276 protein-coding genes, 2 tRNA genes and 13 pseudogenes (2 of these 291 only partly in view) are annotated in these 219,616 nt (G+C 49.7%); 97 read left to right on the forward strand and 194 right to left on the reverse strand.

The genetic code is table 11. The features are described from left to right. Positions 1 to 241, forward strand: the 3' portion of a protein-coding gene (locus tag ACQ86N_RS21755; protein WP_431216941.1) for a hypothetical protein. 431 nt of this gene lie to the left of the window's left edge; 241 of the gene's 672 nt are visible here — the last part of the coding sequence; its start codon lies beyond the left edge, outside the window; the stop codon is at positions 239 to 241. A 78-nt stretch (positions 242 to 319) separates the two neighbouring features. On the opposite strand, the gene ACQ86N_RS21760 is transcribed toward ACQ86N_RS21755, so the two are convergent. Then, a complete protein-coding gene (locus ACQ86N_RS21760; protein WP_431216942.1) occupies positions 320 to 565 on the reverse strand; it encodes a hypothetical protein in 246 nt (81 codons plus the stop codon). A gap of 90 nt (positions 566 to 655) precedes the next feature. Here ACQ86N_RS21760 and ACQ86N_RS21765 point away from each other — a divergent pair, with 90 nt between their 5' ends. Further along, positions 656 to 3,730 (forward strand): beta-L-arabinofuranosidase domain-containing protein, encoded by a 3,075-nt coding sequence (locus ACQ86N_RS21765; protein ID WP_431216943.1) that lies wholly within the window; start codon positions 656 to 658, stop codon positions 3,728 to 3,730. Positions 3,731 to 3,738: 8 nt separating this feature from the next. Here the strand turns inward: ACQ86N_RS21765 and ACQ86N_RS21770 are convergent, their stop codons facing one another. The 7 genes from ACQ86N_RS21770 to ACQ86N_RS21800 form a co-directional block, all read right to left on the reverse strand. Then, the gene (locus ACQ86N_RS21770) at positions 3,739 to 4,257 is read right to left on the reverse strand and encodes a TlpA family protein disulfide reductase (protein ID WP_431216944.1); all 519 of its coding nucleotides are present in this window, start codon (positions 4,255 to 4,257) and stop codon (positions 3,739 to 3,741) included. Between the two features lie 39 nt (positions 4,258 to 4,296). Then, entirely contained in the window at positions 4,297 to 4,707 is a 411-nt protein-coding gene (locus ACQ86N_RS21775) for a hypothetical protein (RefSeq protein ID WP_431216945.1), read from the reverse strand. After that, positions 4,701 to 5,288, reverse strand: a complete 588-nt coding sequence (locus ACQ86N_RS21780; RefSeq protein ID WP_431216946.1) for a hypothetical protein — start codon at positions 5,286 to 5,288, stop codon at positions 4,701 to 4,703. Before ACQ86N_RS21780 ends, ACQ86N_RS21775 begins: the two co-directional genes overlap by 7 nt. 278 nt (positions 5,289 to 5,566) lie before the next feature. Then, positions 5,567 to 5,833: a response regulator transcription factor gene (locus tag ACQ86N_RS21785; RefSeq protein ID WP_431216947.1), complete on the reverse strand. Its 267-nt coding sequence runs from the start codon at positions 5,831 to 5,833 to the stop codon at positions 5,567 to 5,569. Between the two features lie 78 nt (positions 5,834 to 5,911). Continuing rightward, complete coding sequence (locus tag ACQ86N_RS21790; RefSeq protein WP_431216948.1) at positions 5,912 to 6,190, reverse strand: response regulator transcription factor; 279 nt, start codon at positions 6,188 to 6,190, stop codon at positions 5,912 to 5,914. A gap of 3 nt (positions 6,191 to 6,193) precedes the next feature. After that, on the reverse strand, positions 6,194 to 6,502 hold the full coding sequence (locus tag ACQ86N_RS21795) for a sensor histidine kinase (RefSeq protein WP_431216949.1): 309 nt from the start codon (positions 6,500 to 6,502) through the stop codon (positions 6,194 to 6,196). After that, on the reverse strand, positions 6,432 to 8,198 hold the full coding sequence (locus ACQ86N_RS21800) for a tetratricopeptide repeat-containing sensor histidine kinase (protein WP_431216950.1): 1,767 nt from the start codon (positions 8,196 to 8,198) through the stop codon (positions 6,432 to 6,434). The genes ACQ86N_RS21795 and ACQ86N_RS21800 overlap by 71 nt, the downstream gene beginning before the upstream one ends. 575 nt (positions 8,199 to 8,773) lie before the next feature. On the opposite strand from ACQ86N_RS21800, the gene ACQ86N_RS21805 reads away from it, so the two are divergent. From ACQ86N_RS21805 to ACQ86N_RS21820, 4 genes are read left to right on the forward strand one after another with little or no spacing between them, the layout of a single operon-like run. Further along, positions 8,774 to 9,442 carry a hypothetical protein gene (locus ACQ86N_RS21805; RefSeq protein WP_431216951.1) on the forward strand — a complete coding sequence of 223 codons (669 nt, stop codon included), beginning with the start codon at positions 8,774 to 8,776 and terminating at the stop codon, positions 9,440 to 9,442. Next, the gene (locus tag ACQ86N_RS21810; protein WP_431216952.1) at positions 9,439 to 9,738 is read left to right on the forward strand and encodes a hypothetical protein; all 300 of its coding nucleotides are present in this window, start codon (positions 9,439 to 9,441) and stop codon (positions 9,736 to 9,738) included. The genes ACQ86N_RS21805 and ACQ86N_RS21810 overlap by 4 nt, the downstream gene beginning before the upstream one ends. A 39-nt stretch (positions 9,739 to 9,777) precedes the next feature. Then, positions 9,778 to 10,392 carry an outer membrane beta-barrel protein gene (locus tag ACQ86N_RS21815; protein ID WP_431216953.1) on the forward strand — a complete coding sequence of 205 codons (615 nt, stop codon included), beginning with the start codon at positions 9,778 to 9,780 and terminating at the stop codon, positions 10,390 to 10,392. A gap of 4 nt (positions 10,393 to 10,396) precedes the next feature. After that, positions 10,397 to 11,038, forward strand: a complete 642-nt coding sequence (locus ACQ86N_RS21820; protein ID WP_431216954.1) for a hypothetical protein — start codon at positions 10,397 to 10,399, stop codon at positions 11,036 to 11,038. A 232-nt stretch (positions 11,039 to 11,270) separates the two neighbouring features. On the opposite strand, the gene ACQ86N_RS21825 is transcribed toward ACQ86N_RS21820, so the two are convergent. The 5 genes from ACQ86N_RS21825 to ACQ86N_RS21845 all read right to left on the reverse strand — a co-directional run bounded on the left by ACQ86N_RS21825 (position 11,271) and on the right by ACQ86N_RS21845 (position 18,183). Continuing rightward, positions 11,271 to 11,648 (reverse strand): hypothetical protein, encoded by a 378-nt coding sequence (locus ACQ86N_RS21825; RefSeq protein WP_431216955.1) that lies wholly within the window; start codon positions 11,646 to 11,648, stop codon positions 11,271 to 11,273. A 327-nt stretch (positions 11,649 to 11,975) separates the two neighbouring features. Next, positions 11,976 to 14,291, reverse strand: coding sequence for an FG-GAP-like repeat-containing protein (locus ACQ86N_RS21830; protein ID WP_431216956.1), 2,316 nt, complete (start codon positions 14,289 to 14,291; stop codon positions 11,976 to 11,978). Next, the gene (locus tag ACQ86N_RS21835) at positions 14,288 to 16,078 is read right to left on the reverse strand and encodes an IPT/TIG domain-containing protein (protein ID WP_431216957.1); all 1,791 of its coding nucleotides are present in this window, start codon (positions 16,076 to 16,078) and stop codon (positions 14,288 to 14,290) included. The genes ACQ86N_RS21830 and ACQ86N_RS21835 overlap by 4 nt, the downstream gene beginning before the upstream one ends. A gap of 208 nt (positions 16,079 to 16,286) precedes the next feature. Continuing rightward, on the reverse strand, positions 16,287 to 16,955 hold the full coding sequence (locus tag ACQ86N_RS21840; RefSeq protein WP_431216958.1) for an ion channel: 669 nt from the start codon (positions 16,953 to 16,955) through the stop codon (positions 16,287 to 16,289). A 655-nt stretch (positions 16,956 to 17,610) separates the two neighbouring features. Next, entirely contained in the window at positions 17,611 to 18,183 is a 573-nt protein-coding gene (locus ACQ86N_RS21845) for a hypothetical protein (RefSeq protein ID WP_431216959.1), read from the reverse strand. Between the two features lie 1,052 nt (positions 18,184 to 19,235). Here ACQ86N_RS21845 and ACQ86N_RS21850 point away from each other — a divergent pair. Continuing rightward, entirely contained in the window at positions 19,236 to 19,484 is a 249-nt protein-coding gene (locus ACQ86N_RS21850; RefSeq protein WP_431216960.1) for a hypothetical protein, read from the forward strand. 769 nt (positions 19,485 to 20,253) lie between these two features. Here ACQ86N_RS21850 and ACQ86N_RS21855 read toward each other — a convergent pair. Both ACQ86N_RS21855 and ACQ86N_RS21860 read right to left on the reverse strand, forming a co-directional pair. Beyond that, on the reverse strand, positions 20,254 to 20,523 hold the full coding sequence (locus tag ACQ86N_RS21855; RefSeq protein ID WP_431216961.1) for a hypothetical protein: 270 nt from the start codon (positions 20,521 to 20,523) through the stop codon (positions 20,254 to 20,256). Between the two features lie 38 nt (positions 20,524 to 20,561). Then, complete coding sequence (locus ACQ86N_RS21860; protein ID WP_431216962.1) at positions 20,562 to 20,960, reverse strand: RHS repeat-associated core domain-containing protein; 399 nt, start codon at positions 20,958 to 20,960, stop codon at positions 20,562 to 20,564. Between the two features lie 428 nt (positions 20,961 to 21,388). On the opposite strand from ACQ86N_RS21860, the gene ACQ86N_RS21865 reads away from it, so the two are divergent. The 9 genes from ACQ86N_RS21865 (at position 21,389) to ACQ86N_RS21905 (ending at position 26,780) form a co-directional block, all read left to right on the forward strand. Then, positions 21,389 to 21,592, forward strand: coding sequence for a hypothetical protein (locus tag ACQ86N_RS21865; protein ID WP_431216963.1), 204 nt, complete (start codon positions 21,389 to 21,391; stop codon positions 21,590 to 21,592). Then, positions 21,576 to 22,475 carry an IS110 family transposase gene (locus ACQ86N_RS21870; RefSeq protein WP_431216964.1) on the forward strand — a complete coding sequence of 300 codons (900 nt, stop codon included), beginning with the start codon at positions 21,576 to 21,578 and terminating at the stop codon, positions 22,473 to 22,475. Before ACQ86N_RS21865 ends, ACQ86N_RS21870 begins: the two co-directional genes overlap by 17 nt. Then, a complete protein-coding gene (gene tnpA / locus ACQ86N_RS21875; protein ID WP_431216965.1) occupies positions 22,430 to 22,696 on the forward strand; it encodes an IS66 family insertion sequence element accessory protein TnpA in 267 nt (88 codons plus the stop codon). The genes ACQ86N_RS21870 and tnpA overlap by 46 nt, the downstream gene beginning before the upstream one ends. A gap of 2 nt (positions 22,697 to 22,698) precedes the next feature. After that, the gene (gene tnpB, locus ACQ86N_RS21880; RefSeq protein WP_431216966.1) at positions 22,699 to 23,076 is read left to right on the forward strand and encodes an IS66 family insertion sequence element accessory protein TnpB; all 378 of its coding nucleotides are present in this window, start codon (positions 22,699 to 22,701) and stop codon (positions 23,074 to 23,076) included. Continuing rightward, complete coding sequence (locus ACQ86N_RS21885; RefSeq protein WP_431216967.1) at positions 23,054 to 23,326, forward strand: hypothetical protein; 273 nt, start codon at positions 23,054 to 23,056, stop codon at positions 23,324 to 23,326. Before tnpB ends, ACQ86N_RS21885 begins: the two co-directional genes overlap by 23 nt. Before the next feature lie 34 nt (positions 23,327 to 23,360). Beyond that, a complete protein-coding gene (tnpC, locus tag ACQ86N_RS21890) occupies positions 23,361 to 24,596 on the forward strand; it encodes an IS66 family transposase (RefSeq protein WP_431217538.1) in 1,236 nt (411 codons plus the stop codon). 26 nt (positions 24,597 to 24,622) lie between these two features. Beyond that, a complete protein-coding gene (locus ACQ86N_RS21895) occupies positions 24,623 to 25,132 on the forward strand; it encodes a hypothetical protein (protein WP_431216968.1) in 510 nt (169 codons plus the stop codon). 56 nt (positions 25,133 to 25,188) lie between these two features. Continuing rightward, complete coding sequence (locus tag ACQ86N_RS21900; RefSeq protein ID WP_431216969.1) at positions 25,189 to 25,647, forward strand: transposase; 459 nt, start codon at positions 25,189 to 25,191, stop codon at positions 25,645 to 25,647. Positions 25,648 to 25,730: 83 nt separating this feature from the next. Next, positions 25,731 to 26,780 (forward strand): IS481 family transposase, encoded by a 1,050-nt coding sequence (locus ACQ86N_RS21905; protein WP_431216970.1) that lies wholly within the window; start codon positions 25,731 to 25,733, stop codon positions 26,778 to 26,780. A gap of 500 nt (positions 26,781 to 27,280) precedes the next feature. On the opposite strand, the gene ACQ86N_RS21910 is transcribed toward ACQ86N_RS21905, so the two are convergent. The 6 genes from ACQ86N_RS21910 to ACQ86N_RS21935 form a co-directional block, all read right to left on the reverse strand. Continuing rightward, a complete protein-coding gene (locus tag ACQ86N_RS21910; protein ID WP_431216971.1) occupies positions 27,281 to 27,667 on the reverse strand; it encodes a type II toxin-antitoxin system VapC family toxin in 387 nt (128 codons plus the stop codon). Beyond that, positions 27,649 to 27,900 carry a hypothetical protein gene (locus ACQ86N_RS21915; RefSeq protein ID WP_431216972.1) on the reverse strand — a complete coding sequence of 84 codons (252 nt, stop codon included), beginning with the start codon at positions 27,898 to 27,900 and terminating at the stop codon, positions 27,649 to 27,651. Before ACQ86N_RS21915 ends, ACQ86N_RS21910 begins: the two co-directional genes overlap by 19 nt. Positions 27,901 to 28,521: 621 nt before the next feature. Then, positions 28,522 to 29,103: a hypothetical protein gene (locus tag ACQ86N_RS21920; protein ID WP_431216973.1), complete on the reverse strand. Its 582-nt coding sequence runs from the start codon at positions 29,101 to 29,103 to the stop codon at positions 28,522 to 28,524. A gap of 367 nt (positions 29,104 to 29,470) precedes the next feature. Continuing rightward, positions 29,471 to 29,995: a hypothetical protein gene (locus tag ACQ86N_RS21925; RefSeq protein WP_431216974.1), complete on the reverse strand. Its 525-nt coding sequence runs from the start codon at positions 29,993 to 29,995 to the stop codon at positions 29,471 to 29,473. Positions 29,996 to 30,141: 146 nt separating this feature from the next. Beyond that, positions 30,142 to 30,399, reverse strand: coding sequence for an Arm DNA-binding domain-containing protein (locus tag ACQ86N_RS21930; RefSeq protein ID WP_431216975.1), 258 nt, complete (start codon positions 30,397 to 30,399; stop codon positions 30,142 to 30,144). 210 nt (positions 30,400 to 30,609) lie between these two features. Beyond that, positions 30,610 to 30,683 (reverse strand) — tRNA-Lys (locus ACQ86N_RS21935). A 179-nt stretch (positions 30,684 to 30,862) separates the two neighbouring features. On the opposite strand from ACQ86N_RS21935, the gene ACQ86N_RS21940 reads away from it, so the two are divergent. The 7 genes from ACQ86N_RS21940 to ACQ86N_RS21970 all read left to right on the forward strand — a co-directional run bounded on the left by ACQ86N_RS21940 (position 30,863) and on the right by ACQ86N_RS21970 (position 35,485). Continuing rightward, a complete protein-coding gene (locus ACQ86N_RS21940; RefSeq protein WP_431216976.1) occupies positions 30,863 to 31,264 on the forward strand; it encodes a DUF4259 domain-containing protein in 402 nt (133 codons plus the stop codon). A 144-nt stretch (positions 31,265 to 31,408) separates the two neighbouring features. Further along, the gene (locus ACQ86N_RS21945; protein WP_431216977.1) at positions 31,409 to 31,789 is read left to right on the forward strand and encodes an iron chaperone; all 381 of its coding nucleotides are present in this window, start codon (positions 31,409 to 31,411) and stop codon (positions 31,787 to 31,789) included. Between the two features lie 89 nt (positions 31,790 to 31,878). Then, on the forward strand, positions 31,879 to 32,202 hold the full coding sequence (locus tag ACQ86N_RS21950) for a hypothetical protein (protein WP_431216978.1): 324 nt from the start codon (positions 31,879 to 31,881) through the stop codon (positions 32,200 to 32,202). 85 nt (positions 32,203 to 32,287) lie between these two features. Further along, positions 32,288 to 32,509 carry a hypothetical protein gene (locus tag ACQ86N_RS21955; protein WP_431217539.1) on the forward strand — a complete coding sequence of 74 codons (222 nt, stop codon included), beginning with the start codon at positions 32,288 to 32,290 and terminating at the stop codon, positions 32,507 to 32,509. 12 nt (positions 32,510 to 32,521) lie between these two features. Beyond that, complete coding sequence (locus tag ACQ86N_RS21960; protein ID WP_431216979.1) at positions 32,522 to 32,716, forward strand: hypothetical protein; 195 nt, start codon at positions 32,522 to 32,524, stop codon at positions 32,714 to 32,716. Further along, the gene (locus ACQ86N_RS21965; RefSeq protein ID WP_431216980.1) at positions 32,716 to 34,104 is read left to right on the forward strand and encodes a hypothetical protein; all 1,389 of its coding nucleotides are present in this window, start codon (positions 32,716 to 32,718) and stop codon (positions 34,102 to 34,104) included. The genes ACQ86N_RS21960 and ACQ86N_RS21965 overlap by 1 nt, the downstream gene beginning before the upstream one ends. 4 nt (positions 34,105 to 34,108) lie before the next feature. Beyond that, the gene (locus tag ACQ86N_RS21970) at positions 34,109 to 35,485 is read left to right on the forward strand and encodes a hypothetical protein (protein WP_431216981.1); all 1,377 of its coding nucleotides are present in this window, start codon (positions 34,109 to 34,111) and stop codon (positions 35,483 to 35,485) included. 88 nt (positions 35,486 to 35,573) lie between these two features. On the opposite strand, the gene ACQ86N_RS21975 is transcribed toward ACQ86N_RS21970, so the two are convergent. The 20 genes and pseudogenes from ACQ86N_RS21975 to ACQ86N_RS22070 form a co-directional block, all read right to left on the reverse strand. Then, complete coding sequence (locus ACQ86N_RS21975; RefSeq protein ID WP_431216982.1) at positions 35,574 to 36,824, reverse strand: glycoside hydrolase family 71/99-like protein; 1,251 nt, start codon at positions 36,822 to 36,824, stop codon at positions 35,574 to 35,576. Further along, positions 36,821 to 37,543, reverse strand: coding sequence for a family 43 glycosylhydrolase (locus ACQ86N_RS21980; protein ID WP_431216983.1), 723 nt, complete (start codon positions 37,541 to 37,543; stop codon positions 36,821 to 36,823). The genes ACQ86N_RS21975 and ACQ86N_RS21980 overlap by 4 nt, the downstream gene beginning before the upstream one ends. Before the next feature lie 362 nt (positions 37,544 to 37,905). After that, positions 37,906 to 38,607 carry a DUF3823 domain-containing protein gene (locus ACQ86N_RS21985; RefSeq protein WP_431216984.1) on the reverse strand — a complete coding sequence of 234 codons (702 nt, stop codon included), beginning with the start codon at positions 38,605 to 38,607 and terminating at the stop codon, positions 37,906 to 37,908. A gap of 43 nt (positions 38,608 to 38,650) precedes the next feature. Beyond that, positions 38,651 to 39,736, reverse strand: a complete 1,086-nt coding sequence (locus tag ACQ86N_RS21990) for a RagB/SusD family nutrient uptake outer membrane protein (protein ID WP_431217540.1) — start codon at positions 39,734 to 39,736, stop codon at positions 38,651 to 38,653. Beyond that, positions 39,664 to 40,536: a RagB/SusD family nutrient uptake outer membrane protein gene (locus tag ACQ86N_RS21995; RefSeq protein ID WP_431216985.1), complete on the reverse strand. Its 873-nt coding sequence runs from the start codon at positions 40,534 to 40,536 to the stop codon at positions 39,664 to 39,666. The genes ACQ86N_RS21990 and ACQ86N_RS21995 overlap by 73 nt, the downstream gene beginning before the upstream one ends. A 132-nt stretch (positions 40,537 to 40,668) precedes the next feature. Next, a complete protein-coding gene (locus ACQ86N_RS22000) occupies positions 40,669 to 41,793 on the reverse strand; it encodes a hypothetical protein (protein ID WP_431216986.1) in 1,125 nt (374 codons plus the stop codon). Beyond that, positions 41,763 to 43,811 carry a SusC/RagA family TonB-linked outer membrane protein gene (locus ACQ86N_RS22005; protein ID WP_431216987.1) on the reverse strand — a complete coding sequence of 683 codons (2,049 nt, stop codon included), beginning with the start codon at positions 43,809 to 43,811 and terminating at the stop codon, positions 41,763 to 41,765. Before ACQ86N_RS22005 ends, ACQ86N_RS22000 begins: the two co-directional genes overlap by 31 nt. A 114-nt stretch (positions 43,812 to 43,925) precedes the next feature. Continuing rightward, a complete protein-coding gene (locus ACQ86N_RS22010) occupies positions 43,926 to 44,192 on the reverse strand; it encodes a hypothetical protein (protein ID WP_431216988.1) in 267 nt (88 codons plus the stop codon). Next, entirely contained in the window at positions 44,173 to 44,673 is a 501-nt protein-coding gene (locus tag ACQ86N_RS22015; protein ID WP_431216989.1) for a glycoside hydrolase family 16 protein, read from the reverse strand. Before ACQ86N_RS22015 ends, ACQ86N_RS22010 begins: the two co-directional genes overlap by 20 nt. Before the next feature lie 78 nt (positions 44,674 to 44,751). Further along, the gene (locus tag ACQ86N_RS22020; protein WP_431217541.1) at positions 44,752 to 44,964 is read right to left on the reverse strand and encodes a hypothetical protein; all 213 of its coding nucleotides are present in this window, start codon (positions 44,962 to 44,964) and stop codon (positions 44,752 to 44,754) included. After that, positions 44,900 to 45,412 carry a glycoside hydrolase family 16 protein gene (locus ACQ86N_RS22025; RefSeq protein ID WP_431218094.1) on the reverse strand — a complete coding sequence of 171 codons (513 nt, stop codon included), beginning with the start codon at positions 45,410 to 45,412 and terminating at the stop codon, positions 44,900 to 44,902. Before ACQ86N_RS22025 ends, ACQ86N_RS22020 begins: the two co-directional genes overlap by 65 nt. After that, positions 45,390 to 45,794: a PKD domain-containing protein gene (locus tag ACQ86N_RS22030; RefSeq protein ID WP_431216990.1), complete on the reverse strand. Its 405-nt coding sequence runs from the start codon at positions 45,792 to 45,794 to the stop codon at positions 45,390 to 45,392. Before ACQ86N_RS22030 ends, ACQ86N_RS22025 begins: the two co-directional genes overlap by 23 nt. A gap of 12 nt (positions 45,795 to 45,806) precedes the next feature. Further along, the gene (locus ACQ86N_RS22035; protein WP_431216991.1) at positions 45,807 to 46,703 is read right to left on the reverse strand and encodes a hypothetical protein; all 897 of its coding nucleotides are present in this window, start codon (positions 46,701 to 46,703) and stop codon (positions 45,807 to 45,809) included. Between the two features lie 143 nt (positions 46,704 to 46,846). Continuing rightward, on the reverse strand, positions 46,847 to 47,275 hold the full coding sequence (locus tag ACQ86N_RS22040; protein ID WP_431216992.1) for a hypothetical protein: 429 nt from the start codon (positions 47,273 to 47,275) through the stop codon (positions 46,847 to 46,849). A 64-nt stretch (positions 47,276 to 47,339) separates the two neighbouring features. After that, positions 47,340 to 48,140, reverse strand: a complete 801-nt coding sequence (locus tag ACQ86N_RS22045) for a hypothetical protein (RefSeq protein ID WP_431216993.1) — start codon at positions 48,138 to 48,140, stop codon at positions 47,340 to 47,342. 186 nt (positions 48,141 to 48,326) lie between these two features. Further along, complete coding sequence (locus ACQ86N_RS22050; RefSeq protein ID WP_431217542.1) at positions 48,327 to 48,824, reverse strand: RagB/SusD family nutrient uptake outer membrane protein; 498 nt, start codon at positions 48,822 to 48,824, stop codon at positions 48,327 to 48,329. Beyond that, positions 48,760 to 49,071 carry a hypothetical protein gene (locus ACQ86N_RS22055; protein WP_431216994.1) on the reverse strand — a complete coding sequence of 104 codons (312 nt, stop codon included), beginning with the start codon at positions 49,069 to 49,071 and terminating at the stop codon, positions 48,760 to 48,762. The genes ACQ86N_RS22050 and ACQ86N_RS22055 overlap by 65 nt, the downstream gene beginning before the upstream one ends. Beyond that, positions 49,001 to 49,834 carry a RagB/SusD family nutrient uptake outer membrane protein gene (locus tag ACQ86N_RS22060; protein WP_431216995.1) on the reverse strand — a complete coding sequence of 278 codons (834 nt, stop codon included), beginning with the start codon at positions 49,832 to 49,834 and terminating at the stop codon, positions 49,001 to 49,003. Before ACQ86N_RS22060 ends, ACQ86N_RS22055 begins: the two co-directional genes overlap by 71 nt. A 20-nt stretch (positions 49,835 to 49,854) precedes the next feature. After that, complete coding sequence (locus ACQ86N_RS22065; protein ID WP_431217543.1) at positions 49,855 to 51,462, reverse strand: SusC/RagA family TonB-linked outer membrane protein; 1,608 nt, start codon at positions 51,460 to 51,462, stop codon at positions 49,855 to 49,857. Positions 51,463 to 52,298: 836 nt separating this feature from the next. Then, positions 52,299 to 52,988 (reverse strand): annotated as a pseudogene (locus ACQ86N_RS22070) (TonB-dependent receptor plug domain-containing protein); the annotation flags it as partial. A 171-nt stretch (positions 52,989 to 53,159) separates the two neighbouring features. Between ACQ86N_RS22070 and ACQ86N_RS22075 the strand changes: the two are divergent. Both ACQ86N_RS22075 and ACQ86N_RS22080 read left to right on the forward strand, forming a co-directional pair. Continuing rightward, positions 53,160 to 55,781, forward strand: a complete 2,622-nt coding sequence (locus ACQ86N_RS22075) for a ligand-binding sensor domain-containing protein (protein ID WP_431216996.1) — start codon at positions 53,160 to 53,162, stop codon at positions 55,779 to 55,781. Between the two features lie 52 nt (positions 55,782 to 55,833). After that, complete coding sequence (locus ACQ86N_RS22080) at positions 55,834 to 56,043, forward strand: helix-turn-helix transcriptional regulator (protein ID WP_431217544.1); 210 nt, start codon at positions 55,834 to 55,836, stop codon at positions 56,041 to 56,043. A 34-nt stretch (positions 56,044 to 56,077) separates the two neighbouring features. Here the strand turns inward: ACQ86N_RS22080 and ACQ86N_RS22085 are convergent, their stop codons facing one another. The 3 genes and pseudogenes from ACQ86N_RS22085 to ACQ86N_RS22095 all read right to left on the reverse strand — a co-directional run bounded on the left by ACQ86N_RS22085 (position 56,078) and on the right by ACQ86N_RS22095 (position 60,449). After that, complete coding sequence (locus ACQ86N_RS22085) at positions 56,078 to 56,689, reverse strand: ABC transporter permease (RefSeq protein ID WP_431216997.1); 612 nt, start codon at positions 56,687 to 56,689, stop codon at positions 56,078 to 56,080. A 14-nt stretch (positions 56,690 to 56,703) separates the two neighbouring features. After that, on the reverse strand, positions 56,704 to 58,512 hold the full coding sequence (locus ACQ86N_RS22090; RefSeq protein WP_431216998.1) for an ABC transporter permease: 1,809 nt from the start codon (positions 58,510 to 58,512) through the stop codon (positions 56,704 to 56,706). 126 nt (positions 58,513 to 58,638) lie between these two features. Further along, a pseudogene (locus ACQ86N_RS22095) lies at positions 58,639 to 60,449 on the reverse strand (alpha-amylase family glycosyl hydrolase). 42 nt (positions 60,450 to 60,491) lie between these two features. Here ACQ86N_RS22095 and ACQ86N_RS22100 point away from each other — a divergent pair. Together ACQ86N_RS22100 and ACQ86N_RS22105 are read left to right on the forward strand one after the other, a co-directional pair. After that, positions 60,492 to 61,424 carry a hypothetical protein gene (locus ACQ86N_RS22100; protein WP_431216999.1) on the forward strand — a complete coding sequence of 311 codons (933 nt, stop codon included), beginning with the start codon at positions 60,492 to 60,494 and terminating at the stop codon, positions 61,422 to 61,424. Then, positions 61,411 to 62,670: an amidase gene (locus tag ACQ86N_RS22105; RefSeq protein WP_431217000.1), complete on the forward strand. Its 1,260-nt coding sequence runs from the start codon at positions 61,411 to 61,413 to the stop codon at positions 62,668 to 62,670. Before ACQ86N_RS22100 ends, ACQ86N_RS22105 begins: the two co-directional genes overlap by 14 nt. 5 nt (positions 62,671 to 62,675) lie before the next feature. On the opposite strand, the gene ACQ86N_RS22110 is transcribed toward ACQ86N_RS22105, so the two are convergent. From ACQ86N_RS22110 to ACQ86N_RS22130, 5 genes are all read right to left on the reverse strand, one after another. Further along, positions 62,676 to 62,840: a hypothetical protein gene (locus ACQ86N_RS22110; RefSeq protein WP_431217001.1), complete on the reverse strand. Its 165-nt coding sequence runs from the start codon at positions 62,838 to 62,840 to the stop codon at positions 62,676 to 62,678. A gap of 138 nt (positions 62,841 to 62,978) precedes the next feature. Continuing rightward, a complete protein-coding gene (locus ACQ86N_RS22115) occupies positions 62,979 to 63,686 on the reverse strand; it encodes a LytR/AlgR family response regulator transcription factor (protein ID WP_431217002.1) in 708 nt (235 codons plus the stop codon). Further along, positions 63,683 to 63,946 carry a hypothetical protein gene (locus ACQ86N_RS22120; RefSeq protein ID WP_431217003.1) on the reverse strand — a complete coding sequence of 88 codons (264 nt, stop codon included), beginning with the start codon at positions 63,944 to 63,946 and terminating at the stop codon, positions 63,683 to 63,685. The genes ACQ86N_RS22115 and ACQ86N_RS22120 overlap by 4 nt, the downstream gene beginning before the upstream one ends. Beyond that, positions 63,919 to 64,323 carry a sensor histidine kinase gene (locus ACQ86N_RS22125; RefSeq protein ID WP_431217545.1) on the reverse strand — a complete coding sequence of 135 codons (405 nt, stop codon included), beginning with the start codon at positions 64,321 to 64,323 and terminating at the stop codon, positions 63,919 to 63,921. Before ACQ86N_RS22125 ends, ACQ86N_RS22120 begins: the two co-directional genes overlap by 28 nt. 356 nt (positions 64,324 to 64,679) lie before the next feature. Further along, positions 64,680 to 65,333 carry a DUF2306 domain-containing protein gene (locus ACQ86N_RS22130; protein WP_431217004.1) on the reverse strand — a complete coding sequence of 218 codons (654 nt, stop codon included), beginning with the start codon at positions 65,331 to 65,333 and terminating at the stop codon, positions 64,680 to 64,682. A 162-nt stretch (positions 65,334 to 65,495) separates the two neighbouring features. Between ACQ86N_RS22130 and ACQ86N_RS22135 the strand changes: the two genes are divergently transcribed. Next, positions 65,496 to 65,834: a VOC family protein gene (locus tag ACQ86N_RS22135; RefSeq protein WP_431217005.1), complete on the forward strand. Its 339-nt coding sequence runs from the start codon at positions 65,496 to 65,498 to the stop codon at positions 65,832 to 65,834. Between the two features lie 78 nt (positions 65,835 to 65,912). On the opposite strand, the gene ACQ86N_RS22140 is transcribed toward ACQ86N_RS22135, so the two are convergent. From ACQ86N_RS22140 to ACQ86N_RS22150, 3 genes are read right to left on the reverse strand one after another with little or no spacing between them, the layout of a single operon-like run. Next, complete coding sequence (locus tag ACQ86N_RS22140) at positions 65,913 to 66,503, reverse strand: TetR/AcrR family transcriptional regulator (protein ID WP_431217006.1); 591 nt, start codon at positions 66,501 to 66,503, stop codon at positions 65,913 to 65,915. A gap of 60 nt (positions 66,504 to 66,563) precedes the next feature. Continuing rightward, on the reverse strand, positions 66,564 to 67,133 hold the full coding sequence (locus tag ACQ86N_RS22145; protein WP_431217546.1) for an SDR family oxidoreductase: 570 nt from the start codon (positions 67,131 to 67,133) through the stop codon (positions 66,564 to 66,566). Next, on the reverse strand, positions 67,042 to 67,317 hold the full coding sequence (locus tag ACQ86N_RS22150; protein ID WP_431217007.1) for an SDR family NAD(P)-dependent oxidoreductase: 276 nt from the start codon (positions 67,315 to 67,317) through the stop codon (positions 67,042 to 67,044). Before ACQ86N_RS22150 ends, ACQ86N_RS22145 begins: the two co-directional genes overlap by 92 nt. Positions 67,318 to 67,468: 151 nt before the next feature. Here ACQ86N_RS22150 and ACQ86N_RS22155 point away from each other — a divergent pair, with 151 nt between their 5' ends. Next, positions 67,469 to 68,050, forward strand: a complete 582-nt coding sequence (locus tag ACQ86N_RS22155; protein WP_431217008.1) for a DJ-1/PfpI family protein — start codon at positions 67,469 to 67,471, stop codon at positions 68,048 to 68,050. A 34-nt stretch (positions 68,051 to 68,084) separates the two neighbouring features. Here ACQ86N_RS22155 and ACQ86N_RS22160 read toward each other — a convergent pair whose 3' ends face one another. From ACQ86N_RS22160 to ACQ86N_RS22185, 6 genes are all read right to left on the reverse strand, one after another. Beyond that, positions 68,085 to 68,960, reverse strand: a complete 876-nt coding sequence (locus ACQ86N_RS22160) for a hypothetical protein (protein ID WP_431217009.1) — start codon at positions 68,958 to 68,960, stop codon at positions 68,085 to 68,087. Then, complete coding sequence (locus ACQ86N_RS22165) at positions 68,960 to 69,196, reverse strand: hypothetical protein (RefSeq protein WP_431217010.1); 237 nt, start codon at positions 69,194 to 69,196, stop codon at positions 68,960 to 68,962. The genes ACQ86N_RS22160 and ACQ86N_RS22165 overlap by 1 nt, the downstream gene beginning before the upstream one ends. Next, positions 69,156 to 69,440 carry a hypothetical protein gene (locus ACQ86N_RS22170; protein WP_431217011.1) on the reverse strand — a complete coding sequence of 95 codons (285 nt, stop codon included), beginning with the start codon at positions 69,438 to 69,440 and terminating at the stop codon, positions 69,156 to 69,158. The genes ACQ86N_RS22165 and ACQ86N_RS22170 overlap by 41 nt, the downstream gene beginning before the upstream one ends. Positions 69,441 to 69,514: 74 nt before the next feature. Then, complete coding sequence (locus ACQ86N_RS22175; protein WP_431217012.1) at positions 69,515 to 69,973, reverse strand: hypothetical protein; 459 nt, start codon at positions 69,971 to 69,973, stop codon at positions 69,515 to 69,517. Next, positions 69,912 to 70,253 carry a hypothetical protein gene (locus tag ACQ86N_RS22180; RefSeq protein ID WP_431217013.1) on the reverse strand — a complete coding sequence of 114 codons (342 nt, stop codon included), beginning with the start codon at positions 70,251 to 70,253 and terminating at the stop codon, positions 69,912 to 69,914. The genes ACQ86N_RS22175 and ACQ86N_RS22180 overlap by 62 nt, the downstream gene beginning before the upstream one ends. Continuing rightward, the gene (locus ACQ86N_RS22185; protein ID WP_431217014.1) at positions 70,211 to 71,458 is read right to left on the reverse strand and encodes a polysaccharide lyase family protein; all 1,248 of its coding nucleotides are present in this window, start codon (positions 71,456 to 71,458) and stop codon (positions 70,211 to 70,213) included. The genes ACQ86N_RS22180 and ACQ86N_RS22185 overlap by 43 nt, the downstream gene beginning before the upstream one ends. 171 nt (positions 71,459 to 71,629) lie before the next feature. Between ACQ86N_RS22185 and ACQ86N_RS22190 the strand changes: the two genes are divergently transcribed. The 6 genes from ACQ86N_RS22190 to ACQ86N_RS22215 all read left to right on the forward strand — a co-directional run bounded on the left by ACQ86N_RS22190 (position 71,630) and on the right by ACQ86N_RS22215 (position 77,126). After that, positions 71,630 to 72,283, forward strand: coding sequence for a peptidylprolyl isomerase (locus ACQ86N_RS22190; RefSeq protein ID WP_431217015.1), 654 nt, complete (start codon positions 71,630 to 71,632; stop codon positions 72,281 to 72,283). A 119-nt stretch (positions 72,284 to 72,402) separates the two neighbouring features. Continuing rightward, positions 72,403 to 72,726 (forward strand): carboxypeptidase-like regulatory domain-containing protein, encoded by a 324-nt coding sequence (locus ACQ86N_RS22195; RefSeq protein WP_431217016.1) that lies wholly within the window; start codon positions 72,403 to 72,405, stop codon positions 72,724 to 72,726. 34 nt (positions 72,727 to 72,760) lie between these two features. Next, the gene (locus ACQ86N_RS22200; RefSeq protein ID WP_431217017.1) at positions 72,761 to 73,171 is read left to right on the forward strand and encodes a TonB-dependent receptor plug domain-containing protein; all 411 of its coding nucleotides are present in this window, start codon (positions 72,761 to 72,763) and stop codon (positions 73,169 to 73,171) included. A 20-nt stretch (positions 73,172 to 73,191) separates the two neighbouring features. Further along, positions 73,192 to 74,514, forward strand: coding sequence for a hypothetical protein (locus tag ACQ86N_RS22205; RefSeq protein WP_431217018.1), 1,323 nt, complete (start codon positions 73,192 to 73,194; stop codon positions 74,512 to 74,514). Further along, the gene (locus tag ACQ86N_RS22210) at positions 74,397 to 75,617 is read left to right on the forward strand and encodes a TonB-dependent receptor domain-containing protein (protein ID WP_431217019.1); all 1,221 of its coding nucleotides are present in this window, start codon (positions 74,397 to 74,399) and stop codon (positions 75,615 to 75,617) included. The genes ACQ86N_RS22205 and ACQ86N_RS22210 overlap by 118 nt, the downstream gene beginning before the upstream one ends. A 108-nt stretch (positions 75,618 to 75,725) precedes the next feature. Next, the gene (locus tag ACQ86N_RS22215; RefSeq protein ID WP_431217020.1) at positions 75,726 to 77,126 is read left to right on the forward strand and encodes a RagB/SusD family nutrient uptake outer membrane protein; all 1,401 of its coding nucleotides are present in this window, start codon (positions 75,726 to 75,728) and stop codon (positions 77,124 to 77,126) included. A gap of 42 nt (positions 77,127 to 77,168) precedes the next feature. Here ACQ86N_RS22215 and ACQ86N_RS22220 read toward each other — a convergent pair whose 3' ends face one another. The 9 genes from ACQ86N_RS22220 to ACQ86N_RS22260 form a co-directional block, all read right to left on the reverse strand. Next, entirely contained in the window at positions 77,169 to 77,444 is a 276-nt protein-coding gene (locus ACQ86N_RS22220; protein ID WP_431217021.1) for a hypothetical protein, read from the reverse strand. Positions 77,445 to 77,447: 3 nt separating this feature from the next. Next, positions 77,448 to 77,801: a hypothetical protein gene (locus tag ACQ86N_RS22225; protein ID WP_431217022.1), complete on the reverse strand. Its 354-nt coding sequence runs from the start codon at positions 77,799 to 77,801 to the stop codon at positions 77,448 to 77,450. Between the two features lie 62 nt (positions 77,802 to 77,863). Further along, a complete protein-coding gene (locus tag ACQ86N_RS22230) occupies positions 77,864 to 78,049 on the reverse strand; it encodes an RNA polymerase sigma factor (RefSeq protein ID WP_431217023.1) in 186 nt (61 codons plus the stop codon). 5 nt (positions 78,050 to 78,054) lie between these two features. Beyond that, positions 78,055 to 78,714: a molybdopterin-dependent oxidoreductase gene (locus ACQ86N_RS22235; RefSeq protein WP_431217024.1), complete on the reverse strand. Its 660-nt coding sequence runs from the start codon at positions 78,712 to 78,714 to the stop codon at positions 78,055 to 78,057. Beyond that, positions 78,708 to 78,836: a hypothetical protein gene (locus tag ACQ86N_RS22240; protein WP_431217025.1), complete on the reverse strand. Its 129-nt coding sequence runs from the start codon at positions 78,834 to 78,836 to the stop codon at positions 78,708 to 78,710. Before ACQ86N_RS22240 ends, ACQ86N_RS22235 begins: the two co-directional genes overlap by 7 nt. Continuing rightward, on the reverse strand, positions 78,833 to 79,507 hold the full coding sequence (locus ACQ86N_RS22245) for a cytochrome b/b6 domain-containing protein (protein WP_431217026.1): 675 nt from the start codon (positions 79,505 to 79,507) through the stop codon (positions 78,833 to 78,835). Before ACQ86N_RS22245 ends, ACQ86N_RS22240 begins: the two co-directional genes overlap by 4 nt. A 39-nt stretch (positions 79,508 to 79,546) precedes the next feature. Continuing rightward, positions 79,547 to 80,263, reverse strand: a complete 717-nt coding sequence (locus ACQ86N_RS22250; protein ID WP_431217027.1) for a DUF1223 domain-containing protein — start codon at positions 80,261 to 80,263, stop codon at positions 79,547 to 79,549. Between the two features lie 4 nt (positions 80,264 to 80,267). Then, a complete protein-coding gene (locus ACQ86N_RS22255) occupies positions 80,268 to 81,125 on the reverse strand; it encodes a helix-turn-helix domain-containing protein (protein ID WP_431217028.1) in 858 nt (285 codons plus the stop codon). A gap of 37 nt (positions 81,126 to 81,162) precedes the next feature. Then, a complete protein-coding gene (locus tag ACQ86N_RS22260) occupies positions 81,163 to 82,362 on the reverse strand; it encodes a spondin domain-containing protein (protein WP_431217029.1) in 1,200 nt (399 codons plus the stop codon). Positions 82,363 to 82,584: 222 nt separating this feature from the next. Between ACQ86N_RS22260 and ACQ86N_RS22265 the strand changes: the two genes are divergently transcribed. After that, complete coding sequence (locus ACQ86N_RS22265) at positions 82,585 to 82,965, forward strand: VOC family protein (protein ID WP_431217030.1); 381 nt, start codon at positions 82,585 to 82,587, stop codon at positions 82,963 to 82,965. On the opposite strand, the gene ACQ86N_RS22270 is transcribed toward ACQ86N_RS22265, so the two are convergent. The 3 genes from ACQ86N_RS22270 to pnuC are packed head-to-tail and all read right to left on the reverse strand — an operon-like array spanning position 82,962 to position 84,597. Next, on the reverse strand, positions 82,962 to 83,627 hold the full coding sequence (locus ACQ86N_RS22270; RefSeq protein ID WP_431217031.1) for a hypothetical protein: 666 nt from the start codon (positions 83,625 to 83,627) through the stop codon (positions 82,962 to 82,964). The genes ACQ86N_RS22265 and ACQ86N_RS22270 overlap by 4 nt on opposite strands. A 29-nt stretch (positions 83,628 to 83,656) precedes the next feature. Continuing rightward, positions 83,657 to 83,971, reverse strand: coding sequence for a hypothetical protein (locus ACQ86N_RS22275; RefSeq protein ID WP_431217032.1), 315 nt, complete (start codon positions 83,969 to 83,971; stop codon positions 83,657 to 83,659). Further along, positions 83,968 to 84,597 carry a nicotinamide riboside transporter PnuC gene (pnuC, locus tag ACQ86N_RS22280; protein ID WP_431217033.1) on the reverse strand — a complete coding sequence of 210 codons (630 nt, stop codon included), beginning with the start codon at positions 84,595 to 84,597 and terminating at the stop codon, positions 83,968 to 83,970. Before pnuC ends, ACQ86N_RS22275 begins: the two co-directional genes overlap by 4 nt. An 89-nt stretch (positions 84,598 to 84,686) precedes the next feature. Between pnuC and ACQ86N_RS22285 the strand changes: the two genes are divergently transcribed. From ACQ86N_RS22285 to ACQ86N_RS22295, 3 genes are all read left to right on the forward strand, one after another. Further along, a complete protein-coding gene (locus ACQ86N_RS22285) occupies positions 84,687 to 85,211 on the forward strand; it encodes an SRPBCC family protein (protein WP_431217034.1) in 525 nt (174 codons plus the stop codon). Positions 85,212 to 85,379: 168 nt separating this feature from the next. Beyond that, complete coding sequence (locus ACQ86N_RS22290; protein WP_431217035.1) at positions 85,380 to 85,610, forward strand: hypothetical protein; 231 nt, start codon at positions 85,380 to 85,382, stop codon at positions 85,608 to 85,610. Beyond that, positions 85,607 to 86,068 (forward strand): hypothetical protein, encoded by a 462-nt coding sequence (locus ACQ86N_RS22295; protein ID WP_431217036.1) that lies wholly within the window; start codon positions 85,607 to 85,609, stop codon positions 86,066 to 86,068. The genes ACQ86N_RS22290 and ACQ86N_RS22295 overlap by 4 nt, the downstream gene beginning before the upstream one ends. A gap of 54 nt (positions 86,069 to 86,122) precedes the next feature. Here ACQ86N_RS22295 and ACQ86N_RS22300 read toward each other — a convergent pair whose 3' ends face one another. Both ACQ86N_RS22300 and ACQ86N_RS22305 read right to left on the reverse strand, forming a co-directional pair. Continuing rightward, the gene (locus ACQ86N_RS22300; protein WP_431217037.1) at positions 86,123 to 87,628 is read right to left on the reverse strand and encodes a hypothetical protein; all 1,506 of its coding nucleotides are present in this window, start codon (positions 87,626 to 87,628) and stop codon (positions 86,123 to 86,125) included. 108 nt (positions 87,629 to 87,736) lie between these two features. After that, a complete protein-coding gene (locus tag ACQ86N_RS22305) occupies positions 87,737 to 88,687 on the reverse strand; it encodes a winged helix DNA-binding domain-containing protein (RefSeq protein ID WP_431217038.1) in 951 nt (316 codons plus the stop codon). A gap of 70 nt (positions 88,688 to 88,757) precedes the next feature. Between ACQ86N_RS22305 and ACQ86N_RS22310 the strand changes: the two genes are divergently transcribed. The 4 genes from ACQ86N_RS22310 (at position 88,758) to ACQ86N_RS22325 (ending at position 93,262) form a co-directional block, all read left to right on the forward strand. Further along, positions 88,758 to 89,345, forward strand: a complete 588-nt coding sequence (locus ACQ86N_RS22310; protein ID WP_431217039.1) for a glycosyl hydrolase 2 galactose-binding domain-containing protein — start codon at positions 88,758 to 88,760, stop codon at positions 89,343 to 89,345. Positions 89,346 to 89,401: 56 nt separating this feature from the next. Then, positions 89,402 to 91,354, forward strand: a complete 1,953-nt coding sequence (locus tag ACQ86N_RS22315) for a glycoside hydrolase family 2 TIM barrel-domain containing protein (RefSeq protein WP_431217040.1) — start codon at positions 89,402 to 89,404, stop codon at positions 91,352 to 91,354. Positions 91,355 to 91,415: 61 nt separating this feature from the next. After that, positions 91,416 to 92,396 carry a hypothetical protein gene (locus ACQ86N_RS22320; RefSeq protein ID WP_431217041.1) on the forward strand — a complete coding sequence of 327 codons (981 nt, stop codon included), beginning with the start codon at positions 91,416 to 91,418 and terminating at the stop codon, positions 92,394 to 92,396. Continuing rightward, positions 92,393 to 93,262 (forward strand): OmpA family protein, encoded by an 870-nt coding sequence (locus tag ACQ86N_RS22325; protein ID WP_431217042.1) that lies wholly within the window; start codon positions 92,393 to 92,395, stop codon positions 93,260 to 93,262. The genes ACQ86N_RS22320 and ACQ86N_RS22325 overlap by 4 nt, the downstream gene beginning before the upstream one ends. A gap of 31 nt (positions 93,263 to 93,293) precedes the next feature. Here the strand turns inward: ACQ86N_RS22325 and ACQ86N_RS22330 are convergent, their stop codons facing one another. Next, entirely contained in the window at positions 93,294 to 93,758 is a 465-nt protein-coding gene (locus ACQ86N_RS22330; protein ID WP_431217043.1) for a PsbP-related protein, read from the reverse strand. 97 nt (positions 93,759 to 93,855) lie between these two features. Here ACQ86N_RS22330 and ACQ86N_RS22335 point away from each other — a divergent pair, with 97 nt between their 5' ends. The 10 genes from ACQ86N_RS22335 (at position 93,856) to ACQ86N_RS22380 (ending at position 102,214) form a co-directional block, all read left to right on the forward strand. Then, complete coding sequence (locus tag ACQ86N_RS22335) at positions 93,856 to 94,182, forward strand: DinB family protein (RefSeq protein ID WP_431217044.1); 327 nt, start codon at positions 93,856 to 93,858, stop codon at positions 94,180 to 94,182. A gap of 253 nt (positions 94,183 to 94,435) precedes the next feature. After that, positions 94,436 to 95,245: an SDR family oxidoreductase gene (locus ACQ86N_RS22340; RefSeq protein WP_431217045.1), complete on the forward strand. Its 810-nt coding sequence runs from the start codon at positions 94,436 to 94,438 to the stop codon at positions 95,243 to 95,245. Between the two features lie 6 nt (positions 95,246 to 95,251). Beyond that, positions 95,252 to 95,869 (forward strand): SAM hydrolase/SAM-dependent halogenase family protein, encoded by a 618-nt coding sequence (locus tag ACQ86N_RS22345; protein ID WP_431217046.1) that lies wholly within the window; start codon positions 95,252 to 95,254, stop codon positions 95,867 to 95,869. Beyond that, positions 95,866 to 96,072, forward strand: coding sequence for an SAM hydroxide adenosyltransferase (locus ACQ86N_RS22350; RefSeq protein WP_431217047.1), 207 nt, complete (start codon positions 95,866 to 95,868; stop codon positions 96,070 to 96,072). Before ACQ86N_RS22345 ends, ACQ86N_RS22350 begins: the two co-directional genes overlap by 4 nt. Positions 96,073 to 96,179: 107 nt before the next feature. Further along, entirely contained in the window at positions 96,180 to 97,136 is a 957-nt protein-coding gene (locus ACQ86N_RS22355) for a glycosyltransferase family 117 protein (RefSeq protein WP_431217048.1), read from the forward strand. Next, positions 97,100 to 99,070, forward strand: coding sequence for a hypothetical protein (locus ACQ86N_RS22360; RefSeq protein ID WP_431217049.1), 1,971 nt, complete (start codon positions 97,100 to 97,102; stop codon positions 99,068 to 99,070). The genes ACQ86N_RS22355 and ACQ86N_RS22360 overlap by 37 nt, the downstream gene beginning before the upstream one ends. Beyond that, positions 99,055 to 99,345, forward strand: a complete 291-nt coding sequence (locus tag ACQ86N_RS22365) for a hypothetical protein (protein WP_431217050.1) — start codon at positions 99,055 to 99,057, stop codon at positions 99,343 to 99,345. Before ACQ86N_RS22360 ends, ACQ86N_RS22365 begins: the two co-directional genes overlap by 16 nt. A gap of 131 nt (positions 99,346 to 99,476) precedes the next feature. Continuing rightward, entirely contained in the window at positions 99,477 to 100,574 is a 1,098-nt protein-coding gene (locus tag ACQ86N_RS22370) for a vWA domain-containing protein (RefSeq protein ID WP_431217051.1), read from the forward strand. A 45-nt stretch (positions 100,575 to 100,619) separates the two neighbouring features. Then, complete coding sequence (locus ACQ86N_RS22375; protein ID WP_431217052.1) at positions 100,620 to 101,261, forward strand: hypothetical protein; 642 nt, start codon at positions 100,620 to 100,622, stop codon at positions 101,259 to 101,261. Positions 101,262 to 101,263: 2 nt separating this feature from the next. Beyond that, positions 101,264 to 102,214 carry a hypothetical protein gene (locus tag ACQ86N_RS22380; RefSeq protein ID WP_431217053.1) on the forward strand — a complete coding sequence of 317 codons (951 nt, stop codon included), beginning with the start codon at positions 101,264 to 101,266 and terminating at the stop codon, positions 102,212 to 102,214. A 6-nt stretch (positions 102,215 to 102,220) separates the two neighbouring features. Here ACQ86N_RS22380 and murB read toward each other — a convergent pair whose 3' ends face one another. The 6 genes and pseudogenes from murB to ACQ86N_RS22410 all read right to left on the reverse strand — a co-directional run bounded on the left by murB (position 102,221) and on the right by ACQ86N_RS22410 (position 106,867). Continuing rightward, positions 102,221 to 103,063 (reverse strand): UDP-N-acetylmuramate dehydrogenase, encoded by an 843-nt coding sequence (gene murB, locus ACQ86N_RS22385; RefSeq protein ID WP_431217054.1) that lies wholly within the window; start codon positions 103,061 to 103,063, stop codon positions 102,221 to 102,223. 178 nt (positions 103,064 to 103,241) lie between these two features. Then, on the reverse strand, positions 103,242 to 103,814 hold the full coding sequence (locus tag ACQ86N_RS22390) for a hypothetical protein (RefSeq protein ID WP_431217055.1): 573 nt from the start codon (positions 103,812 to 103,814) through the stop codon (positions 103,242 to 103,244). A gap of 247 nt (positions 103,815 to 104,061) precedes the next feature. Next, positions 104,062 to 104,283 (reverse strand): annotated as a pseudogene (locus ACQ86N_RS22395) (hypothetical protein); the annotation flags it as partial. Between the two features lie 14 nt (positions 104,284 to 104,297). Further along, positions 104,298 to 105,779, reverse strand: coding sequence for a DEAD/DEAH box helicase (locus tag ACQ86N_RS22400; RefSeq protein WP_431217056.1), 1,482 nt, complete (start codon positions 105,777 to 105,779; stop codon positions 104,298 to 104,300). A gap of 77 nt (positions 105,780 to 105,856) precedes the next feature. Continuing rightward, positions 105,857 to 106,621 (reverse strand): lysophospholipid acyltransferase family protein, encoded by a 765-nt coding sequence (locus tag ACQ86N_RS22405; protein WP_431217057.1) that lies wholly within the window; start codon positions 106,619 to 106,621, stop codon positions 105,857 to 105,859. Positions 106,622 to 106,639: 18 nt separating this feature from the next. Further along, entirely contained in the window at positions 106,640 to 106,867 is a 228-nt protein-coding gene (locus ACQ86N_RS22410) for a DUF4258 domain-containing protein (RefSeq protein ID WP_431217058.1), read from the reverse strand. Between ACQ86N_RS22410 and ACQ86N_RS22415 the strand changes: the two genes are divergently transcribed. From ACQ86N_RS22415 to ACQ86N_RS22430, 4 genes are all read left to right on the forward strand, one after another. Then, positions 106,853 to 107,329, forward strand: a complete 477-nt coding sequence (locus ACQ86N_RS22415) for a hypothetical protein (protein ID WP_431218095.1) — start codon at positions 106,853 to 106,855, stop codon at positions 107,327 to 107,329. The genes ACQ86N_RS22410 and ACQ86N_RS22415 overlap by 15 nt on opposite strands. Next, positions 107,218 to 107,544: a hypothetical protein gene (locus tag ACQ86N_RS22420; RefSeq protein WP_431217059.1), complete on the forward strand. Its 327-nt coding sequence runs from the start codon at positions 107,218 to 107,220 to the stop codon at positions 107,542 to 107,544. Before ACQ86N_RS22415 ends, ACQ86N_RS22420 begins: the two co-directional genes overlap by 112 nt. Further along, a complete protein-coding gene (locus ACQ86N_RS22425) occupies positions 107,442 to 108,275 on the forward strand; it encodes a MiaB/RimO family radical SAM methylthiotransferase (RefSeq protein ID WP_431217547.1) in 834 nt (277 codons plus the stop codon). Before ACQ86N_RS22420 ends, ACQ86N_RS22425 begins: the two co-directional genes overlap by 103 nt. 234 nt (positions 108,276 to 108,509) lie before the next feature. Then, on the forward strand, positions 108,510 to 108,785 hold the full coding sequence (locus ACQ86N_RS22430) for a hypothetical protein (RefSeq protein WP_431217060.1): 276 nt from the start codon (positions 108,510 to 108,512) through the stop codon (positions 108,783 to 108,785). A gap of 31 nt (positions 108,786 to 108,816) precedes the next feature. On the opposite strand, the gene ACQ86N_RS22435 is transcribed toward ACQ86N_RS22430, so the two are convergent. Continuing rightward, the gene (locus ACQ86N_RS22435; protein WP_431217061.1) at positions 108,817 to 109,392 is read right to left on the reverse strand and encodes a DNA-3-methyladenine glycosylase I; all 576 of its coding nucleotides are present in this window, start codon (positions 109,390 to 109,392) and stop codon (positions 108,817 to 108,819) included. Positions 109,393 to 109,427: 35 nt separating this feature from the next. Between ACQ86N_RS22435 and ACQ86N_RS22440 the strand changes: the two genes are divergently transcribed. The 4 genes from ACQ86N_RS22440 to ACQ86N_RS22455 all read left to right on the forward strand — a co-directional run bounded on the left by ACQ86N_RS22440 (position 109,428) and on the right by ACQ86N_RS22455 (position 111,400). Continuing rightward, a complete protein-coding gene (locus ACQ86N_RS22440) occupies positions 109,428 to 109,943 on the forward strand; it encodes a hypothetical protein (RefSeq protein ID WP_431217062.1) in 516 nt (171 codons plus the stop codon). A 125-nt stretch (positions 109,944 to 110,068) separates the two neighbouring features. Then, the gene (locus tag ACQ86N_RS22445) at positions 110,069 to 110,200 is read left to right on the forward strand and encodes a hypothetical protein (RefSeq protein ID WP_431217063.1); all 132 of its coding nucleotides are present in this window, start codon (positions 110,069 to 110,071) and stop codon (positions 110,198 to 110,200) included. After that, positions 110,172 to 110,465 carry a hypothetical protein gene (locus ACQ86N_RS22450; RefSeq protein WP_431217064.1) on the forward strand — a complete coding sequence of 98 codons (294 nt, stop codon included), beginning with the start codon at positions 110,172 to 110,174 and terminating at the stop codon, positions 110,463 to 110,465. Before ACQ86N_RS22445 ends, ACQ86N_RS22450 begins: the two co-directional genes overlap by 29 nt. Next, entirely contained in the window at positions 110,447 to 111,400 is a 954-nt protein-coding gene (locus tag ACQ86N_RS22455; RefSeq protein ID WP_431217065.1) for a M1 family aminopeptidase, read from the forward strand. Before ACQ86N_RS22450 ends, ACQ86N_RS22455 begins: the two co-directional genes overlap by 19 nt. Positions 111,401 to 111,422: 22 nt before the next feature. Here the strand turns inward: ACQ86N_RS22455 and ACQ86N_RS22460 are convergent, their stop codons facing one another. Continuing rightward, complete coding sequence (locus ACQ86N_RS22460) at positions 111,423 to 111,776, reverse strand: hypothetical protein (protein ID WP_431217066.1); 354 nt, start codon at positions 111,774 to 111,776, stop codon at positions 111,423 to 111,425. A 250-nt stretch (positions 111,777 to 112,026) separates the two neighbouring features. On the opposite strand from ACQ86N_RS22460, the pseudogene ACQ86N_RS22465 reads away from it, so the two are divergent. The 3 genes and pseudogenes from ACQ86N_RS22465 to ACQ86N_RS22475 form a co-directional block, all read left to right on the forward strand. Next, positions 112,027 to 112,091: pseudogene (locus ACQ86N_RS22465) on the forward strand (hypothetical protein); the annotation flags it as partial. 78 nt (positions 112,092 to 112,169) lie between these two features. Continuing rightward, on the forward strand, positions 112,170 to 112,376 hold the full coding sequence (locus ACQ86N_RS22470) for a hypothetical protein (RefSeq protein WP_431217548.1): 207 nt from the start codon (positions 112,170 to 112,172) through the stop codon (positions 112,374 to 112,376). 333 nt (positions 112,377 to 112,709) lie between these two features. Next, positions 112,710 to 112,784 (forward strand) — tRNA-Val (locus ACQ86N_RS22475). A 484-nt stretch (positions 112,785 to 113,268) separates the two neighbouring features. On the opposite strand, the gene ACQ86N_RS22480 is transcribed toward ACQ86N_RS22475, so the two are convergent. Beyond that, on the reverse strand, positions 113,269 to 114,303 hold the full coding sequence (locus ACQ86N_RS22480; RefSeq protein ID WP_431217067.1) for an HNH endonuclease: 1,035 nt from the start codon (positions 114,301 to 114,303) through the stop codon (positions 113,269 to 113,271). Positions 114,304 to 114,431: 128 nt separating this feature from the next. Beyond that, positions 114,432 to 115,226, reverse strand: a complete 795-nt coding sequence (locus tag ACQ86N_RS22485; protein ID WP_431217068.1) for a DUF2971 domain-containing protein — start codon at positions 115,224 to 115,226, stop codon at positions 114,432 to 114,434. Between the two features lie 126 nt (positions 115,227 to 115,352). Here ACQ86N_RS22485 and ACQ86N_RS22490 point away from each other — a divergent pair, with 126 nt between their 5' ends. Together ACQ86N_RS22490 and ACQ86N_RS22495 are read left to right on the forward strand one after the other, a co-directional pair. Next, entirely contained in the window at positions 115,353 to 116,021 is a 669-nt protein-coding gene (locus ACQ86N_RS22490) for a hypothetical protein (protein WP_431217069.1), read from the forward strand. A 34-nt stretch (positions 116,022 to 116,055) separates the two neighbouring features. Beyond that, a complete protein-coding gene (locus ACQ86N_RS22495) occupies positions 116,056 to 117,351 on the forward strand; it encodes a phospholipase D-like domain-containing protein (RefSeq protein WP_431217070.1) in 1,296 nt (431 codons plus the stop codon). Positions 117,352 to 118,267: 916 nt separating this feature from the next. Here ACQ86N_RS22495 and ACQ86N_RS22500 read toward each other — a convergent pair. The 39 genes and pseudogenes from ACQ86N_RS22500 to ACQ86N_RS22690 all read right to left on the reverse strand — a co-directional run bounded on the left by ACQ86N_RS22500 (position 118,268) and on the right by ACQ86N_RS22690 (position 142,606). Next, positions 118,268 to 118,720 (reverse strand): phosphoadenosine phosphosulfate reductase family protein, encoded by a 453-nt coding sequence (locus ACQ86N_RS22500; RefSeq protein WP_431217071.1) that lies wholly within the window; start codon positions 118,718 to 118,720, stop codon positions 118,268 to 118,270. A gap of 8 nt (positions 118,721 to 118,728) precedes the next feature. Continuing rightward, a complete protein-coding gene (locus tag ACQ86N_RS22505; protein WP_431217072.1) occupies positions 118,729 to 119,112 on the reverse strand; it encodes a hypothetical protein in 384 nt (127 codons plus the stop codon). Between the two features lie 44 nt (positions 119,113 to 119,156). Then, positions 119,157 to 119,471 carry a hypothetical protein gene (locus ACQ86N_RS22510; protein WP_431217073.1) on the reverse strand — a complete coding sequence of 105 codons (315 nt, stop codon included), beginning with the start codon at positions 119,469 to 119,471 and terminating at the stop codon, positions 119,157 to 119,159. Positions 119,472 to 119,513: 42 nt separating this feature from the next. Continuing rightward, positions 119,514 to 120,413 carry a hypothetical protein gene (locus ACQ86N_RS22515; protein WP_431217074.1) on the reverse strand — a complete coding sequence of 300 codons (900 nt, stop codon included), beginning with the start codon at positions 120,411 to 120,413 and terminating at the stop codon, positions 119,514 to 119,516. Positions 120,414 to 120,424: 11 nt separating this feature from the next. After that, on the reverse strand, positions 120,425 to 121,615 hold the full coding sequence (locus tag ACQ86N_RS22520; RefSeq protein ID WP_431217075.1) for a hypothetical protein: 1,191 nt from the start codon (positions 121,613 to 121,615) through the stop codon (positions 120,425 to 120,427). Between the two features lie 623 nt (positions 121,616 to 122,238). Further along, positions 122,239 to 122,697 (reverse strand): hypothetical protein, encoded by a 459-nt coding sequence (locus tag ACQ86N_RS22525; RefSeq protein ID WP_431217076.1) that lies wholly within the window; start codon positions 122,695 to 122,697, stop codon positions 122,239 to 122,241. Positions 122,698 to 122,805: 108 nt separating this feature from the next. Beyond that, a complete protein-coding gene (locus tag ACQ86N_RS22530) occupies positions 122,806 to 123,225 on the reverse strand; it encodes a hypothetical protein (RefSeq protein ID WP_431217077.1) in 420 nt (139 codons plus the stop codon). Between the two features lie 42 nt (positions 123,226 to 123,267). Continuing rightward, positions 123,268 to 123,579: a J domain-containing protein gene (locus tag ACQ86N_RS22535; protein ID WP_431217078.1), complete on the reverse strand. Its 312-nt coding sequence runs from the start codon at positions 123,577 to 123,579 to the stop codon at positions 123,268 to 123,270. 2 nt (positions 123,580 to 123,581) lie between these two features. Then, positions 123,582 to 123,770: an SWIM zinc finger family protein gene (locus ACQ86N_RS22540; protein WP_431217079.1), complete on the reverse strand. Its 189-nt coding sequence runs from the start codon at positions 123,768 to 123,770 to the stop codon at positions 123,582 to 123,584. A gap of 210 nt (positions 123,771 to 123,980) precedes the next feature. After that, complete coding sequence (locus ACQ86N_RS22545) at positions 123,981 to 124,478, reverse strand: hypothetical protein (protein WP_431217080.1); 498 nt, start codon at positions 124,476 to 124,478, stop codon at positions 123,981 to 123,983. A gap of 14 nt (positions 124,479 to 124,492) precedes the next feature. Then, positions 124,493 to 125,635: a ParB/RepB/Spo0J family partition protein gene (locus ACQ86N_RS22550; protein ID WP_431217549.1), complete on the reverse strand. Its 1,143-nt coding sequence runs from the start codon at positions 125,633 to 125,635 to the stop codon at positions 124,493 to 124,495. A gap of 17 nt (positions 125,636 to 125,652) precedes the next feature. After that, entirely contained in the window at positions 125,653 to 125,838 is a 186-nt protein-coding gene (locus ACQ86N_RS22555; RefSeq protein ID WP_431217081.1) for a hypothetical protein, read from the reverse strand. A gap of 52 nt (positions 125,839 to 125,890) precedes the next feature. Beyond that, entirely contained in the window at positions 125,891 to 126,781 is an 891-nt protein-coding gene (locus ACQ86N_RS22560) for a hypothetical protein (protein WP_431217082.1), read from the reverse strand. Between the two features lie 97 nt (positions 126,782 to 126,878). Further along, positions 126,879 to 127,328 (reverse strand): hypothetical protein, encoded by a 450-nt coding sequence (locus ACQ86N_RS22565; RefSeq protein ID WP_431217083.1) that lies wholly within the window; start codon positions 127,326 to 127,328, stop codon positions 126,879 to 126,881. A 191-nt stretch (positions 127,329 to 127,519) separates the two neighbouring features. Continuing rightward, entirely contained in the window at positions 127,520 to 127,936 is a 417-nt protein-coding gene (locus tag ACQ86N_RS22570; RefSeq protein ID WP_431217084.1) for a hypothetical protein, read from the reverse strand. A 755-nt stretch (positions 127,937 to 128,691) separates the two neighbouring features. Then, a complete protein-coding gene (locus ACQ86N_RS22575) occupies positions 128,692 to 129,105 on the reverse strand; it encodes a bleomycin resistance protein (protein ID WP_431217085.1) in 414 nt (137 codons plus the stop codon). Continuing rightward, complete coding sequence (locus tag ACQ86N_RS22580; protein ID WP_431217550.1) at positions 129,102 to 129,317, reverse strand: GDCCVxC domain-containing (seleno)protein; 216 nt, start codon at positions 129,315 to 129,317, stop codon at positions 129,102 to 129,104. The genes ACQ86N_RS22575 and ACQ86N_RS22580 overlap by 4 nt, the downstream gene beginning before the upstream one ends. A 174-nt stretch (positions 129,318 to 129,491) precedes the next feature. Continuing rightward, a complete protein-coding gene (locus ACQ86N_RS22585; protein ID WP_431217086.1) occupies positions 129,492 to 129,794 on the reverse strand; it encodes a hypothetical protein in 303 nt (100 codons plus the stop codon). Further along, on the reverse strand, positions 129,775 to 130,461 hold the full coding sequence (gene merTP / locus ACQ86N_RS22590; protein ID WP_431217551.1) for a mercuric transport protein MerTP: 687 nt from the start codon (positions 130,459 to 130,461) through the stop codon (positions 129,775 to 129,777). Before merTP ends, ACQ86N_RS22585 begins: the two co-directional genes overlap by 20 nt. A gap of 132 nt (positions 130,462 to 130,593) precedes the next feature. Further along, positions 130,594 to 130,971, reverse strand: a complete 378-nt coding sequence (locus tag ACQ86N_RS22595) for an ArsR/SmtB family transcription factor (protein ID WP_431217087.1) — start codon at positions 130,969 to 130,971, stop codon at positions 130,594 to 130,596. A gap of 101 nt (positions 130,972 to 131,072) precedes the next feature. Beyond that, a complete protein-coding gene (locus ACQ86N_RS22600) occupies positions 131,073 to 132,644 on the reverse strand; it encodes a heavy metal translocating P-type ATPase (protein ID WP_431217552.1) in 1,572 nt (523 codons plus the stop codon). Then, positions 132,610 to 133,095: a hypothetical protein gene (locus ACQ86N_RS22605; RefSeq protein ID WP_431217088.1), complete on the reverse strand. Its 486-nt coding sequence runs from the start codon at positions 133,093 to 133,095 to the stop codon at positions 132,610 to 132,612. Before ACQ86N_RS22605 ends, ACQ86N_RS22600 begins: the two co-directional genes overlap by 35 nt. Before the next feature lie 215 nt (positions 133,096 to 133,310). After that, the gene (locus ACQ86N_RS22610; protein ID WP_431217089.1) at positions 133,311 to 133,724 is read right to left on the reverse strand and encodes a hypothetical protein; all 414 of its coding nucleotides are present in this window, start codon (positions 133,722 to 133,724) and stop codon (positions 133,311 to 133,313) included. A gap of 301 nt (positions 133,725 to 134,025) precedes the next feature. Continuing rightward, on the reverse strand, positions 134,026 to 134,271 hold the full coding sequence (locus tag ACQ86N_RS22615) for a hypothetical protein (protein ID WP_431217090.1): 246 nt from the start codon (positions 134,269 to 134,271) through the stop codon (positions 134,026 to 134,028). A 58-nt stretch (positions 134,272 to 134,329) separates the two neighbouring features. Next, positions 134,330 to 134,569: a hypothetical protein gene (locus ACQ86N_RS22620; RefSeq protein WP_431217091.1), complete on the reverse strand. Its 240-nt coding sequence runs from the start codon at positions 134,567 to 134,569 to the stop codon at positions 134,330 to 134,332. 10 nt (positions 134,570 to 134,579) lie between these two features. After that, the gene (locus ACQ86N_RS22625; RefSeq protein WP_431217092.1) at positions 134,580 to 135,272 is read right to left on the reverse strand and encodes a ZIP family metal transporter; all 693 of its coding nucleotides are present in this window, start codon (positions 135,270 to 135,272) and stop codon (positions 134,580 to 134,582) included. 68 nt (positions 135,273 to 135,340) lie between these two features. Further along, positions 135,341 to 136,528, reverse strand: coding sequence for an efflux RND transporter periplasmic adaptor subunit (locus tag ACQ86N_RS22630; protein ID WP_431217093.1), 1,188 nt, complete (start codon positions 136,526 to 136,528; stop codon positions 135,341 to 135,343). 13 nt (positions 136,529 to 136,541) lie between these two features. Further along, positions 136,542 to 137,105, reverse strand: a complete 564-nt coding sequence (locus tag ACQ86N_RS22635; RefSeq protein WP_431217094.1) for a TolC family protein — start codon at positions 137,103 to 137,105, stop codon at positions 136,542 to 136,544. Positions 137,106 to 137,148: 43 nt separating this feature from the next. Next, positions 137,149 to 137,811, reverse strand: a complete 663-nt coding sequence (locus ACQ86N_RS22640) for a TolC family protein (protein ID WP_431217553.1) — start codon at positions 137,809 to 137,811, stop codon at positions 137,149 to 137,151. Between the two features lie 36 nt (positions 137,812 to 137,847). Then, positions 137,848 to 138,356 (reverse strand): annotated as a pseudogene (locus ACQ86N_RS22645) (efflux RND transporter permease subunit); the annotation flags it as partial. Further along, a complete protein-coding gene (locus tag ACQ86N_RS22650; protein WP_431217095.1) occupies positions 138,334 to 139,041 on the reverse strand; it encodes an efflux RND transporter permease subunit in 708 nt (235 codons plus the stop codon). The pseudogene ACQ86N_RS22645 and the gene ACQ86N_RS22650, both read right to left, overlap by 23 nt. Next, positions 139,001 to 139,579, reverse strand: a complete 579-nt coding sequence (locus ACQ86N_RS22655; protein WP_431217096.1) for an efflux RND transporter permease subunit — start codon at positions 139,577 to 139,579, stop codon at positions 139,001 to 139,003. Before ACQ86N_RS22655 ends, ACQ86N_RS22650 begins: the two co-directional genes overlap by 41 nt. Beyond that, positions 139,572 to 140,150, reverse strand: coding sequence for an efflux RND transporter permease subunit (locus ACQ86N_RS22660; protein WP_431217097.1), 579 nt, complete (start codon positions 140,148 to 140,150; stop codon positions 139,572 to 139,574). Before ACQ86N_RS22660 ends, ACQ86N_RS22655 begins: the two co-directional genes overlap by 8 nt. Further along, positions 140,143 to 140,880 (reverse strand): annotated as a pseudogene (locus ACQ86N_RS22665) (efflux RND transporter permease subunit). Before ACQ86N_RS22665 ends, ACQ86N_RS22660 begins: the two are co-directional and overlap by 8 nt. Before the next feature lie 8 nt (positions 140,881 to 140,888). After that, entirely contained in the window at positions 140,889 to 141,065 is a 177-nt protein-coding gene (locus ACQ86N_RS22670) for a hypothetical protein (RefSeq protein ID WP_431217098.1), read from the reverse strand. Between the two features lie 71 nt (positions 141,066 to 141,136). Then, positions 141,137 to 141,457 carry a DUF6660 family protein gene (locus ACQ86N_RS22675; RefSeq protein WP_431217099.1) on the reverse strand — a complete coding sequence of 107 codons (321 nt, stop codon included), beginning with the start codon at positions 141,455 to 141,457 and terminating at the stop codon, positions 141,137 to 141,139. 326 nt (positions 141,458 to 141,783) lie between these two features. Then, entirely contained in the window at positions 141,784 to 141,960 is a 177-nt protein-coding gene (locus ACQ86N_RS22680) for a cation transporter (protein WP_431217100.1), read from the reverse strand. 126 nt (positions 141,961 to 142,086) lie between these two features. Further along, positions 142,087 to 142,299 carry a hypothetical protein gene (locus ACQ86N_RS22685; RefSeq protein ID WP_431217101.1) on the reverse strand — a complete coding sequence of 71 codons (213 nt, stop codon included), beginning with the start codon at positions 142,297 to 142,299 and terminating at the stop codon, positions 142,087 to 142,089. A gap of 73 nt (positions 142,300 to 142,372) precedes the next feature. After that, a complete protein-coding gene (locus ACQ86N_RS22690; RefSeq protein WP_431217102.1) occupies positions 142,373 to 142,606 on the reverse strand; it encodes an ArsR family transcriptional regulator in 234 nt (77 codons plus the stop codon). 125 nt (positions 142,607 to 142,731) lie between these two features. Here ACQ86N_RS22690 and ACQ86N_RS22695 point away from each other — a divergent pair, with 125 nt between their 5' ends. The 4 genes from ACQ86N_RS22695 to ACQ86N_RS22710 all read left to right on the forward strand — a co-directional run bounded on the left by ACQ86N_RS22695 (position 142,732) and on the right by ACQ86N_RS22710 (position 146,088). After that, a complete protein-coding gene (locus ACQ86N_RS22695; protein WP_431217103.1) occupies positions 142,732 to 143,343 on the forward strand; it encodes a class I SAM-dependent methyltransferase in 612 nt (203 codons plus the stop codon). Between the two features lie 36 nt (positions 143,344 to 143,379). Continuing rightward, positions 143,380 to 144,423, forward strand: coding sequence for a hypothetical protein (locus ACQ86N_RS22700; protein WP_431217104.1), 1,044 nt, complete (start codon positions 143,380 to 143,382; stop codon positions 144,421 to 144,423). Positions 144,424 to 144,510: 87 nt separating this feature from the next. After that, a complete protein-coding gene (locus ACQ86N_RS22705; RefSeq protein WP_431217105.1) occupies positions 144,511 to 145,341 on the forward strand; it encodes an AraC family transcriptional regulator in 831 nt (276 codons plus the stop codon). Between the two features lie 225 nt (positions 145,342 to 145,566). Further along, positions 145,567 to 146,088, forward strand: a complete 522-nt coding sequence (locus ACQ86N_RS22710) for a hypothetical protein (protein WP_431217106.1) — start codon at positions 145,567 to 145,569, stop codon at positions 146,086 to 146,088. 18 nt (positions 146,089 to 146,106) lie between these two features. Here ACQ86N_RS22710 and ACQ86N_RS22715 read toward each other — a convergent pair whose 3' ends face one another. From ACQ86N_RS22715 to traM, 44 genes and pseudogenes are all read right to left on the reverse strand, one after another. Then, a complete protein-coding gene (locus ACQ86N_RS22715) occupies positions 146,107 to 146,538 on the reverse strand; it encodes a hypothetical protein (protein WP_431217107.1) in 432 nt (143 codons plus the stop codon). An 11-nt stretch (positions 146,539 to 146,549) separates the two neighbouring features. Beyond that, positions 146,550 to 147,251 (reverse strand): HAD-IC family P-type ATPase, encoded by a 702-nt coding sequence (locus tag ACQ86N_RS22720; RefSeq protein ID WP_431217108.1) that lies wholly within the window; start codon positions 147,249 to 147,251, stop codon positions 146,550 to 146,552. Then, positions 147,140 to 148,153 (reverse strand): HAD-IC family P-type ATPase, encoded by a 1,014-nt coding sequence (locus ACQ86N_RS22725; RefSeq protein WP_431217109.1) that lies wholly within the window; start codon positions 148,151 to 148,153, stop codon positions 147,140 to 147,142. The genes ACQ86N_RS22720 and ACQ86N_RS22725 overlap by 112 nt, the downstream gene beginning before the upstream one ends. After that, positions 148,050 to 148,541 carry a hypothetical protein gene (locus ACQ86N_RS22730; protein ID WP_431217110.1) on the reverse strand — a complete coding sequence of 164 codons (492 nt, stop codon included), beginning with the start codon at positions 148,539 to 148,541 and terminating at the stop codon, positions 148,050 to 148,052. Before ACQ86N_RS22730 ends, ACQ86N_RS22725 begins: the two co-directional genes overlap by 104 nt. Before the next feature lie 78 nt (positions 148,542 to 148,619). Continuing rightward, positions 148,620 to 149,273 carry a hypothetical protein gene (locus tag ACQ86N_RS22735; RefSeq protein ID WP_431217111.1) on the reverse strand — a complete coding sequence of 218 codons (654 nt, stop codon included), beginning with the start codon at positions 149,271 to 149,273 and terminating at the stop codon, positions 148,620 to 148,622. Then, positions 149,245 to 149,733 carry a multicopper oxidase domain-containing protein gene (locus ACQ86N_RS22740; RefSeq protein ID WP_431217112.1) on the reverse strand — a complete coding sequence of 163 codons (489 nt, stop codon included), beginning with the start codon at positions 149,731 to 149,733 and terminating at the stop codon, positions 149,245 to 149,247. Before ACQ86N_RS22740 ends, ACQ86N_RS22735 begins: the two co-directional genes overlap by 29 nt. 2 nt (positions 149,734 to 149,735) lie before the next feature. Next, the gene (locus ACQ86N_RS22745; protein ID WP_431217113.1) at positions 149,736 to 149,867 is read right to left on the reverse strand and encodes a hypothetical protein; all 132 of its coding nucleotides are present in this window, start codon (positions 149,865 to 149,867) and stop codon (positions 149,736 to 149,738) included. 163 nt (positions 149,868 to 150,030) lie between these two features. Further along, on the reverse strand, positions 150,031 to 150,624 hold the full coding sequence (locus ACQ86N_RS22750; RefSeq protein ID WP_431217114.1) for a multicopper oxidase domain-containing protein: 594 nt from the start codon (positions 150,622 to 150,624) through the stop codon (positions 150,031 to 150,033). A gap of 483 nt (positions 150,625 to 151,107) precedes the next feature. After that, positions 151,108 to 151,269 (reverse strand): annotated as a pseudogene (locus ACQ86N_RS22755) (hypothetical protein); the annotation flags it as partial. A gap of 106 nt (positions 151,270 to 151,375) precedes the next feature. Continuing rightward, positions 151,376 to 152,317, reverse strand: a complete 942-nt coding sequence (locus ACQ86N_RS22760; RefSeq protein WP_431217115.1) for a heme-binding domain-containing protein — start codon at positions 152,315 to 152,317, stop codon at positions 151,376 to 151,378. Positions 152,318 to 152,356: 39 nt separating this feature from the next. Next, positions 152,357 to 152,935: a DUF3347 domain-containing protein gene (locus ACQ86N_RS22765; RefSeq protein ID WP_431217116.1), complete on the reverse strand. Its 579-nt coding sequence runs from the start codon at positions 152,933 to 152,935 to the stop codon at positions 152,357 to 152,359. A gap of 33 nt (positions 152,936 to 152,968) precedes the next feature. After that, positions 152,969 to 153,496: a DUF3347 domain-containing protein gene (locus tag ACQ86N_RS22770; RefSeq protein WP_431217117.1), complete on the reverse strand. Its 528-nt coding sequence runs from the start codon at positions 153,494 to 153,496 to the stop codon at positions 152,969 to 152,971. Positions 153,497 to 154,484: 988 nt separating this feature from the next. Continuing rightward, entirely contained in the window at positions 154,485 to 155,630 is a 1,146-nt protein-coding gene (locus tag ACQ86N_RS22775) for a hypothetical protein (RefSeq protein WP_431217118.1), read from the reverse strand. Positions 155,631 to 155,842: 212 nt separating this feature from the next. Then, positions 155,843 to 156,367 carry a hypothetical protein gene (locus ACQ86N_RS22780; RefSeq protein WP_431217119.1) on the reverse strand — a complete coding sequence of 175 codons (525 nt, stop codon included), beginning with the start codon at positions 156,365 to 156,367 and terminating at the stop codon, positions 155,843 to 155,845. A gap of 20 nt (positions 156,368 to 156,387) precedes the next feature. After that, positions 156,388 to 157,089, reverse strand: coding sequence for a hypothetical protein (locus ACQ86N_RS22785; protein ID WP_431217120.1), 702 nt, complete (start codon positions 157,087 to 157,089; stop codon positions 156,388 to 156,390). A gap of 238 nt (positions 157,090 to 157,327) precedes the next feature. Further along, the gene (locus tag ACQ86N_RS22790) at positions 157,328 to 158,236 is read right to left on the reverse strand and encodes a hypothetical protein (RefSeq protein ID WP_431217121.1); all 909 of its coding nucleotides are present in this window, start codon (positions 158,234 to 158,236) and stop codon (positions 157,328 to 157,330) included. Between the two features lie 484 nt (positions 158,237 to 158,720). After that, a complete protein-coding gene (locus ACQ86N_RS22795) occupies positions 158,721 to 159,293 on the reverse strand; it encodes a DUF305 domain-containing protein (RefSeq protein ID WP_431217122.1) in 573 nt (190 codons plus the stop codon). Between the two features lie 368 nt (positions 159,294 to 159,661). Continuing rightward, positions 159,662 to 159,883 (reverse strand): HYC_CC_PP family protein, encoded by a 222-nt coding sequence (locus tag ACQ86N_RS22800; RefSeq protein ID WP_431217123.1) that lies wholly within the window; start codon positions 159,881 to 159,883, stop codon positions 159,662 to 159,664. 138 nt (positions 159,884 to 160,021) lie between these two features. Continuing rightward, entirely contained in the window at positions 160,022 to 160,234 is a 213-nt protein-coding gene (locus ACQ86N_RS22805; protein WP_431217124.1) for a heavy-metal-associated domain-containing protein, read from the reverse strand. Between the two features lie 284 nt (positions 160,235 to 160,518). Next, positions 160,519 to 161,301: an HAD-IC family P-type ATPase gene (locus ACQ86N_RS22810; RefSeq protein WP_431217125.1), complete on the reverse strand. Its 783-nt coding sequence runs from the start codon at positions 161,299 to 161,301 to the stop codon at positions 160,519 to 160,521. 3 nt (positions 161,302 to 161,304) lie between these two features. After that, positions 161,305 to 161,490 (reverse strand): hypothetical protein, encoded by a 186-nt coding sequence (locus ACQ86N_RS22815; protein ID WP_431217126.1) that lies wholly within the window; start codon positions 161,488 to 161,490, stop codon positions 161,305 to 161,307. Next, positions 161,483 to 162,043, reverse strand: coding sequence for an HAD-IC family P-type ATPase (locus ACQ86N_RS22820; RefSeq protein ID WP_431217127.1), 561 nt, complete (start codon positions 162,041 to 162,043; stop codon positions 161,483 to 161,485). Before ACQ86N_RS22820 ends, ACQ86N_RS22815 begins: the two co-directional genes overlap by 8 nt. A gap of 35 nt (positions 162,044 to 162,078) precedes the next feature. Next, a complete protein-coding gene (locus tag ACQ86N_RS22825; RefSeq protein WP_431217128.1) occupies positions 162,079 to 162,549 on the reverse strand; it encodes a cation transporter in 471 nt (156 codons plus the stop codon). Between the two features lie 51 nt (positions 162,550 to 162,600). Next, positions 162,601 to 163,029, reverse strand: a complete 429-nt coding sequence (locus ACQ86N_RS22830; RefSeq protein WP_431217129.1) for a helix-turn-helix domain-containing protein — start codon at positions 163,027 to 163,029, stop codon at positions 162,601 to 162,603. 139 nt (positions 163,030 to 163,168) lie between these two features. Continuing rightward, complete coding sequence (locus ACQ86N_RS22835; protein ID WP_431217130.1) at positions 163,169 to 163,450, reverse strand: helix-turn-helix domain-containing protein; 282 nt, start codon at positions 163,448 to 163,450, stop codon at positions 163,169 to 163,171. Positions 163,451 to 163,464: 14 nt separating this feature from the next. Then, the gene (locus ACQ86N_RS22840) at positions 163,465 to 163,731 is read right to left on the reverse strand and encodes a hypothetical protein (RefSeq protein ID WP_431217131.1); all 267 of its coding nucleotides are present in this window, start codon (positions 163,729 to 163,731) and stop codon (positions 163,465 to 163,467) included. 11 nt (positions 163,732 to 163,742) lie between these two features. Beyond that, positions 163,743 to 164,968: pseudogene (locus tag ACQ86N_RS22845) on the reverse strand (efflux RND transporter periplasmic adaptor subunit). Further along, positions 164,965 to 165,240 carry a hypothetical protein gene (locus tag ACQ86N_RS22850; protein WP_431217132.1) on the reverse strand — a complete coding sequence of 92 codons (276 nt, stop codon included), beginning with the start codon at positions 165,238 to 165,240 and terminating at the stop codon, positions 164,965 to 164,967. Before ACQ86N_RS22850 ends, ACQ86N_RS22845 begins: the two are co-directional and overlap by 4 nt. Before the next feature lie 94 nt (positions 165,241 to 165,334). Beyond that, complete coding sequence (locus ACQ86N_RS22855; RefSeq protein ID WP_431217133.1) at positions 165,335 to 165,652, reverse strand: hypothetical protein; 318 nt, start codon at positions 165,650 to 165,652, stop codon at positions 165,335 to 165,337. A 2-nt stretch (positions 165,653 to 165,654) separates the two neighbouring features. Next, positions 165,655 to 166,059, reverse strand: a complete 405-nt coding sequence (locus ACQ86N_RS22860) for an efflux RND transporter periplasmic adaptor subunit (RefSeq protein WP_431217134.1) — start codon at positions 166,057 to 166,059, stop codon at positions 165,655 to 165,657. Beyond that, entirely contained in the window at positions 165,990 to 166,256 is a 267-nt protein-coding gene (locus ACQ86N_RS22865) for a heavy metal-binding domain-containing protein (RefSeq protein ID WP_431217135.1), read from the reverse strand. Before ACQ86N_RS22865 ends, ACQ86N_RS22860 begins: the two co-directional genes overlap by 70 nt. A gap of 263 nt (positions 166,257 to 166,519) precedes the next feature. Continuing rightward, a complete protein-coding gene (locus tag ACQ86N_RS22870; RefSeq protein ID WP_431217136.1) occupies positions 166,520 to 167,506 on the reverse strand; it encodes a TolC family protein in 987 nt (328 codons plus the stop codon). A gap of 4 nt (positions 167,507 to 167,510) precedes the next feature. After that, positions 167,511 to 168,972, reverse strand: a pseudogene (locus ACQ86N_RS22875) (efflux RND transporter permease subunit). Between the two features lie 180 nt (positions 168,973 to 169,152). Then, positions 169,153 to 170,742 (reverse strand): annotated as a pseudogene (locus ACQ86N_RS22880) (efflux RND transporter permease subunit). 2 nt (positions 170,743 to 170,744) lie between these two features. Continuing rightward, positions 170,745 to 170,870, reverse strand: coding sequence for a hypothetical protein (locus ACQ86N_RS22885; RefSeq protein ID WP_431218096.1), 126 nt, complete (start codon positions 170,868 to 170,870; stop codon positions 170,745 to 170,747). Positions 170,871 to 170,943: 73 nt separating this feature from the next. Then, positions 170,944 to 171,368: pseudogene (locus tag ACQ86N_RS22890) on the reverse strand (DUF3347 domain-containing protein); the annotation flags it as partial. 20 nt (positions 171,369 to 171,388) lie between these two features. Continuing rightward, positions 171,389 to 171,742, reverse strand: coding sequence for a heavy metal-binding domain-containing protein (locus tag ACQ86N_RS22895; RefSeq protein ID WP_431217137.1), 354 nt, complete (start codon positions 171,740 to 171,742; stop codon positions 171,389 to 171,391). A 29-nt stretch (positions 171,743 to 171,771) separates the two neighbouring features. Next, a complete protein-coding gene (locus ACQ86N_RS22900; RefSeq protein ID WP_431217138.1) occupies positions 171,772 to 172,140 on the reverse strand; it encodes a heavy-metal-associated domain-containing protein in 369 nt (122 codons plus the stop codon). 97 nt (positions 172,141 to 172,237) lie between these two features. Beyond that, complete coding sequence (locus ACQ86N_RS22905; protein ID WP_431217139.1) at positions 172,238 to 172,657, reverse strand: HYC_CC_PP family protein; 420 nt, start codon at positions 172,655 to 172,657, stop codon at positions 172,238 to 172,240. A 250-nt stretch (positions 172,658 to 172,907) separates the two neighbouring features. After that, positions 172,908 to 173,948: a PDDEXK nuclease domain-containing protein gene (locus ACQ86N_RS22910; RefSeq protein ID WP_431217140.1), complete on the reverse strand. Its 1,041-nt coding sequence runs from the start codon at positions 173,946 to 173,948 to the stop codon at positions 172,908 to 172,910. A 52-nt stretch (positions 173,949 to 174,000) separates the two neighbouring features. Then, positions 174,001 to 174,579, reverse strand: a complete 579-nt coding sequence (locus tag ACQ86N_RS22915; RefSeq protein ID WP_431217141.1) for a hypothetical protein — start codon at positions 174,577 to 174,579, stop codon at positions 174,001 to 174,003. A 12-nt stretch (positions 174,580 to 174,591) separates the two neighbouring features. Then, positions 174,592 to 175,677 carry a hypothetical protein gene (locus ACQ86N_RS22920; RefSeq protein ID WP_431217142.1) on the reverse strand — a complete coding sequence of 362 codons (1,086 nt, stop codon included), beginning with the start codon at positions 175,675 to 175,677 and terminating at the stop codon, positions 174,592 to 174,594. Continuing rightward, a complete protein-coding gene (gene traN, locus ACQ86N_RS22925) occupies positions 175,629 to 176,417 on the reverse strand; it encodes a conjugative transposon protein TraN (RefSeq protein WP_431217554.1) in 789 nt (262 codons plus the stop codon). Before traN ends, ACQ86N_RS22920 begins: the two co-directional genes overlap by 49 nt. A 162-nt stretch (positions 176,418 to 176,579) precedes the next feature. Then, complete coding sequence (traM, locus tag ACQ86N_RS22930; RefSeq protein ID WP_431217143.1) at positions 176,580 to 177,884, reverse strand: conjugative transposon protein TraM; 1,305 nt, start codon at positions 177,882 to 177,884, stop codon at positions 176,580 to 176,582. 151 nt (positions 177,885 to 178,035) lie between these two features. On the opposite strand from traM, the gene ACQ86N_RS22935 reads away from it, so the two are divergent. Beyond that, positions 178,036 to 178,257, forward strand: coding sequence for a hypothetical protein (locus ACQ86N_RS22935; protein WP_431217144.1), 222 nt, complete (start codon positions 178,036 to 178,038; stop codon positions 178,255 to 178,257). Between the two features lie 15 nt (positions 178,258 to 178,272). On the opposite strand, the gene traK is transcribed toward ACQ86N_RS22935, so the two are convergent. The 16 genes and pseudogenes from traK to ACQ86N_RS23015 form a co-directional block, all read right to left on the reverse strand. Further along, complete coding sequence (gene traK, locus ACQ86N_RS22940; RefSeq protein WP_431217145.1) at positions 178,273 to 178,905, reverse strand: conjugative transposon protein TraK; 633 nt, start codon at positions 178,903 to 178,905, stop codon at positions 178,273 to 178,275. A gap of 27 nt (positions 178,906 to 178,932) precedes the next feature. Next, entirely contained in the window at positions 178,933 to 179,949 is a 1,017-nt protein-coding gene (locus ACQ86N_RS22945; protein WP_431217555.1) for a conjugative transposon protein TraJ, read from the reverse strand. A 176-nt stretch (positions 179,950 to 180,125) separates the two neighbouring features. After that, positions 180,126 to 180,767: a TerB family tellurite resistance protein gene (locus tag ACQ86N_RS22950; protein ID WP_431217146.1), complete on the reverse strand. Its 642-nt coding sequence runs from the start codon at positions 180,765 to 180,767 to the stop codon at positions 180,126 to 180,128. Beyond that, positions 180,764 to 181,405: a hypothetical protein gene (locus ACQ86N_RS22955; protein ID WP_431217147.1), complete on the reverse strand. Its 642-nt coding sequence runs from the start codon at positions 181,403 to 181,405 to the stop codon at positions 180,764 to 180,766. The genes ACQ86N_RS22950 and ACQ86N_RS22955 overlap by 4 nt, the downstream gene beginning before the upstream one ends. A 47-nt stretch (positions 181,406 to 181,452) precedes the next feature. Then, positions 181,453 to 181,917: a hypothetical protein gene (locus ACQ86N_RS22960; protein ID WP_431217148.1), complete on the reverse strand. Its 465-nt coding sequence runs from the start codon at positions 181,915 to 181,917 to the stop codon at positions 181,453 to 181,455. Positions 181,918 to 181,929: 12 nt separating this feature from the next. After that, positions 181,930 to 182,592, reverse strand: coding sequence for a conjugal transfer protein TraI (locus tag ACQ86N_RS22965; RefSeq protein ID WP_431217149.1), 663 nt, complete (start codon positions 182,590 to 182,592; stop codon positions 181,930 to 181,932). A 15-nt stretch (positions 182,593 to 182,607) separates the two neighbouring features. Continuing rightward, positions 182,608 to 183,012 carry a hypothetical protein gene (locus tag ACQ86N_RS22970; protein WP_431217150.1) on the reverse strand — a complete coding sequence of 135 codons (405 nt, stop codon included), beginning with the start codon at positions 183,010 to 183,012 and terminating at the stop codon, positions 182,608 to 182,610. Positions 183,013 to 183,169: 157 nt separating this feature from the next. Continuing rightward, positions 183,170 to 184,357: a TraG family conjugative transposon ATPase gene (locus tag ACQ86N_RS22975; protein WP_431217151.1), complete on the reverse strand. Its 1,188-nt coding sequence runs from the start codon at positions 184,355 to 184,357 to the stop codon at positions 183,170 to 183,172. A 1,187-nt stretch (positions 184,358 to 185,544) separates the two neighbouring features. Next, positions 185,545 to 185,637, reverse strand: a pseudogene (locus ACQ86N_RS22980) (DUF3875 domain-containing protein); the annotation flags it as partial. After that, on the reverse strand, positions 185,624 to 185,959 hold the full coding sequence (locus ACQ86N_RS22985; protein WP_431217152.1) for a DUF4133 domain-containing protein: 336 nt from the start codon (positions 185,957 to 185,959) through the stop codon (positions 185,624 to 185,626). The pseudogene ACQ86N_RS22980 and the gene ACQ86N_RS22985, both read right to left, overlap by 14 nt. Position 185,960: 1 nt before the next feature. After that, complete coding sequence (locus tag ACQ86N_RS22990) at positions 185,961 to 186,329, reverse strand: hypothetical protein (RefSeq protein WP_431217153.1); 369 nt, start codon at positions 186,327 to 186,329, stop codon at positions 185,961 to 185,963. Between the two features lie 5 nt (positions 186,330 to 186,334). Then, positions 186,335 to 186,688, reverse strand: a complete 354-nt coding sequence (locus ACQ86N_RS22995) for a DUF4134 domain-containing protein (RefSeq protein ID WP_431217154.1) — start codon at positions 186,686 to 186,688, stop codon at positions 186,335 to 186,337. Between the two features lie 122 nt (positions 186,689 to 186,810). Beyond that, positions 186,811 to 187,518 carry a hypothetical protein gene (locus ACQ86N_RS23000; protein WP_431217155.1) on the reverse strand — a complete coding sequence of 236 codons (708 nt, stop codon included), beginning with the start codon at positions 187,516 to 187,518 and terminating at the stop codon, positions 186,811 to 186,813. Further along, positions 187,505 to 187,906: an RteC domain-containing protein gene (locus tag ACQ86N_RS23005; protein ID WP_431217556.1), complete on the reverse strand. Its 402-nt coding sequence runs from the start codon at positions 187,904 to 187,906 to the stop codon at positions 187,505 to 187,507. The genes ACQ86N_RS23000 and ACQ86N_RS23005 overlap by 14 nt, the downstream gene beginning before the upstream one ends. A 35-nt stretch (positions 187,907 to 187,941) precedes the next feature. Then, positions 187,942 to 188,364: pseudogene (locus ACQ86N_RS23010) on the reverse strand (RteC domain-containing protein); the annotation flags it as partial. Positions 188,365 to 188,528: 164 nt separating this feature from the next. Further along, entirely contained in the window at positions 188,529 to 189,368 is an 840-nt protein-coding gene (locus ACQ86N_RS23015; RefSeq protein WP_431217156.1) for an RteC domain-containing protein, read from the reverse strand. A gap of 894 nt (positions 189,369 to 190,262) precedes the next feature. On the opposite strand from ACQ86N_RS23015, the gene ACQ86N_RS23020 reads away from it, so the two are divergent. Continuing rightward, on the forward strand, positions 190,263 to 190,532 hold the full coding sequence (locus tag ACQ86N_RS23020) for a GNAT family N-acetyltransferase (protein ID WP_431217557.1): 270 nt from the start codon (positions 190,263 to 190,265) through the stop codon (positions 190,530 to 190,532). Between the two features lie 61 nt (positions 190,533 to 190,593). Next, positions 190,594 to 192,747, forward strand: coding sequence for an ATP-binding protein (locus tag ACQ86N_RS23025; protein WP_431217157.1), 2,154 nt, complete (start codon positions 190,594 to 190,596; stop codon positions 192,745 to 192,747). A gap of 14 nt (positions 192,748 to 192,761) precedes the next feature. Here the strand turns inward: ACQ86N_RS23025 and ACQ86N_RS23030 are convergent, their stop codons facing one another. Continuing rightward, positions 192,762 to 193,058, reverse strand: a complete 297-nt coding sequence (locus ACQ86N_RS23030; RefSeq protein ID WP_431217158.1) for a helix-turn-helix domain-containing protein — start codon at positions 193,056 to 193,058, stop codon at positions 192,762 to 192,764. 393 nt (positions 193,059 to 193,451) lie between these two features. Between ACQ86N_RS23030 and ACQ86N_RS23035 the strand changes: the two genes are divergently transcribed. The 12 genes from ACQ86N_RS23035 to ACQ86N_RS23090 all read left to right on the forward strand — a co-directional run bounded on the left by ACQ86N_RS23035 (position 193,452) and on the right by ACQ86N_RS23090 (position 203,227). Then, entirely contained in the window at positions 193,452 to 193,874 is a 423-nt protein-coding gene (locus ACQ86N_RS23035) for a hypothetical protein (protein ID WP_431217159.1), read from the forward strand. 32 nt (positions 193,875 to 193,906) lie between these two features. Beyond that, positions 193,907 to 194,221 (forward strand): hypothetical protein, encoded by a 315-nt coding sequence (locus tag ACQ86N_RS23040; protein ID WP_431217160.1) that lies wholly within the window; start codon positions 193,907 to 193,909, stop codon positions 194,219 to 194,221. Positions 194,222 to 194,353: 132 nt separating this feature from the next. Beyond that, entirely contained in the window at positions 194,354 to 195,232 is an 879-nt protein-coding gene (locus tag ACQ86N_RS23045; protein ID WP_431217161.1) for a HEPN domain-containing protein, read from the forward strand. 705 nt (positions 195,233 to 195,937) lie between these two features. Beyond that, positions 195,938 to 196,582: a hypothetical protein gene (locus tag ACQ86N_RS23050; protein WP_431217162.1), complete on the forward strand. Its 645-nt coding sequence runs from the start codon at positions 195,938 to 195,940 to the stop codon at positions 196,580 to 196,582. A gap of 143 nt (positions 196,583 to 196,725) precedes the next feature. After that, positions 196,726 to 198,747 (forward strand): Helicase associated domain protein, encoded by a 2,022-nt coding sequence (locus ACQ86N_RS23055; RefSeq protein WP_431217163.1) that lies wholly within the window; start codon positions 196,726 to 196,728, stop codon positions 198,745 to 198,747. Positions 198,748 to 198,764: 17 nt separating this feature from the next. Then, positions 198,765 to 199,019, forward strand: a complete 255-nt coding sequence (locus tag ACQ86N_RS23060) for a hypothetical protein (RefSeq protein ID WP_431217164.1) — start codon at positions 198,765 to 198,767, stop codon at positions 199,017 to 199,019. 146 nt (positions 199,020 to 199,165) lie between these two features. After that, positions 199,166 to 199,777 (forward strand): Crp/Fnr family transcriptional regulator, encoded by a 612-nt coding sequence (locus ACQ86N_RS23065; protein ID WP_431217165.1) that lies wholly within the window; start codon positions 199,166 to 199,168, stop codon positions 199,775 to 199,777. 117 nt (positions 199,778 to 199,894) lie between these two features. Then, positions 199,895 to 200,395 carry an acyl-CoA thioesterase gene (locus tag ACQ86N_RS23070; protein WP_431217166.1) on the forward strand — a complete coding sequence of 167 codons (501 nt, stop codon included), beginning with the start codon at positions 199,895 to 199,897 and terminating at the stop codon, positions 200,393 to 200,395. Positions 200,396 to 200,551: 156 nt separating this feature from the next. Then, positions 200,552 to 201,121, forward strand: a complete 570-nt coding sequence (locus tag ACQ86N_RS23075; protein ID WP_431217167.1) for a Crp/Fnr family transcriptional regulator — start codon at positions 200,552 to 200,554, stop codon at positions 201,119 to 201,121. An 82-nt stretch (positions 201,122 to 201,203) separates the two neighbouring features. After that, positions 201,204 to 201,992: a DnaJ C-terminal domain-containing protein gene (locus tag ACQ86N_RS23080; RefSeq protein WP_431217168.1), complete on the forward strand. Its 789-nt coding sequence runs from the start codon at positions 201,204 to 201,206 to the stop codon at positions 201,990 to 201,992. Between the two features lie 41 nt (positions 201,993 to 202,033). Beyond that, positions 202,034 to 202,657, forward strand: coding sequence for a hypothetical protein (locus ACQ86N_RS23085; protein ID WP_431217169.1), 624 nt, complete (start codon positions 202,034 to 202,036; stop codon positions 202,655 to 202,657). A gap of 48 nt (positions 202,658 to 202,705) precedes the next feature. Further along, the gene (locus ACQ86N_RS23090) at positions 202,706 to 203,227 is read left to right on the forward strand and encodes a hypothetical protein (RefSeq protein ID WP_431217170.1); all 522 of its coding nucleotides are present in this window, start codon (positions 202,706 to 202,708) and stop codon (positions 203,225 to 203,227) included. Between the two features lie 26 nt (positions 203,228 to 203,253). On the opposite strand, the gene ACQ86N_RS23095 is transcribed toward ACQ86N_RS23090, so the two are convergent. Then, entirely contained in the window at positions 203,254 to 203,415 is a 162-nt protein-coding gene (locus ACQ86N_RS23095) for a helix-turn-helix domain-containing protein (RefSeq protein WP_431217558.1), read from the reverse strand. A gap of 189 nt (positions 203,416 to 203,604) precedes the next feature. On the opposite strand from ACQ86N_RS23095, the gene ACQ86N_RS23100 reads away from it, so the two are divergent. The 4 genes from ACQ86N_RS23100 to ACQ86N_RS23115 all read left to right on the forward strand — a co-directional run bounded on the left by ACQ86N_RS23100 (position 203,605) and on the right by ACQ86N_RS23115 (position 206,106). Next, positions 203,605 to 204,192: a hypothetical protein gene (locus ACQ86N_RS23100; protein ID WP_431217171.1), complete on the forward strand. Its 588-nt coding sequence runs from the start codon at positions 203,605 to 203,607 to the stop codon at positions 204,190 to 204,192. A gap of 88 nt (positions 204,193 to 204,280) precedes the next feature. Then, the gene (locus tag ACQ86N_RS23105) at positions 204,281 to 204,850 is read left to right on the forward strand and encodes a Crp/Fnr family transcriptional regulator (protein ID WP_431217172.1); all 570 of its coding nucleotides are present in this window, start codon (positions 204,281 to 204,283) and stop codon (positions 204,848 to 204,850) included. 141 nt (positions 204,851 to 204,991) lie between these two features. Then, positions 204,992 to 205,579, forward strand: coding sequence for a Crp/Fnr family transcriptional regulator (locus tag ACQ86N_RS23110; RefSeq protein ID WP_431217559.1), 588 nt, complete (start codon positions 204,992 to 204,994; stop codon positions 205,577 to 205,579). A gap of 101 nt (positions 205,580 to 205,680) precedes the next feature. Further along, positions 205,681 to 206,106, forward strand: coding sequence for a DUF4265 domain-containing protein (locus ACQ86N_RS23115; protein ID WP_431217173.1), 426 nt, complete (start codon positions 205,681 to 205,683; stop codon positions 206,104 to 206,106). Positions 206,107 to 206,310: 204 nt separating this feature from the next. Here ACQ86N_RS23115 and ACQ86N_RS23120 read toward each other — a convergent pair whose 3' ends face one another. The 9 genes from ACQ86N_RS23120 to ACQ86N_RS23160 form a co-directional block, all read right to left on the reverse strand. Then, positions 206,311 to 207,255, reverse strand: a complete 945-nt coding sequence (locus ACQ86N_RS23120; RefSeq protein ID WP_431217174.1) for a hypothetical protein — start codon at positions 207,253 to 207,255, stop codon at positions 206,311 to 206,313. Between the two features lie 30 nt (positions 207,256 to 207,285). Beyond that, on the reverse strand, positions 207,286 to 208,506 hold the full coding sequence (locus tag ACQ86N_RS23125; RefSeq protein ID WP_431217560.1) for a TraM recognition domain-containing protein: 1,221 nt from the start codon (positions 208,504 to 208,506) through the stop codon (positions 207,286 to 207,288). Then, positions 208,490 to 209,323, reverse strand: coding sequence for a YWFCY domain-containing protein (locus tag ACQ86N_RS23130; protein ID WP_431217175.1), 834 nt, complete (start codon positions 209,321 to 209,323; stop codon positions 208,490 to 208,492). The genes ACQ86N_RS23125 and ACQ86N_RS23130 overlap by 17 nt, the downstream gene beginning before the upstream one ends. A gap of 38 nt (positions 209,324 to 209,361) precedes the next feature. Further along, positions 209,362 to 210,594 carry a relaxase/mobilization nuclease domain-containing protein gene (locus ACQ86N_RS23135; RefSeq protein ID WP_431217176.1) on the reverse strand — a complete coding sequence of 411 codons (1,233 nt, stop codon included), beginning with the start codon at positions 210,592 to 210,594 and terminating at the stop codon, positions 209,362 to 209,364. Between the two features lie 36 nt (positions 210,595 to 210,630). Then, entirely contained in the window at positions 210,631 to 210,984 is a 354-nt protein-coding gene (mobC, locus tag ACQ86N_RS23140; RefSeq protein ID WP_431217177.1) for a plasmid mobilization relaxosome protein MobC, read from the reverse strand. A 714-nt stretch (positions 210,985 to 211,698) separates the two neighbouring features. Further along, on the reverse strand, positions 211,699 to 212,136 hold the full coding sequence (locus tag ACQ86N_RS23145) for a hypothetical protein (RefSeq protein ID WP_431217178.1): 438 nt from the start codon (positions 212,134 to 212,136) through the stop codon (positions 211,699 to 211,701). A gap of 25 nt (positions 212,137 to 212,161) precedes the next feature. Further along, on the reverse strand, positions 212,162 to 212,710 hold the full coding sequence (locus ACQ86N_RS23150) for a hypothetical protein (RefSeq protein ID WP_431217179.1): 549 nt from the start codon (positions 212,708 to 212,710) through the stop codon (positions 212,162 to 212,164). A 39-nt stretch (positions 212,711 to 212,749) separates the two neighbouring features. Then, complete coding sequence (locus tag ACQ86N_RS23155; RefSeq protein ID WP_431217180.1) at positions 212,750 to 212,977, reverse strand: hypothetical protein; 228 nt, start codon at positions 212,975 to 212,977, stop codon at positions 212,750 to 212,752. A gap of 32 nt (positions 212,978 to 213,009) precedes the next feature. Then, positions 213,010 to 213,447, reverse strand: coding sequence for a hypothetical protein (locus tag ACQ86N_RS23160; RefSeq protein WP_431217181.1), 438 nt, complete (start codon positions 213,445 to 213,447; stop codon positions 213,010 to 213,012). A 659-nt stretch (positions 213,448 to 214,106) separates the two neighbouring features. Here ACQ86N_RS23160 and ACQ86N_RS23165 point away from each other — a divergent pair. The 8 genes from ACQ86N_RS23165 (at position 214,107) to ACQ86N_RS23200 (ending at position 218,582) form a co-directional block, all read left to right on the forward strand. Further along, complete coding sequence (locus ACQ86N_RS23165; protein ID WP_431217182.1) at positions 214,107 to 214,403, forward strand: hypothetical protein; 297 nt, start codon at positions 214,107 to 214,109, stop codon at positions 214,401 to 214,403. Next, positions 214,393 to 214,743, forward strand: a complete 351-nt coding sequence (locus tag ACQ86N_RS23170; RefSeq protein WP_431217183.1) for a J domain-containing protein — start codon at positions 214,393 to 214,395, stop codon at positions 214,741 to 214,743. The genes ACQ86N_RS23165 and ACQ86N_RS23170 overlap by 11 nt, the downstream gene beginning before the upstream one ends. A gap of 219 nt (positions 214,744 to 214,962) precedes the next feature. Then, complete coding sequence (locus tag ACQ86N_RS23175; RefSeq protein WP_431217184.1) at positions 214,963 to 216,135, forward strand: AlbA family DNA-binding domain-containing protein; 1,173 nt, start codon at positions 214,963 to 214,965, stop codon at positions 216,133 to 216,135. After that, the gene (locus ACQ86N_RS23180; protein ID WP_431217185.1) at positions 216,117 to 217,112 is read left to right on the forward strand and encodes a pentapeptide repeat-containing protein; all 996 of its coding nucleotides are present in this window, start codon (positions 216,117 to 216,119) and stop codon (positions 217,110 to 217,112) included. The genes ACQ86N_RS23175 and ACQ86N_RS23180 overlap by 19 nt, the downstream gene beginning before the upstream one ends. Beyond that, positions 217,093 to 217,437, forward strand: a complete 345-nt coding sequence (locus ACQ86N_RS23185) for a hypothetical protein (RefSeq protein WP_431217186.1) — start codon at positions 217,093 to 217,095, stop codon at positions 217,435 to 217,437. The genes ACQ86N_RS23180 and ACQ86N_RS23185 overlap by 20 nt, the downstream gene beginning before the upstream one ends. Positions 217,438 to 217,486: 49 nt before the next feature. Continuing rightward, positions 217,487 to 217,831: an AbiV family abortive infection protein gene (locus tag ACQ86N_RS23190; RefSeq protein WP_431217561.1), complete on the forward strand. Its 345-nt coding sequence runs from the start codon at positions 217,487 to 217,489 to the stop codon at positions 217,829 to 217,831. Continuing rightward, entirely contained in the window at positions 217,791 to 218,111 is a 321-nt protein-coding gene (locus ACQ86N_RS23195) for a hypothetical protein (protein ID WP_431217187.1), read from the forward strand. The genes ACQ86N_RS23190 and ACQ86N_RS23195 overlap by 41 nt, the downstream gene beginning before the upstream one ends. A 6-nt stretch (positions 218,112 to 218,117) precedes the next feature. Then, positions 218,118 to 218,582: a hypothetical protein gene (locus tag ACQ86N_RS23200; RefSeq protein WP_431217188.1), complete on the forward strand. Its 465-nt coding sequence runs from the start codon at positions 218,118 to 218,120 to the stop codon at positions 218,580 to 218,582. 756 nt (positions 218,583 to 219,338) lie between these two features. On the opposite strand, the gene ACQ86N_RS23205 is transcribed toward ACQ86N_RS23200, so the two are convergent. Further along, positions 219,339 to 219,616, reverse strand: partial view of a helix-turn-helix domain-containing protein gene (locus ACQ86N_RS23205; protein ID WP_431217189.1) — the 3' portion only. The gene runs 28 nt beyond the window's last position; the window shows 278 of its 306 coding nt (coding positions 29-306); the start codon falls outside the window, past its right edge; it ends in the stop codon at positions 219,339 to 219,341.

The following is a 219,616-nucleotide window of genomic DNA, read 5'->3' on the forward strand; positions in this document are numbered from 1 at the left end:
TAAGTATACCATGCAAACCGACAACGGCGACCAGGCCTTCATCCAGATCAGGGCGACCGACAAAGGAGTCATTCTCAGACAGGGATGGGATAATCAGGAGGTTCCGTTCATAGCGACATCCGACGTGGACTTTTATTGCAAGGAAAGGTCGTTCCCGTTGAAGTTCACAAAAGACAAGGAAGGGAACGCGACGCAAGTGCTGGCATTCAAGCGCGATCTTTGGAAAAAAGCGAAGGAGTAAACGCTAGTTTTGAAGTCCCGCTTCACCGGTCGCAACATCGATCGTGTCGGACAATTGTAGCACGTTGCCCATAAACGTTCAGTTCATGAGGTCCTTACTTCTATAGCCGCTGACATATTTGTAGTTGGTATCGAGATTGGTTCCCCGCTGTTCGCCATACCAGTAATAGACGCCGTCGATCCTGATGATGCCCCCGCCGTGCGCCTGGATATGCTGTCCTGCGGAATCGGGCCAAACAGCCCCGGGGTCGATAAATACACGCTGGGCGAAGACGCCCGTCCCCATGAGAAACAAAATAGGCAGAAGACCCAACTTTCTCATCATACCTGTTAATATCAGTTGATTATTCGCTAAAATAGACATATAATCGCAAACCGCTTCCCCCTATTTTTATGTGTCATTTAAACTATTAAAATGCACAAATTATTCATTCGGGTCATTCTTTTCGCCGCTGTTTTGACGCAGGTTGCGGGCGCCGCTCAGGCACAGAACGGAGACCAGATCCTGGACGGCATCGGTGAAACGGGTATGGTCGCCCGCTACACATTTGACGGCGACCTTAAAGACTGGTCCCGGAATAATTTGCACGCAAAAACCCAAAGCGAACCCCACAGTTTCGTCAATGACAAGCGGTTTGGAAAGGTGTTGTCTCTCCCAGGCGACAACAATTCGTTTATCACTATCCCGGCCGAGGCGTTAAATGACCTGGAATCGCTCAGCATCTCGGCATGGGTCCTCCTTCGTTCGAACCAGCACGGCCAGCGGATCTTCGATTTCGGCAAAGACGCCAGGAGCCATTTTTTCGCAGCCCCGGTCGGGACATCCACTCAGGATGGCTTCCAGGCCCTGATCACCGAAGGAAAGGCCAATGAAAAAGGAGCCGTTTCTCCGGCGATAGAACTGAACAAATGGGTCCATCTGGTCATCGTAATAGATATTCCCTCAAAATCGATGACGACCTACGCTGACAGCAGGCAGGTAGGCGAGTCAAAGGATATACCAAAGGAATTGACGACTGTGTTCGGTCCGCAGCAAGGGGAAAAATTGCTTTATATCGGAAAATCACTGCTGCCTGGAGACCCCGGTCTCAATGCCCTGATACACGATTTTCGTATCTACCGGATTCCCCTGACCGGAAGCCAGGTCGCCGGCATCTACAACAACGCCCTGAAAGGCAGAGGCCTGAATGAAGGCGTGGTGAATACCACGGGTCGCCGGGCAGAGGAGCCTCTTCCCAAATTCCCGCCAACCGAAGCCGAGCTTTATAATGCTTATCTTGTTCAGGTATCCGACGTACAGGTTGAAACAGAGGTTGGAAATTTGCCCCGCCTGCCCAGTTATGTACCCGGAACATATAAGGATGAGATGAAAGGCAAAGGCCCCAAAGTACGGGTGCTTTGGCCCGCTGATACCGACAATACCGCCGTACTACACCCCGGACGCTATACCGTCGTAGGCCGCGTCGCAGGAACCAGTTTTCAGCCAAAAGCAGTCGTCAAAGTAACGGCGTCAAAGAGATCAGCTACGCCGGTATTACAACTGGCAGCATTTGATTTGGACAAGGTCTTTTTAAAACCCAATGCCCTGGGCCACGAAACCCAGTTCATCAAAAATCGCGATAAATTCATAAAGACACTGGCAACAACCGATCCCAACTCCTTTCTTTATATGTTTCGGCATGCCTTCGGCCAAAAACAACCTGAAGGCGCCAAGCCACTCGGAGTCTGGGATAGCCGCGACACCAAATTAAGGGGACACGCCACGGGTCACTATCTTTCGGCGATTGCCCAGGCCTATGCGAGCACGGGATACGACAAGGCACTCCAGGCGAATTTCGCCGGAAAAATGGAGGCAATGGTCAATACCCTCTATGAATTATCTCAGTTATCCGGAAAACCGAAAGAAGCGGGCGGCCCCTACGTGTCCGATCCGGCCGCGGTGCCATATGGCCCCGGAAAATCAGCCTACAGCTCAGACCTCAGCGATACCGGCATCCGGAACGACTATAACAACTGGGGAAAAGGCTTCATCAGCGCTTATCCGCCGGATCAGTTCATCATGCTGGAGAAAGGAGCGAAATACGGCGGGCAGAAGACCCAGATCTGGGCGCCCTACTATACGCTGCACAAAATTCTGGCCGGTTTGTTGGACGTATACGAGGTTAGCGGGAATAAGAAAGCACTTGACATAGCTATGGGCATGGGTGACTGGGTGTATGCCCGCCTGAGCAAAGTGCCGACCGATACGCTTATCAAAATGTGGAATACCTACATCGCCGGTGAGTATGGAGGCATGAACGAGGTGATGGCCCGCCTGTACCGGTTGACCGGCAAACAGGACTACCTGAAGACAGCGCGCCTTTTTGACAATATTCGGGTGTTCTTTGGCGATACCGCCCATTCCAATGGTCTGGCCAAAAATGTGGACATTTTCCGCGGCCTGCACGCCAATCAGCACATACCACAGATCATAGGAAGTATGGAAGAGTACCGGGACTCCCACGACCCGGAATACTATAAAATAGCCGATAACTTTTGGTACAAGGTCGTCAATAATTATATGTACAGCATTGGAGGGGTTGCCGGCGCAAGCAATCCCAACAACGCGGAATGCTTTATCAGTCAGCCGGGAACACTGTATGAGAACGGCTTTGCCGCCGGAGGCCAGAACGAGACCTGCGCCACCTACAATATGCTCAAACTGACCAGCGACCTGTTCCTTTATGATCCGCGGGGAGAGTTGATGGACTACTACGAGCGTGCACTATACAACGATATCCTGGCATCCGTAGCCGAAAACACACCGGCCAATACCTATCATATTCCGCTGCGGCCCGGGTCGATCAAACAGTTTGGAAATCCGAATATGACAGGCTTTACCTGTTGCAACGGCACGGCGCTGGAGAGCAATACCAAGCTGCAAAATTCGATTTATTTTAAGAGCAGGGACGACCAGGCGCTCTATGTCAATCTGTACATACCCTCTACGCTGGATTGGACCGAACGGCACATAACGGTAGACCAGACGACCAACTATCCAAATGAAGACAATACCCATCTTACCATCAAAGGCAGTGGAAAATTCGACATCAACGTGCGTGTACCGGGCTGGGCCACCAAAGGGTTTTTTGTTAAGATCAACGGCAAACAGCAGAACCTTCCCGCCAAACCCGGCTCCTATCTAAAGATCAGCCGCACCTGGAAAGACGGCGACACCATCGAATTGAAAATGCCCTTCCAGTTTCACCTCGATCCGGTGATGGACCAGCAGAATATAGCCAGCCTGTTCTATGGCCCCATCCTGCTGGCAGCCCAGGAGCCCGAAGCCAGAAAAGACTGGAGGAAGATAACCCTCGATGCTGAAGATGTCAGCAGATCGATCAAAGGCGACCCTCAGCAGCTGGAATTCACGGTCGACGACGTGGTCTTCAAACCGTTTTATAAGACATACGGACGTCACTCCGTTTACCTGGACGTCAAATTGAAATAGGTCCGCGGTCAAATCCCCTTCAGCGACCGAAGGTATCCCGCCATTTCCGGATCTGACGGTCTTGTCAGATCAGGGTCGATAACTCTCCCTTCTTTATCCAGTAGTACAAACCTCGGGACCCTGGCAACCTTCAGTGCCCGCAGGACGGCCAGATCGGAAACATGCCACTGCAGCCTTCCGTCCATATGGTGTCGTACTATCGCGTTCTTCCAGTTGGGAATTTGCTCGTCACAGGAGATACTGACAAACTCGATATTCTTTCCTTTAAAAACAGTCTCCAGCTTTTCTATATAAGGCGCCTCATACATACACTGTCCGCACCAACTCGCCCAAAAATCCAGCACCACATATTTCCCCTTCAAACACCCGAGGCTTACCGGCGACAAAGCCGTATCGACCATTCCAAAATCCGGCACTTCGTTTATATCTGGATCGCCGCTCAAATAGGCCCTGACGGCCTGGTCGTTCGTCCCGGTGCCCTGCGCCCGGCCAGCCAGAGGCCCCGATAGCCAAATCAGAACGAACATCGACACCAACCCCAGTTTATTCATGTTATTTTCTTTAAGTTAGTGCTCCGACTGTCCGGGTATCTCAGGTACACCCGGGTCATCCAGGATCTGAACTGCAGTACCATCCCCAACCTTTTGCCAATCATGTAATACCCAAACCACCTTTTTGTCCCTTGTAACTTCAATAAGCTGCGGGCCCGTACCCTTTTTACCGCGCGACGCAAAAATTGTATTTCCATTATCCAGCCTCGTACAGGTTTGAGGTGCCGAAGTAAATTGGTATTCGGACGGCAAGTCGGTTTTGCAATCGAACTGCCATATAGTTTCGCCTCTTGCGTTGACTTCGACCGTCCGATCGTCCGCTTCATCGGTTATCAGGGTGTTGCCGTTCTTCAGGCGCAGCGCAGCCCGAGGGTCGCCTGCTTTTGTAACTCCATATTTCTTTGAAGTTGCGATTGTATTCAACAACACGTCCCATATTTAAAAACGAAACAAGATACGTCCCCTGAGCAGTAAAACGGGCCCGTCTGAACTGCGGATGAATATCTCCGAGGATCAGCCGGTTGTTTATAAGGAAGTTCATGTTCAACTTCAACTTTTCCCGTTTTAATGTTGACAATAAATAGTTTGGGGGGGAGGCCATTTACTACAAACATAACTTTGTCAGATCCGATTGGCTGACAAGTATGAACTTCGGTATGTTCAGGGCCTTTGGAATTATTACATTCATATCGCCAGAGTATTTTCTTATCGGGCGTCATTAATGCAACGTATTGCATCCGGCTGAATAAGATATTACCGTTTGAAAGCATCCATACATCGTCATATTCCGGCCCCCTGCCGGTATTGTAGGTCCAGATTACTTTCCCATCCTTCACCAGTGACATCCTGTTGCAGTTCTCACCTATATACAACATCGGGTGCTGGGCCAGGCCATTTCCCGGAAGACTAGCAGGCGACACCTCTGCTGAAGGGATAAGAGGCGCCAATTCTTCTTCGGGCGCCATGGCCGGTACGCCGGCCTCCGTGAAGAGATGGAGTACATCCATACAGGGAGTTGGCATGTCCCCCTTCTGACCGTAACTAAAGGCAGATAGGATGCCGAATGTCGCCGCCAATGTCAAAATCCCCCATACGGCGGCGTTAGTTTTTTCATGTGCAATGTTTAATATTTTCCATTGTCATTCCTGCTATCTATCCACAATTTATGTGTAATCCCGCTGGGAACAAAATCCATATGCGCGCTGGGCCTGGCAAATTCCGCATATTGTATCTTCAAAAACTCAGCACCATCGGTGCCGGCATCATGCTCCCGGCGGAACCCCTCTCACACCAACTTATGCTCGACCGCAAACCGGATCAGCATCGCCGTATTTTTCACGTTGAGTTTCGCGATAAGGTTCTTCCGGTGTGAATCGACCGTAAAAGGACTAACGAACAATTTCTCTGCAATTTCGGGATTCGTAAACCCTTCCGCGATCAGCGAAAGGACCTCCCGCTCCCGACGGCTGATGACGGGCAGCGCCACGAGGAGCGGATCTTTGGTATTGTTGCAGCGCTTCCGCCACCTCGCCGCTGAAATAGATGCAGCCATCGGCCACGGCATGAATAGCTTTCAGCAGGTCTTCCTTCGGGGAGTTCTTCAGGATATAACCCGACGCGCCGTTCTCCATCATCTTTTTGATGTAAAGTCCCTGATTGGACGTGCTGAGTCCCAGTACGAAGATCCCTGGATATTTTCCTTGACAACGGCGCAAAGATCGACGCCGTTCATATCCGGGAGATTGATGTCCATCAGAATGATATTGGCGGTGTTGTGCACAAAATAGCCGAGGCAGGACTGCGCATTCATGGCATGCCCCGCCCACTCGATATCCTTTTCATGCTGCAGCAGCGAATGGATTCCCTCGATAACAACAGGATGATCGTCGACTATAAATACACGGATCATAAACTATATAGTGAATTCTATGGTGACGGAAGTCCCTTTGCCGGCTTCCGAATGCACATCGATCTTGCCTTTCAGGTATTCTACCCTCGACCGGATATTCGTCCAGCCCGCGCCTTTGTTTCCGGCCAGAATGCCCGTATCGAAACCCCGGCCATTATCCTCTACCAGCACGTTCAGCCGGGTATCCTCGCGCACCAGTTGCACAAGCACCTCTGTGGCAGCGGCGTGCTGAGGATATTGTTCAGCAAGCTTCCTGCACGATCCGGTAGACGATGATCTCCGGCTGGCTGTCCAACCGGCTCCCGAACCCAAAGGATTGATATCTAACGGTCAACTGCCGGGTGTTACTCACCGACTGACAATACTCCCGCAGGGCCTCGTCGAGGCCGAACTTCATCAGCATCTCGGGCATCATATTGTGCGCGACCCGCCGTAACTCGCGGATGGAGGAGTCGATCATATCCAGCGATCGCTCATACACGGCGATATTGTCGGGAGTGACGATGAGATTCTCGCGAATATTGCTCAACGAATACTTCACCCCAGAGAGCATGCCGCCGAGTCCATCGTGAAGGTCCTTCGCGAGACGACTCCGCTCTTCCTCCTGCCCCCGCAGCATGGCATTCACCGCCATCAGCTGCTTATCCTTTTCCAGCTGGCCGATGGTTTGCTGCTGCAGCTGTTGCTTCTGCCTGTAGTTGCGATAAATCAGGAATCCGAGCAGCAGGAGAAATCCGATGGACCCAAAAAGAACATAGTTGAGGGTAGACTGGTGCTTTATCGACAGCGTCTGCAATTGCTTCTCCCCCTGTAGTCGATCGATCTCCTTCTCCCGCTCCGCAGCCTGGTATTTTGCCTCGATACCGGCAATGGCGGTCTTCGATTCGATGCTCTTCAGGCTATCGCCGATGGTGTCGGCCTGCTTTAAATACAAATAGGCCTGCGCCTCGTGATGGGTGTTTTCCTCGACATTCATGAGATCGCGAAGGATAAGTTGTTTTTCTTTCAGGATCCCATTTTCGTTCGAAATGGCTAGTGCCTCCGACAATTCCTTTCGGGCGGCATCGTATTCTTTCATCTCCAGATGGCATTCCGCCAATGCCCGGGTTTGGGAGCAAAGCTTGAAGGGACTGCCCAGTGTCCGGGACGCCGTCAGTGCCTTACCATAATCTTCTACCGCCGCCGGGTACCGGTGGAGCTTTCGATTTAGATAGCCCTGCTTGGAATAGTAATTACTATTCAGCCCCGGCTTATCCAGCTTTTCGACGATCGGCGCGGCCTTATCCAGATAGACCTGGGCCGGGTCGACGCGGCCCAGACTGACAAGATCATCCGCCACATAGATATAGGCCATGGCAAGCAACTCCTCGTTGCCATCCGCCAGTCGGTAAGGGATCCCGGCCTCATCATATTCAAGCGCCTTGTCTATTTGTTTGAGATCGTAGTAGACAGTAGAAATATTGGCATAGTAGGTAGCGATCGCCTCGTTCTTTTTCGGATCGTCAGATTCCTTCCAGGCCTTCATCGCTTCAAGATAGGCGGCGATGGCTTCCCTGAACTGCCCGTTTGCCGCCAGGACATTTCCTTTCTGTCCCTGACAAGTAGCGATGGACAACAAAGTCTGCGCAAGGTCCAGCCCGGTCGGCTTCTGCGAGAGATGTTTCCCAAACCAGAAGATCGCACTGTCCTCAAGTGAAACGACACCGGCCGACCGGAGGCTTTGCACCATCTTGGCCTTTTCTGCATAGTAGTCGCCGATGTAGTACAGGTAATGCATTTTTTCCGCCAGGATCCGCTCGGCATCGAGATACCGCCAACCCTTTACCGTATCGTAACCGAAATATTCGACGGCAAGATTCCCGAGCAGCGCCAACCGGAACGTGTCGTCCTTTGGATGCCTGAGATCATTTTCCATACTGTCGATCCTCCTGTTTTGAGCGAACACGGGTTGCGCAACCAACAGCAGCAGACAAAGCAGTATCCTGATATGGACCGGAGGTTGAAGCATGGGGAATCGCAGCCCGGTGGCCGCTTACTAAAATTAGTCAATCCCTTTGCAGCTTTCTAATAATCCCGCAAAAATCACTGTTTCGGGGGAATTCCGGCGACGCCGGCCGCATTCCCCGTTTCGGGTGATGGCAATGGCCTTTTCGGGAATCTATCTTTAACCCGACTTTGAAATAAATGGACGGATATGAAAAATATATGGCTGATCCACCTTCTTCTTCTTAGTCTGGCGAGCCGCGGACAAACAACTCCCGCCAATGTCGACAGCTCGGCAATCGGTAAACCCATTGGCGATATCGTCACAAAAACCATCGGCCCCGACGGCGGGACGATCGGTTCGGCGGACGGTTTGATGGAATTAAATTTTCCCCCGGGTGCCCTGGCGGCCTCAACCACCATCGGCATACAACCCATCGGGAATACATCGATCATGAACGTCGGGAAGACCTATGCCTGCACACCGGACGGCATCCACTTTCAAAAGCCCGTACAATTGATCATCCACTATGCCGATAGCATGGCGAAGGGCATCGCTGCCTCTATTCCTACTATTCGCTGGCAGGACAACAGCGGACGATGGAGTATCGTGGAAAAGATACGTCCCGATTCCGTCGCGCACACCCTCACCGGGGGATCGAACATTTTTCCAACTACAGCGCTGGCACCAGTTTCCGGATCTTTCCGGCGACCGCCAGAATAAAGACCGGAAAACAGCAGCTCTTCCGCCTGGTGATCAGCGGCGTCTATCCTGATGGCAAAAAATATAATGGACGTGATAAGGACAGAGATTATTGGAAAAACCATACTGTCCAATGGTCGGTCAACAGGGTTGTGGGAGGAGACAGTAAGATCGGGTACATCACACCTGGCGCGCCGCCTGATGGGAATAGTGCACTCTATTTTGCCCCCGCCGTGCTGCCGCCGGCACCCGTGGACATCATAGCAAAATACATAGGGTACGTTCCCTTGGCGGATGGATCATTTGCGGAGAACGTCGTTGTGGTAGCAACCGTCGATATCTATGATGAATTTCATTACACGTTCACCGGTCGCAACAGGCTGGGCCATTTGCTAATGATCGATTCTTCGGCTTGCGATATCCAGGTCGCCAGTTCTGGCGCCGTCGGCCCGGCCAATATCCATAACTATCCCCCTGGAGCGACTGGCCGGCGACGATCGGTAAGTGCAGCTATGACTATCCGGACAAGAACGGATGGAAAGGCATGGTGGAAATCGAAGGAATGAGCAGCGCTGACATCCGGAAGCCCAACGACGATCTTTCCAGCACTTCGGTCGGAACTAAGATCCGAATCAACCTAAAACCTGCACTCGGCAGCTCGCCGCCATATACCATTCATTGTAAAGGTTCCAGCACAAAAGTTCCCCTTTGTCCCGTGCCGGCCAGCCCATCGAATATTCAGCTCGAAATACAGGCCGACTGGAACATTTGGGTCGGGTATGGTCCGGTTGGCGGAGTGAATGTTTATGAAGACAACCGCGGCGATATGGCGTTTAGGCTCAGCGTGTCGCGGCTGCCCTGAACCATCCCAAAGCTATTTCTCAACCTTAAAGACAGTCATATGCGAAAACTCCTGTTTTTCCTCACCTTCGTTCCAATCCTGGCACAAGCCCAGATCGGCATCAAGGCCGGAGCGAATTTCTCCAATGTCACCAGCGCCGCACAGATCAGTCCGGGAAACCGGGCGGGTTTTGTGGCCGGAATCTTTCTCGCCCCGAATACCAAAGGAATTATCGGCTCGCGGACGGAATTGCTGTTCTCGCGGCAAGGGTACAATTATGCGACGGGTACCAGCAGCGGGAATGTCAATCTCAGCTACCTGGTGATCCCGCAATACATGACGATCAATATCACCCGGTTCGTGCAGATCCAGGTGGGCGGCCAGATGGCCTTTTTGCTGAATGCAAAAGGTGACAGCAGCACAGCCTCCGGAAACAAGGTGCCCTATGGAAACGTCATGAGTTACTATAACAAATTCGACTACGGCTTTGGCGGAGGGATAGAACTGCATCCCGTTGCGGGATGGATCATCGGGGCCCGCGTCAGCATCGGGCTGGCCAAACTCTACAGTTCGCTGCAGATGGGTCAAATGCCGGCCTTCTCCGCTTCCGATGCGAAGAACAATGTCGTCCAGGTCTTTACCGGCTGGAAATTCGGTGGTAACAGCAAAAAATAATGATATGAAAAAGGCAGCACTCGCATTCATCGGCGTCCTTGGCTTCGGCCTGGCCACCGTCGGGCAAGATTACCCGAACCCGGAATTCAATAACGAAGTATATGCTTTCCAAAAAGACAGTAGCAAGCTGTTCCGCCTGGAAAAACAAACCGCGACCGTCGAGAACAAGACCTCCATCGTCAGCGGCTCGAGGGTGGAATACAATATCGATGCGGTAAAGGCCACCGTCCGGCTTGGGAATATCGATCGGCTCAGTTTTGTCTTCTGGACGGGCGCCGCTGCCAGCGGCATTGCGCCTGGTGTCGCACCCGGCAGCCGCGGCGACAGCATGATCCGTGCCAGCGGCGTCGACCCCTCCCTGCTGAACGTGGGCGGGGCCAACTCACCCGACAATTTATCTCTCTACCGGATGGATGCCGCGAAAGGCAGGCGGACAATCCTGCTCGTGAAGGCCGGCGGCTACTTCAGTAAGAAAGGTGGCGAAAGCGAAAAATACAGCCTCAGTACAAAGCGTATCAGGGAAGGGTATTTCGAGATGTTCGTGGATAAGAAGCTGCCTCCCGGCGAATATGCCTTCGTGATCAGGTCTCAGGGAATGGATATGATGCGGGGCGGCGTAACCCTTTTTTGCTTTGGAGTCGACTAGGACCTTAATACCTGACTGTCGAACCGCTACCTGCGAAAAAGACCACTATTGCCAAAACCATGGCGCAAAGCCCGATAATGATACAAATGCCAAGTATCTTAAAATAGGTGCGCAGACTGCTGAAACCCCTATTGGTACTGACACTGTCCATGGCGTCTATTCCCTTGATCGGGGTTACCGCAAAATTGAAAAAAGGAAATATCTGCGGATCTGCCCTGCGGCAACCTTTATGCTAGATCGAAAAAGAATAAATTCCTGAATCCGACGTATTTCCCGCTCTATCGGTAGTTATCACCCTCCAATAATAAGTCTTGAACGGAAGCAGGGTGAATGTCATCGTACTTTCGGGAAGGGTCTTCACCTTCGTAGTCGCGTTCTTATCATCCAGACAGATCGTGTAGAACGCGATGTCATCGTCGACATCCGTCGCGGTCCACTGAAACGAAACGCTCACGGAGTCCATGCCGGATGACGGGACGACGGCGTTGGATGCGGGTGCGATGATGGTCGCGGGGAAAGGTGCATAGCTGGAGCTTGCATTGCCTGCTACATAGAACTTCCAAACGGCACTCGGGGAAGTGGCGGATGTCCTGCCCGACTTCGACACCACATACCAGGGAATAGGGCTGGGCCTTGCTTAGCACTAGGTCCTTTGATACACCGGATACGGAATAGATATTCTGCTCGGCGTTGTTGAGATTTTTCACCACGAGATCATACATATCCGCATTTGCCGCAGATTGCCATGAAAAGGAAACCGACGACTTGCCACTTGTCGATAGAGGTACCGGCCAGACAGGTAGTATTGTTTGTCGGGGAGACGAGGATGGCCCCGGCCGGCAGAGGTATATCTGACGAGCCATTTCCACCACCACCTTTGCTACAGGCAGCAAACGAAATGGAACAGACAAAAGCGGTATAAAAAAAGCGTTTCACTCTAGAATATTTTTATAAGTTTAATGGATGCATTCAATTTGACTCCCCTGACATGTACCAGATAAGTTCCCCTTGCGTAGCCGCTCAGGTCCAGCGCCACAGTCCGGTCAAAGCCAACCGCGTAGGTCCGACTCGCACCGATCGCCCTTCCATCCGCGCCCAGGACCTCTATTACAACCCGGTTATCCGTCCCCGGCAAATATAGAGTTGCGGTCGAGACTACCGGGTTCGGGACCAATCGGATACCTCCTGTTCCAGGGCCGCCGGCAAAATTCCAGGCAATGACGCCCTGACAGGACAGGGGCGTTTGTACAGTGAGACTATTGGTACCCGGTTGTAAGGGGAGAACGACCGTGCTGTCACTGGTCTGAAATCTATAGCCATTGAGATCGACGATATAGACCTCACTTCCGCCAAGCAAAAGGTTCAGCGAGTTGCCGTTTGGAGCGACAGTCGCCAGCACCGCCAGATCCTTCGGTTGGGTTAGGTTCGCTGTGAAACATCGACTATACCCAGGAAGACTGTCGATGGTAATGCATATTTGATAGACGCCGGCAGCCAGGTTATTCCGTTCGAGATTGGTGCCGGAGAAATGGGCGCTGTCGACAAATCCGTCCGCCGAAATTTTCACGCTGTATGTCAGCGGAAGGCTAAGGTCGATGATGATCTTTCCGTCGTTCTTTCCACGGCAGGTATTGTTCACCACTCGTATCCGGTAGTTCGTGTCCGCGATCGCTGTCGTCGCAGCGACCTCCGATCTGTTCCGAAATACCGAGACCACCTGGGAAAAATAGGTACTGGTCGCAACAATGTCTGCCTTACCATCCCCATCCAGGTCTCCGGTGCTTACGGGTCCCATCCGGTCGCCGAGGTCATATTGCAGTTGTCTGCTGAAGCCGATATTACCCACGGTGCTGATGTTTTTATATACCCTTACATGATCGCGCTCATTATCGTCGATCGTCACATCAGGCTTCCCGTCCCCATCCATGTCATTGAGGGAAATGCTCTGGGTAAAATTAGTGACCGCTGTGAATTGAAGCTCTTTGTCGAATAAGATCGTACCGTTTGTACTCATATTCCGCATGACGCTGAAGGCTGCATTGGCGCCAAGGGCAATTGCAAGGTCAGGTTTCCCGTCTCCATCAAGATCGCCGATCGACACAGCGCCCGGCGACGCCCCACTGCTGAAGTAGCTTTTTATGGGAAAGGGCGCTGTTTGAGTAAAGGAGAACTTGCCGTTACCACCGGTATTGTGGAATATCACCACACCCGAAACCGCATACGTTACCACTATTTCTGGTTTGCCGTCGGCATCCAGATCGCCGACCGCCAGGGAAGCGGTAATCCCCTCGGGCCCAAGGGGAAGACTTATTGGTGAGGCAAACGCGATCGAGTCGGGGGTGCTCACGTTTCCATAAACCAGCACCGAATTAGTACCCGGGTTTGTAATAACTATATCCGGTTTTCCGTCACCATTCAGATCGCTGATCGCAAGCGTGCCGAAAACATGTGAGGTCACAACAGGTACCGGCCTAAAAGAAATACTCCCCGTTCCTCCGGATGTATTCTTGAAAACAAAGATATCCTGACCACTTGTCACGAGATCGAGTTTGCCGTCGCCATCGATATCGCTGGCAGCCATCTGATTTGGGAAATACCCCACGCCAAAGCTGATCTCCGGGTCGAACGAAAGGCTACCGGGCGAACTGGTATTTCGTTTTACCCCGATATAACCGCCGCTGCCTGTGCTGGCCGCCAAATCCGGTTTTCCATCTGCGTCCAGATCGGCAATTTCTATCCTCGACGAGATATATTGACCCGGATCGAAATCCTTTCTGGGAGTGAAACTGCTGTCAGTAAGCGTTCGGATCAAATCCGGCGAGCTGACAGTAAACGGCTGTTGAGAGTATGCGGTGAGATTTCGGGCGGTCACCGAAATAGGTTGATATCCGGCGCCCAGGGGCACTTTTACAACAAGCTGTGTGGCCGTCGCCGACGTTACGATCGCGCGGACTGGGCCAAGGTAAACCGTGTTTTCCGCCGCGATTGGACTAAAGCCATTGCCGGTGATGGTCACCAGCGTTCCGATAGGTCCGCTGTCCGGCGAAAAGGATCGGATTACCGGTGGCAAAAGGATCGTAAATCCTGGAATGGTGGCGCTGCCAAAAAGCGTGGTGACCGTAAGCGAGCCAGACTGACTAAAGCCTGCGGTCGCATCAATCTGTGTGTCGGAGACAACGGTAAAAGAATTGACGTCTACACCGGCGATCTTCACTGAAACAGTGCCGTAGAAGTGAGTTCCGGTGATTCTCACAGGCGTACCGGGCGTTCCTGCAGAAGGCGCGAGCGTAGCGATGGTTGGGGCAGGCGGTGAAATAAAAACAAATCCGTTGCCTGCCCCATGCCCGAGGGGCTTATCACTTTTACCATCCCGGAGGCACCGAGCCAGACAGTAGCCCGGATGACGCTGTCCGAAATTACCATAAAGGAGGTAACAGTCGTGTCTCCAAAGCTCACCCTTGTAGCTCCGGTGAAATGCTTACCATAGATGGTCACGGTATCGCCAAGCGTAGCTGCTGCCGGGGTGATCGAGTCGACCAGCGGATGGGGTATATAGGTAAACGGCCCGATCGTAGCGCTACCTCCCCACGTGGTCACGACGATGTTGCCGGAAGCGCCCTCACCGACTACGACGCCGAGGTTTCCGGTTGAATACACATTTACTGCAGCAGCAGGTACCCCGCCAATGGTAACGATGGGCGGTATTCCGTTTGGATAGAAATTAGTTCCGTAGACAGCGATAGTGGACCCTGTGATGCCTGAAAACGGGGAAAATGAGCTGATGGTGGGCGCAGGCAACGGAGGATTGAAATACTGATAGGTCGTCGCCGTATCACTTTTCGTTCCATTGGTCACAATCAGCGTGACCGTATCCTTTAGCCTGGCGGGATCGTGGACATAGGAGTCATTGTAAGTGGTGCCCTTCTGTGCGCCATTCAGCAGCCATCGGTAGCTATAGCCTGCGGCGGAATAGTTGTAGAGATGCACGTTGCCTGTAGTTCCCAGTCCGGTAGTGTCGATAGCAAAATACGCCTTTGGAAGCGGTGTCCCACCCCCATTGGTGCTCAACTCCAGCATACTTAGTCCGGCCCAGCCTGCCCATAGCTGGTTGGCGCCCATCAGCTGGAGGTCATTAGTGGAAAGAAAGGAATAAGTGACGTTGTTGTCCCGTGTCAGGGGTTCCCATACAGCGCCCCCATTTGTTGTCTTATATACAGTGTTCTGGCCATCTACTGCATAGCCCGTTGTATTATCGACGAATTTCATCTTCACCGCAGGGAATGGATTGGCATGCACATTGTTGAGCAGCATCCAGCTACTGCCCCCATCGGTCGTCCGATAGACATAACCGCCATCATTATCCGAAAGCACGATCCAGCCGGTAGTCGCATTATTGAACCAGGCCTGGATGAGCCTGGCGGTGCTGCTGGGAGCCGGGAGGGTCAGGTTTTGCCAGCTGACTCCGCCATTGGTCGTTTTCTGGAGGATGCCTGGCGCGTCATAATAGGTACAACCCGCGAATACGGTATTTGCATCGGGAGCCTGAACATAATTGTAGTAGGATTTTAAATGCGTATAGTTAACGCTCCAGGTCAAACCATTGTCAGTAGTGGTTAGTATACGGTCCTCGTCGACTGCAAATCCGGTATGGCTTCCTGGGACAAAATCCATCGCGGCAACACCGTTTGACAGGGATATCTGCTGTGGATCGATCTGCGAATGAAATATGACCTTGAACGTATTGCCCCCATCCCCGGAATAAAGGATGGCGGGTATGGCGCCGTAATCGCCATAAACGATAAGGTTATTCGCATCGAATGCCTTGATTCCCATAATGTCAAATCCGAAAGTAAGATTGACCGAATAACCGTTGTAATTAACATTACTGAGCGTAATGGCCTTGTGGATAAAGGTTCGCCCGCTATCGGTCGTGAACCCGATCCAGCCCGGAAAGGCGACAAAACCCTGGGAAGGGGAATAAAAGCCTAGTTTACAGAGCTGATAAGATCTTGCATCCGTATTCTGAAAGATGTTTCGCATCTGGGCCTGCGAACCCGTCACCCAAAAAAGGCGGCGACGGCTAATGACAAAAGATGTTTCACGGTCAGGGGCTTAGGTTTGGCGGTCATGGCAAAATCATCCGTTGGAGATCGTCCGAGAAGATACGGCTTTTTCAATTATCCTTATCCGTACGATCCAAAATAATGGTCCTCATTTATGATGTTTGGAGTCGACCCTGGTAAAAAGTTCAGGAACAGGACGATGAAGAACAGGAATATGACCGAATGAAGGATGACCACGCATTTCCCCCGCTGGTCGCCGGATAGATGTCCCCGAAACCGATGGTGGAGGATGTCATAAAGCTGAAATAGACAAAATCAAGCCGGGAATGAGCCTTTCCCTGCAACAGGTTAAGCCCTCCGTAAATGACGGCAAAATCAAAAGTAATCTCGATGTAATTGAGGAATAGCAGCAGGATCGATCGCTTGGACGACCGGGGCTCGTCAAAGATCTCAGAGGCAAAGAAAAGAGTCGCGATATAAAAGATCGTTTCCAGCAGCAAATAGCCGGTTATTGCCTGGATGATGCTATTCGAATACCATCCCGTAAACAGGGAAAACAGCGGAAAGGCGAGTTTTAGTAGCACATAGAACTCGATCGCCAGCTTTTTATACGTCGAACCCTGCCTGCCAAAGCTATTACGTATATAAATGCCGGGGTAAAGAAACTGTTGCACGATCAGAAAGAGCCGTACCATCTTCTCCAGCCCTATGTCATTGTGCGTTTCATTGTTCCAGACCTTGTACAGATTTAGTCGCTGCCGCCTGATGACCGAATACCCGGACTGGATATTGTCCTCCGGCCGCCCAAAAAGCAGCTTGCGGAAAAAAGATGTTTTGGTGTTGGGGTGCCTCATCGGAACTTAACTAACCGCAATATCCTCAGAAAATCCCAGAAAATAAAAAGCCTTCAAATCCACTGACTTGGGGGCTTCGCCCTTGTTTGTGATCCCGCTGGGACTCGAACTACGTTAAACAAGTTGTTTTCAATCAATCGACTACGTATAAAAATAATCCCTTAATACATGAATAAGTACACGAATAACTTATAGCCATTTGAATAAAGGTTTGCAAAGAACTTCTTTGCAAAAATAAGTAATGCAGTATAATTGGGAACAAAATGAATCGCGGGGAGTTGCTATTTTTTTTGAGAGCCAATGACGTAAATGCTTCTTTGCACCTTTAAAGCGGTACCCTTACGTTTGGTGGCAGTTTGAAATTAAACATACAAAAGGATCGCTTGGTAGCCAAATTTCATGACGCTCATCCGACTGGATCCAATCTCTATAGTTAATTAACCATTTTCCAAATAACCAGACTGAAGGGGAGAGTCTTCTATTAATGTCTTCAGTTCGCCGAGTTCCACAATAGCAAATATGGCGGGAAAGGTTGACGACGGAAGAACGTTGATGCTGAGCTTTCTTTTGGCTATTCCCTGTTCAAATTCTTTTACTATTGTCTATCAGGGATTATTTCTTCTTTCAAGCCGCGTTGTATCGATAGCTCCATTTTTTAGCAGACTATCCATGTCGTTCGCGCCGGGTCCGGATTGGCCGGGTACGACAAACGACAAATATCTAAAGCTATAACTATTTGACAAGGCATTGAGCGCTTTTCCTTCCGGTACTCGTTTATCTGCCCGGTTATGTCACGATCACCCTTTACAACCCTGGGATAAAAGCCCTTTTCGAACTCGCTCCTGCTAATGTATCCCACTCCAGATTGATTAACTATAATACTCCGATTATCAGCTTCCCGGCTCGAAACGTATAATTTGACGGTCCCGGCATAGTCAATTGGAACTATAATCCGTGATGCAGGCTTAAAGTCAATCACTGAATATACCCCAACAACAATTATAATTATGATTGCTGCAAAACTCATCTGATGCCAGGGTGAGCCGAGCATATTTTTTACCATCAAGCCCAGACCTGCGCTGGTTAAACACACGATTGATGTTATAAAAACCACGACCATCCAAACAGGCAATATCATAGTGGTTGTTTCCCGCGCCACCTTCAAAATTCCATAGATCAGGGCAATAAGCGCCAACAATATTAAAACTGGCTGTATAGCGTTCTTCATTTAGTTTCTTTTGTACAGTTTAGACAGATAATAAGAGAAGTCCTTAATTGGTTGTGATCCGGAGCTCGGGCTACTAAATCCGATGATTGGTGCAGTGTGCGTTTTTCAAAAAAGACGGTTGATCATATTGCATAATGGCACTTCCGTTAGCGTATAAGGTAGCGGACGGGTACATATCGGTATATGCCGATACGGACAGGCTCCCACCTTTTCCTGTCATAGTTTATACCTAATTTTTGTGCCACATCGACGATTTTAAAACCAATTGAGTTCAATGACAGCTCCTCGGATTTGGAAACGCTTCGGTGCTCGACTTACCCCCAATACCTATTTACTAATTTCTCCTACGGGCTTTCGCCGAGAAACAGCATCTTAGCTATTCCTGCCTCACGTTAAAGGAATAACTTCCAATGCCTCCGGACCTGCCATAAGTCCATGCTGTCATTGACGACAGCGAGGTATCTTCCGTCCGGTCATCTGTAAATCTAACGACAATTAAATCGTATCCTTCATTGACTTCAAATTCGATTCCTGCCGGATCCGTCAACTTATCTATAGTTCCATTTTTGTGCAAATTACTGCGCTCCTATTCTGATATCGCTACCCTTGTCCAGCCCTTCACGGATGCGCTGATTTATAATGTCATGGACCAGCCCAAAGGCCAGCTCGATAGGCTCGTATCTCCCTATTTTCTCTGGTATCGCCTAAACTCTATTATCTGCTTTCAGCCAGCGATTTCAGCCTCGCTATAAACGATCCCACTGCACCAAAGATCGTAGTTCTCGGTTCCGATCCGCGAAAACAGCATATTTACGGTGCCGCCATTAGCCCTTTTGTTCCTCGTAGATCGGCCAGGGCACGGGTGACGCCGCGCGGTTCACGAGGTGAGTTGATCGGCAAGATCCTCGAGGAACGGTCCACCATCAGCACCAACACCCACAGTACCTCCAATAGCCAAAACGTGCATTTGGACCCCACGCGCCGGCCAGCAAGATTGCCATGCTCTCCTCCGACTAGTTTGACGGCATCACCACCACAGTCCCGACCAGCCAATGCATCTCAAAGCCTTTCTCTGCCAAGTCCAACTCAGCCCTGAAACAATTGTCAAAGATCAAGCACTGCCTTCGAAGAAGATATCAAAAGACGTCATCAACCAGACATTCCGCGAAATTCAGGAAGAAACCAAACATATGGTGGAAAACGGGATACAGCATATGCGGGACACCACGTACCTTGCAAAGCTGATCATCAACCCCAAAGTAGGCATGTATATTTTTTTGCCGCCTACCTCATTTTCGTAGTATTAAAAATCGCAAGATCTTGCCGATGCTCTGCAATATCCAAATGCATTAAAATGTGTGCTACGATAATCTCTGCGATTTCAACTGCGCTATTGTGACGTATAAATTTGATATGACAGTTTGTGGACATATTTATCTATTACGACATGATAAATGACCAGCGTAAAACTTTTATACCTATACATTGGATACATCACAAACATTATTGGGTATTCCGTCTCTTCCTTTCGAAGAACATGTGAATACTTACGATCTCGCATCTGCTTGTCTAAAGAAGTTGTCATTTCTCCTTTACTCAATAACGAGTCAGCTCTTCTCAATATGGACTTATACTCATCGAGCAGTCGCCGCTCTTCTCTTGTCATTATACTCGTATCTTTCGGCAGATTGTTAAACTCTTCTTGTTTTATTCTTTTTTATACTGTACCCCTTTCGCCTAAAAAAACCGACGTAATCCTCATCAATCGTCCCTCTTTCAAAAATAGTATGTACAAGCACACTATCTTCAGGACGCACGTCAGCAAACAATTCCGATTCATCAGTCTTTAACGTGCTATCGAGCAAGTAAATAGCCCTGTCCTCCCTGCCAATTGACTTCTTAATATAATCAACTTGCTGCGAAAACGCGAAAAGTGGCGATACGCAAATAAAACAAATTACCAATCTCTTTTTGATAACCATCTTAAATAACCCTTTGAATACTTAATAATATCAATCATTGCATCCGACATTTGGCCATTGCCTCGTGTAGAAATCGGCGACCGGTTGTCTAAATGTCCATAAAGCACAGCATTGTCAATATCTGTTCCCCTATGCAGCGCAGGGAAGTCCGCAACTGAATTGGAACCTTTCTATCCGTACTTTCCGCCAGTTCGTCTTTACCAGTTCCTCCTTCGCCGGAGCTTTTCCCATTGTTCGTTACATGGTCTCCATAATGACCATATTCATGCATGACATACATCATAAGAGAAAAGAAATACACATCACCATCTTTTGTGTCTTTCTGTTTGTAGCCGTATATAAAGTCTGCAATATTCAAAGTCATCGTCTTAGCTACAATATCCGACTTTTCAGCAATTAAATGCGTCTTTTTTCCAACTTTACGGTCGGGCCTTCACCTGACTTAAAGTCGGCGAAGATTTCATCCTGAGTTAGGCCTGTTGTTGCTTCCATTAATGCCTTGACATCCTGATTATCCTTATTCCTAATAAACTTATCTACTGCATTGGCGATACCTAGCACATACCGACCAAATTCTGCCATGTTGGTAATACCCGCATTCACTAAGTCGTCGCCGCTGAATGTTATCGAGAACATTCCACTTAGATTGACATTCAAAACGGGATTATTTGCAACATAATCATAAGGGGATTCATTTATATATTTTTCGGCCATTGGATCTTGCGTCATCCATCTTCCGATCCGGGGATCATACATCCTCGCTCCGTAGTCGTATTTTTCCAAACCACTTGCCATCCGCAAACTCCTGATTCTGCAGTTCCTTTCCGTTGTAGAGATATTTATTCCTTGCGTAGTTTGATTTCAGTGCCCGGTCACACAGCCCGGCCATTTGCAATCCGAACGGGTAATAGTGCGACTCTTCCAACATCGGCCCTGAATAGTGGTTTACACTTAGGTTATCAAAGAACCTAACAATGGGCGGCAGCCCCATTGATTTGGGCTGACAACCGGCATCCTTTTCCTTCGGGGTCCTTCAGAAGAAACCTTGATGTGAATGGCACTTACGAAGTCCTTCAAAGAACCCGGTTGGAATGTATTATACCATCTTGAAGGGTATTTGTTGATTTCAATGGTGACCCCGATACTATACGGAGGTCCCGAACAGAAAAGTCTTACACAAATATACATTCCCTAAAGTCCTTTTCACTAACTAAACTTAAGAAATGAAAGAAAAAGAGATCCCCATGCAAATCGTGCATCCGAATGCCGCCGGCATTGACATTGGTTCGAAAACCCATTGGGTGGCGGTGGATCAAAATCTTGGAAACGTAAGAGAATTCGGAGTCTACACCAGGGGATCACCAGCGCCTGATCGACTATTTAAAATCCCACCAGATCACTTCGGTTGCGATGGAAAGCACTGGTAGCTATTGGCAGACCCTTTTTCATGCGCTTCAAAAGGCAGGATTTGAAGTAATTCTCGTTCAGGGAAATCAAACCAAAAATGCTCAGGGGAAGAAGACAGACATTCTTGATTGTATGTGGATTCAGAAACTGCATTCCCTCGGATTATTGAGTTCAAGTTTTTTACTTAGCGACTATCTCCAAACGCTTCGAACCCACTATAGTCATAGGGAACATCTGGTCGAGCAAACAGCAATGTACATTAATAAGATGCAGAAGGCGTTAAGATTGATGAATATTCGCCTTGACGTCGCCATCAGGGATCTTACCGGAAAATCCGGTCGGGCGATCCTGGACGCTATCCTTGCCGGCTACCGCGATCCGGTTTATCTGGCTTCGTTAGCACATTTCCGGGTCAAAAAAAACAAGGAAGAAATCGCTGCTGCCTTGCATGGGAACTGGCGCGAAGATTTGCTATTCGAGTTACGGTCTTGTCTGACTTTTTATGACGCCTACAAAAAGGAAATTTTGGTATGCGATCAGAAGATCGAATCTATAATGACGGCCTACATTCCCGAAACTGACGTTTTGACTTTAGCAAATAAAGCACCCGAAAAGCCAGTTCGCAAACAGGTGAACAGAAATTCACCTTCCTTTAATGTCAGGCAGCTCGCCTTTTCGCATCTGAAAACCGATTTATTTCAAATCCCAAGCGTCAGTCACTCAGTTGTACTCTGTTTGCTCTGCAATATGGGAACTGACAGTAAGCCGCCGCTAAACCCCTATTGTTCTGTATTGGCGGCATCGATAATTTTGCAGAAAAAGAAAGCATGGCCAAAGATGAATCGGTCCGGGAACAGATGTTTGCCAGTATTGCCTCCTGGCAGGCCAGCGATCGTTCCCTAAAGCAATGGTGCCAGGATCAGGGAATAACTTATCATGTTTTTCATTATTGGTACCGGAAGTACCGGGATGAGCATCCGGAATCAACTGGCGATGATTCTTTTGTTCAGTTGAGTGTTAAACCGGAAGTCAGTGCCAGTTGTGAAGTAATCTTTACGGACGGGACAAAGATCATGTTTCGGGAGGCAGTATCCGCTCAGTACCTTAAAAGCCTGTTGTTTTAACCGTGTTACATCTATCCTCTTCTTGCAAGTATTACCTGTATCGAAGGCCGGTCAACATGCGCAAGAGCTTTGATGGCCTTACGGGTATTGTACGGAATGAACTAAGAGCCGATCCGTTGTGTGCCATCATTTTCATTTTCCTAAACCGTCGCCGCAACCAAGTGAAGCTCCTACTATGGGAGGGAGATGGATTTTCTTTATACCATAAGCGGTTGGAGAAAGGCAGCTATGAACTTCCCGCCGGCAGTGACCGGCAACTCGCCGTTACTATAGAAGCCGATCAGTTATTACTGCTACTCAAAGGAATATCGCTTCGCCATATTCGCAGACGAAAAAGATACCAACACGGGGTGGAAAATGTGGATAATCAGACCTGGTGAAGCCTTGTTGTTGCTGCATTTTACTACATTTGCCCTGCCTATGCAGGAGGTAGCCACACATATTGATTACAAAGCCCTTTACGATGAATCCCAACTCGTTATTACGCGGTTGCGCCATGAACTCGATCAGCTAAAAAAAATGATTTTTGGCTCTCGCCAGGAGCGATTTATTCCCGGACAATCGACGGATCCCACCCAATTAACAATGGGCCTTCCTGCAGAACAGGTAGCAGCCAGCTTCACTCCTTAAGGCGAAAAAGATTGAATATACCCGTGTCGAGTCTATTCCAGCCAACCCCGTCGCCACACACCCCGGTCGTATGAAATTGCCGGATCACCTGGAGCGGAAAGTGATCCTGGTGGATGTGGTCGGGAAAGAAGGTTGCCGGGAGATCGGTCGTGACATCACCGAAGAGCTGGAATATGAGCCGGGCAGGCTCTATGTTAATCGCTATATCAGGCCTAAATATGCCAGTGCAGATAATCAGACCATCCTGGTGGCGCCACTCCCTGAACGACCTTTACCAAAGGCCATCGCCGGCCCGGGATTGCTGGCGCAGATCATCATCGACAAGTATGTAGATCATTTACCGCTTCATCGGCAGCAGCAGCGCTTTAGCCGGGAGAAGATCAATATCCCTTATAGCACACTTACCGACTGGGTAAGCAATACCTGCGGGCTGATCACGCCCTTGTATGAGGGTTTAAAAAAGGAAGTGCTGGCTAGTGATTACCTGCATGTCGACGAGACCCCTATCAAGGTGCTAGATAAAGACAAGAAAGGGGAAACCCACCGGGGTTACTTCTGGGTGTACCACAACAGCCTGCAGGACATGGTCTTCTTTGACTACCAGCCCAGCAGAAGCCGAGAAGGCCCTTCCGAATTGCTGAAAGACTTCCGGGGTCACCTGCAAACCGACGGATATGCCGCTTACAATATCTTCGACACGCAAAAAGACATAACCTTATTGCATTGCATGGCCCATGCCCGAAGAAAGTTTGTTGAAGCCCGGTCAAATGATCAGGCTCGGACAGATTATGTGCTGGACCAAATTCAGCAACTGTACGCCATCGAAAGAAAGGCGGCTGATGAACAGTTGTCGGAGGCGGACATTTTACAGCTGCGTCAGCAAAAGGCTATACCTATTCTGGAAGCACTCGGCAAGTGGATGCAGCAGGCATACACGGAAGTACTGCCCAAAAGCGCCATCGGCATGGCTTTGGCTTATAGTATCCAAAGATGGACGCGATTAATGATCTATGCCACGGATGGAAAGTTGAACATCGATAACAACCCGGTAGAAAACTGCATCCGACCGGTCGCTGTTGGTCGAAAGAACTATCTATTTGCCGGAAGCCATGAAGCCGCTCAACGCAGCGCCATGCTATATTCTCTTATGGGAACTTTTAAGCTGCATGATATCCATCCTTTTGATTGGCTAAAGAACGTATTAGAAGAACTACCGGCGCATCCCATTAATAGAATTCACCAACTCCTTCCATTTAACTTCAAGAAATAAGTAACGGTAATTAAAAATGTCTAGTTATGTACGGCATCAAAATATTGACTTTATTTTTCTGTTTAGCTTTGGCCAGATCCATTAATAGGCCGCTTTGCAATTGCGAAGGTGAACTCGGCACTTCAGATGCGGTCAAGTACGCAGATTGTGTGTTTAAAGGAACCGTAATATCTAAAAGTGCAATCTCAAATCCAATCGGTTACGGAATTAAAATTTTGGGTGATACCTTATCTCATTTTTATCGCTTTACAAAAGCGCCAATAGCCGTGTATCAAATAAAAGTAGAAAAGCTATTTAAAGGCAAATCATCTTCCGATACATTAACAATTATGACGCCAGTGAATGGCGCTGCATGCGGATTTATATTTGATTCCGGCGAAAGATATATAGTATACGCTACAAAAGAGGACGAGACTATCCCAGGAGATAAAATCAAGAGAATTTCTACCAGTGATAAAATTTATTGGACAAATATGTGTACCAGAACAGCACAGTGGTCCCAAACTGAAGAAAACGAGATTTTAAAAATCAAATAGCAGTTCAGTCTAAAATGTATTAGGAACTCTCCTCCTGCCTAATTCTTCTCGGATCAATGGTAGTTTACCGGTCCCATACAAATGACATTAAAAGATTTGCCTCCGCCAAACGATTTGCCAGTTGGCTCCGCCTGGTTCCCAATAATAAACAGAGTGGCGGGCGGATAATCAGCAGCAAAACGCCAAAAGGCAAAAATGCCATAGCCCTTTCCCTTCGTCAGGCGGCAAATAGTATTGGGAATCAAAAGGAGCATCCGCTTACTCCATTCTTTAAACGTATCGCCTACCGGAAAGGGCGCAATGCAGCAATTACTGCTACTGCAAGAAGACTAGCGCTAATTCTCTGGAATATGATAACGAAGAGTCAAGACTACCTGCAACCGAATTCGCAACTGCTCTATGACAGACGAAAACTTGCTCAGGTCAATAACATTAAATCTCGATTATTCAGGCTAAATCTATCCGAGGATGAAATGATGGAAATCTTTCAAAAGACTTCGTTTCCATCAACTTAGATGTAGAAGTTAAGATTTGATCTGACAATAGGGGTTAACTTTAAGTTACCACACTATCAGTCAACCCCCAAAAATGTCAGATCATGAATCAAGAATCTAAGTTAATCAAATCCAAGTTAGGACTGCTCAATTTGGCAGAGCATTTAGGCAATGTCTCCCAGGCATGCAGAGTGATCGGCTACAGCCGAGATAGCTTTTACAGGATCAAAGAATTGTACGAAACGGGTGGAGAGGCTGCTCTCCAGGAAGTCAGCAGGAGAAAGCCATTGCTGAAGAATAGAGTCGAACCGACAGTCGAAGAGGCTGTTGTGAAAATGGCTCTTGACTATCCCGCCTACGGCCAATCCCGGGCCTGCAACGAGCTCCGTAAGCAGGGAATCTTTATCTCCGCTGGCGGTGTCCGCAGCGTTTGGCAGCGGCACGACCTGGAGATCTTCGACAAGCGGCTAAAGCGTTTAGAGGCTCGCGTAGCGGAGGAAGGGCTTATCCTCACCGAAGCCCAGATGATGGCCCTGGAGCGGAAAAAGGAGCGCCGGGAATCGTTTGGCGAGATAGAGACAGAACATCCCGGATATCTCGCTTCCCAGGATACCTACTATGTCGGCAATATCAAGGGCGTCGGCCGTATTTACCAGCAGACCTTTATCGACACTTACAGCCGGGTGGCCTTCGCCAAGCTCTATGAGACCAAGCATGCCATTACTTCGGCAGATATTCTGAATGACCGGGTCCTGCCGTTCTTTGAGGAGCATCAAATACCCTTGCTCCGGATCCTGACCGATCGGGGTACCGAGTACAAGGGTAAGCCTGAGCATCACGAATACGAGCTGTATCTGGCGATTGAAGGGATTGAGCATAGCAAAACCCAGGTCCGCCATCCACAAACCAACGGTATTTGTGAGCGACTGCACCGGACCATGCAGGAAGAGTTTTATGCAATAGCTTTCCGAAAGAAGTTATACAACAGCCTGGCGACCTTGCAAGACGATCTTGACCAATGGATGGATTTCTACAACAATCAGCGCCCGCACAGCGGAAAGTATTGTTTCGGCAAAACGCCCATGGAAACTTTTGACGAATCTGTTACCTTAGCGAGACAGAAGATGCTGGATCATCTCCCCCCAGCAGCTTAAATATATCCTGACCCTATAAAACTAAAAATCCCTCGTTGTCAGATCAAATAGTGACTATTACAACTTAGATTTTGGTTGTACAGAAAAACCCTTGTAAACCTTGTGCTTGTGGGCGGTGAGGTTTTCTGCTAACCTCAATGCTAACCTGAAATGAGTTCGCTCTTATGAGTAAGAACTGATGAGGCAAAATTAGGTAATTTTTTGTCTTTTACTGTTTAGGAGCAAAATTGGTTGCGTCTCAGTTTGAATTTGTTATTTTCCTGAACTTCCCTTGGTCTTTTCCTTTAACCTTCCGATTATTATTCTCAGCGAATATTTGTCTTTCAAAAGCCTACCATTATGATTTCCACCATTATTGTAACGACTTGCCCCCTCATCCATTTTAGGTTAACTAGGATGGACCCGCCTTTAATAACTACCTCAATGCTTTCTATTTTGATATTTAATGAGCACATAATTAATGCTGGACCGAATCTGAAACAGTGGCATTTTACGGCGTTTTACCCTTGCAACTCAAAAGGGTTGACTACCTGAAGCTGCGATATCTGCTTAAAATCGGATACATTTCTGGAGACCAATGTAAGTCCATGAATCAAGGCGGTAGCGGCAATAATTGCATCCGGAGTTTTAATTTTGTGGTATTGCCGGAGTATTATAGTTTGTTGGACGATCGGCGGTTCTAAGCCAAAAATCGTGGCTTTATTCACAAAATCGGTTAATGGGATCAGGTCTGCAGCAGAAACCCCGTGCCACCCTAAAAGTTCAATTTGCGTGATAACGGAAATACTCGGAGGAATTGTTTTGATAAAAGCTGAGCCATCCGGCGGCAGTTTGTTCCCTAAAGTAGCGATGACAATATTGGTATCAATCAGAAATCCCTGTCCCATTCGCTTCGGCTTTGTTCAACGTGTTTTAGTAACGCATCCGCTCTTTCTGGGGCAAGGATACCTGCAAAATCGCCCATCGTATATTGACCGGATACCGCCTTCTCGTTAGATGATTCCTGCTCTAACAGCTTGAGATCAGCATATTTACGGACAATATTCTCCCATTCCGAGATGGGAATTACCACCGCTGTATGCTTTCCGGTGTAGTCTGATATATATTGCAATGGCTGCATATAACCTTGGTTTGATCTATGTAAAAATACAAAAATATTGGGGATTTCCTCAAAGCAGTAGAGTAGGGGCTGCTACCATTCTTTAGCCATACATTCTACTTCCTCATGGGTGTAAAACTCCCCTGCCTCGACCCTCGCGATAGCCTCGTCGATTTCTCTGGTATATTGCTCCGCGATAATAGGAATCGGTTCTTCCTTTTCCTCGGTTACCCGGCAGTGTAATTTGAAGTGGCTCCAATGCCGTACTCATTGATCGTTTTAACAAATGTACTTTTTCCCAAGCGCATTATAAAGCGGAAAATTGCCGTGTTCTCCGCGGCTTCGGTTTGGAGGTAGCCAGCTATGTTTTGGTATAACCGAAACGCTGGCCCTTCACGCTCCGCATTCAAGGAACTCATGCCAACGCATTGTTGAAGGATTTTGATGACGCGGCAAGCTTTTTCTCACCCGCCTACTTTTCCTCATAGCGACCAACGAGAGCTAAAACAAGCGTGGTTGGCGGATTTTTGCCCGACAACAACACCGCTTGTCCTAAAAGTCGACTATCAGACCCAAGGGCGATAGAATTGCGGGTGAAAAGAAAAATATTTAGGCCATCTCTCGCGCTCGTCTACTATTCCCTCAGGGGTTCGTCACCTGGGCGATTTTTTCAGGTAACAGCCTCTTTACGAATTCGACCGCGTCTCGAAGCGAACTTGTTCTTATGTTATTTTTATTAATTGAATTACTCCGATCACATCCGACCTCGATGATGTCTTTGTCGCAATAGATAAATGGAGATTTGAAGGTTCCGATTGAATAAAATACATCACTAAAGGTTAGATGATCATGACTAAAGGTCGGGAAAAGTGAAGAGAAATTGTCTTTGCACGCTTCGAATACGTCAACGCGAAAACAATAAGAGCCCTTTTTAATTCCAGCCAATAACTTTTCCGATCTAAGACTCAAGATTTCTGCGTTGGAAAGGGTTTTCAAATTTCTATATTGGTCTGCTATTTTAAGATTTGCAAGTTCATTTGCTAATTCGAAAATCTCAACACCTGCATCGAGCCATTGGTATGTTATCCGAGCCATTTCTGAAAGATCAAAGACTGGTAAGTTCCCGGCTATTATTCCCCTTTCTTCCAATTGAAGTAGTTTTTCGTCCTGTCCACATAGGAGGAAACTTGAATGCTTCTGGAGTTCAATTCTCCCCATGCCCACCCCTTAAAATTCCATTTTGCAAATCCGGCGTTATGGTTCTCAGATTCGAGTGTGACCGCGGAACCAATTTGCTTCAGCTCTGCTTGCAAATCATTTGTCAAATGTATGGTTGCTTTCATGACCAGGATTTGGATTTAGATAAAGCCTAAGAAAATATTAAAATGACATCAAGAAACTATCGGGATGCTTTATTCCAAAAGCTCAACGTTAAAAGCCGCATCGGGCTCGTGTTGTTTGCTATCCAAAATGGCATCGTGCGCATCGACTACTGATTGATTGTCAGCCTACACTTGTTCTATTTGCTGTTCCTGTCCAAAATAGCAATTGCTATCCTTTGCGGTTGTCGATTTGAAAAAGCCCAAAAAAATCAACTGCCTTTTCTGGGTAAAGCTAATGAGTCGTTTTTGGGGATATGAGGAATTGTTCTGACTGGACTTTGGATATCATTCGAGGTTGATTTTGGATTTTGTCCTTTTGGGTCAGATTTTATCGGACTTGATTGAGTACGTTCCGTATTAGTTGATTTGCCGTGGTCTTTAAATACGGTATACACAAATGAGCATATCGCAAGAAGTATCCCCACAAGTCCCACTCGCCAATTTAACCATTTGCTGATCTTGTCATCCCTATAGTTTCGGATATCATCATGGTAAACTCCTTCCCTTAAAGCACGGGCGCCCTCATCGGTGCATTTTATCTGAATGTCAAATCTGTCTAATTGATTATCTAGCATATCAATATGCTTATTCTTTAGCAGCAAATCGACGGCCTCACGCAAAATTTCTTTCGAAAATCTTCTGGTGGTCAGACTACTTAATTTAATCCAAGGATATGCTTGAAGGTTAACATCTTTACCGAGAATTTTTTTATTACAACTTTCGGTTGAACACATACCTGTTTAAGTAGCCAGATGGCGGCTCTTCTCAATTTATTACGATAGCTCATATACAAATTTAGCAATATTTGAGTGACTACTGTTTTCCTTTGAAACTGATGTATCAACTAGCAACTGCGCGGTGATCACATCATATTCGAGTGTTAAAAAAAGTAGTGTTTTTCAAGTTTCGCCCGGATTTGCGTTAGGCGGTTGTTGATCGCCAAAAGGTCTGGGGTCTTTCCGCGCACCCACCAGGACGATTCATCCCATAATTCAGGAATAACCTTTATTCCGGTAGAAAATTCTTTTGCCTTCGAACCGGTAACGGTCACTTTTACATAAATAGGAGCTTTGCCGTCGGAATAAACCTCTTTCAATTCGGGACACATGCGGAGCGAAAAGTTTTCTGCAATCTTCATACAATCATTTTTTGAGTTTTTTGATTGCTCCCCGGCGATCGCTGAAAGGGCGTGGGGGGGATAAATTTACGATTTAGCATCCCCCCAAATCCCCCTCGAACAGGATGGATGAGGATGATCGTAAATGATACAGAAAGTGACGAAAAAGCGGTTGATAAGCGTTATATAAACAAAAAAGCGTCTCGAAAGACGCTTTTGAAACTGAACCAGTGATCCCGCTGGGACTCGAACCCAGGACCCATACATTAAAAAGTGTATTGCTCTACCAACTGAGCTACGGAATCATTCCCATTCCAAAGGGTGTCTTTGTTTTTGGGAGTGCAAAAATACGGTAAAAACAATTGACGACAAATTTTTCGGCTAATATTTTTCAACGGGAAAAACATGGTTATCAACATTTTCCCCCTGAATGCCGGCATCCGGAAAATTTGATATCTTCCCACCACCAAAAACCACAAATTTTATGGGTGCATGGGAAATTACCAACTTCGGCAATGATACCGCAATGGACTGGATGTTCGACTTCGAAAAAGACCCCACCATCACCCTCCTCGAAGAAACCATCGACAGCGTCTTCGAAGACGAGTTCCTCGACTCTGATATAGCCAGTGAAGCGCTCGCCGCCCTGGAGATCGTCGCCGCAGCCCGAGGACGCCGCTCCACCGACTTCCCGGAAGACGTAACCGCCGACCGCCTCGCCGCCATCGCCGCCCGCATCACCCCGACATTCATCGACGACTGCAGAAAAGCCCTCGAAAGGATCACCGATCCCGAAGACAACGAACTCTACGAACTCTGGGAAGAAGCCGGACATGCCGAAGACTGGCTGAATATCGAAAAGGACCTGACGACCCGGTTGGGGTAAACCGCCGCCAACCCAATCCGTGCAGCGGGGCCATGGCATCACCCGCGGTCCCGCGCCCTGACGCAAAAAGCCACCCCTTTTGTCGTTTTCCCGTATCCTCCCTCCCACCCGGTCGGCGTAAGTTTATATTCAAATTCCAGACATATGCCAACCAAATTCCAGACCGTCGACGAATACATCTCTACCTTCCCGCCAGCAACTAAAAAAGCCCTCACCGAGATCCGGTCGCTGATCCAAAAAGCCGCTCCAACCGCGGAAGAAACCATCAGCTACAATATCCCCGCCTTCAAACTCGACGGCATGCTGGTCTGGTACGCCGGCTACAAGGAACATATCGGCCTCTACCCCAAGCCCGACGTCATCCAGATCTTCAAAAAGGAACTCACGAACTACAAGCTATCCAAAGGCACCATCCAGTTCCCCCTCGACCAACCCCTGCCCGTCAGCCTAATAACCAAAATCGTAAAATACCGGATAGCGGAGAACAAGGCAGCCGCTAAAACAAAAAAATCCAAAATAAAATAGAGGATTAAGAGATTATTAAGAACCCCGTTAACCCTTTCGGCGCAAGTTTGCAATGGCTAATCGCTAAAAATTGTTTGCCACCTTCGCCCATGCTCAACATTGCAAAACGATCGCTGGTCCTCTTTTTCTCGGCCCCCTGGCCCTCCACGCCCAGTCCGGCTTTATTTCCGTCAACTCTTCTGCCAACGCCACCCGCAGCGGCGCTGGCAGCCGACGGGGAAATTAAGGTGGGCTATTCCAAAACCGCTGCCAACCAACCGGCGCTAGCCGCCAAACCCTGGCTCAACACCTCCCTATCCGTCGACCAGCGCGTTGACCTGCTCCTGGCAGCCATGACCCCTGCTCAAAAATGGAACTACTCCGCGAAGCCCGGGGTATCCCCGGCATTCCGGCACTCGGCATACCCGCCATGAACAAGGTCGAGGCCGTCCACGGCTTTTCCTACGGCAGCGGCGCTACCGCGGCGCCTGGATCAAAGGCTACCAGTCGAAAGGACTCATCGTCACCCCTAAACATTTTGCGGTACACGGCGCCGTCATGGGCGGACGAGACTCCCACGACATGGGGCTCTCCGAACGCCAGATCCGCGAGATACACCTCGTCCCCTTCCGCCACGCCATCGGGCGGCTTTATCGTCAGCGACTGCGACGCACTCTTCCCCGTCAGTCAACAAGGCACGATCAACGCCTTCTTCGCCACCAAAAACAGGATCGCAACTAAACAATATACGCTATGAGATTGCTGCTATTCATCCTCCCGCTAATTACCGCCATCACAACCGTCGGCCAGCAACCCGTCCCCCCGGCCTCCCGCCAACAGCCGGCAACCATGGCCAACAACCACGAGCCGGCGCCCAACACCCAGCAACCCGCCTTCCCCGGCGAAAAAACCACCGGCACGAAGGCTTCGACCGCTATGACTACCTGATGGACGAGCTGACCCTCGAAGTCACTCCCTACAAACGCCCCGAAGACGAAAAATTCGGCGCAAAACCCGCCGAACGCGGCAGGCTGCGCTGCGTCGTCGTCGCTCCCAAACACGCGGCACGCGGCAATCCCTGGAGCTGGCGCGGCTATTACTGGGACCACGAGCCCCAAACAGAGATCGAACTCCTCAAACGCGGCTTCCATATCGCCTGGATCATGGACGATGCCGACCGGCACTGGGACGCCTGGTATGCCTGGCTCATCAACCGCGGCCTCAATTCCAAACCAGCCTTTATCGGCATGAGCCGCGGCGGCATCAACGAATTCGTCTGGGGGACCATGCACCCTGACAGGGTCGCCTGTATGTACGCCGACAACCCGGCCCTGCGGCCCGAAGGCTTTGCCGGTCTCACGGCCCTGGCACGGCACGACGTTCCGCTGCTGCACGTAGTTGGCAGCTATGATTTTCTGTTACAAAAATATACCCTGCCCGTTGAAGATATCTATCACCGCCTCGGCGGAAGGATCTCCCTGATGATAAAAGAAGGGCCGCCCCATCACCCGCACAGCCTGCGCGACCCGAGGCTGATAGCCGGCTGGATGGAAGCCAACTACAACAGCGGCGTCGACCTCGACGACAGCCTCTACGCAAAATTCCCCCTCCTGCCGGCGACGAAATTCATCAAATCCTATTACTACAACTACGCGAATAAGTACATAGCCATTATGCCGGAAAGCACATACGCGACCTGCCGCGGACCGCTGTTCACGGACTGCTATACCCGCTATGACAGCTATAGCCCCAACTGGCTCGGACTCACTGGCATGACCATCCTCGTCCCCAAACAACCCGCGCCCGGTAATCCATGGGTCTTCAAAGCGGACCGCATCGGTTCCGGGACGGAGCCCGTAGACCTGGCACTGCTGGCGAAAGGTTATTATATCGTCGCAACACCCGTCACCGAACAACCGGGACCGATAGCAAAACAATGGGATGATATCTACCTCCTGCTCACCAGCCACGGCTTCTCGAGGAAACCTGTGATGGAAGGGCGAGGCGCCGGCGGAGGAGAAGCCTACTTCTGGGCCATCAACAATCCCGAAAAAGTATCGGCCATTTATGCGGAGAACCCCGTGCTAAAGAGTGTCCAGACCAGGACCTCACTGGCCGATACACTGAGCCCATTGGCGAATGCGCATATTCCCATACTCCATCTCTGCGGATCCGAAGACCCCTGGTTTCCGGCCAGTACGGATCAGGCGCAAAAGAAATACAAAAAACTCGGCGGCAACATGAGCGTGATCCTCAAAAAAGGAGCCGGTCATTTTGACGTCGCCGACGACCCCACCCCTATCGTAACATTCATTCTAAACAACAGTCAACACTAATTCCATGAAAAAAATACTCATCTTCCTTCTCTCTGTCTCCGCGCTAAACACCCATGGCCAAAACCCGTCAGCCGGCAGCATCCGACAAACCCAACTCATGGCCGGTACGGCCAAAATAAACATCACACCCCCAACCAAAGAACCCATCCACGATTCGGTCTACGCCCGCGCCCTGGTGCTGCAATCCGGCGACCTGAAGCTAGCCCTCGTCGCCGTGGACCTCGCTGTCTTTACCAGCGAACGCATCGAAAAACTCTGCAAAGAAAAATATGGCATCAGCCAGGTCCTGCTCTGCTCTTCTCATAACCATTCGGAACCCCAGCCCGACGGTAAACGATCCCTCCAGCAGGGCAATCCCTTCGCCACGTTCTATGAAGACCAGATCATAAAAGCTGTAGGCGAATCCCAGACCCACCTCTTCCCGGCGCATATCGCCGCGGGCCGCAAAACCTTTCCCCAGCTGGGTTTTAACAGGCTTATCATCCGGGAAGACGGCCATTCCCGGGAATCCTGGTTCAGCGACGACAAGTATACTTCCGAGAATCCCGAACGCATCCCCTTCGGCCCCGTCGACCCGGAAGTAGGCGTGATCCGCATCGACAATGAAAAGGGTCAGCCCAAAGTTATCCTGATGAACTACGCCTGCCATGCGGATATTGTTTGTTTCAACTACGCCGTCAGCGCCGACTATCCCGGCGTCGCCAGCCGCAAGGTCGAAGAAGCCTTTGACAATCAGGTCAATTGTCTTTTCATACAGGGAGCCGGCGGAAACATCGAGTCGCTCCAGATCAGCTCCCGCCGCAAAGGACCAGATGACCCATTCCAGACCGACTATGCCCCGATGGAACGCACCGGCGAGCTGCTGGCCTTCCAGACCGTCAAACTCGCCAAAACCCTTTCACCGGCAACCGCATCCACGACCCCGGTGACCGGTGCGACAACAAATACCCCACTCCAGCTGCTCGAAGACTCCGTCCACTTCACCGGCCGGTTCAACAAAAAACTCGACTATAACGTCCATCTTTCAACGATATTGATCAATAATAATATCGCCATCGCCGCCTGCCCGGGCGAACTGTTCGTGCAGTTGGGACTTGAATGGAAAAAGAAAATGGAGCTGGCAGAAGTAACGCCGCTCCTCTTTGGATATACCTGGTCCAGCGGTAACTGGCCGGGCTATGTTGCCGATGTCCGTTCGGCCGCACTCGGCGGCTACGGAGCCGATCAGGGGGGTAATTTGATAGAAGTGGGAGCCGGCGAAGCGATCATCACCCGCCAGCTCTCCAATTTTTATCGTCTCAACGGTCTCCTTCGGGATAAACCCGGACCCGTCGGTTTCAAAGGCGGCGCCCAGTGGATCATCAAACCATTCAAACCCTAAAACGTGAACCGCGCCGACACCAACCTCGTGAACCATCGCCACACTCCCGCGTGAACCATCGCTACACCACTACGTGAACCGCAGCCCCCTATCTCTTCGGCACCTCCTCCCCGTATCCCCCCTTCCCATGCCACCACGCCGCGGCCTGCCCCGCCAACCACAAATAATAATCGCTACCCAGGTCCGTATCGATCCCCACAAACCCACCACTCCCATTCACCGGAACCCGGTCAACAGTATTACACTTGAATATCGCCGTCCCCTCATTCACCTCGTCGAACATCGCGATATATAACATCGACGCACCAGCCGCGCGTGCACCGGCCACCTGCTGCCAAAAGAACCGTCCCCGATCGCGCGCTATCGCCCGCGAAGACGGACCATTCATATTCTTCCACGAAAATCCAGGGAAAGCCAGCGGCACATAATCCACCCCCGCCGCCGCACACCACGCAATATCCGAAGAAATCAATCCCTTGAATGCCGGATAGCCGGCAGCGTCATAACGCCCTACCATCCACGGCGCCACGATATCACTCTTCCGGATCAGCCTGTGCAGCGTCGTATCGGGCAAAGCATCACGCCCCAACTCCCGCCAGTACGTCGGCACCCCCACCATCACACTAAATCCCCGCGCATGCACGCCGTCGATGATCTTCTCCGCTTCACCAAAACCATAGCGACGACGGTCGTTGAAACCAATACCCCATACCACCACCAGCGGCCTGCCCCGGTGATGCAGATAGGTCGGGCTCTTCGATCCTCCCAATAGATCATACTGCAAAGAAAGCTCGTCCAGGTCGCTTAGCAACAACTGCTCCTCCCCGGGCTGCATGCCGCTGAGGTCGTACATGATACAAATAGCCCGGTCGTACCGCCGCGCCGCCGCCATCGCGCTCCCAAGCACGGTATTGAAATGCCGCTTCCCGCTGGGATTGCGGATCTCCGCCACGAACCGCTGCATGAATACCCCGTCGATACCATAGTCCTTCATCCATTTGAAATGCAGGTCCACCGTCGACTCGTCATAAGGGCTAACGACCGATGCAACCGAACCATCCTCGTAAGAAAAAGGCGTAGCATAGGTCTTCTTATACTCCCGGACATCCGGCCACAGATCGATCTCACACGAACCCGGTGCAAATACACCCCGCCGCTCGTAGTGATGCCAGCCCCGGCCCGCACTGTCACCAGGCGTATTGAACCAGCCCTGGTAACCCGCCATCACCAATCCGGTATAGCTGGAATAACGAACCTTTGGCGCACGGGGCGCCAAAGGCTGAGCGCCCACCTCTATCAACCAGAGGCAGGCCATGCCCAATATTATTTGCTTCATCATTTCGCTCCCCCCACCGGACCCGGTCCGGTCTTTGTTGGAATTACTTTTTTGATCGTCCCATCACTATTATAGAACAGCTTATCCACGCAGATCGACCGCAGCCAGTCAAAATGCGAGACCGAGCTGTTATGATAAAACGCATACCACTGCCCTTTATATTCCACGATCGACCCGTGATTGGTATAGCTGTCCGTCGGATCCATATAGATGCCCTGGTACTTCCAGGGTCCCAGCGGGCTGCTGCTGGTCGCATACCGCATCCGGTTGTGCTGCCCCGCGGAGTCATGGTTATCGGAATAGGAAAGATAGTAGACCCCGTTACGCTTGTGTACCCAGCTCGCTTCGTGGAAATCCTGAAGCCCGACCATCGGTTGCATAGCCCCGTCGACCTCCATCATATTGTCTTTTAGTTTTCCGCCTTCGCATTTCCCACCCCCTCCATAATACAGATAGGCCTGCCCGTCGTCGTCGACAAACACGCAGGGATCGATCATGGATTTCAGCCCCCCGATAAAACCCTGCACCTTAAAACCGGAGGCCGGCTCCTTACTGGTCGCCACGCCAATCTTCCAGGTGCTGTTCCACTCTTTCCCGCTGCCCGTAGGATGCGGAAAATAAAAATAATAAGTGCCGTTCCTGTACGCGCAGTCCGGAGCCCACATAAATCCACCCTCCGGCCGGCCCCAGCCGACCTCGGCTAGCCTCCAGAACCTGGCCATGATCCTTCCAGTGTACCATATCGTCCGTAGAGTAGACATGATACTTGTCCATCAGGTCACACCCCCGCGGCGGCGCGACGTCGTGCGACGGATAAACATAAAGACGGCCGTCAGCCCAAACATGGGCCGACGGATCCGCGGTATAGATATCGGTAACAAAGGGATTCTGCGCGTCACTCCACAAAGGAACGGACAGGAACAACGCCGCAACAACGAAAACAGATCGTATACGCATCATAATAATTATTTACAAATTCAAAATCCACCCCGGCGAAAAACAGCGGAACCCGGACCCCAGCGGAGCCTGGACCCCAGCGGAACCCGGGCACCAGCGGCGGTCGCACCCCCGCGGGGCGCGACCCCTATTTCCCCGGGGGCATCACCACCTGTACCGCCTCGGATAAATTATACTTCTTATAACTATCATTCACCCTCACCCCAACCCTCGCATAATACGTCCATCCGGCCTGCAGATTATGCACAACCATCCGGTAGGTAGTCGCGGCAATCGTAGCATTCCAGTCGCTGTTGATCGCCACCGAAGCGGCGCTCTGATTATAGAAGGACTGGATATTGGCGCCGCTGCCCACATAGGGCGTGTTGTTCACAAATAGTCTGGCATCGGACAGCTGCGGCAGTCCAACGGTGCGGGGCGCCTGCAACTGAAAGGTCATCACCAGAGAGTCCGCGGACTGGACATGCGTGGTGTTGACGATCTCGAGATAGGGCATGACCTTGAAATCATGCGTCGTATTCCCTTTGATGTCCATGATCGTGCTGTCCGCCAGCGGCCAGAAAGGTCCCTTCGTAGGAATAATGTTATAGTGCCCGCTGAAGATCCTCGTATCCTCGAAAGTTCCGTCAGGCTTGGAAGGGATATCATAAGGAGACGGATTCGCCGTCCAGCTGATCTGTCGCAGCTCTATCTGGAGGCCGCCCGTTTCCGTCAGCATGTTCTTTCCCGTGACGCTGTCGATGATATTCCCCTGGAATGCCGCATCGGGTCCGGGATAGTTATCGGTCTTGGTGCAGCCAAAAGCGCCGCCGCCGTCAAACAGAACCACCCAACGAATATTTGCTTGATCATAAAGATTTTCATTTTAAAGTTTAGTAACCCGGATTATTCGGAAACAAATTGGGATTCTTCGACAACTCCCCGCCCGGCAGCGGCTCATAATACCACAGCTTCTGGAAAGTATAGGTCCGCTTGAAAGTCTCCAGCTGCTTCAAAAAGATATACTTGCTCTCCGACGCCACATAATAAGGCAGCAGCCCATAACAGTTACGCTGGTTCAGCACCTGGTCGGCCGTCCTCCACCGGCGGATATCCCACCAGTACTGGTGTTCGAAGGCCAGCTCCTTGCAGCGTTCGTTGCGTACCGTATCGATGGTCAGCGAAGCCGTAGCCGGGGCAGCCCCCGCCCGGTCGCGGAGCAAATTGACGTCGGCAAGCGCATCCGCCTGCATATCGGCCGTGCCCAGCTCCATCGCCGCCTCCGCTCTGTTCAGCAGCACCTCCGCATACCGCATGTCGATATAGCTCTGTCCGCTCTGATAGAGACCGCAGGCGGACGCCGCCTTGCCATAGTCCACATATTTGCGGACATAAAAACCCGTCCTCGTCAGGTCATCGCCCGAGGTGCTGACCCCCGCCCGACCGATCACGTTCCTGCCGGTGACAACGGCATTGATATCCCCAAGCCACAAATTGGTGCCTGGTCCATTTTGTACGTCATTGGGCGAGGTCAGATCGTTGGCTTTCTCCTGCGCGGCCCCTCCCGAAAAAGTATTATAGATCCCCCGCTGCACGTCGAAGCTTACACCCCGCAGCGTCGCACCCGGAAAATAGACCGTCGCCAGCAACCGCGGCTCCAGCCCCTGCATCAGGTCCGCGCGACTGGTAAACCGCACCGGGGCGCCGGAACCATCCACGATCCGCGAATCCAGCGAACCGAACCGCTCTACGAAGTCCAGCGTCGGATAGGCCCGGGACAGACCGTCCGCCGTCATGATCCGGCAGGTCATCGTCGCGTCCCAGCTATGCGGACCCGCATTGTCGTTATTCCGGTTGGGATCGGAAAGACTGTACTGACGCAGAAAAATGCTCTCGTTATTCGGCTTCAGGAATACATCCACATAGTTCTGCACCTTGTCGGGATAGCCGCCCGTATAGAGACTGAAATGCCCTTCCACCAGCCTGGCGGCATCATAGGCTGCCTGGAAGAATTTAGCGGCATCTCCGGCAGGTATACCCGCAAACCCCTGCTGCCTGGCAGGACCGTCGACAAAGTTCGTAGCACCATATTTGGCGATGGTACCCGCATATAGCATGGCGCGGGACTTATAGGCAGCAGCTGCATATTTATTGGCAATCCCGGGGTCGCGCTTGAACCCGGATCCTTCATCAGCGCAAACGCACTGTCAAAATCCGAAGCGATAAAATTGTACACGTCCTCTTCCTTATTCCTGGGCACCTGCAACGAAGCAATTGGCGTGGCAGGATCGACCACCGTCCTCACGATCGGAACCCCGCCGTAACGCTTGGCCAGCGCGAAATAGGTATAAGCACGGCAGAAATAGGCCTCACCCAGCCACTGATTCACCTGGTCCTGCGTGAAGTTCTTCGCATACAAAGGCAGGGTGCTGATGAACACATTGATGATCCGGATCTTGTCATAAGGCCAGTAACCAAATCCCTGTGCTGCATCGCCCGTTCCCCCAAATGGGCCCACCATCTCGCCGTCGATGGCGTCGGTATGATAAAAACACTGCCAGCGTCCACCGTCGCCCGTCATAAATCCGTGGTTCGGTTCATAGATAAAATCCTCGATCGGAAGCATGGTATAAACATTCGCCATATAGGCCTGTACGGCATTGGCATTGGTGAAGACGTCGGTCTCCGCGATGACACCCAGTGGAGGCGTGTCCAGCTTGTGGCAGGACGCAGAGACAGCGATCACCAGTATAACAAACAGATATTTTACTTTGTCCATGATTTTCATTTTTAGAAACTAACAGATGCACCTGCGCTGAAAGTTCTGTTCAGCGGATACAAATAGCCGGCCTGTGAAATATTAAAGTCCTGAGTGCTTCCTACCGCTCCGGGGTGCTCGGGGTCGGAATACTTAACCCCTGTAAGCGTCGCGAGATTGTAGCTGTTGACATAGACCCGCAAACTCTGGATGCCCAGCTTTGTTCAGCAGTTTGCGCGGCAAAGAATACCCGACCTCGAGGGTCTTCACACGCAAATAAGTGGCGTTTTGCACGGCCTTCGAACCATCGGCGGGCGGCGAGGAAGAAGTAGGATAATTGCCCGCGGTCCACGTCGTGTTGGGGTTGAACATATTGGCATTCGGGTCGGCAGTATGCCAGCGGTCCATGAACTCCACCAGCGCACTCCGGTTGTACATCAGCGGCTGGGCCAGTTGCTCGGCCAACTGTATATGATAGTCCGTCGCGCCCTGCAGCAGCACCGAAATATCGAAATTGTTCCAGCTCGCACTGACGGTTGCGCCGAAGTTCACAATAGGAATATCCCTCGTAGCCAGAGGCACCTGGTCCTTTGCGTCGATAACGCCATCATGGTTGATGTCCTGATAATAATAGTCCCCGGGCACGACAGACTGGTTGCCGCCCCCCGTATTTACGCTGGAATTATATATCTGGTTGTAGCTGCTATACTGCCCGCCATACAAATAACCCCACCAGATATTCGCATAACGCCCGCCGATGGCATTTTTATACTGGTCATACTGGCTGCTGGCTCGGGTTTGTTCGAAGTAAATATTCCTGACCCGGCTGATGCCGATATTACCGCTGATATTGTAGGCAACCTTCCGGTAGACATTGTGGTGCGTCAGCACGACTTCTACGCCGCTCGTCCGGTCGCTGTTGAGGTTCGCCTGGTTGATCGAAAAACCTGCCGTGCCGGGCACCTGCGCGCTCGGTATATAGGGTATGCCCGTGCGGTTACGGACAAAATAGTCAAAACTGCCGCCGATCAGCCCATTGAACATATCGAAGTCTGTGCCGATATTCAGCGTCTTCGACTGCATCCAGGTCAGCTGTAGATTGGGTATGCCCTGCGGGGCGATACCTCCCACATAGCTGCCGTTGATCACAGCGCCCGGACCAGGATAGTTGTAGCCCGCGATCCACTGGTAGTTGTTTGCCCGGTCATCCCCCAAAACGCCATAGCTGGCGCGAATCTTCAGGTTGGTCAGAATGCCGGGAGATACGACCGAAGCCATGAAAGGCTCGTTGCTGATCCGCCAGCCGACCATCCCCGCAGGAAAAAACCCCAGCGCCGGATCGGGCTGAATTTGCTGGAAGCGTCCTCCCGGAAGGAAAACTCTGCCAGGTACCGTCCCTTATAGTCATAGTCGAACCGGCCAACCCAGCTCTTGGTCACGGGATTGATCAGGTTGCCCTTGTCCTGCCCGGCGCTCAGATAGTTGACGTCTCCGGCATTGCCCGCAAACAAATAAGGGATGCCAAGGGAAAAGCTCCGCTGTGCACTGAAATTATCCGTGGTGGTGTAGGACTCCTCGTACAGGGCCAGACCCGTTACATTGTGGACGCCCCCAAGCTGTCGCTTATAGTTCAGAGACAGCTGCATCAGCGTACCGGTATTGGTATAATACTGCCGCTGTATCGTCGACGGGGAATGGGCCAGCGTTGGGTTGTAGGTCTGCGCTCCCCTGTCGTAGGTATACAGCGTATAGGCCTTCTGCGAAACCGTATTGTCGGTGACATTATAACCGAGATTGTACATGGCCTTAGCCGTCAGCCCATCGATACCGGGAACATCGTATTCGAGGTTCATCTGCCCCTGGAAATTGGTATTCTTGAACGTACTCTGCCCGATCAGGTCGGAGTTCGTCATAACTACCGGATTATCATTGTCCGGCTCGAGGCTCGGATATTTCGGATTGTTGTTGGCATAGGGCTGATCCGTCGGCACAAGGTTCTCCGCATATTTGAAGATCACCCATACCGACTGGCTCGGAGCGTTCTTGAGATCCTTGTAGCCGGAGACCAGCGCGGCTCCCCGCAGCCGTTTGGTAAAATTGATATTCACATTGCTGCGGAAATTCCACCGGTTGTAGTTGATGCTGTTGGTCTTGAAAAGACTCCCCTGCGTCAGATATCCAAGATCGAAGAAATAGTTGATCTTGTCGTTGCCTCCGGACATATTCAGATTGTGCTGTGTTTCCGGCGCCAGCGGCTGAGTGATCGCCTTCATCCAGTTGGTGGACGGCAGCTTCCCGCTGGTATAGAGCGCAATCGTACTGTCCGAATAGGTCTGGGGAGCGGTACCGACCACATTATTGTTGAAATTGCGCCTCGCCGCCTCATTCCATAGCTGCATATACTGAACGGCATTCACCGGGTTCGGAACGTCAAGGAATTGCTGCCAGCTCTGGTTGACCGAATAGGTGATGCTGAATTTACCACCCGATCTGCCCCCGCGCTTTGTCGTCACCAGAATGACGCCGTTGGCGGCTTTTACACCATAGATGGCGGCAGAAGCGTCCTTCAGCACGGACACGTTGTCGATCTCCGTAGGGTCCATACGAGCCAGATCACCTGCGCCTCGCGGCACCCCGTCGATAATGATCAGCGGTGGAGTCGGATTGCCGGTCGTTGCGCCCGGAGTCGTCTGGATAGGTATACCAAAACCGCGGATATCGAACTGCGTATTGAACGAGCCGGGCTCGGCGCTCATCTGCTGTATCCGGAGCCCAGGGACCTTGCCCGTCAGCATGTTGACGACATTCTCATTCTTGGTCACGACCAGCTCAGGCGCCTTTACCACCGAAACGGCGCCAAGGACATTCGCTTTTTTCTGCGTACCATAACCAACCACGATGACGTCGTTCAGACTACCGGCGCCGGGTATGGCCTTCAGCGATACACTGATCTCCCTCGCCTGATCACCGATCTTATACTGGAACTCCGCATAACCGATATAGGAGATGACCAGTTCCTCCCCAACCCGTCCCTTTACAGAAAAATGACCCGAGGAGTCAGTAGAGGTGCCCCCTCCCCTTTTTACCTTGACGCTCGCTCCCCCCAGGGGCTCGCCTTTTTCGTTCAGGACCCTCCCGGTCATGGTCACCGTCGAACGCGGCCCCGTCTGCTGCGCCAGTGCGGGAAACTGAAGGGCTAACAATAATAACAGGAGTAGAATAAACAAGCCAGCAGGTGGCTTTAGAGCAGGGGCATAGCAGTAACAGCCCTGTTCGGGAAGTAATTTTCTCTTCATACGGAAGCCGTTTAATTTTGTAACGGCAACCTACTCAGACAGGCCTAATAGCGGGATTAATTATTCGCTAACAAAGCGAATAATTAAACTTTTTCAGTTAAGGTTCTGTTAGGGCTAGTCCTGGGTGACCTTCACCCAGTCGACCCACATCCTGGCTTCGCGCTTCCTGATCTGCTCCAGCGTAGAAGCAGACAGCCCATAATAGGGCTCTTTGATGCCATTCACTTTTGCCGGGTATACACCACCGACAGCAAAATTCAGGATCAGGTATTTATTATTGTCGAAAGCCCATTTCCCTTTCGGAGAGATAAAAGCCCTGGAGATCCCGAATACCCGGCGGCCATCATATTTAAAGGTCAGACTATCCGGAGTCCAGTCCACCGCATAGATATGCCCACTGGGTCACGCCGTTCCCTTTGTCAAAATAAGCCCTGGCCACCGGCCCTTTGTCACCGCTGTACCCCGGGCCGTGTACCGCAGCGCTCGCCCAGTCCTTTTCTCCAACATACTCCATAATGTCTACCTCCCCCGTCGCCGGCCAGGCGCCGTTGCCCAGCATCCACCAGGCAGGCCAGAGTCCCTGTCCGTCCGAAAGCCTGATCCGCGCCTCGGCGGTGCCGTATTTAAAATCGAATTTCCCCTTCGTATTGATCCGCCCCGACACAAAATCGAAATGCTGCCCATCCTTGCTCACATACCCGGGAGCATACAGCGGTCGCAGTACAAGCGCATTGTTTTCCAGATAAATAGTCGCGCTGCTGTCGACATAACCCTGCAGCTCATTATTGACATGCATTCCGGAAACCTCGACATTCCATTTGCCGCGGTCGAGCGATTTCCCTGAAAAGTCGTCAAAAAACACCAGCTTCTTCCTGGCAGGTGGCGCAGCTCGCCATACAGACTAGCAATAGCACGGCTAATCCCGTTGTCTTCGTGTGTATCATATGCATAAAATTACTGGTAAACCCTTACATAATCTATTTCCAGCTGGTCGAGTGCTGAAGGCCGTGTCCACCGCTCCCCCAAAATTCCCTCCCATTGCCAGGTTCAAAATAATAAAAAAGTTCTGATTGAAAGGAAAGGCGCTGCTATTGGGCAGCGTATAATAGACAACATCGTCTACCAGCAGCTGGATGCTGGCCGCAGACCAGATGGCGGCATAACGATGAAAATCCGTACCGGCCGTCGCAACCGTCGTAGTCCCCCGTCCCCATTGGCATTCTTCTGCTGCGGATAGTGCATGGTCCCATAAATGGTATTCTTCTGGCTGCCGTTCTGCTCCATAATATCGATCTCCCCGCAGGCCGGCCAACCAGCCGTGACGAAATTATTGCCCAACATCCAGATCCCGGGCGAGTCCCTTTTCCCACCGGCAGCTTCGCCCGGACCTCTATCTTCCCGTACTGCCAGGAGAAAAGCCCCTTCGTCAGCAGCCGGGCCGAGGTGTATGCGCTTCCGTTGTAGGATTCCTTTTTGGCTATGATCTTCAGCGTTCCGTTCGAGACGATTGCATTGTCCGTCCGCGAAGTGTAGTACTCCAGCTCGTTGTTACCCCAGCCGCCCGACCCCGTACCGATATCATAGCCCCAGCTTCGATGCATCGGGAGAACCGGGTACGTCAAACTCGTCGGCCCAGACCACAGAGGATTTCACGATGACGGTCACCTGCACCGACTGGGAAGCCGTTAGACCCGCCGCGCTTTTGGCGATCACATTGACGGAATAATTGCCGGAAGCGGGATATTTATAGGTGACGACCCCACCAGGCACCGTCTGGAAGACCCCATTTCCGAAATCGAAGTCATAGCTGACGGCATTTGTCGCCGCCGCCGTAAAAATAACATTGCCGCTGCTATCGGCATTGACTTTAGTTTGAACGGTCAACCCGGAAGGCGCCGTATCGGAAGGCCCCTCCGCACTTTTTTTACCACAGGCAGCAGAAATTAGCAACACCGACAGCAGGGCAAATGTCACGATTTTCATATGTAAGAATTATTATTTGGTTTTCAGTATTTGGTACCACGCATTCCCGTCAGCGCCGATATTCCGCAGGGTCATCACTCCACCCGACAGGGAAAGTATCTCATAGGTATTCGCCCCCGTACCGAAATCGACGATTCCATTACCCGGCACGGTGAACTGGATCCCGGTAGAGTTCGATGAATTAGAACCGGTGCTGGCCCCCGCAAAACCCAGATTCTTCGTTCCTCCGGTCGCGATCGCATAACAGTTGTCCGGACCGCCGACGCCATAAGCAGCCGTAGCCGCCGAGATCAGAAATGATTCCCCCTTATTGTCTACGGTCATGGAAATGCTGTTGGCCCCCGTTTTGGTGAATGTGATCTCGTCGTCATAGGCACACGAAGGCTTCTCGTTCGGCTGTGCCTTATACCAGTCCGCCGAAAAAGTGGTGTTTGGCCCCACACCAAAGTGCCCCGCCATCCCGCTCGCACAAACCCAGGTCTGCGAAGATCCGTTGGTGAGCGCCGCCATGACATCGGCAGGTATCTGAAACGTATAGAGCACCCTCACCTGCTTCGTCGCCGTCGTAATTGCACCACCGGTGCCGATCGCGTTGACGGAGATAGTATAGGTATTGGTGTCCAGCGTGGTATACTTGTAGCTGGCAGCTCCACTGCTGGTCACGACCGAGTCTCCCGTCCCGAACAGTATCTTATAGGTCAGCGCGTCCGAAGCTGTCACACTGATCGTGACATTCCCCGACCCGTCTCCGGCCGGATGAGTGGCGTCCACACCCTGAACGACAGCCGTAATAGTCAGATTGGTCGGTGTTTTGATCTTGCCAAAGCCATAGTCCGTCTTCTGACAGGCGACGATACCGGCCCCGGCCAAAAACAAAAGAACCGCCAAATATTTCAAATTCCTTTTCATAATAATCATTTTATAAAAGTGTTACGTCATCAAAATAGAAGACCTTTCCGGAACCACCGGCTCCAAAATCAAAGAAGATTGAGCATTTATCATATTTATAGGCGGCATTCCAGGCCGGCGTACCCGAAGCATTCGAACTGAAATCAAACGTCAGCGTCTCCCACTTGCCCGGCCTTCGTCGTCATCACATCCGTCTCCACGGAATGGGTACCATCTCCATGCTCTTCCAGCTTCAGTTTGATATCCAGACCAGCTGCAGGGGAATAGACCCTGATCGTCATCTTAGGCGCCCCGGTCTGCGGGAGGACAGTCGCAAACCCATTCGCGCCTCCGATCGTCGTTCCGGCCCAGGTCTGCGCGCCATTGGTCTTCACAGTCTTCATCACGTGATTGGTGGCATCCACCGGGTCCGCCGAATAGCTGGACGCATCCCCGCCAAAATCGGAAACCGAATAGTCCACCGTTGCACTCTCGAAGCTAACGGGCAGGTCTATCTGGGACAAGGTGAACACGGAGAGGTTGTCGAAATAAAAGACCTTCCCCGAACCCGCTACCCCAAAATCGAAGAACACCGATACTTTGTCATAACTATAGCCGCTGTTGAAGGCGGGCGTCCCCGGCGAGGTCTGGGTCAGGTCAAAAACAAGCGTCTCCCACTTGTCCCGCCTTAGAGGTCTGCACGTCGGTCTCCACAGAATGTGTGCCGTCGTTGTGATCCTCCACCTTCAGCTTGATATCCAGGCCCGCGGACGGCGAATAGACCATCAGACTCATCCTCGCGGCATTCGCCTTCAGCGGCACCGGCGTCGGGAAACCCGAAGCACCGCCAATAGTCGTTCCCGCCCAGACCTCGGCGCCAGCGGGCTTGATTGTCCTGATCACGTGATTACCGCCACCCACAGGGTCCGTAGTCAGCACGGAAATATTCCCGCCAAAATCCGACATCGTATAGTCGGTATTCGGATCTTCAAAGTTCACCGGCAGACTGATCGGTGTCGAGACATGAATGGTATCCTTCCAGGTCGCCGTCTCCGCCCCGCCGCTCAGAGCCACCACTCTTATCACAAAGGTTCCCGCGCTTGCATACGTATGCGACACCGCAGCCCCGGCAAGTGTCTGTACAAACGGCTCCGGCGAAAAACCCGTCGAATCCCCGAAATATATTTTATAGAACGTCGCGTACTGTGCGGTCGCAGACACACTCACGCTCAGGTTCGTAATACTCACCTTTCCCACCAGATGCTGCGGCGTGATATACGAGACCGTCAGCGGCTGGGTAGACGTCGACACCCCGCCCTTCAGGTCATGGCCGGTGATCTTCACCTGATAGGTCCCTTCCGCATAGACATGCCGCACCGTCTTCCCCGCCGCCAGCGTGGCCGCCTCCTTGGTCGTGTCGCCGAAAACCACCTCATACGAAACTATCCCTTCCCCCACTGGGAGCGATAGTGACCAGCCCCGTATTGTCCTGAGTGATGGTGAACATAGCGCCGGCCTTCGACCCCGAAGCACCCGTCGCAACAAAGGAGACGTCTTTATACTCTTTTCTTACAACCGCCGGTCAGTCCAGCCAGCAAAACAACCGAATAGATATGTTTATAGCGCATGATTGTCGTTTTAAGATTAATACCCCGGATTTTGCGTTAGCCCCGACACCTTGATCTCCTGGTCGGGTATCGGGAACAGCTCGTTCTTGCCCGCTTTGAAACTTGCTCCAAGCACCGAGGCAGCCTGACCCGTCCTTACGAGATCGAAGAACCGCTCGCCTTCCATCGCCAGCTCCAGCCTCCGCTCGTTCAGGATCGCCGTGTACAGAGAAGAACCCGTCGACCCGATATCGTGCAGCTGATCGCCGAATGCGCGGCGCCGCACCTGATTCAGATAGCCCTGAGCCGTAACATCATCGGGATTGGCCTTCTTATTCAACGCCTCGGCAGCCATCAGCAGGACGTCCGAATACCGGATGATCCGCTGATTGTTCAGATAGTTCAGCTCCGGCTGCCCCGAGGTCTGTCCTTTACGGGGCAGATACTTTTGATTGTATAAGCCCGTATTTTTATACGGCGCTACCTGATAGAGCGATATTATACGAAGGATTGGCCGCCTTATAGGCCTCGATATCCAGCACGGTTACGGCCTTGCGCTGGTCGCCCGCAGAATAGGCCGCCGCCAGATTCTGCGTCGGCAGGTTGGTGCTCCACCCCGGCGCATAGGGCATATCGGCACTGCCGCTGAGCCCGCGGATCCCGCACTGCTGCACGGCATAGTTGCCCTGGCCCTGCAGTACGTTCGACCACTCATAATAAGGGGAAGCATTGGAATACTGTATCTCGAAGACCGACTCCGGACCATTCTCGCCGCCCGACAAAAAGATCGATGAGAAATCGCTCACCAGCGAATAAGCACCGGAGTTGACAACGCTCTGCAACACCGTCGCCGCAGAATCGTATTTGTTCTGATACAAAAATACCTTCCCAAGCCAGCGCCTGCGCGGCATATTTTGTGATCCTCCCTTTCTGCACCTGCACCGCCGGCAGCACGGCTATTGCACTGTTCAGGTCGGCCTCCGCCTGCAGATAGACCGCTGACCTCGCCACCCGCTTCAGCGTGCCCGAGTTCGAGATATCCAGCCGCTTGTCCACAAACAACGGTACGTCGCCGAACATTTTTGCCAGCGTGAAATAATAATAGGCGCGAAGAAAATAGACCTCCCCATACATCGCGTCCTTACCGGCAAAGCTCACCTGCTGACCCGCGGGATTCTTGTCCCTGTACTGAAACAGATAGTTGGCGCGATTGACGCCCTCATAGGCATACTGCCAGATCTGCGTCAGGGTCCCGTTGACCGGCGTCAGCGTAAAATCGTCTATCTGCTGCAGATCGAGCACGTCCGAGGCGCTCTCTCCACCCGATACGGCATTATCGGACGCGATATCACCGATCGGCACTACCTGGTCCAGCCACTGCAGCGGCGTATAAACGCTGACTTCCATGGTGCGGTAGTCGCTTTCTGTCTTTAGATAGTCCAGCGCGGTCACCTTATAGGTGTCGTGCGGGTCGTAGGATATATATTTCTTACAGGAGGCAAGCAGCGCCATACCCGCAACCGCCGTTAGTATATACTTATGCATAAAGCAATTCATTTTTTTGATTAGAATTTTACGTCGATGCCCGCCGAATAGATCCTCGACTGCGGATAGGCAGCAAGATCGACGCCGGAGCCCAGAATGCCGCCGGAGATCTCGGGATCGAAACCCTGGTACTTCGTCAGCGTATAGGCATTCTTGACCTGCAGGTACAGCCTTATCCGCTGGATAGCACCGTGCGTGACCGCCGCCGGCAGCGTATACCCCAGCTGCACGTTCTTTATCTTCAGATAAGAACCGTCTTCCACATACCTGTCCGAGACCCTCGCATTGTTATTGGCGTCGGTAAAAGAGTAACGGGGATTCTTCGCATCATTCGTCGACCCGGCGCCCGTCCATCGCGCGAGTATATTCCTGAATTTATTGGTATAGTTGGCATTCCGCTCGTAGGCCCGATAGATATCATTGCCCGCAGAAGCATAGAGGAAGGTTGAAAGGTCAAATCCCTTCCATTCCAGATTCAGGGTCCACCCCATCGTAAACTTCGGAAAAGGATTGCCGATCTTCGTCTCGTCCTTGCTGTCGATGACGCCGTCCTTATTCACGTCCGCATAACGGATATCCCCCGGCTGAGCGTTGGCCTGCGTAGCCGACTTGGTCACGTCGCCCTGCGTCTGGAATAACCCGTCTGTCTTATAGCCATAGAAATATCCCGGCGCCTGACCCGCTTCAAAGACGGTCACCGTCTGCGATTGCCCGTTGAAGTAAGATCCACCGACGATACGGGCCGTATTCCCCTGGTTCGTCGACTTCACAAGATTGGTTGCCTTCGTAAAGGTCAGCGAAGTACTGATGCCAAAATCTTTGCCGATATGGTCGCTATAGCTAAGCGTCGCGTCAAAACCCTTGCTCGTAATGGTCCCGACATTCGCCGGCGGCGGCGGGATCGTCCCCAGATAGAGCGACTGCGTCGGGGTAAACAGCAGATTGGCTACGTCCTTCTTAAAATAGTCCCCCGAAAGACTCAGCTTGCCCCGCAGGATAGAAAGGTCAAACCCCGCATTCAGCTGCTTTTGCGTCTCCCAGCCCAGATTCGGGTTTAGCTGCGAACTCAGCGTCGAACCGGGATAGAATACCCCGTTGAAATTATACCCATTGCTGTTGCCGATCGTACTGTAGGGACCGCCCGTGCTGATGCCGGGGCTCAGCGGCTGCGTATTGTTGTCATTCCCCGTAGTACCATAACTGCCCCTGATCTTTAACAGGTCGACAATATCGCTATGGAAAAAATCTTCTTTCGAAACGACCCAGCCCGCCGACACGGAATAGAACCAGCCCCACTGTTTGTCAGCGCCGAACGAATAGGACCCATCCCTCCTGCCGCTGCCCGACAAAAGATATTTGTCCCTGTAGTCATAGTTCAGCCGGCCAAAAAAGGAAACGTTCTTGCCACCGATGTACTCATAATAATAACCCGAGTTGGCGCTGGTATTGTCCGCGGTATTCACCCCCGTCGCCGCCGAAACGTCCGCAAAGGTCCAGGAATTGAACGGCACGTCCTGCTTGCTCGCACCGATCTGGTTACCCGAGGTCTTGGCAACGGACATACCTCCGACCAGGTCGAAATGGTGGTCCTGCGCGATCGAATGACTATAGTTGGCAAAACTCTCCAGGTGTAGTTGAAATTACTGTTCCGCGTGGAAGACACGCTGTTGTGCTTGCCGGTCACGGTGCTGCCGTCCCCATTCATCGAGTTGTCGACGTTGTTGATACCGTAAAAGATCAGCGGCGTAAAACCCTTCCCATTGTCGTCGTATTTCGTATAGCCAAACCGGCTGGTGAGCTTCAGCCCCTTCACAACGTCATACTGAAACTCGAATTTTCCATACAACTTGTTCCCTGTGTTCTTATTATAGGTATTCTGCAGCTCGGTCAGCGGATTGTGCACTTCCGCGAGCAAAAGATTGCTGAACCCGTATTTCCCTACAGCTCCGGGGACAGTGTTCAGTACCGGCACGGTCGGATCGTAATTCAGCGCCTCCCCGAGGATACTGTTGAACGCATTCTCCTTCACCCCCTTCGAACTCAGCACCACGCCCGTGGCATTGACGATGAATTTCAGTTTTGGCGCCAGCTGAAAATCCAGGTTGGCGGTGAAATTGCCGCGGCGGAAATCGGACTTGTCCATCCCCCCTACGATACCCGCCTGGTCGCTGTAGCCCGCCGAAAGAAAATACGCCATCTTATCGCTGCCACCCGCGGCCGTCACCGAATGCGACATGATCGGCGCTCTTCTGAATATCTGGTCCTGCCAGTTGGTCCCGACGCCCAGCTTGCTCAGGTCGGAAAAAATAACCCCTCCACCGGATACCGTACTGCCCTCATTGACGATCGCCCCGTACTCCGTGGCATTCAACACCCCGATCTCCCTCGCCGCCTCCTGCCAGCCGTAGTTGCTGGCCAGGCTGATCTGGACCTTTTGATTCCTCCGCCCCGACTTTGTGGTGACCACGATGACGCCATTTCCACCCTTTACCCCATAAATAGCCGTAGTCGCCGCATCTTTCAGAACGGTGATGCTCTCGACGTCGGCCGGGTTGATGGAATTGAAATCATTCAGGCTCTGGACTACGCCATCCACGATGATCAGCGGATCGGTACCGCCATAAGAGGCAATACCCCGGACCAGCACTGTCGGCTTGGCGCCAGGAGAGCCACTCTGGATAACGGTCACACCCGAAGCCCTGCCCTGGATAGCGTCTTCTACCCGGATGGCGTTCACCTTCTGGATCTCGGCACTTCGGATAACGCCGATAGCCCCCGAGACCTTGGTGATCTTCTGCGTACCGTAGCCTACAACGACGACGTCGCTCAGGTTCGCCGCCTCGGCCGTCAGCACGACCCGGATCGGCCCATCCCCGGCAGTGACGTCTTTGGGAACATAATTAAGATAGGAAATGACGAGGGTCTGACCACTGACCGTCGCCGGCAGGGAAAGCCTGAATTCCCCTTTTTCGTTCGTTGTGACACCCCGGCTGCTGCCCTTCAAAAGTACCGAAGCGCCGGAAAGGGGATCCCCCTTTTCATTGATGACTACACCGGAAAGGACCCGGTTCTGCGCCAGTGATATTAGCGGTAGCAATAATATCAGGGCGGATGCAATCATCCAATTGACAATTTTTTTCATATGCGCAAGCATTTAGTTTTAGTAAAGGACTCCTGAAAGCCCGGGCATAAAACTATAGCTGCACGCATCCAATTCCAACAAAACCGCTACTACGCGAATACCACACAAAACCTTAAACAGCTGATAATCAACAACACTCAACTACTACAAGAATACTTCATCCGGAAGTACTATCTTTCTAATATGAAACCCCTTGCCATTTGGACGCTGATCTTTGCGGTCTGCAGTAGTGCTGCAGGGCAAAATACCATCGGTCTTCCCCTCATTATCAACTACGGTAAGAACGATTTTCACGGCGGCTCCCAGACATGGGATATCAAACAGGACCACAAAGGGTTGATGTATTTCGCCAACAACGAAGGACTCATTTGCTACGACGGCACCTGGTGGAAGAACTACCCACTCCCCAATGCCACCATCCTCCGTTCGATTGCCATCGACAGGAACGACCGTATCTATGCGGGCGGACAGGGAGAGCTCGGCTATTTCCAGGCCGACACCAAAGGATATCTCCAATACGTCTCTCTCACCGGTCTCCTGCCCCGCGGCAACAAGAGTTTCGCCGACATCTGGCATATCGAGATCTTCAACGGATCGGTCTTCTTCCAGGCAACCGACCGCATTTTCGAACTGAAGAACAATATTATCCGCGTCTTCCTTCCCCAGTCCCAGTGGCAATTTCTCGTTCAGGCGGACAATGTCCTGCTCGCCCAGGACCGTGACAACGGCCTGCTGACCTACCGGAACAACGAATGGGTGCCGATGAAGAACTGCCTGGCACTCCGGAACGAGCTGATCTCCGGCGTTTCCGCCATGGGGAAGGACAGCCTCCTGGTCTCCACGATCAGCAAGAAATTCTACTGGATAAAAGAGGACTCGATCTCGGCCCCTATCCCTCACCCGGAGATAGAACCGGTCAATACCGACGTCTACAAATCCGCCCGCCTCAATAAGAACGAATTTGTCGCCGGTACCACTTCGGAAGGCTGTCTGATCATGGATGCCAGAGGCCGGATCATCCAGCGCATATCCCGCACCGAAGGGCTGCAGAACAACAGCGTTCTTTGTCTTTTTCTGGACCGCGACGGCAACCTCTGGGCCGGACTCAACAACGGCATCAGTTTCATCGCCTACAATTCCGCCATTAAATATATCCAGCCGGGCATCACCGACGACCTTTCGGGTTTTTCTTCCCGGATCTTCGACCGGCGTCTCTATATCGGCACTTCCGACGGCGCCTACGTCACTCCGCTCGCAACGGACAACAACGACCTCAGCTTCTCCAAAGGACAGTTCCGCCTTATCGGCAACAGCAAAGGCCAGGTCTGGCGCATCGACGAGGTCAACCAGCAACTCCTCATGGGCCACAACGGCGGCACTTTCTCCATCACCGGCAACCAGGCAACCTCCCTGGCGCCGGAAGCTTCCCGGCTCTTCGTCCCGACCAGCGAAGTCATCCCCTCCCACTATGTCATTACCGGTACCTATACCGGGCTCAAACTGCTGGACTTCCAAAAGGACCATTTCGTCAACGCCGGCAATCTGAAAGGGCTCTACGAATCCTTCCGATACCTGGCCATCGACAACAACAATACCCTCTGGGCATCCCACCCCTACCGCGGGATCTACCGCCTGGACGTCGCCTCCGACCAAAACAGCTATAGCGCCAGGCTCTATACCGACAAGGACGGACTACCCTCCTCCCTGAACAACCAGGTCTTCCGGATAAAGAACAGGGTCGTCTTCGCGACGGAAAAAGGAGCCTACGAATTCGACTATGCCTCCAACAGATTTATCCGGTCAGCCTTCCTCGAACCCGTCTTCGGCGCCATGGAACTGAGATACCTCAACGAAGACCTGGCCGGGAACATCTGGTTCTGCAGCGGCAAATCCCTGGGCGTGGTACACTATACCGACCACCCCGACGACCGGCATTTTACGACCACCTGGTTCCCCGAACTGAAAGGACAGATCCTCTCGGGCTTCGAGAATATCTATCCCTACAACGACGAGAATATCTTTATCGCCAGCGAAAAAGGCCTGATCCACCTCAACTACAAAAAATATATCAGCACCTCGCGGACGCTGACGGTGCGCATCGGCGGCGTAAAACTCAACTCCGACAGCAGCATCTTCGGCGGTTATGCGGCAGCACAAAGCTCAGCGGCCGCCGGGCCGCCGACTTTCGCCAACCGCGACAACGGCTTCCACTTCGAGTACAGCTCGCCGGCCTACAGCCTGCAGAGCAATATCGAATACAGCTACAAACTCGAAGGATACGATAAGTCCCGGAGCTCCTGGTCCACCCATACGGAAAAAGACTACACCAATCTCCCCGAAGGCCGGTACAGCTTCCTCGTAAAAGCACACGACAATCTGGCCACAGAATCCATCCCCGCCGTCTGGTCCTTTGTCATCAACCCGCCCTTCTACAAGACGGTATGGGCCTATATGGCCTATGGCCTGCTCTTCCTGCTGATCCTCTACGCCATCAGCCGCTGGCAGCGGCGAAGTCTCGACCTCCAGCGAATTAAATACGAAGAGAGACAGCAGCAGATCATTGCCCTGCACAACCTCGAGATCGAAAAAAATGAAAAGGAGATCATCAAGCTGCAAAATGAAAAGCTGGAGGCCGACGTAGCCCTCAAGCGACAAGAACTGGCCAATGCCAGCATGCACCTGGTGGAAAGAGAGGACGCGCTGGCAAGAGTAAAGGAAGAACTGCAGTCCCTGTACAAAAAGACAGGGCATAACCACGACGTCAAAAGCGCCCTGCATCTGGTCAGCGAAGCTGGAGAAAAGTAAGTCCAACTGGGACCAGTTCGCCTCCCATTTCAACGAGATCAACAATGATTTCCTGAAAAAGCTAAAGGCCAGGTTCCCCAACCTCACCAATTCTGACCTCAAGGTCTGCGCATACCTGCAACTAAACCTCTCGACTAAGGAGATAGCCCAGCTGATGAATATATCGGTTCGCGGCGTAGACATCAGCCGCTACCGCCTGCGGAAGAAATTCCAGCTGAGCCGCCAGCAGTCCCTCAACGATTTCCTGAATACGATCACCTGATCTACTCCCGACCTCAGACTCTTCACCGGACTGGTCAAAGCGGCCCTGATCGCCTGCCAAGCTGATCGTGATCAGCGCTATCAGCGTGGCCATCACGCCCGCCGCCGCAAAGATCCACGGGCTTAACGGTATCCTGTACGCGAAATCCTGCAGCCACAGGTGCATGATCCACCAGAGCCACGGGCGCGGCGATCAAAAACGCAAACCCGATGAGTATGACAAAATCCTTCGACAGCAGCAGGACGATATTGGTCACCGAAGCCCCCAGCACCTTGCGCACCCCAATCTCCCTGATCCGCTGCGACGTCCCGAACAAGGCCAGCCCCAGCAGCCCCAGACAGGCGATCAGGATGGCAAAGCCCGCGAACAGCGCAAAGGCCTTGCCGAACAGCTGGTCGTTCTTGTATTGACGGTTATAACTTTCGTCCAAAAAGAAATAGTCGAACGGATTGCCGGGGAAGAAAGCCTCGTATTTCCGCTTCACGGCCTCCATCGTCGCCCGCACATTGCCCGTATTCAGCTTGACCGAGATCCAGTTGCCGGGAGAGAAGAATGGCTGAAGGACCGTAGGCTCCATGGCATAACGCAGCGACTTTTGATGAAAATCGTTGACAACACCGACCACATCCCATTTCTTGTCATACATCACGATCTGCCTGCCTATGGCGTCCTGGCATTGGCGTAACCCAGCATTTTCGTGGCGCTTGCCGTAAGGACGACACTGTGCAGGTTCTCATATCTGGGATCATAGTCCGACTGCCTGAACTTCCGCCCCGCAATTACCCTCAGTCCGTACAGATCGATAAAATCATAGTCAACGCCCATATTTCGGAGGGTATAATGATCCCCGCTGTTGTCTTCGGCGCGGTGGATATTGAAAGTCCTGGACATCTCTCTTCCCGCCAGCCGGTTCGCCGTTGCGGCCCCGGCCACACCGGTCAGCTGCTTGATCTCATTCTTGAAACTTTCCTCCCGCTGTATAAAACTGGAATCGAAATCCGTCATCCTCGGCGGCTTTACAGCCACAATATGATCGATATTGATCCCCAGCTCCTGACCGCTCATATACCGGATTTGACGGTATACCACCACCGACCCGATGATCAGCAGGATGGTGACCGCAAACTGTCCGATGACAAGCCCCTTGCGCAGCACCACTCCTTTTTTCGAAGCGCGGAACTTCCCCTTCAGCACCATGATCGGCCGGAAAGACGACAATACAAATGCCGGATAGAAGGCGGAGACGAATATACCCGCCAGCAGCAGCCCCCCCAGACCTATCGCTAAAGCATACCCGCCCGAGCTCCTCGTAAAAAGATTCGCCATCGACAGCTTCGTCTGGATCAGCTGGTTAAACGCCTGTTGGGTCAGCAGTACAAGGCATATCGCAATGACGAAGGCCAGCAGGTTGACGATCAGCGACTCTACCAGGAATTGCCGGATCAGCTCGCCCCGCGTCGCCCCCGTGACCTTTCTCACCCCTACTTCCTTTGCCCGCTCCACCGACCGCGCCGTGGACAGATTGATATAGTTGACCCACGCGATCGCGATCACAAAAACGGCAATGATGAACAGTCCCCAGACCACCGTCGCGCTCCCCGTCATGCCGATCTCGTACTCGTAGTCGGAATAAAGATGCGCCCTCGCCAGCGGCTGCAGATGAAACTTCTCTACGCTGCCGGATACCTTATTCCCCTGGAAATGCCGCTGACTGAACGCATCAAATTTCGCCTCCAGCGCCCTGTAGTCCGTCCCGTGCTTCAGCCGGATATAGTGCCAGAAGTCCGAGTCAGTCCACTCATAGTCCGCCTGCCGGTAGGGAAACCTGCCGGAATACAGCGTGACATACGACACCAGCATATCGAACTGCAGGTGCGAATTTTCCGGAAAGTTTGCCATAACTCCCGTCACCTTATAGGGCATACTATCCTTGTTGAAAACGAACTGCTGACCCACCAGTCCCGAATAGTCCCCCTTCTGATCGCCAAAGATCTTGTCCGCAGTCGCCGCCGTCAGCACCGTGGAATAGGGCTCCTTCAACGCCGACTGCACGTCCCCGGCAAGAAATGGATAGGTGAACATAGAGAGGAAGCTGTTGTCGACAGCAACCGCGTACAGATCACCGACCTTCTTGTCCCCATAGCCCGCAACGACGTTCCCAGTCCCATATGGCATCACCCGCGCGTGATCGGCTACCTCCGGGAAATCGTCCTGCATCGCCTTGCCGATCGCGGAATAGGTGATCGTACCGTGCTGCACCAGCTTGCCGTTCTGATACCGGTCGTTTGCAACCCTGTATATATCGGCGATATTTTTATTGAACTGGTCGAAGGAGAGCTCGAAATTGACATACTGCAGGATCAGCAGACAGACAGCCATACCGATCGCCAGACCGAAGATATTGATGAAGGAAAAAACTTTATTCTTCCTTAAGTTACGCCAGGCAGTGACAAGGTAATTCTTAAACATGGGAGTCGTTTAGAATTATGGAACAAGGCCTATGCCACTAGCTAACCAACTAACCCACAATTAACTACACCCGATGAAAGAACACAACTGTCCGATTTCGGACAGACGCTGAACGCCCCCGTAACACTACCCCTGCCTCCTGTAGGCCACAAACCCCGCCGGAGGTACCCGGATCAGCATGGCCTTTCCATTCCTCCCCTCGACAATAGCCTCCGGCACTAAAGGCGCGGAAGGATAGATACAGGCAAAGACATCCCCGACCCGACTGAGGCCATTGTCGATCGTCACCCAGGCGCTCAGCTCGCGGGTAACGTCGGTATTGATCGCCAGCACGATCTCCTCCTCGTCCAGGATCCTCGACCACGCGATTACCGACAGCAACCGGTTGGAACCACCCATATAGGACGGCGGGCCAAAACTTACACCGTCTCCCGAGATCTCGCGCAGATATTGCCTTCCCCGGCGGAGCGTCACATATTTCCGGCGGACTGCCGCGATAGCCGCCACGGCACCGTACACCTCACCCGCCACGTCGAAGAAATGAACGCCCCTGCTGCGAAATGCGCCGAATGCTCCACCAAACATATCTTCCCGGATGTATTCATCGCTGCCGTCTCCCCCGCCGCTGCCGTCGAACCGCTGCTCGCTGCCATAGTAGATACAGGGTATACCGAGCGTCATCAGATTGACAGCCAGCGCGGCGACGATCAGCCTGTCGCCCTGGTCGAAAGCGCAAAAACGACTCTTGTTACTCCCCTGAATGATCTTGTCGTGGTCGTCGAGCATGACCACCACCTTATTTCGCAGCCATGTATGCGTCCCCTTCCCGATCAGGATGGAATTGCGGAACAGCGAAAAATAGGTCTCCGGCGCCGCCTTACCCTTAACCATGTCCGAAAGCGCTTCCTGCACGTCCGCGATGCCCAGCGCCGAATCGAGACCGGTGACCTGCAGCTTACGCATCGCGTCGTCGCGTGAACCTGTGATCTCTCCGATCAGCAGGAACCGGTCCTTGCCTATCAGTTGCGCAAACTCATGCATCGCCGAAGCAAACAGCCGCACAGCGCCATCTTCCATATGCTTGACCGTATCGATACGGTAGCCGTCGATGTCGAGCACCGCCATCCAGTATTTGTAGACTTCTATCAGATTCGACAGACCAGCCGAAGCAACCCAGCCGTCGACCGGACCCTCACCCAGATGTATATCCTTCAGACTAAAGAAATCCCCGTCCAGAAACTCCGGACTGGCGTCCCAGTTGACGATCTCCCCTTCCTGCGTAAAAACTGCCGGATCCCGAAACTCAACCGGCCAGACCGCGTCATCAGGTCCCGACGCAACCCCGGCCTCAAAAGCAATATCAGGCTGCCCGCGGAGATCGTTAAAACCTTTCACCGGATAGCGCTGCCCGGTCCACACCGGATCTTCGGCCACATAGCTGAACACATCCCCGCTGTGGTTGACCACGATGTCGAGGATCACCGAAATGCCAAGCGCGTGCGCCTTGTCCACCAGCTCCCGCAGGTCGGCCAGCGAACCAAAATGGCTGTCCACTTCCAAAAATCCTGTATCCCATAACCATGATAGGTAGGCTGAAAAGCGACCTGCTTGAAAACCGGACTTATCCATAGCGCGGTGACCCCCATATCGGCCAGATAGGGCAGCTTGGAGACCACACCTCTCAGATTGCCGCCCGTCCACGCCTGTCCCGCGGAACGCCAGGCCAGCGCATCAGCCGGCGTTTGGATGGCATTCCCGTTGTCGGAAGAAGTATACAATGGAACGGTGCCGGCCGGATCGAAACCCGCCTCGTTGTTGTCCGAGAAACGGTCGAGCAAAAGAAAATAAAGAATTTGGTCCTCCCACGCGGAAGGGGAAGGCGTATAGCTTCGCTGCGTTAGCTGCGTGAAATTGATAGCATCGAGACTCTGGCTCATGGGTTAAGGTTCAAATGAATTTACAAAAAAACCGTCAGATAATTGTATTTTTCAGGGACAAAGTCCTCATATGAGATCAACCGCTTTCTTTCTTTTTTTCTTTTGTTCTCCGTACCGCCACTCTTCGCCCAGCGCGTCGTCGACGTCAGCTATACCACAGACCAGCAGGGCAACTACCATTTCACCTGCAACAACAAGGCTTTTTGCACATACGTGCTCCGGGTCGAACTCCCGACAATGAAGAATCTGAAGTCCGACCATCCCGTGCCCTTCGAAGCCGAGGTCAAACCCGGGTTCAACCAACTCTTCACCCTGTCACCCATCAGCAGGACCGACGACACACAGGTCGGCTTCAAGGCCAGCAACCGCAAAGGCTGCATGCAGCCCGTGGTCAACCCCGATTTTGTCTATCTCCTGCCCATCGGACCCGGGATCCAGTCCCAGGCGTTCCGCATCAACGCGGTCCACACGACCGGTCAGGACAGCGTCTACACCGTCAGACTAAAGATGAATATCGACGATACGATCTTTTCAGCCCGCCGCGGCATCGTCACCGCCGTTGACGTCAGTAATACCGAGAACGACGCAGGAGCCACCACCACCGGCAGCTGGAACTACGTCGAGATCGTCCATGCAGACTGCAGCTTTGGACAGTACGGCGTCTTCAAAAAAGATGGCGCCTTCGTCAGGCCGGGTCAGGCGGTAGAAGCAGGCACGCCGCTGGGACTCGTGGGCGGAGACAGATACGGCCGCGGCTCCGACGTCCGCTTCACCGTAGTCTACCCCGGACAAACGGGCAATACACAGATAGCCCCGGTCTTCTGGACAAAGGGCAACGGAAAAGGCCAGCTGAGACAGGGCGCCACCTATACCAGTGAGTTCCCGAAGACCATCCTCACCCAGGAATCCGCCAAAAAACCGGCTGCATTCTCCAAAAACCAACCGCCAAAAAGAAAGCATAATGGACAGACGTAAATTTTTAAAGAACGGCTCGCTGGCAGGCCTGGGCGTCGCCACACTGAATCTCGCCTCCACCGATACCCCAGGAGCCGGCGACTTCGAACTCAACGAAATAACTATCGACCAGCTCCAGGAAAAGATGAGGAGCGGACAGTTGTCGTCCAAATCCCTGACCAAACTATACCTCAAACGCATCGCGGACATCGACAAAAAAGGCCCCGAACTCAACGCCGTCATCGAACTCAACCCCGACGCCCTGTCCATTGCCGAAGGCCTCGACGCCGAAAGAAAGGCCGGCAAAGTTCGCGGCCCGATGCACGGCATACCCGTACTGGTCAAAGACAATATCAATACCGGCGACAAAATGATGACAACGGCCGGCTCGCTGGCGCTCGACGGCCACCACGCGGCACAGGACGCATTTATCGTTGCACAGCTCCGAAAGGCCGGCGCCGTCATCCTGGGCAAGACCAACCTCAGCGAATGGGCCAATTTCCGCAGCACCCGCTCGACCAGCGGATGGAGCAGCCGCGGCGGCCAGACCAAGAATCCCTACCGCCTCGACCGCAATCCCAGCGGTTCCAGCGCGGGCTCGGGCTCCGCGGTAGCCGCCAACCTCTGCGCCGTTGCCGTGGGCACCGAGACCAACGGCTCGGTGGTTTCCCCCTCTTCGATCAACGGCATCGTCGGTATCAAACCCACCGTAGGCCTGCTCAGCAGGAGCGGCATCATCCCCATATCCGCTACCCAGGACACCGCCGGACCGATGGCGCGCACCGTGAAGGACGCGGCGATCCTGCTCGGCGCCATGACCGGCGTCGACCCGACCGACCCGGTTACACTGGAAAGTAAAGAGAAAGCAAAAACCGACTATACCGCCTGGCTCGACGCGGATGGCCTGAAAGGCAAACGCATCGGGATCGAAAAATCCTTCCTGACGGGCGGCCACGAAGGCGTCCTGGCCCTCTTCCAGGAAGCGATAAATACACTGAAGGCCAAAGGCGCTACCATCGTGGAGGTCGACCTGTTCAAGCTGCTCGCCGACCCCAACTCCGTGGAAGGCGTCATCCTGCAGTACGAATTCAAGGACGGGCTCAACAAATACCTGGCGACTGCTAACGCAGGCGTACACACACTCGCTGACGTCATCGCCTTCAATTCCGCCAACGAAAAAAAGGCTATGCCCTATTTCAAACAGGAGACGCTCGAAAAAGCCAGACCCGCGGCGCCCTCGACAGCGCCGAATACCAGGACGCCCTGAAAAAACTACTCACCACCCGTACCATCATCGACGACTTGATGACGCAGAACCAGCTGGACGCACTCTCCGCCTGCACCACCAGCGTCGCCTGCTGCATCGACCTCATCAGCGGCGACTACCGCACGGGATCCGGCTTCTCGGGCCCCGCCGCCATGGCCGGCTACCCGCATATCACGGTGCCGATGGGTATGGTCATGGGCCTGCCCGTTGGCTTCTCCTTTGTCGGCGGCGCGTACAAAGAGCCCGAGCTTCTGCGGATGGCCTATGCCTTCGAGCAAGCCTCGAAGAAAAGAACCGCCCCGCCTTCCTCACCGGCTCGATCCCGGGTTGACGATCTGGTCGATATTACGCTTGTAGGCCTCCCCTATCGGGATCTCCACCGGTCCCAGACACACAAAATCCCGCTTGATCGCGGTGATCCTCCGGGTGGCGACAAGATAGGATTTATGCGTGCGTATGAACGCCGCCGCCGGCAGCTTTTCCTCGATGGATTTCATGCTCATCCTCGTGAGCACCGGCCTGGGCGCAGACGCCAGATGGATCCTGATATAGTCCTTTAAGCCTTCGACATAGTCGATATCGGCGACGACGACCTTTACCAGCGTATACTCGACGTGGACAAAGAATTCCTCCACTCCACCGGCCACACCCCTTCCTCGCAATTTCAACAGGTCATGCGCCCTGTTGCAGGCCTTCAAAAATCTGTCAAAAGCAAAGGGCTTCAGCAAATAGTCGACAACATTCAGATTGAACCCCTCCAGCGCATATTGCTCATAAGCAGTAACAAGGATCACCAGCGGCGGGGTCTGAAGGGACTGCAGCAACTGCAGGCCCGATATGCGAGGCATCCGTATATCGAGAAATAACAGATCCACCTGGTCCCGCTGCAGGAACTCCGCCGCCTCCAGCGCGTTCTTACAACTGCCGGCAAGGCGCAAATAGGGTATCTGTCGGATATTGTCTTCCAGCAGCTCGCGCACCAGGCGCTCGTCGTCGATAACCAGACAGGACATCATAACAGTTGTAAAGTTAAGACGATGTGGAATACGCCGTTCGCGTCATTGATTGACAGCGTGTATTTATTGCGGTAGAGCAGATTCAGCCGCGACATGACATTCCCCAGGCCAATACCGGACGACTCGTCCTTGGCCTCCGCCGGTTCGGGCTCGTACTTATTCCGCACCTCGAAGCGCAGAGTCTTATAGGCGACCGACAGCCGCAGCACGATCCCCGGACGGCCGCTATACCCTACCCCGTGCTTGAAGGCATTCTCCACAAGGGGATCAGCAACATCGGCTCGATGGTATACGCCATCGCCTCGTCATCTGCCTCTATCCGGCTGTCGATATCCACGTCATTGCCAAAACGCAGCCGCTGCAGGTCGAGATAGTTGTTGAGGTATTCGACCTCCGTCTGCAGTGGCACTTTTTTCCCCTGCGTGTCGTACAGCATATACCGCAGCAGCTCGGACAGCTTGATCAGCGCAGGCTCCAGACTGTCCGACTTTTTCCTCGCCAGCGAAACCAGATTGGTCAGGACATTGAAAAGAAAATGCGGACTTATCTGCGACCGCAGAAACTTCAGCTCGGTCAGCAGCTCGGTAGCTTGCCGCTCTTTCTGTTCCCTCTCCGCCCGAAAACGGTCGACAAGCAGACGGTAAAAAACTCATGATAAAAAAGGCCACGGACGAAGGGAAGATGAACCGGTAGGTGGACACTCTTCTTGCCACCTCCGGATATCCCACCGAAAGAATATACCATTTCAGCTGAAACGACCCGACGATCAGAAATATCGTCGTCAAAATATAGATCCACCAGCTGCGCCGGTTGAAAAAAGCCGGGAAGATCCAGTAGGCATGAAGATAAAAGATCGCGATATTGATCATCGTCACATAGGTCAGAAAAAGGGCCGGAATACCTTCGATCCCGTTGCCTTTCTCCATAGTAACCACAAACGGCAACGACAGGATCACCGCCCAGATCACCACCTGCAATGCTATAAACCAGTATTTAATTGCCAACTTCATGGAGTGTAAATTTACTATAACCTATATACCATTCGGCCAGTACGAGGTGAAGAGAAAAGCCCAGCCAGAATGCTGTCCCGAAGAACATCTGCGGCGGCAGCCCCGAAAATACGAAGAACAACACCACGATCGGCCGGATTGTCCCGACGGCCACACCGATGCTAAACATCCGGATCATCCACTGCCGGTGACGGACGATATCCCTCCGCCGGATCGCGCGCCAGGCCATACTCAGCGCAATCAGAAAATAGACGGCAAAGAAGCTGGTGGCCACCGACTCGTTCAGTCCGCCGATCGGATGCAGGAAAAAAGGCATAAACAGCGCGGATATACCGATGATATACCCGCATACGATCACCACCAGTCCGCTGCTCCGGTGCCACCGCGGATAACCGTTACGTATCCGTGGAAGGAACTGCAGGGGAGCGAGTAGCATAAATAGAGCGCCGGGAAGAATATGCAGGAAGGTGATAAAGGGGTGCCGGGAAAAATCGGCGTCAAACCCTGCCGCGCCGGGAAATGGCGGCGATCCGGTGGCAATACCCCCGATCGCAAGGCTCCTCCTCACTACCATCGCCACGCCAATGGCAGCCGGGAAAAACATGACCACGTGCAGCAAGCTGGAAATTCTTTTCATGCCATAAAGCTAGCACGAACCTGCTGCGCCGGAAGCCGTCCGGCGACGTCTCCGCCAATTGTCGCGATCAACCCTACATAATGTCGCTTTTGCACCATCTCCGGGCAAATTTTATCCGCTAGGTTTGTGGGGTCAAACTCATCAATTCAAAAACGATATTTTATGCAAAAGATCCATCCCTTTCTGTGGTTTGATAACCAGGCCGAGGAAGCCGCCAATTATTATGTCTCCATCTTCAGGAACTCAAAGATCACCGAGACGATGCGCAGCAACGGATCGGTACTGACCGTCGCCTTCACCCTCGACGGAACCAGCTTCACCGCACTCAACGGCGGACCCATGTTCAAATTTACCGAAGCCGTTTCCTTTGTGGTCGATTGCAAGGATCAGGAAGAGGTAGACTACTACTGGGACAAACTATTGGCCGGCGGAACGCCAAGCCAGTGCGGATGGCTGAAGGACAATACGGACTGTCCCGGCAGGTCGTTCCCAAAAGACTGATCGAACTGCTCCAGGACAAAGACAAGGCAAGGGCCGCACGCGTCATGCAGGCCATGATGAAAATGGTAAAAATAGACGTTAAGACCCTTGAAGAAGCGTAGAGAGTACGACATCCGCGATGTCGTTCAGCACCCGCCGGTCGGCCCCCGACCGGGCAGCTACACGCAAGCCCGAAATGCTGCTGAACAAATACCGCGCAAAGGCCCGCGCCGTCTTCTTCGTGGAGAATTGCCCGTCGGCCTGCCCCTTCTTCACCAGCCGGGTCAGCGCGTCCTCGACTCCTTTATTGTTCTGACTGACCAGTTCGCCGATCTCTTTATCCTGACCGGAAAGTTCGACGGCCGTGTTAACCATGAAACACCCCCTATTGAACTCGTCCTCCGTACTCTCCTTGATGATGTTCTGGAATATCTGCTGGACGGTCTGCCTGGCATCGGCTGACTCGTCAGCCATCCGGACGACGACGCTGGTATTGCACAGCTGGTACTGCCTCAGCGATTCCTTGAAGAGGTTGCGCTTGTCGGTATAGGTATCATACAGACTGCTCCGGCTGATACCCAGCTCATCCACCAGATCCTGCGCGGACGTCGCATTATAGCCCTTCCGCCAGAAAAGCCCGACCGCTTTGTCCAGCAGGGTCTTTTCGTCAAATTCCTTTTTCCTTGCCATAATACCACGAAGATACAAAAATGCCGGAAATGGAACGATCGTTCCATTTCCGGACAAAAACTATACTACCGCATTGACCGTAAGTCCGCCGTCGACGGTCACTTCCGTCCCCGTGACATAGCTGGCTTCATCCGATGCCAGGAACCTGACGACATGCGCCACTTCTTCGACATTGCCGAAACGGCTAAGTAATACCTTGGAACCCAGAAGCTTCCCGAATCCTTCCAGTTCTTCCTGCTTCATCCCCAGCTTGTCATACAAAGGAGTAGTAACAGGTCCTGGAGAGACGGCATTGACCCTGATCTTCCGCGGAGCCAGCTCTTTAGCCAGTACTTTATTGATCGCCAGCAGCGCCGCCTTACTCGCAGCATATACACTGCTCCCCGGCACGCCCAGCACCGCATTCACCGATGTATTGAAAATGATCGACGCCCCGTCGTTCAGCAGCGGCAGGAATTTCTGAACGGTAAAATAGACGCCTTTGACATTGAGGTCCATGATCTCGTCATAGTGGGCTTCGGAAGCCGTCTCTACCGGACTAAAACTTGCCACGCCCGCATTCAGAAAAAGAATATCGATCTTGCCCGCCCCGGCCCTGACTTCTTCCGCAAGCCGGCTGATATCCCCCAGCCTGCCCTGATCGGCGACAAGCCCCGTCGCCCCTAGCTGCTCCGGCAGCCTTCTCTACAGCCGTCCTGTTGCGGCCCGTGATAATAACTTTCGCGCCAAGACCGATCAGTTCTTTGGCCGTCGCATAACCTATGCCGCTGTTACCACCGGTAACCACGGCTACTTTGTTCGAAAGATTGCTCATACTGTATCATTTAATGTTTGAACATTGTTTTACCGTACAAAGATACGTATTCCGGAACGATCGTTCCAAATTTATTTTACAATATCTTCAAATTGCCCTGAGCGGCCCGTTGGATTCCTTCCTAACTTTAGAGTCATAAAATCATCTAGCTATGGCGCAAAAGAAGATCCTGTTCCTCACCGGCGACTACGCCGAGGACTACGAGACAATGGTTCCCTTTCAGATGCTGTTAATGGTAGGACACGAAGTGCACGCCGTCTGCCCGGGTAAGAAAAAAGGCGAAAAAGTACAGACAGCGATCCACGATTTTGACGGGGCCCAGACCTATAGCGAAAAACCCGGCCACCTCTTCGAACTCAATTTTACCTTTGACGATGTAGACCCCGGCGCCTATGACGCCCTCTGCATCGCGGGCGGACGCGCGCCGGAATACCTGCGCCTCGACCGGAAGATCATCGATCTCGTTCACCATTTCAATCACTTCTCCAAACCCATCGCCGCCGTCTGCCACGGCATCCAGATCCTCACCGCAGCCAACGTCGTAGCGGGTCGGCGCCTCACCGCCTACCCCGCCGTTGGACCGGAAGTCACCATCGCCGGCGGTGAATACGTCAGCGTACCGGTGACAGAGGCCGTTGTCGACGGCAACCTCGTTACCTCACCGGCATGGCCCGGCCACCCCCGGTGGATCGCCGCCTTCCTCGAAGTACTCGGGACAAAGATCGAGCTGTAGTCTATCGTTCCCGACGGCCCGGGACGGGCCGTCCTTATCGTTCAATCCGAAGCGTGACTACGTCCTGCGCGGCCAGAGTAATATCACCCGACACCGGCGCCCCCGGCTCCTCGCTGGTATTGCTGAAGCTCATCCCCTTCACAGGCGCCGCCCACTGGAGGCTTACCGACTGTGCCGAAGGACTCGTATTGAACAGACTCACGATCCACGCCTTTCCATCGTCGCTGGGCTTCAGCGCCTGGACGAGCACGTCTTTATTGCTTAGCTGCAGTAAAGACTGGCCGGCCGCACCTCCCCCTGACGCAACGACCAGCGGCTGGGCCAGCCCCGTCCCAAACTGCGCGGCCACGGCCGGGTCAAACGCCCCATGCGGCCGCAGCGCATACCGGAACGTGATGATCCCGTCCTGATAGGCGCGGTAGTTGGTCTCCCAGTGATTGTTGATCGCCCAGGAATATAATTTCTGCGTCGGCTCGATAGTCTTTCTCCATACCGCAGGATTCGTCTGCCCGCCCAGCAGCGTCGCCGTAATGCCCCCACTTCTACCAGCGGTGCATCCAGGCTCGCCCGAGGTGATCCCCAGATCCTTGTTGGACACGTCGGCCCATGATCCCACCTCCAGCCAGTTCTTACACGCACTCGCTATCTGGTCCGCCTCCGGACGCATGATGGCCATCGGGATATCGATCTTCATCTCCCCTCCCGCCACATGAAAAGGAAATCCAAAATTCACGCTCTCCTTCCCTCCTACATTCGCCCAGGCATAGTCGCCGTCCACAGGATCCAGTTCGGCCGGTTTCTTGTCCAAAATATTTTTGACCTCCACATAGTCCAGACCCCTGACAACACACAGCTCCCGGACCAGACTGTTACAACCCGGAGCTTCACTGCGGATCGAGAGTACCGCCATTAGCGGCCCCTTTCCTTTACGCTGATCGTCACCGGCCCGTTGCGCTGCAGATCGGCCAGCTTGTTCCCGTGCAGAAAAAGATAGTCGTTGAGATTCTCCCCCGAAGCCGAGTCGGAGAAATTATTGTCGATCGAGTGATTGCGCAGACTCTTGATCGCGCCGGTCGTTTCGTCAACCACCACCTTCACCACCCCATTATCGAGGCTGTTCGCCGTAACAGCGACCCCGACGCCCACCGCGGCTTTCCCCTTGCTGATCGTATACCTTCTGGCGGAGAGAAGGCTTCACGTCCAAAGCCACAAAAGCCAGCTCACCAGTGGACAATCGCTGCGAGACAACCACTGCGCCCCTGTCGTCCTTCACCAGATCACCGGCAGCCGACTGCTGCGGCGTCAGCAGGATCAGCCCGCCACGCGCCCACGAATTCGTATTGTACACGTCGATCGAAGAACCCGCGGTCCCGGGCAGCGCCGCGCTCATCAGTCTTTCAGAGAACAGATGCGCGCTGTCCGCATAGGACTTCTTGATCGCCCACTGCTCCTTCGTCTTCTGACTCAGCGGCCGCGTGATACTGCAGTCCGCCCCCAGGTATGCTCCGAATAAAGGATCACCTGCTGCCAGGCCTTCCGGAAACTGTCTACCGGGAATCGCGCGGGGTGCAGCATCGAATACAAAGCCTCCGCCTGGCTCAGCCGCGACGAGCTGTTCCTGTTCATCCCCGTTTGCAGCGCCGAAGAAGCGGCCCCGTCCTCCCAGTACCCCGTCCAGTCCCCCTTGACCTCCGGCAGCCTGTCGCCATATCGCTTTTCAAAACTGCTGAACGCCCGGCTGGTCGAAGAAATAATAAACTTCGGCCATGTATATTTGGTATTGAAATCCTTAACAAAATCACTGATCGAGATCTCCGGCTCCGCATTGTCCCCGTGACCGCTCCACCGCACATAGGTGATATCATAGGGATAGTTGACCCTCGTCAACTGGTCCATATAGTCCGCCGCAAAGCTCTCGGACAACCCCTGGCAGCCCGTGAGACAACGCATACCCCCTCCACGGTATCCACACCAGCAGCTTCTCCTTCCCCGAAGGAGAGACCCAATAAAATGGCTTGTCCTCCCACTGCACCAGTATATTTCCGATGCGGTCAAAATAGTTGGGTGCAGCCGAGAAATACTTGATACCCGCCTGCGACATCGCCGCGATCGTTCCCCAGGTATAGCCCGGCACGTCGCTGATCATCGCCGCGTCGACCTTCACATTGCATTCCTTCCCCAGCTGCGTCGCACGCGCGAACAACCGCAGCAAGCTTCCTCCGGCCGGCACAGACCGGTAAGCGTGTTCAGATACATCCCGTTCAACGCCACACCCCCGTCTTTTACCGCGGCGTAGAAATCCTTCTTCTGCTCCGCGCTCATCCGCTGCAGGAACAGATCGGCCGCATAGACTCCTTCCAGGTTCCAGACAAAACGGGCGCCTTCCGGATAGTCCTTCGTCCTCCTGGCAAAATCGATCCCTTTCAGCAGGTTGTTGATCTGCTTGTTCTCCACCGCGGATTGTATCTCCGTGTATCCAATATCGTTATGTGAATGGGGAAGCACATAGACGGTGATCCTCCGCACCGGCCGCAGACCGATATCCCGCTTCGCCACCAGCCTTTTCCCCTGCTTCACCGACAGCGCAACGGTCGAGTCCGCCTTCACCGCCGGTGTCATTACCTCCACAGACTGGATCCCGGAGCCCACTTCGAACGACCGGGCATCCATCCCGCCAACTTCCACGCTCACCGATACCGGCGCCCCCGTGTTCATGAACGACAGTTCGGCCGGCTGGTACTCACGGCCATTTTTCTCGGCGATAAAAGGCCTCGCCGTATAACTCAGCAGATCCACACCCGCCTCGACGCCTTTCAACTTGTTGCCGGCGCCCGCGTCCATCCCGATCCAGTCATAGACGATCCAGCTGCCGTGCGCATTCGTGATCGTAATATCATTATTCCCTTTCCTCAGCAGACTGGCCGGGAATCGGATATCGAAATCCTGCTTCCTGCCCTTCGACGGATCCCCGTATATGCCCTCACCGGCTCCCTGCGGAAGACTATGGGCAAACTCCTGCCCATTGACCCCGATATCCAGCTTCACCGACGAAGGCCCCACGTCCACCAGACGGAAATGCAGCGTACAACTGTCACCCACACCCGCATTCTCCAACCCGAATACTATGGTATAGGTATGCGGCTTCGCCCCCGCCCACGCATCCCTCGGACCGGGATGCGAAAAAGGCCAGTCCTTCTTTGCATCCGATTTTCCAACGAGAAAGAGTCCGTCTTTGACAAATTGAGACTCGGAACCCGCACCCGGCGAAGGCGCAAGAGCGAACTCCGAAATACCGTTGTCCGGCTTCCCGATCTGCCACAACAGCTGCTGCGCACTGACACGGGCAGAAAGACCAACAACACAGGAGAAAAGCAAAACAAGGCGAATAGAGGGGGCGCTGTTATTCATGCGGCAATTTTTTTGAGGGCCTCCCAGGACCCGTTGGTTTTTATATGTCTGAACATATGAACAATCAAATGTAGGGAAAATTTTATCTTCCGCTGTGCATTTTTTAACCAGTTTTAAAGAAACCCCCTCCAAACCCATCGTCAACCCATCTAATGCCGTAATTTTTCTCCCATGAAACAGAGCATCACAAACAAATACTATTCACTCTTTTTTCTTCTCCCCTTACTCTTCTCCTGCACAGCGCACCGCCGGCTCCTCCACCCCGAAGACCCCGTCTTCAGCACCCCGGCACCTGCCGAATTCCGCGTACAGCTCCAGACGACAAAAGGCAATATCCTTCTCGAAGTAAAAAGAGAATGGTCCCCGCGTGGCGTCGACCGCTTTTACAACCTGGTCCGGTATGGCTACTATAACAACGCCGCCGTCTTCCGCATCCGCAAAGAGACCTGGGCCCAGTTCGGCGTAGCCGCGGATGGAAAGATCGCCAGCGCATGGCGTCACCAGACCTTACCCGACGATCCAAGAGTCCTCTCCAACACCCGCGGCACCATCGCCTATGCCTTCAAAGACCCCAACGGCCGCACCACCCAGATGTTCATCAACCTGCGCGACAACAGCACCACCCACGACAAAGAACCCTTTGTCCCTTTCGCCCGGATCATCGCAGGCATGGACGTCGCCGACTCGCTATACAGCGGGTATGGCGAACACTCCGGCGGAGGCATCCGCGGCGGCAAACAGGACTCTCTCTTCGCCGAAGGCAACGCATGGCTCAAATCCCGCTTCCCCAAACTCGACTATATCAAACACGCCCGCATAATATAGCAATTAATTCTATATAAATAATATTTAGCAAAATCCACCGCATAATGGGCACAGTGAGTAAATAAAAACACATTTTACTCGCTTTTTTTATTTATATTCACTAAAACTAACTACGTCACATGAGAAAACTTCTAGCCTCTGTGCTAGGCGTATGCCTGGCATTGTGTCAATTGCGTGCACAAAACCGATCCATCTCCGGCACCGTCACCGACGAAAAAGGCAATCCCCTGGCAGCCGTCACCATCACCGCCCTGACCAGTGACCGGAAAGTTACCTCCACCACCGTTACCGATATCAGCGGTGTCTTCCGACTCAACGTCTCCGAAAAACCCGGCTCCTCCAGTTCACCTATATCGGACTGGAAGAACAACTCATCCCACTCGGCGCAAGATCCACCTTCGGCATCACCCTCAAATCCTCCGGCAGGAACCTGTCCGAAGTAGTCGTTGTTGGCTATGGCAGCCAAAAAAATCAGAGGTGACCGGAAGCCTCTCCTCGGTAAAAGGAGCAGCCCTCGCCGAAACACCGATACAGAGCTTTGACGAAGGCCTCGCCGGCCGCAGTTCGGGTGTCCAGATCACCGTTCCCAGCGGCGTCGTCAACGAGCCTCCCGTATTCCGTATCCGGGGCACCAACTCCATCTCCCTGAGCTCCTATCCCCTGATCGTCGTCGACGGCGTACCCTCCTTCACCGGCGACTACAGTACCAATCCCATCACCGGCTCTTCCGCATCAAATGCATCGATCAATCCCCTCGCCAGCATCAACCCGAACGATATCGAAAGCATCGATATCGCCAAGGACGCCGCCGCCACCGCCATCTATGGTAGCCGCGCCGCCAATGGCGTAGTCTTCATCACGACAAAAAAGGCAAGGCAGGCCGCGTAAAAGTCAGCTATGACGGATGGGTGGGATGGAACAAAGCCTATGGCCTCCCGAAAATGATGAACGCCGCCCAGTACCTCCAGGAAAAGACCATGGCTGTCGCCAACAATCCCAGCCTCACCGGCGCGAACGCCGTCAGCTTCAAATACGCGAAAAATGCCGACAGCACCAACGTCGACACCCGCTGGACCGACTATGTCTATCGCACCGGCCTCTCGCACAGCCACGCCATCAACATCTCCGGCGGCAACGACGCGACCACCTACTATCTCGCTACAGGCTACACCGCACAGGAAGGCATCATAAAGAAAAACGATTTCAAACGCATCAATATCCTCGCCAACGTGGATACCCGCCTCAGCAAGGCCATATCACTCGGCGGCAAAGCGTCGTATTCGAACGAGATGAACTATTCCGCCGGCTCCTCGGGATCCCTTCCCGGCGAAGCCTACAACACCGGCGCCCTGGCCCGCCTCACCCAGGTGCTGCCGCCCATCCTTTCTCCCTACAACACAGACGGCTCATACAATATCAACGGCTCCAGCATCGGCGCACCCAATATCACGGGCACCTCGATCTCTTATTATAATATCGTCCCCATCACCGACCTCAACCGCTCGAACAACGAGGTCAATCATGTTCAGTCCAGCACCTACCTGCAGGTCAAGCCGCTCAGCTGGATCACACTAAAGACGCTCTACGGCATTGACTACATGCTCATCGACAACGACCTCTTCCAGAGCGCCGTCACCGGCGACGGATATACCGCGGGAGGCAACGCATCGGCCGTCTCCGCAAAATACAAGACCTGGGTGTGGACAAATACCGCCCAATTCGACTATACATTCGCAGACAAACATAGTCTGAGCCTGCTGGTCGGCAACGAACAGCAAAGACGGACCACTTCCACCTACGGCATCAACCGCCAGGGCATCTCCGACCCCGGCTACAATATCATCCAGGCCGGCTATACGATCAACAACCCCACCGGCAACGCCCGGGGTGAGAACTACCTGCTTTCGACCTTCGGCCGTCTCAACTACAACTTCGACCGCAAATATTTTCTCTCCGGCACCCTTCGGCACGACGAGGCCTCGCAGCTCGGTCAGAAAAAGGCAATTTCTACGGCGGCAGCGCCGGCTGGGAGATCGCCCAGGAGAATTTCTGGAAATCAGCACACCTCGATCACGTCTTCAGCAGCTTCCGCCTCAGAGGAAGCTACGGAAAAGTGGGCAACCTCAACGGCATCAGCGACTATAGCCCATGGACACAATACGTCAGCGGGCTCTACGGCGGTCTCGCCACGCTCTCCTACGCCCTCGGCAGCGTCGGCAACCCCAACCTGAAATGGGAGACCAGCAAACAGACGGACATCGGCTTCAACGTTGGCGTCCTCAACGACCGAATCACCGGTCAGTTCGCCTACTACAACAACAATATCGACGGCCTCATCCTCTACGTCAACCAGGCGCCATCCGCAGGCCTTCCCACCGTCTCCTATCCCGGACCACCCCTCAACGTCGGCAGCATGTACAACCGCGGCGTCGAGATCAGCATCAACGCAACACCCATACAAAACAAGGAATTCACCTGGACCACCAACTTCAACCTGACGATCAACAAGAACAGGGTTACCAGGCTGGCCGACGGTCTTCCCAGCATACAGACCGGAACTTCCGGCCTCGAAACGGTGAACCTCACCATGCCCGGCTACGCACTCGGTTATCTCTGGGTGACCCGTACCGCGGGCGTCGACCCCGGCACCGGCAAACGCGTCTTCGTCAACTCCGCCGGCCAGAAGGTCTACTATCAATATTATGCGCCAAGCGGTCAGTTCAACTATTCCACTACCGCCGACGGGACGACCAAATACGTCAGCCCGACCGGCGGCACCTCGATCACACAGGCCGCGGACGCAGTGATGTACAAAAGCCCCCTGCCCAAATATGTCGGCGGATGGTCGAACAGCTTCAACTACAAAGGCTTTACGCTCGACGTCCTGCTGACCTACCAGGCCGGCTTCTACGTATACTACGGCACCAACGCCGGCCTGCACGACCAGCGCTTCTGGAACAACGCCACCGATATGCTCTCCGACGGATGGACAGACAAGGACCAGGCCGGCAAAAAATACGCCCGCCCCGTATTCAACGACAACGTCTCCAACGGCAGCGCCATGCCGATGGACATCAACGTTTTCAAAGGAGATTTTATCAAGCTGCGCACGCTCTCGCTCAGCTACAACCTGCCTGCCACGCTGATCCAGCGGGCAAAGATCGGCAGTGCACGTATCTATATCAGCGGACAAAACCTCGGCATCATGACCAGCTATCCCGGCCCCGATCCCGAAGTCGCCTCCAACGGCAACAGCACTTCCGGACAGGGCGTAGACCGCAACACGGCCGTCAACGGCAGAACCTATACGATAGGACTAAACGTAGGTTTCTAACTTATCAACATTGATCAGGACAAAAAACAAAAAAAATGAGAACTAGTAAATATATCCTTTTTCCCCTGCTGGCCATTCTGCTCATCGCAGGCGGATCCTGCAAAAGAATTGCTGAATCCCCTTCCCCAAACCTCCGTTGCCGACGTATCCGTATTCAGCTCGCCCGCGCGCGTGCAGGAACAGGTGCTGTCCCTCTACGGCGCTCTAAAGAACGGCAACTTCTACGGCGGCCGCTACGTCATCGACGGCGACATCAAAGCCGACAATTTCATCAACGAGCTGTCCAACCTGGTGACCAGCGCCGACGTTTGGAACGAAAATCCCACCAACAGCGCCACGGCCATCGTCGGCCTCTGGCAGTACGCCTATCTCACCATAAACACTTGCAATCTCTTCATCGACGGCATGGACTCCCTCGGCGCCAAAGTCGTAGGTCAGTCGCTCACGACCAGCTATATAGCGGAAGCCAAATTGATACGAGCCCTTTCCTACTATGCCCTGCTCCAGTACTACGCATACCCCTATACAAAGGACAACGGTGCCGGCAAGGGCGTTCCTATCCGCCTCACCGGCATCAAAAGCGCCGGCCAGTCTCCCAAGGCAAGAAGCTCGGTGGCCGACGTGTACGCACAGATCATCAAAGACCTCAACGACGCGGAAGCCGGCCTGCCTGCCAGCTACAGCTCGGCCACCAATAACACTACCCGCGCCCACACCAACACCGCCATCGCCCTAAAGACCCGCGTATTCCTTAGCATGGGCAAGTACGACAGCGTGATCGCCGCCGCCAACCGCATCGTGAGCGTCTCCGCTCCCTTCAAGGCCCCCACCGGCGTCGCCAATACGCTGCAGTCCGATATCACGAAGGTCTTCGCCGCGCCCTATACTACCACCGAGTCGATCTTCTCCCTGCCAATGTCATCCACTTCCGGCGACAACCCCGGAACCCAGAACCAGCTGGCCTACTACTGGTCTCCGACCAGCAAACTGGGTGGCGTAGGCAACGGAGAATATTCGCTCAACGCGCCCACCGGCGTGATTTCCGACTCCGGCTGGAAACCCGCCACCGACAAAAGACGATCCTACATCCTGACCTCCACACAGACGTCTACCTCGGGCGTGGTGACGACCAAACGGTGGTTGACCAAATTCTCGGCTCCCAGTCCCTATACCGACTTCGTTCCCGTCATCCGTTATTCGGAAGTGCTGCTGAGCCTGGCGGAAGCCATCACCCGAAACACCAGCTCTGTCGATCCACGCGCCGTAGCCCTGCTCAGCGCGGTCCGCAACCGGTCCGACGCCACTATCTCCTATACGACGGCCAGCTTCGCAACACCGGACGCCCTCATAGCCGCCATCCTTCAGGAAAGGAATATCGAATTCCTTGGCGAAGGCCTGCGCAACAACGACCTGATGCGGACGCTCTCTACCATCCCCAAAAAGGCAGCGCCCCCGCAAAAGGCCTCAACGACGTCGGCTATATCTGGCCAATTTCGGCGACCGAGCTAAGCCTCAACCCGCTGTGTACAGACAACTAACATTTAAAAAGGCTCACCTTCGGGTGAGCCTTTCATTTATACGATCCTGCATTTCTTTTTTTATCCCGTCATCCAACCTCTTCTCCTCCTCAGCCCTGTCTTTGAACAGCCCCTTCACCGCCCGGTTGATCATCCGGCTCTGCTGCTGGAACAGCCTGCACACCGAACACCCCGACAGGTGTATCAGCAGGTGTATCCTCTCCTTTATGGACAGCCGTACGTGCTGCCTCTTTTCGATGAGATAGGTCGCCTCCCGGCAATTGTATTGTATCTTCTTTATTACTCCCATAGCTTACATCCACGCCTTTTGAATACAGGCCCTTAAATTCAGCTTGGCCCGGTGAATGATCACCCAGAAATTCCCAGGGGTCAGCTTCAGTTCATTACAAATCAGCTCCGTCGCAGCCTCATCCATATGTTTCATGGTAAAAACGGAAAACCACAGCGCCGGCAGCTTTTTCAAACACCGCTGCAGCACGGAACTGAGCTCCTTATTGCCGAACGGATCGGCGTCCTCCACACCCAGCGCTTTCGGACTGTACTCCTCCTTCCAATGACCATTGTCCGCCTCGAAGAACTCCCGCTCCGGCTCAGAGTCGCCTATCCCCCGGCCGGCTTCACCCATCGCCCCTTCCGCTCCGCCCATTGCCCGCAGACCCGAATTGCGCCTGCGATATACGTCGATAACCTTGTGCTTCAGTATCGCCGTCAGCCAGGTCCGCTCGGAACTATCCCCCTGAACTGCTCCGTCCTCTCCAGCGCAGCCAGGAATGTCTCCTGCACCAAATCCCTCGCCTGCTCTTCGTCGTCAAGCCGGGCGACGGCATAGGAATACAAATAGTCGGCATAAAGACTTACCCACTGACGGGGATCAAGCACAGCAATTTTTGCCATATATTTTAAAGTCCTGAATAATAATCATAACCCTGTTCGGCCCAATAGTCCCTGGGCCTGCCATCGCTAAAGTTCATCGTGCCGATACGCTTCAGGTTCTTGATACCATACTTTACGGGGATGATCAGCCGCAATGGCGCCCCGTGTCCGTCGGTCAGCGGCCGGTCGTTCATCTCGTAGGCCAATATGGTCTGCGGATGAAGCGCGCTTTCACGGTCGATGCCGACATAGCATTTGCCGTCCGGAGTCTCCAGTCCCATATACTTCTTTTCGGCCGACTGCTCCAGCCCAAAATGCCGGATAAAATCGACCATTCTTACTCCGGCCCAGTGCTGTATCTGGTCCCAGCCCTCCACGCACTTGAAATCAAAGACGATCTCCGTTTTTGGCAGAGCCCTGATTTCGTCGATGGACAGCTGCAGCTGCTTCCCGTCGACGGCAGTCACCACCAGCCGCCAGTCTTCAATGCAAAATCCCGGATCCCGCATCCCAATATGGCTGTTCTCCCTGACCCGCTGTGCCGCCCTCGACTTCGGATAGGTCCTGACCAGATGGTTGTCGCTGAATATCCTCCGGAAAAACAATTCTGTCTGGTTCAGCGCCCTCCTCAGAGGCTTATGCGCGCCGCCCGTCACCGCGGTCTGTTCCGGAGAACTGTTCAGCAACCATTTCCATCCGCCAAAAGCCGCGCCCCCCAGGGCAAAAAGGTCCCAAAGGAGATCAGATTACGCCTGGCGATCTTCTGCTCGACTGTCAACGGCTTCTTCAGCTTCTTTATCTTTCTCATTCTTTGGGCGCCTCCTTCCCGCTTTCTATGACTTCAAATCCTGAGATCACCGACCTGAAATTATTCCAGCCCGCCAAAATGACCTGTACGATGTGAACGACAAAGAACAACACATACCCGATCGTCAGGATAAAATGCAGGATCCGGGCAAAACTATACCCGCCGCAGATCCAGACCAGCCAGTACAGCTGCACAGGCTTGTAAATGGCCAGTCCCGTCACCAGCGAGCCAAAACCCATTACGATGATAGCGGTGTAGGCAATCCGCTGCGCCGCATTGTATTTCTTCTGCGGCGGCGCCATCCGGCGGATATGCAGATCGTGCAGGACCACCAGCCAGGCCTCCCTGAAAGAATGCCGGTTCGGCACGAGCAGCCGCCATTCCCCCGACAGAATAGTGTACAGCACATAAAACAGACCGTTCAGTGCGAAGAACCACATGAACAAAAAATGAAAAGCCATCCCTTCCGCCAGACGGCTCGGGATATGCAGCGCCTTATAGAACCACTCGGGAAAGAATTTCACGAACCGATGCCCGAAGATCGTAACGGTAAATACGTCATTCGCCCAGTAGATCAGTAGCCCGCTCCAGATCATGATCGCCAGGATAGGGAAATTGACCCAGTGGGTCCAGCGCATGACGAGCGGATGTTTTTCTTTTATGACTTTCATATGATTTTTTCTATTCTGCAGGCAGCGACGATCTCGCCGCTACCCCTGTTCTGCAGGAATGCGACGACCTCCGCGTCCCCGGCCTTTAGTCCCGCAGGCCATTCCATCTTTTCCCGTCCCACTACCCTTTCCATCTGTGTCGACTACCCGCATGCCGCGGACGATCTGTACATGGGTCAGGGTTTTTCCACCGTTCTCCCCCGCCTTTACGTTCGTCACAGCCGATCGTTGTACCAGGGCTACTACCAGCGATACCCCTTTTGTCACAGCCCCTGCCTGCCAGCTCCACGACAATCCATTCGCGTCCTGCTGCAGACTGCCGATCGACAGCCGGGCCGTCGCCGCATCCTTCAGATCGTTCTCCACCGTGGCCCGCAAAGCCCTGGCGTCCGAACCTACAAATTCCTTCTTCCCGTTGACGACTATCTGTGGAGTATATACAGAGGACAGGCGAAGCCAGTTTGCATACTCCCTCTGTCTGCCGGTAAAAGCCGCACTGCCGAACGCGTCCTTCCAGCCCAGCCTGTCCCAGTAGTCCACATGCCAGACGAGTATGAATACCGACCGGTCTTTATCCTCCCGCTGTATCTGCGCGACCAGTTCATCGGCCGGCGGACAGCTGGAACAGCCCTCGGAAGTAAACAATTCGACAACGGCAAAGCCCGGGTCTCCGGCCGCCTGCGCCAAAGGCCGGGGCCGCAACGCCGCCAGTGCGACCAACGCCACAACAACTCCCGCAAAAATGATCGGTTTCATATCCTTACAAAGTTGGTAAAAAAACTCGATTCCGGCTTTCAGAAAAATTCATTCCCGTACCAGCCTTTAAAAAACGGCTAAAATGAGCCGTGCTGCTAAAACCAAGGTCCTCAGCCACCTCTTTGACCGACTTATCGGTAAAATGTAAATACCGCTTTGCCTCCAGGATCAGCCTCCGGTGGATCAGCCGGGACGGCGATGGGTAATTGCAAAGCCCGAAGAGATTGCTAAGCGTCTTCGGCGACTTGTTCATCGTCGAGGCATAGAACTGCACCTCGTGCTGGGTGCGGTAATTGACCTCCAGCAGCAGATTGAACTTCCGGATAATATCCATCCGGTCGTCGGAGAACTGCCGGTAACATTCCGTCTGCTGTTTGGCAATACGCGTTACATGGATGATCAGCCGTTTCAGCAGGGTCCGCAACATCTCCCCCTGCATCTTGTCTTTCACCTCCAGGTCTTCCATACACTGCATCTCTATTAGCGAGATGATCTCCATTTCCCTCGGCGACAACGGGATGAACATCGGATGCTGGATGCCATAGAAAAGAAAGCCGACACACCCTACCTCCGCGTCATGATCGGCGATACAATAAAAATCGCGGTTGAACTGCCAGGCGACCAGGCTCTCCGGCGCTGCAAACTGAAAATGCTGGTTGGCGACCAGGGGAAGGACCGAGCTTCCGGGCATCGTATACGCTATTTTATCAATAACTACCTTCTGCTCCCCTCCCGTATTATAGACGATCGTATTGATCATTTCCTTTTTCCCGTTGACCAATCCCTCCCCTCTTAACATTGGGTCGCCCACCCTGATCACAAATTTTCCCTGCGTAAGCCGGTCTTCGAATTGCCATTTCATACACACTCCGTCGAAACCAGGCCCGATTCCTTACAAATTATTGCAAACTAACCTTAATAATATTCGGAATAGGAGGTAAAGTAGTGAAGGCGTTAGGATTAGGGACCACAGAAATCGGCAGATTTTCCGTCAGCGGCGTCCCCGCGAGATTGAACTGCGTCACACCCGCGCCCGGGAATTGATCGATAGCCGTCCCGTCATTGTACAGCTGGATGGTGGCAGACAGATCACCCATCACCGTCGCGTCGACACCGTTGCCCGCGGTCGCAAAGAACCAGTCATTGGAGAACCCATACATCGTTGCGATAGCCAGCCGGTCACCCTTCACGACTTTGATATCCTGGGAAACCTTGCTGCCCGCCGCACCGTTGATCACCGGCAAAAGTACGCGGGTACCGGAAGCCGCCAGATTATACACCGCCTTTACGCCTTTCAGTCCCTTCAGATAATTGGCCAGCGTGTCGGGTACGCCCCGCTGCGCCAGATACTTGAGCCCCTGACCACGGTCGGCCTCGCCGATCTTATATATCGGATTGTCGATCCCGTTGTAGACGACTACCAGCACCGGCGACAGCGGCGTAAATATGCCGGTGATGGACTGCACATAGGCCCATAGCTTCGAGTTATCACCCATTTCCGCAATATTGGTCAGACCATTGGCCGTAGGCTGCCCCGCCGTATACAGCGGATTCGGCATCAGTAAATTACCGCCAACGATATACGAAACCGACCACACACCCGGGCTCAGCGGAGTCGGATTGGTCGTCCCGCCCGAAGTATTGGTCAGCGTAAGCGTAAAGGTCGAATTGCCATTATACTTCAGCACCGCACTGACAAGCTTCGAAGCCGGCGCATAGGTATTGCCCTGGGCGTCGACGCCATTCACCTCCTTAATAGCCTGATTGTCGGGCGTGCCCGGGTGATTGACACTGGCGCCGGGAGTCTGATTGATACGCGTGCCGTTGTCCCATAGCTTTATCTGGCCGGATACATCGCCCTCGATGGGAGTACCGTCGCTGCCATAGACGGCAATACCCGGACTGGCCGGCGCAAAGAACAGATCGTTCGACCAGCCATACATGGTGGCAAAAGACAATGCCTCCCCTTTTGCCGCAGCGAAACTTACCGTCACCGACTGGCCGGGCTGGATCAGCGCGGGCGAACCCGTCCCCTGAAAAGTACCGGACTCGACCAGCGGTTTGGAATTTAATACGTTCTCTATCGTGATGGTCTCCATCTGAGGAGCCGCGCCCCTGGTGCGTTGTCCTTCTTACACGCGCTCATGAAAAAAGGCAGCAGTGCCGCCGCAGGCCACAGGCCAATCCTTGTCAACTGATTCATGGAAGTATGATTTTGTAGGACAAAGCTACCGTTGACCCGCCCCCCGAACAATGCCTGTAGTTCCCGAAGGCTTGTCTAAACTTCCCCCGGATGGCATATCGTTTGCTGCTGATACCACATGTTCAACTATACCGGGTCGTTCAGCAGCTTCTCCGTCAACGACCTTAAAAAAGCAACGGAATTCTATCGGCAGAAGCTCGGCCTCGAAATCAACGAGACACCGGAGGGGCTTTCCGTTCGTATCGGCAACGACGCGAACGTCTTTCTCTATCCAAAAGAGAACCATGAGCCCGCCAGCTTTACCGTCCTGAACTTCCAGGTCAGCAATATTGAGGAAGCAGTAGACGGGCTAACGGCGTCCGGTATCACCTTTCTTCAGTACGAAGGCGACCTGAAAACAGACAAGAAAGGCATCTTCCGCGGACCTGTTGGACCAAAGATTGCCTGGTTCACCGACCCTGCGGGAAATATCCTGTCGGTAGTGGAAAGCAACAACTAATTCACCAGCAAACTGTGCTGAGTTGCGGTATGGAGGTCTCGCCAAACCCGGTTTATCTCCGTGTCCGGCCGCGCGGCGGTTAAACCACCATAGGGATATAATCCGTCAACCACCCGACGAACTCCGTCGGCCAACGCCCGACTCGCACGGCTGACAGCATCATAACCGGCCCGCGTCGCCCACGATTCGTCCAGTGCCTGAAAGAACTGGATCCTGAGATCATCCAGTATACTCAACGCCTCCTCCAGTTTCACCGTAGCGGCCAGCCGGTCCCGCTGACGGAACAGCTCGCCGCAGCAGTCGAGATAGTGCATCCCCATTCCGGAAAGGTTGGCCGTCAGTGTGGCCTCCGCCAACTGCAGAAAGGGATATCGATAGACGGGGTCGCCGTCTTTCGCCTGACCTGATTCGATCGCAAAACAACGGTCGGCAGGAATCACTACATCCCTTACTTCAAAGGAATGGCTTCCAGTTGCGACAAGTCCGATAGTATTCCAGGTCGGGTGTACGATCACTTCTTCCGGGCGGAAAAGGAAAGGCCGGACCTCCCGCCGCCCTCCGTCGGAGACGACCGCACAATTCGCCGTGAACGCCGTCGCATGCGTCGCCCCGCTGGCATACTCCCACTTCCCGCTGATCCGGTAACCACCAGGTACAGGCACGGCTTCACCCCCAGGGGCCCCGCTACCGGCTATGCACATCCGCCAGTCGGAAAAGATCTCAGCATAGTTTCCTGAAGGGAAAAACCGGCAAACCACCCCGCCCCGCTGCACAGCGTCACCGCCCAGCCGACCGAACCGTCGGCCCACGCGATCCCCTCTTCCAGCCGGACCAGTTCGGGCAACGACAAGGGACTGCCAGGGACCAGCATCCTCCACCACTGATGCTCATAGATCGTCCGCAGCTGATCGGGATGCAGGTCACGTGCAGCCTCGGCCTCAGCTGACCTGGCCCGCAGAATGTCCGCCACACCAGCAGGCAAAAACGCCGAAGGATGCTGTATCATGCCAAAGATTTTTCCGCTGCCATACGAATCAGGTATTTCTTTCGCCAGTCAAAATACCCGAAGACAGCTACGATAAAAAGGATGATCGTCAGTCCCGCGAACAGCGGCAGCTGTTTGTAGAATAACAGGGGTATGGCGAACAGATTGGAGATATTCAGCAGGATCCAGTTCTCGACCTTCCTCTTCGCCAGCAGCCACATCCCCGCCCAGGCCGTAGCGCTGACCCAGGCATCCGCCAGAGGAACCGTCGACGGCGTCAATGTCTTCAGTAAAAAATACAGGACTACAAATCCCCCTCCGGCAATTGCGAATACGGTCCCCCAGTCCGTCCGGCTGCACACCGAAATGGATACCGGCGGCCGGTCTCTTTTCTTTGTCCAGTACCACCAGCCATAAACGCTCATGACCATATAGTAGGCGTTCAGCAAAGAGTCGGCATAAAGACCCGAAACGAAAAGAATATACATGGTGAGCAGGGTGCTGATAATCCCCGCCGGATACAACAGGATATTGTTGACTCGGGCCAGAAGGACTTCCGCGACCCCGGTAACGATCGCGATCCACTGGAGCAGATCCGTTTCCGCGATCTGTTCTTTCAGTAGCTGGAAAAGTTCGCTTGCCTGCATAACGGGCGAAGATAAGATATCCCGCTTATTCGGGAAGAGGGACTCCGGATATCCGTAAAAAACAGTATATTACACAAAACGCCTATTCCATGCTGGTCGTCTATATTCTCGCCGCTCTGATCATTCTGTTTCTGCTCACCGCTGCCTTTGTCGGAACACAATGGAAATTCGAAAAGTCGATCCTCATTCAGGCGCCGCTGGACAAGGTCTGGCCTCATATCAACACCTTCAGAGCCTCCAACGAATGGAGTCCATGGATCAGCCTCGACCCCAATATTCGTCAGCAAATAACGGGCGAGGACGGCACCCCCGGCGCCACCTATTCCTCGGAAAGCGAAGAAAAGAATGTCGGCGCGGGCAACCAGACTCTGCGTACCATCACCGACCATTCGGAAGTTACCTCCGTGATCAATTTTCTTCGCCCCATCAAAGGCCGGGCAGACGGCTATATCCGGATCGCACCCGAAGGCGGAGGCACCCGCGCCGAATGGGGTATTGCCAGCGCAACCCCTTACCCGATGAATATCATCAAACTCTTCGGCGTCATCGAAAAGAATCTGGACCGCGACTTCACCAAAGGACTCAGCAAGTTGAAAGAACTCAGCGAAAGATAGCCTGCCAATTTCCGCCTGGTTCCTGTCAAAAAGCGCAAACACCGGAGGCATAAAACCGCTGAACTTGGGGCCAGCCACGCCTTCCATACCAACAGCCTCGGCCAACCCATCGCAGAACAGGCGCCGGACCACGGCAAACCGCCAGTCGACTTCCGCGGCAGACTCGCCATGGTCTGGACCAGACACAACGACGACTATTTCAAAGATACCCGACTCCGCATAAAACCAACCCGCCCGCAACTCGAATTTGCCGACCGCGACCTCTTCCACGAAATGGTCGCGCCCGCCCGCCAGCGCAACATGACACCACCATCAAGGCCATCAAAGGTTCAGCCTATGTCGGATGGCACGTCGACCAGCAGCCAACGAGCTGGGACATCGTCTACCGCGCCGAAATGAGCTACGCCGGGATGGCGCCGTACTCCGACTTTATCAAGCTGATCCTCTACCACGAAGTACTCGGGCCACGCATCAGGTCCTGGTACCTCGACCGGTTCAAAAACACCATACTGAGCGAGCTGTCACTGGAAGAGTCGCTAAGCCTGTACTACGATATCTTCGGCTACGACAAGACGGTAGAGCCCAAAGTCGACGAACTCGCCAAACGCGGATTCTCCCCCGACTTCGCAGCCCGCGAGACCCGGCGCAGCGTCGCTTCGGCAGAAGGCAAAACGCAGATCATTGCAGGCATCGGCTTCGACGTCCCCGGAAGCCCTCCCGACGACCCGCAGCGAATATATCAGGCCACAAAAATGCCCTCCAGTGCCGGAGCTACCGGCATCATGGTCTCGAGAGAGTACGAGGAAATGCGTATTCCTCACCTCGAAGCAGTAGGCAGAGCCGCACTCGGCAAATAGTACGCCGCCTATCAGCCCGACAACGCGATCTCCAAATAGCAAAGAAGCCCGGTTCTACCGGCCCTTTTTCTCGTACAATACCCAAACATCGTTAATGGTATTGATCCCCATTCCCTGCAGCATCGTATTGAGGCCCCAGAGTATCGGCGACGAACAGATCTTCCGCTCATAGCCAAGACTATCCAGCAAGTGCTTGCGGTCTTTTACGTCATTGTAAGTAGTAGTGATATACTCGGCGCCGTTGCCGACATAACGCAGCGAATCGACAACAGACAGCTTGTTCCAGGTAAAATTGCGAACGCCCTCCTGATAGTAGACAAAAGGAAGATGCCCGTCCGTCTCGAGAGGCGATCTGGGTACGGTATAGATCGTCACCGGCCGTCCCCTGAACTCCCGCTTGACCTGCACCGCAAAATGCAGCGCCTGGCAATAGGGTGTAAAAAAGAACAGCACCAGCACCAGCAGATTCAGGCCAAGACTGAAAACGGCAATGCCCTTTATCCATTTCCGGAAGCCGCTGCGCCGCGTCTCATACCACCGGATCATATCCGGCATTCCCCAGCCGATGAGTATCGGCATGAGGCTGAGGATGGGAAAAAGGAACCGGTCTTCCTTGTGCGCAACGATACAGTGCCCGATGATAAACAACAGCACGGGCAGCGATAGCGGGTCCGACAACTTCTTTACAAAGGCCGCCCTGAACGCGAACCAAAGCAGCAGAATACTGATCGGCGGAGCAAACACGATACCACACAACTCTCCTATATAGACGATGAACGGCGAAGTCCCAAAATGTGCCGCCGTACCCTCGATAATATTGACTTTGTAGTAGGTGTAGGGTGTCAGCACCCACTGGTGATAGAAATCATAGTCTAGTTTGACATTCAGCGCGAAGCCCAGGGCAAACCCGATAGCCATCGGCAACACCATCCAATACCTTTTTTCGAATATAAGCATCCAGCACCCAAACCCGATTATCGCAAAAGCCGTCTGAAAACGGACGTAGAACGACAACGCGAACAGGAACCCTACCAGCAGCGTCAGCAGCCAGCCCGGACGCCTTGTTATATAGATCCATACCCCCCAGAAGAACAGCAACGAAGACAGCATCTCCGAACTGAATAAGGTCCTGGAGTAAGGTATCCACCACGAAAAATTGAGGATGAACACTACCCAATAGAGCGTACGCCGGTCACCGTCTTTAAAATACCAAAGCGCAAAAGCATTGTAAAGCACAAAAAGCGCCAGGCCAAAAACTACCTGCAGCACGGTCATCTGCGTAAACGGATCGCTGATCCCGATCCAACCGCAAAATAGCCGGTACCCCGAAAATAAATAGACCTGCAGCGTCGGCCGGATATGGGCGTCGTATTCCCATACGTGACCAAACGGCTTGTGCAACTGGGCGGAAGAAAATTCGATTATCTGGAAATGCTGGTCGGGGTGGTAGATACCGATAGCTGTTATACAAGTGATGACCTGTACGATCAACGAAGCCAAAAGCAACAGCCTTAATGTCTTATCCTTTCTGATAGTTTCTCTGAATTCTCCAAATAGCATAATGGTCAGGTTAGCGGCGCGTGTAAAGATAAGTGCTATACTTTCTTTCAGCAAGTTTCAGCGCTTTTTCAACCGTAGCCTTTGCCGGATGGAACCATTCCCTCTCGATTATAACCTTTCCCTTTTTTCCACCGGCCGCCAGCTGCCCGTCGCCAGACCATTACAAACCATTACCGGCCGGAAAAGGCCATTGACGGTGATGATCTTCCGCTCGTGCTCCGTGGCAAAAAGCCCCGCCCTATCTGCATAGCCGATGATCCATTCGTCAAAGGCCGGCAGCAGCAACGCCGAAGGCATCCTGGCTCCCTCCTTCCCATCGACCAGCCAATACTCTTTCTCTTTTAATTTCACCGAACGCAGCTCAGCCCCCAGCGACGCGACCCCTTTTTTGACGTCCTTCACTAAAAGCCCCGACCACCAGGAAAAATCATTCAAAGTTGCGGGGCCATGTCCGCTAAAATAGCGCCGCGTCAACTCTGCCAGCGCTTCCTCCCGCGACAGCCGCCGCGCCGAGGGTGCCCTTTCGTCCAGCAAAGCATAGGTGCCCTTCCCGGGACCGCTGCAAATTAGCCCCTCCAATTCCGCATCGACAAGGATATGCGAGCTCCGGTTGTCGTCCGTCGCGATCCCGGCTTTCTTGAATAGCGCTACCAGCTCCGTGCGCGGCATCTGCGGCTTTTTGGCCAGCGCCGCGCCGACCAGCCGGCGGCATCGCGCAAGGATTTTCTTGTCCAGTTCGAGGTACTTCTCCCTAAACGCCATCTTCGTCCTTATCTGCGGAGCCGTCAGCTCCAGCATCCACCGGATATCCGCCGCAGCCACCAGATGCCAGGTCGGCCTCAGCACATGCGTCCGCAGGATCTCGCCCCGCTCGATCGCCTCCTCCACCTCTTCATGGCTCCCACCTATCCGAAGCCCCACCGCCCATTTGGACATTCCATAGTCCTGCGACTGCATCGCCCCGAAACCCGCGACGACTTCGGCTGGGCTCACGGCCTTTCCCTCTCCCGCCAGCCTTTGCGCGACCAGCCGCATCCGTAAAATATCTTTAAAGGTCATTTCAACCGAAAGTTAGTCATTTTGCTAAACGCAAGAACCTGTAGATTTACGCCCTCAATTTCCCCAGCGCATGAAGACCCAACTACTGACAGGCTTTTTTCTAACGATCCTTACAATCAACTCCCTGGCCCAGGACAATACCGAACTCAACACAGGCTGGAAATGTCAGGCCATCGGCAAAATAAAGGCGGAAGGTCCAAAAATATCCACCCCCGATTTCTCTACCAAAACCTGGTTGGACGCTACAGTTCCCGGCACCGTCCTGACCACCCTCATCAACAACAAACTCGCCCCGGACCCTTTCTACGGGATGAACAACGAACAGATCCCCGATATCTACAAGACCGGACGCGACTACTATACCTATTGGTTCGTAAAAGATTTTAACGAGGCGAAAGAACTCAACAAAGGCGAGCAGGTCTGGCTCAACTTCCGCGGCGTCAACTACGGCTGCGATATCTGGCTCAACGGCCATAAGCTCAACGCGACTATCCATTTCGGCATGTACCTCCGCCAGTCATACAATATTACAAAATACATCAGGCGCGGCGCCAACCGAATTGCTGTCATCGTCTATCCCCCGACCCCGTCGGCAACCCCAACGGCGGCCAGGGCGGCGACGGAGAGATCGCCCGCAACGTTTCTCACCAGTACGTAGCCGGCTGGGACTGGATCCAGCCCATCCGCGACCGCAACACCGGCATCTGGGACAAAGTGACTCTCGAACACACCGGCTCCGTCCGCATCAAAAACCCGCATATCGTCACCGAGGTCCCCGGCCAACGCTATCCCGACGTGACAAACCAGGCCCCCGCCCTGCTTCACATCAGCGCCGAATTGGAAAACGCCAGCGACGAACCCGTCAATGGTGAACTCACATATACCATCGACAATTCTTTAGTCTCAACCCACGTCACCCTCTCACCACACGAGGTTCGCGAAGTCGTGTTACCAGTCAAAACCATCGGCCATCCCCGTCTCTGGTGGCCCAACGGCTACGGCTCTCAGCACCTGTATCGAACAGTTCTAAAGTTCGGCGACTCCGACACCCTCGGTTTAACCTTCGGCGTCCGCCAAATCACCACATCCTGGAACCCCACTACAAAAAGCCGCGAGACCTCCGTCAACGGCCAGAAGATCTTCATAAAAGGCGGCAACTGGATCGTCTCCGACGAACTCCTCCGCTTCACCCCCCAGCGCTACGACGCCGAAGTCCGCTTCCACCGCGACATGAACCTCAACCTCATCCGTGTCTGGGGCGGCGCCCTCACCGAGAGGCCCGAATTCTACGAAGCATGCGACCGCTACGGCATGCTCGTCTTCCGAGGACTTCTGGAACTCCGGCGACTGCAATGGCCGCTGGGTGGACCCGATGAAAAAGAAGACCAGTGGACAAGACGCCAGTACCCCAACGATCATAGCCTCTTCATCATGAGCGTCGTCGACCAGGTAAAAATGCTCCGCAACCACCCCTCTCTCGCCTTCTGGTGCGGTGGCAACGAGATCACACCGCCGGAGGATATCCTCAAGGCTATGAAAGACTCGATTATGCCGACCCTCGACGGCACCCGGACCTTCTTCGACTTCTCCAACTCGGACAGCATGTCCTTCAACAGCCTCGGCGGCAACGGTGACGGCCCCTACGGCATACAGGACATCCGCACCTTCTGGGGCAAAAGAACATACCCGTTCAACTCCGAGGTCGGCTCCGTCGGTATGGGTGACTACGAGTCGCTGGTGCGCTTCCTGCCAGAAGACCATCGCAACCCGCCCGTCTATCCCGGCAAGGAAGACCCGGTATGGAACTATCATAAATATATTGGTTACGATTCCTCGGTCTACGCCTACGGCCCGGTAAAAGACCTGAAAGACTACGCAGAAAAGGCGCAGCTCGTCAACTACGACCAGTATCGCGCACTGATGGAAGGGTTCAGCTCGCATATGTGGGACTGGTATACCGGCACTATCATCTGGAAAACACAAAATCCGTGGACCGCCCTCCGCGGACAGATGTACGACTACTACCTCGACGTCAACGCCTGCCTCTACGGACTCCACAGCGGCAGCGAGCCCCTCCATATCCAGTACGATCCTGTTACCGGCATGGTGATGATCGTCAACAACGGCTTCCGCACACAGCGCGAGCTGATGATGGAGATCAGAACGATCGACATGGCCGGCAAATCCACCCTTCTCACCCAGGTTTTCAACGAAGCCGGTCCCACGATGGCGAAGAACTATATTCCCATGGGACACCAGATCGACCACGTCCGCGGCAAAGAAGGTATTTTCCTGTCACTCCGGCTAGTTAACGTAAAACAAGAGACGCTCAGCGACAACCTCTACTGGCTGCCCGACTCGACCGGCGCCTACTCGGGACTTCAGCATATAGCCAAAGCAACCCCCAAAATAAAAACCACCCGAACCGAAGGCCGGATCACCGCCACCATCACCAATCCGGCCGGCGGACCCGTCGCCTTCTTCAACCGGATCTCATTGATAAACCCAACCACCAAACAACGCATCCTCCCCGTCTTCTACAGCGACAACTATTTCTCCATCCTCCCCGGCGAGAGCAAAACCATTACCATGGACTACACTCCCCAAAACGGAGTGACCCCGCAAGTTTCGATGAGAGGCTGGAACGTCGAAGAGGCGGATTATTAACAAAAACCCAAAATATTTGGATTTTTTCCGCCTTACGAGGAAATGTTTCAACTTTGTAACCATGAAAGCTTTAATTTCCTTTGGCTTGGCAATACTCGCGATCGGAACGATCGCGTCGGGCTGCGGGTCATCCAAATCAGCTCAAAAAAGCGATGCTGACCCCGCCGTAACTACATGGCAAAGATCGGCTATCACAATCGACGGCTCCGACAAAGACTGGACAAGACCACTTCCCTGGTCGGTCAAATCCGAAAACATCAGCTACGCCGTAACCAACGACAACCAGAACCTCTATATCCTGATGGCGACCTCCAGCCCGCAGGAACAACAAAAGATCGTTCAGGGCGGAATGACGGTATGGGTCAACACCAAAGGCGACAAAAGCTACGCAGGCGCCATAGGCGTCGGCTATCCGCTGGACGCGCACAGCGACCGCGACAAAAACCTCATGGAAGAGGCCCAGCCCCAGCGCAAGAACAACAAACCCGTCACACTCGAAGACAAACACGACTACCAGATCTACGGCTTCGATAACGGTCAGATCCCTACCTATACTTACGGTGACACCAATACGCAGGGCATCGTGATGCGCATGGATTACAGCAACGGCGGCGAACTCATCTATGAAGCCGCGATCCCGCTGCAGACACTCTACCCCAATCATAATCCGAATTCCTCCTATGCTTCCAAAACAGTAGCGGTCGGCTTCGTCATCGAAGGCCTGCTGCACTGGCACCGACGTTCCCCGCGGCGGCAGCGGTGGCGGACCAACCATCGGCGTCGGCGGTGGAGTAGGATTCGGCTCATTCGGCAGCGGCGGCGGTCTAGGCATCTCCATCGGCACCGGCTCCCTCATCGGCGGCGGAGGCGGCGGACGCAAGCAGCTATTCCGCACCACCGAGGTCTGGCAGAGCGTCCAGCTATCCGGCAGCGCCGGCCAGCCGATGAAAGGCTTTTAATCTCCTCATTTTTAATAAGTTCCTTACATTTGTGGCCTCCCTCCACCCGACTACTCATTGTTAACTCAAATATTCTATCATGAAGAAAACTGTCCATTTTCTAGCCTGCATCGTTGTATCGACCTCATTATTAACCAGTTGCGTTTCCAGCGGAAGGTACCACGCCTCCCTCAGCGCCCTCGAATCCGCCCGCAATGACAGCGCGCGGCTCGCTACCCAGGTCGCCCAGCAAAAGGCCAATATCGACAAGCTGAACGGCCAGGTCTCCGACCTCAACGGCCAGGTCGACGGCCTGAATAAAAAAGTCGACGACCTGACGAACCGGACCGGTCAGCTCTCCACCGAATCCGCCAACAGACAAAAAGCCCTCAGCAAAAGCCAGCAGGAACTGGCCGCCAACCAAAAACGCCTCGAAGAATTGCAGGCCCTGATGGACCAGCAAAAACGCGCCATCCTGGACATCCGCAAGAAGATGAGCGACGCCCTCGTCGGTTTCAACTCCAAGGATCTTCAGGTCTCTATCAAGAATGGTAAAGTATACGTGAGCCTGTCGGAGAACCTCCTGTTCCCTTCCGGTAGCGCCGTCGTCAACCCCAAAGGAAAGGAAGCCCTCGGCAAACTGGCCGGTGTACTCAACAATAACAACGACATCACCGTGATGATCGAAGGACATACCGACTCCATTCCCATTCACGGCCGCTACCAGGACAACTGGGACCTTTCCACGGCCCGGGCTACGTCGATCGTACGCATCCTGACCAAGGACTATATGGTGGACCCGGTGAGAGTGGAAGCCTCGGGTCATAGCTCTTACGATCCCGTACAAACCAACGCCACCACCGAAGGCCGCGCGCTCAACAGAAGGACCGAGATCATCCTCTCGCCCCGACTCGACGAACTCTATCGTCTTATCGAATCGAGCCCCGCCGGAGCAACAAGTAAGAACTAAAAAAAAGAGAGGCCGAAAGGCCTCTCTTCATTTAATGTATAGTAAAAGAATCCAGCACCTGATTGAACCTCCACTCATCCCGGGCCCACCTCCCGCAAGCCGCGGTACAGGTGATCAGATAGGCAGTACCCTGATAGACCACGATATACAGCCTCTGCTCCAGCTCTGCCTTATTCGCCATCTGACCCGTAAAATCGACCCACCGGCCCCGCATTCCCCCGATCGATCTCTCCCCCTTCCCGATCAACCGGAACCGCGCCACCGAACCCGTTATACGACGGACATTCGCGTCAAAATACTTGTCCAGCGACGCCCCGTCCGTCTGAGCCACGGTCACACTGACGTTTGGCCGAACCTGCCCAGCCGTATCCGGAGACAGCGCCGCCGTCAGCCGAATACCCGACAGCACCGTGTCGACCTTCTTCCAGCCCGAAGGCACGGAAAAACTGTAACTCCTGGCGCCACCCGACGCGCAACCCCAAAACAGCAGCCCCATAAAAACAATTCGCCTCATAATCGGCCGCAAGATAAGCCAACACCTTCAAACAAATTCAGAACTAGGTTGTTAATCGCACTACTCAACACAAGATATCATGACAACCACCGCCACCCAACAAGAGCTTTTTGTACAATCCGGACTCCTCACCTGGGAGCAGTCCATCAAAAGAGCGACCGCCTTCTTCGATGGAATTTCTGACGAAGACCTGAACAGGGAGATCCTTCCCGGCAAGAACCGCGTCGTCTATCTCCTTGGACACCTGACCGCCGTTCACGACCGCATGCTTCCCCTCCTCGGACTCGGCGAACGCCTCTTCCCTCACCTCGACGAGCTCTTCGTGACCAACCCGGACAACGCCTCGGCCAGCTTCCCCCTGCATCCCAGCTGCGGGAATACTGGACGACGATCAACCAACGCCTGACCAACCAGCTTCCGGAGCTGGACGCCCGAAGAATGGCTGCAAAAACACACGGCCGTATCCGACGAAGATTTCGCCAGAGAACCGCACCGCAACCGCTTTAGTCTGGTGCTCAACAGGGCCGGTCACGTCCAGTACCACCTCGGACAGCTGGTCTGGTTGAAAAAATAGATCGCCTGCCGCCCGTTAATCGGTTGAAAGACTGCTATTTTTAGGTTTTTGTACCCTAAATTTGCAGCCATAACAAAAACCATTCATGTCTTTCTTCCAGGATAAAGTAGTTGTAATCACCGGTGGCAGCGATGGCATCGGAAAAGCGCTGATCGAAGCCCTTATCCCTCTCGGCGCAAAAGTCGCAACCTGCGGCCGCAGCCACGACAAGATCTACAAGCTGCAGATGGAATATTCCAACGTCCTTCTGCACGCCGTCGCCTGCGACGTCAGCAAGGAAGAAGAATGCCGCCGCTTCATCGAATCCACCATCGAGGAGTTTGGCGGCATTGACATTCTCATCAACAACGCCGGCATCAGTATGCGGGCCCTCTTCATGGACGCCGAGACGGAAGTGACCAGAAAGGTGATGGAGGTCAACTTCCTCGGGGCCGTGTACTGCACCAAATACGCCCTGCCCTCGATCCTCGAAAACAAGGGCACCGTCGTCGGGGTCTCTTCAACAGCCGGCTATCGCGGCCTGCCCGGCCGCAGCGCCTACTCCGCCAGCAAATTTGCGCTGCAGGGCTGGCTCGAATCCCTCCGCACCGAATTGCTGCACAGTGGCGTCCACGTTATGTGGGTATGCCCTGGCTTCACGGCATCGAATATACGCATGGCCGCCCTCGACAGCCACGGCGACTCGCGCGGAGAGACCGTTCTCAACGAAGGCAGCCTGATGAGCGCGGAAGTCTGCGCCCGCCACATCCTTCGGGCCATCGAAAGACGCAAACGCACGCTAGTACTGACCCTCCTCGGCAAAGTCACGGTATTACTGAACAAGGTCGCGCCCTCACTGGCAGACCGCCTGACCTACAAACACTATTACAATAAGAAAGGGGAGTTCGTCAAATAAAGCGGAATGGCCTTAATCACCCTGACATCGGATATCGGTCAAAAGGATTATCTCGTGGGGGCTGTAAAAGGCCAGCTAGCACAGATCAACCCTGCCTTCAACGTCATGGACATCTCCCATGAGTTGTCCCCCTTCAACTATCCCCAGGCCGCCTATGTCTGCCGCAACGCCATCCGGCACTTCCCACCCTATACCCATCATATCATCCTGGTCAACCTCTTCGAGAAAAAGCCGGAACAGCTGCTGCTCGCCTTTCACAATGACCAGTACCTGCTCTGCGCCGACAACGGCCTGCTGACCATGATCCTCGAAGGACGCCCCGAAATGGTCATCGGTCTTCCCCTCGACAAAACCTCCGTAAAAAATACCCTGTACTGCGTTGGCGTCATGGGCCGCGCTATACAAAAACTCGTCGACGGCGACAGCCTCCTCAGCATCGGCACACCCGACCCTTCTTTTACGGAAAAGAACCACCTGCGGCCCGTCTTCGCAGACAGCTGGATCGAAGGACAGATCATCTTTATCGACGCCTTCGAGAACGTCATCGTCAACATCACCCGCGAAGAATTTGAAGAAAAAGAAAAGGAAGAAGCTTCCGCATCGTTTTCAAACGCGATGAAGTGATTGAAAAGATCAGCGAGACCTACGCCGACGTCAATGAAGGGGAAAAACTCGCCATCTTCAACTCCGCCGGCTACCTCGAGATCGCCATCCAAAAAGGCAACGCCGCCGGCCTCTTTGGTTTACAGGATTTTACAGAACAGTCCCAGAATCAGTATCTCCAGAGCAGGCTGTTCTACCAGACCGTCCGGGTCTTTTTTGAATAACAGCCCGCAAATAGGTTAATAACCCGCAAAATCTGCCCCCCATCCAAGGAATATCCCGGATTTTACCGTTAATTCGCGCGGAAAACCTAAAAAATCGACCATATAATATGAATTTCAACCGTGTGAATAACATTGTGGGCTGGATAGTAGGATTGATTGCCTGTACCGTCTATGTCATGACGATGGAGCCTACCGGCAGCTTCTGGGACTGCGGCGAGTTCGTTTCCAGTTGCTATAAGCTCCAGATCCCCCACCCGCCCGGCGCTCCCCTCTTCGTCCTTCTCGGCAGGTTCTTCATCATCCTGTTCGGCGACAATCCCCTGACCGCCGCCCGCGGCGTCAACTTCATGAGCGCCATCGCCAGCGGACTCTCCATCCTCTTCCTGTTCTGGACCATCACCCATTTCGCTCGTAAGATCGTTCAGGACAGCGACAGGCTGACGGGCTCCGGAGGACACACGCTACCCGAACCGACCAAATCACAGACCTTCACCATCCTCGCCGCCGGCGTCGTTGGCGCCCTGGCCTATACCTTCTGCGACTCCTTCTGGTACAGCGCCGTCGAGGGCGAAGTATACGCCTCCTCGGCCTTCTTCACCGCCCTCGTCTTCTGGGCCATCCTGAAATGGGAACACAACGCCGACAAACCCGGCTCCGACAAATGGATCATCTTTATCTTTTATATGATGGGACTCTCCATCGGCGTCCACCTGCTGAACCTGCTGACCATCCCCGCTATCGTGATGGTATACTACTTCAAAAGGTATAAACCCACGCTCTGGGGATCCATCTCCGCCTTCATCATCGGCTGCGCCATCACCGGCGTAGTCCAGAAATTCGTCATACAGTATACCATCAAGGGCGCAGGAGCCTTCGACATCTTCTTCGTCAATTCGATGGGAATGCCTTTCTTCTCGGGTTTCGCGACATTCTTCGTCCTCCTCGTCGTAGCGCTGTTCTTCGTGATCCGCTGGGCCGCCAAAAAGGCTACTACTACGTCAAACTCGGCCTCTGGTGCGCGTCCTTCATGCTACTGGGCTATTCTACCTATTTCACCACATTGATCCGCAGTACCGCCAACCCCGGCGTGGACATGTACAACGTCGACAACCCCGTAAGCCTGGTTGGCTATCTCAGCCGTGACCAGTACGGCGACTGGCCCATCCTCTACGGCCCCGACTTTCAGGACCGCCCCGAAAGATCCGACGCCGGCAACCTCTACGTAAAAGGGCAGGACAAATACGAGATCGCCGGAAAAATATCCGCAACGGACTGGGGCAGCACACCCTCTTCCCACTTCTTCCCGCGCATGTGGGACGGCAGCAACGACCGCGGACAGATCGACTGCTACCGCCAGTTCTCCGGCCTCAGCGAAGGAGAGAACCCCACCATGGCCGACAACATCAAATACTTCGTCAGCTATCAGAACGGCTTCATGTTCCTCCGCTATTTTCTGTGGAACTTCAGCGGCAAACAAAATGACCTGCAGGGCTTCGGCAACAACCGCGACGGCAACTTCATAACGGGCATCCCCTTTCTTGACGACCTCATGTACGGCGACCAGAGCCGCATGCCCGATACGATCAAAAAGAGCAACAAGTCCAACAACCGGATGTTCATGCTTCCGCTGATACTCGGCCTTATCGGCTTCTTCTACCAGCTGAAACGCAGCAAGAACGACTTCTGGGTAACGCTCCTGCTGTTCTTCTTCACCGGCTTCGCCATCGTCGTGTATCTCAACCAGGCCGGCTATCAGCCTCGCGAACGGGACTATGCCTATGCCGGCGCCTGCTACGCCTTTGCCATCTGGATCGGCCTCGGCGTCATATGGGTAAAAGACATCTTCGAAAAATATGCGCTGAAGGGCAAAGCCGACGCCGCCAACTACGCTGCCGCCGGTCTCTGCTTTCTCGCCGTCCCTGTACTCATGGGCAGCCAGGAATGGAACGACCACGACCGCAGCAAAAAGACCCTCGCCCGCGACATCGGAAAAGACTACCTCGAGTCCTGTCCGCCCAACGCCATCCTCTTTTCCTTCGGCGACAACGACACCTATCCTCTGTGGTACGCCCAGGAAGTGGAAGGCATCCGCCCCGACGTACGCGTTATGAACTACAGCCTGCTCGGCACCGACTGGTACATCAACCAGCTGCGATATAAGGTCAACGAAAGCAGCCCCACCGACGTCATCTTCACACCCGAACAGATCCAGGGCAACAGCCGCGACGCCGTTCCCCTGCAAGCCCTGCCGGGATTCGACCAGAACAAATACTACGACGCCTACGATATGTTTAAGAACGTCGTCGGCAGCAGCGACCAGAAATATACGGTCTCCTCCCAGGACGGTGACGTATACAATATCCTCCCGGTACACAAACTCTCCGTACCCGTGGACGCCAACCTCGTGCGGTCGAATGGCACCGTCAACGCAGGCGACTCCGTGGTCAGCGAGCTGCACCTGGACATTTCCAAACAAAAAGGCTACCTGTTCAAGAACGAACTGGCCGTCCTCGCCATCATCGCCGCCAACCACTGGCAACGCCCGATCTGCTTTAATTCCACCTACGAAGTTGACGCGCTCGGCCTCACCAAATACATCCGCCAGGACGGCCTCGCAGGCCGGCTCGTGCCCGTAGAGAGCAAGAACGCCAACTTCGGATTCTACAACAACGACGTCGCCTATAAGAACATGATGACCAAATTCGGCTTCGGCAACGCCGGCACCTCCGGCGTCTACTACGACGAAGAGAACCGCCGTCACCTCAACACCCTCCGCGCAGCACACGCGCAGCTGGCGCTGAGCCTCATCGACGCAGGCAAAAAGGACCAGGCCAAAAACCTCCTGGAGCATTTCGACCAGAACGTCCTCGAGTCAAACTTCCCCTACGGCATGACATCCAACCGCGGCAATCAGCACAACCGCATCTCGATGAGCTTCCTGCTGGCTGCCTACGAAGCTGGCGACCAGTCCCTGGCCCAAAAGTGGCCGCATCGCTGAGAAAAGACCTCACACAGCAAATGCGCTACTATAATTCACTGGGCGATAACATGACGAACGAACAGCTCGCCATCAACGCCCAGATGCTCACCCAGGGCAAAGGCGGGAACCTGTCCAACCGCCAGGCTTCCTTCGCCAATGACATCCTCAGCAGCTTCCAGATGATCCTTCAACTGGATGAATGGCAAAAACAATTCGGAGCCGGCGCCAAAGGAAATACCCAAACGCCGGGGAGCGAGAATGCACCCGCTGTGATCAACGATACCAACAAATAAGCCAGACCCCCATAGGCTGGCGGCCCACCTAAATAGGACAAGAAACCCGGTCAAATGACCGGGTTTCTTCATAGAACCAAATCGTTGAATAAGTTGTTTTTAATTGGTAACTTCAATCCCAGGGCAATATTATGATAGGACATCATTTTACGAAATACGATCCCAACGAGAACAGCAAGTCCAGATTCGACCAGCTGCTGGAGATCTTTATGCAACTGCTGAGCTATACCAACGGAGACGTCTCCGAAGCCCTGCAGTGGCTCAACCAACTCGACAAAGAATACCAGCTGACGGACGACGAATACGGAATGGGGGACTTTATCGAAGAGCTGAGAGAAAAAGGCTATATCGACGACAACAAACAGACCGGTGAGATCACCATCACTCCAAAGACCGAACAGGGCATCCGCCGGCGTTCGCTGGAAGAGATCTTCGGCAAGCTGAAAAAGACAAAACAGGGCAACCACAATACCTTCAAACCAGGCGGGGGTGACGAGACCAATCCCGAAACAAGACCCTTCGTGTTCGGCGACCAGCTGGAACAGATCGACTTTACGGAATCCATCCGCAACGCCCAGATCAACCACGGCATCGAAGCCTTCAGTATGCAGGAAGACGACCTCAAGATCCGCGAGACGGACTTCAAGGCACAGACCTCCACCGTGCTGATGATCGATATCTCCCACTCCATGATCCTCTACGGAGAGGACCGGATCACCCCGGCAAAAAAGGTAGCCATGGCCCTCAGCGAGCTGATCACCACAAAGTATCCAAAAGACACGCTCGACATCGTCGTCTTCGGCAACGACGCATGGCCGGTAGAAATAAAGGACCTCCCCTACCTTCAGGTGGGCCCCTATCACACCAATACGGTGGCGGGACTCGAACTGGCGATGGATATCCTGCGCCGCCGCCGCAATGCCAACAAACAGATCTTCATGATCACCGACGGCAAACCCACCTGCCTGAAGGTCGGCAAGCGCTATTATAAGAATAGTTTTGGACTGGACAGAAAGATCACCAGCCGCTGTCTCAACCTCGCGGCGCAGTGCAAAAAACTGAAGATCCCCATCACGACTTTTATGATCGCCAGCGACCCTTATCTCCAGCGATTCGTCAACGAATTCACGGAAACCAACAACGGAAAAGCCTTTTTCGCATCCCTCGACCGCCTCGGTAGCTTCATCTTCCGCGACTTCGAGAGCGGCAAACGGAAAACGGTATACTAAAAGCCCCCGGTGGCGCCGGGCGGAAAAAAACACTAAAACAACTAAATGGACATTACATCGATCAAGACACTTGGACAACTAAAAAAATCCGGATACAAGAGCAGATCCGTAAAGGAAGAAGTACGCGAGAACCTTATAAAAAAACTGAAGAACAAAGAAACGACCTTTCCAGGCATTCTTGGCTATGAAGATTCGGTCATCCCGGATACCGAACGGGCGCTGCTGTCCCGTCACAATATCCTGTTCCTCGGTCTCCGCGGACAGGCAAAGACAAGAATGGCCCGCCAGATGACCCAGCTGCTCGACGAATGGGTCCCCTATGTGGCCGGCAGCGAGATCAACGACGACCCGTTCAGCCCCATCTCGAAGTTCGCCCGCAACCTCGTCGCCACCAAAGGCGACGACACCCCCATCAGCTGGCTGCACCGCAGCGAACGCTATGGGGAGAAACTGGCCACACCCGACGTCAGCGTCGCCGACCTCATCGGCGATATCGACCCGATAAAGGCAGCCAACCTCCGGCTCAACTTCGCCGACGAAGAGGTCATCCAGCTTCGGCATCATACCCAAAAGCAACCGCGGCATCTTCGTCATCAACGAGATCCCCGACCTCCGAGGCGCGCATACAGGTCTCCCTGTTCAACATCCTCGAAGAAGGAGACATCCAGATCCGGGGATTCAAGCTGAGGATGCCCCTCGATATGCTGTTCGTCTTCACCGCTAATCCCGAAGACTACACGAACCGCGGCAGCATCGTAACCCCGCTGAAAGACCGAATCGAAAGCCAGATCCTGACGCACTACCCGAAAAGCATCGATACCGCGCTGGCCATCACCGAACAGGAAGCCGACGTCCACGAAGAACAAAAAGGCCGCGTCATCATCAGCGACCTCGTCAAACGCCTGATCGAACAGGTCTCCTTCGAGGCCCGCACCAGCGAATACGTCGACAAAAAGAGCGGCGTCTCCGCCCGCCTCACCATCGCGGCCTTCGAGAACGCCGTCAGCGCAGCCGAACGCAGGGCCATTCTCAACAACGAAAAAGACACCCAGGTCTGGATGAGCGACCTCATCGGCATCGTGCCCTCCATCACCGGTAAGATCGAACTCGTCTACGAAGGCGAACAGGAAGGCCCCTACCAGGTAGCATTCAACCTCCTCGAAAAGGCGTTCCGCTCGCAGTTCGTTAACTATTTCCCCAACCCCGACCAGCTGAAGAAAAGAAAGGCCGACGCCAGGGACGACAACCCCTTCCGGCCGATCACGCACTGGTTCGACAAAGGCAACCACCTCAACCTCTTCTTCAATACACCCGACAGCGAAAAGATCCAGCAGCTCTACAAAGTTGACGGTCTCCACGCCATGGTGAAGAAGTACTTCAAAGGCGCTAACGAACGCGAGACCGCACTCCTCATGGAGTTCGTCCTCCACGGCCTCGGCCGCCTACTCCCTCATCAGCAAAAAAGCTGGTGGAAGGAAAGATCGAGTTCAAGGACCTCATCGGGTCGATGGTCAACCTCGGCTCGACCGGCAGCAGCTTCGGCAACGAAGAAGACGACCTCGAAAGCGACGATTTCAACTAACAATAAAAAAGCCCGGGTCCCAAAAATATCTTTGGAGCAATCCGGGCTTTTCGTTTAACGCAGATCAAAATATATTCACTTCCTTTTCCAGCATCACCCCAAATTTCTCATTGACGCTGAACAGTATCTCTTCACTCAGATCATAGATCTCTCTGCCAGTCGCATTTCCATAGTTGACGAGCACCAGCGCCTGCTTCGCATGACAACCCGCATCGCCCCGCCGGAAACCCTTCCAGCCACACTGCTCGATCAACCACCCCGCCGCCAGCTTCAGCCCGACAGGACGCGGATACGCGACGATCGTCGGGTATTCCCTCTGCAACTCCTCGTACTTCTCTTTCGAAACCGTCGGATTCTTAAAGAAACTCCCCGCATTGCCGATGATTTTCGGATCAGGTAGCTTCGACTGCCGAATGCTGACCACAGCCTGCGACACAGCACGGATATTCAGGTCCTTTACCCCCATCTTCTCCAGCTCGTTCCGGATATCGCCATAGGAGGTATGGAACACCGCCTTCCTGTTCAGCCGGAAAGTGACGTTCAGTATCACCACACGGTTCTTATACTTCCCTTTAAAGATACTTTCCCTGTAACCGAACTCACAGTCATTCGCGCTGAACACATATACCTTCTGCTCGTCGATGACAAAAGCCTCCAGCTCATGAAAAACATCCCTGATCTCCACCCCATATGCGCCGATATTCTGCATAGGCGCCGCACCGACACTGCCGGGAATCAGCGAGAGGTTCTCCACCCCGGCCCAGTCCCGCTCCAGACAGTAAAGCACGAAAGAGTGCCAGACCTCGCCGGCGCCTACTTTCACATAAACATACTCCTCATCCTCATGCAACAACTCCACCCCGCCGATCTCATTCTTCAGCACAAGACCGTCAATATCGCGGGTCAACAAAATATTGCTCCCCCTCCGAGTATCAAAGGTGGCGCAGGCGAAAACCCCAGCAATTCGGCCAGCTGATCCTGACTGGAAAAAGCGGAAAAATATCGGGCCTCGGCGTCGATGCCAAACGTATTATACGACCGGAGAGAAATATTTTCGGATATATTCATGTTGGTAAAAATAGTAGTTATATCGCATCTACGTCGGGAATGATCACCACACTCTTCCATTGCTGGCTGTTCTGCACAATGGCCGTCTGCTGCTGGATGACGTGCTTCGCAAAATTGATCGTATGCCCGTCCTTCGGCAGCTTGAGCATCAGCTCCATCAGATACTGATTGCGTATTCGCCCTATCACGGGCTCGGCCGGCCCCACCAGATAAGGGCCAAAATCCTTTTTCATATTGTTGGCAAAAAAAGACGCCGCCGAATGTACAACCTCCTTGTCCCGGTGCCGGAATGTCACCTGTATCACGCGGGTATAGGGCGGATAACCGAACTGCTGGCGCGCGGCGATCTCGTGCCGGAAGAAGAGCTTGTAGTCGTGCGCCTTGACATAGCCGAGGACTGGATTTGCCGTATTCGCCACCTGGATCAGCACGCTGCCATGTCCATCCCTGCGCCCCGCGCGCCCGCTGACCTGCTCCATCAGCTGAAAGGCCCGCTCGTTGACTCGGAAGTCCGCAAAATTCAGGATACTGTCGCCGTCGAGAATACCCACCAGACTCACGTTGTCGAAGTCCAACCCCTTCACCACCATCTGCGTCCCAACGAGGATGTCTCATGCGCTGCTGCTCGAACTGCTGGATAAGACTGTCGTGCGCCGTCTTACCCCGGACGCTGTCGATGTCCATACGAGCCACCCGCGCCTTCGGAAAAACTTCCTCGAGGTATTCCTCGATCCGCTCGGTCCCGAAATTACGCTGGACAAATTTATGATTGCCGCAGGCTGCGCAGGTATTTACGGGCGGATAGACCGTCCCGCAATAGTGACAGTGCAGCTTATTGGTCAGCTTGTGAAAGTTCAGCGAGACATCGCAGTTGCGGCACTGGGGTATCCAGCCGCATACCTCACAGACCTGATACGGAGAATAGCCTCGGCGGTTCTGGAAAAGGATAACCTGACGGCCCGCCGCGAGCGACTGTTCGATCGAGGCGTGCAGCGCCGGACTCAAAATAGGCTTGCCATTATCCCGCGAGCCGGTCTGCGGCTCTTCGGACGCCTTCACTTCCTCTTTGTCCCTCAGCCAGTCTGCCCCCGATAGGGCTGCTGCACCGGCGCCGGCTTTTTCACATACCTCAGCGCCTTCGTATCTACTACCGTTATCTCAGGTAACTTTACCTGTCCATACCGCTCCATCAGTTCCACCAGCGCGTACTTTCCCGAGACTGCGTTATAATAGGTCTCGACCGACGGCGTAGCGCTCCCCAGCAACACCCTCGCGCCAAACAGCGACGCATAGTAGATCGCGGCATCCCGCGCATGATAGCGCGGCGCAGGCTCCTGCTGCTTGTAGGAAGGGTCGTGCTCCTCGTCGGCCACGATCAGCCCCAGGTCCAGGAAAGGAAGGAAAATGGCCGACCGGGCGCCGAGAATGATCTTCAGCTCGCCCGTGCGGATCTTGTTCCAGATCTCCAGCCGCTCGTTCTGGCTGAATTTACTATGGTAGATGCCGATCAGCCCACCAAAATGCTTCTGCAATCTGCGGATGATCTGAGACGTTAGCGCAATCTCCGGCAGCAGATACAGCACCTGCTTACCCTGACGAATGGCCTCCTCCATCTGACGGATATACACCTGTGTCTTGCCGCTGGACGTCACTCCGTGCAGCAGACATACCGACTTGTGCTGAAAGGCCAGATCGATCTCGTCGTACGCCGCCTGCTGAGCCGGCGTCAGCTGAAAATCGATCAGAACTTCCCTTGGCAGGTACTTGATTCGGTCTACCTGCCTCTTTTCGATCCGCAGGATATTCTTCTCGACCAGTCCCTTCAGCTGCGCATCGGAGGCCCCGGACTTCTTCAGCAGCTCGGGCCGCGTGACGCTCCCCTCCGTCCGCGACAGATGCAGATAAGCCAGCAGCAGCTCCTGCTGTTTGGGCGCACGGCCCCAGTTGTTCAGCAGATCGGCCAGCCTGTCTTCGTTATTGTATTCGGGATTGAGAATGACGTAACTTTCCGTCTTAGCAGTATAGGTCTCCTTCAGCGATTCCCAGACAAAACAGACCTTTTTCTCGATCAGCCGCTTGATGACCGGATAGACATGGGAGGAGTCCAGCAACTGCTGCACCTCGGTGAGCTTCAGCTCTTTTTTGATATGCAGGGCCTCCGCAACGACAAATTCGTCGTTGTCCAGATGGGTAAAATCATCCCCCGTCTCCTCATTAAATACAAGAATGGTCTCGCTGTTCAGCTTGAAATGGGCGGGCAGCGCCGCCGCCATCACCTCTCCTTCGCTGCACAAATAGTAGCCCGCTATCCACTCCCAAAGCTTCAGTTGGGCGGGATGAAGGATCGGCTCGTTGTCCAGCAGGTTTCCGATAGGCTTGGGCTCGAAAGCCGCGGGCTTCTCGTCGTGCAGACGCCGGACGATACCCGCATATTTCTTGTTCCTGAGCTCCACCTCCACACGACAACCCTCCCGCACCTGTCCCATCCATTTTTCGGGTACAGACCGGGTATAATTCCTTGGCAGAGCCAGGGGTATGATGACATCAGCGTACATGGGGGGACAAATTTACACTAATTCCCTAACAGGCACCGCCCAACTATTTCCCGCTCCCCCGGCATCGGCCTCCGCAACTAATCCGCGATCCAGGACGCGCTGTATCTCCTCAGACCTTCCTCCATAATCTCATACACCCTGCTCTTCAGTTCCGGAAGATCGCCGATCGTCAGCCCCTCCACCTCCACCGCGGCCAAAAATATGGCCCTCGTCTTCCCCGGCCGCAGGCTGAATATGCTCGAATAGTGCATTCGGTCATAGGTATCGAGAAAAAGGATCGGCTGCAATGGCGTCTGCGTCTCGATCGCAATCCGGAAAGCGCCGTCATAAAAATCCTTCAGCGGGCGGCGGGTCTCGTTGAACGTACCCTCGGGAAAAATAAACACCGATGTATCCATCGCCAGTACCGACTTCAACTCCCGGACACTCCGCGACCGCTGCTGGGCATTTCTCCGGTCAACCATCACGACCGCCCGGCTGTAGATATACCCGAAGACCGGCACCTTCGCCATCTCGGCCTTGCCCAGGACCCGAAATCCGTTGCGGCGCAGCGCTTGAAGGATCATCGGAATATCGAGATAAGAAATATGATTGGAAACGAACACGTACTGCCGCCCTTCTTCCGGCTGCTGCTCATAAATATTGGTGTGACGGATACCAACACCCGCCAGCCAGAGATCATCCCACCAGCGGCAGACCCGGTAGATCCTGTCCCCGCCAATCTTCGGCCCCTGCAGAGAAAAGACCACCACCAGCGGAAATACCAGCAGCATCCCCGCTATGAACAGCAGCAGCGCGTAGATACAGTAGACCCACCAGAACGGTTTCAGAAGAGCTCGCATTGATAGGGGTTAAATTCTTTATTTGCAGTCACACTGCCACTCCACACCCAACTCGATACAGGTAATGACCACCAGCCCCCGGCTGGACGGCGCGAAGATGATCCGCAAATGCTGTCCTTCCATCGTATGTCCCTCCAGGGCATACTTCGGGTCAGGACGGGCGTCCGGCTCGCTCTTGGCGTAGTTGATCTCTCCTTGCTCCAGCACCTCCCGAATTTCCTTTTCCGTAATATGACGGCAGTCCATCCGGCAACGGGCATGACGGGTAAGAATAAGGCGGGTGGCGTGCCGGTCGATCGGGTCGCCTCCCCGAGTCTCCGGGCCACTCCCGCCGGTCCCCGGCCGCAGCCCGCAAGGAACAGCAAAATAACTACTAGTATTCTGATCATCAACCTGTTAAATATCATACACTCAGACAAAGATAATAGCCAGCTGCCAATATCTGCTAAGAGAATGTATCTTTGCGCGCTGATGACGGATCAAAGAAATAAGACAATAGCTTTCCACACTCTGGGGTGTAAACTCAACTACTCGGAAACCTCGGGCATGTCCCGCCTCCTGGAGAACGAAGGGTTTGAAAAAAGGAGTTTGACGAGGTGGCCGACGTATACGTCATCAATACCTGCAGCGTTACAGAGAACGCCGACAAGGAATGCCGCTACCTGGTCCGCCGGATTCAGCGTCAGGCGCCGGAAAGCTTTGTGGTGATCACCGGCTGCTATGCACAGCTAAAACCCGCGGAAATTGCACAGATCCCAGGCGTAGACCCTGAGTACTCGGCGCCGCGGAGAAATTCAATATCGCCCAGCACCTGCGCGAACTGTCCAAAGGCGACGAGGCGAAGATCTGCAGCTGCGATATCGAAGACGTCAGCGGTTTTAACGCCTCCTGGTCGGTCAACGACCGCACCCGGACTTTCTTAAAAGTACAGGACGGCTGCGACTACAGCTGCTCTTTCTGCACCATCCCCATGGCACGGGGAAAAAGCCGCAGCGACACCATCGCCCATACCCTAACCACCGTAAAAGAACTCGCACAGCGCGGCGACGTCCGCGAGATCGTACTCACCGGTGTCAACCTCGGCGACTTCGGCAGGGGCCCCGACGGAGAAACCCGGACCGAAGATTTCTTCGGCCTGATGAAAGAACTCGACCATATCGAAGGCATCGACCGCTACCGCATTTCCTCCATCGAGCCCAACCTGCTCACACCGGAAATGATAGAATGGGTAGCCGGCAGCCGCCGCTTCATGCCGCATTTTCATATTCCCTTGCAGTCCGGCAGCAACCGCATCCTCGGCCTGATGCGCCGGCGCTATAAACGCGAGCTGTACGCCGAAAGGGTCCGGCTGATCCGGCAATTGATGCCCCACTGCGCCATCGGCGTGGACGTCATCGTCGGTTTCCCCGGCGAAACGGACGAAGATTTTAAAGATACCTTCGACTTCCTCCACGAACTGGACGTCTCCTATCTCCACGTCTTCACCTACTCGGAAAGGGACAATACAAGAGCCCTCGAACTCCCCGGCAAAGTCCCCATGAACCTGCGAAACCAAAGGAACAAACAACTCCGCAACCTTTCCGGCAGAAAATGCAGTATTTCACCCGGCAGCACGAAGGCCAGACACGAAAAGTATTGCTGGAAGGTCACGTGAAATCGCCGATGATGGAAGGATACACCGACAACTACATCAAGGTGACAACCCCTACCGCGAAGAATGGGCCAATACGATCCTCGACTGGCAGCTATAGGCAACTTCACCCTTTTTCTTCCCGTATGTTATTAGAAGGCGTAAACCTGCCCCCAGTTCGGCACAGGGATTGCGAGCGTGAACTTTAGAGCCGAAGTATTGTTAATCTAAAGAGGAATTATTATGCGAAAATTTCAGGTGACGATCCAATTTGAGATGAACGATGAATTTGCGGCACTGGTCCCCCCTCACCGCACTTACATCAACAGGCTGATAGAACAGGGCGTTATTGACCACTACGTGGTGACAATGGAGACCCAGCGGGTTTGGATTACGATCTCCGCGGAAGACAAAAAATCCGTCGAAAAATACCTTTCCAAGTCTCCACTGTTCAAATACTGGACCTACGAGATAGACGAATTGTTTATGGTAGACGGCCTGCACTACCGGCTGCCGGTGGTGCAATTGAATTGACGAAAATCAACTTTTCCCGCACCCGCGCCACCTAGCCCCGGTCTGCACCCTTCTTTTTCTGTGTCCACGCCGGCTTCGTCTTTAACACTTTCTTGTAAATAGGACAGCCCTCGGAATGCGCCCCCCGCAAATACCCGGTACTCATCAAAAACTCCCCCACGATCTCTCCCCCGGTAAACCGGAAAGTCTTCCTGAACAGTTTTACCCACTCTTCTTTGCTCATGGGATGGTGCTTGTCCAGCCAGTCTTTAAATGACCCGTGTTCCTTCTGGATCGCTTTTATCGTTTTGGCATTTTCGATGGTCGCATCCACCTTCAGCCGGTTGCGGATGATCCCCGCGTCGGCCAGCAGCCGCTCGCGCTGCTTTTCTCCATACCGCGCCACCTTGTCGATATTAAAATCGTCAAATGCCCGGAAAAAATTATCCTTTTTATTGAGAATAGTCGTCCAGGATAGCCCCGCCTGGTTGATTTCCAGGATAAGCCTGGCAAAAAGATGATTGTCGTCGTCGATTGGAAACCCATATTCCTTGTCGTGGTAGTGTACGTGTACATTGTCTTTGTCCATTCTGGCGACGACGGCACAATAACCGGAGAGTTTTTCCATATTCATTAAATTGCGATGTCAAATATAATTTTTCTATGCCAAAGACCATCCTCTCCGTCTTACTTCTTGCCTTAGCTTCCATCTATACCGACGCACAAACGGTCGCCGGCCTACCCGAAAACCCCAGTCCCGCCGGCTATGACCCGCAGGCCCTCTTCGCTCCCGGCTTTTACAACGACCTCCACCTGGCCACCCGCCAGCCGAACGGCGCACCCTCCGCCACCTACTGGCAGAACCGCGCCGACTATACCCTCGCCGTAAGACTCGACACGCTGAACAACCAACTCGAAGGCTCGGCACAGCTCCGCTATACCAACAACAGCCCCGACACCCTGCATTCGGTATGGCTCTATCTTGACCAGCAGACCTACCGGAAAGACGCCCGCTCCAACTACTACACCGACTACGCCGCCGGCGGACACACCGACGGCTATCGAGCTGCAGTCGGTAAAACTCGAACAGGGCGGTATCACCGCCGACGCGGACTACGTCGTCACCGACACCCGCATGCAGGTCCGGCTGAAAAGACCGCTGAACCCCAAAGGCGGTAGGCTGAGCATAACCATAAAATACAAATACACGATACCCGGCAGCTTCGGCAACCGCACCGACTATACCTCCACCCGCAATGGTAAGATCTTTGAAATTGCCCAGTGGTATCCCCGGGTCTGCGTCTATGACGACCGCGGGGGATGGAACACCCCTTCCCTTTCTCGGCAGCGGCGAGTTCTACAATGAGTACGGCGACTTCGACTACCGCGTCACCGTCCCCTCGGGACATGATCGTAGCCGGTTCGGGGAGAACTAGTCAACCCCGAGGAAGTGCTGACCCAAAAGAAGCCGCGCGGCTGACCGCCGCACATAGCAGCGACGCAACGGTCATGATCCATCCGTCAGAAGCCATCGGCGACCCCGCCAGCCGTCCCGTCCGCCAGGGCACACTGACCTGGCACTTTAAAATGTCGAATACCCGCGACGTGGCCTTCGGCGCCAGCCGCGCCTACATCTGGGACGCCGCCCGCGTCAACCTGCCCGGAGGGAAAAAGCCCTGGCCATGTCCGTCTACCCGATAGAAAGCGCCGGCGCCGACGCCTGGGGCAGAGCCACGGCATACCTCAAGGCTTCGATGGAATATTTCTCCGAAAAATGGTTCGTGTATCCCCGGCCGGTAGCCGTCAACGAGGCGGGCATCGCCGGCGGGATGGAGTATCCCGGAATCGTTTTTGACGGCATCACCGACAAAGGGAAGGAACTGTACTGGGTGACGGCGCACGAGATCGGCCACAACTGGTTCCCCATGATCGTCGGCTCCGACGAACGTACCTACGGCTGGATGGACGAAGGCTTTAATACCTTTATCGATATCTACGCCTCCGACGCCTTCAACAAAGGCGAGTTCGCACCAAAAAGGGACGGCGAATACGCTCCAGGCGGCGGCAACCCGGTCGAAGAGATCGTTCCCCTGCTAAAAGACCCGCAGGCTCCCCCGATGATGACCCGCGCCGACGCCATCCCGGAAACCTACCGCCATCCCATGACCTATTTTAAACCCGCGCTCGGCCTCGTCCTGCTGCGCGAGAATATCCTCGGCCCCGACCGCTTCGACTACGCCTTCCGCCAGTATATCCGCAACTGGGCCTACCGCCATCCCGGTCCCGACGACTTCTTCCACACTATGGACAACGAAGGCGGCGAAGACCTCTCCTGGTTCTGGCGGGGCTGGTTCATGCACAACTGGTCCCTCGACCTCGCGGTGCAAAACGTAACCTCATCCGACGTCACTATCACCAACCTTGGACAGATGGCCATGCCCGCGACTCTTGAACTGACATGGAAAGACGGTACCCGCCAGCGCGTCGCCCTCCCGGTCGAGACATGGCTCCAATCCGGCAAGCGTACGCTACATTTCGAGACCACCCAGCCTCTCGTCTCGGTCACCATCGATCCCGACAAAACCCTGCCGGACATCAACCGCAACAACAACAGCTGGCACAGCGGCTCCAACTAATGGGCCGCCAGAACCCGTTCAACTAATGGGCCGCCAGATTGGTCAACTCGTTCACGGTCTCCATTTCGCCCTCGGAGACCCGAAGTACCTTCATGCCCCTTGCATCCCTGATCTGTACCAGATAGACCGTGGATTGGCCCGGCGCGCTGACCTCATCGATATAGGAGATGATATAGTCGTAATAAGTGCTCCTGACCAGAGACCTCACATCGCGGGGCAGCTTGTTCTCGCCATACGCCCCCAGGGTGAACAGCCAGTTCCCTTTCTCGCTGTAAAGTACCCGGTACCGGATACTATCTTTTACAAACCTAACCTGCCATCCGCCTTCTTTCATCGGTTGCCAGTCTGCGTCGACGGCAGTCGCATAGGTCTTCACAAAATTGCAAAGAATCCACCCCGCGTCATCTTCACCACGGCCTACCGCAAATTCGCGATCGAAGGCTTCGAACTCAACGCAGTCGACTATCTGCTAAAACCTATTTCCTTCGAGCGCTTCCTGATGGCCGTCAACCGCGTCCTCGAAAACCCACCCGCCGTTCCCATATCCGTCACCCCATTTCCCTCCCCCACTCCCTCCCGCGTCGCCACCACCCGACACCAACATCTACTTCCGCGCCGACCGCAAAATGCAAAAGGTCCTTCTGTCCGATATCCTCTATATCGAAAGCCTCAAAGACTACTCCCGCATCGTCACCAGAAATAAAAAGATCATCACCAAACAGGGCATCTCCTTCATCGAGGGCCAGCTCCCCGAAATGCCTTTATCCGTATTCACCGTTCTTACATCGTCGCTATCGACAAGATCGAATCTTACACCACCGACCTCATTGAGATCGACCACCAGGGAACTCCCCATCGGCCGCATGTTCCGCCACGAAGTCGAACGGACCCTGCGGTCATAACTTCCCTTTCATCCCCACCCCAGTTTCCTACTCTCGCATCCTCCACTACCTGCCCCGCGAACATCCCCGCGTGAACCATCCGTGAACCATTCCCCATCTCCCGACCATCCCCGCGTGAACCGGCCGTGAACCATTCCCCATCTCCCAACCATCTCCGCGTGAACCATCCGTGAACCGCCACAACCAGCGACCCCTCCGCGTGAACCAACCAACCCTCGAACCAAACCCACCCCAACGAACCCGCGTGAACCACCACGATCTCCCCAACCCCAAGTCCCCACTGGTTTCTAACCCTTTACAAAAAAATCCTCCAAAAAATCTCCCAAATAATTTTTGCCGGAATCCTCCCGAGTCTTATCTTTGCACTCCTTTCAACGGAAAACACCGGAAAAAAGGGAAAAAGACAAGGGAGTTTAGCTCAGCTGGTTCAGAGCATCTGCCTTACAAGCAGAGGGTCGGCGGTTCGAACCCGTCAACTCCCACTAAAAAGACCTTGATCACTCAGGGTCTTTCTTTTTTACGGCTACTCGAAATCGAGTACACGCGTTAGATTGACTTTCAAAGATTTCTGAGAGGCTTATGCCTCCGTTTTGCTCTTTTCGGAGGTTCTCAAGGGGTCCTTTATTAGCGAATTTGTCGCTTTTTACGGCCACCAAACAATTCCTCCGATTTCGCTGCCTGCACAAGTTCTGCACAAAAACCGCCCGGAAAGGTTAAAGCGGTTTGATTCATCTAAGTTAAGCATTTAAATTGTGGGTATAACAAATCTCAACTTCTATTTGCGATTGAATGTCGTCGACAAAGGCTTTGTCATTTGGATAGCAAACTAAAAATGAGATGTCGTCTTGAGAAATACCAGACTGCCATTGGCTGAGGACGAAGGGAGTGATGAGTAAGGTTTACATAGGACATTTATTAATAATCACGAAAGGCGAACTTTCGTCAATACGAACCCCTCAATGTCATCTACATCCATTTCCCCTGGAAGACCTCGCCTGTTTCAGGGTGATGAAAAATCGCAGCAATTTTTTCACCAGGTGCCAAATTGATCGAAAAAGAATCCTCTTCATTTTCCACGACTGTTGACGACGAGAAGTCCAACCGTTCCTTCCGGATTTCATCGGTCGGAAAATGATATGCACGATCAAACAACGGCGGAGGATGTGGAAGCGACAATTCTCTATCTGGAACTGCAATATCATTCAACCCAAAAGGAACCGCCATGATGTAAATTGTATTCAAAGTAAATAACATAAACACCCTGGAGAATACATCCATGTCCGGATAGCGTGCCCTGAATATATACCCTGTTGGCCGTTCGAAACCGTACGTATAAGGAAATTTATATCGTAAGATATGGGCGAAAGCCCGCCCTTCCTCCTCAAATGCAGTGCCCCGGATAAATTCCAACCCCAATCTGTATTCCGGCGTGAATTCCTCATGCAAGCACGAGAATGCCATTTTCGCAAACGCCTTATAGACGGAATATGCGATATAAGGCTGTTTCTTCCCTTTGAGGGTGAATAAACCCGTCACCTGATCATAGATAAAGCTCGCGCTTCCAAATGGTCGTTTAGCTGCCACCTCCCCGCCCCCATCTGCGGCCCTTCTCGACTCGACCCGTATGGTACTGTCCTTGAATGTAGGCATCTTTTCCTTTCCTTTCGTAAGCATCATCGTCCTGGACATGCCCAAGTACTTTGACAACTGATCTTCATATTTGCCGAAGATGAAATTGCAAGTATCGCACTCAGAGTCCGATACTAGAAACTTATTCCCCAATAATTCTGGGAAAACATGAGGTTCGCTATTGAATGTAACCTCTCCATAGGGCTTCCCACAAAACCGGCACATACGCTCCACCTTTGGCACCCTATCCGCCTTCCGGATCTTTTCCGATGGGCAACTTGCCCAAGATTCAACCTCATACGCCCTAAAGAATAGCTCCGCCTCCATCGCATATTCCTCAGGAAAATAGAATTTCTCATTGAGGCCGTGCATAAATTCGTTTCGTGGCATAAAAAAATATGTGGGCGCAATCGCACTCCCGAGGCACAAAGATACTCTTATGCCCGCGCACTCGGCTAAAAGTGAATCTCGAAAAATTATTATTTCATCTGTAACCAAAATTAAAAAATCTGCATTCGTTCGATCCTGAAGGCAGTTTTAGACTTGACCATTTCATATACCCTCGCATGTGGTAAATTTGCCGCCACAAACTCGACCATCTCAAAGCGTTCCCTTTCCGGCATCTTACATCCCAATGTGACCTCCACTACTGTTTCTGGCCTCAAATAAGCCTTAACTCTCGAAAATTCCGCTCTCGTCAACCGATATTCTTCCTCGTATTCCCAAACCAAAGATTTGGTGCCGATCAATTTTTTGAAATGCGTGAACACATCGTCAAACAAACTTAGTAGTGGTAATTGTTCTTGATACTGCATGTGTGCAAACTGGCATTTGGCATCTTCGAATAGTTTGTACTTGTCAAATCCGACACAAATTCCCGCATGCGAATTCGCGTAGTGTGACCACAACAAGAAATTATCTGGTTTCCGGCAAAGGCATACTACCCCAAATTGCTTGCTCATTGTTTCAAGCACCCATTTCTCAAATTCTTCCAGGTAATGCCCATCCTTAAAATACCCGCGCCTTTGGTACTCATAGCTATCTTCATGAACACGTTGTTCATCCCAATCGGGATGCTCTTTTTTGGTCATCTCGCGGTATTTTCTAAAAATGTTTTCCTCTGTTAGTTCCGCAGGATCATAGCGATATGGTACCGTGCCGTCAAAGGGATCATTAAACTGATCAACCGAAGCAAAATACAATTCCCGGTGCGTAAGCAATTTTCTGTGGTATTCATTATGCCAATCTCTATACTTATATAAGACGTCAGGGACGTCTTCTAAGAATTTAATCATATATTTATTGAACGTTGAAATACCCTCTAAGATATAATTCTACACTGACCCAACAAACCGTGTTTTAACGGACCTCCCATACGCCTAACTTCCGTATATTGGCAACTAACATCAAAAAACGCCATAATGGACCTAAAATACCTCTACGACTTAGGGCGAGACCTGGGCATTTTCACGGTCGCCTCCCTCCTAATAAAACAATTCATCCAATCATCCGCAGACAAATCCATTGCCCAACACAAAAATCAACTTGACATCCTTTTAAGTAGCCACCAACTCAACCTCAACACTAATCTGGAACGATACAAAGCAGAACTAAACCTCCGAGCTACCCGCCAAACCTATCTACACGAAAAGCGCCTCGAAGTGATCGCCGAGCTATACACCAAACTAATCAATTTGGTATCCGCCCTTCAGGAAATGACGCGACGTATACATCCCGTAATAGAAAATGCAGAGGCAGAAGAACAACAACGAGTCGCGGCTGCACATAAGGCTTATGCGGAGTATAATAATTATTATTTCTATCACAAATTGTACTTCACGAAAGCGGTAGGCGATCTCCTTGAAAATATTCGTGGACAATACCACTCGGTAACCTGGGATTATTGGGAACCGCGGCGTCTGCAAGAAATCGCCGGGGGGCGACTCCCTTCCAACGAACTTGAACGAGCTTTGGAAACGTCCCGCCAAGCCACGGCCAAAGTCCTCAAAGAAATACCAGAAATCCTCGAAAAGCTGGAGCACGAATTCCGATTACTACTAGGTGTCACCGAGCCTGACCGCCAATCGTGATAAGCCAATGGAAAAGGCTAAATTAGCATAACCAATGATCATCACAGACCTCGAGACCCATCTATTGCCCGCTATCGCCGGCGCCGAAGAAATTTGGATTGCTGTTGCTTTAATAACAGACGACGGCTTCCAAAAGATCCGGCCCGCCCTCGCCGGTATTAAACAGAACTACCTAATCGGTATAAATCTCCCCACCGAACCCAGCGCCCTTCATCAAATCATGGAGAGTATCCGGCCCGGTAGAATCCGTGCCCGCCTCGCTGGCGACGCGCCAACTTTTCACCCCAAGGTATACATCATCAAAAACCCGAATGGATACCTCGCCTTTGTCGGCTCTGCTAACCTCACCGTCCCCGGTCTTCGCGGCAACCATGAAATGTCGTATATGGTCACCGATCAGGGCGATTGCCAACGTCTCGTCAGTTGGTTCCAGGAGCACTACGACCAAGCATTCATTCTGGACAAGGACATCATCGACGATTACCGCGACAACTACCCTCCGGAAGACCAGGGATCCGCCGCCAACCATACCCGCCGCCCCTTACGCCTACGCCGCCCCTCCGGCAACGACAAAATTTTCGAAGACAGAGACCTAACCCACCAATATTTCGGCAAAAATGACTACCTCGCCTTTCGCCAGGAACTACAACGCGATGACTCGAAAGAAGCCAACCGCGAAAGAAGTGTCGTGTGGGAAAAATTCCGCCAATTTCACCGCGAACTATTCCCACAACTCGCAGCCAACGACATTGACAACCTGGACCATCACGCTCGAGACCACAATATCGTTTCCTTATATTACCATGTTGAAAAAGGTGAAAAGGATATCAACGCCATGTGGCTTAGCTATGGGAAAAAACAAGCAGAGGTCAGGCGATACCAAAACGCCCACAAAATCGACTATACGGAATCGGAAAGAGACGGAGAAAGAGACCCCTACAGCTTTATCAATCATTCCAGGCTCCAGGTGAGAATTGAAATGAAACCCATGGGGTTTGGCATATGGCTTCTATTCGCTAAAAACAATGCCGGAGACTACGACCGTAAACACTTTCGCGATAAAATGGACGAAGATTCAAGATATCGCCAGGACTTTTACGACCGCCTGAAATCCTTACGTGATCCTTATTGGATCCGGGTAAATACCCAACGTCGGCTTGTAACCGAATTCACCAGCCCCGACCAGTTACACCAATTCACCCGAACCGACAGGCGCCAGGAATATTTTACCATTGGCCGCGATTACGACATCGCCGATCCCGCCCTTTTCGCAAACCCTATTGCAACAAACCACCCTTCGAGAATTCCGTCGGCTTTTTCCGCTCTATGACATGATGCGCCACCGATGGCCCTCCGGTCGTTAGTGGAGGAAAGCCTAGCTGCTGTGAGTCGATCAACCGTACCGATGATCTTTAGCCAACTGGTGTCATTTGAGCGAAACCGCCTTTTGGATTTTGCAGGATGATTAATCTCAATATATAGCGGAACTAGAAAATGGAATATCTGCGCAATCGGGCAAACCTTTCTTAGCTGTTTCAAGATTCTGAATTCAAAATTTAGTGGCCAAAAATGTCCCGTATAAAATCGCGGTTGAAATTCCTGTTAGGCAATACCCTTCTTTTCAAAGTATCCATCTCCCGAACAGCATCTGCAATTTCCTGCCACCACAGTCCTGGGGCGCGCAATTCCAGCACTTGGCGAAGCTGCCCTGGGTTTTCTACCCACCTTGTCGCCCCACCGTTCACCCGAACTAATGAAAAAGGAATGGATACCCCTCACGCTCTCACGAACATAGAAAGGTATCCAATTCTTGTACATACAATGGGTAACCTGTCCGACCAGGCCACCTTCGGAAGTATTCGTTTCACCAAAAGACCAAATATTTACGGCAATTACGCGAATTAGCTGCTTATCTTCTGCAGTTCCGATGTGACGTTCTTGATCAGGAGACATTATTTCAGCTTTAAGGAATGTGTAAATTTTGAAGGGAACAAGCTACTATTCGGCAAAACACTGAGCTATTCGGATAGCAATGTGACGTCTGCCATAATAAGAATAGAGATAGCACACAAAGCAGATTCACCGAATGAAAAGTGTAGTTATAGAGCGCCGGCGGCTTCCTTTCTAAAGGCCCCTTTCGGCAACTGCCAGTCGGAAAGGATCATCGGCGCATTAAAGCTGGTTTAACGCTTGATCCACCCAAAATGGGTCGAGATCCTCCAATGGTGTCCCAGCAGCCACCGTTTCTAAAATGTTTCTTCGGGCATACAGTGTAAAATGCAGCCGTCGTTCTGTGGCCGCAATTTTTTGATCTTCCCAGAGTCAATTGAAGCAATGGTCGCCCAGATATCAGGGGCACTAAATATGCACATCTGACAGCTACACCGGTTCCAGCCCAGCATATAAGCAGGATGTGGTTGGATATGCCAACGGGAAATGATTTCCCAAATGGCAGATTCAGGCCATTCCAGGACTGGACGCCACTGGATCGCTTTCCGCTTCTTTGTATTAGCTTTATACAGATCAATATTCAAGTACTTGCTGCGGCCGAGGCTCTCTTGCCTTCGTTCTCCGGTAAGCACCACCAGGCTATGTTGATACAAGGGATGATGGGCCACTACGCTATGTAGAACGTCAATCTTAACGGTAGAACTGCACCACCTGGTCAGTAGATTGGAAGAGACAGCTGGAAACTTCAACCGGGTGTTTATAGCGGTCTTGTTTGAAGGAATGCGAAAATACGGGCCGCCAGGCTCCTTTTGATATAGAATATCCTGGCGGGGCTCTCTGTTGCGGAATATTTCGCGGTAAATGCCGCCCTCACGATAAGAGAAAAACAGTGAAAGACCGATGGCATCCGCAATAGCTTTGCAATAAGACTTTGTACATGGCCAATCAAATAGATTGGGGCCTCCCCATCGACGTCGTGGTGATGAAGGTGGATGCGGCGCCTGTCCACACCCTGTTCCAGTAGGTATAAAACCATTGCGATACTGTCTTTTCCACCAGAAAAAGCTACGATAATGGGAAAAGTACCATCGCGGATATAAGACAATATTTCTTCGTCTCCAAAGCTAAGGGTGTCTTTCATACTTTTATTTTGTTGAACGCAAGGTGAATTCGGTTCCTTTCGATCTACTTGCTGGCGTAGCCAGGTAAATTGCGAATAAAACTATGGTGCTCGTAAGCTGTTGTGCATCTCGCTTTAAAATAAGTGAAGTCATTCTCTGGTCGTTGTTGGCTCACTAACCATGCCTTTATGAAAGTTATGGCATCAACATCTTCCTCCAGGTATGCCTTTCCGCTAGACTTATAAGAAAATGATGTTATCATTTTTGAGATACCAAGCAGCTCCAGCGTGTGTAAGGGCACTTCGAGCCAGGCGTGGCCGGGATCTTCATGGAAAATGAATTCCTGTGGCAATTTCTTGCCGTTCTCTTCAATAGACATACAAATTGATTAAATGATTAGGAAATAAAGTCAGGTATGGACTTAACGCCAACCCATCATGGAAGAATAGTACTCATTACAGGATTGACAATACCCGTTTGCGGTAGGTTCCTCTGCCCAGCAGTCCATGCAGTATAGGGATTTGGCAGGCCATTGGCGTGAGACGGAACTACGCCAATATCCAGGTCCTTCAAGTATGTGCGGAAATCTGGCGTTTCCCATCTGATCAATAATTGAGGTAACCAAATTGAAACAGTGCTCCACGCTGTCAATGTTGACATATTCATGATCAGTATGCGGATTAAAATAGCCGCAACTTATATTAGCCGCAGAGCAAGAAAGGCCACAATCCTTAAGAGCCATTACGTCGGTCATCAGACCGCTTACCATTTGATAATTGAAGATGTCAAGCAAAGGGCCAATCTGAAATTGGAATTTGGAACTCGACAGCTCTACGCCTGCCGCTTCAACAACAAAATCTTCATTCCCTTGTCTGTCACATTGCAAGACAAAATTGCAATTATCAAAAAAGGCCATGTCGGCTTCATAGCTGCCTTCGCATCCCGTTTCTTCGTCTCTGAAAAAGGCGACTTTGATAGTATCAAATAATCGCAAACACTCGAGCGCTATAAACACGCCCACCTTGTCGTCTCCGCCAATTCCCGTCTGAATCATTGTAGCTTGATTGATCCCGATGATATTTCCATCAATTGGGACAGCCGTCAGGTTCTCGACGATATCATGGACAGTATCCATATGTGCCACCAAGCAAGGATATCCACCATCGGCGTTGCCTTTGGTGACGTAAATATTCCCATTATGGGTATAAAAGGCGCAGTCCGGGACCGACTTTACTTCGCGGATGATTTTTGCAAACATCCGGAATTGGTCGTATGAGACGGTTTGAACTTGTAATATTTCAATTAATTTATGCTGGTTCATGGTAAATAGATTTAAGCCCGTTGCAAGTCGGCGTTAGCATCTTTGTGATAAATCTCTCCGTCAACTATAACGGAATCACATTTTAAGATATAGGAGTCGTGAATGTCACTCCAGATACAATCAGATTTGAGGTGCCTCACACCATCGTAATCGGACAAAACAGTATCTTCGACACGATAAAAACATCCATCGACCTCAACGATGCCTGGATCTTGATTCCACCAGACCTGTCCACCTACACTAGCTGTGTTCTCGAAATGAGTCCTATCGCCGCTATGAACGCCGTGTGTGATTAGCGATGCGTCATCTTCATCTAACCAGCATTCATCTATTTCGTCCCATAATTCCCCCATCCTTGTACCATCGGAATTTGCATAGGTAAATCGTCCGCTCTCGAAGTTTTTTAAAGTGCCTGCATCGCCATAAGTAAACGTATCAATGTATGGATAAGAGCTAAAGACAGTGTTGGTCCTTACAACAAAATGTCTTGTAACTTCGTCGCCTTTTTCATTGATAAAGATGTCTTTATCGTCTTGAGACCGGTAGTCTTTTTTATGCCACCAACCGCTGTCAATGGCATAAGCTATGAACAGCTCGTACATAAAATCGTTAACGACATAAATCCTATCCATTAAGGTGATGTTGTCTTCTAAATCCCAAATGAGGGCTCGACCACAGAGCAGGCCTTCTTCATCTAGTAAAATGAGAATACGAAGACTCTCACAGTATTTATAAATATCCAAATAGTCGCCGTCACCATTCATGCAGCTGTTATTTAAGCTTCCTCCGCCAAGTGCTATTTCCATATCGTATATCGAAGGAATATCACGATTTATCCTAATTTGGAAGGAGAGCCTATCGGAAAACTTTGCCTTATACGAATTGGCAAAACCTTCGAAATCTGAATCTTTGAAAAGCTTCAGCGCTTTTTTTGTAAATAGTTTTCGGATGACCTTCCCGGGTTTCCCGTCTTGCCTGCCCTGTCTGGACCATTCTCCGTCTGCATTGTACCTTAGTTGGCGACCGGCCGGCAAATAGCTGATGTTTCCATCTGCCCGGAGGGAGAGATAGTTAATCTCATCGGTGGTCAGCATTAAGCGATAGGAAGGATAATTGCAATAGCGAGCGTTGAACAACGTTTTAGCGATCTTATTTTTGGATTCGCATAGAAAAACCAAGAAAGAATCGGAATATGTAATCATAATGAGTGCTAATTGTATTGATGATAAACTGATGGACCGGACGTAAATCCCGCATCGTAGTAGCGGGCAGAAATTGCTTTGATGTTGGAGGGGCACGCAATAGCGCTCCCACCTCCTGATGGATGGCAGGTATGCTCATACGAACTATTTTTTAGTGGAAGGATTAAAAAAATCAGCACCTATCTTTGTATGCTACGCCATGGCCCAAGGCAAGAAGTTTCTTTGCGGCCAGATTAAAATCTTTATTGCATTCTAAAAAGGCGTAGACGCGATGTGGGCTGTATCCCTTGTCAGCCTCGAATATCGAGTTTGTTGTGAAAACCTTGAATAGCCTCAGTTCGTGGTGGAAATCTCCGGAGGTATCCTTATCCGTATCACCCGGACGCCGAAAGTACGTTCGAGGGCCAACCCGTCTTACGAGTATCCAGCCATGTCTTTGCAAGCAATCAATTACCTCATCAGTTTGATTGTAGGCAAAAAATGGGTCATTCTCAGGGGACTCCTCCTTTATCAAAGGCCTTGGAGGTGGAGGCGGCGGATCTGGATGATATTCATTAAAAGAACGAGCAGTTTGAATAAGCACCTCCCTTTCGGCCGAATCAATCCTCGGTATACTTCGAAGATCATTGCAGACAAACTGATAACCATTTGTCGGAGGGACAATAATAATTCCCCCGTTTGACCGGGTTTCCAAGAGGCTCCTGGCCGGTTTGTTGGGGTGAATGATCAGCTTCTTCCGGGGTGCTCGGGCGCTGGGCGAGGATCAGGTTTCGACCTACATCCGGACATCTGTAATAAATGTGATACCCGCCATTCCTGGTAGAGGCTATCACCAGGCGCCGGAGCAGACCCGAATCACCCGCCCTAATGGCTGCACAAAAGCGGTTCATTAAAGTTCCGGAAAGGTCATATTTACAATCAGCATCCAGGCCCTCAAAATCTCCGCTTATCTTCCCGCAGACGACAGCAATGCCATATGTTTCTGGTTGATCGAATACATGGATGATTTTGCGGTCGGACATCAAAAATTGCTGATATTTTCGCCAGTAACCCGGTGGTCTTTTTGTTGCCAATACTGGCACTACGGACAGTCCCGGGATTTATACCCCAAGGCTATCTCTGATAAATTGGGCATGCCATATTATTTAAGGGTGAAAGCCGCCTAAGCCCTAATAGAAATGAGTACAGGGTTAGTCAACTGAGACTTCCAGGCGTTCCGGTTCGATATCGAAGGCATTTCCCTCCTGATCAGCGACCGTGACATATTGGTAATGGGTGCCTGTAACCTGGCCATCGAAAGCGTGCTGGTGAAGGTCGGAGTAAATAGGGTCAGGCACATGCACCTCTGCCTTTAAATGGATGGGATGGCCATTTCTGTCTTTTACAACTTCTGTATGGATAACCAGGTTGGTCACGCTGAAGGAATCGCTCAGATAATATCCTCGGGGCAGCGTGGATTTCATGGCGGCTGCCAAGGCCTCGTCTACTGTCTCCGCAATAATGGGAACGGTGCCGGTCATAATCCACTGGACAGGTACGTCATACCGAAATAGAGTGTCGGGGTGGTAAAGCATCGCTTCGTTCCGCGCAATTGGCTCGACTGGTTTCATATAATTATTTTTTTCATTATTAATTATTGGTGATCAAGTCTCCTATTTCAGGGACTCGTAGGCTGCGATGATTTTTAAGCTCATTTGCAGGGCCTCTTCCTGGCGATCAGGGTTCTTGTCCGGATGCCACTGCTGGATCAACCGTCTGAAGGCCGATCTTATTTCCGCTTCAGTGGCATTTAGGTTTACGCCTAAAACCTCGTGTGCCGTCTCGTTGTGGCGCTCAAGGATCGCTGCGGCTTCTTCTTTGGACATGCGTTGATGGAACGCCTTTCGCCACTCGTCTGCACTCCCGAATCCATGGGACGCATCGTAGGTTTTATACCCATCCAGGAAACCTCTCTTTTTTGGCATAGTCAGGCTTTTTGAATGTTTACTTCCATGGGTTGCTCATCACAAGGCAGGTCAAGGGCGATAAGGTGTTTACATTTGCGGTGTCTTATCCAACCGGGGCAGCTGCAAGCCCAAAACCGGTGACTTTTGTTTTGGGAGATGATATAAACGCGGTTGGAGGTTTCGCTTTTACCTCGAACCGGAACTGCCATTGGTCGTTGTCGGGCAATGCTACATCTGCAGCTATGCGAAGTGTGGGTAACATATTGTTAAATGATTTGAATTTTTAGATAATAGAAGGGCCTGCCCTTCCGGACAAGCCCTTGTAGTTAATGGGTACAGCCTGCCGGCTTCATTTCCTTCGGGGGAGAGACAAAGTGTAAAAAAGGAACCTGTGCCGGTGATTATCGGAAATTGAAGGATTAAGCTGCGAGCCTGTTCTTTAGACTATGAAGACCGCTCAGCTTCTTTTTAAGGTTCTTTTGCCGCTTCTTGGCAATGGTTGCCTGGCCCTTTTCAATACTGGTTACGTCGATACCAGCCCCAGCTGCGACCTGATACAAGAATTGGGAGGCAAGATCTTTAGGATTCGCCGCCATATTGTGGCGTAAGATAGCCTGGCGCACCATCCAAGCGACAAGTTCGGGATCCATGGTGGCGAACTTTTCGTAGATAGCGTTGAATTTAAGTTCGTTGACCTTTTTCTTCGGAAATAGTTTCCTTAGTACCGTATTCTGCTGTTCCCCATAAAGTGCGGAGTAGACGAAAAAGTGCGCTGTGGCCACATCTGCCGGACCGGCGAGCTTAGCATCTTTGCCGGTCTTCATCATCTGTTTAAACAAGTCGTGAATTTTGGCAAAGACCTTCTCCCGGTCGAGTTCCCTGGTTACGCGATTCGCGCCGTTTGCAAGTCTCTTCATGGTTATCGATCATTTCAGCACTCGCCAAGCTCATCTTTTACCGCCTCGACCATGGCTTTATTGGTAACGATAGCGGCGATTGGAAGTGATCTGCTATATACCGGCTGAGCAGCAGGGACTTCTTTATAAAAGATGATAGGAGTAATTTCGCTTTCCCGTACTAAAAGGCCGGTGAGTATTTTCCCTTCAAGCACATCCGACTGATAGGCTGCCATTTTTGCTTCATAGGTCTCTAAAGCCGCCGCATAAGCTTCTTCATCGGTGCCGGGCTCTGTTTGTCCTTCCCAGAATTTCGGAAAATCCGTGACAACAGGCTTTACGGGTTCTGCACAGGTCTTTACGGAGTAATAGCTGAAACGGGGTAGCTTTGCAGCATCCGGTAAACCCTCTAACCGGAGCTCCATTACCCGCGACGGTTGGCCGTAAAATACCAATGCCTGGGGTTTTGTCTCCTCAAAGGCAGTGCGAAGCTTTAAAATGAAGTTCGCGTTGCATTTACGGTTAAAGCATTCGGTTTTTAAGCAAGTGCTGTTAGGCTCAGATTCCGGGAAAAAACTCAGGACAACGGCAGAGTTATGCGGACAAGCGATACAGGCCACCACTCCTTCAAGCAGCGCCGGATCAGTGGTGTCAAAGGGGGCATTTTCCAGACTGTATCTGTATTGATCGAGCGTATCTTCCAGATGGTACAAAGTAAAGTCTTCATCTTCCTTCCAATTGCAACAGTACTCATTAAAAAAGTCCTGCTGGGATTCGGCAGACAAGATAGCAATATCAAGTGCCTGCTGAATGGTAAAGAGGTCTTCCAAGAACATTTCCTGTATGGGATCGATCAGATCGTTAAGGCGCATTCTACCGTAAACATATCCTTTTGCTTTTCCGATCCTCGCGGCGACTTCCTCTACAGTACCATAGTCAACGAGCATTTCAGACACAAGCTCTGCCTCCTCCATAGGGTGAAGATTCTCCCGGAAAGCATTTTCCGCAAATCGAAGTCGTCGTGCCTCGGCGTCCGGCACATCGCAGATCTTAGCAGGTATATCTTTCAACTGCGCCATTGAAGAAGCGCGATAGCGACGTTCTCCGGCAATCATTTTAAACCGGCCGTCCGGCTTAGGCTGTAAGAGAACGTCCTGCAGCACACCATTGAGCTTAATGTTCTCCGCAAGTTCTGCTAAACCCCGTTCCTTGAAATGTTTGCGGTTTTTGGATCAAGGTCGATGAGGTCGAGTGACACCAGCTGCGATTCTGGCATCTTTGGTAGCATAATAGCCAGGAGTTGATCTAACGAATGAGGAACCGCGGTTTCAGATGGTGACGCTTCGGGCAAAGATTCCGTGTTCTTTTTCTTTTTTGCCATACAAGTTGTGTTTTATGATTGATTAAAAAATGCGATTAGCCACATTGATTGATTAATGTTGCTGAAGGAACTCACGAGCAATATGGATAGCCTGGGGTGTGAGCTTCCTTTGCCACGCTTTGTTCGAAGGTGACCACACAAAGCCTTCACGCCGTAGCGCCTTGCAGATATCGGCGGGTGGTTTAGCAGGGAAGATGATCTGAATGCGGTCGAGCTCATAGTTCAGAACCAATTGCCGTCCGTTGATCTCTTCGGTAATGTTTCGTAGGGTGTCAGCCTTCAACTGCTTTTCCTCCAGTTCCTTTAGACGACCACTGAGCCTCCGGATTTGGGCATTGTTATTACTTAGCTGATAGGGCTTGAATCCAGTTCGTTTTGACCAATCTGGCGTCAAGAGTTGAATTATCTGTGTCTTTGCAAAACCCAGTTCCTCCAATTGTTCATTGAGGTGGTCGTCGTTTTTTCGGATCAGTTTGTTGGCTGCGACCATGATCCGCTGGTAACGCATCCGCTGCTGAAGATTGAGCCGGACACGGTCCAGTTCACAGGTTTTGGGCTTTAGTCCTTTAATAATGGCCTTTAAAGCTTTACTACGCCAAGATCTAAAATTGTTATAATGATTGTCCGCCCAGTTCGATCGTTTCTGCATCCTGGCGGCCGGAAAATTGGATGGACCAGCGATAAACCAACTGACAACATTCGAATGGCTAGATAGCCAGGCCCTTAAGAGCGACGTATACTTATGGATATACCTGACAATAATAGCATCGAGTTGATCAGCAGGCAAATCTGGCGGTGCTGCTTTTTGAATTAGCAGAAGGTCATCATTTAGCTCTGCAGTGAATTGGTTGATGGTAGACTCGCCCATACGCTCTGGAGAGGATGAGGTACCATAATAGGCTTGTCTGGCTAAATCTCGTAAATGATCTAAACTAATGGCCATAGTAAACAAAATTTATGCGAGGCCCTGTGCAGTTATGGAAGAGCCTCCGATGACGAATACTTAAAGAGGTGTGGTGAAAGATGTGCGACAAGAAAGATCAATCTTCCAATGCCCGGTTGCGACTTTTCCGGATGTTCTGCGAACCATACTTTTCTCGAATTTCTTCCATGGTCTTGTTACCGCCGCGAGTAACACTAAATTCTTCCGGCCTGTAGTACCATTTAATCTTTTTCGAAGCGAATTGGAGACCCGCCGCCTTGAGAGCTTCTTTAACAGGCCGAGTATCACCAGAAACCCATATCCAGTGACCGCAGAGCTCTATATCAATACCCGGCAGATGGATGATCTTTTCGATTACTTCCCGATACCTTTGGGAAAGGTTCATTTCTTCCTCGACCTTTTCTTTTTCCATGTTAGCAGCCTTGAGGATATAGGCGCAGGCGTAGGCATATTCCCGGTTGATGGCCTGCATCGTTTCGGTATTACCGCCGCGGTCCGGGTGGTTTTTCATGGCCAGATCACGATAGGTCGATTTGACCTCATCCAAGGTTGTACAGTGTTTGAAGTATATCATATAAAAGAGATTTTAATAAAAAATGCACGCGGATCGCTTAGGGGCATAGGTCGCCCGCAGCAATGATTAGAGTGCTGATTTTGTCAAACGCAATAAGTAGGTAGAGTTATCTTATTGGACTAGCCAGGTTATCGAACCCCTTGTAATGGGAAAGCAGGTAGTGCTTATTGCCTATGACACCATAGAAGCTGGTGAGAAACGAGGTTATTATCACGGTCGAAATCGGAGTTATTAAAGGCAAGCACTTTGAAGCTAACGTCTGATTCCTTTTTGATGGCGTATAAAAATGTTCTTATATGGTTGTCATAACCATAGACGGATTCATAGAAGCATATGCTATTAATAGGGTGCTGGGCGCCGTCGGCACTTCTGACAGAATAGTTAGCCAGGTGGATCATCGTATTAGTCTCTAAAAATATACTGCTGCGGTCATCGGTGTATTTCGATCGCTGGTCAATACAAAGCCGGATGTAGGTTCTTGGCTCAGTGCCGGGATCCTTCTCAATTCGCCTTATAACTAGAAATGCGGATAAATTTTTATCCTTTCTTGCTTTGAAGAACATGGGGCTTTCGATCTTCATATTATATAATTTTTTTAATAATAATTATCGCCGTCATCATTACGAACGGCGAAAAACAAAAGCGCCACACACCCCGGGGGCCCCTTCCCCCTTCCTCAATGCTGTGGCGCACAAAGCCCAAAACGAGCACAAAAGCCCAAGCAGGGCGCGAAGCCCAACGCACGCACCAAACCGTTTTAGGAAGAGGGGGAAGGGGGTGGGGTGTATTTTTGTGGCGCTTTTTCGCCGTTCGTGATGATCGGTTTAACCTTTTCTTAGCTCGTTAGCCAGTAGGCTCTGTGAGAATGCTAGAGTGTAGCTTACAGTTGTTGTAGGAAAGAGAGTGAGGAGGGATAGAATGGAGGAAAAAAGATGGAGAGTGTATATGTTGAATGCCTGGAAAATGTATTGTACAAATTTCTCACTCAGATTTTCCAGACGTAGATTGGGAAAGAAAGCCGAGCCGCTTGCAGCGATTGAGACCTTTCAAGGGATTTCGTAAGTGAAGTAGATTGACTGGCAGTGGCGTTATGTAGTCTTTTCCGGCCAGAATAAGGGAGTTATCGCGACGGAGGTCTGTGACAGCGGATAATATCTGCTTCTGGGTCGAGTAGGCCATGTAAGGCAGACAGAATGTATATTTTGTCGGGTTTTTCTTTGAGCGCGTAAGTGCCGTGGATGAAGCGAACGGGTGAGTTCTTCCTATCGAAAAGATAACTTTCTAGGCTATGCGAATTTCCTGGACGATCCGTTTGGTAAAAATTCTATGATCTACTTTATACAATCACTTCAAAAAATGTAAGTAAATTCCGGTGATGGTCTAGTGCGGGAAATTCCCTATCGCCCCAGGGTTGATTTTCGACTACCGTATCGGGTTTATAGATAGCGCCTTGCTTTTTATATTCCTCAAACAATTCATCTACTCCCTGTACTTCGATACGGCAACTTGCTGTGCCTGCCAGGAAACTTTCTGCACCACTACAAATAGGATTTGATGCCAGAGATGCTCCTTTTGCTTTCCAGCTTTCATCTCCGGACTTCCATAGGTGTATTTCCACTTCATCACGAACTACTATGCAAAATCCTTCGTCATAATGACGAACTGTAAAGCCTAGTTTAGTTGTATAAAAGTCGATTGATTGTTTTATATCCTGGACAGGCAGAGCGGGAATTGTTTTCTTCATTTTCATGCGCAACAAGATTGATTCGTTTGAATTGGCGGGCAGGACACGGTGCCGTAGCTGCAAAATACGCAACAATCACCCTGCTTTGGCTTTAATATTAAGTCGCAATTTGTACACTTATAGAAGTATTGGCAAGCGTCTACAGGCATTGTTTCCTCCTTCTGGAACCCACAATTGGGGCAAGTGATTGTCGACAGTAGCGTTATTGATTTTTCCATTTTATTAGTTTTTATCGCAGCATGACTTGCCGTCTTCTTTTGAACAGGATTTATCTTTATCACATTTTTCTTCAGATGCTATACAAAGCTCTACGCGGGGCATTTTCCCTTTACCTACGTACTTTTCGCCACTTGCCTGGATTTGGCCTTCCACCTTGTAATATGTTTCAGTATTTAAGTCATTGTAAGAGGAGATTGAAAGGAACAAATTTTCGTATATCTTTTCAATATCTCCTTGAAACTGTTTTTCATACGATGGTTTAATAAGACCTTTTTCTTGTATTCTATGATGGTATTATGTGCAATGATACCGGCTTCTTCTTTACTGAGTAGATCAACTTCTTTGCCTTTAAACCATTCATCGGTATTGGGAAAGGATTTAGCGTATTCGGCTGCTTCTGTTAAGGTCAATCCAGCTAGCTTAATATTGTGATTTTTGCTAACGGCGTCAATAATTTCAGTTTTTCTTTTGTTCATCCGCATTGGCATTCCATCTTATGGCTACGATTGTTCCCTTTTTATTTAGCCATGCCCCTTCTACTGCATTACTATGCTTTTCCAAATCAATTAACATAAATTTTGCTTTACTGCCGCAGCCTATAGATGGCGCAGCATGGCAAACTAAAGGAGCTTCATAAAATGAAACTGCTGTATTGGACGCGTTCATAAAATCATAACTTTTTACTGTATAACCGGTTTTACTAATAGCTGCTTCAATCGTTTTTACGTCAACTTTTGATAAATCAAAAGTGACCAGACTACTTTTACTTGTATAGGAAGTTTTATAAGCAAATACCCCATTTACTTTGGATAATTCATTATTTACTTCTAATTCACAACCTGCACAACTCATGCCTTGTATTATAAACTTTACCTGTTGCCTGTTGTCAATCATTGGAGCCGTTGTTGCCTGTACTTTAGGCTTCGGATAGAATGTTTTTGCATACAGTGGAAAAGTCATCATTAGAATGGCAAATACTGTCACTATACCTAGAAACGCTTTTGACTGAAAGAATGAAGCCTTCTTTATTGTATCGCAATTACAGTCCATTTCATTTGTTTTAACTGGTTTTAGTTTAAGATACCACGCAACTGCCAATACAAAGATTGATACCCCTATTAAATAAGGTCTTGCAGGCTCTATCCGAGGAAAGGGATGCGGCTATGCTGCTACTACCAGCAAGCAATGCAATAACCGGTGTTATACAACAAAGGGAAGCTGCTATAGCGGATAAGACCCCTGCACCTGTAAACGTACCGGGAGATTTAATGCTTATCATATTGTTTCCAGTTTTTGAGTATTTTGATCAATATGTTTGAAGAAAGGCTTTAAGATCTTCAAGTTTTCCTGTGTAAGTGAATAATAAATTGTTTGCCCTTCTTTCCTTGTCTTTACAATATTCCCGTCCTTTAATTTCCTTAAATGTTGTGATACGGCCGGGATGCTCATGCCCAAAATATCAGCAAGGTCGCAGGGACATAGTTCCTTTTCTTCTTCCAGCAAGTAAATAATCTTCAGCCTTACTTCATTACCCGCTAAAGCTAAAATACCGGATAGCTGGCTGAATGACTTTTGCGCCGCTTTCAGATTGTTCTTGCAATTCTTTATTTGTTCCTGGTCTGCAAATAACCTAATACAAGTATTATTCTCCATATAGTAAAGGTAGGTAAAATTATTATTTAAGCAAATACTTAAATACAAATATCTGCTAAATACTTCAACTTCCATTGACTATCCACAATATAGGGCTCGTCTTATAATTTCATCCTTTGAATCCTCACCGCATTCAAAATCGCCAGCAAAGCAACCCCCACGTCCGCAATGACCGCCTCCCAAAGCGTTGCTATCCCCCCGGCTCCAAGAATCAGGACAAAGACCTTAACGACCATAGCCATACTGATATTCTGCCAGACAATACCACGGGTGATCTTTCCAGCTTTGATGGCCGATACGATCCTGGACGGCTGATCGTTCTGGATGACAATGTCGGCCGTCTCGATGGTGGCATCGCTGCCCAACCCTCCCATCGCAATTCCGGCATCCGCCAGAGCTACTACGGGTGCATCATTCACCCCGTCGCCGGCAAATGCGATCCGTCTGCCGGCGTCCTTCAATGCCTGTACCTTCTCTACCTTTCCGTCCGGCAGCAGGTCACCATAGGCTTCATCCAATCCCAGCTTTTTTGCTATCTCATCCACCACAGCCTGTTTATCGCCGGAAAGCATTACTGTCCTCAAACCTAACCCGTGCATCGCCTGTATCGCGCTCATAGCGTCCTCCTTCACCTCGTCCGCAATCGTAATATAACCCGCATACTGACCGTTTACCGCTATGACTACCACAGTATCGACTATCTGTCCAACCTTTTCCGGAAAAGCTATTCCGTATTTCTGCAAAAGCCGGACATTGCCCGCCAGCACTTCCTTTCCTTCGATGATCCCTTTCATCCCATGTCCTGACACCTCTTCTACCTTTTCCGCTTTTACTTCTGCTGATTTATCTCCTGCATAGGCAACGACAGCCTTTGCCACGGGATGGGTGGAATTCTTCTCTATACCAGCGGCCAGCCGGACCAGCGCCTGTTTCTCCATGCCTTCCGCCACTACCTCCTGTACCTTAAAAACCCCCTTGGTCAGCGTACCGGTCTTATCCATCACCACGGTATCTATCTTGGTCATCACATCCATAAAATTGCCGCCCTTGAACAAGATGCCATTTCTGGATGCCAGCCCGATACCCCCGAAATATCCCAAAGGAATGGATACCACCAGCGCACAAGGGCAGTCGATCACCAGGAACACCAGGGCCCTGTAAAACCAGGTGGCAAAAACATAATACTCCACAAAAAAGTACGGCAGCAGGCAGACGGCCAGGGCCAGAAAAAAGACAATGGGTGTGTAGACCCTGGCAAACCGTGAAATAAACAGTTGCGTCTGTGACTTCCGCGCGGTAGCATCCTGCACCATGTCCAGGATCTTACTAAGTTTACTGTCCTTAAATAAAGCACTAACCTTAAGTTCCACCACAGTATTAAGATTGATCATACCCGCCAGGACAGGATCACCCTTATATTTGCTATCAGGCTTGCTTTCCCCAGTGAGAGCGGCAGTATTAAAGGAGCCTTTTTCAGAGATCAGTTCGCTGTCCAATGCCACCTTTTCCCCTGCTTTAACCTGTATAGTATCGCCGATTTTAACCTCACCCGGCTGCACAACCCGCGTTTTATTGTCTTTCAATAGGGTAACCTGGTCGGGTCGTACGTCCAGCAGAGCTTTGATACTTTTCTTCGTTTTATCTATAGCTGCATCTTGGAACCACTCCCCAATACAATAAAAATACCATAACCGCTACACCTTCGCTATATGAACCTATATAGAATGCACCCAACGTAGCCACTGTCATTAGAACGAACTCGTTGAAAAAATCAGCTCTTTTGGCTTTTCTAAATGCAAGTCGTATTACTCTCCAGCCTGCCAATATAAATGCCACAAAATGTATGGCAAAATCCGCCCATTTCACAGGAACGATCTTAAAACCATATCGCAAAGTTAACATGGCTGCCAAAATCACAAAGGCAAATAATAAATCCAAATGGGTTTTCCATCCAGGCTTATTTTCATCGGTATTATGATCATGATCTTCCTCTCCACCCTCCTCTTCAAGATGGTGGTCATGCCCGTCGTCGTCGTTATCCAACTTATCCTTAGAATCTTTTTCAAGATCGTCAAGAGAATTATTATGCGAAATCTTGTTTATTTTCTCTTCGCCGTTATTCATAATAAATGAAATTTAATGGATAAAAAATGTCACAATTCCAACGACAATTAATACTATGCCCGTGATTCTCTTTTCGTGATGCTCCATAAAAGCTGAATTAATGAGACTAGATCCTCGAAAAGCCAACATCACAAATGACATGATACCAGTCACACTGATAATGGCATAGATCAATCCAAGCAGCAGAATAGCCTCTGTACCAAAAGCACCAATAGCTAAAAAAGGCTCTGAACTTCCGGGCAGGGAGATAAAAACATCATAAGGACAAAAAATAGTATCACCTTTTTTCTTGATTTTCTATAAACCTTCACGTTGTCATCAACCGGATCAGCGTGATAAGACCTGTGTATGGAAAAGTATACTAACCCAAATGCAATCATCAATACAGGAGCAATGATATGAATATAATCCTCATATTTATGCGCCAAAGTGCTGCCTATAATACCTAGTATTGTCCCCAGTATTACCGTTCCCATTACATGCGCTGTCGCGGTAACGGAGGATATTAAGAAAAGCTCAGACTTTGACCATCTCTCTGTCCTGGCAATGGCAACAAGAGGTAACCAATGATTAGGTATAAGGGCATGTATAATACTTAATATTATCGTACCTGTTATAATGCTGTACATTGACTTGTGTCTGTGATTAATTAATAAAAAAAGTTGCAGAACTACTATCTGCAACTTTTTTGAAAGGGTATTTAAACCTGTTTATGAGGTAAATACCTGAACCATTCCCATAAGTGATGCGAGAATGATGAGGCATTTCCAGCAATAGGTATTGTTCATTTTCATTTTGTTTAATTTGATGAATATAAAAATACATTATTTAAACTTTTATTTTTGTTAATATTTAGAAGGCACTACTCAGCGTTCTCTTCACCCTTTTTAGCCAATTTTACAATATCTCCTTTCGTAAATAGAATCGATTTTAAGATAATACGCCACTTAGGTTTTTTCGAAGTAAAAATTCAAGATCCATTCCAAAATGCTTAAACTCCTCCTGCTGCGCGTCTTCCATAATTGACTTAGCATCTGCATCCTTTTCAACAGATATGCGTTGCTCATACCATCCAATTGCTTCAGCTTCCTCTGTCAGGGCAGTGATCATACGGGCAAATGTCCTGGCTTCATCGGAAAGTTCCTCGGGCGGTTCATGATATTGATGGAATCCCATACGCGTTTAATTTAGAGTGGCTAATTAAATTACAGATTTATAAATAAATGAAATAGACTTATACTGAATCTTCCGGTCTTGTCGTTATTAAAATATTCTTCAAGTTATCCTGAATTTCTTCCGGCAGTGTTTCCCTTTTATTAAACTCCAAACAAAGTGTCTCGCCCGCCTCATCAACCGTAAGCTCATAAAATTCATCAATATTTCTATCCAAAAAAACCGCCTTATTTTCACCTTGCACTTTTTTCGCCATTGTCGTAAACTCTTCTCGCCATTTTTGAAACTTCAATCCGTCCATATACATCATTTTAAAAATTAATCATTCCCAAAATTAGAAAGAGCAAAAAGCCTCCAAAAAATACGCTGGTATGCCACACAGTTTCTTTCTCTTCGTGCGCCTCCGTTAGCAATTCTTCCGTCACCAAAAAAAGTAGCGCAGATAGGCCGAATGATAAAATTACTTCCATTGAACTATCTGAAGTTTTGTGCAATAAAGTCGCGCCAACTACAGCGCTTATAAAAAAGACTAACGCTAGGCCGCCAACTAATATCATCGTGCGCCTTTTTGAAGTATTCTGATTTCTTAACTCTGTGGCCGTTGCCATACCCAATGAAAGCAATTCTATGGAAAGGGCAATGGCCAATAACACACCTTCTTTATTTCCCGCTGCAAAGCCTATGCCCAGCAAAACACCGTCAATACAAATATCTATGCCAATCGCTACTAAAAGACCAATCGGTAAATTATATTGACCGGAAGTTGCAGTTTTTTTAGACTCCGAAAATCTTCTTATTCCTATCATCAAAATAAATCCCAGACAAAACCCAATGAGCACCTGTAAAGGCTTATGTTCTTTAATTACATCAGGAAGTATCTCGACGGCAACAACAGAAAAAACAACTCCAGCGGCAAAATGCAGGATGAGGCTTCTAATATTTCCATTCGGCGTTTTTAAAATAGCAATGACACTACCTGCCAACATCGTAAAAACAGGAATCAATGAAAAAGTATTATTTTCTCAAATAATGAATTCATAATTTTGTTTTGAACAGTTATTCTTCCTCGCCTTTATTCGACATTTTTGCTGAAACAAAGAAAGCACCCTTGGTGACAATTTTTGTCCCAGGACTCATACTTTTTACCAGTATCACTTGTGTAAATCCGACATCTGAAACTCCCCCTGGAAACTGGAATTCTTTTGAAGTGTTCTATTTTATCTTTTTTCCCCGACTTTACCGTATCGGGAATTGGTTCTGCTTCGATAAAAATATAATCCTGACCGGCATTGGTCACAATTGCATCGGTCGGAATTGCAGGGACAGCTACAGTGCTTGTACTGATAATAGCTGTAATATTCATACCGTCAATCAAACCATTTTTCCCTCCCTTTACTACGGCATGCACGGGAATCGTCTTAGTGTCATTTGCAAATGCAGCACCGATCGAATAGACTTCCGCGTCATACTCTTTATCCTGCATATTCGTAAGCGTAAAATGAATTATTTGCTTATTTCTAATCTTTGGCAGATCCTTTTCATATACAAAGACGTCCAGGTGCAACTGTGAATTATTCACTATACGGGCTATAGGGGTTGATGCATCGACATTTGAACCGATCTGTGCCATAACATCGCTGATCGTTCCACTAATTGGAGCAAGAACGTTCAACGTAGTAGTTACCAAGCCGTTATTCACGTTTTGCAGAGAAATACCCATTGTAGTTAACTGTTGTTGCAGTGCATTTCGGGTGGCTCTCAATGTTTGTAATTCAGTATTTACCCGTTGAAGGTTCTTCAAAGGAGCGGCATTACCTTCTGTTAACTCCTTCTGGCGGGTTTGTTCGATCTCGGCAAGATTGATCTGAGCGATCGTGGTTTGCAGCTCTCTTTGGATTTGTGCCACATCGGGGTTGATAATAGTGGCGATAACCTGCCCTTTATTAACAACTTTGCCGGGCTGTACCAGTAATGTCTTTATTACGCCATTGGTAACTGATGTTACCAACGCTTTATTTTGATTAGGTACAGTAAGTATGCCGTTTGCTTTTACCGTTGCCGTAAGGTCCTTTAATTTCAGCGTATCTGTTTCAATGCCTACAGCTTTCATTTGTGCCGCATTAATTTCTACGATATCACTTTCAGGTTTGTCGGTCTTGGTCTCTTCCTTTTTTGATCCTTCTTCTTTCTTTTCAGTTTTGTCATTTTTACAAGCTGCAAAAAGAACAATCACTGTAAGTATCATTAATAATGTTTTCATTCCTGTTGGTTATTTACCTGTTTAAATAATAGTTGAGTTGTATTGCCGACTGATTATACTCATTGAGTACATCCAAATAATTCCGCTGGATATCTATGGCCTGTGTCAGGAATTGAGACAACTCCGCAAAACTTATTTCACCAGCCCTGTACGAAAGATTAGCCGCCTTGATGATGGTTTCTGCCTGTAGAAGGCCCGTGCTTTGATAATACTCCAACAAGTCATTATTTTTTTGCAATTGTTGGTATGCCTGCTTGTAGTCGGCGCTAAGAGACAACTTCTGATACTCAAATACTTTCTGTTGATACTGCTGTTCTATTTGACCTGCCCTGTAGGAGTTCCGATAGCTACCTCTGCCAAAGATTGGAATCCCGACTGAGACAGAAAATCCCGAATAATACGGAGAAACTCCATAAAGTCGTTGTGAAAAAAATCGTCCCTCAAAATTCGGCTTACGGCCTTGTTTTGTTACATTCAACTCCGCCCCGGCGATAGCCGTATTCTGCTGTTGTAATTGTAAAAGGGGATGATCCTGAAATGTTGAATCTATAAAACTATCTGGCACTTTCGTGAGCAAACTATTATTTGCCAGAAATGCCGTATCGGTATTGAGGTATTTTTTAAGGTATTCCTGCTGCGACTGTATATCCCCTGGCCAATATTTTTAATTGCACATACGTTTCCCTGGATTTAGCCAGTGCGGCAATACTATCCAGGCCCGCACTTTCTCCTGTACGGACGCGCAAAACGGCCGCCTTACTAAGTGATGAATATAGGCTATCCAACCGTTTCCATAACTGTTGCTTGCTTTCGAAATACCATAAAGTATAGTAAATACTTTGTACGTCCCGTTTTATTTCTTTTGCTTTGATCGCCCTGGAAATCTCGACGGATTTGGCTTGTTCAAGGAAAAGGTTTCTCCTTGCCCTATACAGCCCTGGCCAATCCAGCGTCTGAGATAAACCAATTTTCAATATTCCCTTTTTATCATCTGACGTTAAGTCCTCGTTTTCGACAAAAACACCCGTATTGGGGATGGCATAGCCTGTTTTACTTAAAGCCCGGCTCCGATCAATCAGGAGATCACTTGCCTTAAGCTGTAAATTCCTTTGAAGGCTCATATCGAACAGATCATTGAAAGAAATCCTGGTACTTACAGGTACTGTTTGCGCATACGATGAATAAGTAGAGCCAAATATGATTATAACCAATGCAGCGGCTTTTGCGGCCCTATTACTAAATATCTTCTTTCCTCCTGAAAAGACAATATACAGGCAAGGCACTACTACAAGCGTTAGAAAGGTAGCCGTTATTAATCCCCCTATAACTACCGTTGCCAATGGCTTTTGCACCTCTCCACCCGCACCCGTCGAAAACGCCATTGGAGGAAACCCAATGCAGCAACCGTAGCCGTCATGAGCACGGGCCGCAACCTGATATTGGTCCCTTCCATAACTCTTCTGATCACATCGTTAATGCCCTCATTCTTAAGGGCATTAAAAGTGCTTATTAATACGATCCCATTTAAGACAGCAACCCCAAACAAAGCGATAAATCCAACGCCTGCAGAAATGCTAAATGGCATGCCGCGTATTAGCAACGCAAACACGCCTCCTATAGCACTCATCGGGATGGCTGTAAAAATAAGGGCGGCATCTTTAAACGAGCTAAAAGTGATATACAACATAAAGAAGATCAGCAACAAGGCAAGAGGTACAACTACCTTTAACCTGGCTGATGCTTTTTCGAGGTTCTCGAATGTTCCACCATAGGTGTAGTAATACCCTTGGGGTAAAAAGTTTTCTTTACCCAGCCCTGGTCTGAATATCTTTTACGACTGTTTGTACATCCTTCCCTTCAATATTAAAGCCTATCACTATTCTTCTTTTCCCGCTTTCCCTTGTTATTTGTGCAGGGCCGTCCTTAAGAGAGACAGTAGCCACCTGCGATAGAGGGATCTGGGTGCCATTGGCCGCAGCAATAAACAAATTCCCTACATCGTCTATGGAGCTTCTTCTGGCACTGTCGAGCCGTACCACTAAGTCAAACCGCCTTTCATTTTCATATACCACTCCAGCAGTTTCTCCGGCGAAAGCGGTGCTTATCGTACGATTTACATCTTCTATGTTTAATCCGTAATTGGCTAATTTAGCTCTATCGTAGACTATGGTAATTTGCGGCAGCCCCGTTGTGCGTTCCACCTGGGGCGATCCTGCCCCTTCTACTTTTCGTATTACATTGGCCACCTTCTCGGCAAGGTGTGCCAATGTGTCGATATTTTCGCCAAATATTTTAACTGCTACATCCTGCTTTACACCTGTCATTAGTTCATTAAACCGCATTTGAATAGGCTGGCTTTGTTCAACAAAAACGCCCGGGATAACCGAAAGTTTCTGTGCCATCAATTCGGAAAGTTCTTTATAATCCTTAGTACTAGTCCATTCTTTTTTATCTTTTAAAACTATCATAAGGTCAAGTGGCTTCCGGAGGCATCGGATCAGAAGGTATTTCACCTGTTCCTGTTTTACCCACCACTGCTTTTACCTCGGGAAATTCTTTGATTATTCTTGATGCCTGCATACTTGTTTCTATGCTTTGTGACAGCGATGTACCCGGCGGCATTTTAAATTCAAATGCATAATCTCCTTCTTCCAACTGAGGGATGAACTCTCCACCCATTTTCGAAAAAACATATCCTGTAATTATTAATAACACTACCGCTACACCAACTACAATAAATCGTATTCTTATGGCGCCTTTAAGGAGGGGTTCGTATCTCTTCTGGAAAAACTCCATCATTTTGTCGGCAAAATTCTTTTTATGGACTGCCTTTTTGGAGAGGAATAACGCACTCATCATTGGGATGTAGGTGAGCGATAAGAGTAATGCACCCAAAATAGCAAATGCGACCGTTTTGGCCATCGGACCAAACATTTTCCCTTCTATACCTTCCAGTGAAAGAATAGGCAGATATACGATAAGAATGATAACCTGGCCAAATGCAGCAGAACTCATCATTTTTTTAGCGCTCCCTTCTACCGCATCATCCATCTGTTGACTGGATAATTTCTCCTGGTATTTTGCCAGCTGCCAATAGGTGTAAGGTCGCTTCAACAATGATGACCGCGCCATCCACGATCAGTCCAAAATCAATGGCACCCAAACTCATAAGATTGGCACTTACTCCAAATAAATTCATTAAGCCCAATGCGAATAGAAGAGATAGGGGTATTGCTGAAGCAACGATCAACCCAGCACGAAAATTCCCCAGAAAGACGATCAATACAAAGATCACGATCAGAGCACCCTCCACGAGGTTGCTTTCCACGGTTCCTATGGCCCTTTTAACAAGCCCTGTTCGGTCGATAAACGCTTCAATCTCAATGTCTGGTGGCAATGCAGCCTTTATTGTTTCCATTTTTGCCTTTACCCTTTCGACCACAGCTGCGCTATTAGCACCTTTAAGCATCATCACAATGCCCCTGACGGCCTCTTTCTGACCATTATAGGTCAAAGCGCCATAGCGAACAGCGTTTCCGAACTTTATTTCGGCCACATCCCTTATAAGAACAGGAATTCCATTCACGCTGTTTTTTATTGAGATTTTGCTGATCTCATCCAAGGAAGTTACCAGAGCCAATCCCCCTTATAAAATAAGCATTCGGTTTCTTATCGATATAGCCTCCGCCCGTATTCTGATTATTTTTTTCCAATGCGGAGAAAATCTCAGGAATCGTGACGTTCATAGCCTTAAGCCTTGCGGGATCAACAGCGACCTCGTATTGTTTGAGCATTCCTCCAAAACTGCTTACCTCTGCAACTCCCGGGGTTCCATATAACTGTCTTGCCACAATCCAATCCTGCATGGTTCGCAGATCCATAGCTGAATACTTGTTCTCAGCTCCCTTTTTAGGGTGAATGACATATTGGTAAACCTCCCTAGTCCGGTACTAACCGGGGCCAATTCCGGAGTACCCACACCTTTGGAGAATTCTATCAACGGCCTCCTTTAATTTTTCAGAAATTAATTGGCGTGCAAAATATATGTTTACATCATCGTGAAAGACTACCGTAATTACGGAGAGTCCAAAGCGGGAAATGGAGCGCATTTCCTGCAAGTTTGGCAAGTTAGCGAGACTTTGCTCTATGGGATAGGTCACAAACTGCTCTACCTCCTGTGAGGCAAGCGTAGGGGTAATCGTGAGTGCCTGGACCTGGTTGTTAGTAATATCGGGTACCGCATCAATGGGCAAACGATTAGCACTCCAAATACCCCATCCGATGAGAGCCAACGTAAAAAAACCAATGATAAGTTTATTGTGAATACTGAACGCTATGATTCTATTGAGCATGATTAAATCTATTTTGAAACAAGCCTGTAGTAGGTAATGACAATTCCAGCAATGGCCATCAGCATTACTATGCTCAGCAGGATTAATGAAATGTTTTTGACAATCCGCATCCACCTTGGCTTTACAGGGGCTTTTATTTTACTGTAAACCGGCTTTTTACGGGTTGATGACTTTGATGAAGCCATAACCTCGAATTTATTGCTATAATAAAAAGGGGAAAGGTGCGCTTATAAAGCGTACAAAGGAATAAATGCTACTAAGAAAGCAATTGCGGCGGTTGCCAGATAGGAAGAGAGATCTCAATAATATTTCCCGGTGAGTATGAAGTAAAATGCCTGTCTCCCTTTATTTCCAGAGTGGAAACAGAACCGAACATATGATTAAAAGAGAACCCGGCACAACAAGCGCACTGACAAAAAGGTGAGCAGGTATCTGAATGGTCCTGGCTATTATGTCGTGAGGTCTTTGAAATCTCTGTTTTCGTTTTATCTCCCTTCATGGCAAAAACATCATCTTTACAAGGCATCCAGCTTTGTATGAGAATGATAACTGCCATTATTAGAGAAAAAGCCCTCATTATGCAAAATAAGGCTTGTTATTGCACATAACCAAGACTAAAGTCAATAAAAATATCAACGGTGTTGCATTCTTTGTAGTTTTGTTCGTCATCTGGTCTTTCAAGTAAATATCGCCAGCGCTAGGTCGATGGGCGCTGTCACATACCGTTCTACCTCCTGTGCGTCAAGGTTGGGTGCCCGGCGTGATCACCTGTAGCTGGTTATTAGTATTATCCGGTACGGCATCAATTGACAGCACCGACAGGGAAAAGATGCCCAGGCCACCTGAATAAGGGTCAATACTTCGATTACCAATTTATTCCGAATGGAATAATTGATAATCTATCTATTCAGCAACATCTGTCTCTCTTTCGACAACTGTTCCCAGTTCACCCACCGATACACGCGCGCTATCGTACCGCACCACCGCCTCTTCCTTTGCAAATGACGTATTCACCTCCCGAACGCCCGGTGTTGCCAATAGCGCATGATCCACCAGCCTCTCACAGTCCGCGCAGCCCATCCCCCGGACATGGTCTTTGATAATAGGGAAAGGTGGACAGAAGAACTGAAACGACGGCTACCCCCAAAAGAAAACCCATCGATTGCCATATACTTCTCTTTCCTCACAGGTCCAATCGTCCTTCGGCTATGACCGGTATGCCCTGTAAAACGCAAATCCCAGCACCAGCGCTGTCGCCCCCAACAGGTAAAGACGCAGCGGGGCCGCCCAGCTAAACGCGGACGCCGCCCCACTCACACCACCCAATATTGCCAGCACTGGCACGACACAGTACAGCGAAGACGCCAGCGCCAGTAAAAGACCCGAACCCAGTAAGACTTTACTATTCTCCTTACTCATACCATTTCCGGTTTTGCATTCATTTGATCAATGATCTTGAAAAAGGGGCGCAACAACTTTATCTGCTCCGTCCTCACCGAATAAAGGATCGTTTGCCCCACCTTCCGCGACTCCACCATATCCCGTCCTTCATCTTCCGCAAATGCTGCGAGATCGCCGGAATACTCATCCCCAGCATATCGCTCAGGTCACAAGGGCAAAGCTCCTTCTCCTCTTCCAGGAGGTGCAATATCTTCAACCGCACCTCATTGCCCGCCAACGCCGGGGCAGCCGCCAATTTCCCCAAAGCCACTCGTTTCCCTGCCATCAGTTCCCGGACCCGCTTTATCTGCGCCGGGTCAGCTTTCTCCCTAATACAAACATTCTTTATTTAAGCAAGATGCTTAAATAATTGGAAGTTCAGTCTTTGCAAGGGTTTTCTATCTTTGTGTTATGGATGACAAAACTCATTGGGAAACAATCTACAGGACCAAGGCTTCAGATCAGCTAAGCTGGACACAAACTGTTCCCAAAACATCCCTGGACTTTATAGAAGCTTTTCAATTGTCCAGGAGCGCCCGTATAATAGATATAGGCGGTGGGGATAGCCATCTAGTTGACTTTCTGCTGGAGGAGGGTTTTCGGGACATTACTGTTCTGGATATCTCTGAAGAGGCTCTAAAGAGGGTCCGCTTTCGCCTGGGTGATAAAGCTTCCTCAATCAGATGGCTCGTTTCGGATATTACGAACTTCCAGCCGGATGTTGATTACGACCTTTGGCATGACAGAGCAACCTTCCATTTTCTTACTGAACGGTCTCAGGTCAACCGCTACCTCTCTGTGGCCCGTGCCACCGTCCATACCGATGGTTATGCCGTCATTGGCACCTTTTCCGAAAATGGTCCTGAAAAATGCAGCGGACTCCCCATTCATCAATATACAGAACAAGAGCTTACCCAGGAACTCAACATTGGGTTTCAAAAATTAAAATGCATTACAGAAGACCATCTTACTCCGTTTAACACTTTGCAAAACTTTCTATTTTGTTCCTTTAGAAGAGCGTGACAACGTACATTAACAGTTTATGATAAATATAAAAAAATGAACCTCATATCTTCAACTATTCTATACATCGGTTTCTTCATAAGTCCCTTTTTTAAGCCACCCGTTAACACCATCGGGGATGGCGAACAACCCCAGATCAGCGCAGATACAAAAGGCAATATCAGCCTCGTATTTGGGCAAGAAGATAAAATATACTGGTCCACCTCGGGTGACAACGGCGGCACTTTTTCGAAGCCTGCTCTGATAGGCCAGGTGCCTCAAATGCATTTAGGAATGGCCAGGGGTCCTCAGATCGCCTGTTCAGCGAACTATTCTATTATTACGGCTATGGATAGGTCCGGAAACATCCATTGTTACAGGCGTTCTAATTCATCGCGCGTGTGGAAGGACATAGGCACGATTAACGACGTACCGGGATCGAGCCCTGAAGGCCTGATGAGCATAGCAGCGGATAACAAGGACAATTTTTATGCGGTGTGGTTGGATACCCGAACTGGTAATAAGAATCAGGTATATTTTGCTGCCCTATCCGGCAAAGCGCCACGTTGGTCAAGAAATACTTTAGCTTACCAGTCTCCGGATGGACATGTTTGCGAATGTTGTAAGCCAAGTATTGCCGTGCAGGGATCCACCATTGCCATTATGTTTCGCAACTGGTTACAAGGCTCCAGAGACTTATATTTATTGACCTCCAAAGACAAAGGTCATTCCTTCGAGACACAAAAATTGGGAGAGGATACCTGGAAGTTGAACGGCTGCCCGATGGATGGAGGGGGAGTTGTTGTCGATCCATCCGGCAGGATACATACTGTGTGGCAGCGAAAAGGTTTTGTATATTACTGCAAACCCGGTGAAAGGGAAATTAATATGGGGAAGGGACGAACCTGCAGCATCGCCGGAGTTACCGCAAAGCCTGTCATATCCATGGAGACCGGAGATACGTTGAAATTGGTGCGACCCTATCCGAAAAATGAAATAACCATTGGTACCGGCAGTTTCCTACAATCTATCGTTTTGCCGGACAGCAAGATACTTTGCGTATGGGAGCAAGACAAGCAGATCAAATTTAAGAGAGTATAAACTCATTCATCCTTCTGAGCAAGAAAGCATGACCGGTAGCAACACTTCTGTAGATCGTAAAAAAGAATAGACTTTGTCATTGACCACATGGTGGCCAACTCCCATGCTGATATCTCCTTACAAACTTTGTCAGCAATCGCTCATTATTCGCCCTTTCATTTGCAAAAAGTTTTCAAACAGGTGATTGGCGAATCGCCGAAGCAATATATGCTGAAACTACGCCTGGAGATCGCCCTCCTTCAATTGATCATTCATCCTCAGAAAACCATCCAGGAAATAGCAGCAGATACTGGATTTTCTTCACCGGCCGCTTTTTCAAGAGCGATCAGGTCCCATTATGGACGTACACCGGTGGAATTCCGTGCCTTGTCCCATTCCCGAAAGATGAAGCTCCTGCATGGCGGCAACCCGATGACAGTGGGGCATCCTGCTTTATCCGATATGGCATCCCGGCATGCTCCCGTTGCTATCCACATCGTCAAAAAGGAGCCCATCAAAGGCTGCTACCAGATCGTGTCTTTTGATGATCCCCGGAAGATCCACCGAGCCTTCCAGGAACTAGCCAAGACGGCCAGGGCCCGCGATGGGATGATTACTACGCCTGCTTTTTACGGCATCATCACCCCTCATCAGCGAAATATCTATAAGGCGTGCCTTGCAGTTACCCAGGGACATACCTTTACTGATAAGTTCCCTGTTACAGAGATAAAAGGTGGAATATTTGCCAGTTTTATTGTCCAGGGTGATCTCTGGCAAACCACTGAAGTGATCCACTATTTTTACTACCGATGGCTGCCGGAAAGCGGATATAAGATCTCAGCCACTACAGGCTTTGAAACCTTCGTCGAAAACCCGGCCTGTACGGCCTATCAGCAATTGACCAGGGAAATTCACATACCCATCGAGCCTGCACAATAACATTCGCAAGTTTTGCAAAGTCTTTCCCGAGGATTTATCAAGCAGAATAGCAGACTGGCGCCCAACTTTGCGGGAATAAAAACCATTTATGCAGGATTTGCATTCCAGAAATCGTCCTCCGACACCTCGTTGGGTAAAATTGCCCGGTATCCTCTTAATCATCCTTATACTGGTTATGATCGTGTTGCACTTGACCGGTCATAGCCTTCACCATCATTAGTAACCATGACTGCTCCATTTCGCAACCTGACGCTTCTCGCTCATATTATTTTCTCGGTCGGCTGGCTCGGTGCTGTCGCAGGCTTTCTATCGCTGGCCGTCACCGGTGTCACGAGCAAAAATGCACTGATCATCCGCGCAACCTACCTGGCTATGGAACCAGTCACCTGGTGGGTCATCGTTCCGTTGGCTTTCGCTGCTTTGCTTACCGGCCTTCTCCTGTCATTGGGTACCAAATGGGGGATGTTCGATCACTATTGGATACTGGCCAAGCTCCTGATCAATCTGGTTTCCATTATTCTTTTGTTGCTGCATACACAAGCCATTGATCATATGGCCCGCGCCGCCGCCAATGCGGCTATATCCAAGGCAGACCTGGATGGGCCGGGTGTCAAACTTGTAGATGTTTCCATTGCTGCACTGATCGCCTTACTCGTGGCTACCGCCTTGTCCGTCTATAAACCCCGGGGCCTGACCCGTTATGGATGGCGGAAGCAGTATAATAAACCTAGGGAACCCAATTCATGATAAGGTTGTTCAGGCAATCTATTGTACTATGATCTTATTGGAAGAAATTGTGTCGCTCTTATTCCCTGCCCTATCTATGACTGCGAACTTGAAAATAATCGTATCATTTTCCTGGTCACTTTGGTTTAAATAAGTATAGCCCTGGGTAAATTCAAACTGTCCCTGATTTTGATTAGGAAAATCAGGGATCGATGCGATCAAGGTATCGACGCCGCCTGTGCCAATAGGCAGCGGACGCTGATTCAAACGGATACGAATGGCAATAAATACGCCCTGGCCCAAGTCCCCTTTGTTATCAGTGAATTTTAGGTGGGCATCCAGGCTGCCTCCGGGCGTGATGGTTGTGTTGATAGATTCAATACTGATCTGCGGCCTTGTCTGAGATGCATTCTTTTTGCAGGCGACCGTAAAGATGAAAAGAAGGATCAACAACAGTAGCTGTATTTTCATAATCATTGAATTTAAATGGATTGCCTGACTTTCAATAGACCTGCATTGATAGCCACCACCACGGTGCTTACACTCATAAATACGGCGCCGGCGGCTGGGCTTAATAATATGCCCTGCTTATACAGAACGCCAGCTGCCAGGGGTAAGGCAATCACATTATAACCTGTCGCCCAGATCAGGTTCTGGATCATTTTTCGATACGTCGCTTTCCCGAACAGGATCAGGCTGACGATATCTTTCGGATTGCTGTTCACCAATACGATGCCAGCTGTTTCCGCGGCTATATCGCTGCCGCTGCCTACAGCGATCCCTACATCCGCCTGGGCCAAAGCAGGAGCGTCATTTACCCCATCGCCCGTCATGGCGACGAACTCTCCTTTGTCTTGTAGTTCCTTAATTTTCTGCAGCTTTTGATGGGGTAGTACTTCTGCCAGGTAGCTATCCATGCCCAGCTCTTTGGCTACTCCTTCCGCCACTATCTTATTGTCCCCGGTCAGCAGAATGGTTTTTATCTTATTTTGATGTAGCGTTTTTATTGCTTCGGCCGATTCGGGCCGTACCTGGTCAGCCAGCGCTATAAAGCCCGCGACCTGATCGTTGATCAGGACATATACCAAAGTTTCTCCTGGCTTAATTTCCTGTAAAGAAGCACTATTGACCAGCTTTTCGTTAACATACTGGGGGCTGGCAATCGTGACTTTTTTCCCGTCCACGACCCCGGAAATGCCTTTACCGGTAATGGCCTGTGTATCGGTCGCCCCGGACAATGGAAGATGCAGTTCGTTTGCCTTTGAAGGACACCGGTGGCAATCGGGTGCTCCGACCCTTTTTCAATAGCTGCAGCCAATTGGAGGATCGTTTCGGCTGAAAATTCGGTACGAAGCGCCTGGTAACGCACCACTTCAAATTTGCCAATGGTTAAGGTACCTGTTTTATCGAATACCAGGGTAGTGATCCTGCGGGAATTCTCAAAAGCTGTCCTGTTTTTGATCAACAAGCCATTCTTAGCAGATAGCGCCGTTGATTTAGCTACCACGAGGGGGACCGCCAGCCCCAATGCATGCGGGCAGCAAATGACGATGACGGTGACCATTCTTTCAATTGCAAAGGACAGGTCCTTTCCGGCGATAAACCAGTAAACAAAAGTGGCTATACCCATCAGCAGGGCAATCAGCGTTAGCCATTGGGCGGCCGCATCGGCCAGCAATTGTGTTTTGGATTTTGCTTTCTGCGCGTCGTCCACCAGTTTGATCACTTTCGACAAATAGGAATCTTCTTGTCCATGCTGTACAGCTACTTTGAGGACGCCATTGCCGTTGATCGCTCCGGCAATCACTTTATCGCCTTTTATCTTATGGACGGGCTTAGATTCGCCTGTCAACATGGATTCGTTCAAAAAGCTCTCCCCTTCGGCTATTATCCCATCAGCTGCCACTTTTTCTCCGGGTTTGATTTGAATGAGATCACCTGCCTTTAAGGAATCTGTCTTAACATCCATCACATGGCCGCCTTCATGTATAATATGGGCTTCCGAAGGCATTAGCTGTACCAATAACTCCAGTTCCCGCGAAGCGCCCGCAACGGACCTCATTTCGATCCAATGGCCCAGTAACATAACCAGGATAAGGGTAGCCAGTTCCCAGAAAAAATCCATCCCGTGCAAGCCCAGTGACCGTGGCTACGCTGTATACATAGGCCACGGTGATGGCAAACCCGATCAGGGTCATCATACCCGGCTTCCAAGCCTTCATTTCTTCCAGCCAGCCTGTAAGAAAGGGCCACCCCCCATAAAAGAAGACGATAGACGATAACAGCAACAGGGCATAATTGGAACCGGCAAAGGCGATTTTAATATGTAACCAATGCTGGATCATCGATGACAGCAGCATAACCGGAATCGTCAATGCCAGCACTACATAAAACCGTTTTTTGAAATCATGGATCATCATAGCGTGATGATCATGCCCTGCATGTCCCATTGGGTGATTAGTGTCATGTTTCATGGCGGGATGCTGCATCTCATCATGGGCTAGTTCCTTTGTGCTTTTATTGGTTCATTCGCATGTTCCATAACGTTGAAATTAATAAGTGATAGTAATACCCCCACCCATACCCATGTCGCTGTCATAATGCGTGGATAGGGAAATATATTTCGTAAGAATATAGCGGAGGCCTGCCATATATTCTTTGTCGGTATTGATCATCATGTTAAAGCGGAGGCGTGGGGAAATAGGAATGTCTTCACGGCTTAGCTGGAATCGCAGTTTACCATTGCCGTCGATTCGGGCATCTGCAATGAATAACATAGGCAACGTGTAAGCGATACCTGCTATAATAGTATGTCGGTTCAATTTATTACTCTTTTGTCCAAACCAGTTCTTTTCTTCGCTGCCGAAAATATTTTTAGGCCCGCCTTCTACTTTGTAATGGTAATCAAATCCAATATAGGGATACCACCATTGCATCCGGCCCAAATAGCGACCGATCATGGTCTCGCTTTCATAACCGTGCATGTCATGCAAGCCCAAGTTCCAAATGGTACTCGCTTTCCAGCGGGTCTGCGCAAACATCAATTCACCATCACTGCCACTGCTTTCCAAACCAATTCTTGCCATGGAATGAAACATCCTGTCATCGGAATTTAATCCTCGTTTGGCTACTTTGGCGCTGGTAAGATCTGTTTTGTCAACCAGGGTATCCTGGTAACTAAAAACACGGCCCATGCCGCTCATCATGTGGTATAAGATATGACAAGTGGAAAAACCAGTCCCCACCTGGCTCAGTGGCCGCGAATTCAATGGTATCCCTTTCCATTGGCATGATGTCGATGATATTTTTCATAATGGAATAATCTCCTTGCCCGTTCAGCAGCCGGAAGTCATGGCCGTGCAGGTGCATGGGGTGACGCATCATCGTATTATTATAAAGAATAATTCGTACGTTTTCGCCTTTTTTAATCAGGATCTTATCAGCCTCGGAAACCACCTTATTATCTATGCTCCAGACATATCGGTTCATATTACCCGTCAACGTAAAATATAATTCTTTTACCGGGCCGGGAGGTAAGGTTGTCTTCTCAGGAGCGCGGAGCATGGCGTAATTAAGGGTCACCATATCGGAAGTGCTATTGCCCATATCCATACCTGCCATACTATGCTGGGCATTGTTCATGTCCATTTTTTGTCCGTTTTTCATTTTCATTGTGTCTCCCGGGGGAATTGCTGCTTAAGACCAGGTAAAGTGTCTTTAGGATTTTCAAAACCGGTGATCTCGGGATACATCACCGTGTTCATATCCATGGTTTGATTACTCATTTCCATGCCTTCCATGGTCACCAGTGTTACCCTTCATATCCATCATGTCGTTCATCATCTTCATACCGGAAAAATATTTCAGCTTGGGTAATTTGAGAGCATGTACTTTTTCACCACTGCCGAGCCAGAGGGAAGCCGATTTTGTCCGGTCTTCCGGGGTCACCAAAATTCATAGCTTTTATTTTTTGGGGATCGTTACCACTACATCATATGTTTCTGAGACGGCAATAAGCAACCGGTCAACCTGCACGGGTTGTACGTCATTGCCATCAGTGGCCACCACGGTGATCTTTCCGCCTGAATAAGTTAGCCAGAAGTAGGACGATGCACCTCCATTGGCTATTCTCAACCTTACCTTATCACCTGCTTTGAATTGCGGCTGCTCATTTTGATTTTTCCCATTGATCAAAAATTTATCATAGGCGACATCACTTACATCCATGGCTGTCATCCTTTTCCATTCATTGGTGAACTTTGTTTTCACATGACCGGATCTTACGGCCTCCCAATAGCTTTGAGTGGTGTTTTTTCGAATTCCAAACCAATCGGTTTGATTATGCAGGCTACGATTTACTTCTTTAGGGTTCATATCGATCCAATCGCTTAGTACCACAGGCAAGGTAGGAATATCCCACTCTTTTCTTTTATTCATGATAAACGCACCGTACATGCCGATTTGCTCCTGTAAACCCGAGTGGCTATGGTACCAGTGCGTGCCATGCTGCACGATAGGAAATTTATAGAGATAGGTACTGTGTGGCTTAATGGGCATCTGCGTAAGAAATGGTACGCCGTCATACCGATTGGGAAGAAACAGGCCATGCCAAGTGGAGGGCTGTTACCCTCATTCAGTTCGTTGTGTACCCAGATCTCTGCGGTGTCCCCTTCGGTAAATGTCAGCGTAGGCATCGGGATCTGGCCGTTCACGGCGATAGCCCGTTTGGTCTTGCCGGTAAAACTCACCAGGGTATCCCGGAATGTATAAATGATAAATTACTGTGTGGGGTGGCGTGTTGTTCACAATCGTTTTCATGGGGGTCGCTGCCTGCATCTCCATGTCCTCCATGGGCATTTTGCTCATATCGTGCCCCTGATGACTACTATCCATGGAGGGCATTGGCCCCATGTTGTCCATCTTTTTCGAGCTGTCTTTCGTGGGCATTTGCATGCCTTCGTGGTCTGGACGTGCGCCAGGTGGTTTAACGGCCTTTACCTTTTCTTTTACGAGCTTCATCCCGCATTTGGGGCAGTTGCCGGGTTTGGCAGCATGGATCTCCGGATGCATGACGCACGTGTAGGTCACAGGTTGTGTCTGCTGTTTAGTATCCTTTTTGTTCATGTCCATGCCTTTCATATCCTGTGCCTTCGCAAAAGAATAGACGGCTAGGATCAACCCTATCAATAGCACTTTTTTCATGATTGAATATTTTACTTGCAGCAATCCTTTTTACGAATAAAGATGGCTTTTAAACAATTGAGGAGTAATTGTCCGATCTTTCGCATGCTATTTGCTTTCCAGCTGTTTAATTTTTCCCTTCATGAAATCGATTTCTTTTTGCTGCGAGGTGATTATTTCCTCGGCCGAGCTGTTTAATTTCCGGATCGCTTATGTTAGCTTCTTTTACCATCAGTATGGCCGCCGCATGGTGCGGGATCATGGACTTTAAAAATTGTTTGTCCGCAACAAAGGCCTGCTGGCGGATACCGAAATAAAATAAAACACCGGCCACTACGGCGATGCTTAACAGGAGCATATTCAACGATTTATTCTTATACATGCTTTTCATGATCAATAATTCGATGAGAACCATTGGCATCGTCATCAGACCTGCCATGTATATCTGGTTGATATTGGAAATGACGTTCGCCAGTTTGTCCACCATCGAATACATTAAAATGTACATGGCAATGAAAGACAAGATGACCATAATGCCCATTTTTTTGTAAGATTGACCTTTTGCATGGTTCATGTGATTCCTTTCTTTGCCTGCATGTGATTGCTGATTATTTTCCATGGTAAAAATTTTAAGTTTATTTATTAATAGCAGAGAGGCTATCGGCTTTTTTTGCATCCAATCTTTAAGCAACGTTTTATCAGCTTCGGACAGGTTGGCTGATGTATGCATCCACCTATAAGAAGTAGCGTGGCATCTGTCATCTTTGATGCTATTAACGATCCCTTTCAGTTTACTTTCCTGCTTTCTGACGGGGTAGCTGCCAAAATCGCTAAAATTGAGCTTTGCTTTGCCATTTTTGATGTGTCCCGCCATGATCCAGGCCACCGGCTGTGTATGGACATACCATGGATATCGCGTATTGTTACTGTGGCAATCATAGCACGCTCCCTGAAGAAGACTTTGTACCTCCGCTGGCACGGCATACATTCTCGTAAAATCCGTTGGCAATACCTGCCCGTTTTTATTACGGGCAGGTTGTATGAATTGCAGGATAATCAATATCAGCACGATTGCTAACAGGATCTTTTTCTTTCCTTTTTATGTGGCTCATTTTATTTCTTCTTTGACAGAACCGCAAGTAGGCATTCTTTTACCCAGATAGGGATTTTTGATGTCCTTGGTTTCACTGATCCAGGTGGCGCCTTTGCCATTATTGTACATAGGGCAGAAGTCCTGGTATACCGTCTGGTCCGTTCCAAATTTCTTAACAAGATCATACATGTCTTTGCTCAGCATTTCAAAATGCTCCCGCTGGTGGTCGATCTTGTCAGCGTTATCTCCTATGTGTTCCGCGTTTTCCCGGGTATCTTCCTGCAGATCTCTGTATGCTTTCCTTTGATCGGAACTTAGGGAAGCCGTGTCCAACTTATCCATGGTCTGCACAATGGCTTTCCCGGCAACGGCAGCCTCTTTGCCGTCATCATTCGTCAAAGCATTCTTTAAATTAAAATATTGACTGACAATTCCCTTAATGGAAGAGCCGGGCGTCGTATTGTTATTGGACGCCGTTGCCGGGTGGCTGCTATCGGCCGTTGGTTTATTTTCGGCGGTAGATTTGTTGGTGTCATTGCTGCAGGATGGCAGTATTGTCAGAGAAATGGCAATGCCGATAAGAATCGTTTTCATATTACTTTATTTTATGGATAAATAGTTGTTCAATTATTTTAGCGTTTCTGTGGTCTTTCCACAAGTCAGCATAGCGCTGCCGAAATAAGGATTCTTAATGGATGCTTCATTACTCAGCCAGTAGGCTTTTTTCATGGGACAATAATCATAGTATACGGGCTTGCTGTTGAGCTTTAATCCTTTTGCCAGCGCAAACAAGTTGGACGAAAATGTAGCGAAATGTTCTCTTTGATGTTTGATGTCCTTATTACTGGCGATATGTGTGGCATCGTCCGCCAATTTATCCTGCAAAGACATGAAAACGGTCATTTCTGAGTTTGGGAGGGTCTTCATATCTACCGCCTTGATGATCTTTGCAAATTCAGCGGCTTTACTGGCTGCTGCATTGGCATCGCTATTTACCAGCGCATCTTTAATGCTGTAATAGGAAGGGAGTAATTGGGACAGGGAAGATGGTTGGGAGCCGTCCTGGGCAAAACTGTTTTGTGAGCATATGGATATAAAAAGCGCCAGGAGAAGAAATATCCGGGAGGTATAAAACCTGCGATAATTCGGTTGCATATAAACGATTTAATGTTTGATATAATAGGTACAGGCACGAGAAATATTATCTCGTGCATAACTTGTTCTTACACATTAAATCATATCTGGAAACTCTGAATGGCTATGCGAATGTCTGCTATGGGGATGATAGCCTCGTAGAAAATACTTACTGGCAGGGCGTGTTTGGAAAATATTTAAAAGATCAACAGAATAAAAAGAAGAAACAAAGGCAGTAAAGAAAATTGGGCTAATGCATGCTTTTACAGATTGCGGGGCCGATTTGTCAACCTGCGCAAATTTGATCACTTCGTCATTACAGCAATTACCTTTTTCCTTTTTGAATGGGAATGACCCATCGGAGCTTCGTCATGATGATGGCCATGACTACCCTTGATCTCGTTTTCTTCCTGGTGATGGTGATTGGCATTGAACCCCATATTCAAACCCAATGAACAAGCCAATCCCACTAAGGTATTCGTAGTAAATACCAATAGCAGGAAAACTGCCTTTATTCGTATGAGTACACTCTTCTGCATTACAAGGTGTTACAAATATAGAGAATTTAGGATCGACTATAAAATCTTTATCCGTACAAAGCTACCCCGCACCTGGTATTCAATGATTATAAAATTTTGAGTAAAAGTTATATAATTATGTCACGAGTCTAAAAGTGTATCATTATCTTCTACATGATGGTTCGAAATTATATGTCTTTTCTGACCAGTTGTTATTTCTTTTTTTGTTAAATAATTGATATACAGTGAATTGTCTGCCAATTTATTTGACAAAAGGAGCATATTTTACGGAGAAATTAATTCCAAAACTATTTAATCGCATTTCTCCATATCCTACTGCTCTTAAGGGAAGTTTGCAATAAGGTTCTATTTGTAGCGAAACCCTGTGACTGATGGTTGTCTCCATCCCGACCGACATATTGAATGCGGCAAACGGCAAGAACGTCCTGTTTGCATATTTCTCCGGATAACCAGTTACCGTATTTACATCTTTACAGCCAGTGCTCTTTGCGCTGATAAACAAAGGTTTTAATATAATAGTCGCAATTTTCTTTTTCAATCAGGTAGGACGAGAGGCCTGCGCTTAGGTAAAATAAATTTTTCCCTGCCACATGGACATGGTATCGTATTGCCAAAGGTATTTCAATCATATCCATGGTTCCCTCGACATGTTCTAATTTGCCATTGGGCATGGTTGTAAGCCATGAATTATTGTGCAGCGCAAAATCCTGTCCCGTGGCTATATAATTCTTATGTATCTTCAAAACGCCGATAGCCAGTGACCATCGTTGCTTAACAGTATAGTTCGCCGTGAGACCAAACAAAACACCTCCTCTAGGTTTCGTGTGACTTCCCACCAAAGTAAAGTCGGGGCCGATGTCCAACCCGAATTGCAGGCGTCCTGTGCCTGGCTCGAGTAAGTCTTTGTTCTTCCGTGCTCCAGTACTTTCTTTCGAAAGTTTCTTTGTCGCGACCAGTGCCTTTAAAATTGAATCAAAAGAATGCCTGTCTGCGTGATTGGAGAATAGACCCGCCCGCATACTTATAATACTGGCGTATCTCAGACCATGTCGTTGCCTTGGAAGGGATTTGGATTTTTCGAGTGCCAATGGCAGGTCTGCTGACCAAACTGTTGAACTGTCGGCTGCGAAAATGTCGTCATCACTTCTGTCGAGTCCTGCAAGGCCAGGGTGTCGATGATCTTGGCTGGCGATTTTTTCAGTTAAGACAGGCTTGATTTCGAATGTATAATTGGAACTATAGGAATTTTTTTGTGACTTATTGATATTATCGCACTTTGGTAATGGAGAAATCTCCTTTAGAACTGCCCGGGGAGGACCAGGCGGCGAAGTGGATGTATCTGCCACAGGCAGCGAAGACGTCTGTCTTTTTGATAGATGTTGGGGGAATTGTTGCACAATAAGATACGAAAGACTCACCAACACGAATAGAGCAGGTATAGCGTACATTACGATCCGGCGAACCGCTAATGGTTTGCGCTTGCGAAGGAGATCAATGTCTAACTGCTGTTTTATTTTTTCCCAGCCCGTACCTCTTATGGGAATTTTAGGATCATATTTATTAGCTGCTTTTCGGGAGAGATGATCCATTTCATCATCATCAGGGAAGTTTGCCATATACTTCGGATGCTAATTTATAGGTTGTGCAATGGAGGTTGCCTCGGCTACTGCAACAGCTCCAGAATGTACGGTGCCCGTACAAATGGAGATTACGCAAATAAATTGTTAAAGGTTGTGTACAAAACAGAATTATTTAATAAATGGTCTATTACACGGAAAAGCGTTAAAATAAGGCGTAATTAATTGAATTTAAATATTTTGGATCATCCTCAGACATCCCTGGCTATTTTTTCCATAATATGATGGCTGTCGCCAAACTTGCAAAGAGCATCACAGTGCTGCCGCAGGTCGGAGAACATAATGTATTTGATAATAACGTTATTTTGCTTAATAGCCGGACGAGATAATTGAAGCACCACATCCTTCTCTCTTTTATCAGGTACTATTAAATAAAACACTTCATCCCCGTCTGCTATCGTGTAGGACAAATCTGTAAGCCGCAGGATACCGGAGTAAATACTCGTGCTTTTTTCTACCTCGAAAGCGGCTATGACATTATTCGTTCCTTTTTGAAACCAAAGAACATCAATTAATTTAACGGTGTTCAATGTCTCTCTATCCAAATCGATCTCTGGAAACTGCGGTAAACTAATAAACGAAAAGCTGTTCCCGCAATGGGATTTGGAGCGATCGTTGGAAGCAGCCATTACATCATAGCCTAAAGCACTTCCGATCTTTAGCAGGTGATACTGCATCTCGGTATGCAGATCTTCTTCCTGTTTTTCCTGCTCCACCTCTTCCCGGCGCTTCTCAATTAGTTTTTCAATTTTTTCCGTTCTGGCTCTGATAAATATTCATCTGCTCCTAGTACCAACTTCTGCGTGCCGATCTCAAAAAGTAAGCCAGCGATGGCGCCTAGATCCGATGATAGTTCCGAACGCTGCTGATTATTGGTATTTATCATTACCTCTCTTAATTTCAGGTATTCACTCCAGCTACCCAATTTCTTTTTGTCTTTAAACAGGAAGTTGAAACCATTGATAATAGCGGTATTAAAGGGCGGTATGATTGTGGGGTGCAGAAAATATAGAATACTTGCCACAGCTGGCCCTAGCCCTTTAATCTTTACATTATCAAGTTTGATAATTTCTCTGAGTATCTGTTCCTCTGATTTTGAGTTCAGGCAGTTTTCCAAGAACTGCCCGAATGCTTGTTTGTTCCCTTCATTTTCGTAAATATCCGGAATACGCAATTTTGGCTTCCAGTAAAAAGGGTGAGAAGCCCCTTCAAACACTTGCTTTTGTTCCGTGATGCAGGTTAACACAAATTCAAGCGATGTGCCTTTAAAGTCATTGGGGAACCTTTTATTTTTAATATCCTCTATGACCTGAAGGACACCTCTTCGGATCGATCGAAAAGCTTTCAGCCGCTCGTCATTATTGATAAACCAGGTATTATAAACGGACTGCTGATCTTGTTTATACTGCTGAATGATGTGTGATAGGTGTTCACTCATTTTAATGGCGCTGATCGGTTTTAGGCCCAAACAGCTCGTTAAAATACTGAGTTTCTTTCACATTTACGCATTTCACCCCATATGCCATTCAGAGAAGTGCTTTTATCATCGGCCCGTTTGCTCATAATGGATATATATGATAAAGGAGACCCGTAAAGCTTCCTTTATCATGACGATTAAGCATGCATTCCTGATAAAGCCGTTGTGTCATTGTTTGGTGAATAAAGAGGATACTGGTTTACATTTTTGGGATTTTCATTAGTCCTGGATAGATTCTCAAAAATATTTCCCCGCCGAGAGGGTTATTTCCGTAGAGGGATGCCAGCTTTTGATCCGGACGGAACCAGGTCATATGCCCGCCGAGCGACACCCTGGTCTTTAAGATCGTAAGGATGTCGTAGGTAAGCCCCAGCGTAAGGGCATTAACGGGAAACAAGGCATGGTCTCCATAGGTGCTTGCTTCCAGGTTCAATTCCTCTGTAGATTTCTGTACCCATTCATACCGGGTATAGATCTCAAACCGTTTTAAACGCAAGGCAGCCTCCAATAATACCGCATTCTCCGGGTCCTGTCCGGCCGTTTTATTCTGGCCCCACAGGGCTGTAGCATTCAGCCAGCTATCATTTTCCAAGGGTAGACTATAAATAGCGGAGGCGGTTGTCCTGTTCACATCTTCTTCCGGGTGAAGTGCTTCAGGGCTTTTCACGAACCCATGAGACACTTGCAGCGACCAGTTATCGGATGGGTTGAACGAGAGCCGTCCGCTCCAGGAGTTGAACCGGGGTTTATCAAAATTATACCTGTTCTCATCCGGCTCCCGCCCGGTAAAAGAGGACGCTTCCAGCTTAAACTTATCATACCGGTAACCGATGGTAGCCACTCCAAAGGTAATATGGGTGCCGTCATTCCAATGGTGGCTGATGGGCGCATCCGGGTTGGCTAACGCGGAAGGCCGGTGCATGAAAGCCACGGAGCCCGGGGCCGGCTCTCCCGGGTAACCGATATATACCGACAAATCCGACTTTTTTGAGAAGGCATAGGAATAAGCTACCGATAATTCTGAGAAAAGATCATGGGGATGTTGCCTATCAACCAAAAGGCCGGTTTTTCCAACTTTCTCCGGACTGAAAAAGGAGCGGATAGCCATTGCCGCCCTCCGTCAGCCGATCCAGCGAAAACATCGTATTGAAATGAAACAATCCCCTTGCGCCCACCTTTGTCTCACCCCATCACCATCAGCCAATTCGGGGCATCCCATTGCTGATTACCTCTGGAACCCTTGTCCCGAATATCCTGCTTATCATACCTGGGTGCAATATTACCATGTATCATGTACATCCACTTGTCAGAATGTATCATATATCCATACATGGGAGAGGCATCCGGCAACCAGGCCGTACCCGATCCGTTGCGGTTCATGGGAAGATTTAGCGAAAATGAGTGGCTCATGGGAACATCCATTGGCATGTGCATGTCCATTGGCATTTTTTTCGGGAACTGTCCATTTTCGTCCCGGAAGAGTCTTTCATGCCGGGCATGGCGTGTTGGTGCTGGGGATGAGGCAGCAAGAAAAAAGCCGATGGCGCCCAGGAGTAAAGATGAAGTGCTTATACATACGATCAGGTTTAAGGTTATCGTTTATTGGCAATCAGCCAGGACGCCAGTTCGTCGATTTCCATGGTTTGCGATTTGACCATGCTTTTAGCCATTATTAGCAGATCTGCATTGCTGCCATGATGTAAATAGGCAGAGGCATTATCGGTCGCGCTTTGGTGATGTACGATCATCAGGGTCGCAAAATCGTTGTCAATATCTCCGGTTATTAGCTGTGTATCAGCGAGCTTGCCCATCTTTTCCATATTGTTCTGCTGTTCCATGGTGAAGTCCGGATCACTGTTATCAACGGTAAAGGTGGATAGCAGGATAGACAACTGCTGTATTTCTTTTTGCTGCTCATCAATGACTTTTTGAGCCGTTCGTTTTAGCGAATCGTTCTTACCTTGTTGGAGTTCAAGGTTGGCCATGCCGATGGCGCCCTGATGGTGCATCCGCATCATGGCTGCAAAATCAATGTCCGGATCGTTGGTCATTTTCATCGTATCCATTTTACTCATCATAACATGCATCGAATCCATCATACGGTTACTGTCATGTGCTTGAATCTTTATTCCATCGCTTTTAGAGCAGGAAATGACTGTCAACAAAAAAATATGCTATTGACATATTAATAATCTTATTCATAACCTTTTTTTATACTTATTAGCAATATGTTTCGGCGAGAAGGTAGGCAAATAACTATGCAGGGGGCGTTGCCAGCTATCTATAAAAAGGACAATACAAGTTCATAACAAGATCTGTATTGTCTTTACGGTCAGATTCGCAAATTTCGCAGTTGTAAATATAGCGGCAGCATTTTTAGCGGAGGAGCATTTGCACAAGAGAACTTCCGGAAGGCGGACCGCTCAAGAAGGTTTACATTAACCAGGAAAACGATCTGACCAGCTATTATATCAAAATTGGCCAATAAAAAAACAGCATGAGAGGGAATATGCTGGTCCCTCGGAGTTGACGGTTACTTGGATGTCATTACAGCAATCCTTATTCTCTTTTTATTTTCCATGCCACATTTCGGGCATGTTTTTGGGGAATGTCCTAATAAGGAAATGTTCACCAGTTCTCCCATGCAGTAATGCCGGTTTATGCTAGCGCTTGTGCCAGTGGATAAGTATAATACTGCTAATATGAAGGAAAATAGCTTTTTCATTCCGGTGATTAGTTGCCCGGAAAGCCACATAAATTTTCATACCACCCTTAACAAACGAGTACGATGCTGCTCAGAATAGCACAAAGGTTGATCTATTTCCACATGCTGTGGTGTTTTTTACCGCCCGGATCATAAGAAAACAGGCAGCTCGGCGCTGCCCTTTCCGCATTAATCTATTTTTTCGGCCTTGAATCCCGCCTTTTCAACGGCCGCCCTTATGGCTTTTTCTGTCAGTCCATTGGCCGATACGGTGAGGATCTTTGCCGGGTTGTCGATATCAACCTGCCAATTATCCGCGCCCGCGATTTCATTTAATACTGAGGTGACCTTTGCAATACAGCCTAAACATTTAATATTCGTTTTAAATTGTATGGTTTCCATATTATACTTTATTTTTTAATGTTTAATTATCCTTGTTACAATTTTATCGTTTTCAGCCGAAGGCTATTGCTAACGACACTGACCGAGCTCAACGCCATGAATGCGCCTGCAATCATGGGGTTTAATAAAAAACCGGTGAAGGGGAACAAGACACCTCGCCGCAATTGGAATACCGATGACATTGTAAATGAAAGCCCAAAGAGATTTGCTTTAATAGTGCTGACCGTTTTCCCTGGATAGCTTCAATGCTTTAGGTATACCGCCCAGATCGGAAGTGATAAGCGTCATTTTTGCCACATCCATAGCAATATCGGAGCCCTTTCCCTATGGCAATGCTTACATCCGCCTGTGCCAGTGGCCTGGGCATCATTAATGCCATCACCTACCATTGCGACGACCTTTCCCCGCTGCTGTAATTCCTGCACAAAAACAGCTTTATACGAAGGCAATACTTCTGCTTTGTACGTTTTAATGCCTACTTTCCTGGCTACTGCGGCGGCTGTATGCTGGTTATCTCCTGTGAGCATATAGACTTCTATGCCGTCCCGCTGCAACAAAGCAATAGCGCCTTCAGCCGTCTCTTTTATTTTATCGGCAATGGCCACGAGGGCCAGCAGCGCCTTGCCGCCTGCAAAATAGATCACGGTTTTGGCTTCTTCCTGTAATGCTCCCGCTTTTGAAGCCCACTCGCTACTGATAGTAATATTATTATCATCCATCAATTTCCTGTTGCCGGCAAAGTAGGTCAGCCCTTCCTGTTTTCCGGTGATTCCCTGACCGGTAAGGCTTTCAAACCCTTGTATTTTTATGGTCTTAACACCAGCGCCTTGCATATGAGACACTACCGCTTCAGCCAGCGGATGTTCGGATTGTTGTTCCAGCGAATACAGGATGGATGGCTGAAGATTTTGCTCTAATTCGGGCGTAGTCCATAAAATATCAGTTACAACAGGCTTTCCTTCCGTAATGGTACCTGTTTTATCCAATACAATGGCGTTTACCTTATGAGCCAGTTCCAGGCTTTCCGCATCTTTAATCAAAATATTGTTCTCTGCTCTCTTTGCCAACACCTACCATAATAGCGGTAGGTGTCGCCAGTGCCCAGTGGCGCATGGGCAGGCAATGACCAATACCGTAACGGAAGTCAGCAGGGCATGCGTAAAGGCGTTATCGCCGCCAAAAACCATCCAGGATAAAAAGGTCAGGATGGCAATGCCGATTACGACCGGGACAAAGATGCCGGCAATTTTATCCACCAGTTTTTGAACCGGTGCTCTTACTGCCCTGTGCTTCCTGCACCATTTTTATGATCTGGGCCAACAAGGTGTCTGTTCCCACTTTCTCCGCACTAAGCTGAAAACTACCCTTTTGATTGATCGTACCCGCAAAAACGGTATCCCCGCCTTTCTTGGGAATGGGCACCGGCTCACCGGTGATCATACTTTCATCCACATAAGAGCTTCCATCGGCAACACGTCCATCCACTGGGATCTTTTCACCTGGTTTGACCAATAGCAGGTCCTGCACCTTCACCTCCGAAATAGGTACTTCCTGGATATACCCTGATGCATCCACCCGCATAACTGTTTTAGGTTGCAAGCCAATGAGTTTTTTAATGGCGGAGGACGTATTGGATTTGGCTTTTTCTTCCAGGAGCTTTCCCAATGATATAAAGGCAATAACCACTACAGCTGCTTCAAAATACACGTGCGCGTGTAAACCCCGACTATGCCAAAATGCAGGATAAATAGTGTTAAAGGCACTGAACAGCCAGGCGATACCGGTGCTCAGTGCCACCAGTGTATCCATATTGGCCTTTTTATGAGTTGCCTGTTTCCAGGCATTTACAAAAAAGCCACGGCCAAGAAAAATACAACCGGTGTGGCCAGCGCCATCATGATCCAGTTAGCATAGGGTATATTCATAAAAAACATACCTATCGCAACTATTGGAACCGAGAGTATTGATGACCACAGCGTTCGTTGCTTAACCTCCTCATAATGCCGGTGCCGGGCCTCTTCCTTTACCTGATCCTGGTTCTCCCGATCGATAACCAGATCGTAGCCAATTGAACGGATGGTGCTTTGAAGTTTTTCAGGGATAACGCGGGTATCGTCATATTGCACCCAGGCTGTTTGGTTGGCGAAATTCACACCGGCATCCTCTACGCCGGCAACCGATTTTAACATCGACTCAACGCTGATGGCACATGCCGCGCAAGTCATCTCCAATACAGGAAATGTTTCCTTAACAAGGCTGTTTTTTTTACTTTTTACAGTACCAAGGTGGGGCTTATCTAATATAGCGGATGACATATAGGCTGATTTTTTATAAAAGTAAGATCTATTTAACAGGTAGGTGTTTTACTATAATCGGTTAATTGTATACATCAATGAACGGTAAATATCCGTCCTGTGCGTAAGCAGCAGTTTAGCTTGTCTGATATTTTTAAAATGGGATAGACTGAAACCGGAGTGGGCTTTAAATTGCCGGGAAAGGTGGGCTGAACTGCTGTAGCCCAGTTTACAAGCAATAGCTGACTGCGTATCATTCGAATAGACTAATAGTTCTTGTACTCTTCTCAGACGGTATTCCATAATATATCTTTCCAATGTAATACCTTCCATTTCGGAAAAAGTAGTGCTCACTGTATTATAATCTCTATGGAAGACGCTGACGACCAAATCCGAAAAGCGAAAATCACGTGGGAAATGGTAGGTTCCGGAATATATTTTTTCCCGCCAGCTCTTTGAGTTGGCGTACGAGTTTTGTTTTTTTATCCTCCAGCAAATCAATGCCCAGAGGGGTTAATCCTTTTATAAAAGTTTATTATTGCTTACCATAAGGCTGTTATTTGAACTTATGCAAAGGTGGCGCCTGTTGGTGAAAGCATCGTTATAAAATTTTGAGAGAATTTTATAAAATTTTGAGAGTTTATACCTTGTCCAGCGGCTTGCGCTGGTTGTCCTTCAAACTTTTGAAATGCGTAGTAGTGAGCCCGGTGATTTTCTTAAACTGCTGGGAAAGATGCTGGACGCTACTATACCCTAATTTGTCGGCAATTTCGCTGAGGTTCAGTTCATCATACTTTAATAATTCCTTTACCTTTTCTATACGTTGTAAAATGACATATTTTTCAATCGTAATACCTTCTACCGCAGAAAAAAGGCCGGTGAGATAGTGGTAGTCCAGTTTTATTTTATCCTGCAGTATCACAGAAATCTTTCTAGTCAACTCTCTCTCATCCATGCTATGTATAAGCTGAATGATAATATGCTTAATTTTTCTACAAGAGCGCTTTTCTTATCATCCAACAATTCAAACCCCAGTGCATGCAGGGACTCCCTCAGCGATTGTAATTTTCCGGCGGAAGGATTCCCGGGCAGCTCTATTTCTCCCAGTTGAATATGATGATAAGGTAAATCCAGTCTGTCCAATTGCTGCCTTACTACTAAAATACAACGATCACAAACCATATTTTTTATGTATAGGGTCATCTCTTTTCAATTTACATTTTCATTTTGCTCATATCCATTCCTGCCATAGGGGTAGCGCCTTTCCTGAAAATATATTCGCTTTGCAACAGGTAGGCTCCGCTGGTTACAACTACATCTCCCGGTTGTAATCCTGATTTAATTTCGATGATACCCTCCCCTTCCTGACCCGTCTCGACCATCCTCGTTGAAAAGGAGTTTTGTGCCGTCTCCACCCAAATAGCCGACATTTTACCATTTCTGAGTAGGGCATCTGTTGGGAGGGACAAGGTTTTTCGACCAGGGCTTTTCACCGTTACATATGCCGGCATGCCCGGCCTGAGTAGATTGTCATTATTCACGACCTCTATGCGGATCAGGTTGATGCGGGACTGCGGATTGATCTCCGGATTTACAAATTCAATTTTCCCATTTATAATTTTCCCGGGAAGGTCCGGAAATTGTATATACACCATACCGGTAAAATTAAACTGGGATAATTGAGAGGTATATACCTGCGCTTCCACCCATAGCCGGGAAAGACCGGCGAGTTTTACAATCGTTCCCCCTCCATTACATAATCCCCCTCTTTAACGAGCAATTCGGTGACATATCCTTCGGCTGTGCTGTAAAACGAGGTGGTTGTACTGGTCTTTCCAGCATTTGCCAGTTCGTTCACCTGCGTTTCCGTCATGCCCCACAGCCGCAATTTATTTCGGGTGCTTTCTACGATTGCATCGTAGTTGATAATGGAATTCCCCAATGCTTTTTGCTTTTCTAAAGCAAGCACATACTCCTGCTGGGCATTATTCAACTCTTCGCTGTACAGATCAAAAAGCCGGACACCCTTGGGTATGCGATCACCGATGTTCTTATAATACAATTTTTCAATCCTGCCGTTGACCCTGGCGCTGACTGCCTGTAAACTGGACTGGTCAAAGTTGACCGTGCCCGTCAATACTACTTTACTGCTCATACTGGTGGCTCGAATAGTGTCTACCCGGATATTGCCTAATTCGATCTGTTCGGGACTGAGCTTTATTTCATCATTGTTTTGTTGCTGACTCTTCCTGACCGCCGTCAGTTCCATATGACAAATGGGGCACTTCCCCGGCTTGGATTCCACCACTTGTGGATCCATGGAACAGGTGTAATATATGTCCGGGTCGGTCTTTGCCGTTCTTTTTGTTCCTGTTTTGCAGGATGCCAGCAAAAGAAGGGCGATCAGTACGAACAGACCGGTGCGGATAAAAATTTTCATAGCTTCTCTTTTACTTTAATAAAACTTTCACTATCCATTAAAAATTGCGCATTGGCGGCTACGGTATCCTGTGCGCTTAATCCGCCGACAACCTGGATCAAACTGTCCGTTGTGATGCCTGTCTGGACGGCGCTGACCTGGAAGAAGCCGTTTTCCTTCTTCAGTACCACCTGGTGGAGGCCGAGCGACAGGACGGCTTCCCTGGGCAACCAGGCGCCTGGGCCGGTTGCTCCCCGGATAGTGGCTTTTACCTGGCTGCCGATCGGCAACATTTTACTGGCATTATCGAAATAGACCCTTGCAGTAAGTGTTTTGCTGTTGTCTTGGTAAAACGGTTCGATGTAACTGATGGTGGCTTGGAATGATTTATCGGGGAAGTTTCCGGTGTGATGACAACAGGGGAACCCTTTTTACCAGGGATGATTGGCCGGAAAAAATGTTTAGGATGATCCAACTTTGCTCTGTGTTGTAGAGCTGGAAAATTGTCTGCCCTTTTTGGACATACATCCCTTCTTTGATGGGCAATTCACCCACTTCTTTTGAAATGTCCATGCGGCGAGAGCCGCTGGTAATTTCCGGCATATTGCCAGCTTCATGAATATGCCCTGTATAGTGGGTATATACGGTTACTTTATAGATGGGTTTGCCGGATTGAACGACCTGTTGCAATTGTTGGGCATCCATGCCTAATAATTGCAGTTTTGTCCGTGCGGCATCGAGCAGGGTGGCGTTGCCGGATCGCTATGCAGGACAAATAACAAGTCTTGCTGGGCAGTGACGAGTTCGGGACTGTAAATATCCATGATCTTTTCTCCCGCATGCACGTGCTGGTACCGGTACTTTACATACAGTTTTTCAATCCTTCCGGAGACCCTGGCGGAAATGGTCTGAATACGCCGGGTATCATAATCTACCCGGCCTAAAACTTCCATTGACAGGGATTGACTGGCTTGTTGTAAGGTGATGACCGCAACAGCCGATACAACGGTATTATTGGTCGGCTGCAGTAGGGTATGCAAATCTATGGTTGAATCTTTCGCTTCTGCGGTAGCAAAGCCTTTTTTACGAGGGTCATCCCGCAGATGGGACAATTCCCGGGCTGATGCCTGATGATCTGCGGATGCATGGGACAGGTATAAATGTCTTCGGCGGCCTTTTGGACAGCCTGATTTCCGGCCTGTTCTGAGGGATGGTTGGTCGGATGATGTGTACAGGCTGCCGGGACTAAGGCGGCACCGGTAAAGACCAGCACCACAAAGACAGAAATTTTGAAATCGCTGATCGGCATAACTTTATTTTTGTTCGAGAATTTTATCCATCTCGGTCTGCATATTCAGTAGATCCTGCAATTGCTGTAAATATTCCAGTTGGGTCATATTCAATGTTTCCCGGCATCGAGCAGCTCGAATAATTCCCCGGTATTCTGTTCATAGCTGAGTTGCAGCACCTGGTAATTTTTGATCAGGGCGGGGACAATATTTTGTTCGAAGAGCCGGACCTGCTTTTTTGCTGGAAATGGCGGCTAACAGGCCCTGTGCCTGACCGGAGGCTTCATTGATCAGCATTTTTTTGCTGGCTCAGCGATTCCTCCTTCCATTTCAGGCTCTCGATGGTCGCTTTGGCGCCCCTGGAAGACCAGGCGGCGATGGGTAGTTTTACCATAGCCATCAGGGAATATTGCATGGGCAGGCCGCCGAACCCAAACATATGGTCGTACCGTATACCGAACTGAGGTTTTAATTTGCTCCTTTCCAGGTCCTGCTGCAAATAAGCCAGATCGATATTCCTTTGAACGGCTTTGATGTCGCTGCGGGCTTGCCCGAAATAGCTGCTGTCTGCCGGACTATAGTCCTTAATGCTATAGGTAGTGTCAATGCTGAATAGAGCCTGTTTATCCCTGTTCATCAACGTATTCAATAGCACTTGCTGCTGGGTGATCTCATTTTGCAGCATAATGCGTTGATTCTCTATATTGCCCAATTCAGCCTTGGCTTTATAGTAGGCATTCAGTTTTCCCAGGTTGTTCTTGTAGCGGATCTCCGTACTTTGGATCATGAAATTCAGCAGCTTTTCATTATCATCCAGCACTTTCAGTTTCTTCTCCGTGATCAACCAAACATAATAGCTCTTTTTAGCGGCAGCGTATAGATCATTCAAATTGGCCTGTTTGGATTCTTTTCCGGCAGCAGACACCGCCCGCAGATATTTTTCGTTGGCATCCAATTCCTTTTTATTCGGGATCATTTGCTGGACCGAGATCATATACTGACCCATGCCATTCATTCCATCGGCGCTTCTCTTCCACAGAGAGGGATTGTAGGGCGTCATCCATAAGCCGGTACCCAATTCCGGTGGCATCCAGCTTCGGGCCCCTTTGGCCGCTTCATCCGAAGAGCGGATATCCGCATCATACATTCTCATGGAAGGATGGTTGTTTTGGATGACCAGTAATACATCATCCAGGTTCAAAGCAGTCTGCGAACGGGCTTCTACCCGAAATACAACAACAGCCATCAATATCAATATTAACCTTTGCATGATTTTAATGTTTAGCTTCCAGTACATCGATCTTTCCATGTTTTCTTAATTCAAATTCTTTACTCATCAGGAAAATGATGGGGGTTACAAGGAGGATATGAATAGAAGAGGTAAATACTCCGCCAATCATGGGCAGCACAATAGGTTTCATTACGTCACTCCCTACTCCTGAACTCCAAAGGATCGGAATCAGCCCGAACAAGGCTACGCAGACAGTCATTAGTTTGGGGCGCAGCCTCTTTGCTGCACCTGCGATCACATATTCCCGTAGATCTGTGGAGGTGATCGTCTTAGTGGAATTTCCTTTTGCCTCCACCAACTGCTGCATGGCGTCATTCAGATAGATCACCATGACGATGCCGGTTTCCACCGCCAGGCCGAAGAGGGCAATAAAGCCAACGGCTACCGCCACCGATAAGTTCACGCCCCAGAAATACACCATATAAGCACCGCCTATCAAGGCAAAGGGAATGGAAATTAAGCTCAGCAAGGCTTCCCGGGCAGAGTGGAAAGCGAAGTACATGGAAATAAAGATGATGACCAGTACGATGGGCAAAACGAGCTTTAGCGTTTTTTCCCCCTGATCAGGTTCTCGTACTGACCGCTCCATTCCAGGAAATAGCCTTTGGGAAGATGTGTCAGCATCTTATTCAGCCGGTCCTGCGATTCCTGTACCGTGCCGGCCAGGTCCCTGTCGCGTACGTTGAAAAGAACGGTACCCCGCAACAAAGCATTTTCAGAATTGATCATAGGTGGTCCTTCCGTCATCTGGACATCCGCTACGGCACTTAATGGGATAGGCCCGAATTGCATGGTCTGCACGGACAGCCGTTTCAATGCTTCTAAATTATCTCTGAAATCCTGGGCATACCGGGCGTTGACGGAGAATCGCCGGCGGCCTTCGATGGTGGTCGTCAATTTCATACCCCCAGGGCGCTCTCGATAACGGCATTCACATCATCGACGCTCAGTCCATACCGGGCGATCTCGTCCCGCTTAATGGCGATATCAATATATTTTCCGCCTGTGATGGGTTCCACATACAGGTCTTTGACCCCATCGACTCCCTGCAATTCATTTTTTACCTTTTGCGCAAAGACATAGATTGAATCCAGGTTCTGCCCGTATACTTTGACCCCGACATCGGTGCGGATACCGGTGGACAGCATATTGATCCGGTTGATAATAGGCTGGGTCCAGCCGTTGGTGACACCGGGTATCTGCAATTTGTTGTTAAGTTCATTGATAATATCTTCTTTGCTGACGCCTGCACGCCACTGCGACCGGGGTTTCAGCAGGACAATCGTTTCTACCATACTGATAGGGGAGTTGTCTGTGGCAGTGTTTGCCCTGCCCGCCTTGCCAAGCACATTCATTACTTCAGGGACAGATTTAATGATCTTGTCCTGCACCTGGAGGATCCTTTTCACCTCTGAATTAGATACATCGGGTAAAGTCACCGGCATAAAGAGGATCGACCCTTCATCCAGGGAGGCATAAACTCCCTTCCCAAACTCAGAACGAGGGGTATGCTGATTAGCAAGGCGATGATATTAATGCCGATGGTGGTTTTTCGCCACCGGATGCACAGCCGTAAGAGGGGCTCATAGATCCTTTCCAATACCCTGTTGACGGGGTTGGCCTGTTCACCGCGGAAACGGCCCCGCATAAAGAAAGAGATTAATACCGGCGCCAGTGGTGACTACCAGAAAAGCATCTACCAGCATGATAAAGGTCTTGGTATAGGCTAGCGGATGGAAAAGCTTTCCTTCCTGACCCGTTAGCAGGAATACAGGCAGAAAAGAGGTAATGATGATGATAGTCGAAAAGAAGACACCCCGGGAGACCTGTTTGCAGGACCGCTCAATAATGGCCAGTCTTTCCACCAGGGGGATCCGGTAGTAATTATTTCGCCTCTCCCAGCCTTTTTTGATATTTTTTAATGCCATGCACTGTTATTTGTTGGGTGAATGCTTTTCCTGCCATTCGGCCAGGTTCCGGTAAGAATTTTCCGACATGATAATGCCGTTGTCAACAATGACGCCGATGGCCAGGGCAATCCCAGTGAGTGACATGATATTGGATGACAGGCCAAAGGCATTCAGCAGTATAAAACTGATGGCAATGGTGATGGGGATCTGGATGATAATGCTCAAGGCACTGCGCCAGTGGAATAAAAAGAGGATGACGATCAGCGATACAGCCAGCATTTCCTCCCCTAATTTCCCTTTGATGTTGGCGATGGCTGCCTCGATCAGCGTACTGCGGTCATAGGCAATTTTGAAATGAACGCCCTCCGGCAGCCCCTTTTCCACGTCCTTCATTTTTTCTTTTACAGCATTGATCACCTGGTCCGCATTTTCGCCATAGCGCATGACCACAATTCCGCCGACCACCTCGCCTTCCCCGTTCTGGTCGAAAATGCCCAACCGCAGATCCCCTCCCATTTGCACCGTACCGATATCTTTTACCCGGACAGGGATACCTTTGTTGGTCGCCAGGGCAATGCCTTCCAGGTCTTCTTTATTTTTGACATACCCCAGGCCCCGAATGATAAAGGCCATATCGCTCATCTCGAATTTCCGGCCCCCCACATCGTTATTGTTTGCCTTGACCTTATTCATCACATCCATTAGCGATATATTGTAGAATTGCAACTTGACAGGATCGACCACTAACTGGTACTGTTTTTCAAATCCGCCAAAAGAAGCTATTTCCGCAACTCCGGGCACTGTTTGCAATCCGAATTTAATATACCAGTCCTGCAACGCCCTCTGTTCCCCCAGGTCTATTCCCGGGGCGTTCAAGGTATACCATAGTACATGTCCTACGCCCGTGCCGTCTGGCCCTAAGCTGGGCGTTACTTCCGGGGGCAGCAGCCGTTGAGCATAATTCAGTCGCTCCAATACCCGGGTACGTGCCCAGTAGATGTCCGCATTATCCTCAAAAATGATATAGACGAAACTCATCCCAAACATGGAGGTTCCACGTATATTTTTCACTTTAGGGATGCCCTGCAAGTTAGATACCAGGGGATAGGTCACCTGGTCTTCTATGATCTGAGGGCTGCGACCCATCCATTCCGTGAACACAATAACTTGGTTTTCCGACAGGTCAGGGATCGCGTCAATGGGGTTTTGCCTGACGGCGAATACGCCCCAGACCAACAGACCTAGTGCCGTTACTAGCACCAGGTACCTGTTGCGAAGGGATAGTTCGATTAACTTTTGAACCATGACTACTTAATTTTTTCTTTTACTTCACCGCAGGTAGCCATCTTACTGCCCATATACGGATTTTTGATGGCTGCTACCTCGCTTACCCACATGGCTCCCTTTTCCTGGTACATCGGGCAAGTGGTCATGATAGAGGGTTTGGCCTCCACCGAAAGCCTTTACCAGCGAATACACATCCTCGCTCATCATGGCAAAATGCTCGCGCTGGTGGGCAATGTTGCTCCCATTCTTCCCAATATGCTCAGCATGTTCTTTCAGATCGTCCTCCGTGTCGTCATACACTTTTTCTGATCGGCGGTAAGCAGGGATTTATCCATCTTACCAAGATCATTCACCATGGTTTTGCCGGCATCTGCCGCCCCGCCGCCATTATCGGCTGCCAGCGCATTTTTCAGCTTCAGGTAATCATCAACAATGCCTTTGATACCTGTGCCCGCTTTTGGATCGATCTGTGTAAAGGTTGGTGTAACAATGGCCGCATTGGTATCCGCGGCGCCCGATGGCTGCATGGAAGAATCCTTGCTCATGGTCGCTGTAGTATCAGCCTCTTTGCTTTTGCCTCCATCCTCGCAGGCAGTAAAGCCAAGCATAGCCACCAGGAACATTCCTGCAATAATTGTCTTCATAATAAATGGTATTTAATTAGTTATTTATTCATCTTCATTTCGCTGGAATCTTTTTTCATTTTTCCTTTAGCGGGCACTTTCTTCTCAACAAGCTCCATACCGCACTTGGGGCATTTGCCGGGCTTATTGCTGGTGACATCCGGGTGCATCGGGCAGGTGTAAATAATGCTTGCCTGTTTGGAACCCCTTCTATCCACCACCAATTCGCGATTGCATTTAGAGCATTTACCGGGTTTATCGCTGATAACTTCCGGATGCATGGTACAAGTATACTGCATGTGCTGCATGGTATCCTTCTTTGCAGTCTTATCCTGGGCAAAAAGTCCCGATGAAGTAATAAGGAGGGCAACGATCACAATAACTAGCTTTTTCATGTTTAAATTTTTAATATTAGCAATGGGTATTAACTTTTACGGTGATAATGACAACAGTCGGGCAATTGAGTATATGCGAGGTCCGGCGCTTTGTGGTTTTGCGTGTCATGCCCGACGGCTGCAACCGCATTTTCTATTTTGCCTGGATTGACTTTTGACCTGTCATAAGTAACATACAGGGTGTTGGAATTTACATTCCAATCGGCGGACCAGATGCCCGGCAAGGCTTTAACCGCCGTCTCGATCCTGTGTTTGCACATATCGCATACGCCGCTTACTTTGAGCGTCTTGTTGGAAGTGAAGGGTCCATCCAGTTTTGTATTGTAGGATTGAGCGTTGGCAAACGATACACTAGTTATAGCAATGGCAATAGCCAAAAATGCTTTAATCGTTTTCATACATTTAATTTTTAAGAATTATGAGAAAAATTGCATGCTTTTAGGGCAAAGCACAAAAGCCCGACAGAAATGTCAGGCTAAAGAAGATATACATCAGTCAAATGCGGAAATTACAATTGCGCAGGAAAACGGGAATGCCGCTGGCCAGTAGCGGTGGCCCATTGGCAACCGGCTGAAGCAAAACAGGAGAGATGACAAAAGGATTGACCCATAAACCGTAAGGAACATCAGCAACGATCACCGGGGCCTTAGCCGATTCAAAAGATAGCGGTGTATCTTTTTGATCGCCCTTGTTCTTAATAAGACGATGCTCATCGCGGCAGCAGCCCTTCATAGCTACAGTACAGTCTTTTCCCGGCGAGTTTGCCGGCATGCCGCAGAACGTACAATCCTTATCGGAACGGTCAAGCAATCCCCAACCCATGAGCTTGTCCATGCAATAATGCAGATGCACGGTAGCCCCCATTGAAGTGGAGAGATAGATAATTGCTAATATGGTTGCCAAAAACCTTTTCATGAGAATTACTATGCAAAGGTAGTTTTAATTCCCAACTGTCAAAATTTGCATTTGTTAAATTAAGGGAGGGGGTAGTTGCAACCGACAGTCACCGACTCCTGCCGTATTGCAGAGCAAAAATGGGAAGAAAATGCCCTAAAGGGCATTCCGATCATGCGGCTTCTAAACTCGCCATCGCTAGTTTCAGATTGAACCTTGCTATATCAAAATTCGACAAATTGAATTGTGCGGGAAAAGTACTTTACACTGCCTAGAGAATGGCAAAGTAGATCAGTGGGCTTGGGCTCGGTGAAGGAGTTCTTTTTCCTTTTCGATCTGGAGGCTGAGTTCTTTCTTCAGAGGGAAGGACCAGGCGATATCGGGAGGCGAAAAGTTGGCGGTTTTCTTCGAGAACACTGTACTTGACCAGGGTTTCATCCTTATCGGTGCACAGGATAATACCAATGGTGGGGTTATCACCGGGAACCTTTTTGAGATCTTCGAACATCCGCACATACATATCGAGTTGTCCGATGTCCTGGTGGGTGAGAGCGGTTGTTTTTAGCTCTACGATACAGAAGGCCTTGAGGATGAAATTGTAAAATACTAAATCGATATAGAAAATTTTGGTCTCAGTACGGATGGGGACTTGTCGGCCAACAAAAGCGAAGCCTTTGCCGAGTTCAAGAAGGAAATGCTGGAGCTGAGCCAAAAGGGCAGTCTCGAGATCGGTTTCAGTGAAGTGCGAAGGCAGGGATGTACCGAGAAACTCCATGATATAAGGATCTTTTACTAAGTCGGCAGGGGTCAGACGGTTTCCTGGGCTTTGTTCTGAAGATTGCTTGCCGGACGCCAGGAGATCGGGCTGGCTGGAGAGCAGGCGGGTAAAATAGCCTGTCTGAATGTTTCGTTCGAGTTGGCGGGTCCCCCACCCTTGTTCGGCGGCTTCCTTGGCATAATAAGCGCGTGCGGCGGGATCCTCGACTCTGAGAAGGAGGCGATAATGCGTCCAACTGAGCTCTGAACGGAGTACATCCTTATTGGTGAAGCAGAGATAGAACTGCCGCATTTGCCGCAGATCGCGTTCATCCATGCCTTTGCCTAGCTCCTCAGTTAGCCTTTCGGCCAGTTCGCGCAGCAGGAAGGCACCATACCTGGCGCGGTCCTTCCCTTTCTGCTCTTCCAGCACGATTCGCTGGCCGATCTGCCAATAGGCATCAATGAGGGTGCGGTTGACCTGAGAGTAGGCCCTATGGCGGGCAGAAAGCCAGATGGATTTGATTTCATGGAGAAGGGTCGGCGCTAATTGCATGATAATGAATCGATTTGATGGGAAATAAATTCGGGACGCAGTGCGTCCCGAATTAGCGACGGCGGGATGGTCGATTGAGGAAGGAAGTAAGATCATTGGGCGGGTACTCGCGAAATTCGTCCTCCTTATGAAGGTCATTCGTCTGCTGGAAACCGGGATGATTCATGTCGAGGTGGGGATCGCGGAAGGGATCGTTTAGCTGATCATGCTCGCGTTGGATACGGTTAAGGACGATCTCATTGCGGAGAGGGCCTTCACGTAACCGGAGCTTTTGGTAGGCATCGGTGGGCGTGGGAGGCTCCTTTCGGCCATTGAGGAAATAAGTCCAGGAAGTACGTCCAAGTTTTGTCTGAATAGTGATCAAGGTAAGAGATTCAAGGCGGGGGTCATAGCGGTAACGGAGAGAGAAAGAGACTTTGTCGAGCCCATCGTTGAAAGTTCCGATTGCAGGCATAGAGAACTCCTTTCTTTTGTCGGTAGTGATGGCATCGAGACGGCATTCTTCGAATTTTTCCCGAAACTCCTTAAGCCAATCTCCCAGGCGTGTCGAACCCATCACAGGATCGAGCCAACCTCTTTCTGCCAGGAGGGTTTCATGTTCAGCGAGAGTTTTATAAGGAAGGTGATTCATGGAATGGTTGTGTTAGGATATTTTGGGATGAAGCTCACGTACAACGGCCTCTCCCTGGGTCATCGAGAGGACCTTTTCGACATTGGAGTTGGACTGGAAAATCCGGTCAGCATCGACAAGGTTCCCGTTCCGGTCCTTGAAGAGCAGCCCCTCAGCCGATGAGTCTACCTGTACGCGTAGCTCGTGGGTCTGGCCATTCTTACGGAAAGTGATCTCCCGCGAGCTGCCACTATGAAGGGCAGTAATTAACGCCTGCATTCGAGCAGGATCTCGCAACTCTTTTATAGGATATCTATTGAGGGCGGCTTGTAAGTCGAAGTCCACCCATCTCCGTTCTCCCAGGGCGTCGGTAATAAGCCATTTTTCCTGGCCATCGATATTTCTGGCGACGGGTATTTGTCTAATAACGCTGGCGGCCTCATGGGCGGATAGCGCGTAGTCATCAATAAGGGAAAAGTTTTGTCGGACGATGGAATTCCCCCTGAGAACTTCTTGTGGAGTGGGCTTCGTGGCGGCATCGAAATTATCAAGATAATAGGCATCAGTACCGGGGAGTTTCTTAAAATGTAAGACATAGTCGGTCTTGGCATCGTCAGAAGCAGCGTATGGGAGATTGAAATAGGGCCGGTCTTGGGCAACAGCCCTTTTCAAAGGCCCCTCCAGGCTTACTTTGAAGCCTGCCTTTTTCATTTCTTCGCTCAGTCGCTGGACGTTTTGCTCCTGGACCGTTCGCCGGTCCTGATCCTGGAGTTGATTGTTGTATCCGTCTACCAGGGCAGCGCGTCCACGTATCCAATTGAATATCCAGTTGACAGGGCGCAGGTAGCGAATGCGGTTTAGCAAATTTGGGTGCAAGCGGGCATTCAGGATACGGACCTGGGTGCGGACATAGGTAAGGCCTCTTTTTTCTTCCTGCGTGAGGTCTTTCCGACTCCTGTAACCGTCAAGGATAGATTCGTATTGAGCTTGGCGAAGGCCAAGCAAATAGGGATCGTCCCGGCGAAGCGATGGATTGCGGGTGCGTTGGGTGGCCTCTTGCTCGGCCTGCATCAGCAGGGCGTCAAGGACACGGTCGAAAGGTTGATTATTGGTTGGCATTGGATGAAGGAGAAGTGGGGATAGCCAGTGCGTTGGGCGTGAAGGATCTGGCGATTACGGATACGGAGAGCGATAGCTCGTCCTCCATTTTTTTCGTAGAGTTCAACGCGGAACTCCTTCCGGTCGGGGATTGTTACACGGGAAAGCCCGACAATGAACATGCGGCTTTCTTTACCGGGGATCGTCACCAGGGTATCCGCATACACCGGGCTTAGCTCTTGGTCCTGGCGAGAAGTTCGCTTTGCTCGGGCTTGGTCGCTGAGATAGAGCCTTAGGAAGTCTGGCGTGTAGTCCAGATTGGACTTGTTGTAGACGGTGAATCGGAAGAATAGTATTGGACCGGCCATGGCAATGTTTTGAAGCTGCAGCCTCATTCCATAGCGATGGCTGCGGATTGAAAATTCGGGAGACTGCTGTCGAACAAGGGCCAGGCAGTCACTAAGCTGATCAGAATTTAGTGGCTGGCCGGCAAGCACTATCTCCGGGCCGAATGGCGTTGTAGCAGGGTCCAGCCGCGTGAGGTTGTAGGTGGAGGCGAGTGTGTCAGTATAATAAAGGTCAAAAGCATAGACCTTTCCGTCGGAAGTGAAGACGTGCAGGTTGGTTGGCGAGAAGTTACGACGAGCGGCCTTGAGCTTTAGGACGTTATCTACCCCCGTCTGGCGTTGAGCGAGAACGTCGCGGTCGCCCCGATCGATGGGACGGACTGGGGCGGGAAAGACAAGAACAAGTGGTTGAATTGTAGGTTAAGAACAGTCGGTAATGAAGGATTAGAGTTGACGGCGGGAGAGGCAAAGATTGACTATGCACGGGCAATTGGGCTGTCATAGCAAGAGTGAACAGAAGGATGGCAGAAATGAATGTTTTCATGAATTGTACGTTGGGAGATTAGATAATGGGAATCATGGGTGTGATTGGGCCGGCTGGAGGATAGCGAGGGTCCCCGCCTTAAGGGTGGCAGTGATCAGACGAATCTTGCGGCCCATTAAGTTCCTGGCGGTTTCAATCCCTGCCGCAGCGGCCTGTGCACCGAACGAGGGATCAAAAGAAGTTAGGCCAAGACTACTGACGCTTTGCCCGGCTCCTTCCTTGAGGACGTCACGGCTAATGGCCCCGGGGACATAGAGTCCTTCGAGAGCATCAACCGCATCGAGGACCCGCATATCAATTGGATAGACCTGGCCGTCGAACTGAACCTGCGAGAGATGTATAGCGACCCGTTCGTTGCTGATCGCGCAGGGGCCAAAAATGAAAGAGTTGGCGGGTATGCGGACGCCTTTTATGAAAATATCTTGAAGCAGGCGCAGCTTGACCACTGAACCGGTCTGGACTGTTTGGTCGGCATGTACAACCGCACGGATAGCTTGTGATGCAGCTATGGTGCTGTCGGAATCATCAGAAAACCCGTAGAAAGTGTTAGCGGTTGTGCTAAAGACCGAGACGTCGCTGACCGGAGCAGCATCGTCCTGGTGAGCGGTGCGCGGGTCCTGCGCAGTGACGGGATAGGCACTGCGCCTATTATTATTGGATTCCGCGCTGTCGCGGGCAGGTTTAATGCGGTCGGGATGCTGAATAGTAAGCACCTTATCAAGTAAGGCATTTAGCTGTTGAAGTTGGGGGCTCGGAGTTGTATCCTGTTGTTGCAGGCGGTCCTGAAGCTGCTGGAGGCGATCAAGTGACCGGTCAGATAGCGAGGAGGCTAAAGGAGCGCTCAGGACAGTCTGGCCGGCATAGGGAACACCGGATACTCCATTTCCTCCGGAGGCCGCGGGGCCGCTATGAAGGACATTGTAGAGCCGCGCCAGATGCTCATTAACCTTGCGTTCATTGCTATCGACGGGAGAGACCGCAGGCGGCCAAGAGGGATGCTGGGCGGCACCGGTTTTCCTTCCAGGGGAATCAATTAGAGGCAGAATACTATTGCTGTTTTTTGCATAAGGGTCATTGTGTAGCAATTGCTGCCGGCGAATGGAGTCCTTTTCTGCGTCGAGGTAAACTTCCAGCTTGCTTTTTTCGCCTTCCTTTAGATTGGGAGCTGGCATGCGGGGATTGAAAGCATTTTTTTTCGCCGCAGAAGCGTTTGCGGTGGAATGCGGGTGGTACAGGCTGACGACCACACCTAAAATGATGAGAGCGGGCACTCCGAAGATGATGAGGGCAGCCAGAAGGCGTCTTTTTTTCGATTGTTTATTGTCTTGAGGGCGCATGTGTTGAATTTTTAGCGGATGAATCTGAGGGAATGTGCTTGGTGGTGCTATCGCCCGGTGATCTGGAGACCTTTCTGGTGGGCGGCGCCGGAGGTGGTAGCTCAGCGGGCATATGAATGTACCCAGCGGGTCCATAAGTAATAGAGGGGTTATGAATCAGACCGTGATAGAGGTTGAAAAGGAAGAGACCGGTACTAAGGCTGTAGAAGATGGCAAGAGCCCATTTTTTTTGCCGGAGAGTCATTCGTTGCTCGCGGTGGCTGAGTCCATCGGCGATGCGGCGTTTGATGCCATCGATCCATCGGTTAAGCGCAAGTGCCAGCAGATTGAGCGGCGCCGGAGGCGGGACGGATTTTGGTTTTCGGTTAAATAAACGCATAGGTCTGGATTAATGATTGTTTCGCAATTCAACGGAGAGGTCTTTGTTCTCGAGTACTTTCCAGCTCTCGATGAGAAAACCGTGGGGATTTTTGTCGCTGACAGCGTTCAGCACTCGGACGGCACCTTCGGTAATGAGCGAGCGTGTGAGAATACTGGTTTCCCGGACAATCCTGAGTTTGCCGTAGTACCGGAAATAATATGGCGGTTGGCTGGTGTTAACCAGAACACTGTCGGGATCGAGTACCTGCTGACTGATGTTGCCGCTGATAATATTGGAGTAGTAGCCAGTTTCCGTGAGATTATCGTACTCTTGCTTGGCGCTATTATCCGCCAGGTAGAGAGCAGCGGTAAGGTGGCGTTTGATGATCTGTTCGTCGGGCTCCAGAGAGTAGAAATAGAAATGGAACATTTTTACGTGGTCCCTGATCTCGACAGAAAGAGAGTCTTTGCGATCGATGGCCATAGCATTGATAAGTTTGCCGTTGACGAGGAGATAAATTTCGTGGCGGTTGCGCTCCAAAGCAGCGGAGGTTCTGTAGATGGTGTAGCAGCAGATGGCCACGGCGCCGATGAGAAAAAGCAGAGAGAATAGACGGACATGCCGAAAAGCGGTGTCAATGTTTTTTAGTTGCTGGAACATAGGGAGTAAGCATGTAGGGTGAATGGTTTAGCCTTCGATCTGTTTGCGGGTGTAGGCATTGGGCTCGCTCTTGGCTGCGCCCTGGCTATCTTGGTAACCAGTAGCTGCGGTAGGATTGGTGCCTCCCCCACCCCCTCCTGCCCCAACGGGAACTCCGGTGGCTGCAGTAGCAGCTACGGATACTGCCGTCTGGGCGAGGTTGGAGACCTTCTGAGCGAGTGGATTAGGACCGTGAGTGTGGATGATGTAGTTGGCAATCCCGGGGACCGTGAAGTAGCCGACGATGCCGATGACCAGGAAGATGAGGTAAGTAATTTCAGTTTGTACGAAATGTGCAGTGCCACTCGCCAGATCCGCCTTGAGCATGTTCTCCTGGATCTTCGCGAGGATGGCTCCGAAAATGTTGGCGATCGGCAACCATAAATAGATATTGATGTAGCGGGCAAGCCAGTGGGTGAGCGAATTTTGTAAACCGTCATAGCAGCTGAAGGCAAAGGCGAGTGGTCCAAGGATGGCGAGCACAATTAGGTGGAAGGTGCGGATTGTGTCAATACAGAGCGATGCAGCATAGTATAGGACCTGAAGGATGAGGGACAGGAAGAATTGGAAGATTACTTTAAGACTGTTGTACATGCCACTCATCAAGAATTTTAGTCCGCTTCCGATGCTGGACCAGAAGCCACCGCTATCGGAGGTGCCGGACGTAGTGGCAGAGGGATCGGTATACTGGTCAGGACCCCGGTTACTGCCAAAATCGTAAGGGTTCATAACAACCTGCTGGGTAGTGTCGCCGCCGATGGTTCGGGCTTGAAGGCTGATGAGATTCAGTACAGCGGCGTTCTCATCGTCGACGATCTTGGCCGTGGCGGTCACTGTTGGCTCGAGAATCGAGTTGAGAGTGTTGAGCACGACCTGCGGGAAAAATCCAATAAGGATTGTCAGAACCAAGGGCCGCAGAAGGGGAAAGAAATCGACGGGCTCGGCACGGGCAATATGTTTCCATACACGGAAACCGATATAGAAGAGCGTACCGAAACCTGCAATGGCACTGGGAAACCGTAATTAGCTGAGCACAGAGGGGCATCATTTGGTCCCTGACGGCTGCAAGCACGACGTGCATTTGGGCGATGCCCCCTGCGGCGGTCTGTGCCTGTGTAACCATGGGTAAAAACAATGCAAGGAAAAGGGCGGAAAAAATAGGAAGAAGCTTTTTCATGGTTCTAGTCGTTGGGCGTGGAATAAAGGCTTTGGAGGTGCTGAGATTCCTGTGTGGCTTGCTGACGTTGGGCTACAAGCACCCCCGCCCGGCCCAGGAAGCTCCGTTGGAAGGTGAGCTGACTGTGCATGTCAGCGTCGATGGCATCGATAGACGAGACACGTTCGGCATCGCTCATCCGCAGCTGGCCGTCTGTCAGGATGCTCACCAACACGTCGAGATTGTCTAACGCGTGACCGAAAAGGTTGCCGTAGACGCCGGCGATGTAATTGAGCTCCGACGGATTAAGCATTCCCGAATTCTTGAACTGGGTGAGAGCTTGCTTGTATTCAGAGACGAAAGCGGCCTGAGTATTGATGATGTCGGCGATCCGAACATAGTTTTTGACGGTGGGACTAACTGTCAGCAGGCCGTTGAGGAAGGCCTGGTGGAGATTAAAGCTCCCCTGAGCGAGGCTCCGGACAGTGTTGTATCCATTAGTGAGGATTTGGTAGCCCTTCTTCATATCGGACAGGATGCTTTTGAATTGAGCAAGCTTTTCAATATCCAGGGCGAGCTGCTCGAGCTGAGCGGCCTGACAGGAGGCGCGGTGCGAAGGGAGAGTGATGAGCAGAAAAAGAAGCGGCAGGAAAAGAAGCTTTTTCATGGGTGGATGAGTTGAGCGATATTTTGCAGGTCCTGTGAGTTTTGTTTCTTTTGCAAGGCTAGCAGGTGAAGATGGTCGTTGAATCGCAGGAGGGACTGATATTGGGCAGTGACACTTTCATAGAGGTGGTCAATGCGGCTAAGCCGCTGGGCATCGTTCATCTGCCAGTCGCCGTCCGTAAGGATACCGGTGAGTTCCAGGATATCGTCGTTGTTTTTTCCGAGAATGCCTTGGAATAGGGAGTTGATATAGTTGATGTCGGCAGCGCTGAATAAATTAGCGGCTTTAGCCTCTTCATAGCCGGCATGGTAGGCGGAAAGCATGCTGGCCTGCATGGTAAGGATATCAGCAATTTTGACATAGTTTCGAATCTCCGGACTAACTACCTGTAGAGAGGTGAAGAACAACTGGTGGATATTCAAATCCCCCTGTTTGATGTCGCCAATCGTAGTAAGTCCCTGGCGGACGAGTTGGTAGCCCTTTTCAATGTGGGAAATGAAGAGCTGGAGTTTGGCAATCTGTGCGAGCATTTCATCCCGGTCCATCTGGGCACGAGCGGGCGGGGCGGCCAGGGCGAAAATCAAGGTAAGGATGGCGATGTGCCGGCTTCGGAGAGTGGGTATGATCAGGGAGGGCATGATGGCTATCTTTTTAAGGGACGACGGTGTGGATTCTGATGGGAAACTCAATGCAAACGGGGTCTGAATTCTCCGATCCGCGGACTGATGTGAATAGCAGTGTTGATTTGATGCATGTTAGCTTTGTAGTAAAGCTGTTGGTATGCGTGTTCGGAGCTCGGCAAGAGATGCTGGCGATCGCCAGTGATTAACCAGGTATCAGTTACTCCCTTCCACTCAGCCTGGAGCGAAAGCAAGTTCAGTTTTGGTCGTTTCGGGTAGTAAACGTAGTGGAAGTGGAAATTCACCAACTCCTGATTATGACGACCTAAGTGCCCAGCAATCTGCAAGTTGATATCAAGGGGCTTTCTTGCCCAGAAATTCTTCTTATCGCAAACGGTGTTGAACAAGGCGTCTTCTAACCTATTCAGTAAGTCTTCTTTCGTGCCGGTGAGCCCGAGACCTTGCTGGTCAAAGCCTTTTCGAGTAAGCCAGTCGGTATGCACATCAAGTATGTCAGCAAAGAGGCTCATAGCGGAGTTTTTTTAGGGGAGGCCATAGAGCTGCTTAACAGTATTGAGGTCCTTTTGGTCGGTTGCTCGCTGGAGGCTCAAGGCAGCATTTTGACTGTTAAACGCGCGCAGGTTGCCTATTTCGCGCTGTATATTGTCTGAGGCATGCTGGATGAGTCGCATCCGATCGGCATCAGACATCTGGACTGTAAAAGACTCAAGGAGCTTGGTAATCTGGTCTATGTTTTGGATGCTTTCATTGACGATGCTGGAAAGTACGTTATAGATATAGTTTACCTCACCGGGGGTGAAATGCGGGTCGCGTCGAACCTGTGCATAAGCTGTCTTGTATTCAGTTACAAGTTGAGCCTGGCTGGCAATGATAGAAGTGATTTTACGGAAGTCGGTAATCACAGTTTTCACTTTCCACAGTTCCGTGAAGTAGTTGGAGTAAAGGTCTTTCTGCTGCTGGGTCCAATCGGCAATCTGTGCAAGCTGGGTTTGAGAGAGCTCGTTTTCGATCTGTTTTTCGACATTCTGCAGGTCGATAACGGCATTCTGGGCTTTTTGGACGCCTATATCTATAGCTTCAATGACAGCGCCGATAATTTCGCCGATCTGCGCATTGCTGGTGGCAGGGATGAAGAAGAGGACCACCAGCAGCAAGGCACCTATCGTGGCTCGGTTACGTTTCATGGGGTAGGTTTGGAGTTATTCAATCTTGGTAAAGACGTGGTTGTCGAGATAAGCGGCATTCGTTGAGGGTCGGAAAATCAGAGGCCGCCCTTCATTCAGCACGTGCATGATGGCCTTGGACGCGTCATACGAGCCGGTCCAGGAAGCGATGTTTCGTTCGATCTGGTCGTAATCCTCTTCGAGGTTGCGCTGGAATGAGGTGAGCCGAGTGATGCGATAGACGTTGATCTGATGGCGGTCCTTGGTGACGACGAGCGTGTCCCACGTGCGGCAATAACTGGATTTCTCAAAGTTTACGTAGATGCCAGATACGAAAAAGGTGGGCTCTGGTTGAGGGTTGCGGAGTGTAGCACCTTTGGACTGGCGATCGCAAGACAGTAACAGGAGTGGGAAAATCGAAATAAGAAAAATCCGTTTCATGATAAATAGTTTGATGGTAAGGAAGGCGCTTAGCAAATAGAGCACGTCATCTGAGGCAAAGATCGCTCGCCGGGGAGGCGGGTCTTCAGTATGGAGACGGGGTTGGGTAAAAAAAGAACACCGATTCGAAATAAATGCTTAGCCAGGTGAGCATAGTTCAAGAAGCCGCGCGCATGTCGCGCGCGAGCATGGCAATGCCGCGACGGATGCTGCCGTATTTTTTAGAATAAGCCTGGACGTGCATCTTTTCCTTTTCTTCAGTGGTGTAGGCGAGATATTCTTCCAGCGATACCTCAGTCCTGTAGACCTTGCTAAGCATACCTCCTAGGGAAATAAACACCTCTTTATATTTCCGCTTGGGATCGTTGGATTTATTGAGAGAAAGTACCAGGGCTTTTTCCTTCTCCGTAAGACCAAGCATTTCCTGTATTTGATCAAATTTATTTTGGTATTTAGATTGATCGAGCAGGATTTTACAGTCGCTATTGTTAATTATAGCTTGCCTGACGATCGGACTTGAAATAATATCCTCAACTTCCTGCGTTACGACAATAGCTTCGCCGTAAAATTTTCTAACTGTCTTGAAAAGATATTTCACATATTCGGCCATGCCCTGGCGCATAATGGCCTTCCAGGCCTCCTCAATCAATATGATCTTTCGTACCCCTTTTAGTTTCCTCATCTTGTCAATGAAGAGCTGCATCGTGATGATCGTCGTGACCGGAAATAAAATTGGATGATCCTTTATCGCGTCGATTTCTATAACCACCAAAGGCTGGTCAAGCAGGTTCAAGTTTTCACGGGCGTTCAGCAGGTAGTCATATTCGCCGCCGGCATAGTATGGTTGAAGGACATAGAGAAAGTTGTCAATATCGAAATCTTTGTCCTTGATGCCGGAGTGCCGAAGGGTAACGAGGAATTGATCTCGGAGGTACTCATAGAAGCTATCGAAGCACGGGAAAATCTCTGGGTGTTGCTTCAGGTAATCAAAATATGCCTGGAGCGCGTTGGAGAGAGACACGTACTCAGACCGACTGAAGTTTTCATCATCCTTTTTCCAGAGTGCAAGGAGAAGGGTTTTGATCGATTCTTTCTTTTCTGTGTCAAGCTGCTCTTCGCCGAGGAAGAAAGGGTTGAAGCGGATCGGATCGGATTCCGAGTAGGTGAAATAATAGCCGTCCAGTAATTCGCAGAGTCCGCGATAGCTATGTCCAACGTCGATTATGACCGCATGGGCGCCCTGCTCAACGTAGCTGCGGACGAACAAATTGGTGAAGAAGCTTTTGCCGCTCCCGCTGGGCCCGAGGATGAATTTGTTCCGGTTAGTGCAGGTGCCCCTGGCCATAGGCTCGTCAGAGATATCGACATGCAACGGCCTGCCGTTGAGTCGTTCCCCAGGCGGAGGCCTACAGGAGAAACGGAGCTGCGATAGTTGGTCTCGATATTAAGAAAGCAGGCCGCCTGTTCAGCAAAAGTATCGAAGGTCTCATGCATGGGGAGGTCGGCAGCATTGCCAGGCATCCCAGCCCAGAAGAGTTGCGGGGCACTGACGGTCTCCTGTCGGGTCTGGGCGTCCATCTGAGCCAGGGAAGCGGAGACAATGTTTTTCATTTCTTTAGCCTGTACAGGGTCATCGGACCACGTGAGGATATTAAAATGGGCCTTGACGGGAAGGCGCTGGTGACCGATGGCCTCATTAAGGAAATCATTGGTGGCATCGCGGCTGATGGCATTTTCCCTCGAATAAGCGGATAATGATTGGAGTCTGAGACGCCGGGCCTCCATTTTTTTGAGGGCTTCCCGCGAATCCTCGATGAAAATATATTGGTTATACAGGTGGTTGCAAGAAAGTAGCTGGCCGAGCGGTGCGGCAAAACTCACGCTAAATCTGGTGCGATCGGTGCTGTATTTGTCATAGTTGACGCGAGGGCCACATAGCGGGGGGATATCTTGGACGTCGGCGAGGCTGAACAGTTGGCAATGTAGATCGCCGATGCGGAGGTCGGGTACTAGCTCAATGTCACGGATAACCGGGGCATCCTGGGGATGCAGGAGATAGCAGTACCGTTCCAATAGACCTGGCCGATCGCTGGTGCTGGCCAGTTCGTCGCTAGTAAGCCGCCGCAGCTGAATATAGCCGGAGTCCTGAAGGATGCGGGCGAACTGCCCGGCTTTGTCGAGAAAGAGGTCCCAGCGCTTGGTGTCCTGAGCGGGGCCCGGCAGCAGAGTAGGCCGGATCAGCGTGGAAAGAAGGGCACTCGATGGGCGGCGCCCTTCGGGCTTCTGGCAGAGGAAAAGATAGCAATGATGGTCGAGATAGGGACGTTCGTGAAAGAAGCGTTCGCTGCTGCGGGCCAGAAAGGATTGGTGCGGATTCGAAAAGTCTGCTCGATAGCGGCTTTCCATGAACCAGTCCTGCTTGTGCAGCACGGTATGGTTCGGCAGTACACGAATAGCCTTGAGCCAGGCCTGGTGTAAGGCCTCGAAATCATCCGCGGATAGGGTGAAGATCTCCGGCAGCGTGAGCTCGTAGGCGAGAGTAATATCGCCAAGGCGGGAGAGAATGCAGTCCTGTTCGACCTTATAGATAGGCAGGAGCTTTTCGAGCGTTTTATGCTTTTTCACTGGTGGACGGTTTGAGCTGGAGAAAGATCTTTCTGGAGCGGGACTGGACTGAGGTTGGAAGGCGGCGGACGGCGCTGTGTTTGGTCAACCCATGCTCACCATAGCGGTCGCTGAGGCGTTTAACGGTGAGCACGAGCGCGCCTCCGGCAGGCAGAATAATGGCTATGCTGACGTAAAGATTGATATGAGCGATATGAAAGGCAGCAAAGAGCAGTAGCAGGAGAACGAGACCTAGGGCGAGGTAAATGACGTATTGCGCTTTGATTCCCTTGAACTCCAGGCTGCGATTAATTCCGCGGTTGATGGAATAGACGGTGGCCATATCATTTGGTTTTCTTTCGTTGAGCGGCGCAACTTTCAGCAGACGGATGAAATAGCTTGGCGGCTCGTTGGAGCTGCTGGAGGCGGTTGTCCTGCCGCCCTTGCAACAGCATATAGGTGAAGGGATCGAGCTGATCGAGTGGCTGTAGTCGGATAATCCTCACCTTGCCCGTTTCGGCTAATTTCTTGCCCGGTCCGCCATAAGCGTTGCGGGTTTCAGTATCGTACAGCAGCACGAGGTGATCGCCATTGTCGCGGAAGTCGTAGAAGGTGATCTTATTTGCCGGATTGGCGACCTCCCTGAACTCCATCCGCCGGAGGTCTACCAAGAAATCGGTACCGGCGATGTCGATGATGGGCAGTGTTTTCATGTCAATTATGAGCCGACGCCAAAGAATGATTTAAGAACGGTCGCGACCACAACCAGAAAGACACAGGAGCCGAACCAGGCGGCGGCGAGCTTGTTCGTGTTCGGGTCGCCGCTATTCCAGGCATTGAAAACCTTCACGGCGCCGATCAGGCCCACGATGCCGCCGATGGCATACAGGAGGGTGCAGGCAATATTGAAATATCCATTAACGGTGTTGGCGGCGGTGGTGATACCGCTATTGCCATTGCCTGCCAATTGGCCATAGCTACGACCGGCTAGGAAAAGGAGAACTACAACGTTGAGGGCTCGGGAATGGGAAAGAACGACCTTTCTTTTGGTGCGGGGGGTACGGGGGGACATAGAAGTTGATTATGAGGGTGAGCGGATTCTGTGGGGCAAGGATGCCCCAGCCCGGCCCGACAGGGGGCAGGAAATTGGGATGACAGAACAAGTGAGGTGGGGAATTACCTGAAGGTTAGGGACTACGCTGCTTGGAGCAACCAAAGCCCCTTGAGGTCATCAGGCGTGAGCGCGAGATCGCAGTCGCGTTGTACTGTGACGGCTACGAAGTTGTTGATGGCGTCGTAATACTCGGTATTTTCAAATATGCGATACTGCGAAACGATGGCGCGAATTCTAGTGAAAACTTCGTCGGGGTTGGCCGGATACGGGGATTGGCCCGCCGCAATCTCATCGACTACGGACTGGATCTGTTCAACGACGTTCTCGGCGGATTTGAGAAGGAAGCTTTCATCTTCGTCGGCCATGATCATAATGTCATCGTCCGCATAGTCTTCGGTAGAAACCTGGGCGGATGTCCGGTGAATTGGTTCGGCGGCGGGCTTGTCGATCAGGGCGGGGAAAAATGGCTCGGCAGTTTTGGAGGAAGCCTTCATTTGTACCTGAGCCGATCCATGATTAAGAACTGCAGAAAGGCGTTTGCGGTAGTTGATGAACGCAAACAGTACAAAAGCGAGCAGGGGAGAAGCACCACGAGGAGGGAAGCTGTGGTGGGGAGTAGTGGGGGTGGAAGATGGGGGAACATGAGATTTCTGTTTTGGGTGGTGAGTTGACTGATGTTCTGTTGCAAAGATGGGGTCGTAAAAAGGCGGGGTTTCAGTACGGAGGCGGTGTTGAGGAAAATAGTTTCGCAAAATATCCTTAGCTGTCGTCAGGTTATTTAGGATCATATTTTTCTTCGATGATTTTGATGCGCAGTAGGAGCTTTTCCCGCAGCCGGTCAATGTAGGTAGTATAGCCCGTCTTTCTGGATAAGATTTCCTGGAAGACTCTTGGATAATGGCCGAGGTCGATATTGAATGCGGCTTGCAAGCCTTCGATGATCTCGCGCAGGCTGGCTTTTCGATCATTGAGTGAGCCGGCAGATTGGATGGCATATGCAAGCTCTATGAGGGCGGACTTGGAATCGGTCCAGGTGAGCTTGGCAATATTGCGTTGTTTCGGATCATGCGGACGGGTAAGTTCTTCCTCAGCTCGAAGGAGATAGTCTTGCATAAGATCGAGCGAGAGAAGCCATGCGACGGTCCCTGAGGCATCATGAAGGAAAGGATCGTGCAGGTCCCAAACAAGGGGGCGAGCACATGGTCAGGGTTTGGAATAAAGAGCTTTTCATCCAGCCAGGTCTCCCCTGCACGGATATACCGGCAAAGAAAGTAATGATCGGCTTGGAAGTCACGGATAAATTGCCATTCCTTTTGCAGATAGCTTTGTACGGTTGTGGGATCTGCGGAAGGCCGGCCGGTTTCTAAGCGGAAGACACGCGCAAAGAAAATCACCCGGCTGACAAAAAAGGGCTGTACCTCCTTATAAAAGTTTATCTGTTCGGATGGATTGGAGAAAGAGTAACGCTGTAGGGACTCATTGAGTTTCACCAGCGCCTCCTCAGACACGCGCATCGCCTTCTGGGCCAAATGAATGGGTTGGAGACCGTCTTTTAGGGCGGCAGCGATGTCTTCGGAGAGATCATTGCGGAGTTCGGTCCAGTAGGTGGGTCCCGCAGATACTGAGTTGGCCATAGTTTCGGAATTTTAGTTCACGAAACAAAAATGGCGTTAGTGAAAAGCGATTTTATTAACCTTGAAGTTTGCCGTGGAACGAAATTGTTGGCAAAGGATTGAATTTGAAGAGGAACGTTTTACAATATTTTTTGAGAGATCAGGCCCGTGGGGACCTCAACTGGCTATTTATTAAGACGATTTGCACGGTCCATATATTTCTTGATCATACTGGTGAGCAATGGTGTCAATTCCTTCTTTCGGTTCCGATTGGCATAGTCCAGACTCTTGAAATCCTTGAGGTCGGTATGTAACAATAGTTCTGCCTGCTCTGTAAGCCATGCCAGAGATGCTGGTTGCCCATTGACATAAATAAGCTCTGCCAATTGTATTGCTACAATCTCCTCAGCAAGATAAGACTTAGAAACTCCGAGGCTGATGACATCCTTACGCGTTTTGTTATCCCCTATGTATTCGGTCGGGTGGTCAAGTCGGTGAAGTTCCTTTTGGAGATAGGACCGGTATTTTTGATTGGCTATGATCCACGAAACCTTATAGGTTGACAAAGTGAGGTTCGGGTCGATGACGGGCGAAAGGTCTTCTACTATGCCCTGATGGCCGTTACGTCGAGTGAAGAGCTGTTCATCCAGATAGGTTAGGCTTCCATAAAAATATTTGGTCAAGCCTTGATTTTGGATGAAAAACAGTTCTATTTCTCTAAGATCATGATCATATTTCCATCTAAGGTTTTTCTTGCCTGCGGAGCGTTTTAATAGTTCGATATCATAAATCTTGGTGAAATAAAAATGCTTGCTGTAAAAGACGGGGCATATGTCCTTAAAATAATGGATTTCTTCATCTGCAGTTTGGAAAATGTAAGACGAGATTAGCCCCTTGATCTCATCAATCGCTTGGCATACTACCTTTATGCACCGGCCATAGCGGTCAACCGGATCAGGAATAAGGTTTGTTTCTTCCAGGCTCAATTCCATATTGGCCTGTAATTGCTGAAATACCTCTTGCATGGCATTGTCTTTTTGCGGCTGTTGTCAAATACCGTTTGCCCATGTGGAAGGTGCGGATTGAAGGCGAATTGGGTCCATATTGGCCTTTAAGGGATTCTTTAAACCACGGTCGAAGGATGAGAGGTATGTTACTTAAATTTACAACGAATTAAGACTCACAACAATACGCAAATTGTAGTATTTATGTACGCAAAAATGAGTAAAATTTGCTCGTACTCTGATACTATCTACCCTAAAGTACAGCCCGTGAAATGGCATGAAAAGATTAACGTTTTCGCCTGTATAACCATAAGAAGTAGCATATAACATGGAATAAGGGATACCATTTATTAAGGTTTAATGACCCTATACCTGAACGTGAAATCACCCTGGATGATTGCATAGGCTATGGGGAATTAGTATGTGAATAATTTGCAAAAAAATGTTATCGGCTGGTTATCCTCATTATGAAGTGCTATAAAATAAGTAAATTATATTGGCTGATCATTTAGCGGCCCAATATCCTCTGACATTCCTCCGTGGCTAAGGCGCTCAAATTAGTGATCGTACCCTTCCGGCAATTGCGATCTATGAAACCTTTAATCCTGTGTTATGATAAGAGCACAATATGAAGATAAACCCTTGGTTGTAGAGATCCTCTCGAATTCGTTTGAGGACAACAAGAGTGTCAATTACGTCATCAATCAAGATCGTTCGAGGAAAAGAAGGATATGCAGACTCATGGAATATTCCTTCGATTACTGTAATATGTTTGGGGATGTATTTCTTTCGGATGATAGGAATTCATGCGCCTTGGCCGTCTTACCCGATAAGAAAAAGGCTAGTCTAAGATCGATCCTCCTGGACATAAAACTTGCTCTGACTTGCATCGGGTTACCTAACCTGAAAAAAGCAATGGACAGAGAGGCAAAAATAAAAACGATACATCCGGAAGGCCCAATGTATTACCTATGGTTTATTGGCGTTCGTCCCGAACTTCAAAATAAGGGAATCGGAAGCTCCCTACTATGTGAAGTGATCGCCCAAAGCGACTCCATGCAAAGGCCATTGTACCTCGAAACCTCGACTTTACGGAATTTGCCCTGGTATAAACAATTTGGGTTCGAAGTACACAATGAATTGGATTTCGGTTATAAGTTATTTTGCTTGAAGAGAGAACCGTAAATGCGTCGTTATGTTGCTACCCGGAACCCAAATGCACATTGTAACATTTGCATTCGCATGCGTGGAAACAGTAATATTCTTCTGTCTTCTAATATATAAATTTGCCCGTCCAGACGACAAAACAGCCGTATTGGATCTTTGGCTGATCTTTCTGCTGCTTGTCTATAATATTTCAGGTGGCTTACTACCAGATCCGAATTTGCCGGGGTCCGTCTTCATTCAAGAGATAATCGCTTACGGTACCGGCTTTATCACCCCATCCTATTTCCCATATTATGTATATAAAGGATTCGGTCTGAAGAAGATGAGATTTCATGCATTCCGGGGAGTCTATATTTGCCTGGTCTTTCCTTATGTGCTTTTTGTGATTGCATATGGCGTATCCGGAAAAATGTCCATAGCCCAAAATCTTTTGATCCTTCCCGTACTATATGCTGTATGGGTAATAAATTCTCTCGTTGGAGCGCTTAAATATAAGTATTCAGGTAACTTTTCAACGAGCGAGTCAAAAGAAGAGTTGATTGGATTGCTACTAAGTTTAACTCCTTGGGTCGGCCTACCTGTTATAGTGTATTTTGATCTCGGACAGGTGATAGAAGCATCCGTTACCAACACAGGGTTTTTGCTACTTCTATCCCTGCATCTAAAAAATCATATCTCGCTCTTTCGGAAGGAGCATCAGCGGCTAATTCAGTCCGAAACGCAATTGAGGAATTGGAACTCAACTCTCCAGGAGGAAGTAGAAAGAAGAACTCATGAGCTCATCAAAATTACAGAACAAAGAACCAACACGCTGGTAAATCTTGCACATGAAACCAAAACGCCCTTAACTTTAATAGACAACTATCTGGAGGAATACATTGCCAAGAATGGAAATGAAGAAGAATTATCGATTGTCAAAAGAAGTCTTTGGAAGATTACAACCGATATATCTAATATTTTTGATCTTGAGAGATTAAATCGAGGTATGTTCCTGTTTAATCACAACCAGGTTACGAACTTCAGTGAGGTAACTAATGACTGTCTTGCCCTTTTTGGTCCCTATTGTCAAAAAATAGGGATAAGTCTGCATTCAAGTGTGCAGAAAGATATTCTGATAAAAGCTGACCCGGTAGCCATAAGTCGGATCCTTACCAACTTGGTGGAAAACGCAATTAAATTCTCTGTAAATGGCGGAACAGTTGAAGTTTTACTAGAAAACGATGGGAATAAGATCAGGTTGTCTATAAAAGACTTGGGAATCGGCATACCGCTGGAAATGCATAAAAAAGTATTCGAGCCTTATTTCCAGCTAAACAGTCCAAAAGCAAGTACTCAAGGGATGGGGCTCGGCTTGCCAATGGTAAAAAAGATCGTCCAAGAATTAAACGGCGAAATTTCATTAAACAGTGACCCGAGAAGGGAAAGAGGGACGCTGATCGCAGTGTCCTTCCGCCATCATCCTTTATCTATCAAAGACAAACTATCAGCCGTTTCATTTCAGGGAGGAAAGATAAGGGACATCGGAATCGAAAAATTGAACTTGAAGAAAATCGTGCATGATGAGCGTAAGAAAACGATTTTAGTTGTTGAAGACAACGTTTCGATGGTCAATTATCTTCAGAGAAAGCTGTCGGATAAATATAATGTGACGGTGGCCTTGAACGGAAATGATGCCTTACATATTGTAAGAGTTCCGGGGTCCCCATTCGACCTAATCATTTCGGACATTATGATGGATAAACTCGATGGTCTTAATCTCGCAAGGGTTATTTCGGAGGATGCGGATTTGGCGCATATCCCGTTTTTGTTTCTTTCGGCGAAAACTACCGCAGCTGAAAAATTGCAAGGACTGAAGCTGGGTGCGATCGGGTTTATCCCAAAACCATTTTCCATACAAGAGCTAATGCAGCAAGTAGACTCTATTATAACTCATTCGGAAAAGCAACGAAAAGCCATACTATCGAAAGCAATTGATCATTTGTCGATCATGAACGGCCATTCCGAAAACAAACCGACGAATGGCACGGATTATTTCGAGGCAAATTGCAAGCTCTATAAATTAACGGCAAGGGAAAAAGCTATCGCCAAGTTGGTTTGTGAGGGATACAAATATAAGGAGATTGGTGAAAAGCTCTTCATAGCCGAGAGAACTGTGACCAAACACGTTCAGAACATTTTCGAGAAGGTGGACGTCTCCAATAAAATTGAGTTGATCAATAAATTGGCTGGTTGATCGAAGCATTAGAGCTACTTTTGCCTATTTCGCCGAGGCTTTTTGGTAGGTGCCTGGGAGTCTTTGGAGGTGTAGTCAGGTAATGGGCCGTCATAATCCGTCAGATCCCTGGTTTCAAGGCCAAGGCCTTTAGCGATTTTGAAAATAGTAAAGAATTCAATATTGTCCAGTCCCCTTTCAATGCGACTAAGATCGGAATCATGGATACCAGAGGCGAGCTGCAAGTCAACTAATGTTAATTTGCGGCTCTTTCTTATTTTCTTTATCCGTTCGCCCAGCTTATTTAACTCTATGTCGAAATCGTCTGCCATTAATCGTCTGTAAACCTGTAAGCTCTGAAGGAGAGTTAAAATAAAAATTAGCTTATAAGCTCATTTTTAAGTTTATATTATTATCTTTATATAGGTGGCAAAAAATATTTCTTAAATGGAAGCTTGTTAATTACATGATTTACAACACTTCATAAGAAAATACCATAGCTTTGCGAACACATTATTAAGCGTGTTTGCTTTATTCTCAGTCTGCGAAACTGCGACTTTTTAAGACTACGGGAAATAAGGTAAATCGCTCACGTTACGGCGTGGGCGTTCTTATTCGTAGTCAGGGTGTCGCAGCCCTCGCAGACGGTAAGGACTACCCCACGCCTTTTTAGTTGGTGGTCCTCCAACTGTTCTGAACCACTTTACTAATGAATTCTCAAGCTTATGGCACGCCGGGCTGTTGCACGCATGTTACAGATCCCCTCTCTGAAGAGAACTAAGATAACCTCTCGCCTGGTCGAAATTTCACCTTATTGCAAAGTCAATATCATTGATTCAGACGCGTTCATAGACGAGGTAACTCCCTGGGTTTATGGACTTGTAAATGCATTTAATGACTATCTCTCTTGGGAGATAGATATCAATGAAAAGCAAGAAGTGACGGTTGAAACGACAATTGAACTATGGAGGAACAGAAATAGGCTGAAGGAGCAATTTGCCGGGAATTACATCCTCACTACAACATTACACAATTTAATTGGATTTTTAAAACAAAAAGGAATTGAAGTCTCTCTAAAAGAAGTGGCCTTGCGTCTCAAAAAGGCATTTGAGGAAGACGATGACTCAAAGACGAATAATCGAAACTAACTTTTTGATAATGCAATTTAAACCTTACTATTATGCATAACGTACTAATGGAATTTTGTCAAATACAATACAAAGTTAGCAAAGAAACCGTTGCGAAAAGCCTAAAAATTACTTTAAGCGACTACGATGAAATGATAGCTGGAAAACTTTTGCTTACTCCAGCTCAGGCCAAAGCGCTGGGCAAACTTTACAACGCTGACTCCACATTTTTTTATACGGCTGCCGAACAACTAGATCATTACCTGACGAGCCTTGCAATTATGGATGCTTTAAAAGCCAAACATCCAGCTTTATTGGATTCAGAGAGAAAAGGCTTCGCTACAACCAAAACGGGAACTTCCGAATGATTTTTAGGCGAGCTTGCGGGTCCGGCATCATCTAAGTGATCGCTGGAAATAGTGATGTATGTTACTATTATGACGAATAATTTATATCGAGTGTGTTGCTAATGGAAGAATGATTACCTTAAAATGAACGTTATGGTACTTAGCAAAGCTCAGGAAGACTTAATAACTCCGACAATTCAGAAAATAGTTGATAAAATCAAACCGGAAATTATCATTTGTTACGGAAGTAGAACTACAACCCTGATAGAATCAGGTATTTTTGTGATGGAAAATGGCAGTAGAGAAAGAGAGTTCCATACTTTTGATTTGTTGATCATTACTTCTGATGAGTTGAAGCCGGAACATATTAATATTGTTGAAACCGCGGAAAAAGAAGCAATCTCTCCAATAAAGGTTCATTGCATGACTCACAAAATCGGGTACGTCAATGGTGCAGTCAGAAATAGTGTACGATTTTTTTGTTCTGTAATTCTGAAGGGACGCGTTTTGTTTGATCGCGGAGAGAAAAAACTCATTGAATGCGAAAATATTCCCGAACAGGATCTCGCCGTTACTTGGGAATGGTGGTACGATTTGGCGCAAAAATACCTAGGCTTGGCAGATCATGCCTTTGGAAATGGATGGTACAAGCAAACAGCGTTTCTTGCTCATCAAGTAGTCGAAAGTACGTGTATTGGTTTATTGCAAGTGTTTACAGGATATCGAGCACGGTCTCATAATATTAGACGCCTTTTAAAATTGACTCAAACTTTTTCGGTATTACCAGGTACGATCTTTCCAAGTGTAACATGCGAAGAGCGGACTATTTTGAGCCTACTAACAAATGCTTATTTGGATACAAGATATAAGACTGGATATGAAATTTCCAAAGCGGATACTGCGGTGGTTTTAGACAGGGCAAAATTATTTATTTCAAGAGGCGATGATCTTTATAGACTTCAAACTTCCAATAACCTCGTTGTTGAACCGTTAGCTGAACAATTCGAACTACTAAAAGAAGCCCGTTTTTAATCCGGATTAAATCTTAAAAATATGAATACATCTTAGATTTACCTGTCTGTAATCTGATTCAGCGACTTGCTTTATTTGCCGATATTGAAAACTAGGACATTTTCAAAAGGGGCGAGCTAATAAGTAATTCGTTCATGGGGTCTTTCTCGACAGAAAAAGACTAAGCGTGAGCGTCCTTATTCGTCACCTGGGTGTCCTAGCCCTTCAAATCGATAAGGATTAGCTCACGTTTTTATGTATTGGCGTGTGTGACATCAGGTTGCACGACAGCATAGAAGCGGCGATGAGAGGCTCTTATGCCTTCCAGCAAGGCTGCAGTTGCTCACTATTAGAGGTTAGTTTTTTCGATAGTAACTCAAAGAAAAATCTTTCGAGAAAAGATATGTTATGTCTTACATAATCAGCCATCCAGCTCTTTTTAATAAACCTGTACTCTTGACCTCTGAAGAGCGGTTGAACCCGTTGATTGTATTTCAAGAGGTATTCCGGGATCATAATTTGTATGAATTTAAAGATTTTCTACTGGATGTGTTGGAAACTTGCTTCACTTCGGATCGATACCCGTTTAACAAACCTGATAAGAGAGCCGACTTTTTTGTATACAAATTTTGTGTAGAGAAATGTCTTGAGGCTGCAAATATAATGGCCACATCCCATAAACTAAATTTTTCTTAGAACTATTTACTAACTATTAAGACTTGGTTTATGCACAGAGATGAGTATTTAAAAACGCTTTGCGGACTAGGATTCCCGCTGTCACCTGTACTTGTGGACGGTCTGGATGTCGGATTAGCTTCAGGCAACAATCATTTTGAGATATACAGCGAGGCTACCTTTGATAATAACAAGATGGGAGCTCAAATACATCTTTATAAGTTACCGGAATCCGACGAATACAGCATTTCAAAGTATGAAGCTTCGACAAAATCTGCTGTCTATCCCTTCGAAGAGCGCAAGAATGGATTTGCCGTCATTCGCCGCAAAGCAGTCACATTCAAAGAAGCTTACAATCTCCTCCAGGGCCGGCCTATATTAAAGGATTTTTTGACACCGTCGCAGGTTTCGTATTCTGCATGGATGGATTTAAACCTTACTGAAAGGGATATATCAGGGAATTACCGGGAGGTTAAATATTCCGTAAAAGGGTTTGATCTTGAAACGGCGGTTAAAATGTATCCTATAAAAGAGTTGCAGGAAGAGGACAGTGCGAATGATCTTATAGGTTCTTTGCAGAGGGGGGATCGGGTGGAAGTATCTTTTCTAAAGAAAAGGACAGTAGAAAAGATGTTCATAGAAGTGAATATAAAAATGAAATTGTTAACAATAATCCCCCTAGTGCGATTGAAATGATGAAAAGCAGTAAGGGATTTAAAGATATTGATTTCGAAACTGAACGCTAAATGGCGGTAGGACTTGTTTATAGTCCCCTGTAGGCAAAACGCACATGATGTAATTAGATCCTGAGACTTTTGAAAACCTGTCCACCAACCAGTATGGAACTTTATAGGCACAATAAGATGGCTTATAGAAACGCAACAGCGATGTTTCAGCATAGCAATATGGCTTGTGTAATACAACCTATGGGAACTGGAAAAGCGGTTATAATTGGAAAGTTCATCTTCGACCATCCTGCACATAGACATTTGGTTTTGGCTCCTGCTTCTCACATTGATCTTCAGGTTAGAAAGCATGCTGGAAACGTTGATTTTGACTTTCGGACTTATAATGGCGTTCAAACTTCAAAACAGATTGAGCAGCTTGTTGTATATGACTTCATTTACCTGGACGAATTTCATAGGATTGGGGCTGAAGTATGGGGGCCGATGGTGTGGCGAATAATATTGATGAATCCCCAAGCTAAAGTACTAGGTACTACTGCGACACACATCCGGTATTTAGATGGCAACCGGGATATGGCGGCCGAAGTGTTTAAGAACAACATTGCATCGAGTATCAGTTTACCAAGAGCATTTGTTGAAGGAATTCTGTACCCTCCAAAGTATATAAGTGCTATATACTCTATTTCGGAGGAATACAATCGCGTGGCCGAAGAAATTAAGGACTCTGCATATCAAGGCAAATTTCAGTTGCTAAAGGAATTGAAAGATGCCGTTGTGGATTGGGAAAAAAGTTGTGGCATTGACTCAATATTGAAAAAACATTTACCCAAGGAAAGAAGGAAGATAATTGTGTTTTGTCAGAATATAAAAATGATGAGTACTTCTTTCGATATTTTGACACCTATTTTAAGGGAAATTTTTGGCGACGTTTTGTCCCTGTTTATTAGTGCCTATGAGAAAAGATCTATAAATGATATGGCTTTGGCTACGTTTGACATGAATGAGCCACTGGTCAAGGTATTATATACAGTGAACATGGTGAATGAGGGTTTGCATGGAAAAGATGTGTCAGTAGTGATCTTGCTTCGAGAAACAGCGTCTGCAAATATATGGTATCAGCAAATTGGACGATGCTTTTCAGTTGATCAGATAGAACAGCCGATCATATTTGACTTTGTAAACAATTTCAGAAATGTCCAACAGAAAATGTTTAAAGAGGATTATGAATATGAGTTGAAAGAGTTCAAACAAATAGCCCCGCCAATAACGGTTGAAGATGTGAAGGTCAAGGAGAAAGTAGGTATTCAGTTTATCGATGAAACTCAAGGAATTCAGGACCTGTTTTATGCTTTTGGCGAAAAGGTAGAATACTGGGAAATATACTATAAAAAGGCTCTTGAATATTATTTGAAGCATGGGCATTTGGTGGTGGTATTAAAAGATAACCCGACGCTTCATTATTGGATCAGGAATCAACGAGAGGCTAAGAGGACTGGAACGCTATCGACAAAGCGTATTGAGCTTTTAGATAATATAGGCATAGATTGGGACAAAAGCTTTGAAACACAATGGTATAATAATTTCAATAAGCTTAAAGAAGCGATCTGGAAAAAGGAACGAGTTCCAGAATTTCTCAATACCTGGTTGAAGAGGCAACGAAATTATTATTCAAAAGGGCTACTGTCAGATAAGTATGCGAGGCTTCTCGGGTCTATAGTTTATTTGGATCCTTATCAGGTCAATTTGTGGAATGAAAAATTAAAGGACGTAAAGGAGTATTTAAAGGACAAAGGGAAGTTTGACTTGGGCTCAAGAAATGCCTTAATGCGAGATATTCGTCACGGTTATCGAATAGGATCTATTCCCAAATTAGTTCTTGACGAGCTACTCCAACTGGATTTCCCTTTTCAAGTGAATTTATCGTGGAAAGAAACTTTGGATTTATTGAAAAAGTATATGGAGGAACATGGAGGATGTTTGCCCACGGTGAGTACTAATATGCGACTGGTAAAATGGATAGCTCGGCAGAGAACAAGATATGCAGGAGGGGATCTTAAGCGAGAATATGTCGACCTGTTATTGCCTACGGGTGCGCTTGGAGGCATAAAAAAGCGAATGGTTTTCAAATTAGGGAGGGCTTTTAAAAGTAAAGATGAATTGATTCATCATTTGTAATTTTTAAAATTAAAAAAATGTTTAACAGCGGAAGAAAGATAGTTGCAAAAATCTATGTAAATATTCACCTTTCAGGGCCTGGAATGGGCACGATTCAAGTTGCGCCGGGTGGTGATCGATCTTCTGATGACGATGGCGACGCGCCTGATGACACAGGCGACCCTGGAGGCAACCGGATGCTGTTAAGGGCTATTTTGGGGAAGGTCGAGGATATACAACAGCAAAATGAGGCGCTTAGTGAAAAAATTAGCTTCTGGAAAAGAATGAATTAAATGTTACGAGATGAGTGCGTAAAATCATTGCTGGGATTTTCAACCTGTCATTAATACCTGTGGGTTCTGGCAGCTCCGGTATCTCTATATCTGAGCCATTTCTTCGACAATTTTGCTTACTTCAATCCTAAAACAAATTCCTAATTATGCTTACCTTAATTAAATTTCTTCGATCCGTTTATCCTCTTACAGTTGAGCTAAGAGAAGAATTAGATCTGGTAGTAGCTGAAAGGGAAATTAAGAGAAAGGACTTTCTTTTAAAGCCGGGCCAGGTTTCCCGATATATGTATTTTGTAGAACGGGGGGTTCTCCGAAGTTTTTACGACAAGGGCGAGAAGGAGATAACGTCTGGATTTACCTTGGACGGGGAAGTCTGTGTGTCAGGAAATAGCTTCTTTAATCAAGTTCCTGGTATCGAATACATTCAGGCGCTGGAGGATGCAAAACTGTTCAGCATTACCTATGAGCAATACCAAGGCCTGCGACAAAGGCATCAAGCATTTAATAATATCGTATTAAACCTGTTCCAGCGATGTTACTGCGAACACGAGAAGCGGCTTTCTGAAATATGGATGCAAACTGCGGATAATAGATTTAAGTGGCTGAAAAAGATGTTTCCTCATCTCCTTTTGCGGGTGCCTGCTAAAGACTTAGCTTCTTATATGGGAATAAGCGAGGGTATGACTTGTAAAGTTAGAGCAGGTGCGGATCGTTTTAATCACAAAACAAATCAGCCCATTAAACTCGCCCTACGGTAAGCATTTGGCCAGGTTATCAGTGTCGTTATCCGTTTCCTACCAATTAAATAGGATCGGAAAGTACTGGCTTCATTTTAAATTTTCCTATCATGCGTATGTATACTCGTCTGGTAAGGAGTGGTCCTGGCGGCACTCCTTCGTGTGCATGGCTTCACAGGCCAATCAATCCTTCATTTTACGGTCATGCCGTGGGATTGTGTAATCAAACTCATGGGAAATGACCGCTATCATGCTTTTATGGATATGGGCCGCATGGATCTTTTGCTGCGTGTTGGCGGCTGGCATGTTCTGGTGACCAAGAAGCTGCAACCTTTAGTTCATACGGCACATATTCGCTATCGGTATCCTTTGTCCTTGTTCAGGCCGTTTATCCTGCGAACGCGCCTGGTATATATAGATGGCACCTCTTTCTGGATGGAACATATTTTCGAGTGTAGAGGCGTGACAATGGCGACAGCCATATCTAAAAATGTCCTGGCGTCGAGCGACCGAGTGATGCCGACTAGAAGGATTATGCAGAGTTTAGACCTTAGCTCCTTCGAGCCTTTGTATTCTGATCAACATATTTCCAAGATCAGCGCAGTCGACAAGATATTGAGAGCCATGCAATTTTATTAGCCGAATTGGGCCTGTCGCTCAGGCCGTGGGTATCTGACGCGACCCAAGGTCCTGAGAAAAAGCGACAGGTCCAATTTATTGCTTCTTGAAATGTTCAGACTATTCAAAAAGGCGCACTTGTCTATAAATTAACCTTGACAATTAAAACTTCGAAGTATGAGAAAGCTAATTGAAAAACTTGACACGCAGAAAAACATGTGTTGTGATTTGAAGTTGGAGTTGCTTTATCAATTCGAACGCAGGGAAATTAGTAAAGGAGAGGTTTTAATTAAAGAAGGCCAAACTCCTGATAGCCTATATTTCGTTGAAGATGGATTTATGGCAAGCGCTATTTGGGAAGATGGGAATCGGAAATATACGAGGTTTTGGCTACCAGGTGCAATAGTTTTCGATCATAAGCATCTGATGAAACAGACCCGAGCTACAGAGCATCTTTATGCTCACAGGGATTCTCTTGTATTTGTGCTATCGATAGATGCTATAAGGGACAACTTGATTAAGTTTCCGGAGTTTCATTACAAAATGCGAGACTTGGCGGATATTCAATCTGCCGAAATCGAAGAGCATAAAAATATTCTAAGAGGTAGATTTCCTGAAAAGAAGTACGAAATGTTTTTGGCGTACTATGGAGATTCAGCTCGGGAAATTCCGATTGAACAAATAGCCAGTTTCTTATGCATCTCTGAGTCCGTTTTATACCAAGTACGGAAAAGTAGAATCCACTAATTATTTTGACCATTGGAATTGATTGAGGCACGATGAGATATCAGTGTCATTAGCTTGTTGTTGCCTTAATTGAAGTTTTATAATGAACAAAAATTACTATAAGATATTAGGGCTCTCCGAAAATGCGACTCCGGAGGAAGTCAAGGCTGCTTACAGGAAATTGGCAATGAAGTATCATCCAGATCGCAATCCTGACGATAAGGACGCAACGAAAAAGTTACAAGAAATAAATGAAGCTTATGAAGTCCTTAGCGATCCAGCTAAAAGAAGAACTTATGATTTATACGGATCAATTTGGGAGACATTTTATAAATGGAGAAAATGCGAGAAGTCAAATGAATCTTCTGAGGAAGGCATAAGAGGAGCCAATTATGAATCACATATAAAATTATCCATCAAAGCCGCTGCAAACGCACATAATCGGACTTTCAACGTTGCGGGCAGAAGTGTTGAAGTAACGATTCCCGCAGGAGTTGCCTCTGACCATTATTTAAGATACTACGGAAAGGGCGGCCTGGGTAAAGACGGCGGTCCAAACGGGGATTTAGTTGTATATATCAGTATTGTTCCTGAGAACGGATGGAAACTCATTGGGAAGGACATTTACTCGACTGTATCGCTAGACTTATATACTGCTTTGCTAGGCGGTGAGCTATTGGTTGAGACACTCAATGGAGAGGCTAAGATAAAAATAGATGCCGAATCACAGAATGGGAGGATAGTGAGATTGCGAGGAAAAGGATTCCCACAATACAAAGATATAGGACCGCGTGGGGATTTCTATGTGACTCTATCGGTTAAACTTCCGTGTAATCTTGATGAAAAAGAAAAAGGTGGATTAGAAAGCTCGCTAGACACCGATCAGGAGTAACATCGAAAGTATAGTGCTCAAAATCGCTTAAAAAATGGTCTATGAAAAAGATACCTAAGTATTTAGAAAATTCAGTCTGGAACAAGGACATAATATCAGATCCTTACCAAACTATTGCGGAATTTTTCTCCGCTGCAAGTTTGATCGACTATCGAAAGGATATTAGAAAGATTGTTAGATATGCCTTTTCAGAAAGGGCATGGGAAAAGGATAATCCAGCGGATATATTGTACCGGTTTAATCAACTGGAGAAAATTTTGAACGCTGCCTATTTAGTGAATAAGGAAGAGAAGGATAGCCCTCTTGAAATAAGTCAAAGCGATGTGTTTAATCCAAATCTGTTTTGCGGTTGGATAAAGGGGCATTCAGAGTGGGAATATTTGCCCAGGATGTTATCTTTTAAAGAGTATAAAAATCCGTATTTGGCGTTGAAGAGAATTTTCGAATTTAAGAAATTATTCTATTGGAAAGATTTACTGAAGATGTTTTCAGAATTTGTATTTACTAATCAAAGTATCGAATTCGAAAGTTTGGAAAGCTATAGGTGCATTGACGTCTATGTTCACTTGACGAAATTGGTCGAAGCTGTACATCTCATCGATGTGCGTGAGGTAAATCACATAGGGGGAAACATAAAAAATCGAATTCCAATTAGAAAATTTTAATAGTGAGGTCGAGCTCAAAATAAATACTCAATTGCTTAAAATAGATATATGAATATAGAACCTAGAGATTTCCTTCCTGATCATCCGCTGTTGGGCATTGATGAGGTCTGGAAAGACATTGACCTTGACTATTTGATGGATGAAGAGTTGCCATATTGGTTTTTAATGGCGGTTAGTACTGAAGTGTATGAGGACAATGAGAACAGACGGCAATTTGTTGAATTCTTTTATGACTTCTTAGAGTATCTTGAAGCGATCTACTTTTTCAGTGAATCTCGAAGTGCGAGAATGAAGAAGAAATTGGCTGCCAGACGAAAGTCTGGAGATGAAGTGCTGTTGAAATGCAATCTCCCAAGGAGGTTAACAGCGAAGGAGGCTGCAAGACCCAAGGCTGTGATCACCGGGTTTTGTAACAGATATCTTTTAATCTACGCTAAAAAGGAATTGGAAAATTGTTTTGAATCCGTTATTTTATATGAAGGCCGGTTTAAGGATATTATATTTAAGGAAAACATTTTTCATCTATACTCCAATTTGGCTTGTCTTTTAGAAGCTGGATATCTGCTTTAAGAGCGGTCTCGTTTTACTATGAAGAACTATTTGCTGAATATTCCGCGCGGGTCATTCAGTAAGTCGTAGAAGGTGACATGATAGTAATTACAGAGTTTTGTTATGGTTAGTATTCGGAAATTGGCCCTCCCCTCTTCAATTTTAGACAGCGTAGCTCGTGAAACCCAGCCCTCAGCTTGCCGCTTGATTTAAACCCTTTTGCGGTTTAGTCTTAGCACGCGAAGTCGTTCACCCACAATCTTTTGAATCTTAGTAGGATTAATTGGCACCATTTCTAAGGGTTTCCATTCAACCTAAAGTAGACATTTTGTGGCTTTATTGGAACTCATCGGTCCTGAAACATCAATATTAATTCACCCTCAACAATTTTTAAAGTTATGATAACTGAAACTTTTGCCCCAGTCAATTTTCCGATTGACGGTCCGGAAATCGGCCCGATGATAATATTTAAAGATGTTACGCCGATCTATCTGAAAGTAAATTTCCAGAAATGGTGTGAGATCGCGTTGGCGGAGGTCGGCACATCTCGTCAACTCGAACGTAAGGTTATTTGCCATATTCAAACGGAGTTTATAGGCTTAATCAACGCTGTTTATTGTACAGCCGCTGCAATGATGACCGACGGAGATGACGAGGCTCTCAGAAAGATTGCCAATCAATATATCAAGGACTATTATAAAAAGGACGCAAAGAGAAATAATATCCGCATTCCAACTGACTATTTCCAAGAGTTTTTTAAAAGCATTACTCCCAAATCGACAAGATCTATCCTTTGGCTTTTGATGGAGGTGGTAACTGCCAACAAAGATAAATACGAGTACAAGGTCAATCACGTACAAATTCTGAACCTTTTCGAACGATTCCAGGCTGTCGTAAATATAGCACATGACTGGCAGGAACAACTTGACAAACGCGATCGTTCTACTAAGAAGCCCGGATTAAAAGACAATAAGAAAAAGAAATAGGTGCATATTAAGCGGCTCCAGATCTATTTTCTGCTTTCGTATCAGGCGGTATAGCTGTCCGAAAAGGAGTCGTTAAAACCGAAGTAGAATGCAAATCATAAGTGCTTTTTTCAATCAATTTCACTCTCTATCGATATCTATTCAACAGCGCATTGAAGAGAATTGTGCTACCATTTATTTCGAAAGGAATGACAATATTGACATCATCGGAAAAACACCTGAACATTTCTTGCTAATAAAATCTGGCGTTGTAAAATCTATCTATCAGGTCTCCAATAGATTGATAATAACGGGGTTCAAGGGGCCAGGTGATGCATTGTTTCATGTAAGTAGTCTATTCGACGATACAGTTGCCAGAGAAGGCTTTAAAGTAGTTAACCAAGTAGAGGCCATTGTGCTTCCATACAAGGTTATTCAAGAAATTCATTCAAGGTATCCAGAGTTCTTAATTCATCTTCTGAAACTGGTGGACATTAAGTTGTTGGACTTGCGGAGACATGCCCAAATGCTTTCAGAAACAGCGGACAGACGTATATTTTCATGTGCGAAGTATTTCAGCCACATTCTTGCAGATATTCCTAAGCAACAGCTCTGCCAGTTTCTTTGCATCTCACGGACTACTTTTTACTTCTACGGCAAAATATTGTATCCAAATTGAAATTCTAATGAATCCAAAAGGTGATCCGTATGGCCCGCTTATCAAGCTTGACCTCGGGTTATTCTTTACATTCTATGAAATTTTCGGAATGCTCGCAGTAGAACCGACAAATATGAGAATAACAAAATGGGGGATGTGAGTATGATTTCATTGATTAGGTATCTCCGATCGATTTATTCTTTTCCGGAGGCGGTCAGGGATTATCTGGAAGAAAATCTAACGGAGAAGAAGGTCGCTAAAAAAGCCTATCTGTTAAAACCGGGGCAAGTATGTGCCAGTGTATATTTTGTTAGTGAGGGTTTATTGCGAAGTTTTTATGTAAAAGAGGATAGGGATATTTCGACTGCCTTTATGAAGAAAGGAGATATCTGTATTACTATAGAGAGTTTTTTTACACAGCGATATAGCCAGGAGGGCATTCAGGCTATAGAGGACAGTTTTGTCTATTACATTAGCTATAATGCATTGCAACGGTTATACCGGGAGTCTGAAGAATTCAACCGGATTGGGCGGGTAATGATCGAACAATGTTACTTGCGATCTGCACAACGTATGACAGCCATGTGGATGCAACGGTCGGAGGATCGTTATGATTGGTTGGTGAACGAGGCGCCGGAAATTGTAAGGCGAGTGCCAGCAAAATATCTCGCCTCTTATTTGGGTATTACCGGAGCGATGTTAAGAATTATCAAAAGGTTAAAAAAGAAAAAGGAAACACGTTCCCTTTAGTCAATCTTGTAAAAGACATTATTTATGCTTAGACACGAATGGTTAGCGAGTGCGCTTCATAGGTGATAGTAATTGCATTACTGGTAAATGACAATCCCAACATGCCTGATAATAAACTCATATTGCCTTATAAAGATGATGAAGGGTCTATTCGTGGTGAAACTGTGTTGGCAACAAAAGAAGGCAAGTATTACAGAATAACTAGTATTCCCCTTTACGCTTCAAAGATTGCACTGTATGACCTTATAGATGTTCGCGACAGGGAAGGTGTTCTATATTTTCATAAAATCATTGAAGGCTCCGGGCGTAGTGTTATTCAAATGATGGTCTTTAACAAACAGGAGATCAATTTTATCCTAAAAGACCTTGAGCAATTCGGATGCCTGTGGCAATGTAGTGATGACAAACACCTAATCGCGTTTGATGTGCCCAAACTCGTGCCTTACCAGCCTATTAAGGATTGGTTGGACCAGGGCCAACAGGAAGAGCGTTGGGGATATCGGGGAGCTTGTCTGTCACATAAATAGTCCCTGATATTCAATTATTCATCTTTCCAGCGTTGATCCCGAAATATGAACTGTACTCTCGAAGGGTTTCAGCAGGTCTTTACCATCGGTAATTGCATTTGCAGTCCTTTTCAATCCCAAAAAAACCGGCAACCTGAAAAGGCTGCCGGCTAAGGTACGGATAACGGGTCAAGGGCCATATTTTACGGAGCAAGGCGAGAAAGATTAGGCAGCTCGGGGGCGCCGGCGGTTGCTGTTGTTAGTTTCTTGTGCCTCAGACATTTTTTGAGCCGCCTCTGCTCCTTTGTCAAGGTTCTGTTTATTGGCGGCAGATTCGCCTTGCCCCTGTTGATTTTGTTGGTTCAGACTTTGTTCATTACGGATAATTTCCATTGCCGGTGCTGTAATTTTCTTTACTTCTCCGTTCTTGTCAATCATCATCAGCGCATCCTCCTGTGGAGAGGCGTAGAGATGGGACACATCGAGGTTGCCGCCGGCGCCTCGTTTAGCAATGGGCACAATGTCTCCGTTGTTGAGCCGCCTGCCGATGTCTTCCTTATCCTGCTGGGTGTAATTATTCGGCAATACTTTGCCGAGTAGTTTGGCAGCATCATAGTCTTGACGAAAAGCTGGAACACTGTCGAGCTGGCTATTGCCATACTCATCTTTCGGCGCATTGATGTTTAATTTAGTGTAGGCCAGATAAGGCTTTCCCGTCCTCATCGACCGTCTGGTATGAGCCACAGTGCGATCGTGAAGCAGGTTTCTCATCTGGTGGGCTGTAAAGCCAGTCTTTTGAAAAACCCGGAATGTTGCTGATACATCAGGCTTGCCGTCCTTGAGCAGGCTGGCATCAATTTGACTAAGGACGTGCATCTTCCCTCGTTCGGTATCAATTTGCTCAAACCGAAGGTTATACCTGACTGGCTCCTTGGGGACTGACATATTGACGTCCTTCATAGCTTCGAATTGAGGGACATTGAAATCACGAGAGACCTCGAAATTGGGAAGTCCTTTCCGAATTGCATCATAGATCTCGTTATTATAGGCTTCACCAAGTTTGAAGCCTTTCAGCGAATCAGTGATGTATGAGAAATTTTCTAATGGCCAGCCCTCGAGCACGGGCAATTCACCTTGGGCGGTAGAAGGCTGGTTGTTTTCTTGTGGCATAATTGGGTAATTTAAAGTGATGAAATTGATTTACAAGCTGGCGGGGCCTTTGGAGGCGGGCTTCTTCTTTTCAAGCAGATGTCGGTACTGGTCGCTGTTTTTTATCTTTTGCATTTCGCTGTCGATAAGCGATCGGATGTCAGCTTTGATGCGGAAGTAATTCTGTTGCACCTGCTCAGGCGTGATATTTCGGATGACAGGTAGCGCTTCGTAGGCAGCCTCTTCTCGGCGGATGGACTCGAAGTCGTTGACAATCTCGCAATGAAAGGTCTTAAGCTTGATCTTCTGCTTCGGGTCATCGGCAACGGCTCCAACGAATTCCCCGCTGGAGAGACTGGCGATTCGGGAGGGAGGAATCGCGGCCTCAAGTTGGGTGGATTTGCTGAGCGACGTATCATTCGAGTTGATTGACACGGATTCCCGCTCTTGCATAATACGGCCTATGCGGTCACTTATTGACTTAGCCGTTTCGCCAAGCACCTGGCCGGAGATGATGTTCCCGCAAACGTTCATAATCACTTCAGCTTGTTCTTTTCCATAGTCCTTGCGGAGTTGGCTGAAATCCTGTACGCCCAGGGTGGTAGCTACTTTATTGCTTCGTGCAGTAGCGATGAGGCTGTCGATGTTGTTGATGAAAACGGTTGGGAACTCATCGAACACCAAGGAGGATTTGAGTTGGCCTTTTCGATTCACCAATTTGAGCATCCGCTCCGTACAAAGTGAGATCACCGCGCCGTAGATTTGGGTCTTTGAAGGATTATTGCCGACGCAAACGATCTTTGGGGCGGCGGGATTGTTGACATCCAGGGTGAAGTCATTCCCGCTAAGGATATAGTAGAGTGACGGGGATGCCAGGCGCGCGAGACCAATTTTGGCGCTGGCGATCTGGCCTTCGAGTTGCTCGCGGGCTCCCCCGACATAGGCGGAAATGAAGGGATTGAGGAGCAGCTCGCAGGATGGCTCAAGGCTCATGCATGGAAAGAGCTCGTCATAGGCAATCTGGGCCAGCTCTATAGCATGCGGAAGCGTACAGAAGACCCCACCTTTGTACATCTTCAAATACCAAAAAATAGCGGTAATAAAGTTGATTGGTGACTCGACAAAAAAATCGCCGACCTTCTGGATCCAGCTTTTGTTCAGCGCCAGCATAATGGTCCGACTGGATTCTGTGGCGTCGGTGATGTCGAGCATAGTCTCTGGCATGAGCAGGTTGCAGCGGTGGGATCGGGAGAGGTCATCGAAATTGATCATGTAGAGCTTCGGAGGCACCGGGTACTTGTCGCGGTTCTTGAGGGCGGTGTTGTAGGCGATGAGTGTGAGGTCGGGGAACTTGAAATCGTACAGAAAGAAGGTGAAGCCCTTCTGAATGTGTTGGGTGATCACATGCCGGATCACGTAGAAACTTTTGCCGGATTTTCTTTTCTATCCCCCATCGGGATCCGGGCGTGCCAAGTACAAGCAGCGCCCGGAGGGGGGATATAATGTTGATATAAGATTTACGGATTTTGTTTTTGAGCTTATATTGGGCGGGGAGATTCACTGAGTATTCGTTTTCAAGGAGCCGCTCTTCTTGTGGAAAGGTTTCATTGAGCTCGTTGAAAACATCCTTGCTAAACTTGAGGCGCAGCAGCCGGGAAAGTCTGGCGCCTCCCGATAGCATTGAAAGCCAACCTAGGGAAGTAATGGAAATGTAGAGAATGGCGAGTTTGGCTTCATCCATAGACAAGCGTAGAAACAAGGATGAGAGGAAGAAGAGTAGCAGCCCGGCAAATATGTAGTAGAGGACAGGAGCAATGGTGAGCTTTTCATCCTTTTTCCCTTTTTCGCCCAGAAGAGAGATAGCTAGCAGGAACAGAGATGCCAGTTTAGGTCCTTCAATGCCGGACATAAAAAATACACCGCGGCAAAGCATGCCAATGACCCGGTCGACGATAGCTGCAGTGAAGTGCCACTGCTGCCAGGCGGGATAGCAGGCGGAATAATAGTGGATGAGAAGAATCAGGATACTGCCGAATCGGAGGAAGTCCAGGTTTTTTCGGAGGGCTTGCAAGTTATCACCGCTTTGCATGGGGAGAGAATTGGTGAGGAAATAGTGTGGAATCCGGCTCAGAAAGATCTTTTCTTGCGTTTTTTCTTTTTGGGAGGTTCGTCTCCAGCCGGGCCTGGGGCGCCGGTCTGGCTAGCGATGAGGGCAAAGGCAATCTGAGCGGCGATGGCGGTCCTTTGGGGAGGTAAGGGTGTTTGAGAGCCGTGGGACCGCTTGGCCTTCCGGGAAACTTTTGTTGCCGAGATAGCAGAGTTCAGGGCGTCAGATTCTGACACTGGAGTTGGGCCGGTGGGAAGACCTAACCGAATTATGAGGGCGTCAAGCTCGAAACTGAGTTCTTCGGCGGTGAAAACAACCTTGTTACGGTTATCGATCACATGGACGGATATCAGGTTGCCGGCGTCATCCCGGCGGGGTTGTAAGCTGAGCCGGCGTTGCTTTAACCGTTGAAAAATGGTCATAGGGTTGCCGTCTCCAACGGCGAGAGCAGAGGTTAGAGTCTGGGCTACGCGGTCGCGGATAGGGAGTTTCTTCACTTTGTTGAGCTCGAAACGCTTCTCCAGCCAGGTCAACGTGGGTCGGGTGACCAGGTCGCTGGACTTGATAGGAGTACCTTTGCGGTTGCCATCGGCATCGATCCGGCTGTAAACGAGGCCGTGGTTGCTGCGGATGGCGCTGCCCGGGGCGCCTATCCAAGCTGTCATCTCGAACTGGGCGAGGATGGCGTTGAGTTCGTCGAGGGAAGTGAATTTGTAACTTCCGGTCACCTCTTGGACTTTAGCGGCTAGGTCGGAGGATTCCGTGCTATCGAGATGGTATTGGCGTCCTCGTGCACGGGTTAGACCATACTCTTCCTCCAAGGCTTCTCGGACAGGTTCGGAAAGTTCCTTTCCAATATTGTGAAGATCGACGGACTTACCGTCTGGTCGAATGGAGGTGGTGACGATGTGAATATGAGGATGTTTTGCGTCGTGATGTTGATATACAATGAATGGCTGCTCCCCAAATCCGATACGATCCATATAATCCAGGGCAAGGCGTTGTAAAGTCTCCGGCGGTAAGTCTTCCCCAACAGGAAAGTTGAGGGAGATATGAAGAGTATTTTTCTTTACCCACTCGTTCCTTTGATTCAGCAATTCAAACCGGTTGAGTTTGTCGTGAAAACTCAGGTCAGCGATGTCGCAGCCAAAGCCGGACGCGAGAAGTATCTCACCTACTCCGGTGAGGACTTTGGCCTCATTGTAATTGAGGGCTTTTTGAATGGACTTTCTTATGTTTATTCTTGCAACCATTTCTTGGCGAGTGGGGTGATGATTTCGAGCAGGCGGTCAATCTTGGGTTCGATAGCCAGATATTCTCTGGAAGACCATCTTGGCGTAAAAGGCTTTGCGCTGCGGTTCAGGGTATGTATTGAATTTTCTGGTGATCTGGTTAATATTCACACCGATGTGCTTTATTTCGGTTCGAAGGCGGGAGAGTTCCTCCATCACGTTGTCGAGGGTCAGGTCCCGCGTGAAGACGCGGACTGGCTGCTTGGTGATAATGGCGCGGACCAGGCGGCTCATATCATTTTGCGGGTTTTGGTCGAGCAGGGACCGGAGCTTGCGGTAGGTGGGATCATCTACTTTGGTGGTGAGGACGTGAGTGAGGATTTTGGGACGACTTTTTCTTCTCGACGTCATGGTTAGTATATATTATGGTGTAAGCTTCGGTGTGAGTTAGGTGAAAAAATTGCAGGTATACTTTACTACATCTTGCCGGGCGCGATAAGACGCGCCCTCCCCCATGAAAGACTTGCTGCGCTCCGCGCGTAGCGTCTGCCCTGGCGGGCGGCAAGGAAGGGGATTTTGTCGAATTGAGGTTGTATGATGCCACACCAAAGACGGTCAGCATCGCTTTTTGACATGGGCGGTGAGGCCTTCCCTGCTGAACCAGGCGACCGGCAGCGTTCATCCGATCGGAAACGGAAAGGCTGTGGCGGAGGTGATCCTCGAAAGCTTGGAGAATGTCGGCCTTTAGCGCCTGGCAGTTCGGCACGGGCCAGTAATAAAACTGGCTGTGCAGCATGGACTGATGGCGGTCTTGCACAGAGATATCGAGCAGACTGGATTGGATCATGGCGATAAATGGTCGCTTGCCGCTCGCCTCGGATGGATGGGCAACTGCAAAACGGAATTCAGCATCATATTTACCAAAAAACGGGGGCCTGGTAGATTTTCCCGTGTGAAAAGGAAGCTTACGTCTTTCAGACGGAGCTCGGTATCGAGCATTTTGATATAGTTCGGGAATCCGAGCTGTTTGAAGTCGCCATGGAGGTATTCATTGTAATTGGACATAGTAGGCAGCATTGAAGGTAATAGGTACTAAAAATTGGCTGGGCAGCAGGTGTCTCGAGCCTAAGTGGTTTTTGGAAAAGGTTTAATCGGGTCAGCTGGTCTACCTCCGAGGGAAAGCTGGAGGAGCTTGGTAGGCTGGATTGTGGTGGCCAATAAGTTGAGTGAGTACCCTTCTGAGTTGAGAAGATCAGGAACAAGTTTTTTTACCCATGCGATTTCTGCACTATCTAGCCAGCGGTCAGTCTGGGTATTCCCGTCAAAGATCACCCACTTGCTGAAAACTTTGGATATGAGGAATTGCTGCGATTCGATCACAGGGAGGCGTTTATTCGACGCAAGGGCTGAAATTTGCAGGCCCGTTAGAATCTTAGCCTCTTCGAGAAGTCCGGCAAAATACTTCTTGATCCTGTCAATGTCGTCGGATTCGAGAGTTTGATCAGATTGACCGGTCTCATCGAATATGGACCAAGTCGTTCGGAATTTGCAGATGTAGTACATGGGGTTGTCTTAGTTAGCTGGAAAATTATGACTGCACTGTTTTCGAGGCCTGGAAGAACTTGAGAATATTCTGGAGCTGCTGTAGGCTGGATCGTTGGCCGTGAAGAATGTCAGCCAATATGGAGGACTTATTCGGTAGCTGGTCATGGCCTATGGTGTAAGTCTTTTCAAAGACAAACCGCGGACCGTCTGCTGTAATGTCAAGAGCATTGATGCAGGCCGCCTGGATGGCGATGATGCGCTGGTCGGAACTTTTCTCTTCGCCAATAAGCATAACGTCTCCTACTCTATCCTGGTGGCCGATAAGAAACCTGATTTCGAGGAGGTAAAGAGGCTCTTCGGTCTTCCCGAGAGGAAAATGGTATGTAAGCACAGTAAAAGATCCCGCTGAGCCTGAATGCATAAGCTGACTACTTTTCAGATCAAACCCAAGATCGCTGAATTCTTTCTCAAGACCAGGATCATCTGAGAGATATTGTAAATCGAGGTCTTCGGGATGCAAAAAGGGCTCGTTCTCGGAAAAGGTGGGCCTATTGTCTTGCCCTCCGTTTTGGCTATCATGCTGTGATTTCATATTAGTGTATTTTTTGGGGAATTATCGCCTATTGACTCTCTAGTCGAATGATAATGGATGACTTTGGACTGCCGCTGCGATCCATCGTCGGGCGGTGCGCTTCCATTCCTGTAAGGAGCGGCCCTTGCGGGTAGCCCATTGTCGTTTTTCCTGAAAGAGGAAGAATACTTCAGCCTCGGGTTCAGATATCCCTTTCTGACTGAAGTAGATTTTGACGTCCTGGATGGTCGGTGGCATTCGCTTGTTAAAAATCGTTTGATCGATCATTTATTGCGAGTTGATGGTTTATGGCGGGCGGGTTACCCTTTCTTCCTTCTTCCAGGGGTTTGCCTTGGCTGAGGAAATAGAGTGAGATTGCCGCCCATATTAAATTTTTGACTGGCCTCGATGCGCTTGCGCGTATTCAGTACCTCTGTTATAACTATCTCCTTGGATGGAATACCACCCTGATCAATCTGGTAATATCCAGTGGCCAGCAGATTTTCTTTAGAGTCAAGGCCGAGCCCGATGAGACCAACTGACAGGCAGGTTATCTTCAGTGGGTCATCCGGTTTTTTCCGCCATAGCTCGAAGGCAAAATGAAAATAGTCTGTCGGGCGGGTTGTTCGACTGTCAAATACATTCGTCTGATATACCGAAAGGGACGGTTGGATCTCCAGGAGACTAGGTGCGAGGTCTTGGAAGTTGAAGCCAAGTTTCGCAAACTCTTCTACTAGGTGATCAGTGGCGTTTGGCATAGAGACATACATTTTCTTCAGAGCAAATGTCGGACGCCGCGGAAGCGATTTTTCAGTACGGAGAGGGTGTTGGGTAAGAATTTTTTATAAGCGCTCGAACATGGAAACAATCGCATTTTCTTCTATGGTGGCTGACAAACGCGAGTAACGTATCCAGGCGGGAGTACATAAAAAAGGGAGCCCTTTACGGGCTCCCGGCGGGACGCGCTGGCGGAGGGCGCTGGATTTTGGGGGTTAAGAGAAGGGATGGGATGGAGGTATAGCGGGTTTTTCTGAAGCAAAGATCGGACGGCGGGAAGGCGAGATTTCAGTATGGAGGGGATGTTGGGGAAGAATTTCAGGCGAAGCGGGAATTTTGAAGTGACAGCCAGCACGCGATTATACCGGGCACCGATGCCAGTACTGCTTGCTCCAATCGGCCCCGGTTAATGACATTTTGGCCTTTCAGGGTATGGCTTTGCATTTCTTTTCTGAAAAAAAGGCGTATTATTTCCCTTACGTCAATTTGGTGAGGTTTTGGATTGCAAACTTGAAATCAAAACTTATGACTGCCAAAAGAAAAGAGGTAACTGCGGCTAACCTCGCCAGCTTTTATTGCATCACATAGACTATGCGTACTTAATGCACAGTACGGCGTAGCTTTAGGATTCAATAAATCTTTGAACTTCCAGCTCACTCAAAAGTATGGGGTTCTCCTCAACACTGGAACAGTTGACCTCTCAAAACTGGATTACAAGAGCCCTAAAATCCAGGAGTTTCTTAATGTTTGGATTCCAAATCTAGGTTTACCAAGAGCAACTACAATTTATCCTGGGTATTACTTATTCAAAGAAGGAACCCTAATTGCCTATCACCCGGGTACTATGGATCCCAGTCAGATGGATTCTCGTGTTGATGGAATTATGGCAATATTTGGAGCTGTTGCCGGGATTTTGACAGGAGTTTTTGTCAAATAACGCCGCATTAGGATTTCAAACATTTTTCGATTCCATCAGCGCCTCAACCGGCTTGAGAATGTTTTCCTTCTTTAAGGAAATATTGGATATTAATGACAACAATTATTCAAAAATTAGGACCCTGTTGGTATACGAGGATGATCTCTCAAAAGCATATAAGCTGCTAAGAGTAACACCTGAAAATTCAGATGAGGAAATAAAGGCTGCCAGAAATAGATTGATTAAGGAGGTTCATCCCGACAAAAATCAAAATGAAAAGGACAACGAAGCTAAAACCAAAGCAAGTGCGGAAATAAATAACGCTTTTGAACTGATTATGGCATCGAGAAAGAAAAAATAAAAAGAGACAGTTCTAAATTTTTGCTTTGCACCGACCATTCCCATGCGCAAAGCCCCTGGTGGTAAATTGAAGGGTAGTTTTTCGGGCTTTCCACGGAATTCGAAAGGATCTATTTGGATAGTTTTCCGCATCTCTGTCCGGTACGAGGCTGTGGCCGGGGAGGCACCTTGCTGTTGCAGGGCTGGTGGTATACCGTCGAAAAAGTCTTATCTTACTCAAATGATCGGGAAACACATAAACGATATTGTTCTCAGTGATCTTCATGCGCTGGTAGGGAACGCTTTTGAACGCTATAATTTGGAATTCAAGTCGACGCTTCTCATTGATACCAAGAGCGACAGGAAGGAATTCTTGGCGGACGTCTCATCCTTCGCCAATGCCTCAGGCGGAGACATATTTTATGGTGTCGAGGAGATCGGCGGCAAAGCGAGTGCTGCTCCCGGCATTCTGGTCAGTGATCCGGATAAAACGTCGCTTGCCGTTGAAGAGCTGATCCGCAATGGTATTGAAGAACGTATTGAGGTTGCTGTCCGGCAATTCGAAATTGGTCCGGGTCGGTTCATCGTTCTCATTCGGGTGTACGAGGGTATGGCAAAGCCGCATCAGGTTAGCTTCGCAAGAACCAGTAAATATTACGCACGAGGGAATGCCGGGAAATATCAATTGCATCAATCTCAAATTACCGAGGCGTTCAAAGCTAGCCTTGAAAGAAAAAACCATATTAGCCAGTTTTTCACCGAGAGGTTTAACCAAATCGCGCAGCGAAACTTTTCGGTACCGATGCATCCCTATGGGTTAGTCGCGCTTATTCTCATCCCGAGCCGAGCCTTTAGCCAGCAACCAGGCTTTGACATAACGCGACTGGAGAATAAGCTCTTGCCGCCAATGGGCGGCGGAAGCCACTCTTTTTCGTTCACCGGAGACGGATTACTATCCTCGTCGGGCTACGACCATTCGCGGCGGGACGCCTATCTGCAGATCCGAAAAAATGGCATCCTTGAGACGGTTAGCAGCGGCGTCTGCTGTTCTTTTGCCGGGCAAAACACCTTACCCGTCAGCGAATCCTACAACTATGAGAAAGTGCTGGTCGACTGTCTCACCGGCTACCTTAACCACTATGACAAATTAGGTGTCGCCTTCCCCGTCTCCGCTCAAGTTGCCTTACTTAACTGTAAAGACCATTGGCTTAACTGGCCCGGGAACCGCAATGCCTTTCAACGAAACATCCCCCTTTTAACCGATCGGTTGGCCTCCGATGAACTGGTCATTTACTCATCGAAAACAGATGTTCCAAGGCTATTGAAGCCTTTCTTCGATACCGTCTGGAACCATGCAGGCTGGGAACGATCCCATAATTTTGAGGACAACGGGCAGTGGAATCCTCGCCGGTAAAAAAGGGTGATTTTACTGTGCCACAATACGGAAAAATAAAGTATATTTTACCCGAAACACCTATAAAAGGAATGAAAGTCACAGACATACTGTCCAAACTTGAGAAGGTTGAGATCAGCAACCAAGTTTATGAAAAGAAACGGCTGAGCTTTTCTAAAACAGCCAGGGGATACTTCAACGGGTGCACTTTTTCGGAATGCGAGCTCCGGGATATCTCCGGATTTTTTCTTGGGTTTGAAAACTGCACATTCATTAAGTGCTTCATTGATAATGTCAATTTCAGCCACACAGTGATGAACTGGAAAAGCAACACCTTCGATGAGTGCAACATCCGTCATGTCAACTTTGACGAGGGCGATCTGCAAAACATCACCTTCAGGAAGACCTGGTTTCGAAATGTTCGATTGGCCGGGATGTATCCTATTATAGATGTGTACTTTGATGACTGCAATTTCGAATTCTGTCAATTCGCGACCGTTGCCCACAATCACCCGAGCGAGTTCAGTCAAACCGGCATCAGCATGTCTTTTAACAACTGCTCTTTCAATTATACCCACTTTAAAAATTCCGATCTAACACATACGCTGTTTAAGGATTGCGAGCTGTGGGACGCCATGTTGATCGATTGTGCTATTTCAAGATCCACTTTTAAGACAACTAAACGATTCGAAGCGGAAAAATCGGCTTATTTGCCGGCTAATTTCGATTTTGCCACCCTAAAAAAGGCGCTGACACTTGATAGAGGCTATCTGAAAAAATATTTGAATGTTGCTGACGATCGACTGTTCGACATCGCCGGCGATTATGAAATCCTTCCTTCATTTCATAGCGTCTTCATTTCTTACAGTTTCAAAGATAAAGTTGCCGCTAAATTTGTCTATGACTATTTAAAAAAGAATAAGGTTTCCTGCTTTCTGTGGGAAGAAGACGCCCCAGGGCGGTCAATATTTGGAGCACGTGATGGCAAGCGAAATTAAAAAGCGAAATAAGATCATCTTTTTGGCGTCACAAAACTCCCTACTAAGCAGCGCTTGTCAGTTTGAGTTGTCTGAAGGAAGAAGCAAACAAACGGCGAGTTGGGATGAGGTTTTCGTCCCCGTTTACTTGGACAGGTACCTGTTCGAGGTAAAAGAGTATCAGATCCGGCCGAAAGTGAAGGCGCAGGAATATTGGACTAACATGCAAGAGTTGAAAAGTATCAATTGCATCGATGCACAAGATATTTCCTCCCCCAGAAAGAGAGGAACCATCCTTGCCAATATCCTCCAGGCCATTACAATTAATACCGACAAAACCCAATAACCTACTATGAGAGCACCTGTTAATATATCATTAAAAGAAGCTTGAAAAGATAGCCGTTCTCTCCTTAGAAAATACCGTACGGCTACATCTGGACTCTATCCTTCTTTTCAAAAATGGGTCCTTCCCTTCTTCGTTTCAGCTGTCAGTTTTAGCTCTGGAAGAATTCGGAAAGGCGAAGGCCCTGAATGACTTTATCTGGAATGCCACGACGCACGGAAATAAACGCGATTACGCCTTCGAAATGAAATACCTCGAACGGCTTTACAATCACCCCCTGGAAACAGTTCGCGGCGCTGGCTCGAGAACGGTTTCGTTTTTCAGCCAAGTATATTCAGTCTTTAGAAACCAAAACCTTGGAAACAAAAAAACAACGCGCCGTCTATGTCGGCCTTAACCGGATTAGCGGGAAAATAGATGTCAAAGGCCGGATTTCCAGCCCGTCATGCATCAAACAAAAAGACGCCCAACAACAAATCGCTCTCTTGAATGATATCTTTTTAGAAATCATTGGCTTGACCAACTTCCAGGGGATGTACTTCGATATTCGAGGCATGGATTATGTGATGAGCAGCCAACTAAGAAGAAAACTGGAGATCTGGACGAGTCGATCAGGCATCAAAAAGAGACGAAAATTGATCTTCAGAAACTCACCGTCCCCTCTTACTATCAATTAATGCAAAATGACTGAATTTCCGTTCAACTTCGAACGAACCGTTCTGGAGATATTTCCGGCATCTATTTGGGACAACAGCTTAATAGTATATCACGGCACATCGTCCTATCACTCCGGGCAGATCAAAAAAAATGGGTTTACTCGAGGTCATTGCCCGTTTGATCCCGCATTAGGCCGGCAACTAGTCGCATTGCTTCGTAACCCAGCGGTCTATCCGTACGATCCTCCTTCCGGAGTTCTTCACATGAATGTGGCCGCAGTTGTCGAACAATACCTGAACAATATTTCTGCCGGCATCCGGCTCAGTTTTAGCCCGCTTAGTGGTCAAGCTGCCTTGTACGCTACCGGAGCACTGAAAGGAGGTCAGATCCTCGGTCGAATCAGGACCGCCCGGCAAATCATCGCCCGCTGCCTGGATGATCTAGTCACCGCGAAGGTTCCAATCGAGATAAGTGCTGCTGTTCTGCAATAGAGCCATTGTTTAAAATAGCGGACGAAGTCATGACATCCCCTGGTGTAGTTTATGCGGTTCAATTACCCGATTCATTAGAAGGGATCCAAGTGGACTTGAACATCGTGTACTCCACTATGGATCTGCCGGCAAGTAGCCTGGTTGGGAAAGCTGGCGGTTCCAGGATCAGAAACTCGCGATTCCTTGGGCACTTCTTCACATCATAGCCGTATCAGTCAAAAGCTCGCCGACCACAAGAGCATCCGATCTGTGCTGATGCGCCGAGAATTCAACAATGGAGGGTTCTAAAAGTGAACTGGTGAACCCGGAAAGAGACCGGCAAAAATGATAGAAACATTGAACGCATGCATTTGTCTGAAATCATCAAAAGAAGACATTAAAAAAGGACAAAAGAGGAGGAGCTTTATGGCAATTTTTTATACCAGCCCAACAAAGATCAGAACCAAGCCCGCCAGTACGAGCAAGGTGCCAATGACCCTAGCGCACCCCTCCCCCGACCGTGTAGCCAATGCTTCGTTATAAGACCTGTATTGTTGAGAGCCGAATGGGGTGCGTCGGTTGAAACGGCGACGGCCGATAGAATAACGGATAATGAGACCGAGTATAAGTGCGACAATACCTGCAACAAAAAGGATAGGTTGATGTTTCATATACATTAATTTTTTCATTGAATAAGATGGGGAAGCTTCTTGAGCTTCCTGGGAGGGGGTTATCCTTAAAGGTAAGTCTGGCCCACAAAGTTATAGAATTTTGCTACTATGCCGCTTGCCGCTGGTGAAAAGCCCGCCGATGGTTGGCCTTAACATAATCCATTACCTCCGAACGGATAAAATATACCCGACCACGCTGTTTGTGGCAGGGCAGGCCCCGATTCATCCAGTCGTGCAGGGTAACAAGAGAGATACCAAGAAGACCGGCGATCTCTTTTCGGCAAAGAAGCTGCTCTTCACCGGCCGGTTGTGAAGGAATGTTCTTGACGAGCGCATCGTTAAGGTATTCTTCGATGGCTTGCTTTATCCATCGCCGGATATCGT

Source organism: Puia sp. P3, from assembly GCF_050632245.1.
GTDB lineage: Bacteria > Bacteroidota > Bacteroidia > Chitinophagales > Chitinophagaceae > Puia.

Bases quoted from the DNA above. Each gene is read 5' to 3' on its own strand.
- ACQ86N_RS23160 (WP_431217181.1), bottom strand. From the start codon at position 213,447: ATGCCAAACGCCACTGATCACCTAGTAGAAGAGTTTGCGAAACTTGGC.
- ACQ86N_RS21840 (WP_431216958.1), bottom strand. From the start codon at position 16,955: ATGAGGCACCCCAACACCAAAACATCTTTTTTCCGCAAGCTGCTTTTT.
- ACQ86N_RS21965 (WP_431216980.1), top strand. From the start codon at position 32,716: ATGGACGAGCTGACCCTCGAAGTCACTCCCTACAAACGCCCCGAAGAC.
- ACQ86N_RS22750 (WP_431217114.1), bottom strand. From the start codon at position 150,624: ATGCCCATTAAGCCACACAGTACCTATCTCTATAAATTTCCTATCGTG.
- ACQ86N_RS22670 (WP_431217098.1), bottom strand. From the start codon at position 141,065: ATGGCTTCATCAAAGTCATCAACCCGTAAAAAGCCGGTTTACAGTAAA.
- ACQ86N_RS22185 (WP_431217014.1), bottom strand. From the start codon at position 71,458: ATGAATAACAGCGCCCCCTCTATTCGCCTTGTTTTGCTTTTCTCCTGT.
- ACQ86N_RS22435 (WP_431217061.1), bottom strand. From the start codon at position 109,392: ATGGAAAAACTCTCCGGTTATTGTGCCGTCGTCGCCAGAATGGACAAA.
- ACQ86N_RS22865 (WP_431217135.1), bottom strand. From the start codon at position 166,256: ATGCCGATCAGCGATTTCAAAATTTCTGTCTTTGTGGTGCTGGTCTTT.
- ACQ86N_RS21995 (WP_431216985.1), bottom strand. From the start codon at position 40,536: ATGGACAAAGTAAAATATCTGTTTGTTATACTGGTGATCGCTGTCTCT.
- ACQ86N_RS21930 (WP_431216975.1), bottom strand. From the start codon at position 30,399: ATGAAGATTGCAGAAAACTTTTCGCTCCGCATGTGTCCCGAATTGAAA.
- ACQ86N_RS22785 (WP_431217120.1), bottom strand. From the start codon at position 157,089: ATGAGTGAACACCTATCACACATCATTCAGCAGTATAAACAAGATCAG.
- ACQ86N_RS22545 (WP_431217080.1), bottom strand. From the start codon at position 124,478: ATGAAGAGACTTGCAAACGGCGCGAATCGCGTAACCAGGGAACTCGAC.
- ACQ86N_RS23125 (WP_431217560.1), bottom strand. From the start codon at position 208,506: ATGATCAATTTCGATGACCTCTCCCGATCCCACCGCTGCAACCTGCTC.
- ACQ86N_RS23075 (WP_431217167.1), top strand. From the start codon at position 200,552: ATGAGAAAGCTAATTGAAAAACTTGACACGCAGAAAAACATGTGTTGT.
- ACQ86N_RS21760 (WP_431216942.1), bottom strand. From the start codon at position 565: ATGATGAGAAAGTTGGGTCTTCTGCCTATTTTGTTTCTCATGGGGACG.
- ACQ86N_RS22245 (WP_431217026.1), bottom strand. From the start codon at position 79,507: ATGAAAGTCATAAAAGAAAAACATCCGCTCGTCATGCGCTGGACCCAC.
- ACQ86N_RS22895 (WP_431217137.1), bottom strand. From the start codon at position 171,742: ATGAAAAAGCTAGTTATTGTGATCGTTGCCCTCCTTATTACTTCATCG.
- ACQ86N_RS22160 (WP_431217009.1), bottom strand. From the start codon at position 68,960: ATGGCGGTACTCTCGATCCGCAGTGAAGCTCCGGGTTGTAACAGTCTG.
- ACQ86N_RS22195 (WP_431217016.1), top strand. From the start codon at position 72,403: ATGAGAAAACTTCTAGCCTCTGTGCTAGGCGTATGCCTGGCATTGTGT.
- ACQ86N_RS21960 (WP_431216979.1), top strand. From the start codon at position 32,522: ATGAGATTGCTGCTATTCATCCTCCCGCTAATTACCGCCATCACAACC.
- ACQ86N_RS22410 (WP_431217058.1), bottom strand. From the start codon at position 106,867: ATGGACTGCCGTCATATTACGGAAAAGGAAATTCGGGAGGTGCTGGAG.
- ACQ86N_RS22325 (WP_431217042.1), top strand. From the start codon at position 92,393: ATGAAGAAAACTGTCCATTTTCTAGCCTGCATCGTTGTATCGACCTCA.
- ACQ86N_RS23035 (WP_431217159.1), top strand. From the start codon at position 193,452: ATGGCACGCCGGGCTGTTGCACGCATGTTACAGATCCCCTCTCTGAAG.
- ACQ86N_RS21910 (WP_431216971.1), bottom strand. From the start codon at position 27,667: ATGGGACAGGGATTTCTGATTGATACCAATATTGTCATCGCTACTTTA.
- ACQ86N_RS21885 (WP_431216967.1), top strand. From the start codon at position 23,054: ATGTGGATAATCAGACCTGGTGAAGCCTTGTTGTTGCTGCATTTTACT.
- ACQ86N_RS22675 (WP_431217099.1), bottom strand. From the start codon at position 141,457: ATGAGGGCTTTTTCTCTAATAATGGCAGTTATCATTCTCATACAAAGC.
- ACQ86N_RS23055 (WP_431217163.1), top strand. From the start codon at position 196,726: ATGGAACTTTATAGGCACAATAAGATGGCTTATAGAAACGCAACAGCG.
- ACQ86N_RS21925 (WP_431216974.1), bottom strand. From the start codon at position 29,995: ATGTGTTCAACCGAAAGTTGTAATAAAAAAATTCTCGGTAAAGATGTT.
- ACQ86N_RS22355 (WP_431217048.1), top strand. From the start codon at position 96,180: ATGAATTTCAACCGTGTGAATAACATTGTGGGCTGGATAGTAGGATTG.
- ACQ86N_RS21800 (WP_431216950.1), bottom strand. From the start codon at position 8,198: ATGCTTCAACCTCCGGTCCATATCAGGATACTGCTTTGTCTGCTGCTG.
- ACQ86N_RS22520 (WP_431217075.1), bottom strand. From the start codon at position 121,615: ATGATTACATATTCCGATTCTTTCTTGGTTTTTCTATGCGAATCCAAA.
- ACQ86N_RS23015 (WP_431217156.1), bottom strand. From the start codon at position 189,368: ATGCAAGAGGTATTTCAGCAATTACAGGCCAATATGGAATTGAGCCTG.
- ACQ86N_RS22260 (WP_431217029.1), bottom strand. From the start codon at position 82,362: ATGGAGACCATCACGATAGAGAACGTATTAAATTCCAAACCGCTGGTC.
- ACQ86N_RS21780 (WP_431216946.1), bottom strand. From the start codon at position 5,288: ATGGATGTACTCCATCTCTTCACGGAGGCCGGCGTACCGGCCATGGCG.
- ACQ86N_RS22345 (WP_431217046.1), top strand. From the start codon at position 95,252: ATGGCCTTAATCACCCTGACATCGGATATCGGTCAAAAGGATTATCTC.
- ACQ86N_RS22415 (WP_431218095.1), top strand. From the start codon at position 106,853: ATGACGGCAGTCCATCCGGCAACGGGCATGACGGGTAAGAATAAGGCG.
- ACQ86N_RS22150 (WP_431217007.1), bottom strand. From the start codon at position 67,317: ATGAGCAATCTTTCGAACAAAGTAGCCGTGGTTACCGGTGGTAACAGC.
- ACQ86N_RS22450 (WP_431217064.1), top strand. From the start codon at position 110,172: ATGATCGTAGCCGGTTCGGGGAGAACTAGTCAACCCCGAGGAAGTGCT.
- ACQ86N_RS22305 (WP_431217038.1), bottom strand. From the start codon at position 88,687: ATGACCTTTAAAGATATTTTACGGATGCGGCTGGTCGCGCAAAGGCTG.
- ACQ86N_RS21815 (WP_431216953.1), top strand. From the start codon at position 9,778: ATGCGAAAACTCCTGTTTTTCCTCACCTTCGTTCCAATCCTGGCACAA.
- ACQ86N_RS22335 (WP_431217044.1), top strand. From the start codon at position 93,856: ATGACAACCACCGCCACCCAACAAGAGCTTTTTGTACAATCCGGACTC.
- ACQ86N_RS23105 (WP_431217172.1), top strand. From the start codon at position 204,281: ATGCAAATCATAAGTGCTTTTTTCAATCAATTTCACTCTCTATCGATA.
- ACQ86N_RS22110 (WP_431217001.1), bottom strand. From the start codon at position 62,840: ATGCGGGTAGCCGGCCATGGCGGCGGGGCCCGAGAAGCCGGATCCCGT.
- ACQ86N_RS22725 (WP_431217109.1), bottom strand. From the start codon at position 148,153: ATGTTACTGGGCCATTGGATCGAAATGAGGTCCGTTGCGGGCGCTTCG.
- ACQ86N_RS22115 (WP_431217002.1), bottom strand. From the start codon at position 63,686: ATGATGTCCTGTCTGGTTATCGACGACGAGCGCCTGGTGCGCGAGCTG.
- ACQ86N_RS22995 (WP_431217154.1), bottom strand. From the start codon at position 186,688: ATGTCCCCCCGTACCCCCCGCACCAAAAGAAAGGTCGTTCTTTCCCAT.
- ACQ86N_RS23090 (WP_431217170.1), top strand. From the start codon at position 202,706: ATGAATATAGAACCTAGAGATTTCCTTCCTGATCATCCGCTGTTGGGC.
- ACQ86N_RS23145 (WP_431217178.1), bottom strand. From the start codon at position 212,136: ATGTACTACATCTGCAAATTCCGAACGACTTGGTCCATATTCGATGAG.
- traM (WP_431217143.1), bottom strand. From the start codon at position 177,884: ATGCGCCCTCAAGACAATAAACAATCGAAAAAAAGACGCCTTCTGGCT.
- ACQ86N_RS21950 (WP_431216978.1), top strand. From the start codon at position 31,879: ATGCTCAACATTGCAAAACGATCGCTGGTCCTCTTTTTCTCGGCCCCC.
- ACQ86N_RS23020 (WP_431217557.1), top strand. From the start codon at position 190,263: ATGGACAGAGAGGCAAAAATAAAAACGATACATCCGGAAGGCCCAATG.
- ACQ86N_RS21850 (WP_431216960.1), top strand. From the start codon at position 19,236: ATGCATCTCAAAGCCTTTCTCTGCCAAGTCCAACTCAGCCCTGAAACA.
- ACQ86N_RS22790 (WP_431217121.1), bottom strand. From the start codon at position 158,236: ATGGCTATCCGCTCCTTTTTCAGTCCGGAGAAAGTTGGAAAAACCGGC.
- ACQ86N_RS22950 (WP_431217146.1), bottom strand. From the start codon at position 180,767: ATGAAAAAGCTTCTTTTCCTGCCGCTTCTTTTTCTGCTCATCACTCTC.
- ACQ86N_RS22240 (WP_431217025.1), bottom strand. From the start codon at position 78,836: ATGAGAAAGATAAAGAAGCTGAAGAAGCCGTTGACAGTCGAGCAGAAG.
- ACQ86N_RS22705 (WP_431217105.1), top strand. From the start codon at position 144,511: ATGGTGGCCAACTCCCATGCTGATATCTCCTTACAAACTTTGTCAGCA.
- ACQ86N_RS22900 (WP_431217138.1), bottom strand. From the start codon at position 172,140: ATGAAAACGATTAAAGCATTTTTGGCTATTGCCATTGCTATAACTAGT.
- ACQ86N_RS22220 (WP_431217021.1), bottom strand. From the start codon at position 77,444: ATGGGAGTAATAAAGAAGATACAATACAATTGCCGGGAGGCGACCTAT.
- ACQ86N_RS22140 (WP_431217006.1), bottom strand. From the start codon at position 66,503: ATGGCAAGGAAAAAGGAATTTGACGAAAAGACCCTGCTGGACAAAGCG.
- ACQ86N_RS22630 (WP_431217093.1), bottom strand. From the start codon at position 136,528: ATGAAAACATTATTAATGATACTTACAGTGATTGTTCTTTTTGCAGCT.
- ACQ86N_RS23135 (WP_431217176.1), bottom strand. From the start codon at position 210,594: ATGGTTGCAAGAATAAACATAAGAAAGTCCATTCAAAAAGCCCTCAAT.
- ACQ86N_RS22480 (WP_431217067.1), bottom strand. From the start codon at position 114,303: ATGCACGGCCTCAATGAGAAATTCTATTTTCCTGAGGAATATGCGATG.
- ACQ86N_RS22735 (WP_431217111.1), bottom strand. From the start codon at position 149,273: ATGATGAGCGGCATGGGCCGTGTTTTTAGTTACCAGGATACCCTGGTT.
- ACQ86N_RS22495 (WP_431217070.1), top strand. From the start codon at position 116,056: ATGATCATCACAGACCTCGAGACCCATCTATTGCCCGCTATCGCCGGC.
- ACQ86N_RS22970 (WP_431217150.1), bottom strand. From the start codon at position 183,012: ATGAAACGGATTTTTCTTATTTCGATTTTCCCACTCCTGTTACTGTCT.
- ACQ86N_RS22765 (WP_431217116.1), bottom strand. From the start codon at position 152,935: ATGAAAACGATTCTTATCGGCATTGCCATTTCTCTGACAATACTGCCA.
- ACQ86N_RS22805 (WP_431217124.1), bottom strand. From the start codon at position 160,234: ATGGAAACCATACAATTTAAAACGAATATTAAATGTTTAGGCTGTATT.
- ACQ86N_RS22155 (WP_431217008.1), top strand. From the start codon at position 67,469: ATGGCGCAAAAGAAGATCCTGTTCCTCACCGGCGACTACGCCGAGGAC.
- ACQ86N_RS22605 (WP_431217088.1), bottom strand. From the start codon at position 133,095: ATGAATAACGGCGAAGAGAAAATAAACAAGATTTCGCATAATAATTCT.
- ACQ86N_RS22820 (WP_431217127.1), bottom strand. From the start codon at position 162,043: ATGGATACACTGGTGGCACTGAGCACCGGTATCGCCTGGCTGTTCAGT.
- ACQ86N_RS23085 (WP_431217169.1), top strand. From the start codon at position 202,034: ATGAAAAAGATACCTAAGTATTTAGAAAATTCAGTCTGGAACAAGGAC.
- ACQ86N_RS22770 (WP_431217117.1), bottom strand. From the start codon at position 153,496: ATGCAACCGAATTATCGCAGGTTTTATACCTCCCGGATATTTCTTCTC.
- ACQ86N_RS22400 (WP_431217056.1), bottom strand. From the start codon at position 105,779: ATGTACGCTGATGTCATCATACCCCTGGCTCTGCCAAGGAATTATACC.
- ACQ86N_RS22540 (WP_431217079.1), bottom strand. From the start codon at position 123,770: ATGGCAGTTCCGGTTCGAGGTAAAAGCGAAACCTCCAACCGCGTTTAT.
- ACQ86N_RS21975 (WP_431216982.1), bottom strand. From the start codon at position 36,824: ATGATGAAGCAAATAATATTGGGCATGGCCTGCCTCTGGTTGATAGAG.
- ACQ86N_RS22440 (WP_431217062.1), top strand. From the start codon at position 109,428: ATGCCAAAGACCATCCTCTCCGTCTTACTTCTTGCCTTAGCTTCCATC.
- ACQ86N_RS22380 (WP_431217053.1), top strand. From the start codon at position 101,264: ATGCCCCTCGATATGCTGTTCGTCTTCACCGCTAATCCCGAAGACTAC.
- ACQ86N_RS22265 (WP_431217030.1), top strand. From the start codon at position 82,585: ATGTTCAACTATACCGGGTCGTTCAGCAGCTTCTCCGTCAACGACCTT.
- ACQ86N_RS22905 (WP_431217139.1), bottom strand. From the start codon at position 172,657: ATGAAAAGGTTTTTGGCAACCATATTAGCAATTATCTATCTCTCCACT.
- ACQ86N_RS21895 (WP_431216968.1), top strand. From the start codon at position 24,623: ATGTACGGCATCAAAATATTGACTTTATTTTTCTGTTTAGCTTTGGCC.
- ACQ86N_RS22515 (WP_431217074.1), bottom strand. From the start codon at position 120,413: ATGAACCAGCATAAATTAATTGAAATATTACAAGTTCAAACCGTCTCA.
- ACQ86N_RS22250 (WP_431217027.1), bottom strand. From the start codon at position 80,263: ATGAAACCGATCATTTTTGCGGGAGTTGTTGTGGCGTTGGTCGCACTG.
- ACQ86N_RS22445 (WP_431217063.1), top strand. From the start codon at position 110,069: ATGACGACCGCGGGGGATGGAACACCCCTTCCCTTTCTCGGCAGCGGC.
- ACQ86N_RS22025 (WP_431218094.1), bottom strand. From the start codon at position 45,412: ATGCATCGAAGCTGGGGCTATGATATCGGTACGGGGTCGGGCGGCTGG.
- ACQ86N_RS22710 (WP_431217106.1), top strand. From the start codon at position 145,567: ATGACTGCTCCATTTCGCAACCTGACGCTTCTCGCTCATATTATTTTC.
- ACQ86N_RS21900 (WP_431216969.1), top strand. From the start codon at position 25,189: ATGGTAGTTTACCGGTCCCATACAAATGACATTAAAAGATTTGCCTCC.
- ACQ86N_RS22615 (WP_431217090.1), bottom strand. From the start codon at position 134,271: ATGGGATTCCATCAATATCATGAACCGCCCGAGGAACTTTCCGATGAA.
- ACQ86N_RS22295 (WP_431217036.1), top strand. From the start codon at position 85,607: ATGAGCTACGCCGGGATGGCGCCGTACTCCGACTTTATCAAGCTGATC.
- ACQ86N_RS22915 (WP_431217141.1), bottom strand. From the start codon at position 174,579: ATGAATCACCTTCCTTATAAAACTCTCGCTGAACATGAAACCCTCCTG.
- ACQ86N_RS22965 (WP_431217149.1), bottom strand. From the start codon at position 182,592: ATGAAACGTAACCGAGCCACGATAGGTGCCTTGCTGCTGGTGGTCCTC.
- ACQ86N_RS22575 (WP_431217085.1), bottom strand. From the start codon at position 129,105: ATGAAAATGAAGAAAACAATTCCCGCTCTGCCTGTCCAGGATATAAAA.
- ACQ86N_RS22225 (WP_431217022.1), bottom strand. From the start codon at position 77,801: ATGGGCGGAGCGGAAGGGGCGATGGGTGAAGCCGGCCGGGGGATAGGC.
- ACQ86N_RS22340 (WP_431217045.1), top strand. From the start codon at position 94,436: ATGTCTTTCTTCCAGGATAAAGTAGTTGTAATCACCGGTGGCAGCGAT.
- ACQ86N_RS22090 (WP_431216998.1), bottom strand. From the start codon at position 58,512: ATGTTTAAGAATTACCTTGTCACTGCCTGGCGTAACTTAAGGAAGAAT.
- ACQ86N_RS22715 (WP_431217107.1), bottom strand. From the start codon at position 146,538: ATGAAAATACAGCTACTGTTGTTGATCCTTCTTTTCATCTTTACGGTC.
- ACQ86N_RS22000 (WP_431216986.1), bottom strand. From the start codon at position 41,793: ATGGCTTCGGTCGTATCTCCCGGCATTCTGACCAACCTGAAGATTCGC.
- ACQ86N_RS22695 (WP_431217103.1), top strand. From the start codon at position 142,732: ATGGATGACAAAACTCATTGGGAAACAATCTACAGGACCAAGGCTTCA.
- ACQ86N_RS21970 (WP_431216981.1), top strand. From the start codon at position 34,109: ATGAAAAAAATACTCATCTTCCTTCTCTCTGTCTCCGCGCTAAACACC.
- ACQ86N_RS22745 (WP_431217113.1), bottom strand. From the start codon at position 149,867: ATGGAAGGCATGGAAATGAGTAATCAAACCATGGATATGAACACGGTG.
- ACQ86N_RS22255 (WP_431217028.1), bottom strand. From the start codon at position 81,125: ATGAAATGGCAATTCGAAGACCGGCTTACGCAGGGAAAATTTGTGATC.
- tnpA (WP_431216965.1), top strand. From the start codon at position 22,430: ATGTTTGCCAGTATTGCCTCCTGGCAGGCCAGCGATCGTTCCCTAAAG.
- ACQ86N_RS22005 (WP_431216987.1), bottom strand. From the start codon at position 43,811: ATGAAGAGAAAATTACTTCCCGAACAGGGCTGTTACTGCTATGCCCCT.
- ACQ86N_RS21940 (WP_431216976.1), top strand. From the start codon at position 30,863: ATGGGTGCATGGGAAATTACCAACTTCGGCAATGATACCGCAATGGAC.
- ACQ86N_RS22955 (WP_431217147.1), bottom strand. From the start codon at position 181,405: ATGCCCTCCCTGATCATACCCACTCTCCGAAGCCGGCACATCGCCATC.
- ACQ86N_RS22975 (WP_431217151.1), bottom strand. From the start codon at position 184,357: ATGGCCAGGGGCACCTGCACTAACCGGAACAAATTCATCCTCGGGCCC.
- ACQ86N_RS21905 (WP_431216970.1), top strand. From the start codon at position 25,731: ATGAATCAAGAATCTAAGTTAATCAAATCCAAGTTAGGACTGCTCAAT.
- ACQ86N_RS22935 (WP_431217144.1), top strand. From the start codon at position 178,036: ATGAATCAGACCGTGATAGAGGTTGAAAAGGAAGAGACCGGTACTAAG.
- ACQ86N_RS21845 (WP_431216959.1), bottom strand. From the start codon at position 18,183: ATGAAGAACGCTATACAGCCAGTTTTAATATTGTTGGCGCTTATTGCC.
- ACQ86N_RS22320 (WP_431217041.1), top strand. From the start codon at position 91,416: ATGAAAGCTTTAATTTCCTTTGGCTTGGCAATACTCGCGATCGGAACG.
- ACQ86N_RS22490 (WP_431217069.1), top strand. From the start codon at position 115,353: ATGGACCTAAAATACCTCTACGACTTAGGGCGAGACCTGGGCATTTTC.
- ACQ86N_RS22375 (WP_431217052.1), top strand. From the start codon at position 100,620: ATGGACATTACATCGATCAAGACACTTGGACAACTAAAAAAATCCGGA.
- ACQ86N_RS21805 (WP_431216951.1), top strand. From the start codon at position 8,774: ATGGAGTATCGTGGAAAAGATACGTCCCGATTCCGTCGCGCACACCCT.
- ACQ86N_RS21860 (WP_431216962.1), bottom strand. From the start codon at position 20,960: ATGGCAAGTGGTTTGGAAAAATACGACTACGGAGCGAGGATGTATGAT.
- ACQ86N_RS22595 (WP_431217087.1), bottom strand. From the start codon at position 130,971: ATGGAGAATAATACTTGTATTAGGTTATTTGCAGACCAGGAACAAATA.
- ACQ86N_RS22085 (WP_431216997.1), bottom strand. From the start codon at position 56,689: ATGTATGACAAGAAATGGGATGTGGTCGGTGTTGTCAACGATTTTCAT.
- ACQ86N_RS22585 (WP_431217086.1), bottom strand. From the start codon at position 129,794: ATGAACAAAAGAAAAACTGAAATTATTGACGCCGTTAGCAAAAATCAC.
- ACQ86N_RS22360 (WP_431217049.1), top strand. From the start codon at position 97,100: ATGCTACTGGGCTATTCTACCTATTTCACCACATTGATCCGCAGTACC.
- traK (WP_431217145.1), bottom strand. From the start codon at position 178,905: ATGTTCCAGCAACTAAAAAACATTGACACCGCTTTTCGGCATGTCCGT.
- ACQ86N_RS22510 (WP_431217073.1), bottom strand. From the start codon at position 119,471: ATGTCTATTGAAGAGAACGGCAAGAAATTGCCACAGGAATTCATTTTC.
- ACQ86N_RS23045 (WP_431217161.1), top strand. From the start codon at position 194,354: ATGGTACTTAGCAAAGCTCAGGAAGACTTAATAACTCCGACAATTCAG.
- ACQ86N_RS22700 (WP_431217104.1), top strand. From the start codon at position 143,380: ATGAACCTCATATCTTCAACTATTCTATACATCGGTTTCTTCATAAGT.
- ACQ86N_RS23065 (WP_431217165.1), top strand. From the start codon at position 199,166: ATGCTTACCTTAATTAAATTTCTTCGATCCGTTTATCCTCTTACAGTT.
- ACQ86N_RS22230 (WP_431217023.1), bottom strand. From the start codon at position 78,049: ATGGCAAAAATTGCTGTGCTTGATCCCCGTCAGTGGGTAAGTCTTTAT.
- ACQ86N_RS23030 (WP_431217158.1), bottom strand. From the start codon at position 193,058: ATGGCAGACGATTTCGACATAGAGTTAAATAAGCTGGGCGAACGGATA.
- ACQ86N_RS22570 (WP_431217084.1), bottom strand. From the start codon at position 127,936: ATGAAGATCGAAAGCCCCATGTTCTTCAAAGCAAGAAAGGATAAAAAT.
- ACQ86N_RS23050 (WP_431217162.1), top strand. From the start codon at position 195,938: ATGCACAGAGATGAGTATTTAAAAACGCTTTGCGGACTAGGATTCCCG.
- ACQ86N_RS23200 (WP_431217188.1), top strand. From the start codon at position 218,118: ATGACTGAATTTCCGTTCAACTTCGAACGAACCGTTCTGGAGATATTT.
- ACQ86N_RS22300 (WP_431217037.1), bottom strand. From the start codon at position 87,628: ATGCTATTTGGAGAATTCAGAGAAACTATCAGAAAGGATAAGACATTA.
- ACQ86N_RS23040 (WP_431217160.1), top strand. From the start codon at position 193,907: ATGCATAACGTACTAATGGAATTTTGTCAAATACAATACAAAGTTAGC.
- mobC (WP_431217177.1), bottom strand. From the start codon at position 210,984: ATGACGTCGAGAAGAAAAAGTCGTCCCAAAATCCTCACTCACGTCCTC.
- ACQ86N_RS22285 (WP_431217034.1), top strand. From the start codon at position 84,687: ATGCTGGTCGTCTATATTCTCGCCGCTCTGATCATTCTGTTTCTGCTC.
- ACQ86N_RS22505 (WP_431217072.1), bottom strand. From the start codon at position 119,112: ATGAAAGACACCCTTAGCTTTGGAGACGAAGAAATATTGTCTTATATC.
- ACQ86N_RS21835 (WP_431216957.1), bottom strand. From the start codon at position 16,078: ATGCGAAACATCTTTCAGAATACGGATGCAAGATCTTATCAGCTCTGT.
- ACQ86N_RS22135 (WP_431217005.1), top strand. From the start codon at position 65,496: ATGCAAAAGATCCATCCCTTTCTGTGGTTTGATAACCAGGCCGAGGAA.
- ACQ86N_RS23150 (WP_431217179.1), bottom strand. From the start codon at position 212,710: ATGAAATCACAGCATGATAGCCAAAACGGAGGGCAAGACAATAGGCCC.
- ACQ86N_RS22555 (WP_431217081.1), bottom strand. From the start codon at position 125,838: ATGGCAAAAAAGAAAAAGAACACGGAATCTTTGCCCGAAGCGTCACCA.
- ACQ86N_RS22275 (WP_431217032.1), bottom strand. From the start codon at position 83,971: ATGATACAGCATCCTTCGGCGTTTTTGCCTGCTGGTGTGGCGGACATT.
- ACQ86N_RS22170 (WP_431217011.1), bottom strand. From the start codon at position 69,440: ATGAGCGCGGCGCTGCCCGGGACCGCGGGTTCTTCGATCGACGTGTAC.
- ACQ86N_RS22960 (WP_431217148.1), bottom strand. From the start codon at position 181,917: ATGAGCCTCTTTGCTGACATACTTGATGTGCATACCGACTGGCTTACT.
- ACQ86N_RS22990 (WP_431217153.1), bottom strand. From the start codon at position 186,329: ATGAAAACACTGCCCATCATCGACATCGCCGGTACCGATTTCTTGGTA.
- ACQ86N_RS21820 (WP_431216954.1), top strand. From the start codon at position 10,397: ATGAAAAAGGCAGCACTCGCATTCATCGGCGTCCTTGGCTTCGGCCTG.
- ACQ86N_RS22030 (WP_431216990.1), bottom strand. From the start codon at position 45,794: ATGAAAATCGTGACATTTGCCCTGCTGTCGGTGTTGCTAATTTCTGCT.
- ACQ86N_RS22075 (WP_431216996.1), top strand. From the start codon at position 53,160: ATGAAACCCCTTGCCATTTGGACGCTGATCTTTGCGGTCTGCAGTAGT.
- ACQ86N_RS21770 (WP_431216944.1), bottom strand. From the start codon at position 4,257: ATGTTCGTTCTGATTTGGCTATCGGGGCCTCTGGCTGGCCGGGCGCAG.
- ACQ86N_RS22455 (WP_431217065.1), top strand. From the start codon at position 110,447: ATGTCCGTCTACCCGATAGAAAGCGCCGGCGCCGACGCCTGGGGCAGA.
- ACQ86N_RS22730 (WP_431217110.1), bottom strand. From the start codon at position 148,541: ATGAAACATGACACTAATCACCCAATGGGACATGCAGGGCATGATCAT.
- ACQ86N_RS21980 (WP_431216983.1), bottom strand. From the start codon at position 37,543: ATGGCCAGGTTCTGGAGGCTAGCCGAGGTCGGCTGGGGCCGGCCGGAG.
- ACQ86N_RS22530 (WP_431217077.1), bottom strand. From the start codon at position 123,225: ATGAAACCAGTCGAGCCAATTGCGCGGAACGAAGCGATGCTTTACCAC.
- ACQ86N_RS22685 (WP_431217101.1), bottom strand. From the start codon at position 142,299: ATGAGTAAGGAGAATAGTAAAGTCTTACTGGGTTCGGGTCTTTTACTG.
- ACQ86N_RS22840 (WP_431217131.1), bottom strand. From the start codon at position 163,731: ATGACCCTATACATAAAAAATATGGTTTGTGATCGTTGTATTTTAGTA.
- ACQ86N_RS22060 (WP_431216995.1), bottom strand. From the start codon at position 49,834: ATGCATAAGTATATACTAACGGCGGTTGCGGGTATGGCGCTGCTTGCC.
- ACQ86N_RS21785 (WP_431216947.1), bottom strand. From the start codon at position 5,833: ATGGCTGCATCTATTTCAGCGGCGAGGTGGCGGAAGCGCTGCAACAAT.
- ACQ86N_RS22910 (WP_431217140.1), bottom strand. From the start codon at position 173,948: ATGCAATTAGCGCCGACCCTTCTCCATGAAATCAAATCCATCTGGCTT.
- ACQ86N_RS23120 (WP_431217174.1), bottom strand. From the start codon at position 207,255: ATGCCACAAGAAAACAACCAGCCTTCTACCGCCCAAGGTGAATTGCCC.
- ACQ86N_RS22620 (WP_431217091.1), bottom strand. From the start codon at position 134,569: ATGGACGGATTGAAGTTTCAAAAATGGCGAGAAGAGTTTACGACAATG.
- ACQ86N_RS22035 (WP_431216991.1), bottom strand. From the start codon at position 46,703: ATGAAAAGGAATTTGAAATATTTGGCGGTTCTTTTGTTTTTGGCCGGG.
- ACQ86N_RS23110 (WP_431217559.1), top strand. From the start codon at position 204,992: ATGATTTCATTGATTAGGTATCTCCGATCGATTTATTCTTTTCCGGAG.
- ACQ86N_RS23100 (WP_431217171.1), top strand. From the start codon at position 203,605: ATGATAACTGAAACTTTTGCCCCAGTCAATTTTCCGATTGACGGTCCG.
- ACQ86N_RS23175 (WP_431217184.1), top strand. From the start codon at position 214,963: ATGATCGGGAAACACATAAACGATATTGTTCTCAGTGATCTTCATGCG.
- ACQ86N_RS21945 (WP_431216977.1), top strand. From the start codon at position 31,409: ATGCCAACCAAATTCCAGACCGTCGACGAATACATCTCTACCTTCCCG.
- ACQ86N_RS22800 (WP_431217123.1), bottom strand. From the start codon at position 159,883: ATGTGGCTTTCCGGGCAACTAATCACCGGAATGAAAAAGCTATTTTCC.
- ACQ86N_RS22680 (WP_431217100.1), bottom strand. From the start codon at position 141,960: ATGGGCTGCGCGGACTGTGAGAGGCTGGTGGATCATGCGCTATTGGCA.
- ACQ86N_RS22610 (WP_431217089.1), bottom strand. From the start codon at position 133,724: ATGTACAGCATTATAACAGGTACGATAATATTAAGTATTATACATGCC.
- ACQ86N_RS21915 (WP_431216972.1), bottom strand. From the start codon at position 27,900: ATGCAGCCATTGCAATATATATCAGACTACACCGGAAAGCATACAGCG.
- ACQ86N_RS22390 (WP_431217055.1), bottom strand. From the start codon at position 103,814: ATGGTGGTGAAGGGGTTGGACTTCGACAACGTGAGTCTGGTGGGTATT.
- ACQ86N_RS23080 (WP_431217168.1), top strand. From the start codon at position 201,204: ATGAACAAAAATTACTATAAGATATTAGGGCTCTCCGAAAATGCGACT.
- ACQ86N_RS22310 (WP_431217039.1), top strand. From the start codon at position 88,758: ATGAAGACCCAACTACTGACAGGCTTTTTTCTAACGATCCTTACAATC.
- ACQ86N_RS23155 (WP_431217180.1), bottom strand. From the start codon at position 212,977: ATGATCGATCAAACGATTTTTAACAAGCGAATGCCACCGACCATCCAG.
- ACQ86N_RS23060 (WP_431217164.1), top strand. From the start codon at position 198,765: ATGTTTAACAGCGGAAGAAAGATAGTTGCAAAAATCTATGTAAATATT.
- ACQ86N_RS22560 (WP_431217082.1), bottom strand. From the start codon at position 126,781: ATGGCCATTAGTTTAGATCATTTACGAGATTTAGCCAGACAAGCCTAT.
- pnuC (WP_431217033.1), bottom strand. From the start codon at position 84,597: ATGCAGGCAAGCGAACTTTTCCAGCTACTGAAAGAACAGATCGCGGAA.
- ACQ86N_RS22825 (WP_431217128.1), bottom strand. From the start codon at position 162,549: ATGTCATCCGCTATATTAGATAAGCCCCACCTTGGTACTGTAAAAAGT.
- ACQ86N_RS22130 (WP_431217004.1), bottom strand. From the start codon at position 65,333: ATGAAAAGAATTTCCAGCTTGCTGCACGTGGTCATGTTTTTCCCGGCT.
- ACQ86N_RS23115 (WP_431217173.1), top strand. From the start codon at position 205,681: ATGCCTGATAATAAACTCATATTGCCTTATAAAGATGATGAAGGGTCT.
- ACQ86N_RS22690 (WP_431217102.1), bottom strand. From the start codon at position 142,606: ATGGCAGGGAAACGAGTGGCTTTGGGGAAATTGGCGGCTGCCCCGGCG.
- ACQ86N_RS21865 (WP_431216963.1), top strand. From the start codon at position 21,389: ATGAAAGAAAAAGAGATCCCCATGCAAATCGTGCATCCGAATGCCGCC.
- ACQ86N_RS22405 (WP_431217057.1), bottom strand. From the start codon at position 106,621: ATGCGAGCTCTTCTGAAACCGTTCTGGTGGGTCTACTGTATCTACGCG.
- ACQ86N_RS22870 (WP_431217136.1), bottom strand. From the start codon at position 167,506: ATGCAAAGGTTAATATTGATATTGATGGCTGTTGTTGTATTTCGGGTA.
- ACQ86N_RS22920 (WP_431217142.1), bottom strand. From the start codon at position 175,677: ATGCCAACCAATAATCAACCTTTCGACCGTGTCCTTGACGCCCTGCTG.
- ACQ86N_RS21810 (WP_431216952.1), top strand. From the start codon at position 9,439: ATGAGCAGCGCTGACATCCGGAAGCCCAACGACGATCTTTCCAGCACT.
- ACQ86N_RS22580 (WP_431217550.1), bottom strand. From the start codon at position 129,317: ATGGAAAAATCAATAACGCTACTGTCGACAATCACTTGCCCCAATTGT.
- ACQ86N_RS21870 (WP_431216964.1), top strand. From the start codon at position 21,576: ATGGAAAGCACTGGTAGCTATTGGCAGACCCTTTTTCATGCGCTTCAA.
- ACQ86N_RS22535 (WP_431217078.1), bottom strand. From the start codon at position 123,579: ATGCCAAAAAAGAGAGGTTTCCTGGATGGGTATAAAACCTACGATGCG.
- ACQ86N_RS22775 (WP_431217118.1), bottom strand. From the start codon at position 155,630: ATGGCAAACTTCCCTGATGATGATGAAATGGATCATCTCTCCCGAAAA.
- ACQ86N_RS22985 (WP_431217152.1), bottom strand. From the start codon at position 185,959: ATGGCCACCGTCTATTCCATCAACCGCGGAATTAATCGCAGCCTGGAG.
- ACQ86N_RS22740 (WP_431217112.1), bottom strand. From the start codon at position 149,733: ATGAAAAACGGACAAAAAATGGACATGAACAATGCCCAGCATAGTATG.
- ACQ86N_RS23130 (WP_431217175.1), bottom strand. From the start codon at position 209,323: ATGCAAAGCGGTGATAACTTGCAAGCCCTCCGAAAAAACCTGGACTTC.
- ACQ86N_RS22370 (WP_431217051.1), top strand. From the start codon at position 99,477: ATGATAGGACATCATTTTACGAAATACGATCCCAACGAGAACAGCAAG.
- ACQ86N_RS22885 (WP_431218096.1), bottom strand. From the start codon at position 170,870: ATGACCACTTGCCCGATGTACCAGGAAAAGGGAGCCATGTGGGTAAGC.
- ACQ86N_RS22485 (WP_431217068.1), bottom strand. From the start codon at position 115,226: ATGATTAAATTCTTAGAAGACGTCCCTGACGTCTTATATAAGTATAGA.
- ACQ86N_RS22655 (WP_431217096.1), bottom strand. From the start codon at position 139,579: ATGGATGATGCGGTAGAAGGGAGCGCTAAAAAAATGATGAGTTCTGCT.
- ACQ86N_RS22105 (WP_431217000.1), top strand. From the start codon at position 61,411: ATGGACAGACGTAAATTTTTAAAGAACGGCTCGCTGGCAGGCCTGGGC.
- ACQ86N_RS22190 (WP_431217015.1), top strand. From the start codon at position 71,630: ATGAAACAGAGCATCACAAACAAATACTATTCACTCTTTTTTCTTCTC.
- ACQ86N_RS23000 (WP_431217155.1), bottom strand. From the start codon at position 187,518: ATGATCCTAAATAACCTGACGACAGCTAAGGATATTTTGCGAAACTAT.
- ACQ86N_RS22290 (WP_431217035.1), top strand. From the start codon at position 85,380: ATGGTCTGGACCAGACACAACGACGACTATTTCAAAGATACCCGACTC.
- ACQ86N_RS22330 (WP_431217043.1), bottom strand. From the start codon at position 93,758: ATGGGGCTGCTGTTTTGGGGTTGCGCGTCGGGTGGCGCCAGGAGTTAC.
- ACQ86N_RS22855 (WP_431217133.1), bottom strand. From the start codon at position 165,652: ATGGATGCCCAACAATTGCAACAGGTCGTTCAATCCGGCAAACCCATC.
- ACQ86N_RS21790 (WP_431216948.1), bottom strand. From the start codon at position 6,190: ATGATCCGTGTATTTATAGTCGACGATCATCCTGTTGTTATCGAGGGA.
- ACQ86N_RS22850 (WP_431217132.1), bottom strand. From the start codon at position 165,240: ATGTTGCCGATCGGCAGCCAGGTAAAAGCCACTATCCGGGGAGCAACC.
- ACQ86N_RS21765 (WP_431216943.1), top strand. From the start codon at position 656: ATGCACAAATTATTCATTCGGGTCATTCTTTTCGCCGCTGTTTTGACG.